The sequence below is a fragment of the Streptomyces sp. NBC_00158 genome (assembly GCF_045160885.1).
Taxonomy (GTDB): Bacteria; Actinomycetota; Actinomycetes; order Streptomycetales; family Streptomycetaceae; genus Streptomyces.
On record NZ_CP108161.1, the window covers coordinates 5,717,501 to 5,947,437 of the forward strand.

The 229,937-nt window shown below is 73.1% G+C and carries 198 protein-coding genes, 2 tRNA genes, 2 rRNA genes and 1 pseudogene (2 of these 203 running past the window's edge); 127 read left to right on the forward strand and 76 right to left on the reverse strand.

Annotated features, from left to right (window positions below):
- From OG553_RS26335 to OG553_RS26350, 4 genes and pseudogenes are all read left to right on the forward strand, one after another.
- Positions 1-2,125: ribosomal RNA gene (locus OG553_RS26335) — 23S ribosomal RNA — on the forward strand; it begins 989 nt to the left of the window's first position.
- Positions 2,126-2,231: 106 nt separating this feature from the next.
- Positions 2,232-2,348: ribosomal RNA gene (rrf, locus tag OG553_RS26340) — 5S ribosomal RNA — on the forward strand.
- Positions 2,349-2,454: 106 nt separating this feature from the next.
- A pseudogene (locus tag OG553_RS26345) lies at positions 2,455-4,023 on the forward strand (hypothetical protein); the annotation flags it as partial.
- A 99-nt stretch (positions 4,024-4,122) separates the two neighbouring features.
- Positions 4,123-4,965: a hypothetical protein gene (locus OG553_RS26350; protein WP_405983139.1), complete on the forward strand. Its 843-nt coding sequence runs from the start codon at positions 4,123-4,125 to the stop codon at positions 4,963-4,965.
- A 92-nt stretch (positions 4,966-5,057) separates the two neighbouring features.
- On the opposite strand, the gene OG553_RS26355 is transcribed toward OG553_RS26350, so the two are convergent.
- A complete protein-coding gene (locus OG553_RS26355) occupies positions 5,058-6,329 on the reverse strand; it encodes a DUF1015 family protein (protein WP_405981349.1) in 1,272 nt (423 codons plus the stop codon).
- Positions 6,330-6,463: 134 nt separating this feature from the next.
- On the opposite strand from OG553_RS26355, the gene OG553_RS26360 reads away from it, so the two are divergent.
- The 4 genes from OG553_RS26360 (at position 6,464) to OG553_RS26375 (ending at position 10,546) form a co-directional block, all read left to right on the forward strand.
- Positions 6,464-7,513 (forward strand): HAD hydrolase-like protein, encoded by a 1,050-nt coding sequence (locus tag OG553_RS26360; protein ID WP_405981350.1) that lies wholly within the window; start codon positions 6,464-6,466, stop codon positions 7,511-7,513.
- 71 nt (positions 7,514-7,584) lie between these two features.
- Positions 7,585-8,634 (forward strand): FecCD family ABC transporter permease, encoded by a 1,050-nt coding sequence (locus OG553_RS26365; RefSeq protein ID WP_405981351.1) that lies wholly within the window; start codon positions 7,585-7,587, stop codon positions 8,632-8,634.
- The gene (locus OG553_RS26370; RefSeq protein ID WP_405981352.1) at positions 8,631-9,713 is read left to right on the forward strand and encodes a FecCD family ABC transporter permease; all 1,083 of its coding nucleotides are present in this window, start codon (positions 8,631-8,633) and stop codon (positions 9,711-9,713) included. The genes OG553_RS26365 and OG553_RS26370 overlap by 4 nt, the downstream gene beginning before the upstream one ends.
- Positions 9,710-10,546, forward strand: coding sequence for an ABC transporter ATP-binding protein (locus tag OG553_RS26375; RefSeq protein WP_405981353.1), 837 nt, complete (start codon positions 9,710-9,712; stop codon positions 10,544-10,546). Before OG553_RS26370 ends, OG553_RS26375 begins: the two co-directional genes overlap by 4 nt.
- Positions 10,547-10,717: 171 nt before the next feature.
- Here the strand turns inward: OG553_RS26375 and OG553_RS26380 are convergent, their stop codons facing one another.
- Complete coding sequence (locus OG553_RS26380; protein WP_405981354.1) at positions 10,718-11,065, reverse strand: sterol-binding protein; 348 nt, start codon at positions 11,063-11,065, stop codon at positions 10,718-10,720.
- 65 nt (positions 11,066-11,130) lie between these two features.
- Here OG553_RS26380 and OG553_RS26385 point away from each other — a divergent pair, with 65 nt between their 5' ends.
- The 5 genes from OG553_RS26385 (at position 11,131) to OG553_RS26405 (ending at position 16,312) form a co-directional block, all read left to right on the forward strand.
- Entirely contained in the window at positions 11,131-11,418 is a 288-nt protein-coding gene (locus tag OG553_RS26385; protein WP_405981355.1) for a hypothetical protein, read from the forward strand.
- 7 nt (positions 11,419-11,425) lie between these two features.
- Positions 11,426-12,241, forward strand: a complete 816-nt coding sequence (locus OG553_RS26390; RefSeq protein WP_405981356.1) for a TlyA family RNA methyltransferase — start codon at positions 11,426-11,428, stop codon at positions 12,239-12,241.
- A gap of 38 nt (positions 12,242-12,279) precedes the next feature.
- Positions 12,280-13,218 carry an NAD kinase gene (locus tag OG553_RS26395; protein ID WP_405981357.1) on the forward strand — a complete coding sequence of 313 codons (939 nt, stop codon included), beginning with the start codon at positions 12,280-12,282 and terminating at the stop codon, positions 13,216-13,218.
- 104 nt (positions 13,219-13,322) lie between these two features.
- Positions 13,323-15,041 (forward strand): DNA repair protein RecN, encoded by a 1,719-nt coding sequence (gene recN / locus OG553_RS26400; protein ID WP_405983140.1) that lies wholly within the window; start codon positions 13,323-13,325, stop codon positions 15,039-15,041.
- Between the two features lie 146 nt (positions 15,042-15,187).
- Positions 15,188-16,312, forward strand: coding sequence for a glycosyltransferase family 4 protein (locus OG553_RS26405; RefSeq protein ID WP_405981358.1), 1,125 nt, complete (start codon positions 15,188-15,190; stop codon positions 16,310-16,312).
- 573 nt (positions 16,313-16,885) lie between these two features.
- Here the strand turns inward: OG553_RS26405 and OG553_RS26410 are convergent.
- The 4 genes from OG553_RS26410 to OG553_RS26425 all read right to left on the reverse strand — a co-directional run bounded on the left by OG553_RS26410 (position 16,886) and on the right by OG553_RS26425 (position 21,483).
- Complete coding sequence (locus OG553_RS26410) at positions 16,886-17,140, reverse strand: hypothetical protein (protein ID WP_405981359.1); 255 nt, start codon at positions 17,138-17,140, stop codon at positions 16,886-16,888.
- A 228-nt stretch (positions 17,141-17,368) separates the two neighbouring features.
- Positions 17,369-18,520: a multiprotein-bridging factor 1 family protein gene (locus OG553_RS26415; protein ID WP_405981360.1), complete on the reverse strand. Its 1,152-nt coding sequence runs from the start codon at positions 18,518-18,520 to the stop codon at positions 17,369-17,371.
- 16 nt (positions 18,521-18,536) lie between these two features.
- Complete coding sequence (locus OG553_RS26420) at positions 18,537-19,196, reverse strand: HAD family hydrolase (protein WP_405981361.1); 660 nt, start codon at positions 19,194-19,196, stop codon at positions 18,537-18,539.
- Between the two features lie 664 nt (positions 19,197-19,860).
- Positions 19,861-21,483 carry a PucR family transcriptional regulator gene (locus OG553_RS26425; RefSeq protein WP_405981362.1) on the reverse strand — a complete coding sequence of 541 codons (1,623 nt, stop codon included), beginning with the start codon at positions 21,481-21,483 and terminating at the stop codon, positions 19,861-19,863.
- Between the two features lie 221 nt (positions 21,484-21,704).
- On the opposite strand from OG553_RS26425, the gene OG553_RS26430 reads away from it, so the two are divergent.
- Complete coding sequence (locus tag OG553_RS26430; RefSeq protein WP_405981363.1) at positions 21,705-23,270, forward strand: APC family permease; 1,566 nt, start codon at positions 21,705-21,707, stop codon at positions 23,268-23,270.
- A gap of 14 nt (positions 23,271-23,284) precedes the next feature.
- On the forward strand, positions 23,285-24,922 hold the full coding sequence (locus OG553_RS26435; RefSeq protein ID WP_405981364.1) for a flavin monoamine oxidase family protein: 1,638 nt from the start codon (positions 23,285-23,287) through the stop codon (positions 24,920-24,922).
- A gap of 10 nt (positions 24,923-24,932) precedes the next feature.
- Here OG553_RS26435 and OG553_RS26440 read toward each other — a convergent pair whose 3' ends face one another.
- Both OG553_RS26440 and OG553_RS26445 read right to left on the reverse strand, forming a co-directional pair.
- Positions 24,933-26,315 (reverse strand): FAD-binding protein, encoded by a 1,383-nt coding sequence (locus tag OG553_RS26440; RefSeq protein ID WP_405981365.1) that lies wholly within the window; start codon positions 26,313-26,315, stop codon positions 24,933-24,935.
- Positions 26,316-26,392: 77 nt separating this feature from the next.
- A complete protein-coding gene (locus OG553_RS26445; RefSeq protein ID WP_405981366.1) occupies positions 26,393-28,222 on the reverse strand; it encodes a glycoside hydrolase family 15 protein in 1,830 nt (609 codons plus the stop codon).
- Positions 28,223-28,645: 423 nt separating this feature from the next.
- On the opposite strand from OG553_RS26445, the gene OG553_RS26450 reads away from it, so the two are divergent.
- From OG553_RS26450 to OG553_RS26515, 14 genes are all read left to right on the forward strand, one after another.
- Entirely contained in the window at positions 28,646-30,292 is a 1,647-nt protein-coding gene (locus tag OG553_RS26450) for a CTP synthase (protein WP_385770140.1), read from the forward strand.
- A 92-nt stretch (positions 30,293-30,384) separates the two neighbouring features.
- Entirely contained in the window at positions 30,385-31,017 is a 633-nt protein-coding gene (locus tag OG553_RS26455) for an NUDIX domain-containing protein (RefSeq protein ID WP_405983141.1), read from the forward strand.
- Between the two features lie 552 nt (positions 31,018-31,569).
- On the forward strand, positions 31,570-33,588 hold the full coding sequence (locus OG553_RS26460) for a tetratricopeptide repeat protein (protein ID WP_405981367.1): 2,019 nt from the start codon (positions 31,570-31,572) through the stop codon (positions 33,586-33,588).
- Between the two features lie 151 nt (positions 33,589-33,739).
- Positions 33,740-34,855, forward strand: coding sequence for an alanine dehydrogenase (gene ald / locus OG553_RS26465; protein ID WP_362466291.1), 1,116 nt, complete (start codon positions 33,740-33,742; stop codon positions 34,853-34,855).
- A 326-nt stretch (positions 34,856-35,181) separates the two neighbouring features.
- Positions 35,182-36,342, forward strand: coding sequence for a ParA family protein (locus OG553_RS26470; RefSeq protein WP_125604141.1), 1,161 nt, complete (start codon positions 35,182-35,184; stop codon positions 36,340-36,342).
- On the forward strand, positions 36,327-36,863 hold the full coding sequence (locus OG553_RS26475; RefSeq protein ID WP_405981368.1) for a hypothetical protein: 537 nt from the start codon (positions 36,327-36,329) through the stop codon (positions 36,861-36,863). Before OG553_RS26470 ends, OG553_RS26475 begins: the two co-directional genes overlap by 16 nt.
- Positions 36,864-37,888: 1,025 nt before the next feature.
- The gene (locus OG553_RS26480; RefSeq protein ID WP_405981369.1) at positions 37,889-38,950 is read left to right on the forward strand and encodes a segregation and condensation protein A; all 1,062 of its coding nucleotides are present in this window, start codon (positions 37,889-37,891) and stop codon (positions 38,948-38,950) included.
- Positions 38,947-39,573 (forward strand): SMC-Scp complex subunit ScpB, encoded by a 627-nt coding sequence (scpB, locus tag OG553_RS26485; RefSeq protein ID WP_405981370.1) that lies wholly within the window; start codon positions 38,947-38,949, stop codon positions 39,571-39,573. The genes OG553_RS26480 and scpB overlap by 4 nt, the downstream gene beginning before the upstream one ends.
- Positions 39,573-40,901: a pseudouridine synthase gene (locus tag OG553_RS26490; protein ID WP_405981371.1), complete on the forward strand. Its 1,329-nt coding sequence runs from the start codon at positions 39,573-39,575 to the stop codon at positions 40,899-40,901. The genes scpB and OG553_RS26490 overlap by 1 nt, the downstream gene beginning before the upstream one ends.
- A 146-nt stretch (positions 40,902-41,047) precedes the next feature.
- The gene (pnuC, locus tag OG553_RS26495) at positions 41,048-41,656 is read left to right on the forward strand and encodes a nicotinamide riboside transporter PnuC (protein ID WP_405981372.1); all 609 of its coding nucleotides are present in this window, start codon (positions 41,048-41,050) and stop codon (positions 41,654-41,656) included.
- On the forward strand, positions 41,653-42,741 hold the full coding sequence (locus OG553_RS26500) for an AAA family ATPase (RefSeq protein ID WP_405981373.1): 1,089 nt from the start codon (positions 41,653-41,655) through the stop codon (positions 42,739-42,741). Before pnuC ends, OG553_RS26500 begins: the two co-directional genes overlap by 4 nt.
- The gene (locus OG553_RS26505; protein WP_405983142.1) at positions 42,705-43,463 is read left to right on the forward strand and encodes an NUDIX hydrolase; all 759 of its coding nucleotides are present in this window, start codon (positions 42,705-42,707) and stop codon (positions 43,461-43,463) included. Before OG553_RS26500 ends, OG553_RS26505 begins: the two co-directional genes overlap by 37 nt.
- The gene (locus OG553_RS26510) at positions 43,460-44,476 is read left to right on the forward strand and encodes an ADP-ribosylglycohydrolase family protein (protein ID WP_405981374.1); all 1,017 of its coding nucleotides are present in this window, start codon (positions 43,460-43,462) and stop codon (positions 44,474-44,476) included. Before OG553_RS26505 ends, OG553_RS26510 begins: the two co-directional genes overlap by 4 nt.
- 3 nt (positions 44,477-44,479) lie before the next feature.
- A complete protein-coding gene (locus OG553_RS26515; protein ID WP_405981375.1) occupies positions 44,480-45,244 on the forward strand; it encodes a DNA polymerase beta superfamily protein in 765 nt (254 codons plus the stop codon).
- Here OG553_RS26515 and OG553_RS26520 read toward each other — a convergent pair.
- From OG553_RS26520 to OG553_RS26530, 3 genes are all read right to left on the reverse strand, one after another.
- Entirely contained in the window at positions 45,241-45,927 is a 687-nt protein-coding gene (locus tag OG553_RS26520) for a DNA polymerase beta superfamily protein (RefSeq protein WP_405981376.1), read from the reverse strand. The genes OG553_RS26515 and OG553_RS26520 overlap by 4 nt on opposite strands.
- 28 nt (positions 45,928-45,955) lie before the next feature.
- Positions 45,956-46,420, reverse strand: a complete 465-nt coding sequence (locus OG553_RS26525; protein ID WP_405981377.1) for a Rieske (2Fe-2S) protein — start codon at positions 46,418-46,420, stop codon at positions 45,956-45,958.
- An 85-nt stretch (positions 46,421-46,505) separates the two neighbouring features.
- Entirely contained in the window at positions 46,506-46,841 is a 336-nt protein-coding gene (locus OG553_RS26530) for a DUF952 domain-containing protein (RefSeq protein WP_405981378.1), read from the reverse strand.
- Between the two features lie 143 nt (positions 46,842-46,984).
- Between OG553_RS26530 and OG553_RS26535 the strand changes: the two genes are divergently transcribed.
- The 5 genes from OG553_RS26535 (at position 46,985) to der (ending at position 51,702) form a co-directional block, all read left to right on the forward strand.
- Complete coding sequence (locus tag OG553_RS26535; RefSeq protein WP_405981379.1) at positions 46,985-47,464, forward strand: YidB family protein; 480 nt, start codon at positions 46,985-46,987, stop codon at positions 47,462-47,464.
- Positions 47,465-47,595: 131 nt separating this feature from the next.
- Positions 47,596-48,684: a prephenate dehydrogenase gene (locus OG553_RS26540; protein ID WP_405981380.1), complete on the forward strand. Its 1,089-nt coding sequence runs from the start codon at positions 47,596-47,598 to the stop codon at positions 48,682-48,684.
- A gap of 133 nt (positions 48,685-48,817) precedes the next feature.
- Positions 48,818-49,519 (forward strand): (d)CMP kinase, encoded by a 702-nt coding sequence (gene cmk, locus OG553_RS26545; protein WP_405981381.1) that lies wholly within the window; start codon positions 48,818-48,820, stop codon positions 49,517-49,519.
- Positions 49,520-49,575: 56 nt separating this feature from the next.
- Positions 49,576-50,163: a lysophospholipid acyltransferase family protein gene (locus tag OG553_RS26550; RefSeq protein ID WP_405983143.1), complete on the forward strand. Its 588-nt coding sequence runs from the start codon at positions 49,576-49,578 to the stop codon at positions 50,161-50,163.
- 75 nt (positions 50,164-50,238) lie between these two features.
- A complete protein-coding gene (gene der / locus OG553_RS26555; RefSeq protein WP_405981382.1) occupies positions 50,239-51,702 on the forward strand; it encodes a ribosome biogenesis GTPase Der in 1,464 nt (487 codons plus the stop codon).
- A gap of 13 nt (positions 51,703-51,715) precedes the next feature.
- On the opposite strand, the gene OG553_RS26560 is transcribed toward der, so the two are convergent.
- Entirely contained in the window at positions 51,716-52,132 is a 417-nt protein-coding gene (locus OG553_RS26560) for a hypothetical protein (protein ID WP_405981383.1), read from the reverse strand.
- A 159-nt stretch (positions 52,133-52,291) separates the two neighbouring features.
- Positions 52,292-53,104 carry a hypothetical protein gene (locus tag OG553_RS26565; protein WP_405981384.1) on the reverse strand — a complete coding sequence of 271 codons (813 nt, stop codon included), beginning with the start codon at positions 53,102-53,104 and terminating at the stop codon, positions 52,292-52,294.
- A gap of 303 nt (positions 53,105-53,407) precedes the next feature.
- Between OG553_RS26565 and OG553_RS26570 the strand changes: the two genes are divergently transcribed.
- Together OG553_RS26570 and OG553_RS26575 are read left to right on the forward strand one after the other, a co-directional pair.
- Positions 53,408-54,292 carry a transglycosylase family protein gene (locus OG553_RS26570; protein ID WP_405981385.1) on the forward strand — a complete coding sequence of 295 codons (885 nt, stop codon included), beginning with the start codon at positions 53,408-53,410 and terminating at the stop codon, positions 54,290-54,292.
- A gap of 423 nt (positions 54,293-54,715) precedes the next feature.
- A complete protein-coding gene (locus tag OG553_RS26575; protein WP_405981386.1) occupies positions 54,716-55,687 on the forward strand; it encodes a helix-turn-helix transcriptional regulator in 972 nt (323 codons plus the stop codon).
- Positions 55,688-55,953: 266 nt separating this feature from the next.
- On the opposite strand, the gene OG553_RS26580 is transcribed toward OG553_RS26575, so the two are convergent.
- Together OG553_RS26580 and OG553_RS26585 are read right to left on the reverse strand one after the other, a co-directional pair.
- Positions 55,954-57,021 (reverse strand): phosphatase PAP2 family protein, encoded by a 1,068-nt coding sequence (locus OG553_RS26580; protein WP_405981387.1) that lies wholly within the window; start codon positions 57,019-57,021, stop codon positions 55,954-55,956.
- A gap of 280 nt (positions 57,022-57,301) precedes the next feature.
- Positions 57,302-58,432: a glycosyltransferase family 39 protein gene (locus OG553_RS26585; RefSeq protein WP_405983144.1), complete on the reverse strand. Its 1,131-nt coding sequence runs from the start codon at positions 58,430-58,432 to the stop codon at positions 57,302-57,304.
- A 293-nt stretch (positions 58,433-58,725) separates the two neighbouring features.
- On the opposite strand from OG553_RS26585, the gene OG553_RS26590 reads away from it, so the two are divergent.
- Both OG553_RS26590 and OG553_RS26595 read left to right on the forward strand, forming a co-directional pair.
- Positions 58,726-60,447, forward strand: a complete 1,722-nt coding sequence (locus OG553_RS26590; protein ID WP_405981388.1) for an MFS transporter — start codon at positions 58,726-58,728, stop codon at positions 60,445-60,447.
- Positions 60,448-60,547: 100 nt separating this feature from the next.
- Positions 60,548-61,732 (forward strand): acyl-CoA dehydrogenase family protein, encoded by a 1,185-nt coding sequence (locus OG553_RS26595; RefSeq protein WP_405981389.1) that lies wholly within the window; start codon positions 60,548-60,550, stop codon positions 61,730-61,732.
- A gap of 16 nt (positions 61,733-61,748) precedes the next feature.
- Here the strand turns inward: OG553_RS26595 and OG553_RS26600 are convergent, their stop codons facing one another.
- Complete coding sequence (locus tag OG553_RS26600; protein ID WP_007263282.1) at positions 61,749-62,207, reverse strand: cell division protein SepF; 459 nt, start codon at positions 62,205-62,207, stop codon at positions 61,749-61,751.
- Positions 62,208-62,491: 284 nt separating this feature from the next.
- Between OG553_RS26600 and OG553_RS26605 the strand changes: the two genes are divergently transcribed.
- From OG553_RS26605 to OG553_RS26620, 4 genes are all read left to right on the forward strand, one after another.
- Positions 62,492-63,811 carry a DUF5685 family protein gene (locus OG553_RS26605; RefSeq protein WP_405981390.1) on the forward strand — a complete coding sequence of 440 codons (1,320 nt, stop codon included), beginning with the start codon at positions 62,492-62,494 and terminating at the stop codon, positions 63,809-63,811.
- A 78-nt stretch (positions 63,812-63,889) separates the two neighbouring features.
- Positions 63,890-64,699 (forward strand): DUF1684 domain-containing protein, encoded by an 810-nt coding sequence (locus OG553_RS26610; protein WP_405981391.1) that lies wholly within the window; start codon positions 63,890-63,892, stop codon positions 64,697-64,699.
- Positions 64,700-64,861: 162 nt separating this feature from the next.
- Entirely contained in the window at positions 64,862-65,752 is an 891-nt protein-coding gene (locus OG553_RS26615; RefSeq protein WP_405981392.1) for a S1 family peptidase, read from the forward strand.
- A gap of 91 nt (positions 65,753-65,843) precedes the next feature.
- Positions 65,844-66,323 (forward strand): hypothetical protein, encoded by a 480-nt coding sequence (locus OG553_RS26620; RefSeq protein ID WP_405981393.1) that lies wholly within the window; start codon positions 65,844-65,846, stop codon positions 66,321-66,323.
- A 40-nt stretch (positions 66,324-66,363) separates the two neighbouring features.
- On the opposite strand, the gene OG553_RS26625 is transcribed toward OG553_RS26620, so the two are convergent.
- The 7 genes from OG553_RS26625 to OG553_RS26655 form a co-directional block, all read right to left on the reverse strand.
- Entirely contained in the window at positions 66,364-67,260 is an 897-nt protein-coding gene (locus tag OG553_RS26625; protein ID WP_405983145.1) for a DUF4231 domain-containing protein, read from the reverse strand.
- A gap of 74 nt (positions 67,261-67,334) precedes the next feature.
- Positions 67,335-71,315, reverse strand: coding sequence for an FxSxx-COOH system tetratricopeptide repeat protein (gene fxsT / locus OG553_RS26630; RefSeq protein ID WP_405981394.1), 3,981 nt, complete (start codon positions 71,313-71,315; stop codon positions 67,335-67,337).
- On the reverse strand, positions 71,312-72,700 hold the full coding sequence (locus OG553_RS26635) for a TIR-like protein FxsC (RefSeq protein ID WP_405981395.1): 1,389 nt from the start codon (positions 72,698-72,700) through the stop codon (positions 71,312-71,314). Before OG553_RS26635 ends, fxsT begins: the two co-directional genes overlap by 4 nt.
- A gap of 78 nt (positions 72,701-72,778) precedes the next feature.
- A complete protein-coding gene (locus OG553_RS26640) occupies positions 72,779-73,675 on the reverse strand; it encodes an aminoglycoside N(3)-acetyltransferase (protein WP_405981396.1) in 897 nt (298 codons plus the stop codon).
- The gene (gene fxsBH, locus OG553_RS26645) at positions 73,672-75,927 is read right to left on the reverse strand and encodes a radical SAM/SPASM protein FxsBH, inactivated beta-hydroxylase extension form (protein ID WP_405981397.1); all 2,256 of its coding nucleotides are present in this window, start codon (positions 75,925-75,927) and stop codon (positions 73,672-73,674) included. The genes OG553_RS26640 and fxsBH overlap by 4 nt, the downstream gene beginning before the upstream one ends.
- A gap of 29 nt (positions 75,928-75,956) precedes the next feature.
- Positions 75,957-76,166: an FxSxx-COOH cyclophane-containing RiPP peptide gene (gene fxsA, locus OG553_RS26650; RefSeq protein ID WP_405983146.1), complete on the reverse strand. Its 210-nt coding sequence runs from the start codon at positions 76,164-76,166 to the stop codon at positions 75,957-75,959.
- Between the two features lie 193 nt (positions 76,167-76,359).
- On the reverse strand, positions 76,360-77,250 hold the full coding sequence (locus tag OG553_RS26655) for an alpha/beta fold hydrolase (protein ID WP_405981398.1): 891 nt from the start codon (positions 77,248-77,250) through the stop codon (positions 76,360-76,362).
- A 285-nt stretch (positions 77,251-77,535) separates the two neighbouring features.
- Between OG553_RS26655 and adhE the strand changes: the two genes are divergently transcribed.
- From adhE to OG553_RS26670, 3 genes are read left to right on the forward strand one after another with little or no spacing between them, the layout of a single operon-like run.
- Positions 77,536-80,130 carry a bifunctional acetaldehyde-CoA/alcohol dehydrogenase gene (gene adhE, locus OG553_RS26660; protein WP_405981399.1) on the forward strand — a complete coding sequence of 865 codons (2,595 nt, stop codon included), beginning with the start codon at positions 77,536-77,538 and terminating at the stop codon, positions 80,128-80,130.
- Positions 80,131-80,187: 57 nt separating this feature from the next.
- Entirely contained in the window at positions 80,188-81,186 is a 999-nt protein-coding gene (locus OG553_RS26665; RefSeq protein ID WP_405981400.1) for a cytosine permease, read from the forward strand.
- Positions 81,187-81,232: 46 nt separating this feature from the next.
- Positions 81,233-82,879 (forward strand): amidohydrolase, encoded by a 1,647-nt coding sequence (locus OG553_RS26670; RefSeq protein ID WP_405981401.1) that lies wholly within the window; start codon positions 81,233-81,235, stop codon positions 82,877-82,879.
- A gap of 45 nt (positions 82,880-82,924) precedes the next feature.
- On the opposite strand, the gene OG553_RS26675 is transcribed toward OG553_RS26670, so the two are convergent.
- Positions 82,925-84,010 carry a DUF3533 domain-containing protein gene (locus tag OG553_RS26675; RefSeq protein WP_405981402.1) on the reverse strand — a complete coding sequence of 362 codons (1,086 nt, stop codon included), beginning with the start codon at positions 84,008-84,010 and terminating at the stop codon, positions 82,925-82,927.
- A gap of 144 nt (positions 84,011-84,154) precedes the next feature.
- On the opposite strand from OG553_RS26675, the gene OG553_RS26680 reads away from it, so the two are divergent.
- The 3 genes from OG553_RS26680 (at position 84,155) to OG553_RS26690 (ending at position 91,213) form a co-directional block, all read left to right on the forward strand.
- Positions 84,155-88,012: a DNA polymerase III subunit alpha gene (locus OG553_RS26680; RefSeq protein ID WP_405981403.1), complete on the forward strand. Its 3,858-nt coding sequence runs from the start codon at positions 84,155-84,157 to the stop codon at positions 88,010-88,012.
- Complete coding sequence (locus OG553_RS26685; protein WP_405981404.1) at positions 88,009-89,343, forward strand: hypothetical protein; 1,335 nt, start codon at positions 88,009-88,011, stop codon at positions 89,341-89,343. The genes OG553_RS26680 and OG553_RS26685 overlap by 4 nt, the downstream gene beginning before the upstream one ends.
- A gap of 1,009 nt (positions 89,344-90,352) precedes the next feature.
- On the forward strand, positions 90,353-91,213 hold the full coding sequence (locus OG553_RS26690; RefSeq protein ID WP_405981405.1) for an esterase/lipase family protein: 861 nt from the start codon (positions 90,353-90,355) through the stop codon (positions 91,211-91,213).
- 58 nt (positions 91,214-91,271) lie between these two features.
- On the opposite strand, the gene OG553_RS26695 is transcribed toward OG553_RS26690, so the two are convergent.
- The 3 genes from OG553_RS26695 to OG553_RS26705 form a co-directional block, all read right to left on the reverse strand.
- Entirely contained in the window at positions 91,272-92,366 is a 1,095-nt protein-coding gene (locus tag OG553_RS26695; protein WP_405981406.1) for a lytic polysaccharide monooxygenase, read from the reverse strand.
- 181 nt (positions 92,367-92,547) lie between these two features.
- Entirely contained in the window at positions 92,548-93,030 is a 483-nt protein-coding gene (locus OG553_RS26700; protein WP_405981407.1) for a DUF402 domain-containing protein, read from the reverse strand.
- On the reverse strand, positions 93,027-93,971 hold the full coding sequence (locus OG553_RS26705; protein ID WP_405981408.1) for a GNAT family N-acetyltransferase: 945 nt from the start codon (positions 93,969-93,971) through the stop codon (positions 93,027-93,029). The genes OG553_RS26700 and OG553_RS26705 overlap by 4 nt, the downstream gene beginning before the upstream one ends.
- Before the next feature lie 72 nt (positions 93,972-94,043).
- On the opposite strand from OG553_RS26705, the gene OG553_RS26710 reads away from it, so the two are divergent.
- Positions 94,044-94,436 carry a GntR family transcriptional regulator gene (locus OG553_RS26710; protein ID WP_405981409.1) on the forward strand — a complete coding sequence of 131 codons (393 nt, stop codon included), beginning with the start codon at positions 94,044-94,046 and terminating at the stop codon, positions 94,434-94,436.
- 434 nt (positions 94,437-94,870) lie between these two features.
- On the opposite strand, the gene OG553_RS26715 is transcribed toward OG553_RS26710, so the two are convergent.
- The gene (locus tag OG553_RS26715; RefSeq protein ID WP_405981410.1) at positions 94,871-95,965 is read right to left on the reverse strand and encodes a DUF5925 domain-containing protein; all 1,095 of its coding nucleotides are present in this window, start codon (positions 95,963-95,965) and stop codon (positions 94,871-94,873) included.
- A gap of 192 nt (positions 95,966-96,157) precedes the next feature.
- On the opposite strand from OG553_RS26715, the gene OG553_RS26720 reads away from it, so the two are divergent.
- Positions 96,158-96,964 (forward strand): SGNH/GDSL hydrolase family protein, encoded by an 807-nt coding sequence (locus OG553_RS26720; protein ID WP_405981411.1) that lies wholly within the window; start codon positions 96,158-96,160, stop codon positions 96,962-96,964.
- Positions 96,965-96,995: 31 nt separating this feature from the next.
- Here the strand turns inward: OG553_RS26720 and OG553_RS26725 are convergent, their stop codons facing one another.
- Complete coding sequence (locus OG553_RS26725; protein WP_405981412.1) at positions 96,996-98,663, reverse strand: serine/threonine-protein kinase; 1,668 nt, start codon at positions 98,661-98,663, stop codon at positions 96,996-96,998.
- Between the two features lie 269 nt (positions 98,664-98,932).
- Between OG553_RS26725 and OG553_RS26730 the strand changes: the two genes are divergently transcribed.
- Positions 98,933-99,202, forward strand: a complete 270-nt coding sequence (locus OG553_RS26730; protein WP_007263256.1) for a hypothetical protein — start codon at positions 98,933-98,935, stop codon at positions 99,200-99,202.
- Positions 99,203-99,288: 86 nt separating this feature from the next.
- On the opposite strand, the gene OG553_RS26735 is transcribed toward OG553_RS26730, so the two are convergent.
- A complete protein-coding gene (locus OG553_RS26735; RefSeq protein WP_405981413.1) occupies positions 99,289-100,485 on the reverse strand; it encodes a CaiB/BaiF CoA transferase family protein in 1,197 nt (398 codons plus the stop codon).
- 125 nt (positions 100,486-100,610) lie between these two features.
- Between OG553_RS26735 and OG553_RS26740 the strand changes: the two genes are divergently transcribed.
- The gene (locus OG553_RS26740; RefSeq protein ID WP_405981414.1) at positions 100,611-101,561 is read left to right on the forward strand and encodes a hypothetical protein; all 951 of its coding nucleotides are present in this window, start codon (positions 100,611-100,613) and stop codon (positions 101,559-101,561) included.
- A gap of 31 nt (positions 101,562-101,592) precedes the next feature.
- On the opposite strand, the gene OG553_RS26745 is transcribed toward OG553_RS26740, so the two are convergent.
- Together OG553_RS26745 and OG553_RS26750 are read right to left on the reverse strand one after the other, a co-directional pair.
- On the reverse strand, positions 101,593-102,384 hold the full coding sequence (locus tag OG553_RS26745; RefSeq protein ID WP_405981415.1) for an ABC transporter permease: 792 nt from the start codon (positions 102,382-102,384) through the stop codon (positions 101,593-101,595).
- A complete protein-coding gene (locus tag OG553_RS26750; RefSeq protein WP_405981416.1) occupies positions 102,381-103,352 on the reverse strand; it encodes an ATP-binding cassette domain-containing protein in 972 nt (323 codons plus the stop codon). The genes OG553_RS26745 and OG553_RS26750 overlap by 4 nt, the downstream gene beginning before the upstream one ends.
- A 78-nt stretch (positions 103,353-103,430) precedes the next feature.
- On the opposite strand from OG553_RS26750, the gene OG553_RS26755 reads away from it, so the two are divergent.
- On the forward strand, positions 103,431-104,153 hold the full coding sequence (locus tag OG553_RS26755) for a TetR/AcrR family transcriptional regulator (RefSeq protein ID WP_405981417.1): 723 nt from the start codon (positions 103,431-103,433) through the stop codon (positions 104,151-104,153).
- Positions 104,154-104,213: 60 nt separating this feature from the next.
- Here the strand turns inward: OG553_RS26755 and OG553_RS26760 are convergent, their stop codons facing one another.
- On the reverse strand, positions 104,214-105,335 hold the full coding sequence (locus OG553_RS26760) for a type ISP restriction/modification enzyme (RefSeq protein WP_405983147.1): 1,122 nt from the start codon (positions 105,333-105,335) through the stop codon (positions 104,214-104,216).
- 172 nt (positions 105,336-105,507) lie between these two features.
- Between OG553_RS26760 and OG553_RS26765 the strand changes: the two genes are divergently transcribed.
- A complete protein-coding gene (locus OG553_RS26765; protein WP_405981418.1) occupies positions 105,508-105,678 on the forward strand; it encodes a hypothetical protein in 171 nt (56 codons plus the stop codon).
- Between the two features lie 39 nt (positions 105,679-105,717).
- On the opposite strand, the gene OG553_RS26770 is transcribed toward OG553_RS26765, so the two are convergent.
- On the reverse strand, positions 105,718-106,467 hold the full coding sequence (locus tag OG553_RS26770; protein ID WP_405981419.1) for a GntR family transcriptional regulator: 750 nt from the start codon (positions 106,465-106,467) through the stop codon (positions 105,718-105,720).
- Between the two features lie 72 nt (positions 106,468-106,539).
- On the reverse strand, positions 106,540-107,853 hold the full coding sequence (hmgA, locus tag OG553_RS26775; RefSeq protein WP_405981420.1) for a homogentisate 1,2-dioxygenase: 1,314 nt from the start codon (positions 107,851-107,853) through the stop codon (positions 106,540-106,542).
- A 203-nt stretch (positions 107,854-108,056) separates the two neighbouring features.
- On the opposite strand from hmgA, the gene OG553_RS26780 reads away from it, so the two are divergent.
- The 8 genes from OG553_RS26780 (at position 108,057) to OG553_RS26815 (ending at position 119,775) form a co-directional block, all read left to right on the forward strand.
- Positions 108,057-110,219, forward strand: a complete 2,163-nt coding sequence (locus OG553_RS26780) for a right-handed parallel beta-helix repeat-containing protein (protein ID WP_405981421.1) — start codon at positions 108,057-108,059, stop codon at positions 110,217-110,219.
- A gap of 63 nt (positions 110,220-110,282) precedes the next feature.
- On the forward strand, positions 110,283-111,179 hold the full coding sequence (locus OG553_RS26785) for a hypothetical protein (protein ID WP_405983148.1): 897 nt from the start codon (positions 110,283-110,285) through the stop codon (positions 111,177-111,179).
- Positions 111,176-112,498: a hypothetical protein gene (locus OG553_RS26790; protein WP_405981422.1), complete on the forward strand. Its 1,323-nt coding sequence runs from the start codon at positions 111,176-111,178 to the stop codon at positions 112,496-112,498. The genes OG553_RS26785 and OG553_RS26790 overlap by 4 nt, the downstream gene beginning before the upstream one ends.
- Positions 112,499-112,544: 46 nt before the next feature.
- Positions 112,545-113,165: a TetR family transcriptional regulator gene (locus OG553_RS26795; protein WP_405981423.1), complete on the forward strand. Its 621-nt coding sequence runs from the start codon at positions 112,545-112,547 to the stop codon at positions 113,163-113,165.
- Positions 113,166-113,294: 129 nt separating this feature from the next.
- Positions 113,295-115,583 (forward strand): molybdopterin-dependent oxidoreductase, encoded by a 2,289-nt coding sequence (locus tag OG553_RS26800; protein WP_405981424.1) that lies wholly within the window; start codon positions 113,295-113,297, stop codon positions 115,581-115,583.
- A 73-nt stretch (positions 115,584-115,656) separates the two neighbouring features.
- On the forward strand, positions 115,657-117,105 hold the full coding sequence (locus OG553_RS26805; RefSeq protein ID WP_405981425.1) for a CitMHS family transporter: 1,449 nt from the start codon (positions 115,657-115,659) through the stop codon (positions 117,103-117,105).
- Positions 117,106-117,208: 103 nt separating this feature from the next.
- Positions 117,209-118,621 carry an aldehyde dehydrogenase family protein gene (locus OG553_RS26810; protein ID WP_405981426.1) on the forward strand — a complete coding sequence of 471 codons (1,413 nt, stop codon included), beginning with the start codon at positions 117,209-117,211 and terminating at the stop codon, positions 118,619-118,621.
- A gap of 74 nt (positions 118,622-118,695) precedes the next feature.
- A complete protein-coding gene (locus tag OG553_RS26815) occupies positions 118,696-119,775 on the forward strand; it encodes a Zn-dependent alcohol dehydrogenase (protein WP_405983149.1) in 1,080 nt (359 codons plus the stop codon).
- 29 nt (positions 119,776-119,804) lie between these two features.
- Here OG553_RS26815 and OG553_RS26820 read toward each other — a convergent pair whose 3' ends face one another.
- The gene (locus tag OG553_RS26820) at positions 119,805-120,521 is read right to left on the reverse strand and encodes a TetR/AcrR family transcriptional regulator (protein WP_405981427.1); all 717 of its coding nucleotides are present in this window, start codon (positions 120,519-120,521) and stop codon (positions 119,805-119,807) included.
- An 88-nt stretch (positions 120,522-120,609) separates the two neighbouring features.
- Here OG553_RS26820 and OG553_RS26825 point away from each other — a divergent pair, with 88 nt between their 5' ends.
- The 3 genes from OG553_RS26825 to OG553_RS26835 all read left to right on the forward strand — a co-directional run bounded on the left by OG553_RS26825 (position 120,610) and on the right by OG553_RS26835 (position 122,856).
- The gene (locus tag OG553_RS26825) at positions 120,610-121,764 is read left to right on the forward strand and encodes an acyl-CoA dehydrogenase family protein (RefSeq protein WP_405981428.1); all 1,155 of its coding nucleotides are present in this window, start codon (positions 120,610-120,612) and stop codon (positions 121,762-121,764) included.
- 74 nt (positions 121,765-121,838) lie between these two features.
- A complete protein-coding gene (locus OG553_RS26830) occupies positions 121,839-122,126 on the forward strand; it encodes a YiaA/YiaB family inner membrane protein (RefSeq protein ID WP_405981429.1) in 288 nt (95 codons plus the stop codon).
- 85 nt (positions 122,127-122,211) lie between these two features.
- Complete coding sequence (locus OG553_RS26835) at positions 122,212-122,856, forward strand: TetR/AcrR family transcriptional regulator (protein ID WP_405981430.1); 645 nt, start codon at positions 122,212-122,214, stop codon at positions 122,854-122,856.
- Here the strand turns inward: OG553_RS26835 and OG553_RS26840 are convergent.
- Positions 122,847-123,308, reverse strand: a complete 462-nt coding sequence (locus OG553_RS26840) for a MaoC family dehydratase (protein ID WP_405981431.1) — start codon at positions 123,306-123,308, stop codon at positions 122,847-122,849. The genes OG553_RS26835 and OG553_RS26840 overlap by 10 nt on opposite strands.
- 122 nt (positions 123,309-123,430) lie before the next feature.
- Between OG553_RS26840 and soxR the strand changes: the two genes are divergently transcribed.
- Entirely contained in the window at positions 123,431-123,880 is a 450-nt protein-coding gene (gene soxR / locus OG553_RS26845; protein ID WP_405981432.1) for a redox-sensitive transcriptional activator SoxR, read from the forward strand.
- Here soxR and OG553_RS26850 read toward each other — a convergent pair.
- From OG553_RS26850 to OG553_RS26865, 4 genes are all read right to left on the reverse strand, one after another.
- The gene (locus OG553_RS26850) at positions 123,855-124,655 is read right to left on the reverse strand and encodes a 3-keto-5-aminohexanoate cleavage protein (protein WP_405981433.1); all 801 of its coding nucleotides are present in this window, start codon (positions 124,653-124,655) and stop codon (positions 123,855-123,857) included. The genes soxR and OG553_RS26850 overlap by 26 nt on opposite strands.
- Complete coding sequence (locus tag OG553_RS26855) at positions 124,652-125,248, reverse strand: hypothetical protein (protein WP_405981434.1); 597 nt, start codon at positions 125,246-125,248, stop codon at positions 124,652-124,654. Before OG553_RS26855 ends, OG553_RS26850 begins: the two co-directional genes overlap by 4 nt.
- Before the next feature lie 150 nt (positions 125,249-125,398).
- Positions 125,399-126,721 carry a serine-threonine protein kinase gene (locus OG553_RS26860; RefSeq protein WP_405981435.1) on the reverse strand — a complete coding sequence of 441 codons (1,323 nt, stop codon included), beginning with the start codon at positions 126,719-126,721 and terminating at the stop codon, positions 125,399-125,401.
- A gap of 153 nt (positions 126,722-126,874) precedes the next feature.
- A complete protein-coding gene (locus OG553_RS26865; protein WP_405981436.1) occupies positions 126,875-128,122 on the reverse strand; it encodes an exo-beta-N-acetylmuramidase NamZ domain-containing protein in 1,248 nt (415 codons plus the stop codon).
- 108 nt (positions 128,123-128,230) lie between these two features.
- Here OG553_RS26865 and OG553_RS26870 point away from each other — a divergent pair, with 108 nt between their 5' ends.
- From OG553_RS26870 to OG553_RS26880, 3 genes are read left to right on the forward strand one after another with little or no spacing between them, the layout of a single operon-like run.
- Positions 128,231-129,010, forward strand: coding sequence for an SDR family NAD(P)-dependent oxidoreductase (locus tag OG553_RS26870; RefSeq protein WP_405981437.1), 780 nt, complete (start codon positions 128,231-128,233; stop codon positions 129,008-129,010).
- A complete protein-coding gene (locus tag OG553_RS26875) occupies positions 129,007-130,689 on the forward strand; it encodes a class I adenylate-forming enzyme family protein (protein WP_405981438.1) in 1,683 nt (560 codons plus the stop codon). The genes OG553_RS26870 and OG553_RS26875 overlap by 4 nt, the downstream gene beginning before the upstream one ends.
- A gap of 36 nt (positions 130,690-130,725) precedes the next feature.
- Positions 130,726-131,337 carry a TetR/AcrR family transcriptional regulator gene (locus OG553_RS26880; protein ID WP_405981439.1) on the forward strand — a complete coding sequence of 204 codons (612 nt, stop codon included), beginning with the start codon at positions 130,726-130,728 and terminating at the stop codon, positions 131,335-131,337.
- Here the strand turns inward: OG553_RS26880 and OG553_RS26885 are convergent.
- Positions 131,334-132,461 (reverse strand): alkene reductase, encoded by a 1,128-nt coding sequence (locus OG553_RS26885; protein WP_405981440.1) that lies wholly within the window; start codon positions 132,459-132,461, stop codon positions 131,334-131,336. The genes OG553_RS26880 and OG553_RS26885 overlap by 4 nt on opposite strands.
- Before the next feature lie 73 nt (positions 132,462-132,534).
- Here OG553_RS26885 and OG553_RS26890 point away from each other — a divergent pair, with 73 nt between their 5' ends.
- Complete coding sequence (locus OG553_RS26890) at positions 132,535-132,924, forward strand: MerR family transcriptional regulator (protein WP_405981441.1); 390 nt, start codon at positions 132,535-132,537, stop codon at positions 132,922-132,924.
- 47 nt (positions 132,925-132,971) lie between these two features.
- Positions 132,972-133,550 (forward strand): TIGR03086 family metal-binding protein, encoded by a 579-nt coding sequence (locus tag OG553_RS26895; protein ID WP_405981442.1) that lies wholly within the window; start codon positions 132,972-132,974, stop codon positions 133,548-133,550.
- Positions 133,551-133,760: 210 nt separating this feature from the next.
- Here the strand turns inward: OG553_RS26895 and OG553_RS26900 are convergent, their stop codons facing one another.
- The 7 genes from OG553_RS26900 to OG553_RS26930 all read right to left on the reverse strand — a co-directional run bounded on the left by OG553_RS26900 (position 133,761) and on the right by OG553_RS26930 (position 138,853).
- Positions 133,761-134,978 (reverse strand): acyl-CoA dehydrogenase family protein, encoded by a 1,218-nt coding sequence (locus OG553_RS26900; RefSeq protein WP_405981443.1) that lies wholly within the window; start codon positions 134,976-134,978, stop codon positions 133,761-133,763.
- A gap of 13 nt (positions 134,979-134,991) precedes the next feature.
- Positions 134,992-136,017, reverse strand: coding sequence for a phosphotransferase family protein (locus OG553_RS26905; protein WP_405981444.1), 1,026 nt, complete (start codon positions 136,015-136,017; stop codon positions 134,992-134,994).
- Positions 136,018-136,159: 142 nt separating this feature from the next.
- Positions 136,160-137,071, reverse strand: a complete 912-nt coding sequence (locus OG553_RS26910; protein WP_405981445.1) for an MBL fold metallo-hydrolase — start codon at positions 137,069-137,071, stop codon at positions 136,160-136,162.
- 88 nt (positions 137,072-137,159) lie between these two features.
- Positions 137,160-137,456 (reverse strand): hypothetical protein, encoded by a 297-nt coding sequence (locus OG553_RS26915; RefSeq protein WP_405981446.1) that lies wholly within the window; start codon positions 137,454-137,456, stop codon positions 137,160-137,162.
- A 91-nt stretch (positions 137,457-137,547) separates the two neighbouring features.
- Positions 137,548-137,868, reverse strand: a complete 321-nt coding sequence (locus tag OG553_RS26920; protein ID WP_405981447.1) for a DUF202 domain-containing protein — start codon at positions 137,866-137,868, stop codon at positions 137,548-137,550.
- Positions 137,865-138,263 (reverse strand): YidH family protein, encoded by a 399-nt coding sequence (locus OG553_RS26925; protein ID WP_007263218.1) that lies wholly within the window; start codon positions 138,261-138,263, stop codon positions 137,865-137,867. Before OG553_RS26925 ends, OG553_RS26920 begins: the two co-directional genes overlap by 4 nt.
- Positions 138,264-138,283: 20 nt before the next feature.
- Complete coding sequence (locus tag OG553_RS26930) at positions 138,284-138,853, reverse strand: NUDIX hydrolase (protein ID WP_405981448.1); 570 nt, start codon at positions 138,851-138,853, stop codon at positions 138,284-138,286.
- 87 nt (positions 138,854-138,940) lie between these two features.
- On the opposite strand from OG553_RS26930, the gene OG553_RS26935 reads away from it, so the two are divergent.
- Complete coding sequence (locus OG553_RS26935; RefSeq protein ID WP_405981449.1) at positions 138,941-140,596, forward strand: FAD-binding dehydrogenase; 1,656 nt, start codon at positions 138,941-138,943, stop codon at positions 140,594-140,596.
- A gap of 66 nt (positions 140,597-140,662) precedes the next feature.
- On the opposite strand, the gene OG553_RS26940 is transcribed toward OG553_RS26935, so the two are convergent.
- Entirely contained in the window at positions 140,663-141,088 is a 426-nt protein-coding gene (locus OG553_RS26940) for an ASCH domain-containing protein (RefSeq protein ID WP_007263215.1), read from the reverse strand.
- Positions 141,089-141,384: 296 nt separating this feature from the next.
- On the opposite strand from OG553_RS26940, the gene OG553_RS26945 reads away from it, so the two are divergent.
- The 3 genes from OG553_RS26945 to OG553_RS26955 all read left to right on the forward strand — a co-directional run bounded on the left by OG553_RS26945 (position 141,385) and on the right by OG553_RS26955 (position 145,580).
- Complete coding sequence (locus tag OG553_RS26945) at positions 141,385-142,335, forward strand: hypothetical protein (protein ID WP_405981450.1); 951 nt, start codon at positions 141,385-141,387, stop codon at positions 142,333-142,335.
- 26 nt (positions 142,336-142,361) lie between these two features.
- A complete protein-coding gene (locus OG553_RS26950) occupies positions 142,362-143,912 on the forward strand; it encodes an APC family permease (protein ID WP_405981451.1) in 1,551 nt (516 codons plus the stop codon).
- A 222-nt stretch (positions 143,913-144,134) separates the two neighbouring features.
- Positions 144,135-145,580 (forward strand): amino acid permease, encoded by a 1,446-nt coding sequence (locus OG553_RS26955; RefSeq protein ID WP_405981452.1) that lies wholly within the window; start codon positions 144,135-144,137, stop codon positions 145,578-145,580.
- Between the two features lie 133 nt (positions 145,581-145,713).
- Here the strand turns inward: OG553_RS26955 and OG553_RS26960 are convergent.
- Positions 145,714-145,798, reverse strand: a tRNA-Leu gene (locus OG553_RS26960).
- 150 nt (positions 145,799-145,948) lie between these two features.
- A tRNA-Leu gene (locus tag OG553_RS26965) sits at positions 145,949-146,033 on the reverse strand.
- 169 nt (positions 146,034-146,202) lie between these two features.
- Between OG553_RS26965 and OG553_RS26970 the strand changes: the two genes are divergently transcribed.
- From OG553_RS26970 to OG553_RS26980, 3 genes are all read left to right on the forward strand, one after another.
- Positions 146,203-147,528: a M20/M25/M40 family metallo-hydrolase gene (locus tag OG553_RS26970; RefSeq protein WP_405981453.1), complete on the forward strand. Its 1,326-nt coding sequence runs from the start codon at positions 146,203-146,205 to the stop codon at positions 147,526-147,528.
- A 158-nt stretch (positions 147,529-147,686) separates the two neighbouring features.
- On the forward strand, positions 147,687-147,920 hold the full coding sequence (gene chpH, locus OG553_RS26975) for a chaplin ChpH (protein ID WP_405981454.1): 234 nt from the start codon (positions 147,687-147,689) through the stop codon (positions 147,918-147,920).
- A 151-nt stretch (positions 147,921-148,071) separates the two neighbouring features.
- The gene (locus tag OG553_RS26980) at positions 148,072-148,998 is read left to right on the forward strand and encodes a chaplin family protein (RefSeq protein WP_405981455.1); all 927 of its coding nucleotides are present in this window, start codon (positions 148,072-148,074) and stop codon (positions 148,996-148,998) included.
- A gap of 39 nt (positions 148,999-149,037) precedes the next feature.
- Here the strand turns inward: OG553_RS26980 and OG553_RS26985 are convergent, their stop codons facing one another.
- Positions 149,038-149,226 (reverse strand): DUF5703 family protein, encoded by a 189-nt coding sequence (locus tag OG553_RS26985; RefSeq protein WP_405981456.1) that lies wholly within the window; start codon positions 149,224-149,226, stop codon positions 149,038-149,040.
- A gap of 47 nt (positions 149,227-149,273) precedes the next feature.
- On the opposite strand from OG553_RS26985, the gene OG553_RS26990 reads away from it, so the two are divergent.
- Positions 149,274-149,921 carry a hypothetical protein gene (locus tag OG553_RS26990; protein WP_405981457.1) on the forward strand — a complete coding sequence of 216 codons (648 nt, stop codon included), beginning with the start codon at positions 149,274-149,276 and terminating at the stop codon, positions 149,919-149,921.
- A 64-nt stretch (positions 149,922-149,985) separates the two neighbouring features.
- On the opposite strand, the gene OG553_RS26995 is transcribed toward OG553_RS26990, so the two are convergent.
- Positions 149,986-152,391, reverse strand: coding sequence for a helix-hairpin-helix domain-containing protein (locus OG553_RS26995; RefSeq protein WP_405983150.1), 2,406 nt, complete (start codon positions 152,389-152,391; stop codon positions 149,986-149,988).
- Positions 152,392-152,780: 389 nt separating this feature from the next.
- On the reverse strand, positions 152,781-153,764 hold the full coding sequence (locus OG553_RS27000) for an aldo/keto reductase (protein WP_405981458.1): 984 nt from the start codon (positions 153,762-153,764) through the stop codon (positions 152,781-152,783).
- Positions 153,765-153,873: 109 nt separating this feature from the next.
- On the opposite strand from OG553_RS27000, the gene OG553_RS27005 reads away from it, so the two are divergent.
- Positions 153,874-154,923, forward strand: a complete 1,050-nt coding sequence (locus tag OG553_RS27005; protein WP_405981459.1) for an LLM class F420-dependent oxidoreductase — start codon at positions 153,874-153,876, stop codon at positions 154,921-154,923.
- Between the two features lie 249 nt (positions 154,924-155,172).
- Positions 155,173-155,961 (forward strand): ferritin-like domain-containing protein, encoded by a 789-nt coding sequence (locus tag OG553_RS27010; protein WP_405981460.1) that lies wholly within the window; start codon positions 155,173-155,175, stop codon positions 155,959-155,961.
- A gap of 18 nt (positions 155,962-155,979) precedes the next feature.
- Here the strand turns inward: OG553_RS27010 and corA are convergent, their stop codons facing one another.
- On the reverse strand, positions 155,980-156,975 hold the full coding sequence (gene corA, locus OG553_RS27015; RefSeq protein WP_405981461.1) for a magnesium/cobalt transporter CorA: 996 nt from the start codon (positions 156,973-156,975) through the stop codon (positions 155,980-155,982).
- 54 nt (positions 156,976-157,029) lie between these two features.
- On the opposite strand from corA, the gene OG553_RS27020 reads away from it, so the two are divergent.
- From OG553_RS27020 to mshC, 4 genes are all read left to right on the forward strand, one after another.
- Positions 157,030-157,737: a histidine phosphatase family protein gene (locus OG553_RS27020; protein WP_405981462.1), complete on the forward strand. Its 708-nt coding sequence runs from the start codon at positions 157,030-157,032 to the stop codon at positions 157,735-157,737.
- A gap of 77 nt (positions 157,738-157,814) precedes the next feature.
- Positions 157,815-158,405, forward strand: coding sequence for a DUF3090 domain-containing protein (locus OG553_RS27025; protein ID WP_405981463.1), 591 nt, complete (start codon positions 157,815-157,817; stop codon positions 158,403-158,405).
- On the forward strand, positions 158,369-159,205 hold the full coding sequence (locus tag OG553_RS27030; RefSeq protein ID WP_405983151.1) for an SCO1664 family protein: 837 nt from the start codon (positions 158,369-158,371) through the stop codon (positions 159,203-159,205). The genes OG553_RS27025 and OG553_RS27030 overlap by 37 nt, the downstream gene beginning before the upstream one ends.
- Before the next feature lie 120 nt (positions 159,206-159,325).
- The gene (gene mshC, locus OG553_RS27035; RefSeq protein ID WP_405981464.1) at positions 159,326-160,555 is read left to right on the forward strand and encodes a cysteine--1-D-myo-inosityl 2-amino-2-deoxy-alpha-D-glucopyranoside ligase; all 1,230 of its coding nucleotides are present in this window, start codon (positions 159,326-159,328) and stop codon (positions 160,553-160,555) included.
- Positions 160,556-160,913: 358 nt separating this feature from the next.
- Here mshC and OG553_RS27040 read toward each other — a convergent pair whose 3' ends face one another.
- The 5 genes from OG553_RS27040 to OG553_RS27060 all read right to left on the reverse strand — a co-directional run bounded on the left by OG553_RS27040 (position 160,914) and on the right by OG553_RS27060 (position 167,170).
- Positions 160,914-161,915, reverse strand: a complete 1,002-nt coding sequence (locus OG553_RS27040; RefSeq protein WP_405981465.1) for a PAC2 family protein — start codon at positions 161,913-161,915, stop codon at positions 160,914-160,916.
- A 126-nt stretch (positions 161,916-162,041) separates the two neighbouring features.
- Complete coding sequence (locus OG553_RS27045) at positions 162,042-163,649, reverse strand: FAD-dependent oxidoreductase (protein ID WP_386275434.1); 1,608 nt, start codon at positions 163,647-163,649, stop codon at positions 162,042-162,044.
- A 39-nt stretch (positions 163,650-163,688) separates the two neighbouring features.
- Positions 163,689-165,215, reverse strand: a complete 1,527-nt coding sequence (gene glpK, locus OG553_RS27050) for a glycerol kinase GlpK (RefSeq protein ID WP_405981466.1) — start codon at positions 165,213-165,215, stop codon at positions 163,689-163,691.
- A 79-nt stretch (positions 165,216-165,294) separates the two neighbouring features.
- Positions 165,295-166,077, reverse strand: a complete 783-nt coding sequence (locus OG553_RS27055; protein WP_405981467.1) for an MIP/aquaporin family protein — start codon at positions 166,075-166,077, stop codon at positions 165,295-165,297.
- 325 nt (positions 166,078-166,402) lie between these two features.
- On the reverse strand, positions 166,403-167,170 hold the full coding sequence (locus OG553_RS27060; protein WP_405981468.1) for an IclR family transcriptional regulator: 768 nt from the start codon (positions 167,168-167,170) through the stop codon (positions 166,403-166,405).
- Between the two features lie 250 nt (positions 167,171-167,420).
- Between OG553_RS27060 and metH the strand changes: the two genes are divergently transcribed.
- From metH to OG553_RS27080, 4 genes are all read left to right on the forward strand, one after another.
- Positions 167,421-170,933 (forward strand): methionine synthase, encoded by a 3,513-nt coding sequence (metH, locus tag OG553_RS27065; RefSeq protein ID WP_405981469.1) that lies wholly within the window; start codon positions 167,421-167,423, stop codon positions 170,931-170,933.
- Between the two features lie 112 nt (positions 170,934-171,045).
- Complete coding sequence (locus tag OG553_RS27070) at positions 171,046-171,747, forward strand: HAD family hydrolase (RefSeq protein WP_405981470.1); 702 nt, start codon at positions 171,046-171,048, stop codon at positions 171,745-171,747.
- Positions 171,748-172,227: 480 nt separating this feature from the next.
- Positions 172,228-173,832, forward strand: coding sequence for an ABC transporter substrate-binding protein (locus OG553_RS27075; protein ID WP_405981471.1), 1,605 nt, complete (start codon positions 172,228-172,230; stop codon positions 173,830-173,832).
- Between the two features lie 69 nt (positions 173,833-173,901).
- Positions 173,902-175,485 carry an ABC transporter substrate-binding protein gene (locus OG553_RS27080; protein WP_405981472.1) on the forward strand — a complete coding sequence of 528 codons (1,584 nt, stop codon included), beginning with the start codon at positions 173,902-173,904 and terminating at the stop codon, positions 175,483-175,485.
- An 87-nt stretch (positions 175,486-175,572) separates the two neighbouring features.
- On the opposite strand, the gene OG553_RS27085 is transcribed toward OG553_RS27080, so the two are convergent.
- Together OG553_RS27085 and OG553_RS27090 are read right to left on the reverse strand one after the other, a co-directional pair.
- Positions 175,573-176,244: a response regulator gene (locus OG553_RS27085; protein WP_401252168.1), complete on the reverse strand. Its 672-nt coding sequence runs from the start codon at positions 176,242-176,244 to the stop codon at positions 175,573-175,575.
- Positions 176,245-176,307: 63 nt separating this feature from the next.
- Entirely contained in the window at positions 176,308-177,192 is an 885-nt protein-coding gene (locus OG553_RS27090) for a RecB family exonuclease (protein WP_405981473.1), read from the reverse strand.
- 67 nt (positions 177,193-177,259) lie between these two features.
- On the opposite strand from OG553_RS27090, the gene OG553_RS27095 reads away from it, so the two are divergent.
- The 3 genes from OG553_RS27095 to OG553_RS27105 all read left to right on the forward strand — a co-directional run bounded on the left by OG553_RS27095 (position 177,260) and on the right by OG553_RS27105 (position 180,234).
- Entirely contained in the window at positions 177,260-178,549 is a 1,290-nt protein-coding gene (locus tag OG553_RS27095) for a site-2 protease family protein (RefSeq protein WP_405981474.1), read from the forward strand.
- A gap of 18 nt (positions 178,550-178,567) precedes the next feature.
- Positions 178,568-179,464 (forward strand): tRNA (adenine-N1)-methyltransferase, encoded by an 897-nt coding sequence (locus OG553_RS27100; protein ID WP_007263187.1) that lies wholly within the window; start codon positions 178,568-178,570, stop codon positions 179,462-179,464.
- Positions 179,465-179,658: 194 nt separating this feature from the next.
- The gene (locus OG553_RS27105) at positions 179,659-180,234 is read left to right on the forward strand and encodes a hypothetical protein (protein WP_405981475.1); all 576 of its coding nucleotides are present in this window, start codon (positions 179,659-179,661) and stop codon (positions 180,232-180,234) included.
- 4 nt (positions 180,235-180,238) lie between these two features.
- Here the strand turns inward: OG553_RS27105 and OG553_RS27110 are convergent, their stop codons facing one another.
- Entirely contained in the window at positions 180,239-180,559 is a 321-nt protein-coding gene (locus OG553_RS27110; protein WP_405981476.1) for a ferredoxin, read from the reverse strand.
- 264 nt (positions 180,560-180,823) lie between these two features.
- Here OG553_RS27110 and arc point away from each other — a divergent pair, with 264 nt between their 5' ends.
- The 6 genes from arc to prcA all read left to right on the forward strand — a co-directional run bounded on the left by arc (position 180,824) and on the right by prcA (position 187,020).
- Positions 180,824-182,590: a proteasome ATPase gene (arc, locus tag OG553_RS27115; protein ID WP_405981477.1), complete on the forward strand. Its 1,767-nt coding sequence runs from the start codon at positions 180,824-180,826 to the stop codon at positions 182,588-182,590.
- 274 nt (positions 182,591-182,864) lie between these two features.
- Entirely contained in the window at positions 182,865-184,376 is a 1,512-nt protein-coding gene (dop, locus tag OG553_RS27120) for a depupylase/deamidase Dop (RefSeq protein WP_405981478.1), read from the forward strand.
- Positions 184,377-184,560: 184 nt separating this feature from the next.
- Entirely contained in the window at positions 184,561-184,773 is a 213-nt protein-coding gene (locus tag OG553_RS27125) for a ubiquitin-like protein Pup (RefSeq protein WP_042803062.1), read from the forward strand.
- 72 nt (positions 184,774-184,845) lie between these two features.
- Positions 184,846-185,421, forward strand: coding sequence for an endonuclease VII domain-containing protein (locus OG553_RS27130; protein WP_405983152.1), 576 nt, complete (start codon positions 184,846-184,848; stop codon positions 185,419-185,421).
- Positions 185,373-186,212 carry a proteasome subunit beta gene (gene prcB, locus OG553_RS27135; RefSeq protein ID WP_405981479.1) on the forward strand — a complete coding sequence of 280 codons (840 nt, stop codon included), beginning with the start codon at positions 185,373-185,375 and terminating at the stop codon, positions 186,210-186,212. The genes OG553_RS27130 and prcB overlap by 49 nt, the downstream gene beginning before the upstream one ends.
- A gap of 43 nt (positions 186,213-186,255) precedes the next feature.
- Positions 186,256-187,020: a proteasome subunit alpha gene (gene prcA, locus OG553_RS27140; RefSeq protein ID WP_362472096.1), complete on the forward strand. Its 765-nt coding sequence runs from the start codon at positions 186,256-186,258 to the stop codon at positions 187,018-187,020.
- Positions 187,021-187,078: 58 nt separating this feature from the next.
- On the opposite strand, the gene OG553_RS27145 is transcribed toward prcA, so the two are convergent.
- The gene (locus OG553_RS27145; protein WP_405981480.1) at positions 187,079-188,077 is read right to left on the reverse strand and encodes a LacI family DNA-binding transcriptional regulator; all 999 of its coding nucleotides are present in this window, start codon (positions 188,075-188,077) and stop codon (positions 187,079-187,081) included.
- 136 nt (positions 188,078-188,213) lie between these two features.
- On the opposite strand from OG553_RS27145, the gene OG553_RS27150 reads away from it, so the two are divergent.
- The 13 genes from OG553_RS27150 (at position 188,214) to OG553_RS27210 (ending at position 201,137) form a co-directional block, all read left to right on the forward strand.
- Positions 188,214-189,464 carry an MFS transporter gene (locus OG553_RS27150; RefSeq protein WP_405981481.1) on the forward strand — a complete coding sequence of 417 codons (1,251 nt, stop codon included), beginning with the start codon at positions 188,214-188,216 and terminating at the stop codon, positions 189,462-189,464.
- Positions 189,465-189,522: 58 nt separating this feature from the next.
- The gene (gene pafA, locus OG553_RS27155; RefSeq protein WP_405981482.1) at positions 189,523-190,884 is read left to right on the forward strand and encodes a Pup--protein ligase; all 1,362 of its coding nucleotides are present in this window, start codon (positions 189,523-189,525) and stop codon (positions 190,882-190,884) included.
- Between the two features lie 129 nt (positions 190,885-191,013).
- Positions 191,014-192,018: an FKBP-type peptidyl-prolyl cis-trans isomerase gene (locus OG553_RS27160; protein WP_405981483.1), complete on the forward strand. Its 1,005-nt coding sequence runs from the start codon at positions 191,014-191,016 to the stop codon at positions 192,016-192,018.
- A 31-nt stretch (positions 192,019-192,049) separates the two neighbouring features.
- A complete protein-coding gene (locus OG553_RS27165; RefSeq protein ID WP_405981484.1) occupies positions 192,050-192,439 on the forward strand; it encodes an FKBP-type peptidyl-prolyl cis-trans isomerase in 390 nt (129 codons plus the stop codon).
- Positions 192,440-192,565: 126 nt separating this feature from the next.
- Entirely contained in the window at positions 192,566-193,522 is a 957-nt protein-coding gene (locus OG553_RS27170; RefSeq protein ID WP_405981485.1) for a helix-turn-helix transcriptional regulator, read from the forward strand.
- Positions 193,523-193,569: 47 nt separating this feature from the next.
- Entirely contained in the window at positions 193,570-194,538 is a 969-nt protein-coding gene (locus tag OG553_RS27175) for a YafY family protein (protein WP_007263173.1), read from the forward strand.
- A gap of 15 nt (positions 194,539-194,553) precedes the next feature.
- The gene (locus tag OG553_RS27180) at positions 194,554-194,787 is read left to right on the forward strand and encodes a hypothetical protein (protein ID WP_007263172.1); all 234 of its coding nucleotides are present in this window, start codon (positions 194,554-194,556) and stop codon (positions 194,785-194,787) included.
- Positions 194,788-194,811: 24 nt separating this feature from the next.
- Entirely contained in the window at positions 194,812-195,012 is a 201-nt protein-coding gene (locus tag OG553_RS27185; RefSeq protein WP_362472120.1) for a hypothetical protein, read from the forward strand.
- A 210-nt stretch (positions 195,013-195,222) separates the two neighbouring features.
- A complete protein-coding gene (tatA, locus tag OG553_RS27190; RefSeq protein WP_405981486.1) occupies positions 195,223-195,516 on the forward strand; it encodes a Sec-independent protein translocase subunit TatA in 294 nt (97 codons plus the stop codon).
- A 54-nt stretch (positions 195,517-195,570) separates the two neighbouring features.
- Positions 195,571-196,536 (forward strand): twin-arginine translocase subunit TatC, encoded by a 966-nt coding sequence (gene tatC, locus OG553_RS27195; RefSeq protein WP_405981487.1) that lies wholly within the window; start codon positions 195,571-195,573, stop codon positions 196,534-196,536.
- A gap of 16 nt (positions 196,537-196,552) precedes the next feature.
- Positions 196,553-197,440, forward strand: coding sequence for a diacylglycerol kinase (locus tag OG553_RS27200; RefSeq protein ID WP_405981488.1), 888 nt, complete (start codon positions 196,553-196,555; stop codon positions 197,438-197,440).
- A gap of 46 nt (positions 197,441-197,486) precedes the next feature.
- On the forward strand, positions 197,487-200,339 hold the full coding sequence (locus tag OG553_RS27205; protein ID WP_405981489.1) for a DEAD/DEAH box helicase: 2,853 nt from the start codon (positions 197,487-197,489) through the stop codon (positions 200,337-200,339).
- A 102-nt stretch (positions 200,340-200,441) separates the two neighbouring features.
- Positions 200,442-201,137 (forward strand): TetR/AcrR family transcriptional regulator, encoded by a 696-nt coding sequence (locus tag OG553_RS27210; protein WP_405981490.1) that lies wholly within the window; start codon positions 200,442-200,444, stop codon positions 201,135-201,137.
- Here OG553_RS27210 and OG553_RS27215 read toward each other — a convergent pair.
- From OG553_RS27215 to OG553_RS27230, 4 genes are all read right to left on the reverse strand, one after another.
- Positions 201,082-202,050 carry a pseudouridine synthase gene (locus tag OG553_RS27215; RefSeq protein ID WP_405981491.1) on the reverse strand — a complete coding sequence of 323 codons (969 nt, stop codon included), beginning with the start codon at positions 202,048-202,050 and terminating at the stop codon, positions 201,082-201,084. The genes OG553_RS27210 and OG553_RS27215 overlap by 56 nt on opposite strands.
- Before the next feature lie 40 nt (positions 202,051-202,090).
- A complete protein-coding gene (locus tag OG553_RS27220; protein ID WP_405981492.1) occupies positions 202,091-203,749 on the reverse strand; it encodes a serine hydrolase in 1,659 nt (552 codons plus the stop codon).
- 911 nt (positions 203,750-204,660) lie between these two features.
- The gene (locus OG553_RS27225) at positions 204,661-205,506 is read right to left on the reverse strand and encodes a siderophore-interacting protein (protein WP_405981493.1); all 846 of its coding nucleotides are present in this window, start codon (positions 205,504-205,506) and stop codon (positions 204,661-204,663) included.
- 50 nt (positions 205,507-205,556) lie between these two features.
- Positions 205,557-206,462, reverse strand: coding sequence for a 5'-3' exonuclease H3TH domain-containing protein (locus OG553_RS27230; RefSeq protein WP_405983153.1), 906 nt, complete (start codon positions 206,460-206,462; stop codon positions 205,557-205,559).
- Between the two features lie 193 nt (positions 206,463-206,655).
- On the opposite strand from OG553_RS27230, the gene OG553_RS27235 reads away from it, so the two are divergent.
- The 4 genes from OG553_RS27235 to OG553_RS27250 all read left to right on the forward strand — a co-directional run bounded on the left by OG553_RS27235 (position 206,656) and on the right by OG553_RS27250 (position 211,617).
- Positions 206,656-208,062, forward strand: a complete 1,407-nt coding sequence (locus tag OG553_RS27235; RefSeq protein ID WP_405981494.1) for a galactose oxidase-like domain-containing protein — start codon at positions 206,656-206,658, stop codon at positions 208,060-208,062.
- Positions 208,063-208,120: 58 nt separating this feature from the next.
- Positions 208,121-210,103 carry a peroxidase gene (locus OG553_RS27240; RefSeq protein WP_405981495.1) on the forward strand — a complete coding sequence of 661 codons (1,983 nt, stop codon included), beginning with the start codon at positions 208,121-208,123 and terminating at the stop codon, positions 210,101-210,103.
- Between the two features lie 130 nt (positions 210,104-210,233).
- Positions 210,234-210,902, forward strand: coding sequence for a helix-turn-helix domain-containing protein (locus tag OG553_RS27245; protein WP_405981496.1), 669 nt, complete (start codon positions 210,234-210,236; stop codon positions 210,900-210,902).
- A gap of 4 nt (positions 210,903-210,906) precedes the next feature.
- A complete protein-coding gene (locus tag OG553_RS27250; RefSeq protein WP_405981497.1) occupies positions 210,907-211,617 on the forward strand; it encodes a helical backbone metal receptor in 711 nt (236 codons plus the stop codon).
- Here the strand turns inward: OG553_RS27250 and OG553_RS27255 are convergent.
- Positions 211,614-212,747, reverse strand: a complete 1,134-nt coding sequence (locus tag OG553_RS27255; protein ID WP_405981498.1) for a TDT family transporter — start codon at positions 212,745-212,747, stop codon at positions 211,614-211,616. The two genes, OG553_RS27250 and OG553_RS27255, sit on opposite strands and share 4 nt — an antisense overlap.
- A gap of 70 nt (positions 212,748-212,817) precedes the next feature.
- Here OG553_RS27255 and OG553_RS27260 point away from each other — a divergent pair, with 70 nt between their 5' ends.
- Entirely contained in the window at positions 212,818-213,738 is a 921-nt protein-coding gene (locus tag OG553_RS27260; protein ID WP_285546233.1) for a LysR family transcriptional regulator, read from the forward strand.
- Between the two features lie 327 nt (positions 213,739-214,065).
- Entirely contained in the window at positions 214,066-214,413 is a 348-nt protein-coding gene (locus OG553_RS27265) for a hypothetical protein (protein WP_405981499.1), read from the forward strand.
- A gap of 27 nt (positions 214,414-214,440) precedes the next feature.
- Here the strand turns inward: OG553_RS27265 and OG553_RS27270 are convergent, their stop codons facing one another.
- From OG553_RS27270 to OG553_RS27285, 4 genes are all read right to left on the reverse strand, one after another.
- On the reverse strand, positions 214,441-215,220 hold the full coding sequence (locus OG553_RS27270) for a hypothetical protein (RefSeq protein WP_405981500.1): 780 nt from the start codon (positions 215,218-215,220) through the stop codon (positions 214,441-214,443).
- Between the two features lie 87 nt (positions 215,221-215,307).
- On the reverse strand, positions 215,308-216,027 hold the full coding sequence (locus OG553_RS27275; protein ID WP_405981501.1) for a gamma-glutamyl-gamma-aminobutyrate hydrolase family protein: 720 nt from the start codon (positions 216,025-216,027) through the stop codon (positions 215,308-215,310).
- 47 nt (positions 216,028-216,074) lie between these two features.
- Complete coding sequence (eat, locus tag OG553_RS27280; protein ID WP_405981502.1) at positions 216,075-217,541, reverse strand: ethanolamine permease; 1,467 nt, start codon at positions 217,539-217,541, stop codon at positions 216,075-216,077.
- Between the two features lie 159 nt (positions 217,542-217,700).
- Positions 217,701-218,447, reverse strand: coding sequence for a FadR/GntR family transcriptional regulator (locus OG553_RS27285; protein ID WP_405981503.1), 747 nt, complete (start codon positions 218,445-218,447; stop codon positions 217,701-217,703).
- 77 nt (positions 218,448-218,524) lie between these two features.
- On the opposite strand from OG553_RS27285, the gene OG553_RS27290 reads away from it, so the two are divergent.
- From OG553_RS27290 to OG553_RS27305, 4 genes are all read left to right on the forward strand, one after another.
- Positions 218,525-219,898: a glutamine synthetase family protein gene (locus OG553_RS27290; RefSeq protein WP_405981504.1), complete on the forward strand. Its 1,374-nt coding sequence runs from the start codon at positions 218,525-218,527 to the stop codon at positions 219,896-219,898.
- Positions 219,899-219,949: 51 nt separating this feature from the next.
- Complete coding sequence (locus tag OG553_RS27295; RefSeq protein WP_405981505.1) at positions 219,950-221,314, forward strand: aldehyde dehydrogenase family protein; 1,365 nt, start codon at positions 219,950-219,952, stop codon at positions 221,312-221,314.
- 5 nt (positions 221,315-221,319) lie between these two features.
- Positions 221,320-222,111, forward strand: a complete 792-nt coding sequence (locus tag OG553_RS27300; protein ID WP_405981506.1) for a 3-oxoacyl-ACP reductase — start codon at positions 221,320-221,322, stop codon at positions 222,109-222,111.
- 113 nt (positions 222,112-222,224) lie between these two features.
- Positions 222,225-223,514 carry a haloacid dehalogenase-like hydrolase gene (locus OG553_RS27305; protein WP_405981507.1) on the forward strand — a complete coding sequence of 430 codons (1,290 nt, stop codon included), beginning with the start codon at positions 222,225-222,227 and terminating at the stop codon, positions 223,512-223,514.
- Positions 223,515-223,519: 5 nt separating this feature from the next.
- Here the strand turns inward: OG553_RS27305 and OG553_RS27310 are convergent, their stop codons facing one another.
- Positions 223,520-224,713, reverse strand: a complete 1,194-nt coding sequence (locus OG553_RS27310) for an amino acid deaminase/aldolase (protein ID WP_405981508.1) — start codon at positions 224,711-224,713, stop codon at positions 223,520-223,522.
- A gap of 420 nt (positions 224,714-225,133) precedes the next feature.
- Between OG553_RS27310 and OG553_RS27315 the strand changes: the two genes are divergently transcribed.
- The 3 genes from OG553_RS27315 to OG553_RS27325 are packed head-to-tail and all read left to right on the forward strand — an operon-like array spanning position 225,134 to position 227,880.
- On the forward strand, positions 225,134-225,940 hold the full coding sequence (locus OG553_RS27315) for a hypothetical protein (protein WP_405981509.1): 807 nt from the start codon (positions 225,134-225,136) through the stop codon (positions 225,938-225,940).
- On the forward strand, positions 225,937-227,124 hold the full coding sequence (mycP, locus tag OG553_RS27320; RefSeq protein WP_405981510.1) for a type VII secretion-associated serine protease mycosin: 1,188 nt from the start codon (positions 225,937-225,939) through the stop codon (positions 227,122-227,124). Before OG553_RS27315 ends, mycP begins: the two co-directional genes overlap by 4 nt.
- Before the next feature lie 12 nt (positions 227,125-227,136).
- Positions 227,137-227,880 (forward strand): SseB family protein, encoded by a 744-nt coding sequence (locus OG553_RS27325; protein WP_405981511.1) that lies wholly within the window; start codon positions 227,137-227,139, stop codon positions 227,878-227,880.
- Positions 227,881-227,994: 114 nt separating this feature from the next.
- On the opposite strand, the gene OG553_RS27330 is transcribed toward OG553_RS27325, so the two are convergent.
- Positions 227,995-228,360 (reverse strand): DUF1844 domain-containing protein, encoded by a 366-nt coding sequence (locus OG553_RS27330; RefSeq protein WP_042800665.1) that lies wholly within the window; start codon positions 228,358-228,360, stop codon positions 227,995-227,997.
- A 324-nt stretch (positions 228,361-228,684) separates the two neighbouring features.
- On the opposite strand from OG553_RS27330, the gene infC reads away from it, so the two are divergent.
- The 3 genes from infC to rplT form a co-directional block, all read left to right on the forward strand.
- A complete protein-coding gene (gene infC, locus OG553_RS27335; RefSeq protein ID WP_405981512.1) occupies positions 228,685-229,389 on the forward strand; it encodes a translation initiation factor IF-3 in 705 nt (234 codons plus the stop codon).
- 99 nt (positions 229,390-229,488) lie between these two features.
- Positions 229,489-229,683, forward strand: coding sequence for a 50S ribosomal protein L35 (rpmI, locus tag OG553_RS27340; RefSeq protein WP_030012385.1), 195 nt, complete (start codon positions 229,489-229,491; stop codon positions 229,681-229,683).
- A 101-nt stretch (positions 229,684-229,784) separates the two neighbouring features.
- Positions 229,785-229,937: the 5' portion of a 50S ribosomal protein L20 gene (gene rplT / locus OG553_RS27345; protein WP_007263143.1), read on the forward strand. Its footprint extends 234 nt past the window's final position; only the first 153 of its 387 coding nucleotides appear in the window; its start codon is at positions 229,785-229,787; the stop codon falls past the right edge of the window.

Below are 229,937 nucleotides of genomic sequence, written 5' to 3' on the forward strand. Positions count from 1 at the left end.
TTACTGACCTTAGCCAAACTCCGAATGCCGGTAAGTGAGAGCACGGCAGTGAGACTGTGGGGGATAAGCTCCATGGTCGAGAGGGAAACAGCCCAGAGCATCGACTAAGGCCCCTAAGCGTACGCTAAGTGGGAAAGGATGTGGAGTCGCAGAGACAACCAGGAGGTTGGCTTAGAAGCAGCCACCCTTGAAAGAGTGCGTAATAGCTCACTGGTCAAGTGATTCCGCGCCGACAATGTAGCGGGGCTCAAGCGTACCGCCGAAGTCGTGTCATTGCAGCAATAGGGCCAACGCCCGCTGTGATGGGTAGGGGAGCGTCGTGTGCCGGGTGAAGCAGCAGCGGAAGCTAGTTGTGGACGGTTCACGAGTGAGAATGCAGGCATGAGTAGCGATACACACGTGAGAAACGTGTGCGCCGATTGACTAAGGGTTCCTGGGTCAAGCTGATCTGCCCAGGGTAAGTCGGGACCTAAGGCGAGGCCGACAGGCGTAGTCGATGGACAACCGGTTGATATTCCGGTACCCGCTTTGAAACGCCCAATATCGAATCCATTAATGCTAAGCCCGTGAAGCCGTTCCGGACCCTTCGGGGAAAGGAAAGTGGTGGAGCCGGCGATCCAAGGTGGTAGTAGGTAAGCGATGGGGTGACGCAGGAAGGTAGTCCAGCCCGGGCGGTGGTTGTCCCGGGGTAAGGGTGTAGGCCGTGTGGTAGGCAAATCCGTCACACATTAAGGCTGAGACCTGATGCCGAGCCGATTGTGGTGAAGTGGATGATCCTATGCTGTCGAGAAAAGCCTCTAGCGAGTTTCATGGCGGCCCGTACCCTAAACCGACTCAGGTGGTCAGGTAGAGAATACCGAGGCGTTCGGGTGAACTATGGTTAAGGAACTCGGCAAAATGCCCCCGTAACTTCGGGAGAAGGGGGCCATCACTGGTGATCGGACTTGCTCCGTGAGCTGGGGGTGGCCGCAGAGACCAGCGAGAAGCGACTGTTTACTAAAAACACAGGTCCGTGCGAAGCCGTAAGGCGATGTATACGGACTGACGCCTGCCCGGTGCTGGAACGTTAAGGGGACCGGTTAGTGACCTTTCGGGGTTGCGAAGCTGAGAACTTAAGCGCCAGTAAACGGCGGTGGTAACTATAACCATCCTAAGGTAGCGAAATTCCTTGTCGGGTAAGTTCCGACCTGCACGAATGGCGTAACGACTTCTCGACTGTCTCAACCATAGGCCCGGTGAAATTGCACTACGAGTAAAGATGCTCGTTTCGCGCAGCAGGACGGAAAGACCCCGGGACCTTTACTACAGTTTGATATTGGTGTTCGGTTCGGCTTGTGTAGGATAGGTGGGAGACTTTGAAGCAGCCACGCCAGTGGTTGTGGAGTCGCCGTTGAAATACCACTCTGGTCGTGCTGGATGTCTAACCTCGGTCCGTGATCCGGATCAGGGACAGTGTCTGATGGGTAGTTTAACTGGGGCGGTTGCCTCCCAAAGGGTAACGGAGGCGCCCAAAGGTTCCCTCAGCCTGGTTGGCAATCAGGTGTTGAGTGTAAGTGCACAAGGGAGCTTGACTGTGAGACCGACGGGTCGAGCAGGGACGAAAGTCGGGACTAGTGATCCGGCGGTGGCTTGTGGAAGCGCCGTCGCTCAACGGATAAAAGGTACCCCGGGGATAACAGGCTGATCTTCCCCAAGAGTCCATATCGACGGGATGGTTTGGCACCTCGATGTCGGCTCGTCGCATCCTGGGGCTGGAGTCGGTCCCAAGGGTTGGGCTGTTCGCCCATTAAAGCGGTACGCGAGCTGGGTTTAGAACGTCGTGAGACAGTTCGGTCCCTATCCGCTGTGCGCGTAGGAATATTGAGAAGGGCTGTCCCTAGTACGAGAGGACCGGGACGGACGAACCTCTGGTGTGCCAGTTGTCCTGCCAAGGGCATGGCTGGTTGGCTACGTTCGGAAAGGATAACCGCTGAAAGCATCTAAGCGGGAAGCCTGCTTCAAGATGAGTATTCCCACCTCCTTGAGAGGGTAAGGCTCCCAGTAGACGACTGGGTTGATAGGCCAGATGTGGAAGCCCGGTAACGGGTGGAGCTGACTGGTACTAATAGGCCGAGGGCTTGTCCTCAGTTGCTCGCGTCCACTGTGTTAGTTCTGAAGCAACGAACGGTTGCTGGTTTCTAGAGCTGGAACACAACTACAGAGTGTGCTTGTTCGCTCGAAACCGATAGGGTTTCGGTGGTCATAGCGTTAGGGAAACGCCCGGTTACATTCCGAACCCGGAAGCTAAGCCTTTCAGCGCCGATGGTACTGCAGGGGGGACCCTGTGGGAGAGTAGGACGCCGCCGAACAATCTTTCAAAGGACCCTTGGTCCAGCGTTCAACGCTGGACCAAGGGTCCTTTTTGTTTTTCACCATCTTTACGTCGAAGCGCGGCCATGGGCTGGCTGCGCGAGAATGACTAGCGGTACCCCGAAGACAGGAGTCACACCCATGTCCAACTACTCCGACGATCGTCCGGAGCGCGAGCCTCGGCGCAACGACGGCGGTGACAGGGGCGGCTACCGTGGGGGCCGTGACGACCGCGGCGGTGACCGCGGTGGCTTCCGACGCGACGACCGCGGCGGCCGGCCGGCCGGTGGCGGCTTCCGTCGTGACGACCGTGGCGGGCGTCCCGCCGGCGGTGGCGACCGTCCCTCCTTCCCGCGCCGTGACGACCGCGGCGAGCGTCCCTCGTACCCGCGCCGTGACGACGAGCGCGGCGGTTTCCGTGGCGGTCGTGACGACCGTGGCGGCGACCGTCCGTCCTACCCGCGCCGTGACGACCGTGGTGGCGACCGTCCGTCCTACCCGCGCCGTGACGACCGTGGTGGCGACCGTCCGTCGTTCCCGCGTCGTGACGACCGGGGCGACCGTCCGTCGTTCCGCCGTGACGACCGCGGCGAGCGTCCCTCGTACCCGCGCCGTGACGACGACCGTGGTGGTCGTCCGTCCTACCCCCGTCGCGACGACGACCGCGGTGGTTTCCGTGGCGGTCGTGACGACCGTGGCGGCGACCGTCCGTCCTACCCCCGTCGCGACGACCGCGGTGGCGACCGTCCCTCCTTCCCGCGCCGCGACGACCGCGGTGACCGTCCCAGCTACCCGCGTCGTGATGACGACCGTGGTGGTTTCCGTGGCGGTCGTGACGACCGTGGCGGCGACCGTCCGTCCTACCCCCGTCGCGACGACCGTGGTGGCGACCGTCCGTCGTTCCCGCGTCGTGACGACCGGGGCGACCGTCCGTCGTTCCGCCGTGACGACCGCGGCGAGCGTCCCTCGTACCCGCGTCGTGACGACGACCGTGGTGGTTTCCGTGGCGGTCGTGACGACCGTGGCGGCGACCGTCCGTCCTACCCGCGCCGTGACGACCGTGGTGGCGACCGTCCGTCGTTCCCGCGTCGCGACGACCGGGGCGAGCGTCCCAGCTACCCCCGTCGTGACGACGAGCGCGGCGGCTTCCGTGGCGGTGACCGTCCGTCGTACCCGCGCCGTGACGACCGTGGTGGCGACCGCGGCGGCTTCCGCCGTGACGACCGCGGCGACCGGGGCGAGCGTCCCTCGTACCCGCGCCGCGACGACGACCGTGGTGGTCGTCCGTCCTACCCCCGTCGCGACGACGACCGCGGTGGTTTCCGTGGCGGTCGTGACGACCGTGGCGGCGACCGTCCGTCCTACCCGCGCCGTGACGACCGGGGCGGCGACCGCGGCGGCTTCCGCCGTGACGACCGCGGCGACCGGGGCGAGCGTCCCTCGTACCCGCGCCGCGACGACGACCGTGGTGGTCGTCCGTCCTACCCCCGTCGCGACGACGACCGCGGTGGTTTCCGTGGCGGTCGTGACGACCGTGGCGGCGACCGTCCGTCCTACCCGCGCCGTGACGACCGGGGCGGCGACCGCGGCGGCTTCCGCCGCGATGACCGGGGCGACCGTGGTGGGTACCGTGGTGGCCGCGATGACCGTGGTGGCGACCGTGGCGGCTTCCGCCGTGACGACCGCGGCGACCGCGACTTCCGCTCCGACCGCGACCCGGTCAAGCGGCTCCCGATCGACGAGGACGTCACCGGCCACGAGATCGACGCCGATGTGCGCCAGGAGCTCCTGAGCCTGCCCAAGGGTCTGGCCGAGGAGGTCTCGCGCAACCTGGTCATGGTCGCCCGGCTGATCGACGAGGAGCCCGAGCAGGCGTACGCGTACTCCCGCATCGCCCTGCGGCTGGCCTCCCGCGTCGCCGCCGTCCGCGAGGCCGCCGGCTTCGCCGCGTACGCGACGCAGAAGTACAGCGAGGCGCTCGCGGAGTTCCGCGCCGCCAAGCGCATGACCGGCTCCGTCGAGCTGTGGCCCGTCATGGCCGACTGCGAGCGCGGCCTCGGCCGCCCCGAGCGCGCGCTGGCGATGGCCGGTGAGCCCGAGGTGCAGAAGCTGGACAAGGCCGGCCAGGTCGAGATGCGTCTCGTCGCCGCCGGTGCCCGCCGGGACATGGGCGAGCTCGACGCCGCCATCGTGACCCTGCAGAGCCCGGAGCTGGCCTCCAGCGCGGTGCAGCCGTGGACCGCGCGCCTGCGGTACGCCTACGCCGATGCCCTCCTCGCGGCCGGCCGTGAGGACGAGGCCCGCGAGTGGTTCGCGAAGACCCTCGAGGCCGACAAGGACGGCGCGACCAACGCCTCCGACCGTCTCGCCGAGATCGACGGCGTGGAGTTCGTCGACGCCGCCGCGTCCGAGGACGCGGACCTCGACGGCGGCGACGTCGACGACGAGGACGAGGACCAGGACCCGGCCGAGGTCGCCGCCGCCGAGCGCGCGGCCGACCAGGCCGAGTACTACGACGAGGACGACGAGGAGTACGAGCCCGCGGACGACTCCGACGACGACGTCGACCTGACCGACGAGCTCGTGGTCGTGGAGGACGAGGAGCGCAAGGCGTAACGGCCGCGCTCGCGTGACGAAAGAAGGGCGGCACCCCCTCGGGGGTGCCGCCCTTCCGCGTGTCCGGGGCCCTGCCGGGCCGTCGGGACGGCCTAGTCCAGGCTGCGGAGCACCAGGCCCGTGGCGGGCTTCGGGCCGAACGAGGTGGACTTGCGGGGCATCGTGACGCCCTGGCGGGCCAGGTCCCGGACGACCTCCTCCCGTACGGGGTGCAGCAGGACCGCGGTGCCGCCGTGGCGCTCGGCCATCGCGACGGTGGCGGCGGCGTCGTGGATGTACGAGATGTGGTCCGGGGCGTCCGGGACCTGCCACAGGGCGTCGAGCAGGGAGGCGTGCAGGACGGTCGCGTCCAGCCGGCGCCAGGCCTCGGGGCGGTCCTGCCGGACGGTCCGCTCGATGAGGGCCGGGTCCGGGTCGGTGACCAGGTGGAAGGAGCCGTCGCCGGTCAGGAGGAAGGCGTTGCCGCGCTCCGAGGCGTCCGCGAGGGCCTCCAGGGCCAGCGGCAGCGGGCCCTCGACGGGGCGGACACGGAAGGAGCCCTCGACCTTGGCCAGTGCCTCGGCGAGCGGGAGCCGGCGCAGCATCCGGTGGATGGCCCGGACCTGGAGCGGGTAGCGGGCCGTGTCGACGAGGAGGACCAGGCCGAAGTCCCACGGGGTGGCGGGGCCGTGCTCCTCCTGGAGGCGCAGGTACGTCGCCCAGCGGTGGTGGCCGTCGGCGATGAGGGCCTGGCGGTGGGCGAGGTCGGCGGTGACGACGGCCAGTTCGTCGGGGTCCGTGATGGCCCAGAGGCTGTGGCGGAAGCCGTCCTCGGTGACCGTGGACAGCAGCGGTTCGCGGGCGGCGGTGCTCTCCACGACGCCGGCCGCTCCGGTGCCGGGGCCGTCGCCGCGGTAGGTGAGGAGGAGGGGTTCCAGGTTGGCCGAGGTGGCGCGCATCAGGCCGGCCCGGTCGGTGACCACGTCCGGCATGACGTCCTCGTGGGGGAGGACCACGCCGGCCTCGGCGGGGGAGAGGGCCAGGGCGCCGATGACGCCGCGCTGGAGGAGGCCGGGCCTGCGCTGCTCGTAGACGTAGAGCGCGGGCCGCGGGTCGGCGCTGAGGACGCCCCCGGCGAGCCAGTCGCGCAGGGTGCGGGCGGCCTGTTCGTTGCGGGCGGCCGGGGTTTCGGCCTGCGGCAGGATCAGCCGGACGATGTTGTGCGGATCGGCGGATTCGAGGTAGTCGACTCCGTCGGGGCGCACGACCACGTCGTACGGCGGCGAGGTCACTGCCGCCAGGCTGCCGACGCGCTCCGGGACGTACCGCAGTCCGTTGAAGGGGATCAGGCGCAGCCCGTGCTCCGCGTTGCCAGGTGTGGTCATTGGTGCATGGTAAGACCCGTCTCGCGATGCGGGATGATCGGGGGAGCAACGGGGTAGCGCAAACTCGGACAAGATCGATCCGAAGGTTCCCGGTGCCTCGAGCGTTGTTGGAACGGTTCAAAAGGAGTGGCCAGATGACCCGGCAGAGCAGGACGGCCCCCGCGGGCAGCGAGCGGAGTCTGCACCAGGCGTACGACACGGCGCTGCTGGACCTGGACGGGGTCGTGTACGCGGGCGGGCACGCCATCGCGCACGCGGTGGAGTCCCTCGCCGTGGCCCGTGAGGGCGGGATGCACCTGGCGTACGTCACCAACAACGCGCTGCGGACCCCGGACGCCGTCGCGGAGCACCTGACCGAGCTGGGGATCCCCACCGAGGCGGGTGAGGTGATCACCTCGGCGCAGGCGGTGGCCCGGCTGATCGCGGACCAGGTGGAGCCGGGGTCGAAGGTGCTGGTGATCGGCGGCGAGGGGCTGCGGGTCGCGCTGCGCGAGCGCGGGCTGGTGCCGGTGGAGTCCGCGGAGGAGGAGGGGCTCGCGGCGGTCGTGCAGGGGTACGGCGGGCCGGACCTGGCGTGGGGGCGGTTCGCGGAGGCCGCGTACGCGGTCAACCGCGGGGTGCCGTGGTTCGCGTCGAACACCGACCTGACGATCCCGGGGGCGCGGGGCATCGCGCCGGGCAACGGGGCGGCCGTGGAGGTCGTACGGATCGCGACGGGCGCGGAGCCGCAGGTGGCGGGGAAGCCGCTGCCCCCGATGCACCGGGAGACGGTGCTGCGGACGGGGGCGGAGCGGCCGTTGGTGGTGGGGGACCGGCTGGACACCGACATCGAGGGGGCGTTCAACGGGGACGTGGACTCGCTGCTGGTGCTGACCGGGGTGACGGACGCGGCGCAGCTGCTGCGGGCGGAGCCGAGGCACCGGCCGACCTATGTGGACCGGGACCTGAGGGGGCTGCTGACGGGGCAGCCGGAGGTGGTGGAGCACGCGGGCGGCTGGCGGTGCGACGGCTGGACGGCGGTGCACGCGGACGGCCGGCTGGACGTGGAGCCGGCGGGCGGGGCCGAGGGGACGGGCGATCCGGTGGACGGGCTGCGGGCGCTGTGCGCGGCGGCCTGGTCGCGGGCCGGGGACGGGGCATACGCGGACGACGTGGAGAAGGCCCTGGCGAAGCTGGGGCTCTGAGCCCGCGCGGGCCGGGGGGCTCGGCCGTTCGGGTGATCAGAAAAGGCGCAGGGTAGGCTAACCTAACCTTCGTGTTGGCTGAGAGTCCCCCCGAAACCGAGCAGAGCGCGCCACCGCCCGTGGCCCGTCCGCGGCACGCGGCGCGCGCGGCCGGTCTGCTGATCGCCCTCGCCGTGCTGGCCCTGGTCGCTGTGGCGAGCATCGCCGTGGGCGCCAAGCCGATGTCGCTGGACGAGGTCTGGCACGGCCTGTTCCACTACTCCGGCACCGTCAACGACGTGGTCGTACGGGACCTGCGGGTCCCGCGGACCGTCCTCGGGGTGCTGGTCGGGCTCGGACTGGGCCTGTCCGGCGCGGTGATGCAGGCGCTGACCCGCAACCCGCTGGCCGAGCCCGGCATCCTCGGCGTGAACGCCGGCGCCGCGGCCGCCGTCGTCTCGGCGATCAGCTTCTTCGGGGCCGCCACGCTCGACGAGTTCATCTGGTGGGCCTTCCTCGGCGCCGCCGTCGTCTCGGCCGCCGTGTACGCGCTCGGCGGCAGCCGCAGCGCCACGCCGGTGCGCCTCGCGCTCGCCGGTACGGCGGCCACCGCGGCCCTCGTCGGCTACATCAACGCCGTGCAGCTGATGGACACCAAGGCGCTGGACAAGCTGCGCTTCTGGACGGTGGGCTCGCTGGCCTCGGCCACCATGGACACGGTCGAGCAAGTGGCCCCCTTCCTGCTGCTCGGCGTCGTGCTCGCGCTGACGCTGGGGCGGCCGCTCAACGCGATGGCGATGGGCGACGACACCGCGCGGGCGCTCGGCGCGCACCTGACGCGGACCCGGATCCTGTCGATGACCGCCATCACCCTGCTCTGCGGGGCGGCGACCGCCGCGTGCGGGCCGATCGCCTTCGTCGGGCTGATGGTCCCGCACCTGGCCCGTCTGGTGACCGGGCCCGACATGCGCTGGGTGCTCGCGTACTCGGCGGTCCTGTCGCCCGTGCTGCTGCTCGGCGCCGACGTGATCGGACGGGTCGTCACCCGGCCGTCCGAGCTCCAGGTCGGCATCGTCACGGCGCTCATCGGCGGGCCCGTCTTCATCTACCTGGTTCGGCGCAAGAGGATGGCCCAGCTGTGACCGCGACCCCCGCCGCCTCCGCCCCTGCCGCCCCCGCCCGCTCCGCCGGGCTCCGGGCCCTGCGCGGCCCCGGCGGTACCTCGCTGCGGGTCGAGCCGCGCGCGCTGGCGACCGGGCTGGTGCTGGCCGTGGCGACCGTGGTGCTGGCCGTCGTGCTGATCGGCACCGGCGACTTCGAGATCGCGCCCTGGGACGTCGTGCAGACCCTGCTGGGCAACGGGGCGCCGGCCGACGACTTCATCGTCAACGACCTGCGGCTGCCGCGGGTCATCGTCGCGGTGCTGGTCGGCGCGGCCCTCGGGATGTCCGGGGCGGTCTTCCAGTCCGTCTCGCGCAATCCGCTCGGCTCCCCGGACATGCTCGGCTTCGCGTACGGCTCGGCCGTCGGCGCGCTCGTCGTCATCGTCCTGTTCAAGGGCGACGCCAACGAGGTCGCGCTGGGCGCGATCGTCGGCGGCCTGGTCACCGGAGTGATCATCTACCTCCTCGCGCACAAGCAGGGGATCCACGGCTACCGGCTGGTGCTCGTCGGCATCGGGGCGTCCGCCGTCCTCATGGCGGTCATCCAGTACCTGATCGCCAAGGCGCAGATCGTCGAGGCCACCCGGGCCATGGTGTGGCTGACCGGTTCGCTGGCCGGGCGGGACTGGGCGCAGGTGTGGCCGCTGCTGGCGGTCTGCGCGCTGCTCTTCCCCCTGATCCTCGGGCAGAGCCGGGCGCTGCGGATGATCGAGATGGGCGACGACGCCGCGTACGCGCTGGGCGTGCCGGTGGAGCGGACCCGCATGCTGCTGATGCTGGCGGCGGTCCTGCTGACCACCGCGGCCGCCGCGGCGGCCGGGCCGATCAGCTTCGTCGCGCTGGCCGCGCCGCAGCTGGCCCGGCGGCTGTCGCGGTCGCCCGGGTCGAACCTGCTGACCGGCGCGCTGATGGGGGCCGTCCTGCTGCTGGGCTCGGACCTGGCCTCCCAGCGGGCCTTCGGCTCCGACCAGCTGCCGGTGGGCGTGGTCACGGGGCTGGTCGGCGGTGTCTACCTGCTCTGGCTGCTCGTCACGGAGCGCAAGGCGGGACGTATATGAACAAGCTAGTCGAAACGAGGAGTGGGCAAGTGCAGAGGCTGAGCGCGGAGAACGTCACCCTCGGCTACGACCAGCGGGTCATCGCGGAGAACCTGTCGGTGGAGATCCCCGACAACTCCTTCACGGTGATCGTGGGACCCAATGCCTGCGGCAAGTCCACGCTGCTGCGGGCCCTGTCGCGGATGCTGAAGCCGACCGCCGGGCGGGTGCTGCTCGACGGGCAGGCGATCTCCTCGATGCCCGCGAAGAAGGTGGCGAAGACGCTGGGCCTGCTCCCGCAGTCCTCGGTCGCCCCCGACGGCATCACGGTCGCCGACCTGGTCTCGCGCGGCCGCTACCCGCACCAGGGGCTGCTGCGCCAGTGGTCGGCGGAGGACGAGCGGATCGTCGTCGAGTCGATGACCTCGACCGGGGTCGCCGAGCTCGCCGACCGGGCCGTGGACGAGCTGTCGGGCGGGCAGCGCCAGCGGGTGTGGATCGCGATGGCCCTGGCCCAGCAGACCCCGCTGCTGCTGCTGGACGAGCCGACGACCTACCTGGACATCCAGCACCAGCTCGACGTGCTCGACCTGTGCGCGGAGCTCCACGAGAACGAGGGCCGGACCCTGGTCGCGGTGCTGCACGACCTGAACCACGCGGCCCGCTACGCCACGCACCTGATCGCCCTGCGCGGCGGCGTGGTCGTCGCCGAGGGCCCGCCGGCCGAGGTGGTCACCGCCGAGCTGGTGGAGGAGGTGTTCGGGGTGCGCTGCCAGATCATCGACGACCCGGAGACCGGTACGCCGCTGGTGGTCCCGGCCGCCCGGCAGGCCCGCGCGAAGGCCGCGGTCTGAGGCTCCCGCCGGAGCCCGGTCGCAGCCCGGCCCGGCGGGTCGCCGGACGGAGTCTCCCCCAGCTACCGCTGGGAGGTGCCCCCAGCGCAGCGCCGCGAAGCCGGGAAGGCGCGGCCCGGCGCCGTGCCGTGCGAGCGGCGCGTCGGGAATCGGGTGCGGCGCGTCAGGAGGTCAGAGCAGGCTCTTGAGGCGGAGCAGGTCGCGGAAGCCGGCCTCCAGGCGGACCCGGCCCGAGGCCCAGGCCTTGGCGAACTTCAGCTCGCCGGCGACCATCGAGACCAGGTCGTCGCCGGTCATCGCCAGCCGGATCTCGGCCTTCGACCGGGGCGGTCCGGGCGCGACCCCGTCCACCCGGATCCGGCCGCCCGCCAGGCGGCCGGAGAAGGTCTCGTCGAGGTCCGTGATGTGGCAGCTCAGGGAGCGGTCGAGGGCGGCGGCGCCGCGTACGTCGCCGTCCGCCGAGGCCAGGTTGTCGGAGAGTCGGTCGAGTGCCGCGCGGCACTCCTGGATCGTAGCCATGGTGATCACGACCGTACCGCAGAGCCGCGGGTGGTGACGGCCGCGCTTCGGGGTAGCGTCGTGGCATGACCGACGCACAGTCCGGGAGCCTTCCGGACGCCCCCGGGGAGCCCGCGGCCCCCGCCGCCGGGCCGGGCGCCGAGCCCGCCGCCGGCCCCGCCCCGCTGGGCCTCGTACGCACCCCCACCGGCCACGCCGGGGTGGACGCGCACCTGGAGCGGCTGGCGGACGCGGACGCCCTGGCGGCGGACGGGCACGTCGAGGTGTACGAGGATGTGCACAGGGGACTGCGCGAGGCGCTGGACGCGCTGGACGCGACGCCCGTCCCCGGACCTTACGAAAACAGGAGCTGAACCGAACGTGGCAGGAGTGGCACGCCGCCGCCTGGACGCCGAACTGGTACGCCGCAGCCTGGCCCGCTCGCGCGAGCACGCGGCCCAGCTGATCGCCGCGGGCCGGGTCACCGTGGGCGGTACCACCGCCACCAAACCGGCCACCCAGGTCGAGACCGGCGCGGCGCTCGTCGTCCTCAAGGACGACAGCGACCCCGACTACGTCTCCCGGGGCGGCCACAAGCTGGCCGGCGCGCTCGCCGCGTTCCGGCCGCAGGGGCTGGTGGTCGAGGGCCGCCGGGCGCTGGACGCGGGCGCGTCGACGGGCGGGTTCACCGACGTGCTGCTGCGCGCGGGCGTGGCCCACGTCGTCGCCGTCGACGTCGGCTACGGACAGCTGGCCTGGTCGCTGCAGAGCGACGAGCGGGTCACCGTCAAGGACCGTACGAACGTGCGCGAGCTGACGGTGGAGCTGATCGACGGCGTCCCGGTCGACCTGGTCGTGGGGGACCTGTCCTTCATCTCCATCGGCCTGGTGCTGCCCGCGCTGGTGCGGTGCACGGCGCCGGACGCCGATCTGGTGCTGATGGTGAAGCCGCAGTTCGAGGTGGGCAAGGAGCGCCTGGGCAGCGGCGGCGTGGTGCGCAGCGCCCAGCTGCGGGGCGAGGCCGTGAAGGACGTCGCGGCGCAGGCCTGGAAGCTGGGGCTGGGTGTGCTCGGGGTGACCGCCAGCCCGCTGCCGGGGCCGTCGGGGAACGTCGAGTACTTTCTGTGGCTTCGGGCGGGGGCACCGGCACTCGACCCGGGGGATGTCGATCGTGCAGTGGCGGAGGGGCCGCAGTGACGGATGTGTCAGCAGGTTCAGCAGGTTCAGTACGTCGGGTGGAATCGGAGGGGGCGGCTTCGGGGGAGGCCGCGGAGCCGACGGGTCCGCGGACCGTCTTCCTGGTCGCGCACACCGGCCGGCCCGCCGCGATCCGCAGCGCCGAACTGGTGGTGCAGGGGCTGCTGAAGTCGGGGATCGGGGTGCGGGTCCTGGAGCACGAGGCGCGGGACCTGCCGCTGCCGCCCGAGGTGGAGCTCGTCCCGGAGTGCACGCCCAAGGTGCTCGGCGGGTGCGAGCTGCTGATCGTGCTGGGCGGGGACGGGACCCTGCTGCGCGGGGCGGAGTTCGCGCGCGGCTCGGGGGTGCCGATGCTGGGCGTCAACCTGGGCCGGGTGGGGTTCCTCGCCGAGGCCGAGCGGGACGACCTGGACAAGGTCGTGGACCGGGTGGTGACCCGGTCGTACGAGGTCGAGGAGCGGATGACCCTCGACGTCCTCGTACGGACCAACGGCGACATCGTGCACCGGGACTGGGCGCTGAACGAGGCCGCCGTCCAGAAGGTGTCCGCCGAGCGGATGCTGGAGGTGGTCCTGGAGATCGACGGGCGCCCGGTGACCGGGTTCGGCTGTGACGGGATCGTCTGCGCGACGCCGACGGGTTCCACGGCGTACGCGTTCTCCGCGGGCGGGCCGGTGGTCTGGCCGGAGGTGGAGGCGCTGCTGATGGTGCCGATCAGCGCCCACGCGCTGTTCGCGAAGCCGCTGGTGACCTCGCCCACGTCGGTGCTGGCGGTGGAGGTGCAGAACGGTACCCCGCACGGCGCCCTGTGGTGCGACGGGCGCAGGACGCTGGAGCTGCCCGCCGGGGCGCGCGTGGAGGTGCGCCGGGGGACGGTGCCGGTGCGGCTCGCGCGGCTGCACCACGCCTCGTTCACGGACCGGCTGGTGGCGAAGTTCGCGCTGCCGGTCTCGGGGTGGCGCGGGGCGCCGCACTGACCCTCACCGAACGCCTCAATAGCACATTCGTTCGAGAAACTTCGGGCGGGTGAGGTCACATGGCACCCGTGAAACCTCGGTATGGTCGTCCCGTGCTTGAGGAGATGCGGATACGGTCGCTCGGGGTCATCGACGACGCTGTGGTCGAGCTGTCGCCCGGTTTCACCGCGGTGACCGGCGAGACCGGTGCGGGCAAGACGATGGTCGTCACCAGCCTCGGGCTGCTGCTCGGCGGCCGCGCCGACCCCGCCCTGGTACGGATCGGGGCCAAGGCCGCGGTGGTCGAGGGGCGCGTCGTCATGCGCCCGGACGCCCCCGCCGCCGTACGCGCCGAGGAGGCCGGGGCCGAGCTCGACGACGGCGCCCTGCTGATCAGCCGGACCGTGTCCGCCGAGGGGCGCTCCCGCGCCCACGTCGGCGGCCGCTCCGTGCCCGTCGGCCTGCTCTCCGAACTCGCCGACGAACTCGTCGCCGTCCACGGCCAGACCGACCAGCAGGGCCTGCTGCGCCCGGCCCGCCAGCGCCAGGCCCTCGACCGGTACGCCGGCGACGCCGTCACCGTCCCCCTGGAGAAGTACGCCGGCGCGTACCGGCGGCTGCGCGCCGCCACCAACGAGCTGGACACCATCACCACCCGCGCCCGCGAACGGGCGCAGGAGGCGGACCTGCTGCGCTTCGGGCTGGACGAGATCGCCGCCGTCGAACCGCTGCCCGGCGAGGACGCCGAGCTCGCGGCCGAAGCCGAACGGCTCGGGCACGCCGAGTCCCTGGCCTCCGCCGCGCAGGCCGCCCACGCGGCGCTGGCCGGCGACGTGGAGGACCCGGAGGGCGTCGACGCCAACACCCTCGTCGCCGGCGCCCACCGCGCGCTGGAGTCCGTACGCTCCCACGACCCGGCGCTCGGCGGGCTCGCCGACCGGATCGGGGAGCTGGGCATCCTGCTCGCCGACGTCGCCGGGGAACTCGCCGGGTACGCCGACGACCTGGACGCCGACCCGCTGCGGCTGGCCGCCGTGGAAGAACGCCGGGCCGCCCTGACCCAGCTGACCCGCAAGTACGGGGAGTCCGTCGACTCGGTGCTCGACTGGGCCCAGAAGGGCTCTGCGCGACTGCTGGAGCTGGACGGCGACGACGAGCGGATCACCGAGCTGACCGCCGAGCGGGACGCCCTGCGCGAGGAGCTGTCGCTGCTGGCGCAGGCCCTGACGGACGCCCGGACGGAGGCCGCGGAGCGCTTCGCCGCCGCGGTCACCGCCGAGCTGGCCTCCCTGGCCATGCCGCACGCCCGGGTGACCATCGACATCCGCCAGACCGAGGACCCCGAGGGCGTCGAGGTCGGCGGGCGGACGGTCGCGTACGGGCCCGCGGGCGCCGACGAGGTCGAGCTGCTGCTCGCCCCGCACCCCGGCGCCCAGCCCCGTCCGATCGCCAAGGGCGCCTCCGGCGGCGAGCTCTCCCGGGTCATGCTGGCCGTCGAGGTCGTCTTCGCCGGCACCACCCCCGTGCCCACGTACCTCTTCGACGAGGTCGACGCGGGCGTCGGCGGCAAGGCCGCCGTCGAGATCGGGCGGCGGCTCGCGAAGCTCGCCAAGTCCGCGCAGGTCGTGGTCGTCACCCACCTGCCCCAGGTCGCGGCCTTCGCCGACCGCCAGCTGCTGGTGGAGAAGACCGTCGACGGATCGGTCACCCGCTCCGGCGTGACGGTCCTGGAGGGCGAGGACCGCATCCGCGAGCTGTCGCGGATGCTGGCCGGCCAGGAGGACTCCCAGACCGCCCGGGCCCACGCCGAGGAACTGCTGGAGGCGGCGCGCGCCGACGCGTGACGACGGGATCGTTAGCCCGTGTGGGTGAGGCTGGGGGGCGCACTGCGGTATCTCGTACGGGATCCGCACCCGTATGGTCCCGGAACGCGCGTGCGGACTGGCATCCTGGGCGACGACTCTGACTCCTCACCCTGGAGCTACGGCCCGTGAGCAGCTCCCCGGCCTCCTTCCCGGCCCCCGCACAGCCGTACGGGCGGTCCCCGCTGCGTACCGTCCAGGTCCTCGGCGGTGCGGGCGCGGGCAGCAGCGCGCACGTGCGGTCCCTGACGACGGGGCTGGCCGCGAGGGGCGTACGGGTCACCGTGTGCGCCCCCGTCGCGGCCGAAGGGGAGTACGACTTCACCGGCGCCGGCGCGGAGTTCACCCCCGACGCGGCGGGCGCCCTGCGCGCCGCGTGCGCCGGGGCCGACGTGGTGCACGCCCACGGGATCCGGGCCGGGATGCGGGCCGCACTGGCGCTGCGCGGCGGGCGCGGACGGGAGCGGCGGGTGCCGCTGGTGGTGACCTGGCACGGCAGCGCCCCGGAGCCCGCGGGGCCGCTGGGTCGGCTGAGCCGGCTCCTGGAACGGCACGTGGCCCGGGCCGCGGCGGTGGTGCTGGGCTCCTCCTCCGACCAGGTCGACCTCGCACGGCGGCGCGGGGCGCGGGACGCGCGGCTGGCGGCCGTCGCCGTACCGGCCGCGGCGGCGCTCCCCGACGCGGGCAAGACCCGGGCGGAACTCGGCGCGGTGGAACGGCCGCTGATCATCGCGGTCGGCAGCCTGGTGGCGCGCCGCGGGTACTCCGTCCTGCTGGACGCGGCACGGGCGTGGCGGGTCATGGAGCCGCTGCCGCTGCTGGTGATCGCGGGGGAGGGCCCGCTGCGGCCCGAACTGACCCGCCGCATCGAGGAAGAGGGCCTCCCGGTCCGGCTGCTGGGCCGCCGCCGGGACGCCGACCGGCTGCTTGCGGCGGCGGACGTCGCCGTCCTCCCCAGCCGCTGGGAGGGCCGGTCCCTGCTGGCGCAGGAAGCCCTGCGGGCGGGGGTGGCCCTGGTGGCCACCGAGGTCGGCGCGGTCCCGGAACTGGTCGGCGACGCCGCCGTCCTGGTCCCGTACGGCGACTCGGGCGCGCTGGCGGGCGCGGTGGCGGCCCTCCTGGACGACCCGGACCGCCGGGCCGCCCTCGCGGAGGCGGGCCGCGCCCAGGCGGCGACGTGGCCGTCGGAGGACGACACGGTGGCGCAGGTCCTCGCGGTGTACGACGAACTGATGGACCGGCCGATCCCGTGACGGGCTGACGGGCTGACGCGCGGGCCCGCTATCTCCCCCTCGACCCCCCGGGCCCGGTCGGTGGTTGCCCACCCGCCCCCTCGTCTGCGGGCCGGTGGCCGGGTAGGCGGGATCCCCCCGGGCGGTCTCAGTGCGGCCTTGGGGGTTTCCCGTCAGTCCCATCGTCCTTCCGTGTCGGGACGGCCTGTCAAGGGCGCTCCCTTCGGTCGCGTCGCTTCGCGATGGCCTTCGGCCACCCTTGACAGGCCGACCCGCCACGGAAAGCCGAAGAACTGCCGGGAAACCCCCCAAAAGAACGGTCACGGGGCAGGAGGAGAGGGGCGGCCTCGTCAGCGTTCAGGCGAGGGGCCGGAAGCCGGTCGGCTGGGCATCCGAGCCGTCAGAAGTCCTGATTCCGGGTCAGGGGCGCGGCTACCTGCACGAAAGGTCGGCCCGAGCGCTCTGCGGAGCCCCCAAGCGCCCCAGATCGCTACGCGCTCCTCTCGTCTCGGCGTCCGTCGACCGCCTGTGGCGGATACCTGCACGAAAGGACGAACAGAGCAGCCCAGGGTGCGCGGGGGGCGCGTCAGATCGCTACGTGCTTCTCTGATCTCGGCGGCCGGCGGCCGTCTTGGGCTGGTCCGGGGCGGGTTGGACGTTGGTGGCGGCGGTGGTGAATTCGCGGCCCGAGGCGCCTCGGATGTAGGCGAGCTCCATCCAGCGTTCGATGCCGGTGTCCGAGACGTTCTCGTTGATCACGGCCATGAGGACGCCTTCGGCGCCGGAGGCGATGTCGCGGACGCGTCGGCGGAGGAGGCGGTGGGGGACGTACTCGTACTGCTCACTCATCGGCATGCTCCTCGATGGAGGCGAGGAAGCGTTGCCAGCCGGCCCAGGCGCGAGTGAGCAGGTCCGGGCTGGGCGTCCGTACTTCGCCGCATGCCCGGCAGGATTCACCGTGAAGTCTGATGTCCGTGGTCATGGTCCCTCTCATCTGCCTGTGCGGTGGGGCAGACAGATGGTGGGCTACCGCAAGGGGCCCAAGGGACACATCGTGTATCCCCTCCGGAGGGTTGCTCAGACCGCACCGATCCACTCGGCGTACGCCGTCAGGGACTCCGCATCAGCGCGTTTGAGCCGACGGATCGTTGCGATGTCTTCTCGGGCCCAGGGATGCTGGCGCACATGCTGCGGCGCGTGTCGGCGGGCCGTCTTGAGGGACTCGAAGGCATCGTCCGGATCCCCCGACCACAGCTGCGCCCGTGCGACCTCGATCCAGAATCCGGACCGGCGTTCCGCCGGGATCTCATTGCCCGGACTCCAGCCACGGGCAACGTCGAGGGCACGGCCGATGTGGTCCTGGCCGAGGCTGACGGCGAGAGCCACCTCGTGGATACGGACGCTGGACGGTCCGAACGCGGTGCCGAGGTACACACCTTCCGGAAGGCGGTCCGCGAGTGCCCTGGCCTCTCGTAAGTGGCTGTCCGCGGCGTCCGGATCGCCTGCGCGCGCGGCCACCACGGCTGTCCGCATGTGCAGCGCACCGATTGCGGCGGTCGACAACTCATCGAGCGGCGCAGGCGTCGCATCCAGCGCGCGCTCCAGCACGATCTGTCCGGCGCGATGAGCATGCGCGGCAAGGAATGTTTCCGCCTGAACGTAAGCGACGGTGGCGGACACAACCGGGTCTTCGGCCTGGAGCGCTGCCCATCGCATCACGTCGATCAGCCGAGCCGAGAGGTCGTGCGCCCCGTACTTGTAGGCCACTGCGTCAGCCGCCCGGGCGGCTGCCACCACCAGTCGGGCGGCTTCGCCCCTGTGCAGATGGGCCAGCACTTCCCCCAGGATCCGGGGCGCCTGGGTGGCGATCAGCCGGTACTGGGCGGCGAGGCGCCACTCCACCGCGGCAGCGACCTCACTGCGAATCTGGTCCAGCGTGCTCCGTGGCGGGTCAAGGGCGTACTCGTATCCGGCGATGGCCGCAGAGATCGCCGGAAGAGCGGCGTGGACCCTGCTGCTCGTCCCCGTGTACGCAGGGTCGAGACGGGAAGCATCCACGGCGAGCGCGGCTGCGATCGCCTCCAGCGTCGACGCGCCGGGCATGCGCACACCCCGCTCACACGCCTTGACCATCGAAAGCGAGACGTGCGCTTCTCGGGCGAGATCGGCTTGCGTCATGCGCCGGGCCCGGCGCCGTGAGGCGATGCGCTGCCCGATGTGTTCGGCCATGCGCGCACCGTAGTGCTCAACCAGAGGGGGATACCTGCTGTTTGACGATGTCGGACAGCTCCACGAGGGAGTCGATGGACCAGTCCGCCGCGGCCCTCACCGCGGGATCATCAGCCCACCAGTGTCCCCAGGGCCCCCGTCGCAGGTGTGCGGTCCGCAGCCCGGCCGCCCGCGCCGGATGGATGTCATTGGCCGGGTGGTCGCCGACGTACAGCGTTTGGGCCGCAGGACTTCCCGACACCGCCAGCACTCGCTCGAAGAACCTACGCGCAGGCTTCGCCACACCCCACTCGCCCGAGGTGACGACCACATCCGCCGGCAGGTCGAGCGCGCGCAGCAGATCTCCCGCCAGTCGACTCTGGTTGCCCGCGATGACCACGCGCACCCCTGCGTCACGAAGCGCCGACAGTGCCGGCCGGACGTCCTCGTAGAGGTCCGACTCGTCGAGCCGCTCACCCAGCCCAGCGGCGGCCCGCGCGGCGTACTCGGCGGAGATGTCAACGCCCGGGCGCAGCATGCGGATCGCGTCCGCGTTGTCCCTGCCGTCCACGACCACGGCACCGACCAGGGCGGAAAGAGTATGCCGGGACACACCGAGCCAGTCGGCCCAAGCCGCCCAGTAGCGGTCGTCCCGGGTGAGCGTCTCGCCGATGTCCAGAACGACCGTCCGAATCATTCGGCCAGCCTACTGACACCGGCCCCGGGAGGAAGAACCCGCAGCCGCATTTGACCAGCCCCAGACGGCCGCTGGACGACAAGCCAAGAGAAGCGCGTAGCGATCTGACGCGCCCCTGCGCTTCCGCGCTGCTCTGATCGACTTTTGGTGCAGGTATAAGCCCCAGACGGTCGCTGGACGCTCGGCCGGGAGGAGCGCGTAGCGATCTGACGCGCTCGGGTGCTCCGGAGGGGGCTCTGATCAACCTCTCGTGCAGGTAGTCGCGCCCCAGTCCCCGATAAGCGATTCGGGTGCCGGCTGCCCGGCGGGCCGGGCCCCGGCCCCTCGCCGCATCGCTGAGAGCCCGTCCCTTGATCATGGACCGTGCCGTTTCTTTGGGGGTTTCCCGGCAGTCTTTCGGCTTTCCGTGGCGGGTCGGTCTGTCAAGGGTCGCCGAAGGCGATCGCGTAGCGACGCGACCGAAGGGAGCGCCCTTGACAGGTCGGCCCGACGCGGAAGGACGATGGGACTGACGGGAAGCCCCCAACCTGCTCTGAGACCGTCCGAGGGGATACCGCCCACCCGCCCACCGCCCCGCACCCAGGGAGGCGGGTGGGCAGCCACCGACCGAGGCCGGTGCCTCGCGGGGGAGATAGCGGGCCCGCGCCCCGCGGCGAGCACCCCCTCACGACGAAGCCGTGTGCCTCCGGGCTCGCAGGGCCAGGCTCAGGGACAGGACCGTTTCGGGGTCGTCCAGGTCCGTGCCCAGGAGTTCCGAGATGCGGGCCAGGCGGTTGTACAGGGTCTGGCGGTTCAGGTGGAGCTCGCGGGCGGTCTCCGCCTTGCGGCCCGCGTGGGCCAGGTACGTTTCCAGCGTCGGGAGCAGCGGCGGGCGGGACGTGGCGTCGTGGACCCGGAGGGCGCCGATCGCGCGGTCCACGAACGCCGCCAGGTCCGGGTGTTCGCGCAGGCGCCACAGCAGCAGGTCGATGTCCAGGCGGCGGGCGTCGTACCAGGGCCGGGCCGGCAGGCCGTGGGCGGCGGTGGCGGTCTCGGCGGCGTGCCGCAGGCCCGAGGAGGCGGCCGCCCAGCCGCCCGCGACGCCGACGACCACGGCCGGCGGGGCGGAGGCCCGGTCGAGTCCGGCCCGTTCGACACCGGCCCGCAGCGCGGCGGCGACCCGGTCGGCGACGGCCGTGCGTTCCGACTCGGTGCGCAGGGAGACCAGCAGCGGCACCCGGCCCTCGACCGGGCGGACGCCGAGCAGCACCGGCACCCCGACCGAGGACAGCTCCTCCAGTACGGCCCGGGCCAGCACCGCCCAGTTCCCCGAGGCCCCCAGTTCCGTGGAGAGCCGCATCACGATCGGCAGCAGCGGCCCCGTCCCCGGCCGGAAGCCCAGGACCTTGGCCTGCGCGGGGGCGTCCTCCGCGGAGATCCGGCCCTCCGCCAGGTCCGTGAGGAAGTCGCCGCGGCCGCGCGCGGCCAGTTCCTCCTCCTGCCGGGCCTGCATCAGCACGACCGCGAGGACCCCAGCCGTGCGCTCCGCCGCCATCCGGTGCACCGGCAGCAGTGGCGCGGACACCCCGGCCAGGACGACCCGCGCGCGGACCGATCCGGTGCCGTGGCCGCCGCCCGGTACGTCGACCACCACCGCGTTCGCCGACGGTTCGGCCGTGCGCTGTCCGCGCAGCCCCTCCCACACTTGGAGCGGGTCGGCCGCCGCCTCCCCGGCCAGGGGTCCGGCCGCGTAGAGGAGTTGGCCGTCCGGGGTCTCCAGGAAGACCGGGTTGCCGGTGAAGTCGGCCAGGATGCGCAGCACCTGGGGGATCCCGCCGCCGCCCAGCAGGGCCTCCGTACAGCGCCGGTGGACCTCCTCGGCCCGCTGGAGCAGGGCGTAGTGGCCGTTGACGATCTCGGTGTGGACCTCCTCCGTCACCGTCACGAACGGCACCTCGCGGTGGAGTTGGACCAGGGGCAGCCCGGCGGCCTTGGCCGTCTCGACGATGGTGGCGGGCAGCCGGGTGAAGCGCGGGCCCAGTTCCACCACCAGTGCGGCGATGCCCCGGTCCGCGAGGCGGCGTACGAAGGCGCGCTGTTCGGCCGGCCGGGTGCCGAGCCCGAGGCCGGTGGTGAGCAGCAGCTCGCCGCCCTTGAGCAGTGAGGCGATGTTCGGCACCTCGCCGGCGTGCACCCAGCGCACGGTCCGTCCCAGCCGGTCGGCGCAGGCGACGACCTCCGGGAGCCCGCTGCGCAGCCCCGGCAGCTCAAGTGCCCGCTGAACCGTGATTCCGCCCTGGTTGTCCATATCGCGGACGCTACCGGCCGCCCTGTTCCGAACACATCACCGGGCGGTTACGGAGCCCGATATGCCCCCCGTCCGGACCGACAACTCGTCGCCCCGGCAAGGAGATTATCGGACCGCGTGCCGATTGTGGCGTGCGTCACTCCGGTGGAGAGTGTCGGCCCTCGGACACAGCACACGAAGCCGGACCACGAAGCCAGACCACGAAGCAGGAACGAGGACCAATGAGCAGAGCCAGTGCCACGCCTCCCCCCGCTGCCGGCGCCACGCCCGGGCCCGCCGCCGGGGCCACGCCCCCGGTCCAGCGCCTGAAGGCCAACTCCGTAGGCCTCGTCGGCGTCGTCTTCATGGCGGTCGCCACCGCCGCGCCGATCACCGCGATGACCGGCAACCTCCCCATCGCGGTCGGCTTCGGCAACGGCACCGGCGCTCCCGCCGGGTACCTCTTCGCGACCGTCGTCCTCACCGTCTTCGCGGTCGGCTACGTGGCCATGGCCAAGCGGATCACCGCCGCCGGAGCCTTCTACGGATACATCTCGCACGGCCTCGGCCGGATCGCCGGCATGGCCTCCGGGATGCTCGCCGTCCTCGCGTACATCGTCTTCGAGGCCTCGATCGTCGGCGTCTTCTCCTACTTCGCGAAGACGACCGTCCACGACCAGCTCGGCATCGACCTGCCGTGGATCCTCTACGCGGCCGGCATGATCGCCGTCACCGCCGTCCTCGCCCACTTCGACATCAACCTCACCGCCAAGGCCCTCGGCGTGATGCTCGTCGCCGAGATCGCGGTCCTCTTCGCCGTGGCCACCGCCGTACTGATCGCGGGCGGCGGCCCGGACGGGATCCCCGTCGAGCCGGTCAACCCGAAGAACGTCTTCACCGGCGCCTCCGCCGGACTCGGCCTCTTCTTCGCCTTCTGGTCCTGGGTCGGATTCGAGTCCACCGCCATGTACGGCGAGGAGTCCCGCGACCCCAAGCGGGTCATCCCCAAGGCCACCATCATCTCCGTCGTCGGCGTGGGCCTCTTCTACATCTACGTCTCCTGGATGACCATCGCGGGCAACGGCCTCTCCAAGTCGGTGGAGCTCTCGGCCTCCACGAGCCCGCTCGACCTCTTCTTCGCCCCCACGCACGCCTTCATCGGCGCCTGGGCCGTGGACGCCTTCCAGTGGCTGCTGCTCACCGGCTCCTTCGCCTGCGGCATGGCCTTCCACCAGTGCGCCGCCCGCTACCTCTACGCCATCGGCCGCGAGGGCTTCCTGCACCCGGCCCTCGGCCGTACGCACGCCAAGCACGGGTCCCCGTACGTCTCCTCCATGGTGCAGACCGCCATCGCCACCGGCCTGGTCGGGCTGTTCTGGCTGACCGGGCAGGACCCGTACGTCCACCTCTACACGCTGCTCGCGATCCTCGGCACGATGGCGATCCTCATCGTCCAGACGCTCTGCTCCTTCGCGGTGATCGGCTACTTCCGCAAGAACCACCCCGAGGACCGGCACTGGTTCCGCACCTTCACGGCCCCGCTGGCCGGAGGCGTCGCCATGGCGGGCGTGGTCGTCCTGCTGCTGGTCAACATGAGGACGGCGGCCGGGCTCGCCGCCGACTCGTTCTTCTTCGCGCTGATCCCGTGGATCGTCGGGACCGTCTTCTTCGGCGGTCTCGGTCTCGGCCTGTGGCTGAAGTTCAAGGCCCCCGCCCGCTACGAGGTCATCGGCCGGGTCGTCCTGGAGGACTCCGCCGAACGCACCGACGAGCCCGCCCCCACCACCCCCACCGCAGCGAACGCGTAGGAGGAGCCACCGCCATGGCCCGTACCCCACTGATGAACGCGCTCCAGAGGCTCGCCGCCGAACACGCCGCCGCCCGCCGGCTGCGGCTGCCCGTCGCCGAGGTGCGCGGCTCCACCCGCCGCGAACTCCTCTCCCGGGCCGCCGCGCTCGGCCTCGGCACCGCCCTGGCCTCCTCCGCGACGGTCGCCGCCACCGCGTACGCCGCGGACACCACCCCCGCCAAGAAGCCCGCCGCCCCCGCCCGCGTCGCCGTCGTCGGCGCCGGGATCTCCGGCCTCACCGCCGCGCTCACCCTCCAGGACGCGGGCGTCCCCTGCACCCTCTACGAGGCCAACCCGGCCCGCGTCGGCGGCCGCATGTGGACCCAGCGCTCCCTGTGGGCGTACGGACAGACCTCCGAGATCGGCGGCGAGCTGATCGACACCAGCCACAAGAAGATCCTGGAACTGTGCCGCCGCTTCGACCTGCCCGTCGAGGACTTCCTCGGCGGCGGCCCGAACGGGGCCGAGGAAGTCCTGTGGTTCAACGGGACCTACTACTCCCGCAACCAGGCCGACGAGGACTTCAAAGCCGTCTACCAGGCCCTGCGCCGCGACCTCCAGCAAGCCGGCGAGGTCAGCTGGAACAGCTCCACCCCCGCCGGGACCGCCCTGGACGACATGACCCTCCACGAGTGGATCGAGACCCGGATCCCCGGCGGCCACGGCTCGCAGCTCGGCCGGTTCATCGACGTGGCGTACAACGTCGAGTACGGGGCCGACACCGACCAGCAGTCGGCCCTCGCCCTCGTCCTGCTGATGGGCTACCAGCCCAACCCCGGCAACTTCAACGTGTGGGGCCTGTCCAACGAGCGCTACCACGTCGTCGGCGGCAACGACCGGCTGCCGAACGCCATCGCCGCGGCCCTGACCCCCGGCACGCTCGTGATGGGCCGCTCGCTGCTCGCAGTCCGAGCCAACGCCGACGGCACCCAGACCCTCACCTTCGACGACTCCGGCGCCACCCGGACCGCCGTCGCCGACCACACGGTCCTGTGCCTGCCGCTGCCCGTCCTCCAGCGCCTCGACACCTCCCAGGCCGGCTTCGACCCCCTCATGCGCAACCTCCTGCGGGACGCCCGCATGGGCTACTGCACCAAGCTCAACATGCAGTTCACCAGCCGCCCCTGGCGCGGCACCGGCCCCTGGCCCGGGGTGTCGGCCGGCGACTGCTTCACCGACCTGGACGTCCAGCAGACCTGGGACACCACCAAGCTCCAGCCGGGCAACGGCGGCATCCTGCTCCAGTACGGCGGCGGCAGCCTGGCCGGCTCGCTCACCCCCGGCAGCCCCTTCGCCACCGACTCCGACCCCTACGTACGCGCCCTCGCGGGCCGGATGCTCACCGGGATCGACTCCTTCTACCCCGGCACCAAGGCGGCCTGGACCGGCCGCGCCCAGCTCTCCGCCTGGCACCGCAACCCGTACTCGCTCGGCGCGTACTCCTACTGGCCCACCGGCTACCTGCACCGCTACGCCAAGTACGAGGGCACCGCGCAGGGCCGGATCCACATCGGCGGCGAGCACTGCAGCTACGACTTCCAGGGCTTCATGGAGGGCGGCGCCACCGAGGGCGAAAGGGCCGCCCGGGAGGTGATCGCCGCCCTCACCTGAGCCGGGGCGCCTACAAGGGCTTGATGTTGTGGTTGAAGCGGAAGACGTTGTCCGGGTCGTAGCGCCGCTTCAGCTCGCCCAGGCGCCGCATGTTCTCGGCGCCCAGGCCGGCCACCACCCGGTCCGCGCCCTCGTCCCCGGTGAAGTTGAGGTACACCGCGCCGGTGCTCCACGGCAGGGCGTCGGCGCGGACCTCCCGGACCCACTCCCGGACCCGGTCGTCGTCGGCCGGGTCCTCCCACATCCCGAACGGGTGCACCGCCCAGGGCGCGTCCCGGTAGGGGACCGGGTAGTCGGCAGGGCCGGAGGCGATCGCCCCGCCCTGCGGGAACAGCACGTGCTGGGTGCCCGTCGGCACCGGCATCGAGTCGGCCCGCGCGCAGAACAGGTCCACGTACGCGTCCGGCGCACCGGTCAGGTACTCCGCCGACCAGTAGTTCCGCAGCCCCGGCGGGTCGTCGATCATGCACTGGAGGTCGGCGTACGGGATGGGCGTGACCATCTCCACCTCGTGCGGGATCGCCAGCAGCGGCTCCGCCAGCTTGCGCAGCCCGTCCTCGGGGCCCGCGTACGTCAGCAGCACGCCCGACAGCAGCAGCCCCACCAGGTGCGGCGGGACGAACTCCTCGGGCGGCGCCGTCAGGTAGATCGCCCCGCCGCCCACCTCCGGCGGACCCGACTCGACGACGTCCCGGAAGGCGCGCACCACCTCCGGCCCGCGCTCCGGCAGGTAGAGCAGGAACGCGATCGACATCTGCGGCAGCTCGTGCAGCCGCAGCGTCAGCGAGGTGGCGATGCCGAAGTTCCCGCCGCCGCCGTGCAGCCCCCAGAACAGGTCCGGGTGGTCCTGCGCCGTCACGTGCAGCAGTTCGCCGTCGGCGGTGACCAGGTCGACGCCCAGCAGGTTGTCCACCGCCAGGCCGAACTTCCGGTCCAGCCAGCCCGTGCCCCCGCCGAGGACGAAGCCGCCCACGCCGGTGGTGGAGGCCCGGCCCCCGGTGGTCGCCAGTGCGTACGGCTCGCAGGCCCGGTCCAGGTGGCTCATCGTGGCGCCGCCGCCGACGTGCGCGGCCCGCGCCGCCGGATGGACGGTCACCGCGTGCATCCGGCGCAGGTCCACGACCAGGCCGCCGTCGTTCAGGGACATCCCCGCGACGCTGTGCCCGCCGCCGCGCACCGCGACCGGCAGGTCCAGCTCCCGCGCGAAGCGCACCGCCGTCACGACGTCCGACGCGCCGGCGCACTGGGCGATCACCGCCGGCCGGCGGTCGATCATCGCGTTGAACAGGGTCCGGGCCTCGTCGTACCCCGGGTCGTCCGGGGCGAACACGTCGCCGGCCAGATCCTCGCGGAGCGCGGCGAGGGCCGCGCCCGCCTTCGAGAGGGGCGCCATGGCCACCCCCCTTTCCCGTGAAGGGCATAGGACCCTTACAGGCTAGGCGGGCGGCCCGGGCCCCGCGCGTCGGCCGCTCAGCCGCCGTAGGCCCCGCTGGCCGTCAGCCGCAGTGCCGTGTCGATCAGCGGGACGTGGCTGAAGGCCTGCGGGAAGTTCCCCACCTGCCGCTCGTGCTTGGAGTCCCACTCCTCCGCCAGCAGCCCCAGGTCGTTGCGGAGCGACAGCAGCTTCTCGAAGAGCCGGCGGGCCTCGTCGACCCGGCCGATCATCGCGAGGTCGTCGGCCATCCAGAACGAGCACGCCAGGAAGGCCCCCTCGTCGCCCTCCAGCCCGTCCACGCCGGCCTCCTCGCCGGCCGTCGGGTAGCGCAGGATGAAACCGTCCGGGGTCGACAGCTCGCGCTGGATCGCCTCGATGGTGCCGATGACCCGCTTGTCGTCGGGCGGCAGGAAGCCCATCTGCGGGATCAGCAGCAGGGAGGCGTCCAGCTCCCGGGAGCCGTAGGACTGGGTGAAGGTGTTGCGTTCCGGGTCGTAGCCCTTCTCGCACACGTCGGCGTGGATCGCGTCGCGCATCTCGCGCCAGCGCTCCAGCGGGCCGTCCGCGTCCCCGCTCTCGATCAGCTTGATCGTCCGGTCCACGGCCACCCACGCCATCACCTTCGAGTGCACGAAGTGGCGGCGCGGGCCGCGCACCTCCCAGATGCCCTCGTCCGGCTCCATCCAGTGGGTCTCCAGGTAGCGGATCAGCTTCAGCTGGAGCACCGAGGCGTAGTCGTTGCGGGCCAGGCCCGTCATGTGCCCCAGGTGCAGGGCCTCGGTGACCTCGCCGTACACGTCGAGCTGGAGCTGGTGGGCCGCGCCGTTGCCGACGCGGACCGGGGCGGAGTTCTCGTAGCCCGGCAGCCAGTCCAGCTCGGTCTCGCCCAGCTCGCGCTCACCGGCGATCCCGTACATGATCTGCAGGTTCTCCGGGTCGCCGGCCACCGCGCGCAGCAGCCAGTCCCGCCAGGCGGCGGCCTCTCCCCGGTAGCCGGTGCGCAGCAGCGAGGACAGGGTGATGGCGGCGTCGCGCAGCCACGTGTACCGGTAGTCCCAGTTGCGGACCCCGCCGATCTCCTCCGGGAGGGAGGTGGTCGGCGCGGCGACGATCCCGCCCGTGGGGGCGTACGTGAGGGCCTTGAGGGTGATCAGCGAGCGGATCACGGCCTCACGGTAGGGCCCGTGGTACGTACACAGGTCCACCCACTCGCGCCAGAACTCGCTGGTCGCCTCCAGCGCCGCCGAGGCGTCCGGGGTCTCCGGGGCGCCCTTGTGGGAGGGCTGCCAGCTGATCGCGAAGGCCACCCGGTCGCCGGGTCCGACCGTGAAGTCGGAGTACGTCGTCAGGTCCTTGCCGTACGTCTGCGCGTCGGAGTCCAGCCAGACCGAGTCAGGGCCGGCGACGGCGACGGTGCGCCCGTCCACCTTGTGCACCCACGGCACGACCCGGCCGTAGCTGAAGCGCATCCGCAGCGCCGAGCGCATCGGGACGCGCCCGCTGACGCCCTCCACGATGCGGATCAGCTGCGGCGCGTGGTCCTCGCGCGGCGGCATGAAGTCGATGACGCGGACGGTCCCGCGCGGGGTGTCCCACTCCGACTCCAGCACCAGGGAGTCGCCCCGGTAGCGGCGGCGGGCCGCCCGCGGCGGCTCCGCGCCCGCGGGGAACGCGGGGCCGATGCGCCAGAACCCGTGTTCCTCGGTCCCCAGAAGGCTCGCGAAGACGGCATGGGAATCGAAACGTGGCAGACACAACCAGTCCACCGCGCCGTCCCGGCAGACCAGCGCCGCGGTCTGCATGTCCCCGATCAGTGCGTAATCCTCGATGCGCCCGGACACGTTGGTCTCCAGTCGAACGGCCACGTCCGCCCCGAAGGGCGCTTGCAATGCGCTGTCGCGCGGTCTCCTGTGCGCAGGGATCCCCGCGTCGAGTCCTAGATTGCCGGAACAGGCGTTGTTACGCCGTCTGCCGGACCGCTCGGCGGCGATGTGCAGCGTTATCCGAGCAAGTTATGAGCGCACCCTAGTGATCTCCTTAAGTATTGGGACAATGTCACTCGGCCGAACGGGTGACCTGCGGGAAAGGCCTCCCGGAGGACCCGCCGGAAGCGCCGCGCAGCGCGCCCGGAGGCGGACCGTCCCGGGCGCTGATAGGCTGGTACCCCGTGGACCGGTGGTCTGCCTGTGCGAATCAGGGGCCCCGAAACCGCAGCTTCGGCACCCCCGGAAACGGGAGAAGTCGCCGGACGCACCTCACCTCGCGACCACGGGAGCCCCCTCTTGGCGATGCCGCCCAAATCCATGACGACCAAGCACATCTTCGTCACCGGGGGTGTCGCTTCGTCCCTCGGCAAGGGCCTGACGGCCTCCAGCCTGGGTGCGCTGCTGAAGGCGCGCGGCCTGCGGGTCACGATGCAGAAGCTCGACCCGTACCTGAACGTCGACCCCGGCACGATGAACCCCTTCCAGCACGGCGAGGTGTTCGTCACCAACGACGGCGCCGAGACCGACCTGGACATCGGCCACTACGAGCGCTTCCTCGACGTCGACCTCGACGGCTCGGCCAACGTCACCACCGGCCAGGTCTACAACACGGTCATCGCCAAGGAGCGCCGCGGCGAGTACCTCGGTGACACCGTGCAGGTCATCCCGCACATCACCAACGAGATCAAGCACCGCATCCGCCGCATGGCGACCGACGACGTCGACGTCGTCATCACCGAGGTCGGCGGCACGGTCGGCGACATCGAGTCGCTGCCGTTCCTGGAGACCGTCCGCCAGGTCCGCCACGAGGTCGGCCGCGACAACGTCTTCGTCGTGCACATCTCGCTGCTGCCCTACATCGGCCCCTCCGGCGAGCTGAAGACCAAGCCCACCCAGCACTCCGTCGCGGCCCTGCGCAACATCGGCATCCAGCCCGACGCGATCGTGCTGCGCGCCGACCGCGACGTCCCCACCTCCATCAAGCGCAAGATCTCGCTGATGTGCGACGTGGACGAGGCCGCCGTGGTCGCCGCCATCGACGCCAAGTCGATCTACGACATCCCGAAGGTGCTGCACACCGAGGGCCTGGACGCGTACGTCGTCCGCAAGCTCGACCTGCCCTTCCGCGACGTCGACTGGACGGTGTGGGAGGACCTGCTGGACCGCGTCCACAACCCCGACCACGAGGTCAAGGTCGCGCTCGTCGGCAAGTACATCGACCTGCCCGACGCCTACCTGTCGGTGACCGAGGCGCTGCGCGCCGGCGGCTTCGCCAACAAGGCCCGCGTCCAGATCAAGTGGGTCACCTCCGACGACTGCAAGACCCCGGCCGGTGCCGCGGCGCAGCTCGGCGACGTGGACGCGATCTGCGTGCCCGGCGGCTTCGGCGACCGCGGTGTCAACGGCAAGGTCGGCGCGATCACCTACGCCCGCGAGAACAAGATCCCGCTGCTCGGCCTGTGCCTGGGCCTGCAGTGCGTGGTCATCGAGGCCGCGCGCAACCTGGCCGGCATCGAGGGCGCGAACTCCACCGAGTTCGACGCCTCGACCCCGCACCCGGTCATCTCGACCATGGAGGAGCAGCTGGCCTTCGTCGAGGGCGCGGGCGACCTGGGCGGCACCATGCGTCTGGGCATGTACACGGCCAAGCTGGCCGAGGGCTCGATCGTGCGCGAGGTCTACGGCGACGCGTACGTCGACGAGCGCCACCGTCACCGCTACGAGGTCAACAACGCCTACCGCGGCGAGCTGGAGAAGAAGGCCGGCCTGGTCTTCTCCGGCACCTCCCCGGACAACAAGCTCGTCGAGTACGTCGAGTACCCGCGCGAGGTCCACCCCTACCTGGTGGCCACCCAGGCCCACCCGGAGCTCCGCTCCCGCCCGACCCGGCCGCACCCGCTCTTCGCGGGCCTGGTCAAGGCCGCCGTGGAGCGCCAGCAGCAGGGCTGACGCGCGGTAGCTGACGCTCGGTAACGTAGGCAGCCGGGTACGGATCATCCGTACCCGGCTGTCGCGCGTTGTGGAGGGCACTGGCCATGGGGATCGCCATCAAGGACACGTCGGAGACCTGGGAGACGCTGTCGACCAGTCGGCCCTTCCAGGGCGCCAAGACGGCGGTGGACTCCGACGAGGTACGGATGCCCGACGGCTCGGTGGCCCGCCGCGACTACCAGGTGCACCCGGGATCGGTGTGCGTGCTCGCCCTGGACGGGGACGGCCGGGTGCTGGTCATCCGGCAGTACCGCCACCCCGTCCGGCACCGGCTGTGGGAGCTGCCCGCCGGGCTGCTGGACGTGCCCGGGGAGAACCCGCTGCACGCGGCGCAGCGCGAGCTGTACGAGGAGGCGCACGTCAAGGCGGGGGACTGGCGGGTCCTGGCCGACTACTTCGCCTCCCCGGGCGGCTCGGACGAGGCCATCCGGATCTTCCTCGCGCTGGACGTGGCCGAGGCCGAGGGGGAGCGGTACGCGGAGGCCGACTCGGAGGAGGCCGACATGGAGACGGCCTGGGTCGCGCGGGAGGACCTGGTCCGCGGGATCCTGGCCGGCGAGCTGGGCAACCCGGCGCTGGTGACGGGGGTCCTGGCCGTCACCGCGGCGCTGGCTTCCGAGGACGGCCTGGGGGCCCTCCGCCCCGCCGACGCCCCCTGGCCGGCCCGGCCGTACGAGGCGTAGCCGCTGCCGCTGAGGGGGCGGGGCTGGTGCCGGGCCGTGGCCGGTGCGGTCCCGGTGCCGGGTGCGGGGGGTTGTGCCGCTGCGCGGGCTGCTCCCCTACCCGCCCTTCGCCCGTTCCCCGGGGCTGCGCCCGGACCCCCCCTGGAGGCTCCGCCCCCAGACCCCCGCGCCTCAAACTCCCCCAGCTACCGCTGGGAGGTGCCCCCAGGCGGGGCTGGATTTGCCGCTGCGCGGCAACTTCCAGCCCGCGCGGCGTTTGAGCGTACCGGGCGCGGAGCGTCCGGTACCGGGGTCAGGGGCGGAGCCCCTGGAAACGGTGGAAGTGGGGGTCCCCCCGGACGGAGTCTGGGGGAGGGTAGGGGACCTCGCCCCGCGCAGCGGCGCCACCCACCCGCACCCAACCCACCGGCACCCGCCACCCGAACCGACCCCGCCCCGGCCCCGACGGACGGAGTCCGGCGCAGCGGCGCGAGCGGTGCATCAAAAATAGGCACATCCGCTGATCCGATCGGGCGATCTACGGGCCGCGCTCCCCGCAGGCCGTCGCTCTGCGTGAACTACGCTCAGCAACCCGAAGGCAGGGAGAGGAGCGGATCCGTGGCGGATTTCGTCGGGCGGCGGCGTGAGCTCAAGGAGCTGCGCGAGGACATCGCGCGGACCGGGCTCGACACCCTCTCGGGCCGCAAGGCGAAGGCGCCCCGCGCACGGGTGCTCCTCGTCGCCGGGCGGCCCGGCTCCGGGCGGACCGCGCTCGCGGAGGCGTTCGTGCGCGAGGTCGCCCCCCAGTACCCCGACGGCCTGCTCCGGGTGCGGCTCACCGAGCCCGGCGGGCAGCCCGTCGACACCGAGCGGGCCGTCCGGACCCTGCTGGAGGGGCTCGGCGAGCGCACCCCGCCCGGGGCCGGCGAGGACGACCTCAGCGCCGCCCTGCGGGAGGCCCTCAAGGACCGGCGGGCGATCCTGCTCGTCGACGACGCCGCCGACCCGCAGCAGGTCGACGCCCTGCTCCCGGACACCCCCGAGTGCCTGGTCGTGGTCACCGCCGAGGGCCCCCTCACCGGCATCCCCGACGTCCGCCCCTGCACCCTCGGCGGTCTCGACCCCACCTCCGCCGTCGCCCTGCTCGCCCGGATGATCGGCGACACCCGGGTCACCGTGGACCCCCGCGCAGCCGAGGCCCTCGCCGAGGAGTGCGGGGGGCTGCCCGCCGCGCTCGCCCTCGCCGGCGGCTGGCTCGCCACCCACCCCAAGGCCGCCGTCGCCGACCTCGCCAAGCAGCTCCACGACATGCCCCCCGGCACCACCGGCCCGCTGGGCCGCGCCTTCCGGCTGGTCTACGAGTCCCTGCCGCAGCCGGCCCGCCGCACCCTGCACCTGCTGCCGCTCGCCCCGGCCGGGTACCTCGACTCGCACACCGCCTCGGCCCTGGCCGGCTGCTCGGTGGCCGCGGCCCAGTCCACCCTGGAGGACTTCGCCGCGCTGGGCCTCGTACGGCACGCCCCGGACGGCCTCTTCCTGCTCCCCGGCTGCCTCGCGCCCTTCCTCCAGGCCCTGCTGGAGACCAAGGAGCGCCCCGCCGAGGTGCAGCTGGCGCGCGCCAGGACCCTGGAGCGGACCGTACGGCTGCTGACCTCCTGCCGGGCCATGGCCGACACCGACGAGGACGACGACGGGCTGCTGCGCGAGCACCTGGACGGGACGCCCCGCGCCCTGCGCTTCCCCGACCGCCGGGCGGCCGCCACCTGGCTCGACACCCGGCTGCCCGCGCTGACCGCGTCCGCGCACCTGGCCGTGGCGGACGGCGGGCTGGACACCCTGGCCCGCAGGCTGGTCTCCGCCCTGGTCCGGGCCCTGGCCGGGCACCGGGGCACCGACGCGGCCGCCCCCGAGCTGTACGGGCTGCACCGCCTGGTCCTGGACGTGGCCGAGCGGCGCGGCCTGCACCGGGAGCGGGCCGCCGCCCTGCTGAACCTGGCCGACCTGGACGCCCAGACCGGCCGCACGCAGGAGGCGCTGGCCCGGTACCGGGCCGCGCTGGGCGCGGGGAAGGCCGCGAAGGACCCGTACGCGACCGGCCGCGCGATGGAATCCGTAGGCGGGGCGTACCAGGAGCTGGCGGACTGGCCCCGGGCCTCCGACTGGTTCGGCCGCGCCCTGGCGCACGCCCTGGCGCGCGGGGAGCGCGTGGACGAGGCCCGGCTGTACGGCCGGCTCGGCAACGTGCACACCTACGCGGGCCGCTACGGGGAGGCCCTGCGCAGCTGGCGCGCGGCCGCCGCGGGCTACCGCCGGCTGGCCGATGTGCCGGGCCAGGCAAAGGCGTTGAGCGAGATGGCGCGGGTGCAGGAGTACGCCGGCCGGCCCGAGGAATCCCTGCACACCTGCCGCGACGCCATCGAGCTGGCGCGCCGGGCGGGGGACCAGCGGCTGCAGGCCGCGCTGCAGGTCCGGCTGGCCGACACGCTGGACCGTCTGGGTGACCCGGCGGCGGCGAGGCTGCACCGTTCGGCGGCGGACAGATTGCTGGGAGATGACCCCGCAGCCTGCGAAATCCGTAGTGTGTCCGACTAAACTTATTGGTTTGCAAGGCTAGACAGGGACTCATCCTTCATTAGACTGGCTTCACCACGACATCAGTGGTGCATCCCGTTGCGCGTTCTTGTGGGCGGGTATGTATGGAAGTGCCCCGTAATATCCCCTGAGCCAAGGACCGTGATCGACGATGAAGGTCGGCATCCCCCGCGAGGTCAAGAACAACGAGTTCCGGGTCGCCATCACGCCCGCCGGCGTGCATGAGCTGGTCCGCAATGGCCACCAGGTCTTCATCGAGCAGAACGCCGGTGTCGGCTCCTCGATCACGGACGCCGAGTACGTCGCCGCCGGCGCCGAGATCCTCGGCACCGCCGACGAGGTCTGGGCCACCGCGGACCTGCTGCTGAAGGTCAAGGAGCCCATCGCGGAGGAGTACCACCGCCTCCGCAAGGACCAGACGCTCTTCACCTACCTGCACCTCGCGGCCTCCCGCGAGTGCACGGACGCCCTGCTGGAGTCCGGCACCACCGCCATCGCGTACGAGACGGTCGAGCTCGCCAACCGCGCGCTGCCGCTGCTCGCCCCGATGTCCGAGGTCGCGGGCCGCCTGGCCCCGCAGGTCGGCGCCTACCACCTGATGCGCTCGGCCGGCGGCCGCGGCGTCCTCCCCGGCGGCGTCCCCGGCACCCACGCCGGCGAGTGCGTCGTCATCGGCGGCGGCGTCTCCGGCTGGAACGCGGCGCAGATCGCCATCGGCATGGGCTTCCACGTGACCCTGCTCGACCGCGACATCAACAAGCTCCGCGAGGCCGACAAGATCTTCGGCACGAAGATCAAGACGATCGTCTCCAACGCCTACGAGCTGGAGAAGGCCGTCGTCGAGGCCGACCTCGTCATCGGCGCCGTGCTGATCCCGGGTGCGAAGGCCCCGAAGCTGGTCACCAACGAGCTCGTCGCCAAGATGAAGCCCGGAAGTGTCCTTGTCGACATTGCCATCGACCAGGGCGGCTGCTTCGAGGACTCCCGTCCGACCACCCACGCCGAGCCGACCTTCCAGGTCCACAACTCGGTCTTCTACTGCGTCGCCAACATGCCGGGCGCGGTTCCGAACACCTCCACCTACGCCCTGACGAACGCGACCCTGCCGTACATCGTGCAGCTCGCGAACCTCGGCTGGGTCGAGGCGCTGCGCCGTGACCCGGCGCTGGCCTTGGGCCTCAACACCCATGACGGCAAGGTCGTTTACGGCCCGGTCGCCGAGGCCCACGGCCTTGAGACCCTCGAGCTGAGCACGCTGCTCGGCTGAACCGTCAACGACTGACGTCAATCTCACGTATCCGGCCGGACCTTGCCCGCAAGGTCCGGCCGGACGCGTTTGCGGGGGGCCCGCGGAGCCCGCTCAACTCGCCTCGAACGTAACCCTTTAACCCTTTCGCACACCCGCGAAACTTCGCAGTGACAGCGCGCACGCCCTTGACAGAGTGGTGTTCGGTTGCCGACACATCGTGCCGGGTCCGGCGGATTGTGTTGCCGCTGGGCGGTGACACGCCATAGAGTCGCCAACCGTCGGCATGGTGCAACGCTGACCTATCGATAAGTGTCCTGGTCACGTCCGAGGAGGTAAGACGACTTGTGAATGAGTCGACATTTGCTCCTGGAGGTGGTCGAGCAGGGACGCCTGAGCGGGGACAGGGTCCTGCCGGGCTCGAAGCTGTCGGCTCCGTGGCGGTCCGCACCTTCGCAAACCACCAGCACATGACGACGCCCCAAAAGAGCATGGACGGCCTAGACGTGAACTCCACGGCCGGCGACCACGGTGGCGATACGCCCATTGGTTTCGCCGACTACGACCAGGTGCCCGAGGGGCACTTCTACGACCCCGACGCGGAATACGAGCCCGACCCCGAGTACGCGGCCACCCTCGCGCCCGACGCTGCCCGCCAGCGCCGCGAGCGGATCGGCCCGACCGGACGGCCGCTGCCGTACTTCCCGATCCCGGGTCCGCTGACCGACCACGGTCCGGCGAAGATCATCGCGATGTGCAACCAGAAGGGCGGCGTGGGCAAGACCACGTCGACCATCAACCTGGGTGCCGCGCTCGCCGAGTACGGGCGCCGCGTGCTGCTCGTCGACTTCGACCCGCAGGGCGCGCTGTCCGTGGGCCTCGGCGTGAACCCGATGGAACTCGACCTGACGGTCTACAACCTGCTCATGGAGCGGGGCATGTCGGCCGACGAGGTGCTGCTCAAGACCGCGGTCCCCAACATGGACCTGCTGCCGAGCAACATCGACCTGTCCGCCGCCGAAGTGCAGTTGGTGAGCGAGGTCGCGCGCGAGTCGACGCTCCAGCGGGCGCTGAAGCCGCTGATGGCCGACTACGACTACATCGTGATCGACTGTCAGCCCTCGCTCGGCCTGCTGACGGTGAACGCCCTGACGGCGGCTCACAAGGTCATCGTGCCGCTGGAATGCGAGTTCTTCGCGCTGCGCGGTGTCGCGCTGCTGACGGAGACCATCGAGAAGGTCCAGGAGCGGCTCAACCCGGAGCTGGAGCTCGACGGCATCCTCGCCACGATGTACGACTCCCGCACGGTGCACAGCCGCGAGGTGCTCGCGCGCGTGGTCGAGGCCTTCGACGACCACGTCTACCACACGGTCATCGGCCGGACGGTGCGCTTCCCGGAGACCACGGTCGCCGGTGAGCCGATCACCACGTACGCGTCCAACTCCGTCGGCGCCGCCGCCTACCGCCAGCTGGCCAGGGAGGTGCTCGCCCGGTGTCCCGCCGAGTGAGTCTGCCCGGAGCCGACGAACTGTTCCGCACGACCGGGGGGATGGCCCTCCAGTCGTCCTCGCCGCGGCGGGGCGCCGACGAGGCGCCGGCTGCCGGGGGCGGTGGCGGTGCGGGCACGGAGCACGCGGCGGCACCGGCGGACGGCACGACGCGGACCACGGGGGAGACCCGGGGCCGGGAGGCCGCGGAGCCCGGCGCGGGCTCGGTGGGCGCGCAGCGCAGGCCGCAGGAAGGTTCTGTCAGCACCGGCGCCGGCGCCGGCCCCCGGCAGGGCAAGGGCCAGAGCCGGGGCGCGAACCGGCGGCCGAGCGGGCGCGAGCGGCACGACGAGAAGATCACGGTCTACGTCTCCGCGGAGGAGCTCATGGACCTGGAGCACGCCCGTCTGGTGCTCCGCGGGGAGCACGGGCTCGCGGTCGACCGGGGGCGGATCGTCCGCGAGGCTGTCGCGGTCGTCCTCGCGGACCTGGAGTCGCGCGGCGACGCCAGCATCCTGGTCCGCCGGCTCCGCGGCCGCTGATTCCTTTTCCTTCTTGACGCGCCGCTCGCGCGGTGCGGCGCCTGGGCGCCACGCCTTCTTGAGGCGCCGCTCGCGCGGGCCCGCGCCGGGGCGCCTGACCGGCTTCGCGCCGCTGCGACAGCCTCCGGCCGTCCCCTCTTTGACGCGCCGCTCGCGGGGTGCGGCCGCGGGCGGCCTGACCGGCTTCGGGCCGCTGCGACAGCCTCCGGCCGTCGGCCCGGGGCGGGGTCGGTTCGGGTGGCCGGGGCCGGTGGGTCGCCTGCGGGTGGTTGTCCGCTGCGCGGGGCGAGGTCCCCTACCCGCCCTTCGCCCGTTCCCCGGGGCTGCGCCCCGGACCCCCTGGGGGGCTCCGCTCCCAGACCCTCCCCCTACCGCTGGGGGGACCCCCAGCGCCTCAAACGCCGGCGGGACTGGATTTCGCCGGCCCGGGCCGACAGGCGCAACCCCAGCCCCGCCGGCGCTTGAGGCGCGGGCGCGGTAGCGCCGTGTAGTGAGCCGCGCCCGGCGGGCAGCGCTCGACCCCAGCCGCGCCCGGCAAGCAGCGTCAGCCCCCCCCCAGCCGTGCCCGGCGGGCAGCGTCAGCCCCCCCCAGCCGTGCCCGGCGGGCAGCGTCAGCCCCCCCCCAGCCGTGCCCGGCAAGCAGCGTCAGCCCCCCAGCCGCGCCCGGCGGGCAGCGTCAGTCCCCAGTCGTGCCCGGCGGGCAGCGCTCGACCCCAGCCGTGCCCGGCAAGCAGCGTCAGCCCCCCAGCCGCGCCCGGCGGGCAGCGTCAGTCCCCAGTCGTGCCCGGCGGGCAGCGCTCGACCCCAGCAGTGCCCGGCAAGCAGCGTCAGCCCCCCAGCCGTCAGTCCGCAGCCGTGCCCGGCGGGTAGCGTCAGTCCCCAGCCCCGCCGGCGATTGAGGCGAGAACGGGTGAAGGGCGGGTAGGGGACCCGGCCCCGCGCAGCGGTGGGCGTGTGGCTGGTCGGCCAGGGCCTAGGCTGCACCCGTGGCCGCTCGGCCGAAACCCGTACCACCCTGGACCGCGATGCCCCCGAACGAAGACGCCGCCCCCCGTCCGGCCCGCCGGAGCCTGGGCCGTGGCCCAGGGGTGGCTCAGGAGGCCGCTGAGGGGCCCACTGAGGCCCGCGAGGCGCTCGGGGACGGCCCGGGGGCCGGGGAAGCCCCCCAGGCCCCTGACGCCCCGCCTGGAGGCGGCGCAGGCCCCGCGCGGGCCACCGCTCGCCCCGCTGACGGCCCGGCCGGGGGCGCCGCAGGCCCCGTAGCGTGCCCGCCGGCCGCGCCCGCCGCCGGCGACGGGCGGTTCACGTTGCGGCTCGACAACTTCGAGGGGCCCTTCGACCTCCTGCTGCAGCTGATCTCCCGGCACAAGCTCGACGTCACCGAGGTCGCCCTCTCCAAGGTCACCGACGAGTTCATGGCGCACATCCGCGCCATGGGCCCGGACTGGGACCTCGACCAGACCACCGAGTTCCTCGTGGTCGCCGCCACCCTGCTCGACCTCAAGGCCGCCCGGCTGCTGCCCGCCGCCGAGGTCGAGGACGAGGCCGACCTCGCCCTGCTGGAGGCCCGGGACCTGCTGTTCGCGCGGCTGCTCCAGTACAAGGCGTACAAGCAGATCGCCGCGATCTTCCAGGACCGCGCCGAGGCCGAGGGCAAGCGCTACCCGCGCACCGTCGGGCTGGAGCCGCACCACGCCGACCTGCTGCCCGAGGTGGTGATCGGCATCGGCGCCGACGGCCTCGCCCGGCTCGCGGTGCGGGCCATGCAGCCCAAGGCCGCGCCGCAGGTGTACGTGGACCACATCCACGCCCCCCTCGTCAGCGTGCGGGAGCAGGCCGGGCACGTCGTACGCCTGCTCAAGACGCGCGGCGAGGCGACCTTCCAGGAGCTGACCGAGGACGCCCCGGACACCCTCACCGTCGTCGCCCGCTTCCTGGCGCTGCTGGAGCTGTACCGGGAGAAGGCCGTGGTCCTGGACCAGCCGGAGGCCCTGCTGCGGCTCACCGTGCGCTGGTGCGGCGGGGACGGCGACGGGATGCCGAGGGTGACGGACGAGTTCGACCGAGTCGTGGAGGTGGCGGAATGACAGGGGTGCGGGACCGGCTGGAGCTGAAGGGCGCGCTGGAGGCCGTGCTGATGGTCGTGGACGAGCCCGCGACCGCCGAACACCTCGCGAAGGTGCTGGACCGCACCCCGCGCGAGGTCTGCGACGCCCTCTCCGAGCTCGCCGACGAGTACACCGCCCAGCGCCGCGGCTTCGAGCTGCGGCTGGTCGCCGGGGGCTGGCGGTTCTACACCCGGCCCGAGTACGCGGCCGCCGTGGAGGCCTTCGTCCTGGACGGGCAGCAGGCCCGGCTCACCCAGGCGGCCCTGGAGACCCTGGCGGTGGTCGCGTACCGCCAGCCGGTGAGCCGGTCGCGGGTCTCGGCGGTCCGCGGGGTGAACTGCGACGGGGTCATGCGGACCCTGCTCCAGAGGGGTCTGGTGGCCGAGGCGGGCACGGAACCCGAAACAGGTGCGATCCTGTACAGGACGACGAACTACTTTCTGGAGCGGATGGGCCTGCGCGGCCTGGACGAGCTCCCGGAGCTCGCGCCCTTCCTTCCCGAGGCGGACGCGATCGAAGCCGAGACGCAAGAAGGTGTGCCGTCGTTCGATCCGGACGCACCGGACACTGACGTAGACGACGACAAGACGACGGAACTTTGATGCGAAGCAGCGGCAACGGCAACGGTGGCGGCAACAGGAACAGCGGCGGCAGCAGCGGCGGCGGGCGCGGTGGCGCCCGCGGCGGCGGCTCCGGCGGCGGTGGCGGCTACCGCGGCGGCTCGGGCAGCGGCTCGGGCGGCGGTGGCTACCGCGGCGGCTCGTCCGGTGGCTCCGGCGGCGGTGGCTACCGCGGTGGCAGCGGCTCCGGCGGCTCCCGCGGTGGCAGCTCCGGCGGCTCCCGCGGCGGCTACCAGGGCGGCTCCGACTCGCGCGACCGCGACCAGCCGGCACCCCGCATCCGCAACCCCCGCCCCGAGGAGCGCCGCTACGACGTGGGCCCCGAGGGCGAGCGCAGCGGTCGCAGCGGTCCCCGCGCCGGTGGCGGCGGCGCCCGTGGCGCGGCGGCGCGCGGCGGGGCCAAGGGCGGCCCCCGTACTCCCTCCCGCACCCCCGGCATCGGCGGCGCGGGCGGCCCGCGCAGCGGTCCGGGCAGCCGCAGCGGCCAGTCCCGTCCCCGTGAGCTGGACGCGCGGATCGAGGAGCGCGTGCGCGACCGGTACGCCGACAAGCCCGTGATCAAGACCCCGAAGACCTTCCCGGGCGCCGAGCTGGAGGGCGAGCGCCTGCAGAAGGTGCTCGCACGGGCCGGCATGGGCTCGCGCCGCGCCTGCGAGGAGCTGATCGAGCAGGCCCGCGTCGAGGTCAACGGCGAGATCGTGACCGAGCAGGGCAAGCGCGTCCAGCCGAAGGACGAGATCAAGGTGGACGGCCTGACGGTCGCCACCCAGTCCTTCCTGTTCTTCGCCCTGAACAAGCCGGCCGGCGTCGTCTCCACCATGGAGGACCCGGACGGCCGCCAGTGCCTGGGCGACTACGTCACCAACCGCGAGACCCGCCTCTTCCACGTGGGCCGGCTCGACACCGAGACCGAGGGCATCATCCTCCTCACCAACCACGGTGAGCTGGCCCACCGCCTCACGCACCCCAAGTACGGCGTGCAGAAGACCTACGTGGCCGCGATCACCGGCTCGCTGCCGCGCGACATCGGCAAGCGCCTCAAGGAGGGCATCGAGCTGGAGGACGGGTACGCCCGCGCCGACAACTTCCGCGTCGTCGACCAGGTCGGCAAGAACTACCTGGTCGAGGTGACCCTCCACGAGGGCCGCAAGCACATCGTGCGCCGCATGCTGTCCGAGGCGGGCTTCCCCGTCGACAAGCTCGTGCGGACCGCCTTCGGCCCGATCGAGCTGGGCGACCAGAAGTCCGGCTGGCTGCGCCGCCTGACCAACACCGAGGTCGGCATGCTCATGCGCGAGGTCGGCCTGTAGTCCGCGCCCCCGCTCCGTCGAAGCCCGCAGTGCCCCCGGCACTGCGGGCTTCCGCGTTTCCCGGCCACCGTCCCTTCCGGTGCCTTGCCCGGGACCGCCGCCATGTTTATAGTCAGGGTGACTATTAAAGGGAGCGGGTGGGCCGTATGGGCTGGAACACGAGCTGGACCGAGATCCTCGGCTTCGTCACGGGCGCCGTATGCGTCTGGCTGGTGGCCCGGCAGCACATCGCCAACTGGCCGGTCGGGATCGCCAACAACCTCTTCTTCATCGTGCTGTTCACCCAGGCGGGCCTCTACGCCGACGCCGGGCTCCAGATCGTCTTCATCGCCCTCGCCTCCTACGGCTGGTGGTCCTGGACCCACGGGGGTGGACCAGGAACCGCAGGGACCCTGCCGGTGCGCCGCACCACGCGCGCCGAATGGGTCTGGCTGCTGGTGGCGGGGGCGGTGGGGACCGCCGCCCTGACCCTGCTGCTCGGCCGGGTCAGCGACTCCACCGTCCCCTTCTGGGACGCCCTCACCACCGGGCTCTCCCTCATGGCCACCTACGGCCAGTGCCGCAAGCTCCTGGAGTCCTGGTGGCTGTGGATCGCCGCCGACCTCGTCTACATCCCCCTGTACGCGTACAAGGGGCTCTACCTGACCTCGGTGCTCTACGCCGGCTTCCTCGCCCTGTGCGTGGCCGGACTCGTCGGCTGGCACCGCGCGCTCCCCGCGCGGGGCGCCCGTACGGCCGTGGAGGCGGCGGCATGAGCGGCGGCAAGCGCTACGGCCACGGGCTGGTGCTCGGCAAGTTCTACCCGCCGCACGCCGGCCACCACCACCTGGTGCGCACCGCCCAGGACCAGTGCGAACGGCTGACCGTCCTGGTCTGCGCCGCCTCCGTCGAGTCCGTGCCGCTCGCCGACCGGGTCGCCTGGATGCGCGAGGAACACCCCGGCGCGCAGGTCGTCGGCGCGGTCGACGACGTCCCCGTCGACCTGCACGACCCCGGGATCTGGGAGGCGCACATGGCGATCTTCCGCGGCGCGGTGGGCCGGCGCGTGGACGCCGTCTTCACCTCCGAGGAGTACGGGACCGAACTCGCCCGCCGCTTCGGCGCCGAGGAGGTCTGCGTGGACCCGGCGCGCACCCTGTTCCCGGTGTCCGGGACCGCCGTGCGCGAGGACCCCGCCGCCAACTGGGAGTTCCTCGGACCCGGCGTACGGGCCGCCCTGGCCCGCCGGGTCGTCGTCCTGGGCGCCGAGTCCACCGGCACCACCACCCTCTCGCGGGAGCTGGCCGCGCACTACCGCCGCCGCGGCGGGGTGTGGGCGAAGACCGGCTGGGTCGCCGAGTACGGCCGGGAGTACAGCGAGGAGAAGCTCGCCGCGGCCCGCGCCGTCGACCCGTCGGCCTCCTGGGAGGACATGACCTTCACCTCCCGGGAGTTCCCCGTGATCGCCCGCCGCCAGGACGAGGCGGAGGAGCGGGCCGCCCGGCTCGGCTCGCCGGTGCTGTTCTGCGACACCGACTCCTTCGCCACCGGCATCTGGCACGAGCGCTACCTCGGCGGCCGCAACGCCGAGGTCGAACGCGTCGCCGCCCGCCGCCCCCGCGACCTGTACCTGCTCACCGACCACGAAGGGGTCCCCTTCGAGGACGACGGACTGCGCGACGGGCCCGAGCTCAGACCCTGGATGACCGCCCGCTTCCGCCGGGAACTCACCCGCACGGGCAGGCGTTTCCTGACCGTGGGCGGGGACCGGCGGACCCGGCTCGACGCGGCCGTGGCGGCGGTCGACGGCCTGCTGTCCGAAGGCTGGCGGTTCGCGGCACCCCTCCCGGAGCGCCGGTGAACTACGACCCGTACGCCTTCGAGCCCTTCGCGGTGACCGTCGACCTCGCCGTCCTCACCGTCCGCGGCGGCGCCCTGCACGTCCTGCTGATCCGGCGCGGCCGGGAACCGTACGCGGGCGCCTGGGCGCTCCCCGGCGGCTTCGTCCTGCCCCGGGAGTCCGCCGAGACGGCCGCCCGCCGGGAGCTCGCCGAGGAGACCGGCCTGCCGCCCGCCCTGGTCGGCGCCCTGCACCTGGAACAGCTGCGCACCTACAGCGAACCGGACCGGGACCCCCGGATGCGGGTGGTGTCGGTCGCCTTCACCGCCCTCGTCCCCGACATGCCCGAACCGGCCGAGGAGGGCGGCGGGGACGCCGACCGGGCCCGCTGGGTGCCGGTCGGGGAAGCCTCCGGACTCGCCTTCGACCACGGCCTGATCCTCGCGGACGCCCGGCGGCGGGTGGGCTCCAAGCTGGAGTACACCTGCCTGGCCACCGCCTTCTGCCCGCCCGAGTTCACCCTCGGGGAGCTCCAGGCCGTCTACGAGACCGTCTGGGACACCTCCCTGGACCGCCCCAACTTCCGCCGCAAGGTGCTCGCCACGCCCGGCTTCGTCGAGGCCGTGCCCGGCGCCGCCCGGCTGACCGGCGGCCGCGGCAAACCCGCCGCGCTGTACCGGGCCGGCCCGGCGACCACCCTCCACCCGCCCCTGCTCCGCCCCTCGGAAGGACCCACCCTGTGACCGCCACCAAGCGTGCCGCGACGGGCGCCCTCGTAGGCCTGGCCCTCGGCGACGCCCTCGGATTCCCGACGGAGTTCAACGACGTACCGGCCATCCTCGCCAAGACCGGCCCGTGGCGCGAGATGCGGCTGCCCCGCCCCGCGATCGTCACCGACGACACCCAGATGACCCTGGCCCTGGCCCGCGGCATACGGACCGCCGCCGAGCGCGGCCGCGTCGGCCCGCTGCGGCTGGCCCGGCCGGTCCGCGAGGAGTTCGTCGACTGGTACCACTCCCCGGAGAACAACCGCGCCCCCGGCCGCACCTGCCTGGTGGCCTGCGGCCTGCTGAACGAGCCGTCGCGGGACTGGCGCGACGCCAGCCAGACCGGCTCCAAGGGCTGCGGCGCCAACATGCGCGTGGTCCCCGTCGGCCTGGTCCCCGGCTGGACCGACGAGGAGCGCGCGGGCGCCGCCCAGCTCCAGTCGGCCCTCACCCACGGCCACCCCACCGCCCTCGCCGCCTCCGACCTGACCGCCCGCGCCGTGCACCTCCTGGCGCTGGGCACCGAGGTCACCGGCCTGGTCGGGCAGCTGCGCTCGTACGCCCTGGAGAACCGCACCCGCTACCACGAGCGCTGGCTCGGCGACCTCTGGATGCGCACCGCCTCCGACGCCTCGCCGGAGTCCTTCATCGCCCGGGGATGGGACGAGTGCCTGGCCGTCCTGGACCGGCTCGCGGCCGCCCTGCGCAGCCCCTCCCCGGAGACCGACCCCTGCCTGGCCACCGGCGAGGGCTGGATCGCCGAGGAGGCCCTCGCCACCGCCCTCCACTGCTTCCTGCTCTTCCCGGACGAACCCCTCCTCGCCCTGCGCCGCGCCGCCTGCACCGCCGGGGACTCCGACTCGATCGCCTGCCTGGCAGGCGCCTTCGCCGGCGCCCACCTCGGCGCCGACGTCTGGCCCCGCGACTGGGAGGGCCGCATCGAGTACCGCGAGGAACTCCTCGCCTTCGGCGCCCTCTGGGACGCGTGAGCCGTGCTGGACGCGATGGAGATCGACCTCGCCCCCGTCGTCGCGGAGCAGCCCGACCCGCTGCTCTTCGCCACCGTCTCCGGGGCCCACCTGTACGGCTTCCCCTCCCGGGACTCCGACATCGACCTGCGCGGCGCCCACCTGCTGCCGCCGCGCGCCCTGCTCGGCCTGCGCGATCCGGAGGAGACCCGGACCCGGATGTGGGTCGACGACGGCGTCGAACTGGACCTCGTCACGCACGACCTGCGCAAGTTCGTCCGCCTGATGCTGCGGCGCAACGGCTACGTGCTGGAGCAGCTGCTGTCCCCCCTCGTGGTCCACACGACCGGGGCGCACGCGGAACTGGCCGCGCTGGCCCCGGGCGTGCTCACCGGCCACCACGCCCACCACTACCGGGGCTTCGCCAACACCCAGTGGCGGCTCTTCGAGAAGACGGCCGAGCTGAAGCCCCTGCTCTACGCCTTCCGCGCGCTGCTCACGGGCATCCACCTGATGCGCTCCGCGCAGGTGCAGGCGCACCTGCCCACCCTGCTCGGGGAGGTCCCGGAGGCGCCCCGGTACCTGGCCGGGCTGATCGAGGCCAAGGTGGCCGCCGAGCACGGCGGGTACGAGGGACCCGCGGTGGACGCGGTCGGCCGGGACTTCGCCGCGCTGCACGAGGTGCTGGACGCGGCGCAGGCGGGCACGGCGCTGCCGGAGTACGTGAGCGCGTACGAGGAGCTCGACGAGTTCGTCGTACGCCACCGCACGGGGCTGGAGGTCCCCTAGGCCGTCACGGCCGAGGCGCGGCGGGTGCGGTGGAGGAAGTCCGCCACGCGGGCCCCGTCCGGGTCGGCGGGCAGCGGGCTGGTGGAGAGGGCCGCCTCGGACTCCCCGGCCAGGCGGGTCATCCAGGAGTCGACCTCGTCCCAGCCGACCTCGCCCCGCTTGACCGCGAGGAACCGCTCGCGGTCCGCGCCCGCGTCGATCGTCAGCCGGCCCGTGCGCAGCAGGTCGCGGCAGGACACCAGCAGCCGCAGCAGGTGCATGGCGTGCTTCCAGCGCGGGGCGCCGTGGACGCGGACGTCCGCGAGGAGCTTGCGGTGCTGGGAGACCGCGTAACGGCTGAAGGTGGCGTGGGCCCGGCGGGAGAGGAAGGCCCCGCGCAGGGACAGCAGTTCCTCGCCCACCGGGGTGAGCCGCTCCACCAGCGGGGAGTGCAGGCACTCCAGGATGTTCGGGTTGGCGCGCAGGGCCAGCTCGCAGAAGCGCTCCAGCTCCCAGGAGAACTCCTCCTCCCGGGGCCCCTCGACATGCGTCGGGGGCTTTTCGAACCGCCAGAAGAGCGGCGTGGGGGCGAGGTAGACACCGCGCCGGTCGGTGTCGCTCGCCTCCGTGGCCAGCCCGAAGGCGCGGGAGCCCATCACGCAGGCGTAGATCGTGTGGTCCCGGACCAGGGTGAGGTCGTCCATCCCGGGAGGGTAGGCGGCGCCGCGCCCGCTAGGCGAGCGAGATTTCCCCCTCGGGGGACACGGTGATCTTCTTCTCCGCGAGCGGCTTGACCGCCGGCCCGTGGGCCACGGCCCCGTCGGCGACCTTGAACTTGCTGCCGTGGCAGGGGCAGTCGATCGTGCCGTTCTCGACCTTGTCCACCAGGCAGCCCTGGTGCGGGCAGACGGCCGAGAAGCAGCGGAAGGAGCCGGCCGTCGGCTGGGTGACCACCACCTTCTGCTCCTTCAGGACGGTGCCGCCGCCGACCGGTACCGCGGAGGACTTCACCAGCGGCTCCGCGACCGCGCCCGGCGCCGAGGCCCCCGGGGACGTGCCCGTCTGCGGGGTGGAGGCGGTGCCGGCCCCGGTGTCGGGCTTGTCCGCGTCGGACCCGCAGGCGGCGAGGGTGCCGCCCGCCAGGACGGCGGCTCCGGCCGCCAGTACGGTGCGCCGGGCGGTGTTCGAGTCGGTCATGCGGGGCTCCTTGCTGGGTGGCCGGGATGCGAGGTGCATCCTGGCGTGCGGCGGGCCCCAGGAGAAGCCCGCCACACCGTCTGCCTCACTCCGGCCGCCAGGGGGCCAGGTCCGCCGGGCCGCCGGAAGTGCGTACGACCTCCCACACGCGGATCACGGCGTCGCGGTTCAGCGGCCCGTGGACGTGGGGGTACGGGTCCCCGGGCCCGGTCCGGCGGACCTCCGCCGTCAGGGCCGCCTCGTCGAGCTCCACGGCGAGCAGGACACCGGGCACCTCGCGGTAGTGGGAGTCCGCGATGGCGAGCACGGTGGGCCGGTCCGCCGAGCAGTGCACGAAGCCCTGGGCGGCGAGCGAACCGGGGGCGTACGGGGATTCCGGAGCGGCACCCCAGTCGGCGAGCGGAACGATGTGGAAGATCATGCCGGTGGTTCTACCGCACGGCGGCGGACAGCGGTGCGCCAAGTGGCGGTACGGGGTGATCCGGGTGACATTGTCCGTGTCTCGAAGCCGGGCCCGCCGCTGACGCGCGCTCGCCCGGTCCCCCTTCGAAAGGCAACAGGACCATGGCGGGTAATGACCTCGGCTCCCTCCTCGGCGGACTCCTCGGCGGCGGCCAGGGCGGCAGCGGCGGCGCGGCGGCCGGCGGCGGGGGCAACATCCTCGGCGCGCTGCTCGGCGCCCTGCTGGGCGGCGGCGGTGCCGCGGGCGCGCCGTCCGCGGGCGCGCAGGCGGGAGGCGCGCAGGCCGGAGGGGCGGACAACCCCCTCGGCGGGCTGCTGGACATGCTGACCAAGTCCGGACTCGCCGACCAGGCGCAGTCCTGGATCGGCACCGGCGAGAACCAGCCCGTCAGCGGCGCCCAGATCAAGGAGGCGCTGCCGGACGAGACCCTCCAGCAGGCCGCGCAGCAGGCGGGCGTCAGCCCCGACGAGGCCGCCGACCAGATCGCCCAGGCGCTCCCGCAGGCCGTCGACAAGCTGACCCCGGGCGGCCAGGTGCCGACCGAGTCGCTGGAGGACATCATCCGCAAGCAGAACCTCTGACCGCGGGGCGGGATCGTCCGCGAGGGCCCGGCCCCGTCCACAGGGCGGACCGCCGGGTCCTTTCGCGGTACCGAGTGGCTACCCTGAGTCAGGCCCAGCCCGCCGTTACGTGATCACCCTTGGAGCGCCCCGTGAGAACCGCCGTCGTCATCGGAACCGGACTGATCGGCACCTCCGCGGCGCTCGCCCTGACCGCCCGGGGCATCAGCGTCCACCTCGTCGACCACGACCCGGCGCAGGCCCGCACGGCCGCCGCCCTGGGCGCCGGCACCGACGACGCCCCCGAGGGCCAGGTGGACCTCGCGATCGTCGCCGTCCCCCCGGCCCACGTCGCCGCCGCGCTGGCCGACGCCATCGGACGCGGACTGGCCCGCGCCTACGTGGACGTGGCCAGCGTCAAGGGCGGCCCGCGCCGGGAGCTCGCCGCGCTGGGCGCCGACACCTCCGCCTACATCGGCACCCACCCCATGGCCGGCAAGGAGCGCTCCGGCCCGCTGGCCGCCACCGCGGACCTGTTCGAGGGGCGGCCCTGGGTGCTGACCCCGACCCGCGAAACGGACCACGAGGTGCTCAACCTCGCCCTGGAGCTCGTCGCGCTGTGCCGGGCCGTCCCCGTGGTGATGGACGCCGACGCCCACGACCGGGCGGTGGCGCTGGTCTCGCACACCCCCCAGCTGGTGTCCAGCATGGTCGCCGCCCGCCTGGAGGAGGCCGACGAGACGGCCGTCCGGCTGTGCGGGCAGGGCATCCGCGACGTGACCCGCATCGCGGCCTCCGACCCCCGGATGTGGGTGGAGATCCTCTCCGCCAACCCCGGACCGGTGGCCGACGTCCTGGCCGGCATCGCCGCCGACCTGGCGGAGACCGTGGAGGCGCTGCGCGGCCTCCAGTCCGCCGACGAGACCGAGCGCAAGGGCGGCGCGGCCGGCATCGAGGACGTCCTCAAGCGCGGCAACGCCGGCCGGGTCCGGGTGCCCGGCAAGCACGGCGCGGCGCCCATGGCGTACGAGACCGTCGGCGTGTTCATCAGCGACAAGCCCGGCGAACTGGCCCGGATCTTCGCGGACGCCGGCCGGGCCGGGGTCAACATCGAGGACGTCCGGATCGAGCACGCCACCGGCCAGCAGGCCGGTCTGGTCCAGCTCATGGTGGAACCCCGCGCGGTCGCCGCCCTGACCGCCGAGCTGCGCGAGCGGGGCTGGGCGCTGCGCCAGCAGTAGCCGCTCGCGGCGGCGGCCGGGAGCCGCCGCCGCGACCGGCCGGGAACGGCGGGCGCCCGGGGCCGGTAACCTGGTGCGGGGGCGCTTTTGGCGCGCCCGCACACGTACGCGCAACCAGGAAGGTGCCCGCACCGTGGAAACCGCCGCTCCGTCCGCCGTGATCGTCGCCATCGACGGTCCCTCCGGCACGGGCAAGTCCAGCACCTCCAAGGCCGTGGCCGCCAAGCTCGGGCTGCGATACCTGGACACCGGTGCCCAGTACCGGGCCATCACCTGGTGGATGATCACCAACGGCGTCGACACCGACGACCCGCAGGCGATCGCCCTCGCCGCCGGCAAGCCGGCCATCGTCTCCGGCACGGACCCGGCCGCCCCCACCATCACGGTGGACGGCCTGGACGCCTCCGGCCCGATCCGCACCCAGGAGGTCACCTCCAAGGTCAGCGCCGTCAGCGCCGTCCCCGAGGTGCGCGCCCTGATCACCGACCTCCAGCGCTCCATCGCCGCCGAGGCGGCCGAGGAGGCCGACGGGATCGTGGTCGAGGGCCGGGACATCGGCACCACCGTCCTGCCGGACGCCGACCTCAAGGTCTTCCTGACGGCCTCGGCCGAGGCCCGTGCCGCCCGCCGCAGCGGCGAGCTGCGCGGCAAGGAGGCCACGGACCTCGCGGCCACCAAGGAAGCGCTGATCAAGCGCGACGCCGCCGACTCCGGCCGCAAGACCTCCCCGCTGGCCAAGGCGGGCGACGCCGTCGAGGTCGACACCACCGAGCTCACCCTCGACCAGGTCATCGAGTGCGTCGTGACCCTGGTGGAAGAGCGGCGCACCAAGTGAGCGCAGCGCCCTCCCCCAAGGGTGCGGCGGTCGGCCGGCGCATCGGCATCGGCCTCATGTACGGGCTGTGGAAGCCGCGCGTGCTGGGGGCCTGGAAGGTGCCCGCCTCCGGCCCCGTCATCCTCGCCGTGAACCACGCGCACAACATCGACGGACCCATGGTCATGGGCACCGCGCCGAGGCCGCTGCACTTCCTGATCAAGAAGGAGGCGTACGTCGGCCCGCTCGGCCCCTTCCTGGAAGGGATCGGGCAGGTGAAGGTGGACCGCACCGGCACCGACCGGACCGCGATAAGCCGGGCCCTCGGCGTCCTGGAGAACGGCGGCGCCCTGGGGATATTCCCCGAGGGCACCCGGGGCGAGGGGGACTTCGCGTCCCTGCGCGCCGGGCTCGCCTACTTCGCCGTCCGCAGCGGCGCCCCGGTCGTCCCCGTGGCCGTCCTGGGCAGCACCGAGGCCAAGGGCAGGCTCGTCAAGGGCCTGCCGCCGCTGCGCAGCCGGGTCGACGTGGTCTTCGGATCCGCCTTCGACGCCGGGGACGGCACGGGCCGCCGTACGCGCACCGCGCTGGACGAGGCCACCGCACGCATCCAGGGGCGGCTGACCGCCCACCTGGCCGACGCCAAGCGCCTCACCGGGCGCTGAGCGAGACTTGAACCAGTAGTGGAACCGCGCTGCGCGGGAACCACCGATCACCACGAACGACGAGGAACGGACTTCATGAACGACCAGCACGACCACGGAGCACTTGGCGACGCCGAGTACGCGGAGTTCATGGAGCTCGCCGCGGAGGAAGGCTTCGACCTGGAGGAGGTCGAGGGCGCGATCGAGGAGGCCGGCCACGGCCCGCTCCCCGTCCTCGCCGTCGTCGGCCGCCCGAACGTGGGCAAGTCGACCCTGGTGAACCGCATCATCGGCCGCCGCGAGGCCGTCGTCGAGGACAAGCCCGGCGTCACCCGCGACCGCGTCACCTACGAGGCCGAGTGGGCCGGCCGCCGCTTCAAGGTCGTCGACACCGGCGGCTGGGAGCAGGACGTCCTCGGCATCGACGCCTCCGTCGCCGCCCAGGCCGAGTACGCCATCGAGACCGCCGACGCGGTCGTCTTCGTCGTGGACGCCAAGGTCGGCGCCACCGACAGCGACGAGGCGGTCGTCAAGCTGCTGCGCCGGGCCGGCAAGCCCGTCGTCCTGTGCGCCAACAAGGTCGACGGCCAGAGCGGCGAGGCCGACGCGGCCTACCTGTGGTCCCTGGGCCTGGGCATGCCGTACCCGGTCTCCTCGCTGCACGGCCGCGGCACGGGCGACATGCTGGACGCCGTCCTGGAGGTCCTGCCCGAGGCCCCCGCGCAGACCTTCGGCGGCACGGCCATCGGCGGACCGCGCCGCATCGCCCTGATCGGCCGCCCGAACGTCGGCAAGTCCTCCCTGCTGAACAAGGTCGCCCGCGAGGACCGCGTCGTCGTCAACGAGCTGGCCGGCACCACCCGCGACCCGGTCGACGAGCTGATCGAGCTCGGCGGCGTCACCTGGAAGTTCGTGGACACCGCGGGCATCCGCAAGAAGGTGCACCTCCAGCAGGGCGCCGACTACTACGCCTCGCTGCGCACGGCCGCCGCCGTGGAGAAGGCGGAGGTGGCGGTCATCCTGATCGACACCACCGAGAACATCAGCGTCCAGGACCAGCGCATCATCACCATGGCCGTCGAGGCCGGCCGCGCGATCGTCATCGCCTACAACAAGTGGGACGAGCTGGACGAGGAGCGCCGCTACTACCTCGAGCGCGAGATCGAGACCGAGATGCAGCAGGTCTCCTGGGCGCCCCGCGTCAACGTCTCCGCGAAGACCGGCCGCCACATGGAGAAGCTGGTCCCGGCGATCGAGGCGGCCCTCGCGGGCTGGGAGACGCGCGTCCCGACCGGCCGGCTGAACGCCTTCCTCGGCGAGATCGTCGCGGCCCACCCGCACCCGATCCGCGGCGGCAAGCAGCCCCGCATCCTGTTCGGTACCCAGGCGGGCAGCAAGCCGCCGCGGTTCGTCCTCTTCGCCTCCGGCTTCCTGGAGCACGGCTACCGGCGCTTCATCGAGCGCCGCCTGCGCGAGGAGTTCGGCTTCGAGGGCACCCCGCTGCACATCTCGGTGCGGGTGCGCGAGAAGCGCGGCGCCCAGTACAAGAAGAAGAAGTAGCGGCGTTCCGGGGTCAGTAGCCCCGGCGCGGAGCGGGCGGCAGTGCCGCCGGGATGTGCTGCATCCCGGTGTGGTGCTGCCGCCCGCCGCCGTATCCGGCGCCGCCGCCCGCGTACGAGTACGCAGGCTGGGGCACCTGCTGCTGCGGGAGGTACGAGGGCTGCCAGCCGTCGGCCTGCTGCCACGAGGAACCGTTCCAGCCGGTGCCCGTGCCGGTGCCGTACGAGCCGCCCGTGCCGCCGCCGTACGAGGTGCCGCCGTACCCGCTGCCGTACGAGAACGCGGTGAAGCCGAGGTCCTCCTCGCCCGTACGGTCGCCCGGCAGCGCCCGGAAGGCGCGCAGGTACTCCGAGTACAGGCTGTCGTAGATCGGGGTGTGCGAGGCGCTGCTCGCACGGAACGGGGCGCGGGAGGGGTCGTATGAATGCACGTATCAGCCAACGAAACCGGCGCCCTGCGGATGCGGGGTGACGGGGCGGAAAACGCAGATCGCCGGGGGTGCGCGGGACGGACCGCGCACCCCCGGCGCATGCCGTCCGGCCCCCTCGGCAGGGGACCGGACGGCCGTTCCGGCGGGGAGGAGTGGGGCTCAGGCGCCCGGCGCACCGGCCAGGGGCATCGAGGCGCCGACCAGCTTGCCGTTGCTCGCGGCCTTGTCCAGGGCGTCGCGGAGCAGGTCCTCGCGCGGCTGCTGGCCGATGGAGCCGACCGGGGCGGCGTAGATGAGCACCCGCTGCGTCTTGTTGACGGCGGCCCGCCAGCCGTCGGTGACGCCCAGCGCCTGGTGGGCCTGCCACCAGGCCACCTGGGGCCCGCCGTCGGTGCCGGGCTGGAGCACGGCGTGCAGCTGCCCGGCGGCCAGCAGGACCGACCAGCCGGCGAGGGGGGAGGGCACCTCGTTGGTGTCGGTGACCGGGATGAAGCCCTGCTCGATGAGGAGGGGGAGGAAGTCGTCGCCGGGGCCGGTGGTGCCGGGGCGGGCGATCGGCGCGGTCGGCTCGACGACCAGCGCGGGGTGCAGCTCACCGGCGATCAGGACGAGGCCGCTGGTGATGCCGAGGACGGCCTGGCCGCCGGGGACCGACTGCGGGTCGTCCCCGCCGGCCTCCGGGGCGGGGGCCGGGCTGTCGCCGGTGATGCTGCGCACCGCGCCCTGGAGCTGCTCCTCGGACACCTGGACGACCTGGGAGGGGATGCAGGCGGTGTGGGCGAAGGCGAGGACGGCGGTCTCCTCGCCCACGAACAGCACGGTGCTCGTGGGGTCGGTCTCGGGGTCGCCGGGGGTGCGGCAGGAGGTGCAGTCGTAACTGCCCGGGGCGTCGTCGCCGGTGAGCAGCCTGTCGGCTTCTTCGTCACCGATCTCGGCACGTACCTCAAGACTGACGTCGAGCATGCGCGGCACGGGGTGGCTCCTCATTCGTGCGGAGGCCGGGGGGTTCCCGGCTCGCCGGGATCAACGGCGCGGCGGTGGCCGGGGTCACGCCGTTTGAGGGAACGGATTCGAACCGGCCACCCGGAAGAGTGAACCGTCCGACCGCGACTTCTGTTTCGTGCCAACTGTTGTCCCTTCACGCCCAGTTGCATCCGCTTTCCGAACATCTCGGGGGGTGTGCGCGTGGTCCGGGGCGTCGGCCGTCCGGGTGGGGCGCGGGGGAACGCCGCGCGGCGGGGCCGGGCGGGGGCGGGGGCTCCGTAGCGTGAGCCGATGCCCGATCTGTGTACGCGGAGGGTGGCGGCCACCGCCGTGGCCGCGGTGGTCGCCGCGCTGGTGCTCGTCCTCCCGTCGGGCGGCGGCGCGGCCGCCGCGCCGCCCCCGCCGGCCCCGGGCCCCGCGGGGGCCGCGCACCCGGGCTCGCCGGGGGTGATCGGGACGGGGCCGGGGGACTGCGGGCCGGGCGGGGAGTGGCCTTGGGACTGCGTCGCGGACTGCGAGAGCAGCGGGCGCTGGGCGGTGAACACGGGCAACGGCTTCTACGGGGGCCTGCAGTTCTGGCAGCCGACCTGGGTGGAGCACGGGGGACTGGTGTACGCGGCGCGGGCGGACCTGGCCAGTCGTGACCAGCAGATCCGGGTCGCGGAGGAGCTGCTGGCGGTGCAGGGGTGGGAGGCGTGGCCGGTGTGCGCGAAGCGGTACGGGCTGGCGGGGCGGATGCACGTGGTGAGGGCCGGGGACACCCTTGAGGGCATCGCGCGGCGCCGCCGGGTCCCTGGCGGGTGGCGGCCCCTGTACGAAGCCAACCGCCCCCTGATCGGCCCTGACCCCGCCCACCTGACCCCGGGCCTCCTCCTCACCCTCCCGGCCGCGGCCCCCACGAAGCCGACCCCTGCGGGCCCGGCCCCCGCGAAGCCGACCCCGGCGACCCCGGCCCCCGCGAAGCCGACCCCTGCGGGCCCGGCCCCCGCGAAGCCGACCCCTGCGGGCCCGGTGGCCCCGACGACGCCCGCGCCGGCCCCCGCATCCGCGAAGCCGGCCCCGGCGAACTCCGCGAGCCCGCCTGCTGCGAAGCCGAGCCCGGCGGCCCCGGCACCGACGACGGCCCCGGCGGGTCCGAAGCCGAGGCCTGCGGGGGTGGTGGCGCCGGTGGGCTGAGGTGGGCGGCCGTCTGCGGGTGGGTGGGCCGCTGCGCGGGGCGAGGTCCCCTACCCGCCCTTCCTCCGTTCCCCGGGCTGCGCCCGGACCCCTCGCGGGGGCTCCGCCCCCAGACCCCCGCGCCTCAAACGCCGGCGGGGCTGGATTTCGCACAGCGAAATTCCAGCCCGCGCGGCGTTTGAGGCGCACCGGGCGCGGAGCGCCCGGAACGGGGTCAGGGGCGGAGCCCCTGGGAACGGTGGAAGGGCGGGTAGGGGACCCCGGCTCCGCGCAGCGGCCCACCCAGCCGCACCCGACCCACCGGCCGGGGCCACCCGAACCGGCCCCGCCCGGCGGGCCGACGGACGGAGTCCGGCGCAGCGGCGCGAAGCCGGTAAGGCGCCCCGGCGCCGCACCGCGCGAGCGGTGCATGAAGATGGACGCGTGCTCGAGACCTCCGCGCGACTGCTGCGTCTGCTGTCCCTCCTGCAGGCCCACCGGGAATGGACCGGCGCCGATCTCGCCGCACGGCTGGGGGTGACGCCCCGGACCGTGCGGCGGGACGTCGACCGGCTCCGGGAGCTGGGGTACCCGGTGAACGCCAGCCCCGGCACAGGCGGCGGGTACCAGCTCGGGGCGGGGGCGGAGCTGCCGCCGCTGCTGCTGGACGACGACGAGGCCGTCGCGGTCGCCGTCGGGCTGCGCACGGCCGCCGGCAACGGCGTCGAGGGGATCGGGGAGGCGTCCGTACGGGCGCTGGCCAAGCTGGAGCAGGTGCTGCCGTCGCGGCTGCGCCGACGGGTCTCGGCGCTCAACGAGTTCACCGTGCCCATGCTGCGCGGGCCGGGCCGCGACACCGTCGACCCGGCCGTGCTCACCGATCTCGCAGCCGTGTGCCGGGACGGCGACCGGCTCCGGTTCGGGTACCGGGACCACGGCGGCAGCGTCAGCCGCCGTACCGTCGAGCCGCACCGGCTGGTGTGCTCCGAGCGGCGCTGGTACCTCGTCGCCTGGGACCTCGACCGGGAGGACTGGCGGACCTTCCGGGCGGACCGGATCGAGCCCCGCCCGCCGCACGGCCCGCGCTTCGTCCCGCGTCCGGCGCCCGCCGAGGACCTGGCCGCGTACGTCTCCCGGGGCGTGTCGCAGCGCGCCTACGCGGCGCAGGCCGTGGTGCGGCTCCGGGTCCCGGCCGAGGAGGCCGCGCGGATCATCGGGCCCTCGGACGGGGTGCTGGAGCCGGTCGACGCGGAGAGCTGCCTGCTGCGCACAGGGGCGGTGAGCCTCGACGTCCTGGTGATTCACGTCATGCTGATCGGCTGTGAGTTCGAGGTGGTGGAGCCCCCCGAGCTGACGGACCGGATCCGGGGTCTGCGGGACCTTCTGGGGCGGGCCGCGGAAGCCTCGGGGGAGTAAGTCCGGGGCGGGGAATTCGGGTTCCGTAGCGGAATTCGAAAGGGGGGCCGTAAAGCCGGGATTACCGGCGGCAACCGTCGACGACTCGTGACACAAGCGTGACCCGTTACGGAGGAACATCCGCTCAGCGGGCTGACGTGTCCGGACATATGAACGTCGCCCGGCGCCGTCGAACGCGGCGCAACGCGACGGCGGGCCGGTCCCATGGACCGGCCCGCCGTTGTCGCGGTGCGGGGTGGGGCTGTGCGTACCGGCCCCGCTCCGGGTCAGCCCCCGGTGGCCGGGCGGGCCGAGGCCCCCCGGGTGGAGGCCCGCTCGGTGTGGGCCGGGCGGCGGCTGCCGCCCGGGGTGAGCGGGGTGCGCTCGGAGCGTATGACGTGCTGGCGGGAGACCTGGTGCGCGTGCGCGGCGGGGCGCGGCGCGGGGGAGTGCCCGGCGGGGGCGTGCGGGGCGGCGGCGGCCGCCGGGGCCCCTTCCTCGGCCGCGGCCGGGGTGCGGCGGGGCTGCCACTTCCCGCCCGCGGAGAGCAGCGGGGTGAGTGCGGCGGCGACCGGTTCGGAGAGCCGGCCGTCCTCCAGCCGGCGGCGCCACTGTTCGCGCAGGCCGAAGACGTACGCCTCGGTGCGGCCGATGAGCGGCTCGAACCAGGGCAGCGCCAGCATGATGAGGAGTCCGGCGGTCCAGCCGAGGAGCACGTCGCTCACCCAGTGGGTGCCGAGGTACACGGTGGTGGCGCCGACGCTGAGCGAAAGGACCCCGGAGAGGATGGACAGCACCCGCCGGGTGACGGTGGTGGAGGCCAGGTAGGCCAGGATCCCCCAGGTCACGACGGCGTTGGCGGTGTGGCCGGAAGGGAATATATCGCCGCCGGCGAAGAGCTCCGCGGAGCCGATCTCGGTGGCGTAGTGCGGGCCGAGCCGGCCGAGGCCGAGCTTGACGGAGCCCACGGTGATGTTCAGCAGCAGCAGCGCCACGCCGAGTGCGATCAGCGGGCGGAGGGTGTGCTGGCGCCAGGAACGCCAGCCGAGCCAGGCCGCGACCATCACCGCGGTGGGTCCGCGCTGGCCGAGTACGACGAGGTAGTCGAGGAAGGCGTGTACCTGCGGCCACTGCTCGTAGGGCCGGAAGAACATGATCTGCCAGTCCAGGCGGACGAGCCAGGACGTCGTCAGCACGGCCACCACGATCACCAGGTAGAAGGCGAGGGTCGCGGAGAGGAGCACGATGCGGTGCCGGCTCATCTGCGGGGTTTGCAGATGAGCCGGTCGCTCTGGTTCCCGGTCGAGCCGGGCGAACACCGGCTCCAGACGGGCAAGCATTTGGTCAGTACGCACTCAATCGACGTTACCGCGCGTCGAAGCGCACCCCGGGCGAATCGCGCGCTTTGTGATGACCATGTGATGTGGAGTGCGTCTCACGCGGGACTTAATTCCCCTTGTTCCGGCACTTGTTGGAACTTTCCGGATTCAACTCCGGGAGTACCGCCCCCGCAATTATCGGCATACTTACACGGTATTTATCGCCGCAGGCCAATTCCTTTGCACAACCATGGATTGGAATGATCCATTCCGTGATCGCGCCTCGCCCTGCCGGACCCCGCCCGCTCCCACCGGTCTACGGAGGTCCCGAACCGTTCAGCCAGAACGCCCCGTACACCGCCGAGACCAGCGCCAACGCCCCCACCGCTCCTGCCGCCCGCCCGGTCCGCCACCGTGCCAGGGCCACCGCCAGGGGCAGCATCAGCGGGAACGCGGGCAGCAGCAGCCGGGGCTTGGAGCCGAAGTACCCGGAGGCGCACAGCGCCAGCGCCACCACGACCCCGCAGTACACCAGCAGCGCGGCCGGCTGCCGGTCGCGCACGCACAGCCGGTACAGCCACAGCACCAGCAGCACCCCGGCGATCAGCCCCGCCCCGGCGGCGAACGCGGGAGAGGCCAGCCGCGCCCCGATGAACCGGGCGAAGGCCCAGCCCCCGTCGAAGCCGTTGCCCCAGCCCGCCTGCACGTCCAGGTAGCCGGTCAGCCCGCCGCCCGTCCGCGCCCCCACCCACAGCGCGTACGCCGCAGCCCCCAGCGGGGCCAGCAGCACCCCGGCCGCCATCGGCCACGAACGCTCCCCGCGCCGCCAGGCCAGAGCCGCGGCCACCCACACCGCCGCGACCACCGCCGCCCCGACCGGCCGGGTCAGCCCCGCCCCCGCCGCGAGCAGGCCCGCCACGGCCCACCGTCCGCGCAGCACCGCGTACAGCGCCCAGGCGGCCAGGGCCGTGAACAGGGACTCGCTGTACGCCATGGACTGCACGATCCCCACCGGCAGCGCCGCCCACAGCGCCACCGCGAGCACCCCGGCGCGCCGCCCGTAGAGGAAGTCGGCGACGGCGAAGACCCCCCACGCCGCGGCGAGCCCCGCCACCGCCGAGACCACCAGGCCGGCCGAGCCGTACGAGAGCCCCGTGGGCGCCGCCACCAGCCGCTCCAGCCACGGCAGCAGCGGGAAGAAGGCCAGGTTCGAGTGGACGGCCCCGCTCGGCAGGACCACCTCGTACCCGTACCCCTCGGCGGCGATCCGCGCGTACCAGAGGGAGTCCCAGCGGGCCGAGAGCAGCGTGTGCGGGCTGCTGCCGGCCGCCGCGCTCCACGACGCGAGCACCGCCAGCCCCAGCAGCCGCACCGCGGCGAAGGCCGCGAGCGCGGGCGCGGCACGGCGCGGTCCGGGGTACTTCGCGGGGGCGTCGTCTACGGGCAGAGTTGTCACGGGGACGAGTATCGGGGCCGCGACCGGCGACGACGGAATCGTGGCCACGGAGCGTGAGCGGGCGCGCACGCGGGGGGAGGGCGGAGCGGGGCGAGTGGCGCACACCACACGGGGGCCGCCGTCGCGATGAGAGCTTGGCCACGTGTCGGGCACGCGAACTCGCGTACGCTGACCCTTCACTCGCGTGTCGATGCCGGACCCCGTAGGACGCCGCACAGCGCACCACCCGCGGCGACCCACGACGCTGTCCGCCGAGTGCGAGGGACCACCTGGGAGGTACATGCATGTCGGGGACGAACACGGCCGGCGACAGGAAGCCCTCCCTCCGGCAGCGGGTCGCCGCCGCCTCCGGCGGGGCCAACCGCTGGGTGGTCCTGGCGGTCCTGTGCGTCAGCCTCGTGCTCGTCGCGCTCGACGCGACGATCCTGCACGTGGCCGTCCCCTCCGTCACCGAGGACCTGCGCCCCGGCTCCCAGGAGCTGCTGTGGATCGTCGACGCGTACCCGCTGGTCTGCGCCGCGCTCCTGATCCTCTTCGGCACCCTCGGCGACCGGGTCGGCCGCCGCCGGATCCTGCTCCTCGGCTACACCCTCTTCGGCGTCGCCTCCGCCATCGCCGCCCTCGCCGACAACGCGCAGGTCCTGATCGCCGCCCGCGCCCTGCTCGGCATCGGCGGGGCGATGATCATGCCGGCCACCCTGTCGATACTCCGCCAGGTCTTCCCCGACCGGCGCGAGCGGGCCCTGGCCATCGGCATCTGGACCGCCGTCGCCGCGATCGGCGCGGCCAGCGGCCCCGTCCTCGGAGGGTTCCTCGTCCAGCACTTCTGGTGGGGCTCCGTCTTCCTCATCAACATCCCGCTGATGGCGCTGATCCTCCCGCTCGGCCGCTGGCTGCTGCCCGAGTCGAGGGGCGCGGCCGACGGTCCCTGGGACGTGCTCGGCGCGCTGATGGCCGCGGCCGGCGTGCTCGGTGCGGTGCTCGGCATCAAGCGGATCGGCGCGGAGCGGCAGCTCGCCGACGCCGAGGCACTGGTCCCGCTGCTGCTCGGCGTGCTCCTGCTGGTCCTCTTCGTGCGCCGCCAGAAGCGGCGCGAGCACCCGCTGATCGACATGCGGATGTTCTCCCGGGCCGCCTTCTCCACCTCCGTCGGCTGCATCGTGCTCGCCATGCTGGCCCTGGTCGGGCTGGAGCTGCTCGCCGTCCAGTACCTCCAGCTGGTGCTGGACCTCAGCCCGCTGGAGACCGGCCTGCGGCTGCTGCCGCTCACCTTCGCCGCCATGGCCGCGGGCGCCACCGGCTCCTACACCCTCCAGCGGGTCGGCCCGCGCACCATGGTCTCGCTGGGCTTCGTGCTCACCGCCGGCGCGGTGCTGCTGCTGACGCTGATGGGCCAGCACGACCGGCCCGTCCTGCTGACCGCCGGCTTCGTCCTGCTCGGCTTCGGGCTCCAGACCACCCTCTTCGCCGCGTACGAGTCCATGCTGAGCGAGGCCCCGGCGGACACCGCCGGCGGCGCCGCCTCCATAGGCGAGACCTCGTACCAGCTCGGCGCGGGCATGGGCATCGCCCTGCTCGGCAGCGTGATGAACGCCGCCTACCGGCCCGGTCTGCTGGACGTCCCCGGCGTCCCCGCCGAGGACTCGGCCGGCGCCGCGAACTCCCTCGGCGAGGCCTACAAGATCGCCGCCCACCTCGGCGGCGCGGCGGGGGAGTCCCTCTACAACGCCGCCCGCAACTCCTTCGTGCACGGGCTGCACGTCACCCTCGTCGTCAGCGCCTGCCTGCTGCTCGCGGGCGCCGTGATGGCGCTGAAGCTGCCGCGGACCATGGAGAACGCCGAGCCGGACGGGGGTGCCGGGTGCGGCGAGGCCGCCGCCGAGGCCGCCGTACGCCTGCCCGCCCAGCCCGCGGGCCCGTCCAGGCCGTCCGCCGCAGCGCGGATCCCAGGCCCGGCGCAGCCCGAGCGCGACCCCGCCGTCGGCAGGTCGGGCCGCCAGGGCTGACCCGGCACCCCGCCGCGGAAGCCGGGGGTGGACCAGGGGCCGGGTCGGCGACAAACTTGCACCGCTAGGTTTCGCCCCACGTGGCCGCCGGGAGGCCCCTTTGTCCGCGCCGAAGACCCCGTTCGCCCCCACCGACCCGCTCGGCCTCGACGAGCTGCTCGGCCCCGAGGACCTCGCGGTCCGCGACACCGTCCGCTCCTGGGCCGCCGACCGGATCCTGCCGCACATCGCCCAGTGGTACGAGGACGGGGAGCTGCCGCAGATCCGTGAGCTGGCCCGCGAGCTCGGCTCCATCGGCGCGCTCGGCATGTCCCTGACCGGCTACGGCTGTGCCGGCGCGAGCGCCGTCCAGTACGGCCTGGCCTGCCTGGAGCTGGAGGCCGCCGACTCCGGGATCCGCTCGCTGGTCTCCGTACAGGGCTCCCTCGCCATGTACGCGATCTGGAAGTACGGCTCCGAGGAGCAGAAGCAGCGGTGGCTGCCCGGCATGGCGGCCGGCGAGCTGATCGGCTGCTTCGCGCTGACCGAGCCCGACATCGGCTCCGACCCGGCCGCGATGCGCACGTACGCCAAGCGCGACGGCTCCGACTGGGTGCTGAACGGCCGCAAGATGTGGATCACCAACGGCTCGGTGGCCGCCGTGGCCGTGGTCTGGGCGCAGACGGACGAGGGGATCCGCGGCTTCGCCGTCCCCACCGACAGCGCCGGCTTCTCGGCGCCGGAGATCAAGCACAAGTGGTCGCTGCGCGCGTCGGTGACGAGCGAGCTGGTGCTGGACGACGTACGGCTGCCCGCGGACGCGGTGCTTCCGAACGTCACGGGGCTCAAGGGACCGCTGGGCTGCCTGAGCCACGCGCGGTACGGGATCATCTGGGGGTCCATGGGCGCGGCGCGCGCCAGCTTCGAGGCGGCGCTCGGCTACGCGAAGACGCGGGAGCAGTTCGGCCGGCCGATCGGCGGCTTCCAGCTCACCCAGGCCAAGCTCTCGGACATGGCGCTGGAACTCCACAAGGGCATCCTGCTCGCCCACCACCTGGGCCGGCGCATGGACGCGGGCACCCTGCGGCCGGAGCAGATCAGCTTCGGCAAGCTCAACAACGTCCGCGAGGCCATCGACATCTGCCGCACCGCGCGGACCATCCTCGGGGCCAACGGGATCTCCCTGGAGTACCCCGTCATGCGGCACGCCACCAACCTGGAATCGGTGCTCACCTACGAGGGGACCGTCGAGATGCACCAGCTGGTCCTGGGCAAGGCGCTCACCGGACTCGACGCGTTCCGGTAACCGGTGACCGCCCTGCTCAGCTCTGGTTGAAGAAGTCGCGGGAGCGGCCGCCCGCCTCACCGCTGACGATCTGGGTGTCGGCCGGGGTCAGGAGGAAGACCCTGGTCGCCACCCGCTCGATCGACCCGCGCAGCCCGAAGGTCAGTCCGGCCGCGAAGTCCACCACGCGCTTGGCGTCGGTCGGGTCCATCGACGACAGGTTCACGATGACCGGGACGCCCTCGCGGAACAGCTCGCCGATGCCGCGCGCGTCGCGGAAGCCGTCGGGGGTCACGGTGGCGATGCGGCGGCCGCGCTCGACCGCGGAATCGGAGGCCACCTTCACCCGGGGGTCGGTGACCCACTGGTCGCCGGGGCCGGAGACCGAGCCCTGCTGGCGCTCCACCGCCTCCGCGTAGTCGTCGTCGTAGTACCGCTCGTCGTCGCTGTCCTCTACGAGACCCAACCACGCACTCGCCTTGCGTACCGAACCCATGGACGCCTCCTTTCACCGTGGCCAGTCTGTCTTCTTCTCCGCTGCCCCTATGGTCGTCCATGATGCTGACAACGCGCCAAGTGGATAGCCGCCGCGCAGATGTTTCGTGACGGGACTGGTGCAGAACATCCGTTGCACGGACGAGGTTCCCGGACGCTACCGCTGCTGACTGAGTGAAAATACGACCGCCGCCGCCGTCCGGGTGAGGCACTGGGGCGTACGAGTGATCCGCCTGGCTGGATACGATGCCCCGGAAACATGCGTATGACACACGGGGGAAGCGGTTGTTCGGCATCGTCAGACCTTGCGCGCACCGGCTCGGCGAGCGCTTCAAGACGGAGTGGATGGCCCATCTCTGCGGCCTCTGCCTGGCACTTCGCGGTGACCACGGGCAGTTCGCCCGGATCGTCACCAACTACGACGGGCTGCTCGTCTCCGTTCTGACGGAGGCTCAGTCCGGTCCGCTGCCCGGCGCCCGGCGCACCGCCGGACCCTGCCCGCTGCGCGGCATGCGCACCGCGCCGGTCGCCAACGGCGAGGGCGCGCGACTCGCCGCCGCCGTGTCGCTCGTGCTGGCCTCGGCCAAGGTGCGGGACCACGTGGCCGACCGGGACGGCCTGTTGGCCCGCGCCCCGATCGCCGCCGCCGCGCGCAAGGTGGCCCGGGGCTGGGACCGGGCCGGCGCCCGCACGGGGGCCTCGCTCGGCTTCGACACGGCGGTGCTCGTGGACGCCGTGGACCGCCAGGGCGGCATCGAGAGCCTGGCCGGGACCGGCACCTCCGTACTGGTGGTCACCGAGCCGACGGAGACCGCGACCGCGGCCGCCTTCGCGCATACCGCGGTCCTGGCGGGACGGCCAGGCAACGGCCCGGCCCTCGCCGAGGCCGGCCGGTACTTCGGGCGGCTCGCGCACCTGCTGGACGCCGTCGAGGACCAGGGCGCCGACGCGCTGGCGGGCGCCTGGAACCCGCTCACCGCCACCGGCACCTCCCTCGCCGAGGCCCGCCGGCTGTGCGACGACGCACTGCACGGCATACGGCTGTCCCTGCGCGAGGTGGAGTTCGCCGACGCGGGGCTCGCCCACCGGTTGCTGGTGCACGAGCTGCGCACCTCCGTGGACCGGGCGTTCGGCACCGCCTCGTGCGGGCACGCCGCGGTGAACTCGGCGGGCCAGGGCTACGGCCAGCCCCCGCAGGGCTACGGCCAGCCCCCGCAGGGGTACGCGGCGGGCGGGCAGGCCGGGTACGGCCAGGGCGGCCCGTACGGCGCCGGCCAGGCCAACCCGTACGCCCCGAGCGGGCCCGGGATGCCGCCGCCGATGGGCCCGGGCGGCCCCGGCGGCGGGGGCGGTGGTGGTGGCTTCGGCGGGCTCCCGCCGCAGAAGCCGCGCCGCGGACTGCTGGCCGGCTGCGCGGTGGCCATCGGCCTCTTCTGCACCTGCCAGCTCTGCTGCACGGAGCACGAGGGCCCCTGGTCCCGGCAGAAGCGCGACCCCTGGTGCGACGCGTGCGAGTGCTGCGAGAACTGCGACTCCTGCGGCAACTGCTGTGACTGCTGCAACTGCGACGGCTGCTGCTGCGACGGCTGCGGCTGCGACTGCTGATCCCGCGTCACCCTCCCCCAGGTCCGGACGGGTTACCGGAAGGTTCCCGCCCGGCCCGCGGGGGAAGGGCTGAGCGGCATGAGCGACGACGCAGAGACCAAGGCCTGGCGGGAGTGGCACGAGCATCGGACGGCCACCGTCTCCGCCCCGTACGGACCCCTCGCCCTGACGGGCACCCACTGGATCGCCGACTACCCGGAAGGTCGACTTCCGGCCGTTCCGGGGCACTGGCGCGCCCACGACGGCGGGGTCGTGCTGACCGCCCGCGCCGAGGACGGTGTCGAGCTCGACGGGCGGCCCCTCATAGGGGAGGCCGCCCTCGCCGCGGACGAGGGCCGGCCCGCGCACTCCCGGCTCGCGGCCGGGGACGTACGGCTCGTGGTGATCCGGCGCGAGGGGCAGTGGGCGGTCCGCGTCTACGACCCCGCAGCCCCGGCCCGGCGCGCCTTCGCCGGGATCGAGGCCACCCCGTACGACCCCGCCCTCGCGCTGCCGGGACACTTCCGCCCGTACCCGCAGCGGCGGACCGTCCAGGTCGGCAACGCCGACGGGCAGGCCCGCGGGCTCGGCCTCGGCGGCGAGCTGACGTTCCTCCGCGAAGGCGTCCCGCACACCCTCCAGGTGGCCGTGGACGAGGACGACGGCAGCCTGTGGGCCGTCTTCGGCGACGCCACCAGCGGCGGCTCCAGCTACCGCTTCCGCTTCCTGCACCCCGGCACCCCCGGCCCCGAGGGCACCATCACGGTGGACCTCAACCGGGCCCAGCTCCCGCCCTGCGCCTTCGCCGACCACTTCATCTGCCCGTTCCCGCCGCCCGGGAACACCCTGCCCTTCGAGGTCGCCGCCGGGGAGCGACGGCTGAAAGGCGCCCTTGCCGCCGGTGACTGACGCCAGGACACTCCCGTTCAGCGTCACCCGGCGGACTTGTCAGGGTCACGACGAAAGTGCGGCTTCCCGGCCGTGCGCCCGCCGTGTCCCCCCACCGCCGCTCACGGGCTCCGGCACCCCCACCCCAGCCGGGCCCCCGACCCCCACCCGGGAGGACGTGAAGTGAGGACCAACAGCACCACCCGCCTCCGGCTGCTCGCCCTGGCCGCCGGCCTGGCCGCCACGGCGGCCCTCGCCGCCCCCACCGCCGCCAGCGCCGACGGCAACGGCAACGGCAACGGCTTCGGCGCCGCCCGCCTCGCCGCCGCCGGGGCCTCCGTCCTGCGCGCCGACGTCGCGGGCACCGCATGGCACACCGATCCCGCCACCGGAACCCTCGTGGTCACCGCCGACTCCACCGTCACCGCCGCGGACATCGCCAGAATCCGCCGCGAGGCCGGCCCCGACGCGGCCGCGCTCCGCATCGAACGCACCCCCGGCAAGCTGACCAAGCTGCTCTCCGGCGGCGACGCCATCTACGCCAGCAGCTGGCGCTGTTCGCTCGGCTTCAACGTCCGCAGCGGAGCCAACTACTACGTCCTGACCGCCGGCCACTGCACCGAGGGCGCCGGCACCTGGTGGAGCAACTCCTCCCACACCACCGTCGTCGGCAGCACCGCCGGCTCCAGCTTCCCCACCAACGACTACGGCCTCATCAAGTACGCCAGCAACAGCCCGGTCCCGCCCGGCACCGTCGGCAGCCAGGACATCACCAGCGCCGTCAACGCCACCACCGGCATGTCCGTCACCCGGCGCGGCTCCACCACCGGCATCCACAGCGGCTCCGTGACCGGCCTCAACGCCACCGTGAACTACGGCGGCGGCGATGTCGTCTACGGGATGATCAGGACCAACGTCTGCGCCGAACCCGGCGACAGCGGCGGCCCCCTCTACTCCGGCAGCCGCGCCGTGGGCCTCACCTCCGGCGGCAGCGGCAACTGCTCCTCGGGCGGGACCACCTTCTTCCAGCCCGTCGTGGAAGCCCTGAACGCCTACGGCGTCAGCGTCTACTGACGGCCTCACCCCGGCACAGGCCCCCTGGACGTCCTCCCTCCTTCTGGGAGGATGTCCAGGATGTCCAGGGCGCCACGGGGGAGGAGCTCGTATGAAGCGCATCGGAGTGACCGGCCACCGGTCCATCCCCGATGAGGTGCTCGGTCACGTCCAGGAGGGCCTGCGGGCCGTGCTCGCGGGCCACCAGGGCCCCCTGGAAGCCTTCTCCAGCCTCGCCGACGGAGCCGACCAGCTCTTCGCGGACATCGCCCTCGAACACGGAGCCGACCTCACCGTCGTGATCCCCAGCGGGGACTACGAGGACACCTTCGAGGACCCCGACGCCCTCGCCGGCTACCGGCGGCTCAAGCGCCGCGCCGTCCAGGAGGTCCGGCTGGACTTCCCCCGCTCCACCGACGAGGCCTACTACGCCGCCGGCACCTACATCGCCGACTGCTGCGACCGGCTCGTCGCCGTCTGGGACGGCCTGCCCGCGCGCGGGCACGGCGGCACCGGCGAGATCGTCGCCTACGCCCGCACCCTCGGCAAACCCGTCACCGTCATCTGGCGCGAGGGCGTGGCCCGCGACTGAGCCACGCCCCGGCGACCGACCCGCGCCGCACGGCCGGCCGTCAACTGCTGTGCCGGGCCAGCCAGTCGGTGTGCTGCGGCGACACGTACCGCTCCGTCTCGTACACGGCGGACGGCCACTGCGTCTGCGTGATGGTCGTCTGCATCACCACCATCATCGCCGCCAGGTCCTGCTCGATCAGCGTGTGCGCCTCGATCAGCGGATGGTGCCGGCGCACCTCGTTCCAGGCGATCCCCGCCGCCGCGGCCGCGCTCAGCAGCCCCGCCGCCCCCGCCCCCGGCCCCGAGCCGAAGGCCCCCAGCACCGCCAGCAGCAGCGCCAGACAGGTCAGCAGCACGATCGCCCACGACCACACGGCCGTCGCCCGCCGCGACCCCTCCGTCCTGCGCCGGTACCAGTTGCGCTGCTCGATCAGCCGGTCCCGGACGTACGTCTCCCTGCGCACCTGGTAGTCCAGCCCGCGCAGCCGCTGCATCGCCCCGGTGATCTCACCGCCCTCCGGCACCAGGCCCGCCGTCCGCGGATCCTCCCAGCCCATCTTGCGCAGCTCGTCCAGCCCCTTCTCCAGCCGCGCCCGGTACACCCCCTCCACCCCGGCGACCTCGGACCCGAACGGCGCCCCGTGCACGGCGTAGCGCCACGCCAGGGACTTGATGAACTCGGCCGCGCTGCGGTTGAGCTGCCACTGCGGACGCGCCCGCCGGCTGCCCGCCCGTACGCCCACGGCCAGCACGCCCGCGTAAGCCAGCGCGCTCACCGCCGCGAACACGTGCAGTCCGCCCACCGCGGGCCCGGCCGGCAGGGCCGCCGCCCCCGCCGCCGCGACCAGCAGCAGCAGCTGCGCCCGCGTGGCCTGCGTCGACTCCCGCTGCCGCGAGACCGCCGCCCGATCGGTGTGGTGGAAGAGGACCGGCAGGTCCTCGTTGCGAAAGGTCATGCTGTCGGTCACGGCGCCCCCTGCGCTCGCTCCCGGGCGGCGGGGCCGCGAAGCCCCGCCACCCGGCCGTCGGATCACACCGCGAGCGGCTCCAGGTCCCGGTGGACCCGCCGCTCGTCACGGGCGTACCGGGTCAGACCGTGGTCCTCCCCGAGCAGCCGCGTCAGCTCGGACACCGCCTCCGCCCGCACCCGCGCCGCCTCCTCCTTGCGGCCCACCATGTCCAGGCTGACCGCCATGTTCGAGGCGCTCGCCAGGGTCTCCGGATGGTGCGCCCCCAGCGCCTCGCGCAGCCGCACCACGGCGATCCGCTCCAGCTCCAGGGCCCCGTCCGGGTCGCCCAGGTCGGCCCGCGCGTTCGCCAGGTTCAGGTGCGCGAAGATCGTGTGGGGGTGGTCGTCGCCCAGCACCTCCCGCATGCTGCGGATCGTCTGCCGCAGCATCGGCTCCGCCGTCTCCGCGGCGCCCGTGCCCCAGTGGAAGACCGCCAGGTTGTTGACGGCCGCCAGGGTGTACGGGTGCTTCTCGCCCGGCACCTTCATGTACTCGTCCACCACCTCCTGCGCCAGGTCCCGCGCCGCGCCCGGATCACCCGTCGCGAACAGGTCCGAGGCCAGGTTCAGCTCACAGGCCAGCAGGTCCGGATTGACCGAGGTGTACTTGGCCCGGTACCGGTTGCGGGTCGCCGTCGTCAGCCGCAGCGCGTTCTCCAGCTCCCCGGCCCGCCGCAGCGACACCGCCAGGTTCTTCGCCGCCGACAGCGTGCCCGGGAAGGCCCGGCCCAGCTGCCGCTTGTAGATCTCGTACGTCCGGCTCAGCAGCTGCACCGAATCGTCGTACCGGCCCACCTCGCGCAGGTCCCGGGCCAGGTTCTGCGCCGAGGACAGCGTGTACGGGTGCTCCGGGCCCAGCACCTCGGTGCGCCGGTCGAAGACCTCCTGGTCGATCTCCCGGGCCCGCGCGTACTGCCCGACCATCCGCAGGTTCAGCGCCAGGTTGTTCGCCGCCGCCAGGGTGCGCGGGTGCGCCTCGTGGAAGATCTGCCCGAAGCCCTCGTGCGCCGCCGTCGCCAGCTCCATCGCCTTCCCGTACTGCCCCAGCGCGCCCAGGTCCATCGCCAGACCGCTGGTGGTCATGTACGTGTGCGGGTGCGAGGGACCCAGAGCGGCCCGCTGCCGCTCCAGGGTCACCTCGTCCAGCTCCTTCGCCTCCACGAACCGGCCCCGGGAGCGCAGGATGTTCGACAGGTGGAACCGCAGGTACAGGTACTGGAGGTCGTCGCTGCCCAGCATCTCCCGCCAGGACTCGCGCAGCTCCTCGCCCAGCGCGTACGCCGCCTTGAAGTCACCGCGCTTCCACAGGTATCGCACCCGGTCGATCAGCAGCCGCCGGGTCTCCGGCTCCGAGCAGAACCGGGCCTCGGACGGGTTCAGGTGCGGCCAGATCGTGTTGAACCGCGGCCAGGTCTCCGGGTTGTCTATCGGCTCGTCGTCGTCCGGACGGGCCCCCGCCAGGATCCGGTGCACCGCGTGCCGCGCCTCCCGCTGCTCCTCCTCCGACAGCTGCGCCCGGATCACCACCTGCACCAGCCGGTGCACCTGGATGCTGTTGCCGACCTGGTCGACCTTGGCCATCGCGAACCGGCCGATCTCCCGGATCACCCGGCCCAGCACCAGCTTCTCCTGCAGCGAGGGGTCGTACGGCTTGAGCGCGTCGATCATCTCCTTGCTGTAGAGCAGGTTCGCCGAGATCGGCTCCGGCGCGAAGAACGCGCACAGCTGGAGCAGCCGCACCGCGGCGGGGGAGCGGGACTGGAGCCGCTCGATCGACACGTTCCACGTGGCCGCCACCGGCTGCGGGTAGCCCTTCGGCTGGTTCATGCTCAGCACCCGCGCCGTCTGCTCGGCGAGCTGCTCCAGGTACACCGACACCGGCATCGCGGTCTCCGAGATCCAGGCGCCCGCCTGCTCGACGGCCAGCGGCAGGTCGCCCACCGTCACGGCCACCTGCTCGGCGTCCTCCTTGCTCAGGCCCGGCGCCCGGCGCTGGAGGTGCTCGATGGACTCCTCGCGCAGGAACACGTCCACCGGCAGCGCGTCCCCGTACTGGGACCACGACTGGTTGCGCGAGGTCACCAGCACGTGCCCCGGGCCACCCGGCGGGAAGAACCGCTTGAGGGTCTCGGGATCGTCGGCGTTGTCGAACACCAGCAGCCAGCGCGAGGTCGGCACCCCGCGCCGCAGCAGGTCGATCGCCTCCTTGGAGGCGGCCTCGATGTCCTCGCCGGTCTGCGCGCCCAGCCGTACGGCCAGCTCCGCGAGGGAGGCGCGCACGTTGTCGGGCTGCTCCGAGGAGATCCACCACACCAGGTCGTAGTCGGCCATGAACCGGTGCACGTACTCCTGCGCCACCTGGGTCTTGCCGACGCCGCCGAGCCCGTACAGGGTCTGCGGCTGCGGCAGCACCACGGCCATGCCGCCGCCGAGCTGGTCGCGCATCCGCTCCAGCACGATGGAGCGGCCGGTGAAGCCGGGGTTGCGGGGCGGCGCGTTCCAGATCTTCGGGATCGTGCCCGGGAAGCGGGGGCCGGGCTGCGAGGCGCCGGCCACGGTGTCGGCGAGGGCCGTCGGCCGTTCCACCGCGCGCAGCAGGGCGGCGGTCGCGTGCACCTCGTCGAGCCGGAACAGGTCCACCGGGTTCCGGTCGATGTACGGCGTGGCCAGGCGTACGTCGCCCACCCGCAGCGGCACCAGGTGGCGCCGGCCCCCGGTCGGGTCCTCGGCGGCGGCCCGGTTCCACACGTCCACGGCCCGCGCCGACTTGAGGTAGGCGCTGGAGAGCAGCACCACGGTCCGGGCGGCCGTGTCCGCGCCGAGCCCGGTCCCGCCCAGGGTGTTGCTGCCGGCGGCCGCGTCGGGCGCGCGCTCGGCGGACACGTCCTTGGGCACGACCCGGAAGCCGGCCCGGGTGAGCACCGACTCGATCCAGTCGGCCCACATCCGGTTCTCGGCGACGTAGGAGAGGAACAGGTCGGCGGGCAGCGCCGGGCGGCGCCGGGTGAACGCGTCCCGGATACGCAGCCGCACCTCCTCGCCGATCACCGGCATGGAGGTGATCTCGCCGCCGGTGACCACCGAGGTGAGCCGTTCGAAGGCGGAGAGCAGGGAGTTGGTCAGCCCCGCCTCGTCACCGAAGGTGGCCAGCGTCTCCTCGTAGGCGTAGTAGGGGCGGTACGGGATCTCCACCGCGCCCCAGTAGGAGGTCAGCTCGTCCCCGACGAGGCCGTTGGGGAAGCGGTCGAACTTCAGGCGGGCCAGGGCGCGGCCCGCGTCGGCCTTCTCCTTCTCGCCCTCGTCGATGCGCATGGGAACCGGGTAGATCTTGATGCCGCGGTCGTTGAACCGCTCGTCGATCTGCCGGGCCACGGAGGCGGCGCCGTCGATGGACTGGTCGGACAGGGTGAAGCAGTCGACCAGGACGTCGGGGAGGTGGACGGTGCAGATGTCGGCGATGTCGGACAGGCCGGTGCGGCTGTCGATCAGGACGTAGTCGTAGTTGGCCTTCATGTCGGCGCGCAGGGCGTCGAAGAAGAGGCCGCCGCCGAGCCGGTCGTAGAAGTTGTCCCAGTCGAACGTGGACACGGTCGCCGAGTACTCGCGGTTCTGCCGGCCCGCCGAGACGAAGTCGAGGGTGCCGCCGTCGGGGAACTCCCAGCCGTGGGTCTCCGGGGCGAGGGAGACGGCGTGCGGCTGGATCCGCGCGTACTCCCTGTGCCAGTCGGCGGCGCGCTGCACGGGGCTGGTGGCGGCCCAGGCGTACTCGCTGATCAGGTCGATGACGCCGGTGGTGGCCCCGAGGGTGGAGGGGTCCAGGAAGGGGTGGAAGAAGCGGTGCAGGCCCGGGGCCTCCAGGTCCCAGTCCACGGCGAGGACCCGCTTGCCGTTGGCGGCGAGGATCCAGGCGGTGTTGGCGAGGGCCATCGTGCGGCCGGTGCCGCCCTTGTACGAGTAGAAGGTGACGATGCGTCCGTCTCGGCTGTCACGACTGGCTGTCATCCGCGTCCCCCCGGGTCTGTGTCGGTGTCTTCGCCGTACTCGTCGGTGTCGCCGTCCGGACCGCCGCCGCCGTGCCGCCGCGCGGGCGGGAAGGGGGCCGGCGGTGGTAACGGAGGGGGCCCGCCCATCCCCATCGGGCCCAGCAGCCGCGGGCGTTCGGTGGAGGTGTTCCCGGCGGGCAGGTACACCTGCGCGTGTCTGAGGTACTGCTGCGCCGCCGCCTCGACCACCTGCGGCAGGATCTGGCCGAGGGTCTCCATGCTGGCCACGCCGTTGGCCGCGGCCCGGCAGGCGGCCCGGCCCTGGCCCATCTTGACCGGCAGGGTCTCCTCCAGCCGGCGCGCGAGCTCCGCCTCCTTGGCCCGGCTCTGGTGGTCGTACCGGTTCCACGGCACGACCACGTTGATCCACGGGCGGTGCTCCTGGTCGAAGGCGGCCAGCCGCTGGCGGCGCTGTTCGTCCTCCACCGCCCAGCGGTCGACGATCAGGATCTCGGGGCGGGTGGGCGGCTGCTTGCTGTCGAAGTGGCCGGCCTCGTCGTCGAAGGAGGACATCGTGGTCTGGTAGTTGAGGTTCTTGACCAGGTCCTCGGCGACGTAGGCGACGGGCCGCTGCGAGGTGGGGTGGTACGGGTTCCAGTCCAGGGCGCTCTCCCCGTAGTACTCGGGGCTGCGGCCGTCCGGCAGGTCGTGCCGGGAGGCGGCGGCCACGGTCACGTGGAGGGTGCGGGAGGGGCTGCCGCCCGGGGCGGGCCCCTGGCCGCCGCTGTGCCCGAAGGCGCTGGGCACCACCCGGTAGTCCAGCGGGCGCACCGGGTGCAGGCGTACGGTCTCGGCGACCCGGACGATCCGCCGGGCCAGTTCGTACACGGCCTGCTCGTACTGTTCGGCGTACCCGCGCAGTTTGATCAGGCCGTACAGCCCGTCGGTGACGTAGCGCTCGCCGAAGGTGTTGTGGTTGAACTGCAACCGCTCGGCGGGGCCGGGAAGCTGGGAGGGCGGCACCGGCACCCACAGGGCGGGGACGATGGCCTCGGCGGCCGGCTGGTTGCTGACCGCCCCGTGCTGGATGGTGCGCTGCGCGAAGGCGAACCACTCCTTCCCGCACATCTCGCTGGCGAAGTAGCGCGGCGAGAACAGGGGGACGAAGACCCGGCAGGTGGCGAGCGCCGCCCCGAGCCGTTCCGACCAGCCCTCGCCGCTGCGTATCTCCCGGTCCATGAAACCGGCCTCGGACCCGGCGGGCAGGTCCGTGAGCGCCATGATGTGACTGCACAGGTCACGGAAGAGACGCTCCACCCACATGTCGGGATCGGGTCCTCCCGGCCCGAACCTCGGTGTATGCGCATAACTGAGGAAAAAGTACGGCTGCACTGATGCGGGCACACGACCCCCGTCCCGAAGCTGCGAGCGAAGAACATCATTCCGGAGCTCCTTCGCCACATCCCCTCATCGTTCAGTCAATCAGCATCTGTTTTCAGTCATCCAGGCCTGGGCGTGGTCCACGGCGTGCGGAATCGAGAAGAACAGCGCGGAACTCCCCCCCACCCGCCCCCCGCGCACCAGGGAATCCGGGAACGCCCGGCCGATCTCCTCGAAATCCCCGTCGTCCAGCGCGACGTCCTCGTACGTCTTCCACTCGCCCGCGCCGGAGCGCCCTCCCCGCCCCTCGTGCCGCCCCTCGTACCCGCCCGGAAGGTTCACCTTCACCACGCAGTCGTACATGCGCAAGGGGGGCTTCGGAATTCGATACTCCGCGAGATGGAAAGCGGTACAGGCCGAGAAACCCACATTGATCATGAGCACCTGCCCTCCCTCCCAGCACAGTTTTCCCAGCGGGGAATCCTCGCCCAGGTGGCTTTCGGTGCGGTGCCCCGCGCACAGCCGGTGCGCGTCCGCGCCGAGGGCGGCGAAGGAGGTCTGCGGATGGCCGCTGCGCACGGCGCCCGGGGTGGTGCGGACCACCTCGGCGAAGACGCCCACGCCCTGGCTCGGGGTGCGGTCCGGGTCGAAGGGCTCCATCCGCGCCCGGAAGGCCGCCACCCCGGCCTCGTCGAGACCGGCGACGCGGGCCAGGTGGGCGGTGGAGGTGAGGGAGTTCTCCGCGGTGAACGCCGGGACGACCAGCGTGCCCCGGGGGCCGAGGAGCCCGAGCAGGGCGTCGCGCAGCGTCCCGGCGCGCAGGCCGGTGCCGCCGAGGGCGGCGTGCACCAGCAGGCGCTGCCCGGGGCGCACGCCGAGCAGCCGGAGCTGGGCGGCGAGCTGGTAGCGGCCCGGCGGGGCGGCAGCGGGAGCCGGCGGACCGGGCGACGGGGCCGGCGGGTTGGTCGGCGGGGTCGGTCGGGCCGCTGGGGTGGTCACGCGTCGACCGCCTTCAGTTCCCAGCGCAGCTCCTCCACCAGCCGCTTCCCGCTCACCGTCAGCTCCGCGGCCTCCGCCAGCCGGTCCAGCGCCCGGTGGATCCGGTCCGAACCGCCCGGCTCCTGCGTCCCCGTCGCCCGGCGGTACGCCTCCACCGCGACCCGCTCGTGCACGTCGGCCAGCAGCCACGACACCGGCACCGGGCGAGTCCGCCAGGGCGAGGGGTGCTGCCAGGCCCCGTCCAGCGCGTAGAGGTCGGCCACCTCGGTCAGCTCCCGCAGCCGGGCCCGCCGCCGGCCGGTCAGCAGGGCCAGCGCGGTCTCCCTGACCCCGGCGGCGTACGGGATCCCGAGCGCGCCCGGCCCGTGCCGCCCGGCCTCGCCCCAGCCCCCGGCCCGCGGGCCGCCTGCGAGGGGGGTGAGGGTACCCAGCCCGGCGACGGCCGCCCGCGCGAACCCGGGGACGGTGCGCAGCAGCAGTGCCCGCGCCGCGCCGAGCCGGCCCCGCCACTCCTCGGCCTCCCCGGCGCCGAGCCGCAGCCGGGGCGGGCGGGCGAAGCAGTTGCGGTACGGGTCCAGGTCCTCCAGCGCCACCGCCGGCTCCCCGGGACCGGGCGACCAGGTCCGTACGGGCAGCCAGCGCGCGTCCCCCGCCGCCGGGCCGAAGCGGTGCTCGGTGCGCCCCGCCCGGACGACCGCGTACCCCTCGCCGGTGGCGTGCAGCAGGGCGCGGCCCCGGGTGCCGGGCTCCCCGAGCCGCAGCAGCCCCAGCGTCGGCAGGTACACCTCCCCGTCCCGGTAGGCCACCTCGGCCGGCAGCTCCAGCCCGCCGCGCAGCACGGCGGCGGCCGTCAGCGCGGCGAGCCGCCGGGCCGCGGCCGGGCCGTCCGGGCGGCCCTCCCGCACGGCGTCCAGGGCCTCCAGCACCCAGGTACGGGTGAACGGGTGGCCCAGTACGGCGTCCAGCGCGTCCGCGCCCGCCTCCCCGGCCCCCTCCACCCCGGCCAGCAGCTCCCAGGCCCGCGCCCAGGCGGGGTCCCCGGCGAGGTCCCCGTGCAGCCGGGCCAGCAGGATCCGGGTCAGCTCCTCCTGGGACCGGGCCAGTCCGGCCGGGTCGGACAGCTCGGGAGCGGTCTGCCGGGCGGCGGTGCGGCCCTCGACCCCGTCCACCAGCTCGCGCAGGTCGGAGCAGTAGACGGAGGGGTTGTCGAAGCCGTTGTCCTCCCGGTAGCGGTGCGTGTAGAGCCCGCCGCCGCACGAACGTACGACAGGGCAGCGGCGGCACGTGCCGCTGACACCCGCGAGGCCGAGCTGGCGGGCGCGGACCCCGGGGTGCGCGGCGACCTCATCGAAGGCGTGGGAGAAGACGTCGAACCCGGTGGCGGCGGCCCCCTCGAAGGCGCTCTTGAGGGAGTCGACCTGCTCCAGCGTCCCGTCCGTCTCGACCACGACCAGGTCGGTCGGGGCCAGCCCCAGGGACTCCGTCAGGCTGGGTCCGCCGCTCAGCGTGGAGAGCAGGGACTCGAAGAGCCTCACCGGCACCGGCCGTTCCAGCTGCTCCCAGCGGTCGAAGACGCGCAGCAGCCAGCGCGCGTAGGCGTCGGGGGCGCCGTCCTGGCGCTCCGGCGGGGTCTCCCAGGTGGCGTGGGGGAGCAGGAAGTCCACCCGGGGCGGTTCCAGCGCGACCAGCGCGTCCAGCACGGCGACGGGGTCGTTGGCCACGTCCACGGTGCACAACAGGCCCTGGTAGAGGTGGCGGTAGGGCGCGGAGCGCAGCAGTTCCAGGGCGGCGAGGACCAGCGGGTGGCTGGAGCGGCCGTCGGCGAAGCGGCGGTGGCGGTCGTTGGCCGCGCGGTCCCCGTCGAGGGAGACGCCGACCCGGACGCCGTACTCGGCGAAGAGGTCCAGGTAACGGCGGCTGAGCTGGAGCCCGTTGGTGTGGATCCGCAGGTCGAGCGCGGCGGTTCCGGCGAGCGCGCGGGTGAACTCCTCGCACACGAGCCGCAGTCGGTCGGGACCGGCCAGCAGGGGTTCCCCTCCGTGGAGGATCACCGTGACGGAGGGGAGTGCATGGTCACGGGCATGTTCGGCGAGCCGCGACGCGGTCTGGGAAATGACCTTGGGGGAGATCACTTTCGGCCGGGCTCGCCAGCTCTGATCTGCGTGTTCGTAGACATAGCAATGATCACAAGCGAGATCGCATCTGCTGTGAACCTTCAGGACGATCTCGCGGAAAGCGATCGTGCGGGTCATTCCACCAGTCTAGAGCTCATAACTGATCGTCAGAGCGCTGAGTTGAAGATCGGTGCCTGAACGCGACGGCCCGATTCCGACGGAAGTACGCGTTCGAGAACCGCGGCCGCGGAAGCGCTGCGGACGTCGATCTTCGCGAGCGGGACGCGACGGTCCTTGACCGTGCTGGTCGGGGGGGTTGCGGAAGTGTTCACGACACCGTCCTCGGGGAGGCCATGTGAAATGGGCGGGGAAGACACCAGCGCATTGCTGGCTGTCAAGCGTGGACTTTACTAGTCCCCATCCCAATGGCAACCGAGGCATGACGCCTGGTCAAGCGTTCTATAGAAAGCGTGACGCATTTATTGAGGACCCGGGTCCGGCCGTTCGCCGGGGCGTCGGACCCGGTTTCCCGGCCGTCCGCCCCGGACGGCATCCCCGCAGGTCGGGTCCTTACGCGGGCTGTTGCTCGCCCAGGGGTTCGCGCAGCAGCCAGGTGAGTACGTCCGGCAGGGCGCGCAGGGCCGCGAAGTGGGCGGCGGCCGGGTCGATGGCGGTCGTGGCGCCGGGGATGCGGCGGCCCAGCCAGCGCGCGTGGCCCACGGGGGAGAAGACGTCGAGCTCCCCGTGCCAGATCAGCACCGGGCAGCGGATGCCGGCCGGGTCGAAGCCCCAGGGGCTGCTGAAGGCGAGGATGTCGTCGATCCAGCCGTACGCCGAAGTGCGCACGCCCTCGCGGTAGTTGCGCAGCAGCATCGAGCGCAGGCCCGCGTCCGAGACGATCATCCGGTCGCTCGCGGTAAGCTCCCGGCGCAGCTCGTCCAGGAGCCGGCCGGGGTCCCGGGCGATGCCGGCGGCGCGCGGGATCAGCCGGGCCGCGAGCTCCTCCGGGTCGTCCGTGGCGGTGGTGTACTCCCGTACGTTCGAGGCGGCCATCCCGGCGAACCAGTCCAGGTCCTCCGCGTCCCGGGGCGCGAGCGGCACCAGGGCGGCGGTCCGCGTGACCCGTTCCGGCAGCAGGGCGGCGCAGGCCAGGGCGCCGGGGGCGCCGCCCGAGCGGCCGGCCACGGCGAAGGTGTCCAGCCCGAAGGCGTCGGCGACCGCGGCCACGTCCTGGGCCGTGTCGGCGACGGAGCGGCCCGGGTGGCGTTCGGAGCCGCCGTAGCCGGGCCGGTCGTAGGCGATGAGCTGCGTCCGCCGCTGGTAGAGGACCATGCCGCGGGGCGCCGGGCCGAGCCTGCTGCCGGGCATCCCGTGGAGCAGGAAGACGGGCCTGCCGTCGGGGTCGCCCCACCGCTGCGCCGTCAGAACGCGGCCGTCCGCGGTGCGCACCTCTTTGCGCACGCGCTCCCTCCCTCACGTCCGGCGCGGGTAGTCAGGCCGATTGTGCTCCCCGTTGGGGGAGCGCGGTAGGGCGCACTTGGGGGGAAATTCTTGTGAAAGCTTTCACAAGCGCGCGCGGGTCTTTGGTCCTTCGGCATCTTTGCAGGTCAGTGCCGTGATCGGGGCGCCGGGTGCGGGAGTCGAGGGGCCTTCGGCCTACCCGGAAAGGCCCTTTTCGGCAAGGTTGCTTCCGCTTTTGGGTGTGGAATTGAGCCATCAGGATTTCCCATTGAAGGAGTTCCCGCCATGCAGACCGACGAGATGGTGGACGCGCTGGTCGAGGGCGCGCTGGAGGCGCTCCGCCGGTTCGAGTCGCTGGACCAGGAGCAGGTGGACCGCATCGTCAGGAAGGCCTCGCTGGCGGCGCTGGGGCAGCACGGCGAACTCGCCCGGCTCGCCGTCGAGGAGACCGGCCGAGGCCTCTTCGAGGACAAGGCGGTGAAGAACCTCTTCGCCTGCGAGCACGTCGTGAACTCGATGCGAGGGCTGAAGACCGCCGGAGTCGTCCGCCGCGACGAGCTGAACGGGATCACCGAGATGGCCGAACCCGTCGGTGTCGTCTGCGCGATGACCCCGGTCACCAACCCCACCTCGACCACGCTCTTCAAGGCCCTGATCGCCCTGAAGACCCGCAACCCGATCGTCTTCGCCTTCCACCCCTCCGCACAGCACTGCTCCGCCGAGGCCGCCCGGATCGTGCGCGACGCCGCCGTCGCAGCCGGAGCCCCGGAGAACTGCGTCCAGTGGATCGCCGAGCCCTCCATGGAGGCCACCGCCGCCCTGATGAACCACCCCGGCGTCTCCACCATCCTCGCCACCGGCGGCAACGCCATGGTCAAGGCCGCCTACTCCTGCGGGAAGCCGGCCCTGGGCGTGGGCGCGGGCAACGTCCCCGCGTACGTCCACAAGAGCGCCAAGGTGGCCCGCGCGGTCCACGACATCGTGCTCTCCAAGACCTTCGACAACGGCATGATCTGCGCATCCGAGCAGGCCGTGATCCTGGACGCCGAGGTCTACGAAGAGGGCATGGCCGAGTTCGAGCGGCTCGGCGCGCACGTGCTGACCACCGCCGAGAAGGCCAAGCTGGAGGAGTTCGTCTTCGGTGCGACGGCCCGCGCCGCGAACTGCTCCGGCGCGAAGCTGAACGCGGCGGTCGTCGGCAAGTCCGCGGGCTGGATCGCCGAACAGGCCGGCATCGCCGTCCCCGAGGGCACCTCGATCCTGCTCGCCGAGTGCGCCGAGGTCGGCGAGGGCGAGCCGCTGACCCGCGAGAAGCTCTCCCCGATCCTCGCCGCGCTGAAGGCCGCCGACACCGAGCACGGTCTCGAACTAGCCGCCGCGATGGTCGAGTTCCACGGGCTGGGGCACAGCGCCGCCGTCCACGCCGAGGACGAGGGGCTCGTCGAGGAGTTCGGAAGGCGGGTCAAGGCCATGAGGGTCATAGCCAACTCGCCCTCCACCTTCGGCGGCATCGGCGACGTCTACAACGCCTTCCTCCCCTCGCTCACCCTCGGCTGCGGCTCGTACGGGCACAACTCGGTCTCGGGCAACGTCACCGCCGTCAACCTGGTCAACATCAAGCGGATCGGGCGGCGCAACAACAACATGCAGTGGTTCAAGGTCCCGCCGAAGATCTACTTCGAGCGCAACGCCATCCGCTACCTCGGCGAGATGGACGGCATCGGCCGCGTCTCGATCGTCACCGACAGGACCATGGTCGACCTCGGATACGTCCGGAAGGTCACCGACATCCTCCGGGCCCGCCCGGGTGGCGTCACCGTCCAGGTCATCGACGGCGTCGAACCCAAACCGGAGCTGGACACCGTGCGGGCGGGCGCCGCCCTGATGCGCGAGTTCCGGCCCGACACGATCATCGCCCTCGGCGGCGGCTCCCCGATGGACGCCGCGAAGATCATGTGGCTGATGTACGAGCGCCCAGAAGTGGAGTTCGGGGACGCGAAGGAGAAGTTCTTCGACGTCCGCAAGAGGGCCTACACCTTCCCCTCGCTCGGCGAGAAGGCGAAGCTCGTCGCGATCCCGACCACCTCCGGCACCGGCTCCGAGGTCACCCCCTTCGCCGTCATCTCCGACCCGGCCGCGGCCCAGAAGTACCCGCTCGCGGACTACGCGCTGACCCCGCACGTGGCCATCGTCGACCCGGTCCTGCCGATGGGCCTGCCGCCCCACGTGACCGCCGACTCCGGATTCGACGCCCTCACCCACGCCACCGAGGCGTACGTGTCCGCGTACGCCAACGACTACACCGACGGGCTCTGCCTCCAGGCGATCAGGCTGGTCTTCGGGAACCTCGCGCGGTGCGTGGCCGACGGCCCGAACGACCCCGAGGCCCGCGAGAAGATGCACAACGCCTCCACGGTGGCGGGCATGGCCTTCGCCAACGCCTTCCTGGGGCTGGTGCACGCCATGGCCCACACCCTGGGCAACACCTTCCACGTGCCGCACGGCCGCACCAACGCGATCCTGCTGCCGCACGTGATCCGCCACAACGGCACGGTCACCCACAAGGCCACCCCCTGGCCGAAGGCCGAGGTCTACCGGGCGCCGGAGCGCTACCAGGAGATCGCGAGGACCCTCGGCCTGCCGGCCGCAACCCCCGCCGAGGGCGTGGAGTCCTACGCCCGTGCCGTCGAGGAGCTGCGCGCCGAGTGCGGGATACCCGCCTCCTTCGCGGAACAGGGCGTGGACGAGCGGGCCTTCATCGAGGCCCTCCCCGTCCAGACCATGAACGCGTACGCCGACCAGTGCGCCCCCGCGAACCCGCGGATGCCGATGATCGAGGAGATGGAGCAGCTGATGCGCCGCGCCTACTACGGCGCGTAGCCGGCCCCGCCGCCCCTCCGTACGCCGAGCCCCCGGACCCCGTCCGGGGGCTCAGCGGTGTCCGACCAGCAGGGCCGCCGCCGAGCGCGCCCGCTCCAGGGCCCGGGTCCGGTCCGCGTCCCGCTGGCCCAGCACCACCCGGGGGCCATGTGGGGGCACGCCACCGTCCAGTTCGCCGAACGCTGGATGGCCTACGTCCTCGCCGCCGGCTTCGCCGCCCTCCTCGCCTTCCTGCTCCCCGGCGCCGACACCGCCGCCCCCGCCACCACCGTGCCCGGCGCCTCCGGCTGGAGCCTGGCCTTCGTGATCATGCTGGCGGCGCCCTTCTCGTACCTGCCGATGCCCGCCGACTACACCCGCTACCTGCCCCGCACCACCTCGCTGAAGTCGATCACCTGGTACGGGGCCCTCGGCGGCTTCCTGTCCTCCGTCGCCCTCGGCGTCGCGGGCGTCGCCGCCGCCACCCGGACCGACATGACCGACGCCGTCGCCGGCACCGAGAGCCTGCTGCCCGGCTGGTTCCAGCCGCTGTTCCTGGCCCTCGTACTCGGCGGCTCCGTCACCAACTCGATCATCACCCTCTACTCGTCCAGCCTGAACCTCCAGGTCCTCGGCATCCCGTGGACCCGCGCCAAGGCGATCGTCGTCAGCGCCGCCATCACCGGAGCCGGCTCCCTCGCCGCGCTCTTCCTCACCGACTTCACCAGCGCGCTGACCTCCTTCCTCTCGCTCCTGATCATCGTCTTCGCGCCCTGGGGCGGAGTCTTCCTCGCCGACATGCTGCTGCGCCGCTGCCGCTACGACGGCCACGCCCTGCACACCACCGGCCCGGGCGGCGCCTACTGGTACCGCTCCGGCTACCACCCGGCCGGCCTGGCCGCCCTCCTCGCCGGCATCGTCTTCGCCGCCCTGACCTGCGACTCCGAGCTGTGGACCGGGCCCCTGGTGGCACCCCTCGGCGGCGCCGACCTCACCCTGCTCGGCTCGGTCGTCTCCGGCCTGGCGTACGCGGCCCTGTACCGCCGGACCCCCGCCCCCGTCCCGGCCGCCGCCTGACCCCTCCGCCGCCCGCCCCCTCCCACCCCCGACAGGAGCACCACCCGTGAACCACCCCGCCGACCTGCTGCTCACCGGGGCCCGCATCCACACCGTGGACCCGGACCTGCCCGAGGCCGAGGCCCTCGCCGTCCGCGACGGCCGCATCGTGTGGATCGGCCCCGACCGCGGGGCCGCCGCCTGGGCCGGACCGGACACCGAACGGATCGACGCCGCCGGGAAGCTGGTCCTGCCCGGGTTCGTCGACGCCCACAACCACGTCCGGCTCGGCTCCGACGAAGCCTGCGTCCAGCTGGCGGGAGTGCGCACCCTGGAGGGCATCCACGAACGGATCCTCGCCTGGCGGGAGGTCAACCCGGACGCGGAGTGGATCGAGGCCGAGGCCTTCGACTACTCAGCGATCCCCGGCGGCCGGATGCCGTGCGCCGCCGACCTCGACCCGGTCACCGGGGACGTGCCGGCGATCGTGCTCTCGTACGACGTCCACACGGCCTGGCTGAACACGGCCGCCCTGCGCCGCCTCGGCGTCACCCGCGACCGCACCGACCTGCCCTTCGGCACGGCCGCGACCGACCCGGGCACCGGCGAGCCCACCGGCTTCGTCACCGACTTCGCCGTCAAGGGGCTCTCCCGCGCGGGCCACCGGGCGCTGCGCGAGCTCGGCGTGCCGTGGGCCTCGCCGGACCGGCAGTACGGGCGGCTCGCCAAGAGCCTCGACGACGCCATCGGCTTCGGCATCACCACGGTGGTCGAGCCGCAGAACTCCCTCGACGACCTCGAACTCTTCGAACGGGCACGGGCGGAGGGCAGGCTGCGCTCGCGGATCGTCGCGGCCCTGTTCCACCCGCGCGGCACCGGGGACGCCGACCTCGACGAGTTCGCCGACGCGGCCCGCCGCTTCGCCGACGACCGGCTGCGGGTCGGCCCGCTCAAGCTGTACATCGACGACGTGGTGGAACCCCGTACGGCCGCCCTGCTGGAGCCGTACACCGGCTGCGGGCACCACCGCGGCGAGACCTTCTACCCGGCGGAGGAGTTCGCCGGACTGCTGGCGAAGCTGGACTCCAAGGGCTTCCAGTGCTTCGTGCACGCCACCGGCGACCGGGGCATCCGCACCGTCCTCGACGCCGTCGAGCACGCCCGGACGGTGAACGGCCCGCGCGACGCCCGCCACCAGGTGGTCCACGTGGAGTGCCTGGACCCCGAGGACGTGCCCCGCTTCGCGGAGCTGGGCGTGGTCGCCTGCATGCAGCCGAGGCACTGCGCGCCCGAGATCGCCGGCCCCGGCCAGGACTGGGCGGAGAACGTGGGCGAGGACCGCTGGCACAAGGCCTGGCCGATGCGGAGCCTGCACCGGGCGGGCGCGGTGCTCGCCTTCTCCAGCGACTGGAACGTCGCCGAGATGGACCCGATGGTCGGCATCTACACCGCCGTCACCCGCCGCCCCCTGGGCGGGGGCGAACCCTGGCGGCCGGAGGAGACGGTGGACGTGGAGACGGCGGTGTACGGCTACACGATGGGCTCCGCGCACGCCAACTTCCTGGAGCGGGACCGAGGTTCCCTCACCGTGGGCAAGGCGGCCGACTTCGTGGTGCTGTCCCGCGACATCCTGCGCGTCGCCCCGGAGGCCATCCCGGGCACGGTCGCCGAGACGGTCGTGGTCGCGGGCGAGGTCGTCCACCGGGCGGGCTGACCGCCCGGCGCCCCCGGTTCCGGGGTGGTGAATCAGGGTGGTGAATCACGCCCCGGTGAAGCGGGGGGCGGACGGGGCGTCGTCGGGGAGGCCGCTGCCCACGGCGGCCCCGGGGCGGCCCCGGCGCATCACGGCGCAGGCCAGGGTGATCACGGAGCCGGCCACCGCCCACGCGGCCAGCACCAGCATCGGGCCGCCCGCGCCGTTGCCCTTGAAGTACGCGATGGAGCGCGCGGCGTACGTACCGGCGCCCGGCGGCAGGGCCGGGCCGATCGCCCGCCAGAACGGCGGCAGCAGCGGGTACGGGTACGCGCCGCCGGCGCTCGGGTTGCCGAACACCACGACCACCAGGATCGCCAGGCCGATGCCGACCACGCCCGCGACCCCCTGGAGGGCCAGGGTGAGCGCGCCGACGGCGAAGACCACCAGGGTGCCCAGCCCCCACAGGGCCGCGAGCGGGCCGGGCAGCGCGCCCAGCACCGGACCCGCGATGACCGCGCCGAGCAGCCCGGCGGCGATCGAGTACAGGAGCAGCGCGCCGAGCCGGATGACCGCGCGGTGGATGTTGGCGGGCCGGGCGCCGGCGCTGATCGCGAGGATCGCGGCGCACAGGTAGCCGCCCACGCACCAGCCGACGACCAGGTAGAAGGAGCTCAGGCCGCGGCTGTCGCCCTTGTCGGCGGGGGCCACGTCGACGACCCGGACCGTACGCCCCCGCGCCTTCTCGGCCAGGCCGACGATCTGCTCCAGGGCCTGGGAGAGCGAGGCGCCCGAGCCGCTCGCGACCAGCAGCCGGTCGGTGGTGCCGGCCGGGTCGACGACCAGGGCGCCGTCCACCTCCCGGTTCTCGATCCGTGCGAGCGCCGTCGCCTCGTCCTTGACCGCGCGCGGATCGAGCGGCCCGCCGGGCAGGTCGTCGAGCGCCTTCGCCGTCTGCGCGGCGAGTGCTTCGGCGGGGGCGGCCACGGCGATCGGGATCTCGCTGGGCCTGGGGTGGTGGAAGGCCCCGATGTAGGAGGTGATGAACGCCAGCTGGAGGGCCAGCACCCCCACGACCAGCAGGGCTGCCCGGGCGGTCACGGCGTCCTTGATCTCGGCGAGGAACCCGCTGCTCTCGGTGGGGTGGGTCATGGTGCCCACGCTCGGCGCGCTGGGGGTCCGGCGCAGCAGGGGAGCGCCGAATGGATGATCGAACAAGTGTTTCGCACGGGCATTCGAATTGCTCTATGGTGAAGAAGGGGGAGGTCGAAGGTCGAGCGAAGTAGGAGGCCGCGGGTGCCCGGTTTTACGCATCTGCACACCGTTTCGGGGTTCTCCGTGCGGTACGGGGCCTCCCACCCGGAGCGGCTGGCGGAACGAGCCGTCGAGCGGGGCATGGACGCCCTCGCCCTCACCGACCGCGACAGCCTCGCGGGCGCGGTCCGCTTCGCGAAGGCGGCCGCCGGGGCCGGGATCCGGCCGCTGTTCGGGGTGGACCTGGCCGTACCCCCTGCGGGGTCGCTCGGCGGACCGGGCGGCCCCGGCCCCGGCGGCTCCGGCCCGGCCGGGGAACTCTCGTACCGCCGGCGCACCCCCGTCAGGGGCGGTGCCTTCGTGGACGAGTCGGCCCCGCGCGCTCTCTTCCTGGCCCGGGACGGCGCCGCCGGCTGGGCGGAACTGTGCCGACTGGTCACCGCCGCCCATGCCCGTGCCCTGGCCGGGCCGGGGCAGGAGGCCGGGGCCGGCGGCCCCGGCTTCGGCTCCGCGCCGGTCGGAGACCCGGGTTCCGGCACGGCCGGCCGGGCCGCACGGGCCGGGGGCGGCGCTTCCGGTGCGGGGCGCGCCGGGGCCGCGCGGGCCGCGGGCTCCGGCTCCGGCGCGGGCGGCCCGTCGGCCGGGTGGGCCGACGGGGCCCTCCTCGGAGCCGCCGGGTCCGGCGGGACCGGTGGAGGCTTCGGAGGCGACGGGCTCGTGGTGCCGGACGGCTTCGGCGACGGGCTCGTGGTGCCGGGGGGCTCCGCCGCCGGACGGCTCCTGGTGCCGGGCGCCGGCGCGGCCGGAGGCCTCGGGCTGTCGTGGGGGGCGTTGCGCGGGGGAGGGGTGTTCGTACTGCTCGGGCCCGGGTCCGAGGTGGGGCGGGCGCTCGCCGCCGGGCGGCCGGACCGGGCCGCGCGGCTGCTCGCGCCCTGGCGGGAGGTGTACGGCGACGCCCTGCGGCTGGAGGCCGTCCACCACGGCCGCACCGGCACCGGCCCCGGCTCGCTGCGCCTGGCCGCCCGTACCGTCGGCTTCGCCGCCGAGCAGGGCGTCACGGCCGTGCTGACCAACGCCGTCCGCTACGCCGACCCCGGCCAGGGCCCCGTGGCCGACGTCCTCGACGCCGCCCGCCGGCTCGTCCCCCTCGGCCCCCGCACCACCCGCGACGGCGGCGAGCGGTGGCTCAAGGACCCCGCCGCCATGGCCGAGGCCGCCGAGCGGATCGCCGAGGCGGCCGGACTGCGCGCCGCCGACGCCCGCCGGCTGCTCGCGCGGACCCGGGAGACCGCCGAGGCCTGCTCCGTGGACCCCGAGGACGACCTCGGCATCGGCTCCGTGCACTTCCCCGAGGCCCGCCTCGTCGGCGCCGACCGCCGCACCGCCCAGCGCGTGCTCGCCTCCCGCGCCTCGGCCGGCATGGTGCTGCGCGGCTACGCCGGGCGGCGCGCGTACTGGGACCGGATGGAGGAGGAGCTCGACGTCATCGCCCACCACGGATACGCCTCCTACTTCCTGACGGTCGCCCAGGTCGTCGACGACGTGCGCGAGATGGGCATCCGGGTGGCCGCGCGCGGCTCCGGCGCGGGCTCCCTCGTCAACCACCTCCTCGGCATCGCGCACGCCGACCCCGTCGAGCACGGCCTGCTGATGGAGCGCTTCCTGTCCAAGCGCCGCCGCGTGCTGCCCGACATCGACATCGACGTGGAGTCCGCCCGCCGGCTGGAGGTCTACCGCCGGATCATCGGCCGCTTCGGCACCGAGCGCGTCGCCACCGTCGCCATGCCCGAGACCTACCGGGTCCGCCACGCCATCCGCGACGTCGGCGCCGCCCTGTCCATGGACCCGGCCGCCGTCGACCGGCTCGCCAAGGCCTTCCCGCACATCCGGGCCCGCGACGCCCGCGCGGCCCTGGCCGAACTGCCCGAACTCCGCGAGGTGCGCGAGGAGGAGGGAGGGCGGGGGGAGGGGCACGGACGGCTGTGGGACCTCGTCGAGGCGCTCGACGCGCTGCCGCGCGGGACCGCCATGCACCCGTGCGGGGTACTGCTCTCCGACGCCTCCCTGCTCGCCCGCACCCCGGTGGTCCCCACCAGCGGCGAGGGCTTCCCCATGTCCCAGTTCGACAAGGAGGACGTGGAGGACCTCGGGCTGCTCAAACTCGACGTGCTGGGCGTGCGCATGCAGTCCGCGATGGCGCACGCGGTCACCGAGCTGAAGCGGGCGACGGGCCTCGACCTCGACCTCGACGACCCCGCGCAGGTACCCCCGGGCGACGGGCCGACGTACGAACTGATCCGCTCCGCCCAGACGCTGGGCTGCTTCCAGATCGAGTCCCCCGGACAGCGCGACCTGGTGGGCCGGCTCCAGCCCGACTCCTTCCACGACCTGGTCGTCGACATCTCCCTCTTCCGGCCCGGCCCGGTCGCCGCCGACATGGTGCGCCCCTTCATCGAGGCCCGGCACGGACGGGCCCCGGTCCGCTTCCCGCACCCGGACCTGGCCGACGCGCTGCGCGAGACGTACGGGGTGGTGGTCTTCCACGAGCAGATCATCGAGATCGTGCACGTCATGACCGGCTGCGGCCGCGACGAGGCCGACCGGGTGCGCCGCGGGCTCTCCGACCCGGACTCCCAGGGCCGGATCAAGGCCTGGTTCGCGGCGACGGCCGCCGGGCGCGGCTACCCGCCCGAGGTGGTCGCCCGGACCTGGGAGATCGTCGAGGCCTTCGGCAGCTACGGCTTCTGCAAGGCGCACGCCGTGGCCTTCGCCGTGCCCACCTACCAGTCGGCGTGGCTCAAGGCCCACCACCCGGCGGCCTTCTACGCCGGGCTGCTCACCCACGACCCCGGCATGTACCCGAAGCGGCTGCTGCTGGCGGACGCCCGGCGGCGGGGCGTGCCGGTGCTGCCGCTGGACGTGAACCGCTCGGCGGCCGCCCATCACATCGAACTGGTGTCCGACGGCCAGGACGGGCGGGGCCCGGAGCGGTGGGGGCTGCGGCTCGCCCTGTCCGACGTCCACGGCATCAGCGGGGCCGAGGCCCGCAGGATCGAGGCCGGACAGCCGTACGCCTCCCTGCGCGACTTCTGGGACCGCGCCCACCCCGGCCACCCGGTCGCCGAACGGCTGGCCCAGGTCGGCGCGTTGGACGCGTTCGGCGCCAACCGCCGTGACCTGCTGCTGCACCTGACGGAACTGCACGGCGCACAGCGCGCCGCCGGCACCCGCGGCTCCGCCCAACTGCCCCTCGGCGGCGGCCGGTCCACCGCCCCCGTCGGACTGCCCGACCTGACCGACACCGAACGGCTCAGCGCCGAACTCGGCGTCCTCGGCATGGACGCCTCCCGCCACCTGATGGACGACCACCACGCCTTCCTCGCCGAGCTGGGCGTGACCCCGGCCGCCCGCCTGCGGGACACCGGGCACGGCCGGACCGTCCTCGTCGCGGGCGCCAAGGCGGCCACCCAGACCCCGCCGATCCGCTCCGGCCGCCGCGTCATCTTCACCACCCTCGACGACGGCACCGGCCTGGTCGACCTGGCCTTCTTCGACGACAGCCAGGAGGCCTGCGCGCACACCGTCTTCCACTCCTTCCTGCTGCTCGTACGGGGAGTCGTGCAGCGGCGCGGCCCGCAGAGCCTGAGCGTGGTCGGGGCCGCCGCCTGGAACCTCGCCGAGCTGGCCGAACTGCGCGGGCACAGCGGCCTGGAGGCGGTCACGGCCCGCCTCGCCGAACCCCTCCCCGGGGACGGCGACGGGAGCGGCACCGGCACAGGCCGCCGCATCCACCTCCCCACCGGCTACGAGATGAACCCCTGGGCCGACCTCCAGCCGCCCGGGGAACGCGCCGCCACCGGCCGCAAGCTGTGGCACTCCAGCCCGGGGAGCGCGGGATGACCTCCGCCGGGACCAACGGCGCAACGGCCGCCGCAACGGCCGCCGGAGTGCTGCACGTCCGCTGCGCCCCCACCCTGTCCGGGGAGGGCTACCGCGAGGTGCTGGAGCTGCTGCGCGAGTTCTCCCCGCTGGTCCAGGCCCTGCCGCCGCGCGCCGCACTGGTCCAGGTCCGCGGCGCCCAGCGGTACTTCGGCGCGGACCCGGCCCGCATCGCCGAAGTGGTCCGGCTGCGCGCGGTGGCCCGGCTGGGCACCGACGTCCGGATCGGGGTCGCCGCCACCTGGGCGGTGGCGGCCATGGCCTCCGCCCGGATCCCAGGGCCCGGCGGGGTCCTGGCCGTGCCCGAGGCGGCGGCGGCCGCCTTCCTGGAGCACCTCCCGGTGGAGGAGCTGTACGGGCTCGGCCCCCGGCAGGCCGAGGCGCTGCGCCGGTACGGGCTGCACACCGTCGGGGCGCTCACCCACGTCCCGCCCGGGGTCGTCGAGCGGATCCTCGGCAAACGGGCCGGCCGGCTCGCGGCCGAGCGGGCCCGCGGGATCGACCCGCGCCCGGTCACCCCGCGCGACCTGCCCTCCTCGGCCGCCGCCCGCACCGGGTTCACCCGCCAGGAACTGGACGGCCCGCACGCCCGGGCCGAGCTGCTCGGCCTCGTGGTCCGGCTCGGCGCCACCCTGCGCGGACGCCGCCAGGCCGCCCGGTCCCTGTCCCTCACCCTCCAGTTCGCGGGCGGCACCCGGTGGGAGCGGTCCCGGCGGCTGGCGGAGCCCTCCGCCCACGACGAGGACCTGCGCGCCCTCGCGTACCGCCTGATGGACGCGGCCGGCCTGCAGCGGGCCCGGCTGACCGGGATGGTGCTGCGCGCCGAGGACCTCACGGGCGCGGAGGGCGTGACCCGCCAGCTCACCCTGGACCCGGTCCGCGAGTCCCGCCTGACGGTCGAGGCAGCCATCGACCGCGCCAACGCCCGGTTCGGCCCCGGCACGGTCCGCCCGGCGTCGGTCGCGGGCCCGGTACGCCGGCGCTCAGATCCCGTCGAGCATCAGCCGGGCCGTCTCCGCGCGCAGCGGGGTGGTCTGGGCCTGGATCAGGTGGAACTGGGCCTCGCGGGAGAGCCGGCCGGCGGTGTGCCCGTACTGGACGGCCCGGCCGCCCGCCACCGCCACGCAGGTCGCCGCCGCCCGCACGGCCAGGTCCAGGGCGGCGGCCCGGAGGGTGAGGCGGTCCCCGGTGCGCTCCCCGCGCGGGACCTCGTCGCGCAGGGCGTAGGCCTCGGCGCGCAGCCGGGCGGTGCGCTCGGCGAGGCGCAGGCCGAGGTCCTCGTACGGGGGTGACTGGAGGAGGAAGGCCGCGGTGGCGCGCAGCTGGCCGAAGACGGCGGGCTGCGCGTCGGCGTTCTCCAGGTCGTAGGCGCGGATCCAGTCGGCCCTCGGCAGCAGCCCGACCACCCGCTCGTCGGGCACGCGGACGTCGCGCAGCTCGACGGTCGCGGTGTGCGTGCCGCCCATCGCCCACAGCGGGGCCCCCGCGACGGAGCCGAGGCCGCTGTCGGTGCGGTCGACCAGGGCGAGGACCGCCTCGTCGGACGGGCCGACGGCGCCGGCGAACACGGTGTCGGCCAGGTCCCAGCCCGTCACCCACGGCATCCGCCCGTCGAGCCGCCATCCGCCCGGGACCCGCCGGGCGGTGACGGGCGGGCGCGGATGGCGCAGGAAGGCGAAGCCGGCGGTGGCGCGCGTCTTCCCGGAAGCGAGGTCCGGCAGCCGGCTCGCGCGCAGGGCCTCACCCGCCGGGCCGGCCGCCTGGTGCAGGGCCTTGGCCAGCGGGACGTGCTGGGTCCACACGAACCAGGTCGACGGGTCCACCGCCGCCAGCAGCTCGTGCACCTCCCGGAAGACCTGGCGGGCCGTCAGCCCGTCGGCCGGATCCGGTTCGTATCCGACCAGCCCGTACGCGCCCGCGGAGGCGAGCGCGTCCAGGTGCGTACGCGGCACCCCGTGGACGGCGGTCCGCTCCGCCTCCGGCGCCAGTACGCGTACGGCGGTCTCCGTGACGGCGGCGACCAGCGGGTCGGCCGCCAGCCGGGGCGGGGCGGCCAGGGCGGTGCCGGCTCCGGGGGCCCTCTGCATGGCGGGCGTTCACCTCAAGTCCGTGTCCGGGGGCGTCCATTGTTCCCGAGCGGTACTGGAGGAAGGCTCGACACACCAGTTTTTACCGACGCGTAACTTCCAAGTTTTCCTACTGGACCGTAATTTAGCCACAGCAGCTCCCCTTGTGATCCGGATCACGGGACGAACCCCCACGCCCCCACGCATTCCCCTTGACCCGCAAGGAGATCACACGATGCTGCCCTGGAGACGCCTGCTCCGCCCGCTGGCCGTCCTCGCCCTCACCGCAGCCGCCCTCGTCGCCCCCACCGGCGCCGCCCAGGCCGCGTCAGCCCCCAGCAGCGGCTGGAACAACTGGTCCTGCAAGCCGTCCGCCGCGCATCCCCGCCCCGTCGTCCTGGTCCACGGCACCTTCGGGAACTCCGTCGACAACTGGCTCGGATTCGCCCCCTACCTGGTCCACCGCGGCTACTGCGTCTACTCCCTCGACTACGGCCAGCTGCCCGGCGTGCCCTTCTTCAACGGGCTCGGCCCCATCGACAAGTCCGCCGGCCAGCTCGACGCCTTCGTCGACAAGGTCCTCGCCTCCACCGGCGCGGGCGAGGCCGACCTCGTCGGCCACTCCCAGGGCGGCATGATGCCCCGCTACTACCTCAAGTTCCTCGGCGGAGCCGCCAAGGTCAACGCCCTCGTCGGCCTCGCCCCCGACAACCACGGCACCACCCTGTCCGGACTCACCCAGCTGCTCCCCTACTTCCCCGGAGCCGAGGACCTGATCAGCACCGCCACCCCCGGACTCGCCGACCAGATCGCCGGCTCCGCCTTCCAGCAGAAGCTGAACGCGGGCGGCGACACCGTCCCGGGGGTGAAGTACACGGTCATCGCCACCAAGTACGACGAGGTGGTCACCCCCTACCGGAGCGCCTTCCTGGACGGGCCGGACGTACGCAACGTCGTACTCCAGGACCTGTGCCCGCTGGACCTCTCGGAGCACGTGGCCATCGGCCTGACCGACCGGATCGCCTGGCACGAGGCCCTCAACGCCCTCGACCCGGCCAACGCCGAACGGACCACCTGCGCCTCGGTCTTCGACTGAGACCGGGGCGCGGGCGGTCCGCCCGGCATCCGTCGGGCACCCGTCCGGTGCCCGCCCGCTAGCGGCCGTGCCGGCCTGCCGACGCCGTAGCGCGGCGGCGGGCCATGGCGAACAGCACGGCCGCACCGGCGGCGAGCGCCCCGGCCCCGGCGACCGCGATCAGCGGGGTCGCGGAGCTGCCGCCGGTCGCGGCGAGGTCCCCGCCCGTGCCCGTACCCGAGCCCGTGCCGGCGCCGGCCGGCGAGGGCGCGGCGGAGGACCCGTCGGAGGCCGGGGCCGCGGCGATCGGGGAGGCGCCGGCCCGGCCGTTCGTCTTCGGGTCGTTGTCGCCGTGGCCGTTGTGCTCGATCGTGGACTTGCCCGCGCCGTCGGAGATCTGCTGGTCCGTCGGCGCCTTCGGCGGCTCGACGGGCTTGGCGGAGGCGCCGGCGGACGGCTTCGCGCTCGGGGCGGTCCCCGTACCGGTCCCTGTGCCGGTCCCCGTACCGGGCGCCGTGCCACTGCCGCCGCCGTCCTTCCCGAAGACCACGTCCGAGCAGGTGTAGAAGGCCTCCGGGCTGTCCGAGCGCTGCCAGACGCTGTAGATAAGGTGTCGGCCGGTCTTCTTCGGCACCGTGCCGCCGAAGACGTAGTCCCCGTTCTGCATGCCCGGGTCGGTGGCCTTCGCGAACGGCGCCGGCTCCAGGTCGGACCACTTCAGAGGCTTCGACGGGTCGTAGCCGTCCTTCGTCACGTACAGCTCGAAGGAGCCCTTGTGCGGGGCGGTCCCCTTGTAGCGGAAGGTGTGCGCGCCGGCCGTCATCGGGGAGGCCGGCCAGTCGGCGCGGGCCAGGTCCAGCCCCTTGTACTTGGCGTTGCCCGCCGAGCACAGCTGCCCGTCCGGGATCAGCGACTTGTGCTGCCCGGCCGCGTTGGCGATGTTCACCCCGTTCCAGTCGTAGAACGCCTGCGGCCCGGCCGCCGCGACGGCAGCCTTGCACGCCGCCGACTTCGGGGCCTCCGGACCCTCCGCGTAGCAGGCCGCGACCCGGCTGACCGGGTCCGTCATCGAACCGTGGGCGGCCGCGGGCCCGGCGGCGTACGCGGCCACCGCGAGCGGGGCGAGACCGGCGGCGGCGATACGGGCGGCGGTACGGGCACGGCGTGCGGACATGGGTGGATCTCCTTCGGGCGCAAGGCGGGGAAGCGCCAGCGGAACCGGCCGGCGGCCCTCCCTGGCACCGCCAAGCTAGCCCGCCCACAAGCCCGTTCGGCCAGGATGGGAGCCCGGGACGGGATCCTTAGGGTCCGCTTAAGGAAGGCCTAAGCGGGCCCACAGGAACCCCGCCCGGCGGCTATCCCAGGAGCCCGGCCAGGCCCTCCGGCGTGCGCGCCCGCTCCTCCAGGGAGTCCAGCGCCCGCACGGCCCGGGACGCCGCCTCCGGGTCGCTCTCCGCCAGCCCGCTCGCCTCGAACTCGTCCTCGTCCAGCCGCAGGACGGACCTCCCGTCCGCCGACACCCACAGGTCGAGGTCCAGGTCGTCGACCACGATCTCGCCGCCGCGGACCACGGCGGGGCGCGTCACGTCGCAGTACCAGCCCTTGAGGACGCCCTCCCCGGTCCACACCTCCTTGACCGCGTACCACCGCGTCCGCCAGAAGTGCTCCACGAACACGTCGCCCGGCTCGAAGCGGACGAACCCGAAGTCCTTCACCCCCTCGGCCGCCCAGGGGGCGCGCACCGAGATCCGGTCCCCGTCGTCGGCGACCTGCGCCGCCGGGTAACTGATCTTGGTGCGGCCGGCCTTGGTGAGGGTCACGGTCCACGACACGGTCATCCGGTCTCTCCCAGCTTCTTCGTGAAGCGCGTCTCGGTCGCGCAGATCTCGTACCCGAACCACGAGTTGATCGCGAGCATCGGGCCGTTCCCGGCGTCGTTGCCGGTGAAGGCCTCCGTGTACCCGGCCGCGCGGGCCCGGTGCAGCGAATCGGTCTTGGCGAGCTTGGCCAGCCCGCGGCCGCGGAAGGCGCGCCGGGTGCCGGTCATCGCCGAGCCGTAGCGGGTCGCGCCGTCCGTCCGCGCCGCGGTGAAGGCCGCCACCACCCCGTCGACGAGGGCGACCGTCGTCAGCTCGTGGTCCAGGGTCGGCTGGTGCCAGACGGTGTCCAGCCAGTCCTGGTAGTCGTCCAGCTCGATCGGCACGTCGCCCGGCTCGTCGGCCGTCACCTCGGCGTCGGCCTCGTACAGCGGCCGCGGGTCGGCGGCGAAGTCCGACCCCGGCCGCAGCTCCACCCCGGCGGGCAGCTCCCCGGGCAGCGGCGGCAGGCCGCCCGCCGCCAGGTCCAGCCGCAGGAAGTGCGCGGAGCGGCTGGGGAGGTAGCCGCGCCGCTCGGCGAAGCCCCGGTGCGCGGGCTCGTCCAGCACCCACGCGTACGCGTCCACCGCACCCCGGGCCACGAGGTGCTCCTCGGCGGCGCGCAGCAGCGCGGCCCCGGCGCCGAGGCCCTGGTGCGCGGGGTCGACGTGGACGTTCACGGAGGACAGCCCCGGCTGCGGACTGTCGTACGCGAGCCCGGCCTGCGCGGTGCCGACGGGGCGCCCGTCGGGGGTCTCGGCGAGGAGCAGCCGGTAGTGCCGCCCGGGGTGGGCGGAGGCGAGTTCGTGGGCGACGCCCGGGACGGTGCTGATCATGAACGGCAGCGCCGCACGGCGGATCCGTACGACGGCCTCGGCGGCCTGGAGGTCTTCGGGGCGGACATCGCGGACGTGGATGGTCATGGGGCGGACGTTACGGGCGAAGATCCCTGCGGCGCCTGCGAATTACGCTCCGGATGGGGGAGAATCGGCCGGGTGACCTCGACCAACCTCAGGATCAGGATCGACGGCTCGGCCGGCTCGGCCGCCCCGTACGAACAGCTGCGCGCGCAGATCGCGGACCGGGCCCGGTCGGGCGCGCTGCCGGCGGGCTACAAGCTGCCGACCGTGCGGGGGCTGGCGGAGGACCTGGGGCTGGCGGCGAACACCGTCGCGAAGGCGTACCGGGCGCTGGAGGCCGACGGGCTGATCGAGACGCGCGGCCGGAACGGCACGTTCGTCGCGGCGGCGGAAGGCTCCTCGCGCGAGGCGGCCGCCGCCGCGCAGGCCTTCGCGGACCGCGCCCACCGGCTGGGCCTCACGGAAGCGGAAGCCGTGGCGGCTGCCGCCGAAGCCGTCCGCGCCCGCTATGCCGCTCCTTCCTCTTGACGCGCCGCTCGCACGGTGCGGCCGCGGGCGGCCGCGCCTTCTGAACGCGCCGCTCGCGCCGCTCGGCCCTGGCGGGCCTCCCGGGCTTCGCGCCGCTGCGACAGCCTCCGGCCGTCCGCTCCCTGACGCGGTCCTCGCGCCGCTCAGCGCCGGGGCGCTTCGCGGGCTTCGGGCCCGCTGCGCCGGACTCCGTCCGTCGGCCCGCTGGGCGGGGCCGGTTTGCGTGGCTGGTGCCGGTGGGCGTGTGCGGGTGGGTTGGCCGCAGCGCGGGGCCGGTCCCCTACCCTCCCCCCGGACGGAGTCTGGGGGAGGGTAGGGGACCTCGCCCGCGCAGCGGACAACCACCCGCAGGCGACCCACCGGCAGCGGCCACGCGAACCGCCCCCGTCCCGGATCCGGCAGCCGGGGAGACCGGCCACGGCCGAGCCGCGCGCTCAGAGATACAGGCCCGCCTCCGAGGACGGCTGCGCCGGCAGCACCGCCGCCGGCCCCGTCCCGCGCCGGAGGGCGAAGAGTTCGGCCAGGGTGGCGCCCTCGCGGGAGACGCCCTCGTCGGTGCCGAGCCAGTCCACCGCCTCCCGGTGGGTCAGCCGGCCGACCTCGATGCGGGCCAGGCACCGCCCCGGGCGGACCACCGCGGGGTGGAGGCGTTCGAGGTCCTCGTTGGTCGTGACGCCGACCAGGACGTTGCGGCCCTGCCCGAGCAGACCGTCCGTCAGGTTCAGCAGCCGGGACAGCGCCTGACCCGCCGTGTGCCGGGCCTCGCCGCGGATCAGCTCGTCGCAGTCCTCCAGCAGCAGCAGCCGCCACCGGCCCTTCGCGGTGCCCTCGTCCTCGCCGATGGCGATGTCCATCAGATAGCCCACGTCGTTGAACAGCCGCTCCGGGTCCAGGACGCAGTCCACCTGGCACCAGTCCCGCCAGGACCGCGCCAGCGTGCGCAGCGCCGAGGTCTTGCCGGTGCCCGGCGGGCCGTGCAGCAGGAGCAGCCGGCCGGCGATGTCGTCCGGGGTGACCTTCATCAGCCGGTCCATCGCCAGCGCCACCGGCGCCGTGTAGTTCGGCCGGACGTCCTCCCACGTGCCGGCGGAGATCTGCCGGGTCGTGCGGTACGGGCCGCGGCGCGGGGAGACGTACCAGAAGCCCATGGTGACGTTCTCCGGCTGCGGTTCGGGCTCGTCCTGCGCCCCCTCCGTGGCCTCGCCGAGCACCTTCTCCGCGAGTTCGTCGCTGACCGCCGTCACGGTCACGTCCGCACCCCGGCTCCAGCGGGAGACCAGTACCGTCCAGCCCTCGCCCTCGGCGAGCGTGGCGCTCCGGTCGGTGTCGCGGGCCGCGCGGAGCACGGTGGCGCGCGGGGGCAGCAGGGTGGCTTCCGCCTTCACCCGCTCGATCGTGACGCTCTGCGCGTACGGCTGCTCGCCGGTCGCGAACCGGCCGAGGAACAGCGCGTCGACGACGTCCGACGGTGAATCGCTGTCGTCGACATGGAGCCGGATCGGCAGCGCGTCATGCGGGTCTGCTGGCATGGCGCCCATGATCCGGCACGAACTGCCCCCGTGCACCTGTGTTTCGCCGGATCGGGTGGACGTGTTCCCTCTTCAAACCCGCCGCGGGTGAAGATTCCCGCCCCATACCTCCTTGGCATGAACACTTCCAGCCAGCCCCGACTGCTTGTACCACGGACTCAGTAGTAACCCCCCACAAGGAGCCGCACACACATGAGCAAGAGAATGTCGCGTTTCGCCGCCTTGACCTCCTCCCTGTTACTCGCCGCGGGCGCCGCCCTGTTCGGAGCCGGCCAGGCGTCCGCCGCGGCCGACTTCGGCTACGTGGCCCTCGGCGACTCGTACTCCTCCGGCGTCGGCGCCGGCAACTACGACAGCTCCAGCGGCAACTGCAAGCGCACCTCCCGCGCCTACCCGGCCCTGTGGGCCGCGGCCCACTCCCCGCAGACCTTCTCCTTCACCGCCTGCTCGGGCGCCCGTACCGGTGACGTCCTCTCCGGCCAGCTCGGCCCCCTCAACTCCGGCACCGACCTCGTCAGCATCACGGTCGGCGGCAACGACGCGGGATTCTCTGACGTGATGACGACCTGCGTCCTGCAGTCCGAATCCACCTGCGTCAGCCGGGTCAACGAGGCCAAGCGGTACGTCGACACCACCCTCCCCGGACAGCTCGACCAGGTCTACGACGCGATCCGGGGCCGCGCCCCCTCCGCCAAGGTCGTCGTCATCGGCTATCCCCGCTTCTACAAGCTGAACGGCAGCTGCGTCGCAGGACTGACCGAGGGCGAACGCTCCGCCATCAACGGCGCGGCCGACTACCTCAACGCCGCCGTCGCCAAGCGCGCCGCCGACCACGGCTTCACCTTCGCCTCGGTCGTCGGAGCCTTCACCGGCCACGAGATCTGCTCCGGCAGCGCCTGGCTGCACAGCGTCAACTGGACCAACATCGGCGAGTCGTACCACCCCACCGCCGCCGGACAGTCCGGCGGCTACCTGCCGGTCTTCTCCGGCAAGGTCTGATCCGACAGGCCCCGATCCGCGGGGTCCGTCCCTAGGGGCTGACGCCCGCGCTCGGTGTGGGCGCGGGCGTCGGCGTCGGTGTCCCGGCCGGGGAACCGGAGGGCCCGGGAGAGCCGGGGGAGGGGGTCCCGCCCGTCGGGGTCCGCTTCTCGCACGTCAGGGAGTACTCCAGCCACGCCGACGCCGTCTGCGCCGGCGCCCGGACCTCCAGCCGGACCGCGTCGCGGAAGGTCGCGCCCGCCGGATCGCCCGGCTCGGTGTGGTCCAGCTGGCGGGTGCGCGCCCCGCCCTCCTCGTACACGATGCTCTGCCAGTCGGAGGCCGGCCCCCCGCCCGCGCCGCGCCTGACCCAGCGGTACTCCACCACCGCCGGGACCCGGGCCACCTCGATGGTCCCGGTGAAGGCGGGCGCGACCGTCCCGGCCGGCGGGCAGCTCCCGGCGTACTCGGGGCGGGTGGCGTGCGCGTACAGGGTGACGCTCTGCGCGGCGCTGGCACTGGCGGACGCCGAGGCCGAAGCGGAGGGCGAGGCGGAAGCCGTCGCCGGGGCGGAGGCCGAGGGGGAAGGGGAGGGCGTGGCCCCACCGCCCCCGGTGTCCCGCAGCAGCAGCCACCCCAGCAGGACCAGCCCCAGCAGCAGCACCACGATCCCGAGGGTCAGCACCGCCCCCGCCCGCCCGCCGGTCCCGCCCCCGGGCTCCCGGCCGGGCGCCGACACCGGAGTCGGCACCGGCACCGGCGGGGTCTGCCCCCCGTACCCCGTCCCGGATCCCGCCCCGGATCCCGCCCGTGCGGCCACCGTCGGCGCGTCCGGCCCCGGCACCGGCGAAACCGGCGACACCGGCCCGCCGGGGTCCCGTACCGCCCCGCCCGCGCCGACGATCCGCAGCATCCGGGCGGCCTCCGCGGCGGACAGCCGCAGGGCCGGGTCCTTGCGCAGCAGCCCCTCCAGCACCGGTTCCAGCGGCCCGGCCCGGCGCGGCGGGGGCAACTCCGAGTCCACGACGGCCTGGAGGGTGGACAGCGGGGTGTCCTTCCGGAAGGGCGAGACCCCCTCCACGGCCGCGTAGAGCATCACCCCGAGCGACCACAGGTCCGACTCCGGGCCGGGCTCGCCGCCCAACGCCCGCTCCGGGGCCAGGAATTCGGGGGAGCCGACCACCTCGCCGGGCATCGTGAGCGCGGCGGAGCCCTCCAGGCGGGCGATCCCGAAGTCGCTCAGCACCACCCGGCCGTCATTGGCGACCAGTACGTTGGCCGGCTTCACGTCCCGGTGCAGCACCCCGGCGTCGTGCGCGGCGCGCAGCGCGGTCAGGACCTGCTCGCCGATGTGCGCGGTCCGCTGCGGGGTCATCGGGCCCTCGCCCTCCAGCACCTCCGCCAGGGAGAGACCGCGCACCAGCTCCATCACGATCCACGGGCGGCCCTCCTCGGCCGCCACGTCGTAGACCGTGACCACCCCGCGGTGCGAGACGCGGGCGGCCGCCCAGGCCTCCCGCTCCAGCCGCCGGTACATCCGCTCGACCTCGGCCGCGTCCAGCCCGGCGGGGGCCCGCACCTCCTTGACGGCCACCTCCCGGCCCAGCACCTCGTCGCGGGCCCGCCAGACCACGCCCATGCCGCCCCGCCCCAACCGGCCCAGCAGCCGGTACCGGCCGGCGATGACACGCCCGGCGTCCCCGCTTTCGTTACCGTTCACGCGAACCCCCCTGCGTCACCGGGTGATCACTCCAAGTTAGCGCAGTACCCGCCGGGTGGCCCCCGTCGTGACGACACTGTCACCGACCGCTGCGCGAGGGCCCCCAAGTCGGCCCATTGGTACGGAGAGTGACGGTCGACTCCGCTGAGTAATCGTCAACTACCCGTAATTACAGGGGTAATTCACACCACCGGGATACCCGCGGGCGTTGCGGGGGCGATAGGGTTACCCTGCCCGGGCCGGGTGCCCTCGTACGGGTGGGGAGAGACATGGAACAGATAACGATGCGCAGCAGGCCGCCCCGCGTGCCTGCCATCACCTGCGGCAGCAGCGCGGTCAGCTCGCGCCTCGACCGCCACCTCGCCGTGCTGGGCGGTCCCGCCGCCCCGCGCCACGAGGTCGCCGAGGCGACCCTGCTGATGCGCGAGCTCACCTCGCGCGACCACACGCACGTACAGCGGAGCCGGAGCGCGCGCGTCGCGCTCTTCGCGCCGCTGCGCAGGCTGCGGCGCACGCTCTTCGGCAGCCGCCGCACCTGACCGTCCGCGCAGCCGGCCCCCCGTCCGGCTGCGGCCCGGCCCCGTCCCCCGTACGGCGTCCTCAGGGACCCCGCGTCACCCCGGCCTCAGGCGATCACACCGTCCCGGCGCAGTGCCGTGATCTGCGCGTCCGTCATCCCCAGGGCGCGCAGCAGGGCGTCGGTGTGCTCGCCGAGCGCGGGCACCGCACCCATCCGCGGTTCCGCGCCGCCCGGCAGCCCGATCGGCGGCAGCAGTGCCCGCAGGGGGCCCGCCGGCGAATCCACCTCCCGCCAGCGGTCCCGTGCCGCCAGCTGCGGGTGCCCGGCCAGCTGGGCCACCGAGTTGAGCCGCGCGCAGGCGATCCCGGCCGCCTCCAGCCGCGCCACGGCCTCGTCCGCCCCGAGCCGGCCCAGGGCCTCGGCCACCACCGCGTCCGTCTTCTCCCGCCCCCGCGTGCGGGCCGCGTTCGTCGCGTACGCCGGGTCATCCGCCAGGTCCGGCCGCTCCAGTACCCCGGCCGCCAGGCGCCGCCACTCCCGGTCGTTCTGCACCGACAGCAGCACCCGGTCCCCGTCGGCCGTCGCGTAGGCGTCGTACGGCGCGATCACCGCGTGCGCGAGCCCGGTCCGCGCGGGCTGCTCCCCGCCGTGCATCGTGTGGTGCAGGGGATGCCCCATCCACTCCGCGAGCGCGTCCAGCATCGACACCTCCACCGGCCCGCCGCGCCCGGTGACGCCGCGGCGCAGCAGGGCCGCGAGCACCCCCGAGAAGGCGTACATGGCGGCCGCGATGTCCGCCGCCGGGATCCCCGCCTTCACCGCCCGCTCCGGGGTGCCGGTCACCGAGACCAGCCCCGCCTCGCACTGCACGAGCATGTCGTAGGCGCGCTTGTGGGCGTACGGGCCCTCCGCGCCGTAGCCGGAGACGTCCACGGCCACCAGGCGCGGGTAGCGGGCGCACAGCGAGGCCGCGTCGATGCCGAGCCGGGCGGCGGCCCCGTGCGCGAGGTTCTGCACGAAGACGTCGGCCCCGTCGAGCAGGCCGTGGAGCACCTCCAGCCCGCGCGGGTCCTTCAGGTCGAGGGTGAGGGACTCCTTGCCGCGGTTGGCCCACACGAAGTGCGAGGCCAGGCCGCCCGCGGCGGTGTCGTAGCCGCGCGCGAAGTCGCCGCCGTCCGGGCGCTCGACCTTGATCACCCTGGCTCCGAGGTCGGCGAGCTGGCGGGTGGCGAAGGGGGCCGAGACGGCCTGTTCGACGGCGACGACGGTGAGGCCGGCGAGGGGGAGGGGTTCGGTAGCCATGGGGTCTGCCTACCGGGTGGAAGCCGGGTCTGTCACCCGTGTCCGGAGCCCAAGTCCAGTGGAATGTCCGGATTGTATGCGTAAGGTGCGGGCGTCCGCCGTCGCGCCGTACCGAAGGGTCGCCCATGAGAGCCCCGACCGCCGCCGCATCCCCCGCCCGCTCCGCAGCCCGGCGCGCGGCGGTCGTCGTGATAGCGCTGCTGGCGGGGGTGGCGGTGACGGCGTCCCCGGCCGGGGCGGCGGGCCCGGTTCCGGTGACCGTGAACGCGTCCGGTGCCGACGCTGCGGTGGCGAGCTCCGCGGGCTGTCCCGCCGGACCGCTCACCGACGGCCGGACGCTCAGCGGCAGTGACGCGCTGGCTGCCGGTGTCTTCTCCTCGCTGCCCACCCAACTGGCCGTCAACCTGCCCTTCCGGGTGGGCGGTACGCAGGCCGCGCTCCCTCCGGACGGCACCCAGGTCACCCTCACCAACGCGCGGGGGTCCGTGACCGTGCGGCTGGACGGCGGCGGCTGTGACGCGCCCGAGCTCTCGTACAACGGGACCGTCGCGTCGGGGGTCGGGACCTGGCAGGTCGTACCGGACTCCACCCCGACGAACGCCTACCGGGGCACGGTGGGCAGCGGATTCTTCTCGGTCAACGCCGATGTCACGCCCGGCAGCGGCAAGTCGTGGGGCCTGGACCTCCTCGGGAACGTCGAGCCCCTCCAGCCGCAGGTGGCCGTGACCCACCGCGCCTACTGGGGCGGACTCGGCAACTACCTCTCCCGCACGCTGAGCGTGGAGTACCGGATCCGGAACACCGGCTCCGGCGACGCCTTCAACGTCAAGCTCCTCGACGCCCTGCCCACGGGGTCCGGGATCACCCGGCTCGGCCCGGTGCCGCAGACGGTGGGGGCGGTCCGGTCCGGCGCGACCGCCTCGGTGGTCGTCCGCTACCGGGTGTGCGGGATCGCCGTCGTCGGCTGCCGCTTCACCGCCGGCACGCAGACGTCCCTGACGGACGCGCTCGACGGCAACCTGCACACGGAGACGGTCCCGGTGACCGTGCAGGTGCCGGTCACGCCCCTCCCGTAACCCTCGCCGGAGGCCGGGTTCCGACCCGTCCTCAGCCCCGGCCGCGCGCGAACCGGCGCGTGGCCGGCGGTACGAACAGCAGCAGGAGCAGCAGCGACCACAGCACCGCGCCCGCCACCGGATGCGCCGCGGGCCAGGCCGCGTCCGGTGCCGTGGCCGCGCCGCCCGCGTTCCCGCAGAGCTCCCGCACGGCGGTGGCGACGGCGCTGATCGGGTTCCACTCCGCGACCGCCCGCAGCCAGCCGGGCAGCCCGGCTGTCGGCAGGTACGCGCTGGACAGCATCGGCAGGACGAAGGTGGCGCTGCCGAGCTGACCCGCGGCCTCCTCGCTGCGGCTCACCAGCCCGAGGTACGTGCCCACCCAGGCGGTGGCGAAGCGGAACAGCAGCAGCACGCCGAGCGCCGCCAGCGCCCCGGGCAGCCCGTTCTCCACCCGCCAGCCCATCGCCAGCCCCACCAGCATCAGCGGCACCATCGACACGGCCGTGGTCAGCAGATCGGCGGCGGTCTGCCCCAGGGGGACCGCGGCCCGGCTCATCGGCAGCGTCCGGAAGCGGTCCATGACCCCCCGGTGGGCGTCCTGCGCGGCCGTGAACATGCCGGTCATCAGGCCGTTCGCGGCGGTCGCGGCGAGCAGGCCGGGCACCAGGAACTCGCGGTACTCGGCGCCCGGCATGGCGAGCGCGCTGCCGAACACGTAGCCGAAGAAGAGCAGCATCATGATCGGCATGGTCTGGGTCAGCACCAGCAGGGCCGGGGCGTGCCGGGCCTTCTGGAGCTGGCGGGTGAGGACGGCGCCGCCGTCCGAAAGCAGGGTGGTCATGCCGCGTGCTCCTTGTCGTGCGGGGTGGCGGAGGGGGTCCGGGTGAGGCGCAGGAACACCTCGTCGAGGGTGGGCGGGCGCAGGCTCGCGTCGGTCACCGGGATCCCGGCGGTGTCGAGTTCGCGGATGATCCCGGGCAGGGTGAGCCCGCCGTCGAGGACGGTCACGCCGACGGTGAGCCGCTCCTCGTCCAGGGCGGGCCGCCCGCCCGTGAGCCGGTCGAGGACCACGGCCGCGCCCGCGAGGGCGGCCCGCTCGGTGACGGTGACCTCGGCGCGGGCGCCGATCCGGGCCTTGAGGCCGGCCGGGGTGCCGGTGGCCACGGCGCGGCCCCGGTCCACGACGACGATGTCGTCGGCGAGCCGGTCGGCCTCCTCCAGGTACTGGGTGGTCAGCAGCACGGTGGTGCCCTCGTCGGCGAGGCCGCGCACCGCCGTCCAGATCTGTTCGCGGGCCGCCGGGTCCAGCCCGGTGGTGGGTTCGTCGAGGAAGAGCACCCGGGGGCGGGTGACCAGTCCGGCGGCCAGGTCCAGGCGCCGGCGCATACCGCCCGACCAGGTGGAGGCCACCCGGTCGGCGGCCTCGCCGAGGCCGAACCGCTCCAGCAGCCCGTCCGCGCGCTCGCGCCCGGCCCGCCCCCGCAGTCCGGCGAGGCGGGCGAACAGCCGGAGGTTCTCCCGGCCGGTCAGGTCCCCGTCGACGGAGGCGTACTGGCCGGTGGCGCCGATGGCGCGGCGTACGGCGGCCGGGTCGGCGGTGACCTCGTGGCCGGCGACCAGGGCGCGGCCGGCGGTGGGTGCGGTGAGCGTGGTCAGGATCCGCACGGCGGTGGTCTTGCCCGCGCCGTTGGGGCCCAGCAGCCCGCAGACGGTGCCCTCCGGCACGGCCAGGTCCAGCCCGCGCAGGGCGTGCACCTCGCCGTAGTGCTTCTCCAGACCCTCACTAAGTACAGCGTACGTAGTCGTCATGTGTCGCACCCTACCGCACTACGTACGGCGTACGTAACTAAGATGGTGGGCGGAGACGACGACGAGGTGATGTGACCGATGACAGCCGGTGGGCGCCCCGCTGAACCCGAAGTGATCTGGGCCCGCCCGCAGCGGGCCGGACGCGGGCCCCGGCCCGCCCACAGCCGCGACTCGATCGCGGCCGAGGCCGTGCGGATCGCCGACGCGGAGGGGATCGAGGCCGTCTCCATGCGGAGGGTGGCGGCCGGGATCGGTGCGGGGACGATGTCCCTGTACAACTACGTCCCCCGCAAGGAGGACCTGTACGAGCTGATGGTGGACGCGGTCAGCGCGGAGTACGACCTCACCCCGCCGACCGGCCGCTGGCGCGAGGACCTGCTCGCCCTGGCCCGGCAGACCCGGGACGTGATGCACCGCCACCCCTGGCTGCCCCGGCTGCTCAGTCCGGTCTACGGCTTCAGCCCCAACGCCCTGCGGTACCTGGAGCACAGCCTGGCCTGCCTGGAGCCGCTGGAGGTGTCCGGGGCCGGGAAACTGGAGCTGATCGCGTCCGTCAACGGCTCGGTGGCCACCTTCGTGGCGGGGGAACTGGCCCTGGCCGAACGGGCCCGCTCGCTGCCCTGGAGCGAGGCCGCCGAGGAAGGCGTACGCACCGCCTGGCTCGGCTCGCGGCTGGCGACGGGGGAGTACCCGAGGCTCACGGCGGCCCTCACCGAGGGCACGCCGGTGACCGCCGCCGGAACGGACATGACGGAGGTCTTCGACCGCGCGGTGTCCCGGCTGCTGGCCGGCTGGTCCTGAGGGGCCCCCGGGGAGGGGCCGGGACAGGGGCAGGGGCAGGGGCGGGGGCGGGGGCGGGGGTCAGAGCAGCGCGAACTGCCCGCCCGGCCCCTCCTCCTGGTGGTCCAGCACCGAGGCCGGACGCCGGGCCCAGCGCGGCGGGGGAAGCACCCCGGCGGCCTCCAGCTCCGCGGCCGGCAGCAGCGGCCCGGGGGTGAACGCCGCCCGCTCCGGCGCCAGCCCGGCCAGCAGCGCCAGGGTCGTCACCAGGGTCAGCAGCTCCGAGGTCCAGGACTGCGGCCACTCGGCCGGCCCCAGCCCCTCCAGCCCGCCCGCCTGCGGATCCCGGTGCGCGCTCCGGGCGGCGAACCACCCCTCCAGCACCCGCACACCCTGGACCTCGTACTCCCAGGCCCCCTCCGGGACCGGGGAGACGGCCCCGTCCCCGAGGGTCAGCGTCTCGCTCTCCGCGTCGTAGCCGAGCCCCTCCGGCCAGCCCGTGACCGCCGCCCGGACGTACGGCCGCCGCCCGCCGGGCAGCCGGGGCGGCTCCCCGCCGCGCGCCCCGCGCAGCTGGACCGTCAGCAGCCGGTGGCCCAGCTCCAGGCCGGCCCGCCAGCGCTCCGGGTCCGCCGCGAGAGGGACCTCGTACCCCCGGGGCCCCGGCCGCCCGGCGGCGAGGATCCAGCACAGTACGTCCTCCGGGGTGACCCAGCCGCCGTGGCGCCCGCCCAGCAGGGGCAGCAGGCCCGGCGCCAGATTCGGCTCGGCCCCGCCGGGGCGCCGGTGCAGCGGGCGGATCCGGCCGAGCCGCCCCGCCGGGAGGTGGGCGGTGGCCAGCAGGCCGGGGGCCTCCAGCAGGAACACCTGCTGCGCGTCGCGCACCCGCCACAGCTCCGGGCGGGCCGAGTCGATGAGCCGCTGGTCGGGCAGCAGCCACTGCTCGTCGAAGGGCGCGAGGAGCACCCGTACGGGGTCCGGGAAGGCGCCGGGCGCGTCGGCGAACCGGGCGGTCGCCGAGCGCTGGCCGGGCAGCGCGGCCGCCCCGGCGGAGGGCGTACGGGTCCGGCTCGGGCGGAACAGCCGCTCCCGCTCCGCCCCTTCGGCACCGGTCAGGGCCGTCCACCGGGCGCGCAGGGTGGCGGGATCGGGCGCCGCCACCCAGTCCCGGCCAAGGCGCAGGCCGCCCACGGCCCAGGGCATCAGATCGTCCAGCAGCGGTACGTCAGCGCTCACCCGGCAGATGGTAGCGACGGCCCGACGGGGCGGGGCCGTGTCCCGGCCGAAGCGTTACGCTCCTTATGTACGCATACGTCGCGTATGTGCGGTTCCGCGCCCACCGGACTGCGGATCCGTACCGACCGAGGAGCCGGCCATGAGCATGTACGACGAGTATTCGACCCCGTCGCAGGCCGAGGGCGAGCGGCTCGACGAGGACATGGACGAGCGGGAGAGGGAGCAGCGCCACCACCCCCAGACGATGCGCACCACGCCCTCGCAGGCCGAGGGCGAGCGCCTCACGGACGAGAACGAACAGCAGAAGTAGCGCGCCGCGCCCGGGGGCGACCGGCCTGGCCGTCCCTTCCTAGGGCGCTTCGACGGTCACCGTGAAGGAGAACCGGTCCCCCCGGTACCGGATCCGGGCCACGTCCACGACCCGCCCGTCCTCGTCGTAGGTCACGCCGGTGTAGTGCAGGATCGGGCTCAGCAGCGGGACCTCCAGCAGCTCCGCCGTGACCGGGTCGGCCAGCCGCGCCTCGACGGTGTCCGTGATCCGGCTGATCCGTACGCCCACCACGTCGCGCAGCACCTTGGTCATCGGCCAGCGCTCCAGGTCGGCCAGGTCCACCGCGTCGGCGAGCTCCGGACGGACCGCGTTCTCCGCCCAGTTGGTGGGCTCCCCGCTCTCGCCGTCGCGCCGGAGCCTGCGGTACGTGACCACCTCCGCCGTGTCCGGGAAGTGCTCCAGCAGCTCCCCGGCCACGGCGGTGCGCTCGTGCCCCAGCACCGTCGTCAGGTCACCCGACTGCTGGGCCACGATCGCGTCCACCGAGCCGAGCAGCCGTACCGGGGCGCTGCGCATCGCGCCCGGCTCGATGAAGGTCCCGCGCCGCCGGTGCCGGCTGATGAGGCCCTCGCCCTCCAGCTCCTTGAGCGCCTGCCGCATGGTCAGCACGCTCACCCCGTAGTGCTCGGCGAGCTGCTCCTCGGTCGGCAGCCGCAGCGAGGCGTCCGGAGTGCGCCCCAGTATCGAGGCGCGCAGGGACTGGGACACCTGGTACCAGAGCGGCAGCTTCCGGTTCAGTACCAGGGAGTCGGGGGCGAAGGCGGTCACGGGTCGTTCTCCGTACGGGCCGGCCGTCATCGGCCGGCGGGGTGGGGCGGTGCGCAGGTGGACACCGGCATGTTAGGCACGGAAGTGCCGCTGGAGACCCTCCCATACGTCGTCGTATCCGCGCTGGAGGTGCTCGGCCCCCGCCGCCTGGGGGGTGGCGGTGATCGGCCAGCGGGTCTCGAACATGAAGGCCAGGCCGTCGTCGATCTTCTGCGGCTTGAGCTCGGCGGCGCTGGCCTTGTCGAAGGTCTCCCGGTCCGGTCCGTGCGCGGACATCATGTTGTGCAGCGAGCCGCCGCCCGGCACGAACCCCTCGGCCTTGGCGTCGTAGGCGCCTTCGATCAGGCCCATGTACTCGCTCATCACGTTGCGGTGGAAGTACGGCGGGCGGAAGGTGTCCTCGCCGACCAGCCAGCGCGGGGCGAACACCACGAAGTCCACGCCCGCCAGGCCCGGGGTGTCGGACGGCGAGGTCAGCACGGTGAAGATCGACGGGTCGGGGTGGTCGTAGCTGATGGACCCGATCACGTTGAACCTGCGCAGGTCGTAGACGTACGGGACGTGCGTGCCGTGCCAGGCGACGACGTCGAGCGGCGAGTGGCCGTAGGTCGCGGACCAGAGGTTGCCGCAGAACTTGTTGACCACCTCGGTCGGGCGCTCCACGTCCTCGTACGCGGCCACCGGCGCCCGGAAGTCCCGCGCCGCGGCCAGGCCGTTGGCGCCGATCGGGCCGAGGTCCGGCAGCTCGAAGGGCTGCCCGTAGTTCTCGCAGACGTAGCCGCGGGCGTCGCCGTCCAGCAGCTCGACGCGGAAGCGGACGCCGCGCGGGATCAGCGCCACCTCGCCCGGGCCGGCGCTCAGCAGGCCGAGCTCGGTGCGCAGCAGCAGGCCGCCGCGCTCGGGGACGATCAGCAGCTCGCCGTCGGAGTCGCTGAAGACCCGGTCGGTCATGTCGGCGTTGGCGGAGTAGAGGTGGACGGCCATGCCGGTGCGCTGGGTGGCGTCGCCGTTGCCGCCGAGGGTCCACAGGCCGGCCAGGAAGTCGGTGCCCGGGGCCGGGTCGGGCAGCGGGTTCCAGCGCAGCCGGTTGGGGTCCGGGACGGCGTCGGTGAAGGGCGCGGTGCGCAGGGCGCCGTTGTCCACACGGGTGAAGGCCGGGTGCGCGGCGGAGGGGCGGATCCGGTAGAGCCACGAACGGCGGTTGTGGCGGCGCGGCTCGGTGAAGGCGCTGCCGCTGAGCTGCTCGGCGTAGAGGCCGAGGGCGGCGCGCTGGGGCGAGTTGCGGCCGAGCGGGAGCGCGCCGGGCACGGCCTCCGAACCGTGCTCGTTCCCGAAGCCGGTGAGGTACTCCAGCGCCTCCGCCGTCTTCCTGGCCTGCTCACTCATGGGCTGCTCCCGCTCCGTAGAAGGAATCCTATGGTCGACAGTAGGATTCCGGGCCCCTCCGCGTCAACGGCGTCTTGCGGCCGACGCGCGCCCCCTCGTGGAATTCGGCGGGATTCCGCTGGGTCGCGCACGATCCCGCGAGATCGCACGGGATCGTGCGCGGGGGGATCCCAAAAGATGAACATTGCTCTACTCTCTCGCGCATGTCGTGGACCCGCAGGTTCCCTGCCGTGCCGGCGGCGCTCCTCGCCGCCCTCCTCGCCCTCCTCGCCCTCCTGTCCCTCCTCGCCGCCGCGCCCGCCGCCCGCGCGCACGAGGAGCGCCCCGTCGCCCTCCCCGACGGCACCGGATCCGTCCCCGCCTACCGGGCCGCCGAGCCCGACCTGCTGGTCTGCAAGACCGACCGGCCCGCCTTCGAACGCCGCGTGGCCGGCTTCCCGCAGGAACTCCGGCAGCGCAACCTCGACCTCTACGAACGCTGCGAGAAGAACGGCTACCGCCACCTCCAGCAGGCCGTGGACGCCGTCGACCGGCCCGGGATGAACATCGCGGTCCTGCCCGGCCTCTACGAGGAGGAGCCCTCGCTGCCCGCGCCGGCGGGGGAGTGCGCCGGCCTCAAGGCCCCCAACTCCTCACTGGGCTACCAGATCCTGTCCTACGAGCAGCAGGAGAAGTGCCGGCACAACCAGAACCTCGTCGCCATCCTCGGCAAGACGAACCTGCAGATCGAGGGCACCGGAGCCGCCCGCACGGACGTCGTCATCGACGCCAAGTACCAGAAGCTGAACGCCATCCGGGCCGACCGGTCCAACGGCATCTACTTCCGGAACTTCACCGCGCAGCGCACCACCTTCAACTCCCTGTACGTACTCGCCGGCGACGGCTTCGTCATCGACGACGTCCTGACCCGCTGGAACGACGAGTACGGCTTCCTGACCTTCGCCAGCGACCACGGGCTCTACAAGAACTGCGAGTCCTACGGCAACGGAGACTCGGGGATCTACCCCGGCAGCGCCTCCAACATCAACGACGGGCGCGGCTACGACGTGCCCCGCTACTCCATCGAGATCACCGGCTGCCGCAGCCACCACAACATGGTCGGCTACTCCGGCACCGCCGGGGACTCGGTGTGGGTCCACGACAACGAGTTCGACCAGAACATGGGCGGCGCCTCGATGGACAGCGCCTTCCCCGGACACCCCGGACTCCCGCAGAACCACGCCCGCTTCGAACGCAACCTCATCCACGACAACAACGCCGACTACTACCACTACGTCGCCGACGGCACCTGCGCCAAACCGCCCGTGGAACGCGGCTACGAGCAGGGGGTGGTCTGCCCGCAGATCTCCATGCCGCCCGGCACCGGCATCATCACCGCCGGAGGCAACTGGAACCTCTACGAGGACAACTGGGTGTACGGGCACCGGCGCGCGGGCTTCTTCCTCAGCGCCGTCCCGGCCTTCATCCGCGGCGAGGAGAAGTGGTCCAAGCAGACCGACACCTCCCACCACAACCGGTACGCGGGCAACGTGCTCGGCAAGGACAGGTCCGGGGCCTCCCGGCCGAACGGCACCGACGTGTGGTGGGACGGCCAGGGCAGCGGGAACTGCTGGCAGGACGGCCCCGACGGGTCCACCCCCGGCACGCTCCCGCAGTGCGGCAAGGAGCGCGGACAGGTCAGCGGCGCCTCCGCCCGGCTGGTCGGCGAGCCGGTGAAGCTGACCCAGCTGATGGTCTGCGCCGACTACAACGTCCAGGCCCGCAAGCTCCCGGCGGGCTGCGACTGGTACGGCGCCCGGGGCCTGGAACGGGTGGAGACGCAGATCGCGGTGGCGGTGGCGGCCGTGCTGCTGCTGGTCGGCGGCACCCTGTGGTGGCGGCGCCTGCGCGGCTCCCGGCTGGGCACCGCGGCCTCGCTGTGCGGCCTGGCCGGGCTGGCCCTGGACGTGGCCGGCTCCACGACGCCCCTGGCCGCCACCCCCGTCCCGGCAGTGGCCCTGCTCCTGCTCGGCCTGTGGTGGACCGGCGCCGGCCTGGCCCTGCGCCCCGGACGCCCCTGGTTGGCGCGCCTCACCCTGCTCCTGGGCGCCCTGACCCTGCTGGACGCCTTCGACAAGGCCGTCCTGATGATCCCGTGGATCCCGCTCAGCCCCGCCTGGGTACGGGCCCTGGTCGCGGTGGTCTGGGTGCTGTGGGCGGTCGTCGCCTCGGCCCGCCCGGGCCCGGCCGCCCCCGCCCGCCCCGCCGGCCCGGGCGACGACCCGGCCGGCGACCGCGCCCCCGTCCCGGCGGGCCCGGCCCCGGCCCTGACCACCACCGCCGAGCCCCCGGCCCCCACCACCCGCCCCGACGGCACCGCCGCCTGACCCCCGCCCCACGACCGGAGGCCCGCAGTGAACGTGCCCGCAGAGTCCCGCATCCGGTGCGACGTGTGCCGGACACCCGCCCCCCGGTCCCGCCCGCACCGCAGCCCCGCCCGCACGGCGGCACTGGTGGCCCTGCTCCTGCTGCTCACGGGCGGCGCGGCGGCCGGCTGCGGCGGCCGGGCCACCACCCACCACAAACCCGGCACCACCCACGAACAGGCCTCCGGCGACACCGGCACCCTGCTCGACGCCCAGGACGGCGCGGGCCACCGCCTGCGCGAGGTCCCCGCACGGGGAGCGCCCCAGGTGAAGCTCACCGCCCGACCCGACTCCGAGGACGGCTGGAACCTCCAGCTGGCGGTCACCGGCTTCCGCTTCACCCCCGACAGCGTCGGCGGCGCGGCACTGACCGGCGCCGGCCACGCCCACCTGGAGCTCGACGGCCGCAAGCTGGCCCGGCTGTACGGCCCCTGGTACCACCTGCCCGCGGCGCAGGTGCCCGAGGGCGCGCACACCCTGACCGTCCGCCTGTACGCAGACGACCACACCGCCTGGGCCGTTGCCGGCAAGCCGGTCGAGGCGGCGGTCGCGCTGACCGCGGGCCCCCCGGGCCAGGGAACCCACAGCCACCCCGCACCCGCCCCGACCGGTTCCCCGACGGCACCGGCGACACCGGCGCCCCAGCAGACCCCGCCGGCCGACCGGACCGTCACCATCGCCGTCCGGGACGGAAAGGTGCTGCCGTCCACCGGCCGTACCGAACTGAAGCGGGGCGACCGCCTGGCCCTGCGCGTCACCAGCGACCGCGCCGACACCCTGCACGTCCACGGCTACGACAAGGAACTCGCCCTGCCCGCCGGCCAGGAAGCCATCCTGGTCCTGACGGCCGACCGCACGGGCCTCTTCGAGGTCGAGACCCACGAGTCCCGTCTCGTCCTGACCCAGCTCCTCGTCCGATGAGCCCGGCGGAACCCGTGGTCCTCGCCCCGCCCGGCCCCTCGACCCTGCTCGCGCACGGGATCGGCTCCCAGCACGATCTGCCGATCTCCCCCTTCTACGCCTTCGCCGGCGCCTTCACGGCGCTCTTCGTCTCCTTCCTCGCACTCGGCCTCCTGTGGTCCTCCTCCCGCTTCCGCGGCGACCGCTCCGGCCTCTCCCTGCCCGCCGGACTCCAGCGGGCGGCCGACGCGCCGGCCACCCGCACGGCCCTGCGCGGACTGGGTCTGGCCGCAGCCCTCGCCGTGCTCCTCCACCTCCTCCTCGGTCCCGACGACCCCGACCGCAACCCCGCTCCCGGCGCCGTCTACGTCCTGCTGTGGGTCGGCATCGTGCCCGCCTCCCTCCTCCTGGGCCCCGTCTGGCGCCTCCTCAACCCGCTGCGCACCCTGCACCGCCTGCTCGCCCGCGCCCGGCGCCGCCCGCCCGGGGCCGGCCGCCCCCTGCCGCCCCGGACCGGCCAATGGCCCGCCGCCGCCGGACTGTTCGGCTTCACCTGGCTCGAACTCGTCGCTCCCGATCCCGCATCGACCACCACCCTCCTGTGTGCCCTCACCGCCTACACCGCCGTCCACCTGCTCCTCGCCGCCCGGTACGGCGAGAGCTGGTTCGCCGAAGCCGACGCCTTCGAGGCCTACTCCGACCTCCTGGCCAGGCTCTCCCCCCTCGGCCGCCGCGGCGACGGCCGCCTGGTCCTGCGCAACCCCTTCCACGGACTCGACGCGACGCCCGAACGGCCCGGACTCGTCGCCACCGTCTGCGTCCTGCTCGGCTCCACCGCCTACGACGGCTACTCCGACAACCCCGCCTGGATCAACACCCTTCAGACCTCCCCCCTCGGCCGCACCCCCACGGCCACGCTCGGACTCCTCGCGTCCGTCGCCCTCGTCGCCACCCTGTACTGCCTGTGCGCCGCGGCGACCCGCCTCGTCAGCGGCCCGCACCCCCGACCGCTCACCGCCTTCGCGCACTCACTCGTACCGATCGCCCTCGGCTATCTCACCGCCCACTACTTCTCCCTCCTCGTGACCGAAGGACCACGTACGGTAAGCATGGCACTCGGCACTGACAACGCCCCCGACCCCAGTCCCCCCTTGGGTCCGGGCCCTCTCGCCGCCCTCCAGGTGATCGCCGTCGTCGCGGGTCACGTACTCGGTGTGATCGCCGCCCACGACCGCTCCGTACGCCTCTTCCCCCCGGCGAAGGCGGTGGCCGGACAACTGCCGCTGCTCGCGCTGATGATCACATACACGATCGGCGGGCTGACCCTCCTCCTCAACTGAGGACGCAGGACCCGCACCACTGGACCCACGAGCCAGGAGCGGCATGATGGACCCCGTGCCTCCCGCCCACCCCCTGCGCAGGACCCCGGTCCAGCAGCGCAGCGCCGACCGCCTCGCCCGGATCCTCGACGCCTGCGCCGAACTCCTCGACGAGACCGGCTACGAGAACCTCAGCACCCGCGCCGTAGCCCTGCGCGCCGGCGTGCCCATCGGCTCGGTCTACCGGTTCTTCGGGAACAAGCGGGCCATGGCCGTCGCCCTGGCCCAGCGCAACCTGGAGCACTACGCCGAGGGCATCGAGCGGCGGCTCGCCCTGCTGCCGGCCACCCACTGGCGGCCCGTCGTGGACGCCGTGCTGGACGAGTACCTGGCCATGAAGCGCAGCGTCCCCGGCTTCGCCCTCGTGGACTTCGGAGTGCCCGCCCCACCCGCCGAAGGACCGGCCTCCGACCCCAACCACATGGTCGCCGCACGCCTGACCGGGCTCCTGTGCGACCACCTCGGCCTCACCCCGGGGCCCGAACTGTCCCGGGCGGTCCTCGTGGCCGTCGAGGCGACCGACGCGCTGGTCCAGCTGGCCTTCCGGGCCGACCCCGCGGGCGACCCCGGCATCGTCACCGAGACCCGGGCGATGATGCACGCCTACCTGGCCCGCGTCCTGGACTGACCCCGCGCGGCGGGCGCCCGGCGATGGGACCGACCGGGTGCCGCAGCCCCCTCCCCTCCGTGCCTACCGGTCGGTATGCTCGGGCCGCCGCCGTGCCCGCGCCGCAGCCTGACGCCCCCAGGAGGGCCCATGCCCCGCACCGCCCCGCGAATCTGCCCCCTCTGCGAAGCCACCTGCGGCCTCACCCTGACCATCGAGGGCACCACCGTCACCGGAGCCCGGGGCGACCGCGACGACGTCTTCAGCCGCGGCTTCATCTGCCCCAAGGGCGCCGCCTTCGGCGCCCTCGACGCCGACCCCGACCGGCTCCGCACTCCCCTCGTCCGCCGCGACGGACGACTCCGCGAGGTCACCTGGGAAGAGGCCTACGACGCCATCGCCGCCGCCGTACCCGCCCTCGTCCGGGAACACGGCGCCCAGTCCGTCGGCATCGTCCTCGGCAACCCCAACGCCCACACCATGGCGGGCGCCCTCTACCCGCCGCTCCTCGTCAACACCCTCGGCACCCGAAACCTCTTCACCGCCAGCACCCTCGACCAGATGCCCAAACACGTCTCCAGCGGGCTCCTGTTCGGCGACCCCTTCGCCATCCCCGTCCCCGACCTCGACCACACCGACTTCCTCCTGCTCATCGGCGCCAACCCGGTCGAGTCCAACGGCTCCCTGTGCACCGCACCCGACTTCCCCGGCAAACTCAAGGCCCTCCGCGCCAGGGGCGGCACCCTCGTCGTCGTCGACCCGCGGCGCACCCGCACCGCCGCCCTCGCCGACACGCACCTCGCGCCGCGCCCCGGCAGCGACGCCCTGCTGCTGGCCGCGCTCGCCCACACCCTGCTCACCGAGAAGCTCGCCGACCCCGGAGCGCTCACGGAGCACGCGGAAGGACTCCGGGAACTCACCGACGCGCTCGGGAGTTTCACTCCCGAGGCGGTCGCCCCCGCCTGCGACCTGCCGGCCGACCGGATCCGCGCCCTCGCCCGGGAGCTGGCGGCCGCGCCGACCGCCGCCGTCTACGGGCGGATCGGCAGCACCACCGTCGAACACGGGACGCTCGCCAGCTGGCTGGTGGACGTACTGAACATCCTCACCGGCAACCTCGACCGGCCGGGCGGCGCCCTCTTCCCGCTCCCGGCGGCCGGTCCCCGGCCCCGGCCCGCCGGGCCCGGCAGGGGATTCGCCCTCGGCCGCTGGCACAGCCGGGTCAGCGGTCACCCCGAGGCCAAGAGCGAACTGCCCACCGCCGCCCTGGCCGAGGAGATCGAGACCCCCGGGGAGGGACGCATCCGAGCCCTGATCGTCATCGGGGCCAACCCCGTGCTGTCCGCCCCGGACGGCCGACGGCTCGACGCGGCACTCGCCGGGCTCGACTTCATGGTCAGCGTCGACCCGTACCTCAACGAGACCTCGCGCCACGCCCACGTCGTCCTGCCCCCGCCGCCGCCCTCGCAGACCGCCCACCACGACTTCGCGTTCAACGGGTTCGCCGTCCGCAACCAGGTCCGCTACACCCGGCCCGCCGTCCCCCTCGAAGCGGACCGGCTTGACGAGTGCGAGATCCACGCGCGCCTCGTCCTGGCCGTCTCCGGCCGGCACGGCTCCCTCCAGCCGTCCGCCGTCGACGACATGGCGATCCAGGCCGCCCTCGCCAAGGAGACCGCCGACCGGCGCTCCCCCCTGCACGGAGCGGACCCGGCCGCCTTGGCCGGGCTCCTCACCGGCGAGTCCGGACCGGAGCGCAGGCTCGACCTGATGCTCCGGCTGGGCCCGTACGGAGACCTGTTCGGCGCCGACGACCGTACGCGCACCCGTGCGGCCGCAGCCGGGGACGCGGCCGGGGCCGTACCCGGGGAGGCGGCCGGGCTCAGCCTGGAGCGGCTCCTCGCCCACCCGCACGGCATCGACCTGGGCCCGCTGCGGCCCCGGCTCCCGGGCCTGCTCCGGACCCGCAGCGGCAGGATCGAGCTGCTCCCGGAGCCGATCGCGGCCGAGCTCCCCGGGCTGCGCGCGGCGCTCGCCGCCCGCCCCGCCGCCCTGGTGCTCGTGGGTCGCCGCCACCTGCGCTCCAACAACAGCTGGTTGCACAACGTCCCGGCCCTCACCGGAGGTTCCAACCGGTGCACCCTCCAGGTGCATCCCGCCGACGCGGACCGGCTCGGTCTCGCCGACGGCGGCCGCGCCCGGATCACCGCCGACGGGGGCAGCCTGGAGGCGCCGGTGGAGGTCACCGACGCCGTCCGTACGGGTGTCGTCAGCCTCCCGCACGGCTGGGGCCACGACCGCGACGGCACCCGGCTCACGGTGGCCGGCGCCGACCCGGGGGTCAACGTGAACCAGCTGCTCGACGGCACCCGCCTCGACCCGCTGTCGGGCACGGCAGTGCTCAACGGCTTCCCCGTCACCCTGACACCCCTGCCCTGAGCTGGGGTTTTGCTCGTATTGCTCACGCGCGGACGTCTTGTTGGCCCAAGGAGGCGGCACCTACCTTCCCTGCATGCTGACCTTCCTCGGCTTCGCCATGATCGCGACCTTCCTGGTCCTGATCATGCTGAAGAAAATGTCGCCCATCGCGGCGCTCGTCCTCATCCCCGCGCTCTTCTGCGTGTTCGCCGGAAAGGGCGCGCACCTGGGGGACTACGTCATCGACGGCGTCGGCAAGCTCGCCCCGACCGCCGCCATGCTGATGTTCGCCATCGTCTACTTCGGCGTGATGATCGACGTCGGCCTCTTCGACCCGATCGTCCGGGGCATCCTGCGCTTCTGCAAGGCGGACCCCATGCGGGTGGTGGTCGGCACGGCCGTCCTCGCCGCGATCGTCTCGCTCGACGGGGACGGGTCGACCACCTTCATGATCACCGTCTCGGCCATGTACCCGCTGTACAAGCGGCTCGGGCTGAGCCTGGTGGTCATGACCGGTGTCGCCGCGACCGCCAACGGCGTGATGAACACCCTGCCCTGGGGCGGTCCCACCGCCCGCGCGGCCACGGCCCTCAAGCTCGACGCGGCGGACATCTTCGTCCCGATGATCCCGGCCCTCGCGGTCGGCCTGCTGTTCGTCTTCGTCCTGGCGTACGTCCTCGGCGTCAGGGAGCGCCGCCGGGTCGGCTCCCTCGTGATGCCGGGCGCGGAGACCGCGGAAGAGGCCGTGGAGGAGTCCCTGGTGACGGCCGGTCCCGGCGCCGGGGAGGCCGCCTCGCGGACCCGTGCCACCGGCTCCGCCCCCGCCCTCGCCACGGGCGCGGGATCCCCCGCCGCCGAGGTCCCTGCCGGGGCTGCCGGTGCGCCGGCCGAGGGTGACGGCTTCCAGGGGCTGGACCCCCGGCGCCCGACCCTGCGTCCGCGCCTCTACTGGTTCAACGCCGGCCTCACCGTCGCCCTGCTCACCGCGATGATCATGGAGCTGCTGCCCATCCCGGTGCTGTTCCTCCTGGGCGCCGCCCTCGCCCTCACCGTGAACTTCCCCCACATGCCCGACCAGAAGGCCCGGATCGCCGCCCACGCGGACAACGTCCTCAACGTCGCCGGCATGGTCTTCGCGGCCGCCGTCTTCACCGGCGTCCTCACCGGCACCGGCATGGTCAAGCACATGGCCGACTGGCTCGTCGGCGCCATCCCGGAGGGGATGGGTCCGCACATGGCCCTGGTCACCGGCCTGCTGAGCCTGCCCCTCACCTACTTCATGTCGAACGACGGGTTCTACTTCGGTGTCCTGCCGGTACTGGCCGAGGCGGGCGCCGCGCACGGGGTCTCCCCGCTGGAGATCGCCCGCGCCTCCCTGGTCGGTCAGGCCCTGCACATGTCCAGCCCACTGGTTCCGGCCGTCTACGTCCTCGTCGGCATGGCCAAGGTCGAGTTCGGCGACCACACCCGGTTCACCGTGAAGTGGGCGGCCCTCACCTCCCTCGTGGTCCTGGCGGCGGGGATGCTTTTCGGCATCATCTGACCCCCCCCGGGCCCCTGGCGGGCCGAAAACTACCGGCGCTAGTTTGTAGGGTGTTGTCGGCGAGGTCAGGTCCACGCGCTCGTAGGTGCCCGGGAGGAATGCCATGAAGACCCACGACGGGATGTACATCGGCGGGGAATGGCGGCCCGCCGCCGGAACCGGCCGGATCGAGGTGGTCAACCCGGCCGACGAGCAGGTCATCGGCAGCGTTCCGGCCGGGACGGCCGAGGACGTGGACGCGGCGGTACGCGCGGCCCGTGCGGCCTTCCCCGGCTGGGCGGCCACGGCTCCGGCCGAGCGGGCCTCGCTGATCGGCGCCCTGCGCGACGTGCTCGTGGCCCGCAAGGGCGAGTTCGCCGAGACCGTCACCGCCGAGCTCGGCTCCCCGCTCGGCTTCGCGGAGGCGGTGCACGTCGGCGCCCCGATCGCGGTCTCCTCCTCGTACGCCGAACTCGCCGCCTCCTACGCCTTCGAGGAGCGGGTCGGGAACTCCACCGTCTTCATGGAGCCCGTCGGCGTGGTCGGGGCCATCACGCCCTGGAACTATCCCCTGCACCAGGTCGTTGCAAAGGTGGCACCCGCTCTCGCCGCCGGCTGCACCGTCGTCCTCAAGCCGGCCGAGGACACCCCGCTGACCGCACAGCTCTTCGCCGAAGCCGTGCACGAGGCGGGCGTCCCGGCCGGAGTCTTCAACCTGGTGACAGGCACCGGCCCGGTCGCCGGCCAGGCGCTGGCCGAGCACGAGGGAGTCGACCTCGTCTCCTTCACCGGCTCGACCGCCGTCGGCAGGAAGATCGGCGCCATCGCCGGCGCCGCCGTCAAGCGCGTCGCCCTCGAACTGGGCGGCAAGTCGGCGAACGTCATCCTGCCCGGCGCCGACCTGGCCAAGGCCGTCGCGGCGGGCGTCGGCCACGTCATGAACAACACCGGCCAGAGCTGCAACGCGCTCACCCGCATGCTCGTCCACCGGGACCAGCACGAGGAGGCCGTCGCCCTCGCGGCCGCCGCCGTCGCCGCGTACCCCTCGGGCGATCCCCGCGACCGGGCCACCCGCCTCGGGCCGGTCGTCAACGCCACCCAGCGCGACCGCGTGCGCTCGTACATCCACAAGGGCGTCGCGGAAGGCGCGCGCCTCGTCGCGGGCGGCCTCGACGCGCCGCACGAGCGCGGGTACTTCGTCCCGCCGACCGTCTTCGCGGACGTCACCCCCGACATGACCATCGCCCAGGAGGAGATCTTCGGCCCCGTGCTGGCGATCCTCCCCTACGAGGACCACGACGACGCCCTGCGCATCGCCAACGGCACCGTCTACGGCCTGGGCGGCGCGGTGTGGGCCGAGGACGAGGAGACGGCCGTGGCGTTCGCCCGCCGTATGGACACCGGCCAGGTGGACATCAACGGAGGCCGCTTCAACGTGCTCGCGCCCTTCGGCGGGTACAAGCAGTCGGGTGTCGGCCGCGAGCTGGGCGCGCACGGCCTGGGGGAGTACCTCCAGACCAAGTCCCTGCAGTTCTGACCCCCTGAGCCGAAGGCCCCCGAAGCCCCGCTGTACTGAAGCCCCGCTGTCCCGAAGACATGGAGACGACGACCATGGTCCGCGCCGCCATCCTGCCCGCCGTCGGAGCCCCGCTGGAGATACGGGACATCGTGCTGCCCGATCCCGGACCCGGCCAGGTCCGGGTGCGGCTCGCCGCGGCCGGGGTCTGCCACTCCGACCTGTCCCTCACCGACGGCACCATGCGGGTGCCCGTCCCCGCCGTCCTCGGCCACGAGGGCGCGGGGACGGTCCTCGCCGTCGGCGAGGGCGTCACCCACGTCGCCCCGGGCGACGGGGTGGTGCTCAACTGGGCCCCGTCCTGCGGGGAGTGCCACCACTGCCGGATCGGCGAGGTCTGGCTCTGCGCCAACGCCCTGGCCGGGGTCGGTGCGGTCTACGCCCACGACGCCGAGGGCAACGAGCTGCACCCCGGGCTCAACGTCGCCGCCTTCGCCGAGGAGACCGTCGTCGCGGCGAACTGCGTGCTGCCCGCGCCCGCCGGGATCCCGCTCCCCGAGGCCGCCCTCCTCGGCTGCGCCGTCCTGACCGGCTACGGCGCCGTGCACCACAGCGCCCAGGTCCGCCCGGGCGAGTCGGTGGCGGTGTTCGGCGTCGGCGGGGTCGGCCTTGCCGCCCTCCAGGCCGCCCGGATCGCCGGGGCCGGACCGATCGTGGCCGTCGACGTCTCCCCGGCCAAGGAGGAACTGGCCCGCGCCGCCGGCGCCACCGACTTCGTCCTCGCCGGCGACACCACCGCCAAGCAGATCCGCGGCCTCACCGGCGGGCAGGGCGCCGACGTGGCCGTGGAGTGCGCGGGCCGGGCCGTGACCATCCGCACGGCCTGGGAGTCCACCCGCCGGGGCGGCCGCACCACGGTCGTCGGCATCGGCGGCAAGGACCAGCAGGTGGCCTTCCACGCGCTGGAGATCTTCCACTTCGCCCGCACCCTCAGCGGCTGCGTGTACGGGAACGGCGACCCGGCCCGCGACCTCCCGGTGATCGCCGAACACGTCCGGGCCGGCCGCCTCGACCTGGGCTCCATGGTCACCGACCGCATCACCCTCGACGGCATCCCGGCCGCCTTCGACGCGATGGTCGCGGGCAAGGGCGGCCGCTCGCTGGTGGTCTTCTAACAGCCGGGGCGGGCGGCGCGCGGCGGGCCCTACGCCCCCGGCGCGCCCGCCCGCAGGGCCTCGTACTGGAGGGCCAGGCCGTCCAGGAGCGCCGTCAGGCCCGTCTCGAAGGCGCCCTCGTCCACCTCCCGGCGGCGTTCCGCCAGCAGGTGGGCCTGGCCCAGGTGCGGGTAGTCCGCCGGGTCGTACGCCGTCTCGTCGTCCACGAAACCCCCGGCGAACGAGGCCACCGCCGAGCCCAGGATGAAGTACCGCATCAGGGCCCCGATCCGGGTCGCCTGGGCCGGGGGCCACCCCGCCGCCGTCATGGCGCCGAACACGGCGTCCGCCAGCCGCAGGCCCGCCGGGCGCCGGCCCGGCCCGCGGGCCAGAACCGGCACGATGTTCGGATGGTCCGCCAGGGCCTCCCGGTACGAGTGCGCCCAGTCGTACAGGGCGCCCCGCCAGTCCGTGCCGCCGACGGGCCCGCCATCGGACCCGCCACCGGTCCCGCCGCCGGACCCGGAGGACCCGGAGGACCCGGTGTCGAACATCGACAGGTCGACCTTCGCGCTCACCGCGTCCGCGACGGCCTCCAGGATCGCGTCCTTGGTCCGGAAGTGGTTGTAGAGCGAGGGTCCGCTCACCCCGAGGGCGGCGGCCAGCCTTCGCGTCGAGACCGCCTCCAGCCCTTCCTCGTCCACGAGCGCGCCCGCCGCCTCGACGATGCGGTCTCTGCTGAGGAGGGGCTTGCGCGGTCTGGCCATGCGCCACATAGTAGGCCCTGCCCCGCCATAAACTACCGCCGCTAGTTTAAGAGCCCGCGAGCGGCCGGACCACGCCCCGGAGGGCGCCGTGAACCTTGAGCTGAGCGAGGAGCAGGAGGCCGTGCGCCGCCTCGCCCGCGCGTTCACCGACCGAGAGATCGCCCCGTACGCCGCCGAGTGGGACCGCGCCGAGAGCGTGGACCGCTCCATCGTCAAGAAGCTCGGCGGCCTCGGCTTCCTCGGCCTCACCGTCCCCGAGGAGTACGGCGGCTCCGGCGGCGACCACCTCTCCTACGTGCTCGTCACCGAGGAGCTAGGACGCGGGGACTCCGCCGTGCGCGGCATCGTCTCCGTCTCCCTCGGGCTCGTCGCCAAGACCGTCGCCGCGTGGGGCACCGAGGAGCAGAAGCGGGCCTGGCTGCCCGGGCTGTGCTCCGGCGAGGCGCTCGGCTGCTTCGGCCTCACCGAGCCCGGCACCGGCTCCGACGCGGCCGCCCTCACCACCCGCGCCGTGCGCGAGGGGGACGCGTACGTCATCAGCGGCAGCAAGATGTTCATCACCAACGGCACCTGGGCCGACGTGGTCCTCCTCTTCGCCCGGACCGACCCCGCCACCCCCGGCCACCGGGGGATCTCCGCCTTCCTGGTCCCCGCCGACAGCCCCGGCCTGACCCGCCGCGAGGTCCACGGCAAGCTCGGCCTGCGCGGCCAGGCCACCGCCGAGCTGACCCTCGACGGCGTCCGCGTCCCCGCCTCCGCGATGCTCGGCCCCGAGGGCAAGGGCTTCTCCGTGGCGATGTCGGCGCTGGCCAAGGGGCGGATGTCGGTGGCCGCCGGCTGTGTCGGCATCGCCCAGGCGGCGCTGGACGCGGCGGTCTCGTACGCGGCCCGGCGCGAGCAGTTCGGCAAGCCGATCGCCCACCACCAGCTGGTGCAGGAGCTGATCGCCGACATCTCGGTCGACGTCGACGCCGCCCGGCTGCTGACCTGGCGGGTCGCCGACCTGATCGACCGCGGCCGGCCCTTCGCCACCGAGTCCTCCACCGCCAAGCTCTTCGCCTCCGAAGCGGCGGTGCGCGCCGCGAGCAACGCCCTCCAGGTGCACGGCGGCTACGGCTACGTCGACGAGTACCCGGCGGGGAAGCTGCTGCGCGACGCCCGCGTCATGACCCTCTACGAGGGCACCAGCCAGATCCAGAAGCTGCTCATCGGCCGCGCCCGCACCGGGGTCTCCGCCTTCTGAGACCGGTGCGCATGAGTACGCGTCTGAGTACCCGCGCGGATGTGGTCCGCGTCACGGCGTCCGATGCTGGGCCGATGAACGAGACACCGGTCAAGCAGCAGAACACGGGGGCGTACTACGGCCAGGCCGTCGCCTCCTTCGGCATCGCCCTGGCCGCCGTGGCCGTGGGGATCTACAACATGGACGTCGACGGCTGGGTCCGGGCCTTCCTCGGGATCGCCGTCCTCTACCTGACCACCTCCGCCTTCACCCTGGCCAAGGTGGTCCGCGACCGGCAGGAGGCCACGCAGATCGTCAGCCGGGTCGACCAGGCGCGGATGGAGAAGATGATGGCGGAGTACGACCCCTTCTCGCCGAAATAGCCCCCGGGACCTCCGGCGCCCTAAGCGCTTGCTCACCCTCCGGTAAGCTGACGTCTTCCTACAGGACGAAGAGGGTGGGCGAGCGATGGACAGCGCGGCGGAGACGACCGACGGCTACGTGCCGTGGTCGGAGGTCACCCCCGACGCCGCGCGGCGGCTGCTCGTGGCGGCCGTCGACGCCTTCGCCGAGCGCGGGTACCACGCGACGACCACCCGCGACATCGCCGGCCGGGCCGGCATGAGTCCGGCCGCGCTCTACATCCACTACAAGACCAAGGAAGAACTGCTCCACAGGATCAGTCGGATAGGTCACGACAAGGCGCTGGAGATCCTGGAGACCGCCGCCGCCGGTCCGGGGGCGGCGTCCGACCGGCTGGACGCGGCCGTACGGTCCTTCGTGCGCTGGCACGCCGCGCACCACACCACCGCCCGCGTCGTGCAGTACGAGCTCGACGCGCTCGCCCCGGAGCACCGCTCCGAGATCGTCGCCCTGCGCCGGCGGAGCGACGCCGCGGTGCGCCGGATCCTCGCCGACGGCGTGCGGGCCGGGGAGTTCGACGTTCCCGACGTCCCGGGCACCACCCTCGCCGTGCTGTCGCTGTGCATCGACGTGGCCCGCTGGTTCAGCACCGCCGGACAGCGCACGCCCGACGAGGTCGGCGCGCTGTACGCCGACCTCGTGCTCCGGATGGTGGGCGCCCGCCCGGCCGCCGGGGCGGCTCAGAAGTAGTAGCGGGACACCGACTCCGCCACGCACACGGGCTTTTCGCCGCCCTCGCGCTCCACGGTCACCGTCGCCGCGACCTGTACGCCGCCGCCCGCCTCGGTGACCGAGGTGATCACGGCGGTGGCGCGCAGCCGCGAGCCGACCGGGACCGGGGCCGGGAAGCGCACCTTGTCCGTGCCGTAGTTGATGCCCATCCGCATGCCCTCGACCCGCATGACCTGCGGCACCAGGCTCGGCAGCAGCGACAGCGTCAGATAGCCGTGCGCGATGGTGGAGCCGAAGGGTCCGGTGGCGGCGCGCTCCGGGTCCACGTGGATCCACTGGTGGTCGCCGGTCGCGTCCGCGAAGAGGTCGATCCGCTTCTGGTCCACCTCCAGCCACCCGCTCGGGCCGAGCGGCTCGCCGATGCCGGCGTGCAGCTCCTCGGCGGACGTGAAGATCCTCGGTTCGGCCATGCCCCTGCCCCTGTCTCCCGCTGCCCACGGCCGTTCTCCGGCCCCTCAGTCGAATAAGCGCTTGCTCAGCATGCTGGGGTGCCGCTGCGTCTGTCAACGGACCTCCGACTAGGCTCGGCCGTGTGCCGCAGATTCCCGAGAAAGTCCACGAACTCACCGTCGGCCAGCTGTCCGCGCGCAGCGGAGCCGCCGTCTCCGCCCTGCACTTCTACGAGACCAAGGGGCTGATCAGCAGCCGCCGCACCTCCGGCAACCAGCGGCGCTACAGCCGCGAGGCGCTGCGCCGGGTCGCATTCGTACGGGCCGCCCAGCGCGTGGGCATCCCCCTCGCCAGCATCCGCGAGGCGCTGGCCCAGCTGCCGGAGGAACGTACCCCCACCCGCGAGGACTGGGCGCGGCTCTCCGAGAACTGGCGCACCGTGCTGGACCAGCGGATCCAGCAACTCAGCAGCCTGCGCGACCACTTGGACGACTGCATCGGCTGCGGCTGCCTCTCGCTGAAGAACTGCGCGCTGTCCAACCCGGACGACGTCTTCGGCGAGAGCTTCACCGGCTCCAGGCTGTCCCAGTAGCCGCCCCGGTGGCGGCGCCGTCCCGCAAGCCGAGGGCGGCCGCCACCAGTTCGGCGTTGGAGCGTGCCGCCCGCCCGTCCGGAAGGCGCAGCACCTGAGCCACGCCGATCCGCGCTCCCGTGCCGCACCGCGCGGCCAGCCGCAGCACCGGCCAGGCGGCGGCCTCCCGCCCGTACAGCACCACCGGCACCGGCGGCAGCCACCGCAGCCCCGCCACCAGCGCCGGATCGGCCTCCGCCAGCTCCGCCACCAGCCGGACCCGGGACGGCTCCGGCGCGGCCCACTCCAGGAACCGGGCCAGCGGCTCCGGCCCGGCCCCGCCGCCCAGCGGGACCACCGCGTCCACCGCCACCCCGCGCTCCAGCAGGGCCACCGCCAGCTCCCGCGCCCCCGGCTCCGCGAAGGACACCGCCGCCCGGTCCGGCAGCACCGCCCAGGAGCGCACCCGCTCCAGCCGCCCCGCCGGATCCGGCTCGGCGGCGACCCCCGCCGGCACCGTCAGAGGTACGCGGACCCCCGCGCCGCGCATCTCCTCCAGCAGGGGCCCCACCACCCGGGGCGAGAGGCTCTCCCGCCCGCACGGGGTCCGCGGGTGCACCAGCACCTCGCCCGCCCCGGCGGCCACGGCCTCCAGCGCCGACCGGGCCAGATCCCCCGGGGACAGCGGCACCGCCACCCCGTCGGCCGCGCCCCGCGAGCCGTTCAGCGCGACCTGGAGCACCCCCGCGCCCGCGCCGCCCGCGCTCCCACGGCCCGCACCGCCCGACCCGCTCACGCCGCGCCCGCCGCCTGGTGCCCCACCGCCGCCTCCGCCAGCGCCGGCCGCGGCACCACGATCCCGCAGCCCCCGCACACCGGCCCGTCCCACGCCCACGCCCCGGCCCACGCCGACGGTCCCGACAGGGCGGCCGGCCAGCTCAGCTCCTCCTCGCCGCAGACCGGGCACGCCGTCCCCGGCTCCGACTCCAGGGCCGCGACCAGCCGCCGCAGCACCTCGGCCAGCGTCCCCTCCGGCCGCACGTCCGGGTCGGCGCACCGCACCACGGCGTCCCCGCTGCCGCCCCAGGCCCACTCCGGCCGCCGCACACCGTCGTGCTTCTCGCGTCTGCGGCGCTCCGCGAACTGCCGCTCGTACTCCAGCCAGACCGCGCGCGCCTCCTCCAGCTCCTCCAGCGCCGCGACCAGCCGCAGCGGGTCCGCACCCCGGTCCTCGGGGGCGATCCCGTGCCGGTCGCACAGGTGCCACCACGTCGCCCGGTGCCCGTAGGGCGCGAAACGCTCCAGGCAGCGGCGCAGCGAATGGCGCCGCAGCGCCCGGTCGTTGCGCGCGTCGCGCACCTGATAGGCGAGACTCCGAAAACCTGCCACCGTACCTTCACCTCCGCCGTGCCATGCCCACACCGCTGACCGCGTCACTCCGTCGAACGAAGCAACCCCCCGTGACGTGCCCAACATGCCCGGCAGGATGTGGGCGCATGCGGGGGCGGTCGAGGCGTGCGGGTGGCACATGGCCGGAACTCAGCGCCCCATGCGCCCCGCCCCGACCACGATCCGGGCCAGTTCCTCATGGCAGATGTCGCTGTGCGCCCCCGACGGCGCACCGCCCCGGCGCACCACGGAGCCCGCGTCCACGCTGACGCAACCCGCCCCCGGCAGCCCGTCCCGCAGGGCCGCCTCCAGGCTCAGCCGCGGCGCGCCGGGCACCGCCCGCACCCCGTCGTGCCCGACCGCGCCCCACCGTTCGTCGAAACCGAGGAGACCGGCCGAATCGCCCGCCATCCGGGAGGCCAGCGGGTAGAACACGCGCAGCGCGGAGTCGTACGCGGAATGGCAGGCCACCACCGGTCCGTCCACCCGGCGCTGGAGCCCGCCCAGGGCCCCGCCGCGCCGCCGGTCGTGGGGGAGCCGGTCGCTGAACGCGTAGTGGGAGAAGGCCCCCTGGAGCAGCGTCAGCGACTTCACGTGCCGCGCCCCGTCCGGCACGGCCCGCAGCGAGAAGGACACCACCCGGGCGCCGAAGCTGTGGCCGACCAGATGGACGCGCAGGGCCGGCCGGCGGCCCGCGAGGTCGGTGAGGACCGGGCCGAGGCCGTGCTCGCCGACCAGCCCGGCGCGCTTCTTCATCTCGTAGTACGTGGCCTGGCGCAGCAGTTCCTTGGCGCCGCCCCACAGGGCGCGCGCCCCGCCGCCGAGCGCCGCCGCCGGAGCGGCCCCCGCCTCGGCCAGGGCCTCCGCCAGGGCCCGGCACACCTCGACGGTGTCCCGTACGAAGACGGCCGGCACCTCCGGGCCCACGGCCGGCACCCCCGGGCCGACGGCCGGGCCCGCCGCCTCGGCGTCCACGAGCCGGCGTACCAGCGCCCCGAACTCGGCGAACGCCGCGGGCGGTTCCGGCCGCTCCGCGAGCAGCGCGGCGACCCGGTCGAGCTCGGCCTCCCGCCCCGGCCAGAACACCCCGAGCGCCGCGCGCGTGGCGTCGTCCAGAGCCGTCCCGGCCTCCGCCCCGGCCTCCGCCCCCGGGAGGGCGCCGTGCGGGTCGAAGTCCGGGATCGGTTCGTCGGGGAAGCGGATCGACGGCCACACCACCCCCACGTACCCCAGCCGCACCCCCGCCCCCACCAGTCCGGGGAAGGGGGCGAAGAAGCGGTCGAAGAGCCGGGTCGAGGTGGACCGGTCGCTGTTCCAGCCGTGGGCGAAGACCAGCAGGTCCGTCGCCTCGATCCGGGCCACCGCCGCCCGCGTGGCCGGATCCACGTCGCCCTGGGCGTCGAAGGTCAGCTCCTGGTACGGACCCACTCCGATCCCGGCTCCGGCCACCGCCGCACCACCGTCGTCCACCATGGCCTCCCCCTTCCCGCGCGCCGCCTCCGGTGCTCGCAGCATCCCGCCGCCGGGCCGCGTCGGCCAGACCCGCGACGCCACCGGTCCGCGAAGAGCCCCCGGCCCGTCCCGCGAAGAGCCCCGTCCCGTCCCCCGGCGGGGCCCCGGCCCCGGTCAGGGGTACAGCAGGTACCCCGCCCGCACCGCCGTGAACCCCGCCAGCCCGGCCGCCCAGGCGTCCGCGACCTCCTCCACCCCCGCGCCCGCGTCCACCATGGTCCGCACCCGGTCGGAGCCGGTCAGCCGGTCGATCCAGTGGTCCGCCCGCCACCCGAACCCGCTCCACACCCGCCGCGCCGTCACCAGCAGCCCGATCCCCGCCCGCACCGGATCGAAGGCCTCCCGGTCGTGCACGACCAGCCGGACCCCGCCGCAGACCTTGCCGGCGTGCTTGGAGAACGCGGGAGTGAACCAGGTCTCGCGGAACCACACCCCGGGCAGCCCCAGCCCGTTCGCCGCCTCCGACCACCGCCGGTCGACCCCCTCCGCGCCGACCACCTCGAAGGGAGTGGTCGTACCCCGCCCCTCGGACAGGTTGGTCCCCTCGAAGAGGCAGGTCCCCGCGTACGCGAGCGCCGTGTCCGGGGTCGGCATGTTCGGGCTCGGCGGCACCCACGGCAGGCCGGTCTCCCCGAAGAAGGACCCGCGCCGCCAGCCCGACACCGGCACCACCCGCAGCCGCGGACCGGCGGCCTTCAGGAACTCCCCGTTGAACAGCAGGGCCAGCTCGCCCGCCGTCATCCCGTGCGCCAGCGCGATCGGCTCCCGGCCCACGAAGCTCGCGTACGCCCGCTCCAGCACCGGCCCGGCCGCCCGACGCCCGCCCACCGGGTTGGGCCGGTCCAGCACCACCACCGCCTTGCCGGCCAGCGCGGCCGCGCGCATGCAGTCGTACAGGGTCCAGATGTAGGTGTAGAAGCGTGCTCCGACGTCCTGGATGTCGAAGACGACCGTGTCGATCCCGGCCGCCGTGAACACGTCCGCGAGCTGCTGCCCGCTCTTGCCGTACGTGTCGTGCGCCGGCAGCCCGGTCGCCGGATCGCGGCCCGCCGCCTCGGACCCGCCGGCCTGGGCCGTCCCGCGGAAGCCGTGCTCCGGCCCGAACACCGCCACCAGGTCCACCCGTTCGTCGGCGTGCAGTACGTCGACCAGGTGGCGGGCGTCGGCGGTGATCCCGGTGGGGTTGGTGACCACCCCGACCCGCTGCCCGGCGAGTTCCGCGTACCCGTCGGCGGCGAGCCGCTCGAAGCCGGTGCGCACCCGCCCGGCGGCGGCCGCCGGTCCGGCCCCCGCGCCTCCCAGGGCCCCTGCGGCCCCCACGGCCCCCGCCATCCCCAGCACCCCGCGTCGCGACAAGGTCATCCCGCCAAGCTAGGGCCCGCACCCCTTCCGCCGTCACATACCGACTGGTTAGTCTGCCGGGATCCGGCCGGTCCGGCCGGCAGCCGGCAGTGACGAGAGGTGACCCCCGTGAGCGCGAGCGCGTACCAGGACCAGCGAGTCGTCGTCACCGGCGCGGGCGGCGGCATCGGCGCGGCCCTCGCCCACCGCTTCGCCGCCGAGGGGGCCACCGTCGTCGTCAACGACCTCGACGCCGCCAAGGCCGCCTCCGTGGCCGGTGCCGTCGCCGCGGCCGGCGGCCGGGCGGTCGCCGTCCCCGGCGACGCCTCCGCGATCGTCGCCGAGGCCCGCGAGGCCCTCGGCGGCACCGTCGACGTGTACTGCGCCAACGCCGGACTCGCCTCCGGCGGCGACGCCTTCGCCGACGAGGCCGTCTGGGAGGCCGCCTGGGACACCAACGTCATGGCGCACGTGCGCGCCGCGCGGGCCCTGCTGCCCGACTGGCTGGAGCGCGGCAGGGGCCGCTTCGTGTCCACCGTCTCCGCCGCCGGGCTCCTGACCATGATCGGAGCCGCCCCGTACAGTGTCACCAAGCACGGTGCCCTCGCCTTCGCGGAATGGCTGTCGCTGACCTACCGCCACCGGGGCGTCCAGGTCCACGCCATCTGCCCGCAGGGGGTGCGCACCGACATGCTGACCGCCTCCGGTTCGGCGGGGGATCTGGTCCTGGCGCCCACCGCGATCGAGCCGGAAACGGTCGCCGAAGCGCTGTTCGACGGCATGGAGAAGGGCCGGTTCTTGATCCTCCCGCACCCCGAGGTGGCGGACTTCCACGCCGCCCGCGCGACCGACCCCGACCGCTGGCTGCACTCCATGAACCGCCTCCAGCAGAAGTGGGAGGGCTCGTGACGCCCTCTTCCGCGCCCCCCTCCGCGTCCCCGTACGCCGCCCGGCCGTGGCTGGGCCGGCTGAGCCCCGCCCAGCTGGCGCCCGTGACGCCGCCGGCCAGCGTGCTGCACGCCTTCCGGGCCGCCGTGGCCCGGGCGCCGGGGCGCACCGCCCTGGCGTACTTCGACGGGCGGATCGGGTACGCCGAGGCCGACGCCCTCTCGGACTCGCTGGCCGGGTACCTCGCGGGACGGGGCGCCCGGCGGGGCGACCGGGTGGCGGTCATGCTGCAGAACACCCCGCACTTCGTCCTCGCGGTGCTGGCCGCGTGGAAGGCCGGGGCGGTCGTCGTCCCGCTGAACCCGATGTACAAGGCGGGGGAGGCCGGGCACGTCCTGCGCGACTCCGGGGCGGTCGCCCTGGTGTGCGGGGCGGCCGCGTGGGAGGAGTACCTGCGGGACGCGGTCGACGGCTCGGCCGTACGGACCGTCCTGACCGCCCGGCCCACCGACTTCCAGACCCGCGACGACCCCCGGGTCCTCCCGCCCCGGGTCCCGGACCAGGTCGGCGCGCCCGGTGCCGCCGACCTGCTCGACGTGGCCCGCCGGGGCCACCCCGCCCCGGCCGGACCCGGGCCCGCCGCCGCCGACACCGCCCTCATCAGCTACACCTCCGGCACCTCCGGCACCCCAAAGGGCGCCATGAACCCGCACGGGGCGATCACCTACAACGCCACCCGCCAGGTCACCGGCCACCCCGTCCCCGAGGGCGCCGGGTACTTCGCGCTCGCCCCGCTCTTCCACATCACCGGCCTGGTCTGCGAGCTCGCCGCCTGCTTCGTCAACGCCGGCACCCTCGTCCTAGCCCACCGCTTCCACCCCGGGGCCGTCCTCGACGCCTTCCTCGAACACCGCCCCGCCTACACCATCGGCCCGGCCACCGCCTTCACCGCCCTCGCCGCGCACCCCGACGCCACCCGGGACCACTTCGCCTCCTTCCAGGTGATCTCCTCCGGCGGCGCACCGCTCCCGCCCGCGCTCGTCGAACGCCTCCGCGCCTCCTTCGGGTTCTACCTGCGCAACGGCTACGGCCTCACCGAGTGCACCGCCCCCTGCGCCTCGGTCCCCGCGCACCTCGAAGCGCCCGTCGACCCCGCCACCGGCACCCTCTCCGTCGGGGTCCCGGGCGCGCAGACCCTCGTGCGCGTCCTCGACGAGCACGGCGCCGAACTCCCGCTCGGGGAGACCGGGGAGATCGCCGTACGCGGGCCGCAGGTCGTCCCCGGCTACTGGGGGCTGCCCGACGCCACCGCCGCGGCCTTCCCGGACGGCGAACTGCGCACCGGCGATGTCGGGTTCATGGACGCCGACGGCTGGCTCTACGTCGTCGACCGCAAGAAGGACATGATCAACGCCTCCGGGTTCAAGGTCTGGCCCCGCGAGGTCGAGGACGTGCTCTACAGCCACCCCGCCGTGCGCGAGGCGGCCGTCGTCGGCGTCCCCGACGCCTACCGGGGGGAGAGCGTGAAGGCGTACGTCAGCCTGCGCCCCGGCGCCTCGGCCGAACCGGCGGAAATCACCGCCTACTGCGCAGAGCGCCTGGCCGCGTACAAGTACCCGCGCGAGGTGGAGATCCTGCCTGTCCTTCCGCAGACCACCAGTGGCAAGATCCTGCGACGAGAATTGCGCGACCGCGGCTGAAAACAGTCGGAGGATCAGGAGAGGAAGGCGAGCGCCATGGCCGCCAGGACCACCGAGGGCCCCGAGGACGGAAACCGGGAGACCCCGGTGCCGCAGCGGCTGCTGGCCGTCGCCACCAGGCTCTTCGCCGAACGCGGCTACGACCGCACCTCCGTCCAGGAGATCGTCGAGGCGGCCGGGGTGACCAAGGGGGCGCTCTACCACTACTTCGGCTCCAAGGACGACCTGCTGCACGAGGTGTACGCGCGCATGCTGCGCCTCCAGCAGCAGCGGCTCGACGCCGTGGCCGGATCCGACGCCCCCGTCGAGGAGCGGCTGCGGGCCGCCGCCGCGGACGTCGTGGTCACCACCATCGAGAACCTCGACGACGCGATGATCTTCTTCCGGTCGATGCACCAGCTCAGCCCCGAGAAGTACAAGCAGGTACGGGCCGAACGCCGGCGCTACCACGAGCGGTTCCGGGCCCTGGTCGAGGAGGGCATGAGCGCCGGGGTCTTCGCCACCGCCACCCCCGCCGACCTGGTGGTCGACTACTACTTCGGCTCCGTGCACCACCTGTCCACCTGGTACCGCACGGACGGCCCGCTCACCCCGCACCAGGTCGCCGACCACCTCGCCGACCTCCTGCTCCGCTCCCTCCGCCCCTAGGCCGCCGCCACCGCCGCGCCGGACAGCTCCGGGTAGTCGTTGTAGCCCTCGGCGCCCTGTACGTGCATCAGGAACTCGGGGCGGAGCGCGTTGAGCGGGGCGCCCGTGCGCAGCCGTTCCACCAGGTCGGGGTTGGCCAGGAACCCCCGCCCCAGCGCGACCAGGTCGGCGCCCGCGGCCAGCAGCCGCTCGCCCCGGCGCAGGCCCGCGTCGGCGGCGAGCTCCTCGTGGGAGAGGCGGGGGTTGGCGATCAGGGTGCCGGGCCAGGCCCTGCGGATCTCCGCGAAGAGGGGCTGGTCCGGGTCGGCGTGGACCTGGTGCAGGTAGGCCGGACGCAGGTCCGCCAGGGCCGCCACCAGCGCCGGGTAGAGCACCCCGGTGTCCTCCTCCCGCACGCCGTTGACGTTCGTCCCGGGAGAGATGCGCACGCCGACCCGCTCCGGGCCGACGGCATCGGCGACGGCCCGGACCACCTCGACGGGGAACCGGATCCGGTTCTCGACGGACCCGCCCCACGCGTCGGTGCGCAGGTTGGTGTTCCCGGCGAGGAACTGGTGGAGCAGGTGGCCGTTGGCCGAGTGCACCTCCACCCCGTCGAAGCCCGCCTCGACCGCGCCCAGCGCCGCGCTCGCGAAGTCGGCGATGGTGGAGCGGACGTCCTCCTCGCCCATCACGCGGGGCGTGACCCCGTCCCGGAGCCCGCCCGGGGTGTGCAGCGGCTCCGGGAAGCGCACGGCGGACGGCGCGAGCGGTACGTGCCCGCTGGTGTCGGGGTGCCCGACCCGGCCGCCGTGCTGGAGCTGGAGGAACATCCGCCCGCCGGCCGCGCGCACGGCGTCGGTGACCCGGCGCCACCCGGCGATCTGCGCCGGGGTGTGGATGCCGGGGATGTGGGGGTAGGTCTGCCCGACGGCGTTCGGGGTGGTGCCCTCGGCGATGATCAGGCCGGCCGAGGCGCGCTGCGCGTAGTGGGTGGCCATCAGCTCCCCGGGCACCCCGTCGGCCCCCGCGCGGTTGCGGGTCAGCGGGGCCATCACCAGGCGGCTGGACAGCTCCAGGCCGCCGAGGCGGGCGGGTTCGAAGAGGCGGGATGCGGCGGCAGGGGTCTGTCGTGTCTGCGTCATGCCGGTACCGTAGAACCTGACACCAATGTCAGGTTCAAGTACGGATTCGAGGGCGGGGGCCCGGGAGGTGGCCGTGCGGATCGGTGAACTGGCGAAGCGCACCGGGGTCGGTGAGCGTTCGCTGCGCTACTACGAGCAGCAGGGCCTGCTGGTGTCCGACCGGACGCCCGGCGGCCACCGGGACTTCCCCGAGCGGGCCGTCGACCGGGTCATCCGCATCCAGGAGCTCTACGCGGCCGGTCTGAACAGCTCCAGGATCAGGCAGATCCTGCCCTGCATGCGCGACGAGGACGGCGGCCCCTCGGCGCGCGCCACCCCGGCCCTGGTGGCCGAACTGGCGGGCGAGCGGGACCGGATCGACGGCATGATCGGCGACCTCCTGCGCTCCCGGGAGGTGCTGGACGAGGTCATCGCGGCGGCGTCCGGCCGCTCGGCGGCCCCGCGGGATCCCGCGGGCGCGTGATCTATCGTGACGGTTCGATCCGGTTCGGAACTACGGGAGGGCGACGGATGACCGTCGACGGTTTCAAGCTGCTCGCGGACGCGCACGACTACCTGCTCACCGCGGTGCGCGGTGTCCCCGCCGGGGCCTGGGGGGACCCCACGCCCTGTTCGGAGTGGACGGTGGCCCAGGTGCTGAACCACGCGCGGCTGGACCAGCAGGCGCTGGTCATGCAGATCACCGGATCCGCGCCTGCGGGCGACCCCTTCGAGCCCGCCGACGCGACCGCGGAGGACCCGGTCGCGGAACTGGCGGCGGTGCTGGAGGCGGCGGTCCGGGCCTGGGAGTCGGGGCGGGACGCGGAGAGCGTGCCCACGCCGATGGGGCCCATGCCGGCCGGGCTGGGCACGGCCGCCGCGGCGCTCGACGCCGCGGTCCACGCGTGGGACATCGCCAGGGCCACCGGGCAGGACCTGCCGCTGACCGAGGAGATGGCCGCCGGGCTGGAGGACATCGCGGCGAGGATCGTCGACTTCGTGCGCGACTCGTTCGGGAAGTACGCGCCCGCGCTCGCCGTCACGGAGGGGGCGAAACGCGCGGAGAGGCTCCTGGCCTTCACCGGACGCGACCCCCACTGGACCCGCTGACCCCCGCCTGGCTGACCCGCTGCCCCCCTGCCTGGCTGACCCGCTGACCCGCTGACCCGCTGACCCGCTGACCCGCTGACCCGCTGACCCGCAGGCCCGCAGGCCCGCAGGCCCGCAGGCCCGCTGACCCGCTGACCCGCTGACCCGCAGACCGGCAGGCCCGCCGGCTCCCGGCCGCACCGCCCCGCGGTGGTGCGGCCCGGGCGCGGCTCAGGCCCGGTACCGCTTGAGCTCGCGGTGCGCCAGCGAGCGCTGGTGCACCTCGTCCGGGCCGTCCGCCAGCCGCAGGGTCCTCGCCGCCGCCCACAGTTCGGCGAGCGGGAAGTCCTGGCTGACCCCGCCCGCGCCGTGCAGCTGCACCGCCTGGTCCAGGATCCCCACCACCGCGCGCGGGGTGGCGATCTTGATGGCCTGGATCTCGGTGTGCGCGCCCCGGTTGCCGACCGTGTCCATCAGCCAGGCCGTCTTCAGCACCAGCAGCCGCAGCTGCTCGATGGTGACCCGGGCGTCCGCGATCCAGTTCTGCACGACCCCCTGAGCGGCCAGCTCCTTCCCGAAGGCCGTACGTCCCAGCGCGCGCCGGCACATCAGCTCCACGGCCCGCTCCGCCATCCCGATCAGCCGCATGCAGTGGTGGATCCGGCCCGGACCGAGCCGGGCCTGGGCGATGGCGAAGCCGGCGCCCTCGCCGCCGATCAGGTTCCCCGCCGGGACCCGGGCCCCGTCGAAGACCACCTCGGCGTGGCCGCCGTGGTCGTGGTCCGGGTACCCGTACACCGTCATCGCCCGGCGCACCTCCACGCCCGGGGTGTCGCGCGGGACCAGCACCATCGACTGCCGGCGGCGCGGATCGGCGCCGTCCGGGTCGGTCTTGCCCATCACGACGAAGACCTTGCAGTCCGGGTTCATCGCCCCCGAGATGTACCACTTGCGGCCCGTCACCACGTACGAGTCGCCGTCCCGCTCGATGCGCGTCTCGATGTTCGACGCGTCCGAGGAGGCCACCTCGGGCTCGGTCATCGCGAAGGCGGACCGGATCTCCCCGGCCAGCAGCGGCAACAGCCACTGCTTCTTCTGCGCCTCGTCGCCGAACTGCGCGAGCAGCTCCATGTTCCCGGTGTCCGGGGCCGCGCAGTTGGTCGCCATCGGCGCCAGGTGCGGGCTGCGGCCGGTGATCTCGGCGAGCGGCGCGTACTGGAGGTTGGTCAGCCCGGCGCCGTGCTCGGCATCGGGAAGGAAGAGGTTCCACAGGCCCTGGCGGCGCGCCTCGGCCTTCAGTTCACCGAAGACGGCCGGGGTGTCCCAGGGCGAGGCCAGCCGTGCGCGCTGCTCGGCGGCGAGGGCTTCCGCCGGGTAGACGTACTCCTCCATGAACGCGAGCAGCCGCCCGCGGAGTTCCTCGGTCCGGGTGTCGAATGCGAAGTCCATGCCGTGCGGCTCCTCAGCCTTCCTGGAGGGTGGTCAGTCCGTGCTCGATGAAGACCGGCACCAGCTCGCCGATCCGGTCGAAGCCCGCGCCGACCGTCTGACCGAGCGTGTACCGGTAGTGGATGCCTTCGAGGATCACGGCGAGCTTGAACCAGGCGAAGGCCGTGTACCAGGCGATCGACCCGGTGTCCCGGCCCGAGCGGGCGGCGTACCGCTCGACCAGCTCGGCGGGCGCCGGATGGCCGGGCGCCCCGCTCGTCGTGCTGACCGGGGAATCGGCGAGCCCCAGGTCGGAGCTGTACATCACCAGCAGGCCGAGGTCGGTCAGCGGATCGCCCAGGGTGGACATCTCCCAGTCCAGGACCGCCCGGATCCTGTCGTCCGGGCCGCCGATCAGGACGTTGTCCAGCCGGAAGTCCCCGTGCACCACGGTCGGCGCGGGGGAGCGGGGCAGCGCCCGCCCCAGCGCCCCGTGCAGTTCGTCGATCCCGGGGAGCTCCCGGCCCCGGGAGGCCGCGAGCTGCTTGCCCCAGCGGCGCAGCTGCCGGTCCAGGAAGCCCTCGGGCCGGCCGAAGTCGCCCAGGCCCACCGACTCCGGGTCCACCGCGTGCAGGTCGACCAGGGTGTCCACCAGGCCCAGCACCGCCCGCCGGGTGCGCTCGGGTCCGAGTTCCGCGAGCTGCCCGGCGGTCCGGTACGGGACCCCGTCCACGTGCTCCATGACGTAGAACGGCGCCCCCAGTACCTCCTCGTCCTCGCACAGCAGCAGCGGCTCGGGCACCGGTACCGCCGTCCCGTGCAGGGCCGCGATCACCCGGTGCTCGCGCCGCATGTCGTGCGCGGTGGCCAGGACGTGCCCGAGCGGCGGGCGCCGCACCACCCAGCGGGAGGTGCCGTCGGTGACCGCGTACGTCAGGTTCGACCTGCCCCCCTCGATGAGCCGGCCGCTCAGCGGCCCCGCCGCCAGACCGGGCAGCGCGGCGTCGAGACGGCCGCGCAGCCTCACCAGATCGAGGCCTCGGGGATCGGCTGGGGTCATGGGGCGCGCCTCCGTGCGAAGTCGACGACGGGGATTCCCGTTCCGGGAGCCATCATGCCGACCAGTCGGTATGCCGTCCATAGGAGTCACCGGAGGAGTGGCCGAAAGAATTCCCTCCGGCCGGTCCCCGCTCTCCCTCAGCTCACGCGTGGCACAGGATCGGTGTCCCGCCGTTCATCACCGTCATGTCCCGCAGCACCGCCATGATGTCCAGCGGCGCCCCCTCCGGCTCCCCGGCCAGTTCCGCGTACGCCCGGTGCAGGTTCGCCACCAGCCGCTCGCTCTCCCGCCAGGCCGCGAACTCGCCCAGGTCCGCCCCGCGGGCCACCTCCAGCGGGGTGAGGCCCTTCTCCCGGCCCTCCTCGGCCAGCTCGGCCACGTACCGCAGGTAGCGCTCGGTCGCGTCGTACGCCGAGGCGTCGGTCAGCGGTCCGTGGCCCGGTACGACGGTCTCCGCGCCCAGCGAGCGCAGCAGTTCCAGCGCGCGCAGCGAACCGGCGAGGGAGCCCATCGCCAGGAACGGCGTGCCGCCGGCGAAGACCAGGTCGCCGGTGAACACCACCCGCTGCCGGGGCAGCCACACGACCGAGTCCCCGGTGGTGTGGGCCGTCCCCGGGTGGATCACCCGCACCTCGGTGTCCCCGACGTGCAGCGTCAGCCGGTCGCCGTACGTGAGGTCGGGCGCGGTGATCTCTATCGCCCCGAAGTCGGTCGCGGGCCAGATCAGCTCCAGCTGGTGCCCGGCGGCGAGCTGCTCGGCGCGCGCGTTGTCGTGGCCGACGATCACGGCCCCGGGGGCGAAGACGGCGTTGCCGTAGGTGTGGTCGCCGTGGTGGTGGGTGTTGACCACGGTCCGGGGCAGCGGCGCCCCGGACGCCGCGAGGGCATCGCGCAGGGCCAGTGCGCGCCGCTCGGTGGCGGCGGTGTCGACGAGCAGGGTGCGCCCGCCGTCGCTGATCCAGCCGGCGTTGTTCAGGCACCAGCCCCCGTCGGGCTGGACGTAGGCGTACACCCCGGCCGCGGGCTGGACGACGTACGGCTCTTCGACGGTCATGGGCGCTCTCCCCGGGTCGCTGTGACAGGCGGTCAGCATCCTGTCAGCCGGGGTCCGGTCCGGGGAGAGCGGGGGTGGCCGGGAGCCGTCAGTGGTCGTCGTAGTGGCCGTCGTGCCGGGCGTGCCGGTGCCCGTCGTGGAGGTAGTCGAGGTGGTCGCCGTGCGGGACCGCGTCGTGCCCGCAGCCGTCGCCGTGCTCGTGGGCGTGCTCCTCGTGCGGGGCGTGCCCGGTGGTCTCGCACTCGTCCCAGTGCCCCGAGTGCTGCCGGTGCAGGTGGCCGTCGTGCGCGTAGTCCAGGTGGTCACCGTGCTCGACCGCCGTGTGCCCGCAGCCGGGGCCGTGCTCGTGGGCGTGCGTGGGGTGTTCCTGGTGCAGGGTCGTCATGCGGCCGAGGCTAGTGCGGAACGTCCCGGATCGCCCGTTCTGTCCATGTGGCGTGGCAGTATCGGGACCATCGGACCGTCCGACCACCGGCTCAGACGATGACCGCCATCGCGAACACCGCCAGGCCCACCGTGCACAGCACCGCCCCCAGCGCCACACGGGGCGAGAGCCCCGGCGGCCGGGCCCCGGCCAGCTCCCGCACCCGCCGGTGCGCCACCCGCAGGAAGGCCACCCAGATCAGCGCGATCACCGCCGTCCCGGCCACCTCGACCCGCGAGCCCGTCCCGTGCAGGGCCTGCCGCAGCGCCAGCACCGCCGTCACCGAGCAGGCCAGCGTCGTACGCCGCCACGCCAGCCGCGTCCGCTCGGGCTGGAGCCCCGCGTCACGGGCCGCCGTACCGGGCCGGGTCACCGTCCGGCCGTCCAGCCCAGCAGCACGACCACCACCATCGCCGCCGCCACCAGCCCCACGCCCAGGCTCAGCACCACCGGGAACCGCGACACCGGCAGGTCCTCGCCGCGCCGCATGGCCCGCTCGCACCGCACCCAGTGGTTCACGGCCCGCAGCGCGCACGCCGCGCCCACCGCCAGCAGCGCGAAGGCCATTCCGACCCGCACCCCCCACCGCAGGTCCGGCAGGAACTGGTCCACCGCGAACCCGCCGCCCACCAGCGCCAGCGCGGTCCGGATCCAGGCGAGGAAGGTCCGCTCGTTGGCGAGGGAGAAGCGGTAGTCCGGCGTCTCGCCCTCGTCCCGCACCCGCTCCGGTGCGAACCAGAGGCGCACGTCCTTGACGAAGTCGATCACATGGCCAATTTACGTCCCCGTCACGAACCCGGCGCGGGCTGGGTCCCGCCCGGGACCCCGCCCCCGGGAACGGCCCCGCCCTCCCGGAAGGCGCGCAGCCGCCGGTAGGCCTCCAGCCCGTCCGGCACCCACGCCCAGTCCCCGTCCGCGACCCGCCGGTCCAGCTCCTCCTGCGGCAGCCAGGTGTGCCAGTCCACCTCCGAGGCCTGCGGGGCCACCGGCAGGGTGCACCGCACCTCGTGCACGTACGACCACCAGCCGCCGCCCGGACCCTCGTAGAGGAACTTGAACAGCGGCTCCGGCCGCGGCAGCCCGCTCACCCCGAGCTCCTCCCCGGCCTCCCGCAGCGCGGCGTCCGCGTACTCCTCCCCGGCGCCCAGCACCCCGCCCACGAACATGTCGTAGTACGAGGGGAAGACCAGCTTCGACGCTGTCCGGCGGTGCACGAACACCCGCCCCAGCGCGTCCCTGGCCAGGACGAACACGCACCGGTGGAGCAGCCCCCGGCGGTACACCTCGCCCCGGGGCGCCCGCCCGACGACCCGGTCGTCCCGGTCCACCACGTCCAGTACCTCGTCAGCGGGATCCATGGCCCCATCCAACCACCGCTGTTGACTGGTTACCGCTCCGTAGCCAAGGATCTGCCCCACCACCGAGCGACCGGAGGACCGGCAGGCATGACGTACGACGCTGACGTGATCGTGATCGGAGCGGGTCTCGCGGGCCTCGTGGCCACCGCGGAGCTGGTCGACGCGGGCCGCAGGGTGATCCTCCTCGACCAGGAGCCGGAGCAGTCCATCGGCGGCCAGGCGCACTGGTCCTTCGGCGGACTGTTCTTCGTGGACTCGCCCGAGCAGCGCCGCATGCGGATCAAGGACAGCCGCGAGCTCGCCCTCCAGGACTGGCTCGGCACCGCCGGGTTCGACCGGGACGAGGACGCCTGGCCGCGCCGCTGGGCAGAGGCGTACGTGGACTTCGCGGCCGGCGAGAAGCGGTCCTGGCTGCACTCCCGCGGGGTGCGCTTCTTCCCGGTGGTCGGCTGGGCCGAACGCGGCGGCTACGACGCGGGCGGCCCCGGCAACTCCGTGCCCCGCTTCCACATCACCTGGGGCACCGGCCCCGGCCTGCTGGAGCCCTTCGTCCGCAAGGTCCGCGCCGGGGCGGCCCGCGGCCTCGTCCGGTTCGCCTTCCGCCACCGGGTCACCGGGCTGTCGGCCACCGCCGGAGCCGTGGACACCGTCACCGGCGAGGTCCTGGCCCCCTCGGACGCCGTACGCGGCACCGCCAGCAGCCGCGAGGCGGTCGGCGCGTTCAGCCTGCGGGCCCAGGCGGTCATCGTGACCAGCGGCGGGATCGGCGGCAACCACGACCTCGTGCGCGCCCAGTGGCCGCAGCGGCTCGGCACCCCGCCCGCGCGGATGCTCTCCGGGGTCCCCGCGCACGTGGACGGCCTGATGCTGGGCATCACCGAGGCCGCCGGGGCCAGCCACATCAACAAGGACCGGATGTGGCACTACACCGAGGGCATCGAGAACTGGAACCCCATCTGGGCCCGGCACGGCATCCGCATCCTGCCCGGCCCCTCCTCGCTGTGGCTCGACGCCACCGGCAAGCGGCTGCCCGTACCGCTCTTCCCCGGATTCGACACCCTCGGCACCCTCGACCACATCATGCGGACCGGCCACGACCACACCTGGTTCGTGCTCAACCAGCGCATCATCGGCAAGGAGTTCGGCCTCTCCGGCTCCGAGCAGAACCCCGACCTGACGGGGAAGTCCGTCCGCGAGGTGATCAACCGGGCCCGGCAGGCCGTCCCCGGACCGGTCAGGGCCTTCATGGACCACGGCGCGGACTTCATCGTCGAGCGGGACCTGTCGGCGATGGTCCGCCGGATGAACGAGCTCACCAAGGAGGACCTCCTCGACGAGGACGCCGTCCGCCGCGAGATCACCGCCCGCGACCGGGAGATCGCCAACCCCTTCACCAAGGACCTCCAGGTGACGGCCATCCACGGGGCGCGCAGGTACCTCGGCGACAGGCTGATCCGCACCGCCGCCCCGCACCGCATCCTCGACCCCGCCGCGGGGCCGCTGATCGCGGTCCGGCTCTCGATCCTGACCCGCAAGTCCCTGGGCGGCCTGGAGACCGACCTGGCCTCCCGCGTCCTGACCTCCTCCGGCGACCCCCTGCCCGGGGTCTACGCGGCCGGTGAGGCCGCCGGCTTCGGCGGCGGGGGCGTCCACGGCTACCGCGCGCTGGAGGGCACCTTCCTGGGCGGCTGCGTCTTCTCGGGCCGTGCCGCGGGCCGCGCGGCGGCACGGGCCGTCGGGTAGGCCCGGGCGGACCGGTCGGCCGGGGCCCTGGCCGGGCCCCGGCCAACGCCCTGGCCATGACCTCCGTCAGGCAGCTTCCCGGACGATCCGGAAGCGCTCCGCGACCACGAGGGTGTCGTCGTCGACGGTGAAGTCCGGATCGCCCAGCCACTCGCGCAGCTGCTCGCTGTGCCAGAAGCCCTCGTGCGCCGAACGCCATTCGGCCACCGAGGCGAAACCCTCACCCTCGTCCAGCGCGTGGCGCAGGTCGACCTCGGCCAGCCGCAGCACCCGGACGTCCGTGATCTCCAGGACGACCAGGGGCTGCTCGTCGGAGTCGACCAGCACCACGCGCTCGCCCGCCCGGGGCACCGGCTCGCCCTCGGTCTCGTACCCCTTGAGCAGGCCCGTCGTCGTGGTCTTGGCGCCGCTCAGGACGGCGGCGGTCAGAGTGTCGCGCAGTTCGCCGGGGAAGCCCATCTCGAAGGGGCGCAGATCGTCAAAGCTCGTCATCCGCCCACCCTACGAACCGCCGTCCCAGCTCACACCCGCATTTCGAACCGTCACTTGCGTCCCAACTCACCCCTTCTGCTCACCAGTTGAAACGCGCCACCCAGTGGACCGGACCTTGACGCGGAGCTGTGCCTACCGGTTTGCTGTGCGTGATCATCCGGACTGACCACCGGCACGATCAAGCCGCGCCGCCGGCACCTCACGCGTACCACCGAACCAACCGCCCCACCCGTGCCCCCGTGCGCGCACCCGCGCACGCAGTCCACCCGCGCCCGCGTCCTGGAGGGAACCCGCGGATGTCCCCGCCTCCGCCGCCGCCCCTCGGCCGCGCCCGCAAGCGGGACGCCCAGCTCTTCGACCCCGCCCTGTGCGACTCCGAGCTCGTCGGCGTCCGGAGCCAGTTCACCCAGGGCCGCTGGGCCAAGGCCCGCACCCTCCTCGTCGCCACCGGCGACGACTGGGACCGCCGCGGCCACCGCCTCGTCGTCCTCGCCGAGACCCCGGCCGCCACCGCCTGGGCCCGCGAATGGCTGCTCGCCGAACCCGACAGCGCCGACGCCGCCACCCTCCTCGCCTGCGCCGCCGTCTTCACCGCCCTGCGCGGCAAGGGCAGCCCCGAGGCCGCCGACGAGGCCTGCCGCCGCGCCGCCGCACTGCTCCCCGCCGACCCCACCCCCTGGCTCGGCCTCCTCATGCTCGCCCGCGCCTTCGGCACCGAGGAGGAGTTCAGCCGCCACTTCGACCAGGTCCGGGCCCGCCACCGCGAGCACCACCACGCCCACCACCTCATGGTCGCCAGACTCGCCGAACGCGCCCCCGCCTCCGGCCACGACCCCCTCCACGAGGTGTACGACTTCGCCTCCTGGGCCGCCGAGGAGTCCCCGGCCGACTCCCCGCTCGCCGTACTGCCCGTGATCGCCCACGCCGAGCGCTTCCGCGTCCTCGCCACCGCCCGGGGCACCGCCGCCGGGGCCGCCGCCGAGCACTGGACCGGCCGCCGCGCCCGCCAGGTGCTGCGCTCCGCCTTCGACTGGTGGCTGGAGTGGGAGCGCGAGGACCACCCCCGCAACCGGGTCGACCTCAACTTCCTCGCCCACGCGAAGCTCTGCGAAGGCCGCCCCGCCGAGGCGGCCGCCCTCTTCCACCGCATCGGCAGCCATGCCACCCGCGCCCCCTGGTCCTACCCGGACCGCGATCCGCACAAGGCCTTCCTCGCCGCGCGCAGTGCCGCGCTCGGCACCGCTTGACCAGCCACCCCCGAAAGGACCCTGCCATGCCGACGGGCAGATCCACCACGCTCCCAGCCGACTCCGAGGCCGAGATACGCACGTACAAGGGCCAGGACCGGGCCCTGCGCGCCGACCGCCTCGGCACCGCCGGACTGCTGCTCTCCGTCCTCGCCGCCAGCGCGCCCCTGATGGTCGTCGCAGGTGTCATGCCCACGATCTTCGGGGTCATGGGCATCGTCGGCCAGCCGCTGCTCTTCGTCATCCTCGGCGTCGTCCTCGCCCTGTTCGGCATCGGCTACGCCGAGATGAGCCGCCACGTCCACAACGCCGGCGCCTTCTACGCCTACATCGCCCGCGGCCTCGGGCCCACCGCCGGCGCCTCCGCCTCCCTCGTCGCCCTCGTCGCGTACAGCGCCATGCAGGTCGGCGTCTACGGCATCCTCGGCTTCGAGATATCCGGCCTCTTCGCCACCTACCTCGACACCCAGGTCGCCTGGTGGATCCCGGCCCTGATCGCCGTCGCCGCCACCGGCGCCCTCGGCTGGCTCAAGATCGACCTGAACGCCAAGGTGCTCGGCGTCCTGCTCCTCATCGAGTGCGCCCTCGTCGTCGTCTTCGACGCCGCCGCCCTCGGCAAGCCCGGCCCCGAGGGCCTCTCCCTGGACGCCTTCGACCCCTCCACCCTCGGCGGCGCCGGCCTCGGCACCGCACTGTGCTTCTGCATCGCCGCCTTCGTCGGCTTCGAGCAGTCCCCGGTCTACGCCGAGGAGACCAGCAAGCCGCACATCGTCGTCTCCCGCGTCATGTTCCTCGCCATCGGCTTCGTCGCCCTCTTCTTCGCCCTCAGCGCCTGGGCCCTCTCGGTCGCCACCGGCCCCGCCGGCATCGTCAAGGCCTCCGCCGAGGCCGGACCCGGCCTGCTCTTCGAACTCACCCAGAGCCGCCTCGGCGCGGCCTTCACCGACGTCCTGCACGTCCTCTTCGTGACCGGCATGTTCGCGGCCATGCTCAGCTTCCACAACGTCGTCGCCCGCTACGCCTTCGCGATGGGCCGCGAGGGCCTGCTCCCGGCCCGCTTCGGCCGCACCAACCCGGGCACCGGCGCCCCCGCCACCGGCTCGCTCCTGCAGACCGTCGTCGCCGCCGTGGTCGTCCTCGTCTTCGCCGTCACCGACTCCGCCCCCACCGGCGACCCCACCGCCCCCGTCCTGCACCTGTTCACCTGGATGGGCAGCGTCGGCGCCCTCGGGGTCACCGCCCTGATGGCCGCGGCCTCCTTCGCCGTCATCGCCTTCTTCGTCCGCCGCGGCACCGCCGGCGCCCAGATCTGGCGGCTGGTCGCCGCCGGCCTGGCCGGTCTCGCCCTCGTCGGCATCGTCGTCTACACCGTCAAGGACTTCGCCGTCCTGGTCGGTGCCGAGCAGGGCTCCGCGCTGAGCTGGGCCCTGCCCGCGATCATCGCCGTCGCCGCCCTGGGCGGACTGGCGCACGGCCTGCTGCTGAAGTCCCGCCGCCCCGAGGCCCACGCCCGCATCGGCCTGGGCAACGAGGCCTTCCGCCTCGACCAGGCCGCGGACTCCGCACCGGGCGCCTGACGGCCCGCAGTCCTCGTATTCGTACCCCTGGGAAGCCCCCGGAGACCGTTTCCATGGTCGCCGGGGGCTTCCGGGTTCGGTGGCCGATTTTGGCGGGTTGCGGAGGCACGTGGTCTCCTATGGCGACAAAATCACCGGTACCGCGATACGGGGGACACCACCCAGCTCCCCCGCGCGCGGCCGCCGGACCTGCCTGACCGAACCACGAAGGCGAAGTCCCACATGAGTGATCGCACCTTGGCCGAGGCCCCCGCCGAGCCGTCCCGCCGTCCCGTCGACGCCGGTGACGAGGGCTACAGCAAGGACCTCAAGTCCCGCCACATCAACATGATCGCCATCGGCGGGGCGATAGGCACCGGCCTCTTCCTCGGCGCCGGAGGCCGCCTCGCCGGCGCCGGCCCCTCCCTGGCCATCGCCTACGCCGTCTGCGGCGTCTTCGCCTTCTTCGTGGTCCGGGCCCTCGGCGAGCTCGTCCTCTACCGCCCGTCCTCCGGCGCCTTCGTCTCGTACGCGCGCGAGTTCATGGGGGAGAAGGGCGCCTACACGGCCGGCTGGCTGTACTTCCTCAACTGGTCCACCACCACGGTGGCCGACATCACCGCCGCCGCGACCTACGCGCACTTCTGGTCGATGTTCACCGACGTCCCGCAGTGGGTCCTCGCCTTCATCGCCCTGGCCGTCGTCCTCACCGCGAACCTGATCTCGGTGAAGTACTTCGGCGAGATGGAGTTCTGGTTCTCCCTGGTCAAGGTCGCCGCCCTGGTGGTCTTCCTGATCGTGGGCATCTACCTCGTCGCCACCAGCCACGACATCGGCGGCAACACCCCGGGCCTGGCCAACATCACCGACCACGGCGGCATCTTCCCCTCCGGCGTCCTGCCGATGCTCCTGGTGGTCCAGGGCGTGGTCTTCGCGTACGCCTCCGTCGAGCTCTGCGGCGTCGCCGCGGGCGAGACCGAGAACCCCGAGAAGATCATGCCGAAGGCGATCAACTCGATCATGTGGCGCGTGGGCCTCTTCTACGTCGGCTCCGTGGTCCTGCTGGCCCTGCTGCTCCCGTACACCGCGTACTCGGCCGACCAGAGCCCCTTCGTCACCGTCTTCGACAAGCTCGGCGTCCCCGGCGCCGCCGGCATCATGAACCTGGTCGTCCTGACCGCCGCCCTGTCCAGCCTGAACTCCGGCCTCTACTCCACCGGCCGCATCCTGCGCTCGATGGCCATGTCCGGCTCCGCCCCCAAGTTCACCGGCGTCATGAACAAGGGCAAGGTCCCCTACGGCGGCGTGCTCTTCACCGCCGCCTTCGGCGTCGCGGGCGTCGGCCTGAACTACTGGATGCCCGGCGAGGCCTTCGAGATCGTCCTCAACCTGGCCTCCATCGGCATCCTCGGCACCTGGGCCATGGTCATGCTCTGTTCGCTGTTCTTCTGGCGCCGCTCGAAGGACGGCCTGGTCGAGCGCCCGTCCTACCGCCTGCCCTGGGCCCCCTACACCCAGATCGTGACCCTGGTCTTCCTGGTCGCGGTTCTGGTCCTGATGTGGAGCGACGGCGGCGTCGGCCGCACCACGGTCATGTTCCTCCCGGCGATCGCCGCCGCCCTCGTCGGCGGCTGGTTCCTGGTCCGCCGCCGCGTGGCCGAGATCGCGTCCGCCAACGCCGAGGACTGACCGGCCCACCCGTACGCGAGAGGCCCCCGGGCCGGGACCCGACGTCCCGGCCCGGGGGCCTCTTCCGTTTCCCGGAGAGAAGTGCTGCCGGGGAACGAAGAAGGACCCCGCCGGAGCGGGGTCCTTCTGTTTGTGTCCGAGGGGGGACTTGAACCCCCACGCCCGATAAAGGGCACTAGCACCTCAAGCTAGCGCGTCTGCCATTCCGCCACCCGGACAGGGTGTGCGCCTCACGTTCCTCGCGGCCCGTTGCGACGTGGAAAACATTACCAAACATTCCGGGGTGGCTGGTCCACGCCCTCTCCGGCCCGCAGACGTGCTGCCGGGGAACGAAGAAGGACCCCGCCGGAGCGGGGTCCTTCTGTTTGTGTCCGAGGGGGGACTTGAACCCCCACGCCCGATAAAGGGCACTAGCACCTCAAGCTAGCGCGTCTGCCATTCCGCCACCCGGACAGGGTGTGCGCCTCACGTCCCTCGCGGGCCGTTGCGACGTGGAAAACATTACCAAACGCCGGAGCCCCCCGATCACACCCCCCGGCTGGGCTCGGAACGCCCTTGGGCGCAGCGGCCCGGAGCGCGAGGATGGGGGGAGCAGCCGGTACTGATCAGTGGGAGGAACAGCGTGAGCGCATCGGGCGCGGGGAAGGCCGTCTCCGGCGAGGACGAGGTCGTCGACCTCTGCCGGGACCTCATCCGGATCGACACCAGCAACTACGGCGACCACTCGGGCCCCGGTGAGCGCAAGGCGGCCGAGTGGGTCGCCGAGAAGCTCGCCGAGGTCGGGCTGGAGCCGCAGATCTTCGAGTCGCACAAGGGGCGCGCGTCGACCGTGGCCCGCATCGAGGGCGAGGACCCCTCGCGGCCGGCCCTGCTGATCCACGGGCACACCGACGTCGTCCCGGCCAACGCCGCCGACTGGACCTACGGCCCCTTCTCGGGCGAGATCGCCGACGGCTGCGTCTGGGGCCGCGGCGCGGTCGACATGAAGGACATGGACGCGATGACGCTGGCCGTCGTGCGCGACCGCATGCGCAGCGGCCGCAAGCCCCCGCGCGACATCGTGCTGGCCTTCCTCGCGGACGAGGAGGCGGGCGGCACCTACGGCGCCCGGCACCTCGTGGACAAGCACCCCGGGCTCTTCGAGGGCGTCACCGAGGCCATCGGCGAGGTCGGCGGCTTCTCCTTCACGGTGAACGAGAACCTGCGGCTGTACCTCGTGGAGACCGCCCAGAAGGGCATGCACTGGATGCGCCTCACGGTCGACGGCACCGCCGGCCACGGCTCCATGACCAACAACGACAACGCCATCACCGAGCTGTGCGAGGCCGTCGGACGCCTCGGCCGCCACCAGTGGCCGGTGCGCGTCACGAAGACCGTTCGACACTTCCTCGACGAACTCTCGGACGCCCTCGGAACCCCGCTCGACCCCGACGACATGGACGCCACGCTCGCCAAGCTCGGCGGCATCGCCAAGATGGTCGGCGCGACGCTGCGCAACTCGGCCGCCCCGACGATGCTCGGCGCGGGCTACAAGGTCAACGTCATCCCCGGCCAGGCCACGGCCCACGTGGACGGGCGCTTCCTGCCCGGCTACGAGGACGAGTTCTTCGCCGACCTCGACCGGATCCTCGGCCCCCGCGTGAAGCGCGAGGACGTCCACGCGGACAAGGCCCTGGAGACGGACTTCGACGGGCGGCTCGTGGACGCCATGCAGGGCGCCCTGCGGGCCGAGGACCCGATCGCGCGGGCGGTCCCGTACATGCTCTCCGGCGGCACGGACGCCAAGTCCTTCGACGACCTCGGCATCCGCTGCTTCGGCTTCGCGCCGCTCCAGCTGCCGCCGGACCTGGACTTCGCCGGCATGTTCCACGGCGTGGACGAGCGGGTGCCGGTGGACGGGCTGAAGTTCGGCGTCCGGGTCCTGGACCGGTTCATCGACAACGCCTGAGGCGTGCGCGTCGCCCCATAACGCCGGGGAATCGGGAAGGTGTGCGGATTCCACTGAGAAGAGTGAATGCGCTCATACGCTCGTAGCCCCGGTGATCCCTCCTCGTTACAGGTGGTGCGGTCCGCGGCTGGGACCGCACTTGCCTACTAGGAGGAACAATGCTCAAGAAGGTTGTCGCCGCTGCGGCTGCCACCGGTGGTCTGGTTCTCGCGGGTGCGGGCATGGCCGCCGCCGACGCGGGTGCGCAGGGTGCGGCCATCGGCTCGCCCGGTGTCCTGTCCGGCAACGTCGTCCAGGTCCCGGTCCACATCCCGGTCAACGTCTGCGGCAACACCGTGAACGTGATCGGCCTGCTGAACCCGGCCTTCGGCAACACCTGCGTCAACGCCTGACGCTTCTGAAGTTCTGGCCCCGGAGCGCAATCCAGCGCTCCGGGGCCGCCGGGCTTTTACGGCCCGGAAGCTCATGCTCCGGCGCGGCGGGCGGGGGAGCCCGTACGGTCCGCGCGCCGGACGGAACGTACACACCAGGGGACGAGTACAGATGCGACGACCGGTTCAGGTCACGAGGAAGACGCTGATCACGATGGCGGCCGCGGGGGGTGTCCTCGCGTTCGCCGGCGGTCAGGCCCAGGCGGCCTCGGGGGCGTCGGGGCACGCCTCGAACTCTCCGGGCGTGCTGTCCGGGAACAACGTGCAGGCGCCGGTGGACGCGCCGGTGAACGTGTGCGGCAACACGGTGACGGTGGTGGGGGGCCTGAACCCGGCCTTCGGCAACCGCTGCGCGAACGGGCCCGGCAAGCCGCAGCACCCGGGCCACCCCGGGAACCCCGGCCACCCCGGGAACCCCGGCCACCCGGGGCAGCCCGGCCACCCGGGCGGCGGGCACGACGAGCCGTGCGACGACCACCCCGGCACCCCGGGCCACCCCGGGAACCCCGGCACCCCGGGCCATCCTGGGAACCCCGGCACCCCGGGCCACCCCGGGAACCCCGGCACCCCGGGCCATCCTGGGAACCCGGGTACCCCCGGCCACCCCGGCAACCCGGGCAATCCGGGTACCCCGGGCGGTCACACCCCGGGGAACCCCGGTGGCCAGACGCCCGGTAACCCCGGCGGTCACACCCCGGGCAACCCGGGTGGGCAGACGCCCGGTAACCCCGGCGGTCAGACCCCGGGCAACCCGGGCGGTCAGACCCCGGGCAACCCGGGCGGTCAGACCCCCGGCAATCCGGGCGGTCACACCCCGGGCAACCCCGGCGGTCAGACCCCCGGCAACCCGGGCGGCCAGACCCCGGGCACGCCGGGAGCCCAGACCCCCGGCAACCCCGGCGGCCAGCCGTCCGGCGGCCAGCCGTCCGGCCTCGCCGCCACCGGTGCCGGTGACGCCCTGACGGCCGGCGTGCCGCTCGCCGGCGGGCTGCTGCTGGCCGGCGCGGTGCTCTACCGGCGCGCCCGCAACGCCGCCTGACGGCCCCTCACGACGCGGGCCCCGCTGCCGGGGCCCGCGTCACCAGGTCGCGCGGATCTGGCGGATGATCCGGCGGCGCAGCCGCGCCCGGCGGCTGCCGTCCCGGTACAGGGTCAGCCGGTCCAGCTCCCAATTTCCGTATTCCGCATGATCGGTCAGCAGGCGGGTGGCCTCCTTGCGGGGCGTCCCGCGGGGCACGTACACGTCGACGAATTCGTATTCCGGCATCGCATCTATTGTGCGGGCACCGGCCCGCTACGGATAGCGTCTGCACTATGTCTGATGCCGCTCTGCCCACTGTTGCCGAGGTACGCGCCGCCGCCGAGGCGGTCAAGGCCGCACTCGACCGTCACCTCGCCGCGGTCGAGAGCAGGATCGGGGACGAGGACCCGGCCGTCTACGCCGCCTTCAACGAACTCGCCGCCGCGGCCGAGGAGTACGACGAACTCCTCTACGACCGCTACGACGAGGTCACCCCCTTCGAGATCCCCACGCCCGAGACCGGCGCCCCGTACACCGGCCCCGCCGAACCCTCCGCGTTCAGCGTGCTCATCCGCCGCGACTACGCCGTCGTCGAACCGGCGCGGCTGATCGCCCAGGCCGAACGGGTCGCCGCGCACGACCGGGACGCCGAACTCCTCGACGACGGCGGCACCGCCGGAGCGCTCGGGGTGCTCTTCGGGGAGTACGAGCCCGACGAGATCGCCTCCCGTTACAAGGAGTTCGGCCTGGAGGAGGGCGACTCCACCCTCTGGATCGCCGCCCTGGAGGAGGCCGCGGAACCGGGGGACTGGCTCAACTCGCCCTTCGGGCAGACCGATCCGCAGGACGTGCTGCACCGCTTCGACGTGAGCTCCGTCTTCGACGACGAGGACGCCGACGACGAGGAGAGCGCCGCCGAGTCCGGCCTCGCCCCGGCCTGACCCGGCCCGGAGCCGCCGCCCACCGTGCCCCGCCCGCCGACACCGGCCGGGCGGGGCACGGCCGCTACGGCTGCTCCTCCTGCGCGGCCGTGAGGGCCCTCAGCAGGCCCGTGAGCCGGGTCGTGCGCGGCTTCGGGAGCCCCTGCGCCACCGCGCGCGGCAGCGCGTCCTCCACCCCGTGGACCACGGACAGGTGCCGCTGAGCCCGCCCGAACGCCGTGTACACCCAGTCCCGGGACAGGGCCTGCGCCGCGTCCCCGGGCAGTACCACGACCACCGCCGGCCAGCGCGAGCCGACCGCCTGGTGCGCCGTCACCGCCCAGCCGTGCCGGACCTGCGCCTCCACCCGGTCCTGCGGTACGACGACCCGCGCGCCCGGCACCTCCAGGTGCAGCCCCTGCGCGTCGGCCGACACCACCCGGGCCGGCAGCGCCCGCCCGGGCGAGGGCACGTGGACCACCCGGTCGCCCGGGTCGAAGCCGGCGAACCGGCCCGGGCCGGGGTTCAGCCGCTCCTTGAGGGCCGCGTTCAGCGCCCGGGTCCCCGCCGGGCCGCCGTGGCCCGGGGTGACGACCTGCACGTCCCCGGCCGGGATCCCGAAGGCGCGCGGCACCGACTCGGCCACCAGTTGCACGGTGCGGTGCACGGCCTCGCCGGCGTCCCGCACGGGCACGATGACGACCTCCTTGCCGGGGGCGTCGACCCGGTTCAGCTCCCCGATGCCGATCCCCGAGACCAGCTCGCCGATCGGGCCGGGGTCCGGGGTGCGGGAGACCACCTGCGGGAAGGCGCGGGCGGCCAGCACGTCGGCGAACACCCGCCCGGGCCCGGCCGATCCGAGCACGCCGGGGTCCCCGGAGAGCACCAGGCGGGCCCCGTCGGGCACGGACTCCACCAGCGCCGCCGCCCGCTCCACGTCCAGCTGGGGCGCGTCCAGGACGATCAGCAGGTCCAGGTCGAAGCGGCCGTCGGCGTCCCGCCCGGGGCCCTCCGTGCCCGCGAGCAGCCCGGCCACGGTGACGGCGTCCGGCGCGGGGGCGTGCGCGGCGAGGACGGCACGCAGCCCGAGCCGACGGGCGGCCGCCAGCAGGGCCGCCGGCTCGGTGCGGGCGGCCTCGCCGCCGGTGTGGGTGACCAGGCCGTGGCCCGCGACGGCCCGGACCAGCTCGGCGCCAGGGCCGTCGGCCGCCGCCGACCAGTCCGCCGGGCCGGCGAAGGTGCCCGCGAGCCGGGCCAGGCCGTCCGCGAGGGCCTCCTCGGCCAGGGCGTGCCCCTCCAGGCCCACGAGGATCCGTACGGGCGGCTCCTCGTCCTCGGCGGCGGGCGGGCCCAGCGGCTCGTGGAACACCAGCACCGCGCCGTCGCCGATGGCCGCCTCCAGGGTCTCGGCGGGGGCCGGCACCCCGTACTGGGCCAGTGCCTTCTCCAGGACCGGGGCCTCCAGGGCGGTGTGCCCCTTGGCGGCGGCCTGGTCGAGCAGCCAGCCCAGCAGGGCGGCGCCGCGGCGTTCGTCGGCGGGACCGGCGCCGGGGCCGAGCAGGGCCTGCGCGAAGCCGTCCGCCTGTGTCGGGCGCACCCCGGGGACGGCGAGCAGCCGCCAGGGGTCCTCGGCCAGCTGCTCGGCCGCGCCCTCGCCGAGGGCCGCGGCGGCCTGCCCGGCCAGGGCCTCGGGGGCGCCGCCCCGGGCGAGCACGGCGCGGACGGCACCGATGTCTCCGACGGCGGGGGCGGGGGCCGGGGCGGCCGCCGCCGGGCGGGGCCGCGGGGGAGCGGGGGCCGCCGGGCGGGGGGCGGCGGGAGCCTCGTCGAAGTACAGCGGGACGGCCGGCTTGGCGCCGCCCTCCACGGCCCGTACGGCGGCCAGCAGGTCGGCGGCCTTCCCGCTGAGCTTGGCGCCGGCGTCGACGGGACCCTCGCGCTCCGCCTTCCGCCGGGCGATCCGCTCCCGCTCGACCTTCTGCGCAGCCAACTCGGCCTGCGCCTCCGTCAGCTGCGCCCCGGCCTCGGCCGCTTCCGTCCCGTCCCCGGCCTCCGCCGGCTCCGTCCCGGCCTCCGCCGCTTCCGTCCCGGCGGCGTCTTGCCCGGCCCTGGCCCCTGCCGGCTCCGTTCCGGTGGCGTCCTGCTCTGCCTCGGCCCCTGCCGGCTCCGTCCCGGTGGCGTCCTGCCCGGTCTCGGGGTCGGTGCCGGTCCCTGCGGGGCTTTCCCCCGCCCCGCCCCTTCCCGAAACCGGGGGCTCCGCCCCCGGACCCCCGTCGGCCTCCGGCCCGCGCGCCCCCGGCCCACCGGCTTCGCCGCCGGCCTCCGGCCTGCCGCCCGCCTCCGACCCCTTCGGGCCGGCGCCCGTCCCCGGGCCCTCCGGGCCGTCGGAGCCTGCCGGAGCGGCCTCCGGCCGGTCGGCCGCGTCCTGCGGCTCATCGGCGGCTGCCGCATCGGTCTCCGGGCCGTCGTCCGGACCCGCGGGGCCGGTCACACCGGCGCCGCGGCCGTCACTGCCGGCCGCGCCGGTCTCCGCCGCACCGGACGCCGGCTCGTCAGCCGCGTCCTCCGGCCCGGCGGCCGGATCCGGGCCGTGCGCCGCGTCGGCGCTGCCGGGTACCTCGGCCTCGTCCGGCGCCTCTGCCGCGTCGAGGCTCTCGGCGTCGGCCGCCCCGGACCCGTCCGGCCCCCCGGCCGCGTCGTGGCCTTCGGCGCCCGCCGGGGCGGCGCCGTGCGCGGCCTCCGGGGTCTCCGGCCCGGCGGTGTCCCCGCTCCCGGTCCCGGTGATGTGCGGTGAGGTCCCGGTGTCCCGGCCCTCCGGGCCCTCGGTGGCTTCGTACGGGTCCTCCGCGGCAGCGGGGTTGGCGGGGTCGGGGGCCGTACTCACAGCGTGCTCCAGTCCTGATCCGGGTAGTGGTGCACGGGCGCCGACACGTCGTCCAGCGCCCGGCGGATCTCCTCCGGAAGGGTAAGGGCCTCCACCGACAGTGCAGCCCCGAGCTGCGCGGACGTACGGGCGCCGACGATCGGGGCCGCCACCCCCGGCCGGTCGCGGATCCAGGCCAGCGCCACCTGGAGCGGGGTGACCGCCAGCCCCTGAGCGGCCGTGACCACGGCGTCCACGATCAGGCCCGCCGCCTCGTCCAGGTACGGCTCCACCAGCGCGGCCAGCGCCGGCGAAGCGCCCCTGGAGTCGGCCGGCGTCCCGTCGCGGTACTTGCCGGTCAGCACCCCGCGGCCCAGCGGGGAGGAGGGCAGCAGCCCCACCCCCAGGTCCAGCGCCGCCGGGAGCACCTCGCGTTCCACGCCCCGCTGGAGCAGCGAGTACTCCATCTGGGTGGAGGCCAGCCGGGTCCGCGTCCCGGGCGCGCCGAGCTGCCACGTCGCGGCCTTCGCCAGCTGCCAGCCGCTGAAGTTGGACACGCCCGCGTACCGGGCCCGCCCGCTGGAGACGGCCAGGTCCAGCACCTGGAGGGTCTCCTCCAGCGGGGTGTGCGGGTCGAAGGCGTGGACCTGCCACAGGTCCACGTAGTCGGTGCCGAGGCGGTCCAGGGAGTCGTCCAGGGCGGCGAGCAGGTGCCCGCGGGAGCCGTTGAAGCGGCGGTCCGGGTCCGGGACGCTGCCCGACTTGGTCGCGATCACCATGTCCCGCCGCGGCACCAGGGAGCCCACCAGCTGCCCGAGGAGGTACTCGGCCTCCCCGCCCCCGTACACGTCGGCGGTGTCGACGAGCGTGCCGCCCGCCTCCCAGAACGTCTTCAACTGCTCGGCGGCGGCTTCCTCGCCGGTGTCACGGCCCCAGGTCAGGGTGCCGAGGCCGATCCGGGAGACGCGCAGTCCGGTGCGGCCGAGATGCCTCTGCTCCATGACCGCTGAGACTACTGGGGCACTGACGCAGGGCCGTTTGGCGCGCTACAGTCCCCCGCAGACCCACGTTACTGATCGGTAAACCGGCACATCCGTTAGGGGACGACACATGCGGCTCGGCATCAATCTCGGCTACTGGGGTGCGGGCATGGACGCCGACAACCTGGCCGTCGCCCAGGAGGCCGACCGGCTCGGCTACGACGTCTGCTGGGCGGCCGAGGCATACGGCTCCGACGCGGCCACCGTCCTGGCCTGGGTGGCCGCCCAGACGGAGCGGATCGACGTCGGCTCCGCCATCTTCCAGATCCCGGCCCGCCAGCCGGCGATGACGGCGATGACCGCCGCCACCCTGGACTCCCTCACCAAGGGCCGCTTCCGGCTCGGCCTCGGCGTCTCCGGACCGCAGGTCTCCGAGGGCTGGTACGGCGTGAAGTTCGACAAGCCGCTCGCCCGGACCCGGGAGTACGTGGAGATCGTCCGCAAGGCCATGTCCCGCGAACGGCTGAGCTTCGAGGGCGAGCACTGGACCCTCCCGCTGCCCGGCGGCCCCGGCAAGCCGCTCAAGCTGACCGTGCACCCCGAGCGCCCGCACATCCCGCTCTACATCGCCGCCATCGGCCCCAAGAACCTGGAGCAGACCGGCGAGATCGCCGACGGCGCCCTGCTGATCTTCCCGGCCGCCGAGCACCTGGAGGAGACGGCCCTGCGGCACGTCCGCGCGGGCCGCGAGAAGGCCGGGCTGACGATGGACGGCTTCGACGTCTGCCCGACCGTCCCGCTGGCCATCGGCGAGGACGTGAACGCCCTCGCGGACATGTTCCGCCCCTACACCGCCCTGTACGTCGGCGGCATGGGCAGTCCGAAGCAGAACTTCTACAACCAGCTCGCCCAGCGCATGGGCTACGAGAAGGAAGCCGCCGAGATCCAGGCCAAGTACCTGGCCGGCGACAAGGACGGCGCGGGCGCCGCGGTCCCGCACTCGCTGATCGACTCGACCACCCTGCTCGGCTCCGTGGAGCGGATCGCCGACGGGATGCGGGCCTACGCCGAGGCCGGGGTCACCACCCTCACGCTGGCCCCGGCCGGCTTCACCCTCGACGAGCGCCTCGCCGCCCTGCGCGCGGGCACCGAGGCCATGGAGCTCGCCGGCCTCGCCTGAGGAGGACCCTCGGACGGAGTCCGACGCGGCCGCCCGAGGCCTGCGCAGCAGTGCGAGGGCGGCGTCGAGAAGAGGTCAGCGGCCGTGGTGGGGGCTCGGGGGGTCTTCCCCGCCACGGCCGACACAGCGAACAACGCCCGGCCCGCCCCCGGGGTTACGCCCCGCCGGGCGCCCGCCGGTTTCGTTCATTCGGCCGAGTGCGGCCACGCATCGGTTGCCCGCCCGGTCGATCCGCCCTTGACTCGTTGCATGCTCTCTGCCCGCAGCCTGTTCCAGGAGATCGTCGACCACGACGACTCCTTCCAGCTGTTCTGCTCCATCGCCGCCAGCGGGGAGTCCCAGGGCGGCTGGGAGAACGCCCGGATCGCCGCCCTCGTCCCCGAGGGCATGCGCGACCTGGCCCCCAAGATCACCCGGCACGGCGCCGACGAGGACAAGCACGGCCGGATCTTCCGGGCCCTGCTGCGCAAACGCGGCCTGCCCGCCGTGCCCGTCCCGCCCGAGACCGACTACACGATGCTGCTGGAACGCCGCGGCATCGGCCTCGCCCACGACAAGCTGCGCCGCGACGAGACCCTCAGCGAGGAAGACATCGTCGTCTACCTCGCCCACAGCCGCGTCACCGAACAGCGCGCCGCCGACCAGATGGTCATGCTGCTGCGCCACTTCGGCGACCACCCCGAGGTCGGCAAGGCCGTCCGCGTCATCAGCAACGACGAGGACAACCACCTCGCCTACTGCCACGAGGAACTGCTCCGCCTCGCCCGCGCCGGGCACGGCCGCACCATCCAGCGCGTCCTGCGCCAGAGCGCCCTCGCCGAGATCGGCGTCTACCGCGACGTCAGCCTCGCCGTCATGGACCACATGGGCCGGCTGCTGCGCTGGCCCGCGCCCAAGGCCGCCGCCCTCGCCGCCGGCATCCGCGCGGTGTACGCGTACGAGCGCTTCAGCGGCTGGCACCGCATGGTCGGCCTGCGCCAGCCGGAGCGGCGGAACCCGCTGGGCGGCGTACCCAGGACCACCCACGAGTTCGCCTAGCCCCGCCCCGACCGCGGATCAGAGCCAGCCGCGCCGCTTGAACATCCTGTGCAGGGCCAGGCACAGGCCCACCATGAGCACCACCACCGCCGGATAGCCCCACGGCTGCCTGAGCTCCGGCATGTCGTCGAAGTTCATCCCGTAGATCCCCGCGACCATCGTAGGGACGGCCGCCATGGCCGCCCAGGCGGAGATCTTGCGCATGTCGTCGTTCTGCCGGACGCCCATCTGCGCCAGGTGCGCGGCCAGGGCGTCCGACAGCAGCCGGTCCAGGCCCTCGATGTACTCGTTCGCCTTCGTCAGGTGGTCGGCCACGTCCCGGAAGAACGGCCGCGCGTGGTCGTGCACGAAGGGCACGTTCCCGAAGGCCAGCCGGTCCATCGGCTGCAGCAGCGGGCTCGTCGCCCGGCGGAACTCCAGGACCTGCCGCTTGAAGCCGTAGATCCGGGCCGCGGTGCTCTTCGACGAGTCCGGGGCGTTCGGCGCGAACACCTCCGCCTCCAGCTCCTCCAGGTCCGCCTGGAGCTCGGCCGCCACCTCGATGTAGTGGTCCACCACCGCGTCGGACACCGCGTACAGCACCGCCGTCGGGCCGTGCCGCAGCACGTCCGGCTCCTGCTCCAGCCGGTGCCGCACGGCCGCCAGCGCGGCCCCCTCGCCGTGCCGCACCGTGACCACGAAGGAGTCGCCGATGAACACCATCAGCTCGCCCGTGGTCACCGTGTCCGTGTCGTCGTCGTACAGCACCGGCTTGAGGACCACGAACAGCGAGTCGTCGTACACCTCCAGCTTCGGCCGCTGGTGCGCCGTCAGCGCGTCCTCCACCGCCAGCTTGTGCAGCCCGAACTCCCGGCTCACCCGCTCGAACTCCGCGGGCGTCGGCTCGTGCATCCCGACCCACAGGAAGGCGTCACCGGCGGCCCGCGCCTCCCCCAGCGCGTCGGAGAATTCCTCCGGAGCCTGCGAGCGGCGGCCGTCCCGGTACATCGCGCAGTCGACAATCACGCCGGGCATTCTTCCCCGACCCGCGCCCGCCCGCACGCCGGGGTCACCGCATACCCTGCATGCATGGCCACGCTGATCCTCGTACGACACGGGCGGTCCACCGCCAACACCGCAGGTCTGCTCGCCGGATGGACCCCGGGAGTGGCCCTCGACGAACACGGCACCGGGCAGGCCGCCGCGCTGCCCGGGAGGCTCGACGGGATCCCCCTCGCCGCAGCCGTCTCCAGCCCGCTCCAACGCTGCCGGGAGACCCTGGCCCCGCTGCTCGAAGCCCGCCCCGAGCTGCCCCTGCACACCGACGAGCGGATCGGCGAGTGCCACTACGGCGACTGGTCGGGCCGCAAGCTCTCGGAACTCGTCGACGAACCCCTCATGAAGATCGTCCAGCAGCACCCCTCGGCCGCCGCCTTCCCCGGCGGCGAGTCCATGCGCGCCATGCAGGCCCGCGCCGTGGACGCCGTACGCGAATGGAACACCCGCGTCGAGGAGGAGCACGGCACCGGCGCCGTCTTCCTGATGTGCTCCCACGGCGACATCATCAAGTCCCTCGTCGCCGACGCCCTCGGCATGCACCTCGACCTCTTCCAGCGGATCCACGTCGACCCCTGCTCGGTGACCGTGATCCGCTACACCCCCACCCGGCCCTTCCTGCTGCGCCTCGGCGACACCGGCGACCTCGCCCCGCTGATCCCGCACCCGGCCGCCTCCGCCGACTCCGAGACCGAGGGCGGCGGCAACGCCGTCGTGGGGGGCGGCGCGGGCGCGGCCTGATCGAACGGCGCAGTAGGGTGGCAGGGCCCAACAACGCGTGAGCAGCCCTGCCCCTGCCCCAGACTTGGAGACCGGTCGTGCCCCGTCAGGTGTTCCTTTACGACCCGCCGGACCGCTTCGTGGCCGGCACGGTCGGTCTGCCTGGACGCCGCACCTTCTTCCTCCAGGCCTCCTCGGGCGCCCGCGTCACCAGCGTGTCCCTGGAGAAGACCCAGGTCGCCGCACTGGCCGAGCGGATGGACGAGCTCCTCGACGAGGTCGTACGCCGCACCGGCGGCAACGCGCCCGTCCCGGCCGTCGCCTCCCCCGAGGCCGCCGACACCGCACCGCTGGACGTCCCCGTCGAGGAGGAGTTCCGGGTCGGCACCATGGCCCTGGCCTGGGACGGCGAGGAACAGCGGATGATCGTCGAGGCGCAGGCGCTCGTCGAACTCGAAGCGGACTCCGAGGAGGACCTCGCCGAGGCCGAGGAACGCCTGCTCCAGGACGAGGAGAACGGCCCGCCCATGCTGCGGGTCCGGCTCTCCGGCACCCAGGCCCGGGCCTTCGCCAAGCGGGCCCTCGACGTGGTCAACGCGGGCCGGCCGCCGTGCCCGCTGTGCAGCCTGCCCCTCGACCCCGAGGGGCACGTCTGCCCCCGTCAGAACGGGTACCGGCGCCAGGCGTGAGCGAGGTGACCCCGATAGAGGAGCTGCTCACCCGCGGTGAGCTCACCGTCCGCGGCCGCATCGCCGAGGCCTCCAACGCGGTCCTGCTGTGCACCATCACCCACGAGGGGCGCAGCGCGGAGTGCGTCTACAAGCCCGTCAAGGGCGAGCGGCCCCTGTGGGACTTCCCCGACGGGAACCTCGCCCGGCGCGAGCGCGCCGCCTACCTGGTCTCCGAGGCCACCGGGTGGGGGCTGGTCCCCACCACCGTGCTGCGCGACGGCCCGTACGGAGAGGGCATGGTGCAGCACTGGATCGACGCCGGAGAGTCGCCGGAGTCCGGGCTGCTGGCGCTGGTCGAGGGCGAGGAAGCGGGGGAGGGCTGGAAGCCGGTCGCCTTCGCCGAGGTCGGCGAGGGCCGCACCGCCCTCCTCGTACACGCCGACGACCCCCGGCTGCGCCGCCTCGCCGTACTCGACGCGGTGATCAACAACGGCGACCGCAAGGGCGGCCACCTGCTGCCCGCGCCGGACGGCCGGCTCTACGGGATCGACCACGGAGTGACCTTCCACACGGAGGACAAGCTGCGCACCCTGCTCTGGGGCTGGGCGGGGGAGCCGCTGACCGGGGAGGCGCGCGAGGTCCTGGGGTCCCTGGAGGCGCAGCTGGCCGACGGGGCGCCGCTCGCCACCCGGCTGGGCGAACTGATCACCGCGGTCGAGCTGGCCGCCGTGCGGGCCCGCGTGGCGCAGTTGCTGCGGGACGGGAAGCATCCGCAGCCGTCCGGGCAGTGGCCGTCGATCCCCTGGCCGCCCGTCTGAGCAGGCACGTCTCCGGATGATCGCGGACGCATAGAACCGGCCAGACCGCAAGAGTGCCGATCAAGCCAACAGTGCTGGTCCCATTCGTTTGCGGAACACTCGTCCGGTTAGGCTCGAACCATGCATGCCTGGCCCGCTTCTGAGGTCCCCGCCCTGCCCGGCAAGGGCCGCGACCTCCAGATCCACGACACCGCGACCCAGGGGACGGTCACCCTCGACCCCGGTCCCGTCGCCCGCCTCTACGTCTGCGGGATCACCCCGTACGACGCGACCCACATCGGTCACGCGGCGACCTACAACGCGTTCGACCTCGTGCAGCGCGTGTGGCTCGACAACAAGCGGCAGGTCCACTACGTCCAGAACGTCACGGACGTGGACGATCCGCTGCTGGAGCGGGCGCTGCGCGACGGACACGACTGGACCGAGCTCGCCGAACGCGAGACGGCCCTCTTCCGCGAGGACATGACCGCCCTGCGCATGCTGCCCCCGCAGCACTACATCGGCGCCGTCGAGGCCATACCGGGCATCGTGCCGCTGGTGGAGCGGCTGCGGGACGCGGGCGCCGCGTACGAGCTGGAGGGCGACGTCTACTTCTCGGTGGAGTCCGACCCGAACTTCGGCGGGGTCTCCCACCTCGACGCGGCGGCGATGCGGGCCCTGTCCGCCGAGCGCGGCGGCGACCCGGAGCGCCCGGGCAAGAAGAACCCGCTCGACCCGATGCTGTGGATGGCCGCCCGCGAGGGCGAGCCGAGCTGGGACGGCGGCTCCCTGGGCCGCGGCCGGCCGGGCTGGCACATCGAGTGCGTGGCCATCGCCCTGGAGCACCTGGGCATGGGCTTCGACATCCAGGGCGGCGGCTCCGACCTGGTGTTCCCGCACCACGAGATGGGCGCCTCGCACGCACAGGCCCTGACGGGCGAGTTCCCGATGGCCAAGGCCTACGTCCACGCGGGCATGGTCGCGCTGCACGGCGAGAAGATGTCGAAGTCCAAGGGCAACCTGGTCTTCGTCTCGGCGCTGCGGCGGGCCGGGGTCGACCCGGCGGCCATCCGCCTCGCGCTGCTCGCGCACCACTACCGGGCGGACTGGGAGTGGACGGACGACGTCCTCGCGCAGGCGCAGGCCCGCCTGGCGCGCTGGCGCGCGGCCGTCTCCCGGCCGGACGGCCTGCCGGCCGAGGCGCTGGTGGAGGAGGTCCGGGCGGCGCTGGCCGACGACCTGAACGCACCGGCGGCGCTGGCGGCCGTGGACGCCTGGGTGGACGCGCAGAACGCCTCCGACGGTGACGACGAGTCGGCCCCCGGCCTGGTCTCCCGCACGGTCGACGCCCTCCTGGGCGTGGCCCTGTAGGACCGGCCCCGATGCCCCCTGGCTCCGCCCGAGCCCGGGGGCATTGCCGTGCCCGTGCCCGTGCCCGTGGCCGGGGTACGTGCGGGCCGCCGTGCGCGGGGATGCCTGCGGCGCTGGTCCCCTACCCGCCCTTCACCCGTTCTCGCCTCAACCGCCGGCGGGGCTGGAAAACCGAACGCCGGCGGGGCTGGAAGATCCAGCCCCGCCGGCGTTCGAGGCGCGGGGTCTGGGGCGGAGCCCCTGGGAACGGTGGAAGGGCGGGTAGGGGACCGCCCCGCGCAGCGGCGCCCTCACCGGCCCGGGCGCACGGCGCGAGCCGCCCGCGCAGCGGCGCCCCCCCCCGGACCGCCCGGCCGGGCTACGGCTCCGGGGTGTCCCCCGGCTCGTCCGGCTCCGGAGCGGCCGCAGGGGGCTGGGGGTCCTCCCCGGAGGGATCCGGTTTGCGGCGCGGGGGCCGCGTCAGGCCGCTGGAGGTGTCCCGCAGGTACGAGCCGTCACCCGGCTGCTCCGCGGCGGCGGACGGATCCCGCCGCCGCAGGTACCGCTCGAACTCCCGGGCGATCGCGTCCCCGGACGCCTCCGGCAGATCGGCGGTGTCCCGCGCCTCCTCCAGCGTCTGGACGTACTCCGCCACCTCGCTGTCCTCCGCGGCCAGTTGGTCCACGCCCAGCTGCCACGCCCGCGCGTCCTCCGGCAGTTCGCCGAGCGGGATCCGGATGTCGATCAGGTCCTCCAGCCGGTTCAGCAGCGCCAGCGTCGCCTTCGGGTTCGGCGGCTGCGACACGTAGTGCGGTACCGCCGCCCACAGCGACACCGCCGGGACCCCGGCGTGCGTGCAGGCCTCCTGGAGCACTCCCACGATCCCCGTCGGACCCTCGTACTTGGTCTCCTCCAGGTCCATCGTCCGCGCCAGGTCCGCGTCCGAGGTCACCCCGCTCACCGGCACCGGCCGCGTGTGCGGGGTGTCGCCCAGCAGCGCGCCCAGGATGACGACCATCTCGACGCCCAGCTCGTGCGCGAACCCGAGCAGCTCGTTGCAGAACGACCGCCACCGCATGGACGGCTCGATGCCCCGTACGAGCACCAGGTCGCGCGGCTTCGCGCCGCCGATCCGGACCACCGACAGCCGCGTCGTGGGCCAGGTGATCTTCCTGACCCCGTTGTCCAGCCACACCGTCGGACGGTTGACCTGGAAGTCGTAGTAGTCCTCGGCGTCCAGCGCCGCGAAGACCTCGCCCTTCCACTCCCGGTCCAGGTGCGCCACCGCACCGGAGGCGGCGTCACCCGCGTCGTTCCAGCCCTCGAACGCGGCCACCATGACCGGGTCGATCAGCTCGGGCACGCCCTCAAGCTCGATCACCCAGGTCTCCTTCCGAAGTTCCTTGCGTACGTGGGCCAGCCTAAGCCTTCGCGGTACGTCGGCCACAGCCCACGACAGAGGGGCGGTTCCCCTCGGAACCGCCCCTCTTCCCCACCTGCGTACGAGCTATGCCTTGTGGCCCAGCATCTCCTCGACGCGGGCCCGTACGGCCTCGTCGTCCAGGCCGCGGACCGTCACCGTCGTACGGCGGCGCAGCACGTCGTCGACCGTCTCGGCCCACTCGTGGTCACGGGCGTAGGCGACCTGCGCCCAGATCTCCGGACCGTCCGGGTGGATGCGCTCGGCCAGCGCCGCGTCCTCGTTCGCCAGGCGGGCGATGTCGAAGGCCAGCGAGCCGTAGTGCGAGGCCAGGTGGCGCGCGGTCAGCGGGTCCATGCGGGCGCCGGGCTCGCGGTCCACCAGGAGGCGGTGCGCGACCGCGTTCGGGTTGGCGACACCGGGCAGCGGGACGCGGCGCACGAGGGACTTCACCGGCTCCATGTCCTCGGTCAGCGGGCTGCCGGGGAGCTTGGCGAGCTTGTCCATGACGACGCGGCCGATGTGCCGGTACGTGGTCCACTTGCCGCCGGCCACGGACAGCATGCCGCCCGCGCCCTCGGAGACCACCGTCTCGCGCTTGGCCTTCTCGACGCCGCCGGGGCCGCCGGGGAGCACGCGCAGGCCGGCGAAGGCGTACGTCATCAGGGAGCGGTCGAGGTCGGCGTCCTTGATGGAGAACGCGGCCTCGTCCAGGATCTGCTGGATGTCGGACTCGGTGGCGCGCACGTCCGCCGGGTCGCCCTCGTACACCTCGTCGGTGGTGCCGAGCAGCAGCTGGTCCTCCCACGGGAGGGCGAAGGTGATGCGGTACTTGTCGATCGGGGTGGCCATGGCGGCCTTCCACGGCGACTTGCGCTTCATGACGATGTGCGCGCCCTTGGAGAGGCGGATCGACGGCATCGAGTGCTTGTCTTCCATGCGCCGCAGGTGGTCCACCCACGGGCCGGTGGCGTTGAGCACGACGCGCGCGTCGACCCCGAACTCGGTGCCGTCCAGGCGGTCCTTGAGCTCGGCGCCGGAGACCCGGCCGCGCGTCATGCGCAGGCCGGTGACCTCGGCGTGGTTGAGGACGACCGCGCCGGACTCGACGGCCGCGCGGACCGTCATCACGGCGACGCGGGAGTCGTTCATCTGGTGGTCGTAGTAGACCGCGACGGCCTTGAGGTTGTCCGTCTTGAGGCCGGGGTTGTCGGCGACGGCACGGGCCGGCGATATGACCTTGCCCATGCCGTCGCCGAAGGCCGAGAGGGCGGAGTAGGCGAAGACGCCCGCGCCCAGCTTGGCCGCACCCACCGGACCGCCCTTGTAGACCGGCAGGTAGAACGTGAGCGGGTTGACCAGGTGCGGGGCCACGTCCTTGGCCAGCACCCGCCGCTCGTGGTGGTTCTCCGCCACCAGCTTGACCGCGCCGGTCTGCAGGTAGCGCAGACCGCCGTGGACGAGCTTGGAGGAGGCCGAGGAGGTGGCGCCGGCGAAGTCGCCGGCGTCCACCATGGCAACCCGCAGACCCGACTGCGCGGCGTGCCAGGCCACCGAGGTGCCCAGGATCCCACCGCCGATGACCAGCAGGTCGTACGTGGCCTTCGAGAGCTGTTCGCGGGTTTCCGCGCGGCTCGCGTTGGCACCGGAAGTCGGGTGCGTACCCAGGGCGGGAACGCTCTGCAGGGTGCTCATATCTCTTTCAGCTCCTCGTCGATCGGCTCAGCCGGTGCGTCAGCTGGCGTCTTCGTCGTCGATCCAGCCCATGGACCGCTCGACGGCCTTGAGCCAGTTCTTGTACTCGCGGTCCCGCTGGTCGGCGGGCATCCGCGGGGTCCACTCCGCCGCGCGGCGCCAGTTGGCGCGCAGGGCGTCGGTGTCGGGCCAGAAGCCGACGGCCAGGCCGGCGGCGTAGGCGGCGCCGAGGCAGGTGGTCTCGGCGACCATCGGGCGCACCACGGGGGCGTCCAGGAAGTCCGAGAGCGTCTGCATCAGCAGGTTGTTGGAGGTCATACCACCGTCGACCTTGAGGGCCGCCAGCTCGACGCCGGAGTCCTTGGTCATGGCGTCGGTGATCTCGCGGGTCTGCCAGGCGGTGGCCTCCAGGACGGCACGGGCGATGTGCGCCTTGGTGACGTACCGGGTGAGGCCGGCGATCACACCGCGGGCGTCGGAGCGCCAGTACGGGGCGAACAGGCCGGAGAAGGCCGGCACGAAGTAGGCGCCGCCGTTGTCCTCGACCGAGAGCGCGAGGGTCTCGATCTCGGCCGCGGTCTTGATCATGCCCATCTGGTCGCGCATCCACTGGACGAGCGAGCCGGTGACGGCGATGGAGCCCTCCAGGGCGTAGACCGGCTTCTGGTCGCCGATCTGGTAGCCGACCGTGGTCAGCAGGCCGCTGTAGGAGTTGATGATCTTGTCGCCGGTGTTCATCAGCATGAACGTGCCGGTGCCGTAGGTGGACTTGGCCTCGCCCTCGGCGAAACAGGTCTGTCCGAAGAGGGCGGCCTGCTGGTCGCCGAGCGCCGAGGCGACCGGGACGCCGGCGAGGACGCCGTCCTTGACGTGGCCGTAGACCTCGGCGGAGGACCTGATCTCGGGGAGCACGTTGAGCGGGACGCCCATCGACTCCGCGATCTTCTCGTCCCAGGCCAGGGTGTGCAGGTTCATCAGCATGGTGCGCGAGGCGTTGGTCACGTCGGTGACGTGGTGACCGCCCTGGGCGCCGCCGGTGAGGTTCCAGATGACCCAGGAGTCCATGGTGCCGAAGAGGATGTCCCCGGCCTCGGCGCGCTCGCGCAGGCCCTCGACGTTGTCGAGCAGCCAGCGGACCTTCGGGCCGGCGAAGTAGCTCGCCAGCGGCAGGCCGGTCTCGCGGCGGAAGCGGTCCTGGCCGACGTTGCGGCCGAGCTCCTTGCACAGGGCGTCGGTGCGGGTGTCCTGCCAGACCAGCGCGTTGTGCACCGGCTCGCCGGTGTTCTTGTCCCACAGGACGGTGGTCTCGCGCTGGTTGGTGATGCCGACCGCCTTGACGTCGGCGGCGGTGATCTCGGCCTTGGCGATGGCGCCGGCGACGACCTCCTGGACGTTGGTCCAGATCTCGACGGCGTCGTGCTCGACCCAGCCCGGCTTCGGGAAGATCTGCTCGTGTTCCTTCTGGTCGACGGCCACGATGCGGCCGTCGCGGTCGAAGACGATGCAGCGGGAGGAGGTGGTGCCCTGGTCGATCGCGGCGATGAAGGGGCCGGTGCTGCTGGTCATGATGGCTGCTCCTGGCAGGTCTGTTGAGTAGGCGGAATCAGGAGGGCGGTGCGGTTCTTGCGAGCGCGGCCGAAGCTGATCAGGCGAACGCGATGTTGTACAGACCGCCGGCGAGCGCGGCACCGACGAGCGGGCCGACGACCGGGATCCAGGAGTACCCCCAGTCCGAGCCGCCCTTGTTGGGCAGCGGGAGCAGGGCGTGGACGATGCGGGGACCGAGGTCGCGGACCGGGTTGATGGCGTAGCCGGTCGGGCCGCCGAGGGAGAGGCCGATGCCGACGACGACGAAGGAGGTGATCAGGACGCCGATGACGCCGAGGCCCTTGCCGCCGTCCTGGAGGCCCTGCGTCAGGATCGCGATGACCAGGACGAAGGTGCCGATGATCTCCGTGGCGAGGTTCTGGACCACGTTGCGGATCTCGGGGCCGGTGGAGAAGATGCCGAGCACCGGGCCGGCCTGGTCGTGCGGGTGCGGGTCCTCCGGACCGAGCTTGGCGTCCTTGATGTTCTCGGGGTCCGCCAGGTGCACGCGGAACTGGCCGTAGTAGGTGATCCACATCAGGACCGCGCCGAGCATGGCGCCGAGCAGCTGGCCCGCGAAGTAGACGGGGACGTCACCCCACTCGCCGGTCTTCACGGCGATGCCGACGGTGACCGCCGGGTTGAGGTGCGCGCCGGAGAGCGGCGCGGAGACGTAGGCGGCGATCAGGACCGCGAAGCCCCAGCCGAAGGTGATCGCGAGCCAGCCCGCGCCGCGGGCCTTGGAGCTCTTGAGCGTGAGGGCGGCGCACACGCCGCCGCCGAGCAGTGTGAGCAGGGCGGTACCGATGGTCTCGCCGATGAAGATGTCGGAGCTGGACACCCGCGACTCCTTTGTCTTACGTCCAGGGGTGGGCGGACACCGGGTCCCTCCGGTGGTCCACACACTCGGTGAGTGCTTCACCGGTCCATGGCCTCGCCACAGCCTAACGCGTATTGCCGGTAGGTGTTCGACAATGCCGACCGATGAACGGCAGTTTTCCGCCTGGGTGAAGAACGCGTCAAGGGCTGACCAGGTCAAAGAACCGGATCGTTACCACTCGGTACGATCGCCCAAATCAGGCCAATGGCCGATCCGAAAACGCCAAAGTCCACCCGAATGACCCGTGAGGGGGGTCATCGGGTGGACCGAATGGATCAGGTCAAGCTCAGAACCGGCCCGCGCCGAGATCGCGCGAAACCGACCGTGCGCAGTCCCGCACGGACGCCACCAGGGCCGGCCGGGGCTCCCCGGACTCCCCGCAGACCCGCTCCACGGCACCCGCGACGGCCACCGCGCCGACCGGCATCCGCCGCCGGTCGTGGATGGGCGCGGCCACCGAGGCGATGCCCTCCCAGGTCTCCTCGACGTCCGAGGCCCAGCCGCGCGCCCGGGTCAGGTCCAGCAGCCCCTCGAAGCCCGCCGCGTCGGTCACCGTGCGGGGCGTGAAGGCCTCCCGCTCGGCGTCCAGGGCCTCCGTGTGCGCCACCGGGTCGTAGGCCGACAGCACCTTGCCCAGGGCCGTGGAGTGCAGCGGCTGCATCGCCCCCACCTCCAGCACTTGACGGCTGTCGTCCGGCCGGAACACGTGGTGCATGATCAGCACCCCGCTCTGGTGCAGCACGCCCACGTACACGCTCTCGCCGCTGGCCCGCGCCAGGTCGTCCGTCCACACCAGCGCCCGGGCGCGCAGCTCGTGCACGTCCAGGTAGCTGTTGCCCAGCCGCAGCAGCTCCGCGCCCAGCTGGTAGCGCCCGGAGGCCGGGTCCTGCTCCACGAAGCCCTCGGCCTGCAGCGTGCGCAGGATCCCGTGCGCCGTGCCCTTGGCCAGGCCCAGGGAGGACGCCACGTCCGAGAGACCCAGCCGGCGCTCCCCGCCGGCCAGGAGCCGCAGCATCGCAGCGGCTCGTTCGAGCGACTGGATGTTCCGTGCCATCGCGCAGCCTCCTGCTGACGTAGTTCGACAATGCTGAACAGTATCGGTCGATGCCGACCTCGTGCGTGGTTGGGTGTTCTACGGTGCGGCGTGCCGGTGGCACCCTCCCACGCGGTTCCCGGCCACAGGATGCAGTCCGCCACGTGGGACGCCCTCACCGGGTCCGCCGCCGCGCGGTTACCCTGACCGCGTGCACCCTTGACACAGAGGGTGCAAAGCCGACAGCCGTCGCAGCCCAGGGAGCTCAACCATGGCCTCGTTGCCGAACCCGCCCGCAGACACCCAGACACGGGCCGATGCCCTCCGAGAGGCGCTCGCGACCCGCGTGGTCGTCGCCGACGGAGCCATGGGAACCATGCTCCAGGCACAGGACCCCTCGATGGAGGACTTCCAGCAGCTGGAAGGCTGCAACGAGGTCCTGAACGTCACCCGCCCCGACATCGTCCGTTCGGTCCACGAGGCGTACTTCTCCGTGGGCGTGGACTGCGTCGAGACCAACACCTTCGGCGCCAACTACGCGGCCCTCGCCGAGTACGACATCCCCGAGCGCAACTTCGAGCTGTCCGAGGCCGGCGCCCGCATCGCCCGCGAGGTCGCGGACGAGTACACCGCCTCCACCGGCCAGCAGCGCTGGGTCCTGGGCTCCATCGGCCCCGGCACCAAGCTGCCCACCCTGGGCCACATCACGTACGCCCAGATCCGCGACGCCTACCAGGTCAACGCCGAGGGCCTGATCTCCGGCGGCGCGGACGCGCTGCTCGTCGAGACCACCCAGGACCTCCTCCAGACCAAGTCCTCCATCATCGGCGCCCGCCGCGCCATGGAGGCCCTCGGCGTCACCGTCCCGCTCATCTGCTCCGTCACCGTCGAGACCACCGGCACGATGCTGCTCGGTTCGGAGATCGGTGCGGCGCTGACGGCGCTGGAGCCGCTCGGGATCGACATGATCGGCCTGAACTGCGCGACCGGCCCCGCGGAGATGAGCGAGCACCTGCGCTACCTCGCCCGCAACGCCCGCATCCCGCTCTCCTGCATGCCCAACGCCGGCCTGCCGGTCCTGACCAAGCAGGGCGCGCACTACCCGCTGAGCGCGCCCGAGCTGGCCGACGCCCAGGAGACCTTCGTCCGCGAGTACGGCCTCTCCCTCGTCGGCGGCTGCTGCGGCACCACCCCCGAGCACCTGCGCCAGGTCGTCGAGCGCGTCCGCGGCACCGCGATCACCCAGCGCACTCCGCAGCCGGAGCCGGGTGCGGCGTCGCTGTACCAGACGGTGCCGTTCCGGCAGGACACCTCCTACATGGCGATCGGTGAGCGGACGAACGCGAACGGGTCGAAGAAGTTCCGTGAGGCGATGCTGGACGCGCGGTGGGACGACTGTGTGGAGATGGCGCGGGACCAGATCCGTGAGGGCGCGCACATGCTGGACCTGTGCGTGGACTACGTGGGCCGTGACGGTGTCGCGGACATGCAGGAGCTGGCGGGGCGTTTCGCGACGGCTTCGACGCTGCCGATCGTGCTGGACTCGACCGAGGTTCCGGTGATCCGGGCGGGTCTGGAGAAGCTGGGCGGGCGTGCGGTCATCAACTCGGTCAACTACGAGGACGGTGACGGGCCGGAGTCGCGTTTCGCGAAGGTGACGCGTCTGGCGCAGGAGCACGGGGCGGCGCTGATCGCGCTGACGATCGATGAGGAGGGCCAGGCCCGCACGGTCGAGCACAAGGTCGCGATCGCGGAGCGTCTGATCGAGGATCTGACGGGTAACTGGGGGATCCGGGAGTCGGACATCCTGATCGACACCCTGACGTTCACGATCTGCACGGGGCAGGAGGAGTCCCGCAAGGACGGGATCGCGACGATCGAGTCGATCCGCGAGCTGAAGCGCCGCCACCCGGATGTGCAGACGACGCTGGGTCTGTCGAACATCTCCTTCGGGCTGAACCCGGCGGCCCGCGTGCTGCTGAACTCGGTCTTCCTGGACGAGTGTGTGAAGGCGGGTCTGGATTCGGCGATCGTGCACGCGTCGAAGATCCTGCCGATCGCCCGGTTCGACGAGGAGCAGGTCAACACGGCTCTCGATCTGATCTACGACCGGCGTGAGGGCGACTACGACCCGCTGCAGAAGCTGATGGCCCTGTTCGAGGGGGTGAACACCAAGTCGCTGAAGGCCGGCCGTGCCGAGGAGCTCCTGGCGCTGCCGCTGGACGAGCGGCTGCAGCGGCGGATCATCGACGGGGAGAAGAACGGCCTGGAGGCCGACCTCGACGAGGCCCTCGAAACCCGTCCGGCGCTGGACATCGTCAACGACACCCTCCTGGAGGGCATGAAGGTCGTCGGTGAGCTGTTCGGCTCCGGGCAGATGCAGCTCCCGTTCGTCCTCCAGTCCGCCGAGGTGATGAAGACGGCGGTGGCTTTCCTGGAGCCGCACATGGAGAAGACCGATGCCGACGGTAAGGGCACCATCGTCCTGGCCACGGTCCGCGGGGACGTCCACGACATCGGCAAGAACCTCGTCGACATCATCTTGACCAACAACGGCTACAACGTGGTGAACATCGGCATCAAGCAGCCGGTGTCGGCGATCCTGGAGGCGGCGCAGGAGCACAAGGCCGACGTGATCGGCATGTCCGGGCTCCTGGTGAAGTCGACGGTGATCATGAAGGAGAACCTGGAGGAGCTCAACCAGCGCAAGCTGGCGGCCGACTACCCGGTGATCCTCGGCGGCGCGGCGCTGACCCGCGCCTACGTCGAGCAGGACCTCCACGAGATCTACGAGGGCGAGGTCCGCTACGCGCGTGACGCGTTCGAGGGCCTGCGGCTGATGGACGCCCTCATCGCCGTCAAGCGCGGAGTCCCCGGCGCCACCCTGCCCGAGCTCAAGCAGCGCCGCGTCGCCAAGCGGGACACCCCCGCCCTCCAGGTGGAGGAGCCGGAGGAGACCGGCGGCCGCTCCGACGTCTCCGTCGACAACCCCGTCCCCACCCCGCCCTTCTGGGGGACCCGCGTCATCAAGGGCATCCCGCTCAAGGACTACGCCTCCTGGCTGGACGAGGGCGCCCTGTTCAAGGGCCAGTGGGGCCTCAAGCAGGCCCGCGCCGGCGGGGCCACGTACGAGGAGCTCGTCGAGAGCGAGGGCCGTCCGCGCCTGCGCGGCCTCCTGGAGAAGCTGCACACCGAGAACCTCCTGGAAGCGGCCGTGGTCTACGGCTACTTCCCCTGCGTCTCCAAGGGCGAGGACCTGATCATCCTCGACGAGCAGGGCAACGAGCGGACCCGCTTCACCTTCCCCCGCCAGCGCCGCGGCCGCCGCCTGTGCCTCGCCGACTTCTTCCGCCCGGAGGAGTCCGGCGAGACCGACGTCATCGGCCTCCAGGTGGTCACCGTCGGGTCGAGGATCGGCGAGGCCACGGCCAAGCTGTTCGAGTCCGACTCCTACCGCGAGTACCTGGAACTGCACGGCCTCTCCGTCCAGCTCGCCGAAGCCCTCGCCGAGTACTGGCACGCCCGGGTCCGCGCCGAGCTCGGCTTCGGCGGCGAGGACCCCGAGAAGGTCGAGGACATGTTCGACCTCAAGTACCGCGGCGCCCGCTTCTCGCTCGGCTACGGCGCCTGCCCCGACCTGGAGGACCGCGCGAAGATCGCCGACCTCCTCCAGCCGGAGCGGATCGGCGTCCACCTCTCCGAGGAGTTCCAGCTCCACCCGGAGCAGTCCACCGACGCTCTGGTGATTCACCACCCCGAAGCGAAGTATTTCAACGCACGCTGACGCCGACCGGCGTACACTGGTCGGTCCCAAACAGGCCGGTCACCTGTTCCCGAAGGGGATGCCCCCGCGGGGCGAGGTGGCCGGCCTTGTCGTCCCCCAGAGAGGCGTACGCATGACCAGCACCGTTCCCGCACCCGTCGCCCGCACGGCCGACGGGCACGCCCTGCAGGCGGTGCTGCTGGACATGGACGGCACCCTCGTCGACACCGAGGGCTTCTGGTGGGAGATCGAGGAACAGATCTTCCTGGAGCTCGGGCACCGCCTGGACGAGTCCTGGCGGGACGTGGTCGTCGGCGGACCCATGAGCCGCAGCGCCTCCTTCCTCATCGAGCGGACCGGCGCCGACATCGGCCTCGCCGAGCTGAGCGTCTTGCTCAACGAGCGGTTCGAGGCCCGCATCGCCGACCGGGTCCCCCTGATGCCCGGCGCCGAGCGCCTGCTGAGCGAGCTGGCCCGGCACAACGTCCCCACCGCCCTGGTCTCCGCCTCCCACCGCCGCGTCATCGACCAGGTGTTGCTGACCCTCGGCCGCGACCGGTTCACGCTGACGGTCGCCGGGGACGAGGTGCCGCGCACCAAGCCCCACCCCGACCCGTACCTGCTCGCCGCCGGCACCCTCGGCGCTCACCCCTCGCGCTGCGCCGTGATCGAGGACACCGCCACCGGGGTCGCCGCCGCCGAGGCGGCCGGCTGCCGGGTCGTGGCCGTTCCCTCCGTCGGCGTCATCGAGCCCGCTCCCGGCCGGACCGTCGTCCGCTCGCTGGAGGACGTGAACCTGCCCTTCCTGCGCTCGCTCATCACTCCGCTGAACTGAGCGCGCACACTCCGTACCGCACGCAACGGGGCGATCCCCCGGCCCGGCAGGAGGATCTTCCGCCTCTAACCCCGGAGGCCGAAATTCCACCCCGTCCGTAAGAGAAATGTCAGGTGACCTTGGTCACCCGGGAAGCCCCCGCCGAGCCCGCCCGCAGGCTCCGGGGGCTTCCTTTGTGTCCGGATTGATCATCTCCTGACCGCATCTGCGAGGACTCCGGCATAAGCGGTAAGTCCGCACCCATCACGGTGCGATTACACCCCAACTCCTGCCAGTTCCAGCCATCCCGCCCCAGCCCACTAATGTCGACGCGGGCACTCCGCACGCACCCTTGCCGCACCGGCCGCACACCCTTGCGCCGGTACGCGCGTGGACCGATCGTCAAACACCGGCCCGATCGTTCCGCCCTGAACGGGCGACCGCCGCGAAGTGCCCTCTACGCCGCTTTGAACAAGTGCCGGGTGAGGGAGTACTTCCAGCATGAACCGCAAGACCATGGTGCTGACGGCCGCGATCGGCCTGCTCACCCCCGCGCTGTCCGCATGCGGCAGCGCGAGCGGCGGAGGAGCAGCGTCCGGAGCGATCGTCGTCGGTACCACCGACCGGTTCGAGGCAGCCGACTACGCCCCCGCCCCCCTGGACCCCGCCTACGCCTACGACGCCGGCACCTGGAACATCCTGCGCCAGACCGTCCAGACGCTCGTGCGGACCCCGCGCGGCGGCGGCCAGCCCGTCCCCGAAGCCGCCTCCGACTGCCGCTTCACCGACACCGGCAACGAGAGCTACCGCTGCACCCTGCGGCCCGGCCTCAAGTTCGCCAGTGGCGACCCGGTCACCGCCAAGGACGTCAAGTTCTCCATCGACCGCGTCCGCGCGATCAAGGACGAGAACGGCCCCTCCGCCCTCCTCTCCACCCTCGACACCGTCGAGACCAAGGGCACCGACACCGTCGTCTTCCACCTGAAGACCGCCGACGCGACCTTCCCGTACAAGCTGGCCACCCCCGCCACCGGCATCGTCAGCGAGAAGAGCTACGAGGCCAAGAAGCTCCGCCCCGGCTTCACCGTCGACGGCTCCGGCCCGTACACGATGAAGGCCGAGGTCAAGGACAACCACCTCGTCCGCGCCGTCTTCACCAAGAACCCGAACTACAAGGGCGACATCAAGCTGCAGAACGACAAGGTCGAACTGCGCACCTTCGACGACTCCGCCACCATGGGCAAGGCGCTCACCGACGGGAAGATCCACGTGGTCTCCCGCACCCTGTCGCCCGCCCAGATCACCGAGTTCGCCAAGACTCCCCCCAAGGGCGTCAAGCTCACCCCGATGCCCGGCCTGGAGATCCGCTACATCGGCTTCAACACCGACGCGCCGACCGTCAACAACAAGGCGGTCCGCCAGGCCCTCGCCGCCGCCGTCGACCGCAACAACGTGATCTCCAAGGTCTACGGGAAGTCCGCGCAGCCCCTGTACTCGCTCGTCCCCACCGCCGTGCCCGGCCACGTCAACTCGTTCTTCAACAAGTACGGCGAGGCCAACACCGCCAAGGCCGCCGAGATCCTCAAGGCCGCCGGGGTCAAGCCCCCCGTCAAGCTGACCCTGAACTACACCACGGACCACTACGGCGACGGCACCGCCGCCGAGTTCGAGGCCCTCAAGACCCAGCTGAACTCCACCCAGCTCTTCGACATCACCGTCCAGGGCAACGAGTGGGGCACCTTCCGCCCCGCCCAGAAGAAGGGCGACTACGCCGCCTACGGGCTCGGCTGGTTCCCCGACTACCCGGACCCCGACAACTTCCTCGCCCCGTTCCTGGAGCAGGACAACTTCCTGGGCACGCCGTACGCCAACACCGCGGTGCGCACCAGGCTCATCCCCGAATCCCGCCGCGCGGCCGACCGCAACGTCGCCGTGCCCGCGATCACGGAGATGCAGGACATCGTCGCCGACGACGTCCCCGTCCTGCCCCTGTGGCAGGGCAAGCAGTACGTCGCCGCACGCGACGGGATCACCGGAGTGGAATGGTCGGTCAACGCCATCTCCGACCTCCAGCTGTGGGAACTCGGCCGGGGTGTCAGCGGCTGAGACCGGCAGGACCGGCGGCGGACGTCGCAGGCCGGCGCAACGACCAGACAAGACTGTGAAGGAATTCGCGTGAAGAGACGTAACCAGTGGTTGGCAGCCCCGCTCGGCGCGGCCACTGCCGCAGCGCTGCTCAGCGGTTGCGGTTCGCAGGACGGCTCCGCCGCCGGCAACGGCAAGGGCGTGGTCATGGGCATATCCGACAAGGTGAAGTCCGTCGACCCCGCGTCGGGCTACGACCCGGGCTCCTGGCTGCTCTTCAACAACGTCTTCCAGTCCCTGCTGACGTTCCCCAAGGGCGGCACCACCCCCGAGCCCGACGCCGCCCAGGCCTGCAACTTCGAGGGCGGCGACAGCAAGGTGTACAAGTGCACCCTGCGCAGCGGCCTGAAGTTCAGCAACGGCAACAGCCTCACCTCGAAGGACGTCAAGTTCTCCTTCGAGCGCACGCTGAAGATCAACGACGCCAACGGCCCCGCCGTGATGCTCTCGTCGATCTCCAGCATCGAGGCCCCCGACGAGAAGACCGTCGTCTTCAAGCTGAAGTCCCCCGACGCCACCTTCCCCAGCAAGATCGCGTCGGGCGCGGGCGCCATCGTCGACCACAAGGAATACCCGGCCGACAAGCTCCGCACCGACAACAAGGCCGTCGGTTCCGGCGTCTACAAGCTGGACGCCTTCAGCGAGAAGAGCGCCAACTTCTCCGTCAACGACTCCTACAGCGGCAAGGCCAAGGCCAAGAACACCGGCGTCACGCTGAAGTTCTTCAACGGCGACCAGGCCGGCCTCAAGACCGTCCTGGAGAGCGGCGACGTCGACTTCGCCTTCCGAGGCCTCGCCGCCAAGGACATCGCCGGCCTCGCCGCCACCAAGACCGGCGACAACAAGGTCGACGTCGTCCAGGGCACCGGCGCCGAAGTCGAGCACATGGTCTTCAACGTCAACGACCCCGTCGTCGGCAAGCTCCCCGTCCGCAAGGCGATCGCCTACCTCGTCGACCGCGAAGCGCTCGTCAAGGACGTGTACGCGGGCACCGCCGCCCCGCTGTACTCGATCGTCCCGGCCGGCATCGCCGGACACACCACCCCGTACTTCGACCGGTACGGCGGCTCCCCCCAGCTGGAGAAGGCCAAGGCGGTCCTCAAGGCCGCCAACATCACCGGCAAGATCAAGCTGACCCTGTGGTCCACGCCGTCCCGCTACGGCCCGTCCACCGACCACCAGTTCCAGGTCATCGCCAAGCAGCTCAACGACAGCGGCCTCTTCGAGGCCGACGTCAAGTCCGTCGAGTTCGAGCAGTACGAGAAGGACATCGAGGCCGGCAAGTACGGCGTCTACGTCAAGGGCTGGGTCCCCGACTACCCCGACGCCGACAACTTCACCCAGCCGTTCTTCGGCCCGGACAGCGTCCTGCGCAACAACTACGACAACAAGGAGATCAGCGGGACCATCATCCCGGCGACCTCCACCAAGTCCGACCGCACCGCGGCCAACACGGACTACACCCGCCTCCAGGACATCGTCGCCGACGAGCTCCCGATCCTCCCGCTCTGGCAGAGCAAGCAGTACGCCGTCGCCCGCCAGAACGTGACCGGTCTCCAGTGGTCCCTGGACGCCTCCACGGTCTTCCGCTTCTGGGAGATCAGCAAGGGCTGACCCGCCCCGGACACACCTCCGCCCCGGCACCCAGGAAGGGAGCCGGGGCGGAGCCGTACCCGCGACCGCGTCCGTACGCCCCACGCGCTACTGCGCGCCCGGACGCACCAGACCGCTCTCGTACGCGTACACCGCCGCCTGCACCCGGTCGCGCAGGCCCAGCTTCGTCAGCACGTGCCCCACGTGCGTCTTCACCGTCGTCTCGCTGACGAACAGGTCCGCCGCGATCTCCGCGTTCGACAACCCCCGCGCCACCAGCTTCAGCACCTCCACCTCACGCTCGGTCAACGTCCCCAGCGTGTCCGGCAGGCTCTCCTCACCCGACGGCAGATGACCGGCGTACTTGTCCAGCAGCCGCCGCGTGATGCTCGGCGCCAGCATCGCCTCGCCCGCCGCGACCACCCGGATCGCCTGCACCAGCTCGTTCGCCGGGGCGTCCTTCAGCAGGAACCCGCTCGCCCCCGCCCGCAGCGCCTCCACCACGTACTCGTCCAGATCGAACGTGGTCAGCACCAGCACCTTCGCCGGACCGTTCCGGTCCGGCCCGGTGATCTGCCGGGTCGCCTCCACCCCGTCCATCCGCGGCATCCGGATGTCCATCAGCACCACGTCCGGCTGCAGCGCCCGCACCTGCTCCAGCGCCTGCAGACCGTCCCCGGCCTCACCCACCACCACGAGGTCCCCCTCCGCCTCCAGGATCATCCGGAAGCCGGTGCGCAGCAGTGGCTGGTCATCGACCAGCAGGACGCGGATCGCCACGGGGTACCTCGTATTCATCGGGCGTCAACGGCGGACGCCGCCCATTCTGCCCTGACCGGACGATCAGGAACCGGCCGGGCGATCCGCCCCGTCCCTGGGCCGCACCACCAGCGGATACACCGGGGGAGTACCCCCGAACTCCGGACACACCGCCTGGTGGTCGCACCAGCCGCACAGCTTCGTCGGCCGCGGCCGCCAGTCACCCGTCTCCGTCGCCTCCCGGATCGCCTCCCACAGCGCGTGCAGCTTCCGCTCCACCCGCTCCAGATCCGCCGGCACCGGGTCGTACGTCAGCACGTCCCCGCTCCCCAGGTACACCAGCTGCAGCCGCCGCGGCACCACCCGCCGCAGCCGCCACACCACCAGCGCGTAGAACTTCATCTGGAACAGGGCGCCCTCCGCGTACTCCGGCCGCGGCGCCTTGCCCGTCTTGTAGTCGACGATCCGCACCTCACCCGTCGGCGCCACGTCCACCCGGTCGATGATCCCGCGCAGCCGCAGCCCCGACTCCAGCTCCGTCTCCACGAAGAACTCCCGCTCCACCGGCTCCAGCCGCGTCGGGTCCTCCAGCGTGAACCAGCGCTCCACCAGCGCCTCCGCCTCCGACAGCCAGCGCGCCAACCCAGCCCCCTCGTCCCCCTCCGGGAACAGCTCCGCCAGCTCCGGCTTCGCCTCCAGCAGCCGCTCCCACTGCCCCGGCAGCAGCTCCTTCGCCCGCGGCACCGTCCGCTCGTGCGCCGGATGATCGAAGAGCCGCTCCAGCACCGCGTGCACCAGCGTCCCCCGCGTCGCCGCCGCACTCGGCTTCTCCGGAAGCCTGTCGATCACCCGGAACCGGTACAGCAACGGGCACTGCATGAAGTCACCGGCCCGCGACGGGGACAGCGAGGTCGGCCGGGAAGCACCCGAAGAAGCATCTGCGGAACCGGCACCGGGGGTCGTCGTCATGCGTAAAACCCTACGACCCGGGACGGACAGCACGCGCATACCATCGACTACTGGGCCCTCGCACTGCATGATCGGAGCATCACACCGCGCGACAGGGCCCCGCGCCACCGACCCGACGCGGCCCCCACGGCACGCACCGCACGAACGAAGGAAAACCGTGGCAGACACCGACGAAACCGGCGAGCGCAGGTCCAAGCGCTCCGACCCGGGCGGCGGCATCCTCATGGGCCGCCCCTTCGGCGTGCCCGTCTACGTCTCGCCCAGCTGGTTCCTCGTCGCCGCACTGATCACCTGGGTCTTCGGAGACCAGCTCGACCGGGTCCTGCCCGACCTCGGACCCGCCCGCTACCTCGTCTCCCTCTTCTTCGCCGTCGCCTTCTACGCCTCCGTCCTCGTCCACGAACTGGCGCACACCATCGCCGCGCTCCGCTACAAGCTCCCCGTGCGCCGCATCCAGCTCCAGTTCTTCGGCGGAGTCTCCGAGATCGAGAAGGAGTCCGAGACCCCCGGCCGCGAATTCGTCCTCGCCTTCGTCGGCCCCCTCCTCTCCCTCGCCCTCGCCGGAGCCTTCTACCTCGGCATGAAGGCCGTCCACCCCGCCACCGTCCCCGGCGTCCTCCTCGCCGGCCTGATGATCTCCAACCTGCTGGTCGCCGCCTTCAACCTGCTGCCCGGCCTCCCCCTCGACGGCGGCCGCATGCTCCGCGCCGTCATCTGGGGCATCACCGGCAAACCCATGACCGGCACCGTCGCCGCCGCCTGGGTCGGCCGCGCCCTCGCCGTCGCCGTCCTCATCGGACTGCCCCTCCTCACCCAGACCGGCGTCCTCGGCAACCCCACCCGGGAAATCGGCGGCATGGACACCGTCATGGACGCCCTCCTCGCCGCCATCCTCGCCGCGATCATCTGGACCGGCGCCGGCAACAGCCTGCGCATGGCGCGCCTGCGCCAGCACCTCCCCGAACTCCGCGCCCGCACCCTCACCCGCCGCGCCATCCCCGTCCAGACCGCCACCCCCCTCTCCGAAGCCCTCCGCCGCGCCAACGAGGCCGGAGCCCGCGCCCTCGTCGTCGTCGACGGCCAGGGCGACCCCACCGCCATCGTCCGCGAGACCGCCATCGCCTCCGTCCCCGAACACCGCCGCCCCTGGGTCGCCGTCAGCACCCTCGCCCAGGACCTCACCGACGGCATGAAGGTTTCGGCGGACCTCACCGGCGAGGAACTCCTCGACCACCTCCGCGCCACCCCCGCCACCGAGTACCTCGTCCTCGAACCCACCGGCGAGATCTACGGCGTCCTGTCCACCCTCGACGTCGAGAAGGCCTTCGTGAAGGCCATGGCGCGGCCCCAGTCCTGAACCCAATACACTGGTCACATGTCCGAACCGACCGGTGCCGCCCGCCGACGCGGGCCCTTCGAAGTCGGGGACCAGGTTCAGCTCACCGACCCCAAGGGCCGCCACTACACGTTCACGCTCGAAGCCGGGAAGAATTTCCACACCCACAAGGGTTCCTTCCCCCACGACGAGCTGATCGGTGCTCCCGAGGGCAGTGTTGTCCGTACCACGGGGAACGTCGCGTACCTCGCGCTGCGCCCCCTGCTCCCCGACTATGTCCTGTCCATGCCCCGCGGTGCCGCCGTGGTCTACCCCAAGGACGCGGGCCAGATCCTGGCCTTCGCCGACATCTTCCCCGGCGCCCGCGTCGTGGAGGCGGGAGTGGGCTCCGGCTCCCTCAGCAGCTTCCTGCTGCGCGCCATCGGCGACCAGGGCATGCTCCACAGCTACGAGCGCCGCGCGGACTTCGCCGAGATCGCCACGGCCAACGTCGAGCGCTACTTCGGCGGCCCGCACCCCGCGTGGCAGCTGACCGTGGGCGACCTCCAGGACAACCTGTCCGACACCGACGTCGACCGCGTCATCCTCGACATGCTCGCCCCCTGGGAGTGCCTGGAGGCCGTCTCCAAGGCCCTCGTCCCCGGCGGCATCCTCTGCTGCTACGTGGCCACCACCACCCAGCTCTCGCGCACCGTCGAGTCCATCCGCGAGTTCGGCTGCTACGCCGAGCCGCAGCCGTGGGAATCGATGATCCGCAACTGGCACGTCGAGGGCCTCGCCGTCCGCCCCGACCACCGGATGATCGGCCACACCGGCTTCCTGGTCACCGCCCGCCGCCTCGCCGACGGCGTCGAGCCCCCGATGCGCCGCCGCCGCCCCTCCAAGGGCGCCTACGGCGAGGACTACGAGGGCCCCGGCAGCGACCGCTCCGCGTAACCGCTCCACCGAGCGGGCACCCCAACACGAAAGCGCTGTGGCGCAGTTCCCCGGACCGACCGGGAACTGCGCCACAGCGCCTTTTCGTTGTCGGGAAGCAGCGTCGTGCGGGTCCGGACCCGACCGTTCCACTCCTGTGTGACGTGTGGCACGATGCTGGCTCCCCGTCAGCCTTCGCACAGGAGACACCCGGCGTGCTGCACAGCCCCACCGACCTGGCGCACCGTCGCACCAGGCCCGTCCACTGGCTCGCCACGGCCACCGCCCTCGCCGCCGTCATAGCCGGCGCCGGACTGCTCCAGCCCGGCCGCGCCACCGGAGCCACCGCCGCGCACGGCCCGGAGGCCGCTCCGGCCCCGACCGCCCCCGACGCGCACGCGGCCGCGTACCCGCTGGACTGCAAGGGAGCCCCGCAGCTCGTCACCGAGACCGCCCAGGGCGACCTCGACGGCGACGGCCGCCCCGAGACCGTGGCGGCCGTCCGCTGCGACGCCGGCTCCGGCACCCCGCCCCACGCGCTCTACGTACTGGCCCAGGGCCCGCAGGAGGGCTCCGCCCCCCGGGTCGTCGCCACCCTCCTCGACGCCGGGCGCCGCCGGACCGTGACGGACCTCACCGTGCGCGACGGCGAGGTCACGGCGCGGCTGCTGGGCTATTCGTCACCCTCCGTGCCGCGCTACGAGCCCGATGTGAAGCAGCTCGCCAAGTGGCGCTGGGCCGTTGGGAAATTCCGCCAGGAGCTGACGGACTCGGCCGCCGGACGCGTTTGAACCGTCACTCCGCGTCCGGGCCGTACACCTCGACCCTGTCCGAAACGCGGCGCACGTGGATGCAGTCGCCCGGACATTCCTTGGCCGAATCGACCACGTCCTGCAGGAGCACCAGGGGAACCGGAGTGGTCGCCCCCGCCTCCTGCAGCAGCTCGTCCTCGGGGCTCTTCACGTACGCCAGACCATCGATGTCCAGCTCGAACACCTCCGGGGCGTACTGCACGCAGATGCCGTCCCCGGTGCACAGGTCCTGGTCGATCCAGACCTCCAGCGGCTCCCCGGCCCCGTCGGTACCACCCGTCGGGGCCTCCTGCTGCACGGTCATATCTCCTGCCGTTTCCTGCTCTGAGTGATCCGCCCCGGACGGGACTCGCGGCAAGTCGCGCGAGCCCTGACGGGTGTTGAACAGTTCGACCTTACAACCGGCTGCTTTCCGATGTTGAAGGGTGGGTATTTCCTTGGCGTGAGGGAGTACGCAAGGGTGAAGATCGGACACACCTCTACCGTCTTTGTGATCTAGGGGTTTCAATCACCACCAGCCCAGGTAGGGTCAGGAAGCGTCCAGCTCCCCTTGGAGGAGGTGAGGACCGTGGCAGCCCACGACGACGACATCAACCGCGGCATCCGGCCCGGGCGAGGGTCTGAGGACCCCGCTGGCCAGGTTGCCTTTCTCGAGCAGGAAATCGCCGTCCTGCGACGCAAGCTCGCCGACTCTCCGCGACACACGAGGATTCTCGAAGAGCGGATCGTCGAGCTCCAGACGAATCTGGCAGGCGTCTCCGCGCAGAACGAACGACTGGCGAACACCCTCCGTGAGGCCCGCGACCAGATCGTGGCCCTCAAGGAAGAGGTCGACCGGCTCGCACAGCCGCCGGCCGGCTTCGGTGTCTTCCTCCAGGCGAACGAGGACGGCACCGTCGACATCTTCACCGGCGGCCGCAAGCTCCGCGTGAACGTGAGCCCCAGCGTCGACCCGGAAGACCTCCGGCGCGGCCAGGAGGTCATGCTCAACGAAGCGCTCAACGTGGTCGAGGCCATGGAGTTCGAGCGGGCCGGGGACATCGTCACCCTCAAGGAGATCCTCGAGGACGGCGAGCGCGCCCTGGTGGTCGGGCACACCGACGAGGAGAGGGTGGTGAGGCTCGCCGAGCCGCTCCTGGACATCACCATCCGCCCCGGCGACGCCCTCCTGCTCGAGCCCCGCTCCGGCTACGTCTACGAGGTCGTCCCCAAGAGCGAGGTCGAGGACCTGGTCCTCGAAGAGGTCCCGGACATCGACTACGAGAAGATCGGCGGCCTGGGCGACCAGATCGAGCTGATCCGCGACGCCGTCGAGCTCCCCTACCTCTACCCCGACCTGTTCAAGGAGCACGAACTGCGGCCCCCGAAGGGCATCCTGCTCTACGGCCCGCCCGGCTGCGGCAAGACGCTCATCGCCAAGGCCGTCGCCAACTCCCTTGCCAAGAAGGTCGCGGAAGTGACCGGGCAGGCGGCCGGCAAGTCGTACTTCCTGAACATCAAGGGCCCCGAGCTCCTCAACAAGTACGTCGGCGAGACCGAGCGGCACATCCGCCTCGTCTTCCAGCGTGCGAGGGAGAAGGCGAGCGAGGGCACCCCCGTCATCGTCTTCTTCGACGAGATGGAATCCCTCTTCCGCACCCGCGGATCCGGAGTCAGCTCGGACGTGGAGAACACCATCGTCCCCCAGCTGCTCGCCGAGATCGACGGCGTGGAAGGCCTGGAGAACGTCATCGTCATCGGCGCCTCCAACCGCGAGGACATGATCGACCCGGCCATCCTGCGGCCCGGCCGGCTCGACGTGAAGATCAAGATCGAGCGCCCGGACGCCGAGGCGGCGAAGGACATCTTCGCCAAGTACCTCAAGGCCTCGCTCCCGCTCCACACGGACGACCTCAGCGAGCACTCGGGCTCGCCCCAGGTGGCCGTCCACAGCATGATCCAGACCGTCGTCGAGCAGATGTACGCCGAAACCGAGGAGAACCGCTTCCTCGAGGTCACGTACGCCAACGGCGACAAGGAAGTCCTCTACTTCAAGGACTTCAACTCCGGCGCCATGATCCAGAACATCGTGGACCGGGCCAAGAAGATGGCCATCAAGGCCTTCCTCGAACACAACCAGAAGGGCCTGAGGGTCTCCCACCTCCTCCAGGCCTGCGTGGACGAGTTCAAGGAGAACGAGGACCTGCCGAACACCACCAACCCGGACGACTGGGCCCGCATCTCCGGAAAGAAGGGCGAGCGGATCGTATTCATCCGCACGCTCGTCACCGGAAAGCAGGGCGCGGACACCGGACGCTCCATCGACACGGTGGCGAACACAGGTCAGTACCTCTGACAGAGCGAGGCGGCCGCGGGTGCCTCACACGGCACCCGCGGCCGACTGCTTTACCGCCCCGTATTACCGCCAGCCTTCAGCCCGCCTTTTTCAGCCGGGGACAAGGCGAAGTCAATGACTGAAATGATCTCCCCACCAGCGCGGAGTGGTTCTAGGCTCTTCCGTACCGCCGGTCGCGCAGTGCGGGGACGGGCACCGCACACGACGCACCGGAGCACCAGCGGTACTTGAGCGCCGTTCCCGAACGGGAGCGCCGCCGGGCAAGGAGGGCCGCATGACCGTACGGCGAGTAATGGGGATCGAAACGGAGTACGGGATCTCCGTTCCGGGGCACCCGAACGCCAATGCCATGCTCACCTCGTCCCAGATCGTCAACGCCTACGCGGCGGCGATGCACCGGGCGCGACGCGCCCGCTGGGATTTCGAGGAGGAGAATCCGCTGCGGGACGCCCGAGGCTTCGACCTCGCCCGCGAGGCCGCCGACAGCAGCCAGCTGACCGACGAGGACATCGGCCTCGCCAACGTCATCCTCACCAACGGCGCGCGCCTCTACGTCGACCACGCCCACCCCGAGTACAGCTCGCCCGAGGTCACCAACCCCCTCGACGCCGTGCTCTGGGACAAGGCCGGCGAGCGGATCATGGCCGAGGCCGCCGAACGGGCCGCCCAGCTGCCCGGCGCCCAGCCCATCCACCTCTACAAGAACAACACCGACAACAAGGGCGCCTCCTACGGCACGCACGAGAACTACCTGATGAAGCGGGAGACCCCCTTCTCGGACATCGTGCGCCACCTGACCCCCTTCTTCGTCTCCCGCCAGGTCGTCACCGGGGCCGGCCGCATCGGCATCGGCCAGGACGGCCGCGAGCACGGCTTCCAGATCAGCCAGCGGGCGGACTACTTCGAGGTCGAGGTCGGGCTGGAGACCACCCTCAAGCGGCCCATCATCAACACCCGCGACGAACCCCACTCGGACGCCGAGAAGTACCGCCGCCTCCACGTGATCATCGGCGACGCGAACCTCTCCGAGATCTCCACGTACCTCAAGCTCGGCACGACCGCGCTCGTCCTGTCCATGATCGAGGACGGCTTCATCAGCGTCGACCTCGCCGTGGACCAGCCCGTCCGCACCCTCCACCAGGTCTCCCACGACCCGGACCTCCAGCACCTCATCACGCTGCGCAGCGGGCGCACCCTGACCGCCGTACAGCTCCAGATGGAGTACTTCGAGCTGGCCAGGAAGTACGTGGACGAGCGTTTCGGGACGGACGCGGACGAGCAGACCAAGGACGTCCTGACCCGCTGGGAGGACGTACTGGGCCGGCTGGAGACCGACCCGATGAGCCTGGCGGGGGAGCTCGACTGGATCGCCAAGCGGGAGATCCTGGAGGGCTACCGGCGCCGGGACGGACTGGGCTGGGACGCGGCGCGCCTGCACCTGGTGGACCTCCAGTACTCGGACGTACGGCCCGAGAAGGGCCTGTACAACCGCCTGGTCGCCCGCGGCAAGATGAAGCGGCTGCTGGAGGAGACGGTCGTCGAGCGGGCCGAGAGCAAGCCGCCGGAGGACACCCGGGCGTACTTCCGCGGCCGCTGCCTGGAGCAGTACGCGGACGACGTCGCGGCGGCCTCCTGGGACTCGGTGATCTTCGACCTCCCGGGCCGCGACTCCCTCCAGCGGGTCCCGACCCTGGAACCCCTCCGGGGGACCCGGAACCACGTCAAGGAGCTCCTGGACCGCTGCCGCACGGCGGAGGACCTGGTGCGGGTGCTTTCGGGGCAGTGAGTGGCGCCTTCGGGGCCTGAAAGGGCCCCGGCCAGGGAATCATGAAGGCACCCGGACGTTGTGAAAGTACGGGGACGAATGCCGGGCCCTCCTTGTAGGGTCCGACGTAGGGTCTGATCTTGAGAGGTCCCGAATCCCGGGGTCTCTCCGTGTGAGCGTGCGAACCGAGCGGGGTGAGGTAGACATGGCGACCAAGGACACCGGCGGCGGACAGCAGAAGGCCACTCGCTCGACCGAAGAGGTCGAGGAGCAGGCGGCGGAAGCGCAGTCCGACCTCAAGGAACGGCAGGAGAAGCTCTCCGACGACGTCGACTCGGTCCTCGACGAGATCGACGACGTCTTGGAGGAGAACGCCGAGGATTTCGTGAGGTCGTTCGTGCAAAAGGGTGGCCAGTAGGGGTTAGTTTGGCCATTTGACCTTCGAACTGAAGGTGTGGGGGGTGTGGTGGCCGAAACGGCCCCCGAGGGCATGAAGCGCTGCTCGCGCTGCAAGCGAGTTCAACCGCGCGAGGGCTTTGCGAGCAATCGTTCGATGCGGGACGGCCTTCAGGCGTACTGCCGCGAGTGCCAAGCCGAGCACTACAAGGCGCGTCAAGAGGCGAAGGGGCGGACGGTCCGGGCCAAGATACCCGTGCCGTCCGGCCACAAGAGGTGTCCCCAGTGTGGGGAGATCAAGCCCCACTCCGAATGGGAGCGCAACAAGAGCAGCTCGGACGGCTGGGCCAGTTACTGCCGGGAGTGCCGGGCACAACGAAACCGGGCTTCTTACTTCAAGCGTCACTACGGCATCACCGAAGCCGAGCGTGATGGCATGATCGCGGCGCAAGGCGGGGTGTGCCTCCTTTGTCGGGAGGCTCCCGCCGAGCACGTTGATCACGATCATCAGACGGGTAAGGTCCGAGGCGTGCTGTGCTTCAGCTGCAACGCAGCCTTGGGGCAGTTCAAGGATCGGCCGGACGTCATACGGCGTGCAGCCGCTTACGTGGAAGGAAACCTGTGGAACCCAACACTCGTAGCACAGGGCGTCTACCGGCAGCCTTCCTGACGCCGGGGTCGTCGTCCTTCATGGACTTCCTGGGCGCGCACGCGCCCGAGATGCTGCCGGGGAACCGGAAGCTGCCCGAGGGGATCGTCGAGGCGCCGCACGGGACGACCATCGTCGCCGTGACCTTCCCCGGCGGGGTCGTGCTCGCCGGTGACCGGCGGGCGACCATGGGGAACATGATCGCGCAGCGGGACATCGAGAAGGTGTTCCCGGCCGACGAGTACTCCGCGGTCGGCATCGCCGGTACGGCCGGCCTGGCCGTGGAGATGGTCAAGCTGTTCCAGCTGGAGCTGGAGCACTTCGAGAAGGTGGAAGGGGCGACCCTTTCGCTGGAGGGCAAGGCGAACCGGCTCTCGACCATGATCCGGAGCAATCTGGGGATGGCCATGCAGGGTCTCGCCGTCGTCCCGCTCTTCGCGGGGTACGACGAGGCCAAGGAGAAGGGCCGGATCTTCTCCTACGACGTGACCGGCGGCCGCTCCGAGGAGCACGGCTACGCCGCCACCGGCTCCGGTTCGATCTTCGCCCGGGGTTCGATGAAGAAGCTCTACCGCCCCGACCTGTCGGAGGAGCAGGCCACCACGCTGGTCGTGCAGGCGCTGTACGACGCCGCCGACGACGACTCGGCGACCGGCGGGCCGGACCTGTACCGCCACATCTACCCCATCGTCACCGTCATCACCGACGAGGGCTTCCGCAGGCTGGACGAGGACGAGTCGCAGGAGCTCGCCCGCAAGGTGACGGACCGTCGGCTCCAGGAGCCCGACGGACCGCGTGCCGCCCTGCTCTGACCAGTCCTCGTCTCGTCGCCCAGAAGAAAGGGACGGATAACCGGTGTCGACTCCGTTCTATGTGTCACCCCAGCAGGCCATGGCCGACCGGGCGGAATACGCCCGGAAGGGCATCGCCCGCGGCCGCAGCCTCGTCGTGCTGCAGTACGCCGACGGCATCGTGTTCGTCGGCGAGAACCCGTCCCGCGCGCTGCACAAGTTCAGCGAGATCTACGACCGGATCGGCTTCGCGGCCGCCGGCAAGTACAACGAGTACGAGAACCTGCGGATCGGCGGCGTGCGCTACGCCGACCTGCGCGGGTACACCTACGACCGTGACGACGTGACGGCGCGCGGTCTGGCGAACGTGTACGCGCAGACCCTCGGCACCATCTTCTCCTCGGCCGGTGAGAAGCCGTACGAGGTGGAGCTGGTCGTCGCCGAGGTCGGCGCGACGGCGGCCGGGGACCAGATCTACCGGCTGCCGCACGACGGCTCGATCGTGGACGAGCACGGCTCGGTCGCGGTCGGCGGCAACGCCGAGCAGATCAGCACCTACCTCGACCAGCGCCACCAGGACGGGATGACCCTGCCCGACGCGCTGAAGCTGGCGGTGCAGGCGCTGTCGAGCCAGGCGAACGGTGCGGACAAGACCATTCCGGCGGAGCGGCTGGAGGTCGCGGTGCTGGACCGGACGCGGTCGCAGCAGCGCAAGTTCAAGCGGATCCGCGGCCGGCAGCTGGCGCGGCTGCTGGAGGCGGACGTTCCGGCGGCGGCGCAGGCGGATGCCGTCTCGAACGACGAGGTGTCGGAGGACGACGCCGAGTAGGCCGTGGGTACGTGGGCCCCGGTCCGCCCCGATGGGGCGGGCCGGGGCTTTCGCGTGCCTAGACGGCCGGCGCGGGGCCGGTGGAGTCGCGGACGGTGAGGTGCACCGGGATCTCGGGGGCGGTCCAGGGGGTGCCGTCGAGGACGGCGAGGAGGGCGGTCATGCCCTGTTCGCCGACGCGTTCGGCGGGCAGGGCGACGGTGGTGAGTTCGGGTTCGACGGCGGTGGCGAGGGCGAGGTCGTCGACGCCGGTGACGGAGAGGTCCTCGGGGACGCGCAGGCCGAGGCGGCGGGCGGCCTTGCAGACGCCGGCGGCGAGGATGTCGTCGTCGCAGACGACGGCGGTGGGCCGGTCGCGGGGGTGGGCCAGGGCGGTTCCGGCGACGGTGCGGGCGGCGTCGACGGTGAGTGCGGCCCGGGCGGTGCGCAGGGCGGCGTGGGGGCGCAGGAGGGCGGCGAGGGCTTCGGCGCGGATGTCGAAGGTCCAGGAGTCGACGTCGGCGGCGAGGTGGAGGAAGCGGCGGTGGCCGAGGCCGAGGAGGTGTTCGGTGACCTGGCGCATGCCGTCGGTGATGGCGAGGTTGACGTGGGCGGCGGCGCGGCCGGCGGTGGGGTCGCTGTCGAGCATGACGAGGGGGAGGCCGTCGCCGCCGAGGGCGTCGAGGGCGTCGGTGGCCATGGAGGATGCGATGACTCCGTCGAGGGCGGCGCGGGCGGAGGCGAAGGGGTCGCGGGCGGGGCCGGTGCCTTCGGGGGAGGGGTAGAGGACGACGCCGAAGCCGTGTTCGGCGGCGACGCGGGCGGCGCCGGTGTAGACGCGGGCGAAGAACTCGTTGGTGAGGGCGGGGACGACGAGGAGGGCGGTGCGGGTGCTGCCGAGGCGGAGGTTGCGGGCGGCGAGGTTGGGGCGGTAGCCGAGGGCGGTGGCGGCTTCGCGGACGAGGCCGGCGGTGCGTTCGGAGACGCGGCCGCGCCATTTGTCGCCGAGGACGAGGGAGACGGTGGCCTGGGAGACCCCGGCGGCGGTGGCGACGTCGCGGCTGGTGGGTCTCGTCACAGGTTGCTCCTGAAATGCGAGGTGGGGCGGGTGCGGGCGGTCCTCCGGGTGGACCCCGGGTCTGCCGCCATGGTACGTATGACGTGTCTCGTTATACGTATTACCCCGGTGACGATCCGGGCAGAAGGGGGCGGTCATGGCCGCGGGTTACGCGGAGCTGCTCAGGACCAGGTACGCCGCGAGGCTGCTGGCGGGCACGCTGATAGGCCGGCTGCCGAACGCGACGGCGGCGATCGCGATCGTCCTCTTCGTCCGGGACCAGGGCGGCAGCTACAGCCTGGCGGGCGCGCTGGCGGCCGTGTACGGCCTCGCCAACGCCGTCGGCCAGCCGCTGCTGGGCCGGGCGGTGGACCTGTACGGGCAGCCGCGCGTGCAGCTGCCCGCGGCGCTGGTGTCGGCGGCGGGCATGGTCTGGCTGGCGGTGGCCGGTACGGACTCGGTGGTCGCGGCGTACGCGGCGATGGTGCTCTCCGGCCTCTTCACCCCGCCGCTGGAGGGCGGTCTGCGGGCCCTGTGGCCGGGGGTGCTCGGCGGCCGTGAGGAGCGGGTGCACGCGGCGTACGCGATGGACGCGGTCGCCCAGGAGATCATGTACACGGTCGGACCGCTGCTGGTGACCCTGTGCGTGTCCCTGTGGTCCCCGGCCGTGGCGCTGCTGGTGCTGAACGGCATCGGGCTGCTCGGCGTGCTGATGGTGGTGCTCTCGGAGCCCTCGCGGACCTGGCGTTCGGCGCCGCGCGAGGCGCACTGGCTGGGCGCGCTGCGCTCGCGCGGGCTGCTGGCGCTGCTGGGCGCGTTCTTCTTCGTCGGCATGGCGCTCGGTTCGATCGCGGTGGCGGCGGTGGCGTACGCCGACGAGAACGGCGGCCAGGCGGTGTACGGCTGGCTGATGGCGGCGCTGGGCCTGGGCGCGCTGGTCGGCGGCGTGTTCTACGGTGCGCGGCAGTGGGCCGGGGCGCCGGAGCGGCGGCTGCGGCTGCTGGTGGCGCTGCTGGCCGTCTGTTACCTGCCGCTGCTGCTGGACGTGGGTCCGGTGGCGATGACGGCGCTGGCGGCGCTGGCGGGCGTGTTCCTGGCGCCTTCGCTGGCGTGCGCGTTCATCGTGGTGGACCGGCACGCGCCGGCGGGCACGGTGACGGAGGCCTTCTCCTGGCTGGTGACCTTCTTCGGGGTCGGCGCGGCGATCGGTACGGCGGCGGCGGGTCCGGCGCTGGAACGGGGCGGTGTGGCGGCCGGTTTCGCGGTGGCCTGCGGTGGTGGCGCGGCGGCGCTGCTGGTGCTGATGCTCACTCAGCGGGCGATGGCCGGCACGGGCCGCAGCCGGGCCGTGGCGGGGTCGTCGGAGGCCGTGGCGGAGCCCGCCCGGGAGCCGTTGATCAAAAACTGACCTGAACGCCGTTCTCGAACTCGGTTTCAGAAGAGTGCAGAAGGCGTAATGTTCAGTCATGGACCGCCGCATTTTCGGGCTGGAGAACGAGTACGGCGTCACGTGCACGTTCAGGGGACAGCGCCGACTGTCTCCTGACGAAGTGGCGCGCTACCTCTTCCGCCGTGTCGTGTCATGGGGCCGCAGCAGCAATGTGTTCCTGCGGAACGGCGCCCGCCTCTACCTCGACGTGGGTTCGCATCCGGAATATGCAACACCGGAATGCGACAACCTGACCGAACTGGTCACTCACGACAAGGCGGGCGAGCGCATTCTCGAAGGCCTGCTCGTCGACGCCGAACGCCGCCTGCACGAGGAAGGAATCGCGGGCGACGTCTACCTCTTCAAGAACAACACCGACTCGGCGGGCAATTCGTACGGCTGCCACGAGAACTATCTCGTGGCCCGGCACGGAGAATTCTCCCGCCTCGCGGACATCCTGATTCCGTTCCTCGTCACGCGTCAGCTGATCTGTGGCGCGGGCAAGGTGCTGCAGACGCCCAGGGGCGCGGTCTACTGCGTCAGCCAGCGGGCCGAGCACATCTGGGAGGGCGTCAGCTCCGCCACGACCCGCTCCCGGCCGATCATCAACACCCGCGACGAGCCGCACGCCGACGCCGAGCGCTACCGCAGGCTGCACGTCATCGTCGGCGACTCGAACATGTCCGAGACGACGATGCTGCTCAAGGTGGGCGCCACCGACCTCGTCCTGCGCATGATCGAGGCGGGGACGGTGATGCGGGACCTGACCCTGGAGAACCCGATCCGGGCGATCCGCGAGGTCAGCCACGACCTGACGGGCCAGCGCAAGGTGCGCCTGGCCAGCGGCCGGGAGGCCTCGGCGCTGGAGATCCAGCGGGAGTACTTCGACAAGGCCCTCGACTTCGCCGACCGGCGGGGCATCAACACCGGCGTCGTGGCGCAGGTCCTGGAGCTGTGGGGCCGCACCCTGGAGGCCGTCGAGACGCAGGACCTGGACCGGATCGGCACCGAGATCGACTGGGTGATGAAGTACCAGCTGATCGAGCGCTACCGGGCCAAGCACAACATGACGATGTCCAACCCGCGGGTCGCCCAGATAGACCTCGCGTACCACGACATCCACCGTCGCCGGGGCCTGTACTACCTGCTGGAGCGCAAGGGGCAGGCGGCGCGGGTGTGCAACGACCTGAAGATCTTCGAGGGCAAGTCGGTGCCCCCGCAGACCACCCGGGCCAGGCTGCGCGGCGACTTCATCCGCCGGGCGCAGGAGCAGCGGCGGGACTTCACGGTCGACTGGGTGCACCTGAAGCTCAATGACCAGGCGCAGCGCACGGTGCTGTGCAAGGACCCGTTCCGGTCGGTCGACGACCGGGTGGAGAAGCTCATCGCCGGCATGTGACGCGGTGCGGCCGGGGACCCCGTACGCGGTGGCGTGCGGGGTTCTCGCACGCCACGGCCTTGTCGCGCAGGGGTCAGCCCGTAGAGTGGGCCGCTACGACGGACCATTCCAGCGACCCTGAGGACCATTGTGCGACGCCGACTTGCTGCCGCGCTCATCGTGCCGGCTCTGATGCTCACCGCGGCCTGCGGAGGGGGCGACGACTCGAAGAAGGAGTCCTCGGCGTCCCCGTCGGCCAGTGCCGGCAAGACCGAGGTGCCGAAGCCGGTGGCGTCGGCGGACCCGATGCCGACGGTCGCCGGTGAGGCCGGCAAGAAGGCGGAGATCACCGTTCCCAAGGGCGAGCCGAGCGGCAAGTTCGTGGTGAACACCGTCAAGGAGGGCACCGGGCCGGAGATCAAGAAGGACGATCTCGTGGTCACGAAGTACACGGGCAAGGTCTGGAAGAGCGGCAAGGAGCTGAGCGGCTCCTACGACCCCGAGGGCCAGCCGCTGGTGGTCCCGGCCGGTTCGCCGCAGATCCTGCCGCTGTTCAGCGACGCCGTGGTGGGCAAGAAGGTCGGCAGCCGCGTCCTGGTCGTCGCCCCGCCGGCGGCGGCCTTCGGTGAGCAGGGCCAGCCGCAGCTGGGCGTCGGTCCGAAGGACAACCTGGTGTTCGTCCTCGACCTGGACTCCGTGCTGCCGAAGAAGGCCGAGGGCACCCAGGCGCCGATCCCGTCAGACCTCCCGCAGGTGAAGGCCGACGAGGACAAGGCCGCGACGATCGCGGTCCCGAAGAACGACCCGCCGAAGGAGCTCGTCGACAAGGTCCTGATCGAGGGCAAGGGTCCGGAGGTCAAGAACGGCCAGACCGTGTACATGCAGTACAGCGGTGCGGCGTGGGCCCCGAACCAGGGCAAGGACTCGGCGAAGCTCTTCGACACCTCGTGGAAGACCGGCCAGCCGTTCTCGACGAAGATCGGCCAGGGTCAGGTCATCGAGGGCTGGGACAAGGGCCTGGTGGGCAAGAAGGTCGGCAGCCGCGTGCTGCTGGTGATCCCGCCGGAGATGGCGTACAAGGACCAGGCCAAGGGTGAGGACCTGCCGGCCAACTCCACGCTCGTCTTCGTCGTGGACATCGTCGGAGCAGTGTAAGACTGTTCCGGTTGTACATCGTTTCGTACGTATGAGGAGCAGTTCCGTGCGCGAGCTCGAGAAGCCCGAGATCGACTTCCCCGAGGGTCCGGTCCCGACCGACCTGGTCATCGAGGAGATCTGGGAGGGTGACGGCCCGGTCGCCGAGGCCGGCAACAAGGTCTCCGTCCACTACGTGGGCGTGGCCTTCTCCTCCGGTGAGGAGTTCGACGCCTCCTGGAACCGCGGCGCCCCGCTGCAGTTCATCCTGGGCATCGGCCAGGTCATCCCGGGCTGGGACCAGGGCATCCAGGGCATGAAGGTCGGCGGCCGTCGCAAGCTGACGATCCCGGCCCACCTCGCCTACGGCGACCGTGGCGCCGGCGGCGCCATCAAGCCGGGCGAGACGCTGATCTTCGTCTGCGACCTGATGGGCGTCTGATCTCACCCGCTGTGATCATCGAGGGCCCCCGCCGTGAGGCGGGGGCCCTCGCTTTTGCCGGGGACCGCGGGGGCGGTACGGTCAACGGTCACGAGTGTGTGTCCAGGAGTGGGGGGAAGGGCGTCGATGGCGATCGCCAAGGCCGAGCGGCTGATGAACCTGGCGCTGTGCCTGTTGGGGACGCGCCGTCCCCTCAGCAAGCGTGAGCTGCGCGGTTCCATCGAGGCCTACCTCGAAGCAGGGAACGACGAGTCCTTCAACCGGATGTTCGAGCGCGACAAGGACGACCTGCGCGAGCTCGGACTGGTGATCGAGACCGTGGAGAACCTGGAGGGCGAGACCGGCTACCTGGCCCGCCGGGACAGCAACCGGCTGCCGCCCGTCTCCCTGGACGCCGAGGAGGCCGCCGCCCTGGGGCTGGCGGCCAAGGTGTGGCAGCAGGCCCGCCTGGCCGGGGCCGCCAGCGGCGCGCTGCAGAAGCTCCGGGCCGGCGGCATGCCGGAGGCCTCGGACCCGTACGAGGGCCAGCACAGCGCCATCGAGCCGCGGATCCCCGTCCACGAGGCGGCCTTCGAGCCCCTGATGCTGGCCTGCCGCGACCGGCGGCCGGTGGTCTTCGAGTACCGCAAGTCCAACGCGGCGCGGCCCGAGCCCCGGCAGGTGGAGCCCTGGGCCCTGGAGTGCTGGCGGGGCCACTGGTACCTGGCCGGATACGACCGCGACCGCGGGGCGGAGCGGGTCTTCCGGCTCTCCCGGATCACCGGGAAGGTCCGCTCCCGGGCCGGGAAGTACACCGCCGAGGTCCCGGACGTGGTGACCGTACGGGAGACCGTGGCGGCCTGGGCCGGGGAGGGCGCCGAGCGGTCGGCGCTGATCCGGCTGCGCTCCGGGGCGGGCTACCCGCTGCGGGCCAAGGCCACCGCCGTGCGCGAGGGCGGCGACGGCTGGGACGAGCTGGAGATCCCCTACGGGCACGGGCTGGACGCCTGGCTCGTGGAGTTCGGCCCGGACGTCGTCGTGGTGGGGCCGGCCGACCTGCGGGCCGACGTGGTGGACCGGCTGCGCGCCGTCGCCCAGGGCTGAACCCGAACTACAACAGCAGCAACGCCCTGAGGGGGAGACGTAGCAGCATGGCCGCCAACGCCATCGACCAGACCCGCCGGATGCTGTCCCTGGTGACCTACCTGCGCGAGCGCCCGGGCGCGCACGTCGCGGACGTCGCCCGCGCCTTCGGGATCACCGAGGACGAACTGATCTCGGACCTCGACGTGCTGCCCATGTGCGGCACCAGCTTCCGCGGCGGGGACCTGCTCGACATCGACACCGACGGCGACCGCATCTGGTGGCACAACGCCGACGCCTCGGGCGAGTCCACCGCCGAGCCGCTGCGGCTCGCCGCCGACGAGGCCACCTCCCTGCTGGTCGCCGCCCGCGCGGTCGCGACCCTGCCGGGGCTTCGCGAGAGCGACCGGGACGCGCTGCTGCGGGCCACCGCCAAGCTGGAGGCCGCCGCCGGCGAGGCCGCCGGGGCCAGCTCCCGGCTGTCGGTGACCTTCGAGTCCGAGGGCGGGGTCTTCGCCGACGTCGACCGGGCCATCTCCGAGCGGCGCCGGCTCTGGCTGCGCTATTACTCGCCCGCCCGCGACGAGCTCACCGAGCGCACCGTCGACCCGATCCGGCTCTTCGCCGTCGGGCACACCTACCTGGAGGGGTGGTGCCACCTCTCCGAGGCCCGGCGCACCTTCCGGCTCGACCGGGTCGCCGAGATCCGGCTCCTCGACGAGCGGGCCGAGCCGCCCGCCATCGAGCCCCGGGACCTGTCCGTCGGCCTGGTGCAGCCGGCCGCCGAGGATCCGGAGGTGGTGGTCGAGGTGGGCCCCGGCGGCCGCTGGGTCGCCGAGTACTACCCGCACGACAGCGCCGAGGAGCTGGCCGACGGGGGCCTGAGGATCACGCTGCGCAGCCCCGACCCGGCCTCGCTGCGCCGGCTGGCGCTGCGCCTGGGCCGCGACGGGCGGATCGTGTCGCCGCCGGAGCTGGCGGACAGCGCCCGGAAGGCCGCTGGAGAAGCACTCGCGGGGTACGGGGAACAGGTCTAGAGGGAGCGGGGAGCGATGTCGCGATCAGCAGGTCTCGTACCGGTCACGTTCAAGGCAGCCTGTCCCGAGTGCCGGGCGCGCTTCGAGCTCGCGGCGGACGCGCTGCGCCTGGCCATCGGCGGCAGCCGGCGCGCCACCTTCTACTCCTTCACCTGCCCCGAGTGCGCGGCCGCCGTCCGCAAACCCGCCGGTGAGCGCATCGTGGAGCTGCTGACCGGCGGGGGAGTGAGCACCCTGCGAAGCGTCTGAGGGCGGGGCGCTAGGCTTCTCGGCATGCTGTGGCCGATGCTCGCGATCGCCCTGGGATTCCTCGGGCTCGCCGTCCTGTCCGTCCTCGCCCTGCGGGTCTTCCTGGAGGTGCGGCGGCTGTCCGGGCAGGTCGCGCTGGCCAGCCGCCGGATCACCGAGGCCTCGGGCGACCTGGAACGGGCCGCCGCCGACCTCGCCCGGGCCGGGCGGGCGGCGGCTCCGTAGCGGCCGCGCCACGAGCACGTAGTCCTCTGGATATGGAAACCGCGGAGCCGGACCCGTACCGTCGGTGCGGCAGGCAATCGTGGAGACCCCCGGGGATTGCCGGGCGTTAACCCGTGGGGGTTACGATCCATGTCAGAGCGGTACCGGATCTTTGTCCGGTATCGGCAGGCCACCACAAACCAGCCGTTTCGGTGAGTAAGGAAGACACACATGATCGGCAATCTGAAGCCCCTTGAGATCCTTCTGATCATCGCCGTCATCGTTCTGCTGTTCGGCGCCAAGAAGCTCCCCGAGATGGCCCGCTCGCTCGGCAAGTCGGCCCGCATCCTCAAGAGCGAGGCCAAGGCGATGAAGAAGGACGGCGAGGCCGAGGCCACCGCCGCCCCCGCCGCCGACCAGGCCGCTCAGCAGCCCGCCGCCGCCCCGCGCACCATCCAGGCCGCGCCCGGTGACGTCACCAGCGCCCGGCCGGTGAACGAGACGAACCGCACCACCCAGGCCTGACGCGCGGCGGTCGCCCGCCACGACAGTCATCTGCAACGAGACAAGGGACGTGGGTTGCTCAAGTCTGCCCGCAAGCAGGGGAAGAACGACCGGCAGGCGAAGGACGCCGAAGGGCGGATGCCGCTCGTCGAGCACCTGCGTGAGCTGAGGAACCGGCTGCTGAAGTCGGTGGTGGCGATCGTCGTGATCACGGTCGTCGCGGCCTGGTTCTACCGGCCGATCATCGACTTCCTGTTGGAGCCGATGCTGTCGTCCGTGGGCTGCACCGGAGGCGCCACGCACCAGCGCAACGGCGCCCCCTGCGCCGAGATGACCACCAACGGCCTGACCGCGCCCTTCTCCATCGCGCTGAAGGTCGGCCTGTCCGCGGGCATCGTGTTCTCCGCCCCGGTCTGGCTGTACCAGCTGTGGGCCTTCGCCGCCCCCGGCCTGCACCGCAACGAGAAGAAGTACGCGCTGAGCTTCGTCGCCGTCGGCGCGCCCCTCTTCATCGCCGGCGCGGTCCTCGCGTACAAGATCCTTCCGCAGACGGCGGAGATCCTCCTCGGGTTCACCCCCGACCACGTCAAGAACCTGCTCCCGGTCGACGACTACCTCGACCTGGTCACGCGCATGGTCGTGGTCTTCGGCCTGGCCTTCGAGCTGCCGCTGATGCTGGTGCTGCTCAACTTCACCGGCGTCCTCACCGCGAAGCGGCTGGGCAGCTGGTGGCGGGCCATGGTCCTCGGCATCACGATCTTCTCGGCGTTCGCGACGCCCACCGGCGACCCGCTCACCATGCTCACGCTGGCCGCCCCGATCGTGGCCCTGTACTTCATCGCCCTCGGCATCTGCCTGCTGAACGACCGCAGGCGCCGGCGCAACGACCCCGACGCCGGGCTCGACGACGACGAGGCCTCCGAGCTGGACCTGACCCCCGCCCCCGTCGGTGCGGCGGAAGCGGCCCCGTCGGCCTCCGCGCTGCCCGGCCAGGACGACGGCGGACGCCGCCAGATCAACGGTTACGACGACGCCACCTGACAGGTAGATTCCGGGGGTGAGCGCTGAGATCACCCTCTTCGTCAATCCCACCGCGGGACGCGGCCGGGGCGCGCACGCCGCGCAGCCGGCCGCTTCCGCGCTCCGGGCGGCCGGGTTCTCCGTACGGACGGTCGTCGGCACCGACGCCGCCGACGCACTGGCCCGGCTGCGCGCCGCCGTCCGGGAGGGCACCGGCGCGGTGATCGCGGTGGGCGGCGACGGGATGGTCTCCCTCGCCCTCCAGGCCCTGGCCGGGACGCTGGTCCCGCTCGGGGTGGTCGCCGTCGGCACCGGCAACGACTTCGCCCGCTCCCTCGGACTGCCCGTGCGCGATCCCGCCGGCGCCGGGCGGCTGGCCGCCGAAGCCCTCAAGGAGAGCCGGATCCGGGAGATCGACCTCGGCCGGGTGGCCGGCAGCTGGTACGGGACCGTGCTGTGCTCCGGCTTCGACTCGCGGGTCAACGACCGCGGCAACCGGACCCGGCTGCCGCTGGGCCGCTTCAAGTACGACCTGGCCATCGCCCTGGAGCTGGCCGCCTTCCGGCCCTTCCCGTACCGGATCACCCTCGACGACGGCCCGGTCATCGAGACCGAGGCCACCCTCGTCGCCGTCGGCAACGGCACCTCGTACGGCGGCGGGATGCGCATATGCGCCGACGCCCTGCCCGACGATGGGCTCTTCGACGTCACCGTGGTCGGCGACTGCGGCCGCGGCACCCTGCTCAAGGTGTTCCCGCAGGTCTACAAGGGGACGCACCTGTCCCACCCCAAGGTCACCGTGCACCGCGCCGCCAAGGTCACCCTCGAAGCCCCGGACCTGACCGCCTACGCCGACGGGGAGCCGCTGGGCGCCCTCCCGGTGACCGCCGAGTGCGTCCCCGGGGCGGTCCGGCTCCTCACATAAATGATCGCGACTGTTGTCAGAGGCGGCGGGTAGTCTCGAAGACAAGATGACCGAAGAACTCTCACCCGCCGAGCGGTACGCCGCTGCCCGGATCCGCGCCGCCGAAGAGGCCTCCGCCCTGGCCCCCTTCCGCGAGATGTACGAATTCGACCTGGACCCGTACCAGATCGAAGCCTGTAAGGCACTGGAGGCCGGCAAGGGCGTCCTGGTGGCCGCCCCGACCGGCTCGGGCAAGACCATCGTGGGCGAGTTCGCCGTGCACCTCGCCCTCCAGCAGGGCCGCAAGTGCTTCTACACGACGCCCATCAAGGCCCTGTCCAACCAGAAGTACGCCGACCTCGTCAAGCGCTACGGCGCCGCCAAGGTGGGCCTGCTGACCGGAGACAACAGCGTCAACGGCGACGCCCCCGTGGTCGTGATGACCACCGAGGTGCTCCGCAACATGCTCTACGCGGGCTCCCAGGCGCTCAGCGGCCTCGGCTACGTCGTCATGGACGAGGTGCACTACCTCTCCGACCGGTTCCGCGGAGCCGTCTGGGAGGAAGTGATCATCCACCTCCCCGAGTCGGTGACCCTCGTCTCGCTGTCCGCGACCGTCTCCAACGCCGAGGAGTTCGGCGACTGGCTCGACACCGTCCGCGGCGACACCGAGGTTATCGTCTCCGAGGAGCGCCCCGTACCGCTGTGGCAGCACGTCATGGCCGGCCGGCGGATCTACGACCTCTTCGAGGAGGAGTCCGACCACGGAGGCCGCGGCTCCGCCCGCCGCGAGGTCAACCCCGACCTGCTGCGCATGGCCCGCGAGGAGAACAGCCGCGGCTACAGCCCCAAGGACCGGCGGCGCGGCAAGATGGTCCGCGAGGCCGACCGCGAGCGCGAACGCCGCTCCCGCAGCCGGATCTGGACGCCCGGCCGCCCCGAGGTGATCGCCCGCCTCGACAACGACAACCTGCTGCCCGCGATCAACTTCATCTTCAGCCGGGCCGGCTGCGAGGCCGCCGTCCAGCAGTGCCTGTACGCGGGCCTGCGGCTCAACGACGACACCGCGCGCCTGCAGGTCCGCGAGATCGTCGAGGAGCGGACCGCCTCCATCCCCGCGGAGGACCTGCACGTCCTCGGCTACTACGAGTGGCTCGAAGGCCTGGAGCGGGGCATCGCCGCGCACCATGCGGGCATGCTGCCGACCTTCAAGGAGGTCGTCGAGGAGCTGTTCGTACGCGGCCTCGTCAAGGCCGTCTTCGCCACGGAGACCCTCGCGCTCGGCATCAACATGCCCGCGCGCACGGTCATCCTGGAGAAGCTCGTCAAGTGGAACGGCGAGCAGCACGCCGACATCACCCCCGGCGAGTACACCCAGCTCACCGGCCGGGCCGGACGGCGCGGCATCGACGTCGAGGGCCACGCGGTGGTGCTGTGGCAGCGCGGCATGGACCCGGTGCAGCTCGCCGGGCTCGCCGGCACCCGCACCTATCCGCTGCGCTCCAGCTTCAAGCCCTCGTACAACATGGCCGTCAACCTGGTCTCCCAGTTCGGCCGGCACCGCTCCCGCGAACTGCTGGAGACCTCCTTCGCGCAGTTCCAGGCCGACCGCTCGGTCGTCGGGATCTCCCGCCAGGTCCAGCGCAACGAGGAGGGCCTGGACGGCTACCGGGAGGGCATGACCTGCCACCTCGGGGACTTCGAGGAGTACGCGCGGCTGCGCCGCGACCTCAAGGACCGCGAGACCGACCTCGCCAAGCAGGGCGCGGCCCAGCGCCGGGCCCAGGCCGCGAGCTCGCTGGAGAAGCTCAAGCCGGGCGACGTCATCCACGTCCCGACGGGCAAGTTCGCCGGGCTCGCACTGGTCCTGGACCCGGGCGTGCCGGGCGGCCGCAGCAACGGGCACCGCGGCCACGAGTACCACGAAGGCCCGCGCCCGCTGGTGCTCACCGCCGAACGGCAGGTCAAGCGGCTCGCCGCGATCGACTTCCCGGTCCCGGTCGAGGCCATCGACCGGATGCGGATCCCCAAGACCTTCAACCCGCGCTCCCCGCAGTCCCGCAGGGACCTGGCGACGGCGCTGCGCAACAAGGCCGGCCACGTCGACCCGAAGCGGCACCGGCCCGGCCGGGCCGCCGCGGCCGACGACCGCGAGATCGCCCGGCTGCGCGCCGAACTGCGGGCACACCCCTGCCACGGCTGCGACGAGCGCGAGGACCACGCCCGCTGGGCGGAGCGCTTCCACCGGCTCAAGCGGGACACGCAGCAGCTGGAGCGGCGCATCGAGGGCCGGACGAACACCATCGCCCGCACCTTCGACCGGATCCACGCGCTGCTCACCGAGCTGGACTACCTGCGCGAGGACGAGGTCACCGTGCACGGCAAGCGCCTGGCCCGGCTCTACGGCGAGCTGGACCTGCTGGCCTCGGAGTGCCTGCGCGAGGGCGTCTGGGAGGGCCTGAGCCCCGCCGAACTGGCCGCCTGTGTCTCGGCGTTGGTCTTCGAGGCGCGGCAGTCCGACGACGCGGCCCCGCCGAAGGTGCCGAACGGCGCGGCGAAGACGGCGCTGGGCGAGATGGTCCGCATCTGGGGCCGGCTCGACGCGCTGGAGGAGGAGCACCGCATCAACCAGGCGGAGGGCGTGGGCCAGCGCGAGCCGGACCTCGGCTTCGCGTGGGCGGCCTACCAGTGGGCCTCCGACAAGAGCCTCGACGAGGTGCTGCGCGAGGCGGAGATGCCGGCCGGCGACTTCGTGCGCTGGTGCAAGCAGGTCATCGACGTCCTCGGGCAGATCGCGCAGGCCGCCCCCGCCTCGACGGCCCCGCCGTCCTCGGCGGGCGGGAGCACGGTGGCGCGCAACGCCCGCAAGGCCGTCGACGCCCTGTTGCGGGGCGTAGTGGCCTACAGCTCGGTCGGCTAGGTCGTGTCCAGGCCCTTTTGGGGCTTCGTCCGAAGCCCCTGATGGCCGGATCTGACCTCTAGCCATGATCGTCCGCCGGTGTCCTGTGCGACGATCGGGCGTATGAGCGGGGGAACGGGCGAGGGTCCGAGACGGGTCGGTCGGCCGCGCGCCGACCGGCTGAGACCGGACAGTGGCAGGCCGCCGCGCGAGGAACTCCTCTGCGCGGCGGCCGAACTGTTCACCGTCCGGGGGTACGCGGCCACCACCACCCGGGCCGTGGCCGAACGGGCGGGAATGCGCCAGGCCACGATGTACCACTACTTCGGCGGCAAGGAGGAACTCCTCGCCGAACTCATGGAGTCCACGGTCGCGCCCTCGCTGGCGCTCTCCCGCCGGCTGCTCGCCGACACCGCCCGGCCCGCCGCCCTGCGGCTGTGGGAGCTGTGCCGCTCGGACGTGCTGCTGCTGTGCGGGGGCCCCTACGACCTGGGCGCCCTCTACCTGCTGCCCGAGCTGAGGGGGCACCGGCTGGCCCGGTTCCGGCGCATGCGCGGCGAACTGCGCGACGGCTACCGGGCGTTGCTCGCCGACACCCCCGCCGCCGCCGAACTGGCCCGGGAGCGGGGCGGGCTGGCCCTGCGCAACGACCTGCTCTTCGGCCTGATCGAGGGCGTCATGCTGGTCCGCCGCTCCGATCCGGAGCGGCCGGTCGCGGCCTTCGCGGAGGCGGCCGCCGACGCCGCCCTGCGGATCGCGGGGCTCACGCCGCCGGGCCCGCCTCCCAGCCCGGCCGGTCCTCCCACGCCCGGAGGGTGAGCCCGGTCTCCAGCCGGTGCTCGACGCCGGTGACCGGGTCGGTGAAGGCCAGGGTCCGGGCCAGCAGCTGGAGCGGGCGCCGGTAGTCCGCCGGATCCGTGGCCCCGGCCACCACCGGGTAGACGGGATCGCCCAGGATGGGCAGGCCCAGGGAGTTCATGTGCACCCGCAGCTGGTGGGTGCGGCCGGTGTGCGGGGTGAGCCGGTAGCGGCCCAGCCCGTCCCGTACGCCGGTGAGCTCGACCAGGCTCTCGGCGTTCGGCTCGGCGCCGGGCACCTCGACCGCCGCCATCACCCCGCGGGTCTTCTCGATGTGGCTGCGGACCAGCCGGGGCAGCTCCAGCGAGGGGTCGTGCGGTGCGAGGGCCTCGTACTCCTTGCGCACCCGGCGCTGCTGGAACAGCAGCTGGTAGGCGCCGCGGTCCTCGGGCCGGATGCTGAACATCACCAGCCCGGCGGTCATCCGGTCCAGGCGGTGCGCGGGGCTCAGCTGCGGCAGGTCCAGCTCCCGGCGCAGCCGGGCCAGGGCGGTCTCGGTGACGTGGGAGCCGCGCGGGGTGGTCGCCAGGAAGTGCGGCTTGTCCACCACCAGGAGGTGCCGGTCGCGGTGGACCACGCCGATCGGGAAGGGCACGGGCGGCTCGGGCGGCATGTCCCGGTGGAACCAGAGCCAGCCGCCCGGCTCGTACGGGTCCTCGTGCCGCAGCACCCGCCCGCCCTCGCCCAGCACCCGGCCGCCGGCGAGGAGCCGGGCCATGGACTCGGAGCCGCGCGTGCCGGCGTACCGCTCGGTCAGGTAGGCGCCGAGGGTGGGCCAGCGGCCCTCGTGGTCGGGGGGCAGGCGCATCCGGACCGGGTCGATACCGGCCTGCTGGGGGAGGGGCGCGGGCGGGATGTGGGATCTGCGGGTCATCGGGACCAGGGTAGGCGGCTACGGAGGGGTAGGCGGCTGGCTACCGGAGGGTGAAGGTGCGGGGGTGGGTGGAGGTGCCGGGGTGGGTGAAGGCGCGGGGGTGGGTGGAGGTGCCGGGGTGGGTGAAGGCGCGGGGGTGGGTGGAGGTGCCGGGGTGGGTGAAGGTGCCGAGGTGGTTCTGGTCGAGGTACTCGACTCGGACCTCGCCGTCGGAGAAGAACACCCCGGTGCGGCCTACGGCGTTCTCGCCGGTGGTCTCGAAGCTGAAGGTGTCGCCGGAGTAGTGGGTGAGGGGGAAGCGCAGGGGCTTCGGGCCCAGGGAGAGGGTCAGGGCGCCCTTGGCGTCGGCGGTGATGGTGAGGGGGCCGTAGTAGGGGTTGGTGTAGGTCCCGATGTAGGCGGAGTCGGCGCGCGCGGGCGCGGCCCCGGCCGGGGGGTGGGCGTAGTCGGTCGGGGACCGGAGCGCGGCGTCGAGCTGCTCGTACGTGGCGGCGAGGAGCGGCAGCCAGTCGGCGGTCGGCTTGCCGTGCTCGGCGATGTCGAAGAAGTCCAGGGCGACGGAGTCGGCCAGGCCGACGGGGGAGCCGTTCGTCAGGACGACGATGCCGAGGCGCTCCAGGGGGAGCAGGGTGACGTTGGTGTTGGCGCCGAGCTCGAAGCCACCGGAGTGGCTCAGGCGCAGCCGGCCGGCGTCGTCGTAGCTGACGTTCCAGCCGAGCCCGTAGAACTGCGGGGTGCCGCGGGGGGTCTGGGCCTGGACGACCGCCTCGGGGACGCGGGTGCGGGTGAGGGTGTCGGCGGGGACGATCCGCTTGCCGTCGAGGGTGCCGGTGTTCAGCTGGAGCCGCAGCCAGCGGGACATGTCGCGGGCGGTGGAACTGGTCCCGCCGGCCGGGGTCTGGGCGTCGGCGTCGCGGACGTAGCGGGGGCTCCAGGTGCCGTCCGGGTTCCTGACGTGGCCCGAGGCGCGGTCGGGGGCCTTGGCGTAGGCGGCGAACTCGGTGCTGGTGCGGGTCATCCCGGCGGGCTTGAAGAGGGTGTCCTCGCTGAGCTTCTGCCAGCTCACGCCGTGGTCGCGGGCGACGGCCTCGGCGGCGGCGGTGAACCCGAAGTTGGTGTACGCGTAGCTCGCGCGGAACGGGGTCAGCGGCTCCTCGCGGAGGTGGGCGAGGATGTACGCCTGGTCGTAGCCGAGGTCCTCCAGGAGGTCCCCGGCGTGGTCGGGGAGGCCGCTGCGGTGCGAGAGCAGGTCGGCGGGGGTGACGTGGGAGGTGACCCAGGGGTCCTTGAGGGCGAAGCCGGGGAGGGTGCCGGCGAGGGGCCGGTCCCAGTCGTCGGGGGAGGCCAGGGCGCCGGCGATGACGGTGGAGGTGACCGGCTTGGAGACGGAGGCCAGCTGGAAGACGGTGTCGGGGCCGACCTTGGCGCTCTCGCCGGTGCGGCGGAGGCCGAAGCCCTTGAGGTAGACGATCTCGTCGTCGTGGACCACGGCCACGGAGAGGCCGGGGACGCCGGTGCGGCGCATGCCGTCGGTGATGGTCGCGTCGAGGCGGGCCACCGCGGTGGCGACGGCGGCGTCGGTGATGCGGGGCCGGGGCGGAGGGGGCGGGGAGGGGCCGGCGCCCGCCGCCTGTGCGGTGGCCGCGGTGGCCAGCAGGACCGCGGCCCCGGCGAGTCCGGCTGCGCGGAGCGTACGCATGCGGCCATTGTGCGCCTGTGCTGGTTGATGTGCCGGTTGGTGGGGGCCCACCCGCCTCGGTAGGTGTGGGTGGGTGGGTGGGGAGCGGGGCCCCCTGGGGCGGTCTCGGGGAGGGGCGGGGGTTTCCCGTCAGTCCCATCGTCCTTCCGGTTCGGGCCGGTCCCTCAAGGGCGCTCCCTTCGGTCGCGTCACTTCGTGATGGCCTTCGGCCACCCTTGACCGACCGACCCGCCCCGGAAAGACAAAGGACTGCCGGGAAGCCCCCGAAGGAACGGCACGGTCCAGAGGGGGAGGTACGGGTGTCGCAGGGATGAGACGAGGGGCCGGGGCCCGGCCCGCCGGGCATCCGGGCACGCAGCGTCCCGATTCCGGGCCAGGGGCGCGGCTACCCGCACGAGAGGTTGATCGGATCAGCCTCCGGAGCCCCCAAGCGCGACAGATCGCTACGTGCTCTTCCCGTCCCGGCGTCCGGCGACCGTCTGGGGCTGATACCTGCACGGGGGGGGTGATCGGAGCAGCCAGGGGAGACGCCGGGCGCGACAGATCGCTACGCGCTCCTCCCGTTTCGGCGTCCGGCGACCGTCTGGGGCTGATACCTGCACGGGGGGGTGATCGGAGCAGCCAGGGGAGACGCCGGGCGCGGCAGATCGCTACGCGCTTCTCCCGTCCCGGCGTCAGCGGCCCGTCCGGTCACAGCGTCCAGCCCCGCCTGGGGGCACCTCCCACCGGTAGCTGGGGGGTCTGAGGCGCGGGGTCTGGGGCGGAGCCCCAGGGAACGGTGGAAGTGGGGGTCCCCCCGGACGGAGTCTGGGGGACGGTAGGGGACCTTGCCCCGCGCAGCGGCCAGCCACCCGCGGGCGGCGGACGGGCGGAGCACCCGCGGCGGTGCGAGGCGGGCCGGGCGGTGCGCCCTACGCGGCGGCCGGGGTCGGGAGGTCCTGTTCGGCTTCGACGGTGGCGTTCCAGTCGCGCTTGATCGCGCGCCAGCCCTCGTCCGTCTCGCCCAGGCGCCAGTAGCCGGAGATCGACAGCCGCTCGCGCGGCACCCCGCGGTCCAGGCGGAGGTGGCGGCGGAGTTCCTTCACGAAGCCCGCTTCGCCGTGGACGAAGGCGTGGACGTCCGCGGAGGGGAAGCGGAGGGAGGTGACCGCCTCCACCAGGGCCGCGCCCACCGGGCGGTCGCCGCGGTGCAGCCACACCGGGGTGATGCCGTCCGGGGTGCGGATGTCCTGCTCGTCCGCCGGGCCGTCGACCTCGATGAAGGCGTGCACCTGCGCGCCCCGCGGCATCCGCTCCATCGACGCCGCGATCGCCGGCAGGGCGCTCTCGTCGCCGGCGAGGAGGTGCCAGTCCGCCAGGGGGGCGGGGGAGTAGCCGCCGCCGGGGCCGAGGAAGTGGACGAGCTCGCCGGGCTGGACGCGGGCCGCCCAGGGGCCGGCCAGGCCCTCGTCCCCGTGGACCACGAAGTCGAGGGTCAGTTCCAGCCGGGCCGGGTCCCAGGCCCGGACGGTGTACGCGCGCTGGCGGGGCCAGGCCTCGCGGCGGTGCGTCGCGCGGATGACGTCCATGTCCCAGGGCTCGGCGTAGCGCACGCCCTCGGGTTCGAAGAGGAGTTTCACGTAATGGTCCGAGTACGCGCCCGCGCCGAATTCGGCGAGTCCGTCGCCGCCCAGTACGAGGCGGACCATGTGCGGCGTCAGTCGTTCGGTGCGTACGACGACTGCGGTGCCGACGGTGCGGGCGCGTCCTTCTGCCACGGTGTCTCCCCTTACGACTTACGAAGCTTAGGATTACCTAACTTAGCACCTCATGGGCGCAGCGCGCTGCTCAGGCGTGACATCGCTCCTCCCAGACCCCACCGATGGGCGAGTGCGTCGACCGTCTCGGGGCTGGCGGGGGTGTGGGGGAGGGCCGGATCGAAGGCGGGGAGGGGGACGTCCGCGGCCACCTGGACGACCTTCGGGGCGACGGCCAGGTACGGGCGGGACTCGTCCAGCCGCTTGCGCTGGGTGGGGGTCAGCTTCGACTTCGGGTCGCCGACCGCCGCGATGATCCCGGCCAGGTCCCCGTACGCGTCCAGCAGCTTCGCCGCCGTCTTCTCGCCGATGCCCGGCACGCCCGGCAGGCCGTCGCTCGGGTCGCCGCGCAGCAGCGCGAGGTCCGCGTACCCGGGGCCGTCCACCCCGTACTTCTCGCGCAGCCACGCCTCGTCGGTGACCTGGAGGGTGCCCACGCCCTTCAGGGGGTAGAGGACGCGGCGCTGGCGGGCGTCATCCACCAGCTGGTACAGGTCCCGGTCGCCGGTGACGATGTCCACCGGCCCGGTGGCGCGGGCGGTGAGGGTGCCGATCACGTCGTCCGCCTCGTACCCGGCGACCCCCACCCGGGCGATGCCGAACGCGTCCAGCGCCGCCTCGATGATCGGCACCTGCGGGGCCAGGGTGTCCGGGGTCTCCTCCACGTCCGGGCCGGTCTCCGTCTCCTCCGCGACCCGGTGCGCCTTGTAGGAGGGGATCAGCTCCACCCGCCAGTGCGGCCGCCAGTCGGCGTCCATGCAGGCCACCAGGTCGTCCGGGCGGTGGTCCTGCACCAGACGGCCGATCATGTCGAGCAGCCCGCGCACGGCGTTGACGGGCGTGCCGTCGGGGGCCTTCACGGAGTCCGGCACGCCGAAGTAGGCGCGGTAGTAGAGGGAGGCGGTGTCCAGGAGCATCAGGCGTCGTGTCGTCACGCAGACGATGATGCCGCAACGCCGACGCCACGCCGGGTCACCCCGGGTGACCTGATCGTCACTCAAACAGTTCGCCCGGCGCGCGCGTTCGCGCACCCTCGCGGAGGGTGTGGATCACCGGCAGGGCGCTCCGCCCGTCCGGCCGTGCCCGTTCCCCGTCCTGTGAGGGTTCCGCATGCCCCGTCGCGGAGTCGCCCGCGCCCTCGTCGCGAGCACCGTGCTGTCCCTGCTCCCCGCCGGCCCCGCCGCGGCCCACGACGGGCCGCCGGATCCCGCCGCGCCCGCCCGGCAGACCCCCGGCGAGCTGCGCGAGCGGGTCCGCCGGGAGGTGTCGCCGGCGGAGTCGCGGGGCCTGGGCCCCGAGCACGCCGAGGCGCACGCCCGTACCCGCCTCGCCATCCGGGACGAGGCCGACCGCCCGGACGGCGCCCGGGCGGCCCGCCTCGTATCCCTGACGGAGTCTCAAGCCAGGGCGAACGCGGGCTTCCGCCCGGCGGTGTACGGCGCGTTCACCGAGTACTTCGACTCCCCGGACTTCGGCGCGCACACCGCCCTGCTGCCCACCGGCAAGGTGCTGCTGTTCTCCTTCGAGCACACCGGCACCGGCCGCGCCTTCCTCTGGGACCCGGCGAAGGGCACCGGGGCCGGATCGTTCACGAAGGTCACCCCGCCCCCGGCCGCCCCCTTCTTCCGCACCGGCCACTCCCTCCTGCCGAGCGGCCGGCTCGGCGTCTTCGGCGGCACCGCCGGCAGCGGGCTCTCGCTGGTCTTCGACCCGTGGACGGAGACCTGGAGCCGCGAGCAGGAGGCGGCCACGACCCAACGGGCCGCCTTCCCGGGCGGGGCCGGGCCGCTGTGGGGGACCAGGGCCCCGGCCGTGGAGCGCTTCCCCGTGCTCGGGCACCCCGTCGCGGCGGCCGGGCCCTCGTACGCGCCCGCCGCCGGACGCCCCGGCGACAACACCGTCCTGATGCCCGACGGCACCCTGCTCACCGCGAGCGGCGCCTACGACATCCACGACTACGCGAGCGGCCTGCTCAGCCCCGCCCCCGACCTGAGGTACCGCCAGCTGGAGCTCCGCGACACCAAGGGCGGCTGGCGGCTCGGCCCGGTGCAGCGGCTGCCGCGCGGCCACCACTCCAGCGCCCTGCTCCTGCCCGACGGCCGCGTCGCGATCACCGGCGACGAACTCCAGCAGACCGCCCACGACGCGGACCTGCGGGACGACATGCACGGCACCATCGAGATCTACGAGCCCGCCTACCTGTACCAAGGGCCCCGGCCCGCACTCGACGAGGTGCCGGCCGCGCCCCTCGCCCCGGGGGACCGCTTCCTGGTGCGCACCGGCACCCCGGACCGGGTGCGGCGGGCCGTGCTGCTGGCTCCGGCCGGGACCCCGCACCCCGCGGGGGCCGTGACCGGCCGCAGGCAGGCCGAGCTGCGCATCGAACGGCGCGAGGGCGGACTCCTCACCCTCCAGGCCCCGCCCGCGTCGGCGGCCGCGGCCCCCGGCCACCACATGCTCTTCCTCCTCGACGCGAAGGGCGTGCCCAGCGTCGCGCGCTGGATCCGGCTTACCTGAGCCGCCCCCGAACCGATCCGACCCACCGCCCTCCTCCGCCCCACACCCAGGAGACCCGATGGACGACGTGCAGCCCCCCGCCCCCGCCCGCAGGACCGTCATCAGGGCCGGGGCGGCGGCAGCCGCCGCGCTCGCCGTGTGCCCGTACGCCGCCGGCACGGCGACGGCGGCGACGGCCGCACCCCCGGGGCCGGCGGCCCGGCCCGCCCCGGCACCCGCCCAGTCCGGCGCCCTGCCCCTGCGCTCCGACCGCACCACCCAGGGCGACATCCTCGCGGGCTCCCGCAAGGACCACGCCTGCCTGCTGCTCCTGCACTTCCACGACGCCGCGCGGGCCCGGACCTGGCTGGGGAAGCTGCTGCCGGAGATCTCCACCACCGAGGAGATGGCCCGCTTCAACGCCGCCTTCAGCGCGGCCCGCCTCAAGGCGGGCGGCGCCGACCCGGCCGGGCTCTCCGCCCAGTGGACCGGGCTGTCCCTGACCCACGCCGGGCTGCGCCTGCTCGCCGGGCGCGAGCCCTTCCCGGCCCTGCCCGCCGGCAGCTCCGCCGAGGCGTTCGCGCAGGGCCCCGCCGAGCGCGCGGAGGAGCTCGGCGACACCGGCGACAGCGCCCCCGGCTCCTGGCTGTTCGGCGCCGAGGAGCCCGAGCGCGCCGTGCACGCCGTACTCAGCCTCTCCGCCGACGACCCCGCCAAGCTCAGCGCCGCCGTCGACCGCCACAAGAAGGCCCTCGGCCCGGCCCGCGGCGAGATCGTCTTCCGGCAGAACGCCGGGAAGCTGCCCGGGGTGCTGAAGGGGCACGAGCACTTCGGCTTCTCCGACGGCATCAGCCAGCCCGGCGTACGCGGCTTCCACGCCCCCGACCCGGCCGACGCGACCACCGTGAAGGGCAAGCCCGGCACCCGGCTGGTGCCGGCCGGGGAGTTCCTCGTGGGGCAGGAGAAGGTCGGGCGGCGGCCCGCCGGACTGCCCGCCTGGGCCACCGGCGGCTCCTTCCAGGTGGTCCGCAGGCTGGCCCAGGACGTACCAGGCTGGTGGGCCCAGGCCGCGGAGCGGCTGGCCGACCTGAAGAAGGCCGGGGCCGCGCCACCGGAAGCCACCGCGACCTGGGTCGCGGCCCGCCTCGTCGGCCGCTGGCCCGGCGGCACCCCCATCGCCGGCTGCCCCCTCGCCGAGCAGCCCGCCCCCCTCGGCAGCGACCCGGACTCCGCCCTCACGTACGCGGCCGACCCCGAGGGCTGGCACACCCCGCTGTTCGCGCACATCCGCAAGGGCAACCCGCGCGACGGCCTCGTCACCGTCCCCGGCAGGCCCCCGCTGGCCGCCGCCGACCTGGACGGGCGCCGGATCATCCGGCGCGGCATCCCGTACGGCCCGGCCTTCGACTTCGGCCGGCCCGACCACGAGCAGGAGGCCCCGCGCGGCCTGGTCTTCGTCGGCTACCAGGCCGACCTCGTCCAGCAGTTCGAGTTCCTCACCAAGAAGTGGATCAACGACCTCGACTTCCCGCCCTCCCGCAACCCCCGCGTCGGGGCCGACCCGGTCCTCGGCCCCGAATCCCCCGTCACCTTCGAGACGGAGTCCACGGCCGGCAGCCGCGCCACCACCCTGGGCTTCGGACGCTACGTCCGCACCGAGGGCGCCCTCTACGCCTTCACGCCCTCGCTGCCCACCCTGCGCGCCCTCGCCCAGGGCAAGCTCGACCGCTCCGTGGAGGTCCACCACGGCACCGTCCTGCGCGCCGGAGACGTCCTCGACGCCGGCAGCGTGCGCCTGACCCTCCGGACCGACGGCGACCTCGTCCTGCTCGACTCCGCCGGCTCCCGCCTCTGGGCGGCGGGCACCGAGGGCGCAGGGAACGAGGCCGTCTTCTCCGCCGACGGCGAGCTGACCGTACGCGACGCCGCGGGCGCGGAGCTGTGGAGCAGCGGTACCGCCGGCCACCCCGGCGCCAGGCTGCTGGTCAGGCCCGCCGGTGACGCGGTGGTCCTCGACGGCGACCGTGCGCTGTGGCGCGCGGGCGGGGGCCACGTAGGGTAACCGGGCAACGACGGGAATCCACCGGGTCGCGGCCCGGTGGGCTCTTGCGCGCGAATCCGGGGGCGGTTGCTGCGTAAGGTGCTTACAGCACACCGAAGTGCGACGAGGATTAGGGGAGGGCAGCCCCGACATGAACGGCAAGGAAGACGGAAGCATCGCGGACGCCACGGACGGCAGGGAGTGCGCGCCCGCCCGGGCGGGCGCGACCGATGCCAACGACAAGGAGAAGGACTCCAAGGAGCCGCTGCGGGTCGGCGTCGCCGTGCGCAAACGGCGCCGCGCGCTGCACCTGACCCTCGCCGCGGTCTCGGCGCGCAGCGGTCTGTCCGTCCCCTTCCTGAGCCAGATAGAGAACGAGCGCGCCCGCCCCAGCATGCGTTCGCTGGAGCGGGTCGCGGACGCCCTGGAGACCACGGCCGTGGAGCTCCTGGCCGCCTCCGACACGGCGCGCACCGTCGACCTCGTACGGGCCGGCGACGAGTCCGGCTTCACGCCCGTGATGGGCGTACGCCCCCTGGTGCGCGGCCACCACCAGCTGCACGCGCTGGAGTTCACCGGCGACCAGGACGCCGGCCGCGAGTACCAGCACCGCAACGACGAACTGATGTACGTGGTCTCCGGCGCCTGCCAGGTGGAGGCCGAGGGGCGGGCGTACCGGCTGGAGGAGGGCGACGCGCTGTTCCTGTCCGGTGGGGTGCGCCACCGCTGGCGCGCGGTCAGCGACGACACCAAGCTGCTGGTCGTCGCCGTCGGCGAACACATCCACGCCACCTCCGAGCCGCCCTCCCCGGAGCACTGAGCCGGTGCGCGTCGTTTCGCTCGTACCGTCCCTGACCGAGGCGGTGGCCGTCAGCGCGCCCGGCGCGCTGGCGGGGGTCACCGACTGGTGCACACACCCCGCGGACCTCGGGGACGCGGTACGGATCGGGGGCACCAAGAACCCGGACGTACGCGCGGTCGTGGAGCTGCGCCCCGACCTGGTGATCGCCAACGAGGAGGAGAACCGGGCCACCGACCTGGAGGCGCTGCGCGCGGCCGGGGTGGAGGTGCTGGTCACCGAGATCCGGGACCTCCCGCAGGCCTTCGCCGAGCTGGACCGGGTGCTCGTGGGGGCGCTGGGGCTGGAGCGGCCCGAGTGGCTGGACCGGGCCGAGGAGGCCTGGGCGGCCGTGGAACCCGTCGGGGACCTCACCGCCTTCGTCCCGATCTGGCGCCGGCCCTGGATGGTGCTCGGCCGGGACACCTTCGCGGGCGACCTCCTCGCCCGGCTGGGCGTGCGCAACGCGTACGCCGGTCACCCCGAGCGGTACCCGAAGGTGCCGGCGGCCGAGCTCGCCGCGAGCGGCTGCGACCTGGTGGTGCTCCCGGACGAGCCGTACGCCTTCACCCGCGACGACGGCCCGGAGGCCTTTCCGGGCCTCCGGGCCGCACTGGTCAGCGGCCGCCACCTCACCTGGTACGGGCCCTCCCTGGCCCGGGCCCCGCAGGTGCTGGCGGCGGCCCTTCGGGCTTAGGCCGCCTGCGCGGCGGGGAGCAGCCGCCCGGCGAACAGGCCGCGCAGGGTGTGGGCGGCGGCCAGCAGCCAGGCGGTGACCAGGCCCAGGAAGAGGGCGGCGGCCAGCCAGGAGAAGGCCTCCAGCCCGGTGTGCCGGGCCAGTCCGGCGGCGCCGGTGACGCAGGTGCCGACGGGGAAGGTCAGCGCCCACCAGGTCATCGCGAAGCCCATCCCGTCGCGGGCGGCCCGGAGCAGCATCGAGGCGGCCAGGGCCAGCCACAGCAGGGCGAAGCCCATCACGGGCACCCCGTAGACCACGGCGAAGGCGCCGAGGGCACCGGCGTAGGGGGCGTCGATGGCGCCGGGGGCCACGTCGGCCAGCTGGTTCACGGCGGTGGTGGACTGGCCGAGGGGGCCGAGGACCAGGAACAGGGTGGGGGTCAGCGCCAGGGGCAGGGGCCCGCTCACGATCAGCCGGCCGAAGACCAGGGGGAGCAGCAGCAGGGTGGCCAGCAGGCTGATGCCGAACATCGCGTAGCAGGCCAGCAGCAGCGCCTCGCGGGCCTGGCCGGCGGGCAGGTGGGGGACCAGCAGGGGCCCGACGGCGGCGGAGACCATGGGGGAGACCACGGGCAGCAGCCACACGGGGGTGGCCTGCGAGGCCTCCACCTTGTGCCGCACCACCATCAGGTAGGGCACCACCACGGCCATGACCAGCCCGATCACGGTGCCGGCGGTGAAGAGCACGGTGTCGACGGCTATGGCGGCGCCGGTGCCGATCAGGTCCTTGCCCACGGTCAGGGTCCCGGCGCCGACGGCCAGCAGGGCCATCGCGAGGCAGCCGTAGAAGGGCGCGACGGCGGGGTCGAGGAGGTGGGCGCGGGCCTGGTCGCGGTGGTGCAGCCAGTGCCCGGCACGGGCGGTCAGCAGCACGGCGAGGGCCACGGCGGACAGCGCCCAGACGAGCTGGCAGGCCACGCGCTGACCGGGGAGCTGGTACGGGAGGGCCGCGCCGGCGTTGGCGATGATCGCCGTGCCCATGACGGAGGCGTACCAGTTGGGGGCGAGGTCCCTCAGCCGCGGGGCCTTGTGGGCCCGGGGAGCGGCGGGGGCGGTGGTTCGGAAGTGCACGGAGGCGGTGGTGGCCATGGGTCCAGCGTCCCGCCGGGCAGGGCCGTACGGCAGAGACCTCATGTCTATAAGGCCATAAACTGATGTTATGGGTAACGAGGAGTCGGTCCCGCTCGCGCATCGCGTGCCGGACCTGGGCGCGCTGGAACTGCTGCTCACGGTGGCCCGGGTCGGCAGCCTGAGCGGCGCCGCGCGCCGGCTGGGCATCACTCAGCCGGCGGCCAGCAGCCGCATCCGGGCCATGGAGGCCCGGCTCGGGGTGGCGCTCGTGGACCGCTCCCCGCGCGGCTCGACGCTCACGGCGGAGGGCGCGCTCGTCACCGACTGGGCCCGGCGGGTGGTGGAGGCCGCCGAGGCCTTCGACGCGGGCGCGCAGGCGCTGCGCGGGCGGCGGGACTCGCGGCTGCGGGTGGCCGCCAGCATGACCATCGCCGAGTACCTGCTGCCGGGGTGGCTGATCGCCCTGCGCGGGGAGCGGCCCGACACGGCGGTGTCCCTGCACGCCGGGAACTCCGCCGACGTCGCGCAGCGGGTGCTGGCGCACGAGGCCGACCTCGGTTTCGTGGAGGGGCTGTCGGTGCCCGACGGGCTGGACTCGGCCGTCATCGCGCAGGACCGCCTCGTGGTGGCGGTGGCCCCGACGCACCCGTGGGCGCGGCGCTCCAAGGGGGTGGAGCCGGCCGAGCTTGCCGGTAGCCCGCTGATCCTGCGGGAGCGGGGGTCGGGGACGCGGCAGGTGCTGGACGCGGCGCTGGCCCCGTCCGGGGGGCTGGCCCAGCCGCTGCTGGAGCTGGCCTCCACCACTGCCGTCAAGGCGGCGGCGCTGAGCGGGGCGGGGCCGTGTGTCCTGTCGGAACTCGCGCTGGTGGACGAGCTGGCGGCGCGGCGCCTGGTGTCCGTTCCGGTGCCGGGCGCCGCCCTCGCGCGGGCGCTGCGGGCCGTCTGGCCGACGGGCACCCGCCCGGCGGGACCTGCGCGGGACCTGCTCTCGCTGACCCGGCGCCGCTAGCCGTCCGGCGGTGCGGGTGCCTGTCGCGGCGCGGTGCCGGGTGCGGGTGCCTGCGGCGTTACTCCCCGCCCCCAGACCCCCGCGCCTCAAACGCCGGCGGGGCTATTCATAGCCCCGCCGGCGTTTGAGGCGCGGGTCCGGGCAGCGCCCGGGGAACGGTGGAAGGGTGGGTAGGGGACCTCGCCCCGCGCAGCGGCGTGCCCCGGACCGCCGGGGCCGTACGGGTGACGGGGAATCGATTCCGCGCGCGGCGGACGGTGACCCACCGGCGAGGGCACCGGAAAGGTGGCTGCCGCACGTTTGTTGCCCTCCCGAGGAGATACCCCCATGCGTCTTCGCCGCGCCTCCATCGCCGCCCTCGGCGCCTTCACCCTCCTGCTGGCCGTCCCGTCCTCCGCCTCCGCCGCCGTGGGCGAGTTCCAGTACACGTACATCGGCCTGGACGGGAAGTCCCACGTGCGGATCCTGCTCGACCCGGAAAGCCGCGAGTGCATCACCCTCGACGAGGTGGCCGACCCCGCCGCCAGCGAGCCCGCGCACTCCCCGCGCAACCGGACCACCTCGACGGCGACGGTCTTCACCGAGCCGGGCTGCGACGGCGACTTCTTCTCGCTGCGCCCGATCACGGGCCGCGGCGGCGAGCGGCTGAAGCTCCGGTCCGTCGTCTTCAGCTGACCCCGGCGGGGCAGGGTGTGGCCCGGTTCAGCTCCGGGCCCGGAGGGCCTTCGTCAGGAGGCCGCCCGCGATGATCAGGGCCACGCCCAGCCACCACGCCCCGCCGTCGAACACCAGCACCGCGATGCCGACCGGCACCAGCAGCCCCGCCACCGGCAGCAGCAGAGACGCCCCGCCCGGCGCGGCCTCGCCCCGCGCGCGGGCCCGTACGACCCCCGGGTACCAGACGGTGAACCGCAGGGCGGCGACGATCGCCAGGACCTGGATGATCCAGCCGGTCCAGATGTTGCCGGGGTCGCGCAGCACCAGGTCCCCGAAGCCGCCCGCCAGGGCCGCCGCCAGGAAGGCCAGGCCCCACACCCCGGTGATCACGTAGTTGGTGCGGAGGAAGGCCGGCGAGCGCCACACGGACGGGTCGGTCTGCTCGCGCGCGTACTGGAGGGTGAAGGGCGTCCGGACGGCCATCGACCCGAAGGCGATCACCGTCAGGGTGAGGTTCGCGATCTCCCCGGCGTACGTCTCCAGCCAGCGCAGCGTGCCGTCGCTCGCGAGCGCCCCGATGACGGCGAGGGCGGCGAAGAACACCACGTCGGCGACTTCGAGGAGCTTCCAGGAGCTGCCCCGGTGCACCACCCGGCCCAGGACGACCAGGGCGACGGCCGAGGCCAGGGCGATCCCGACCGCGATCTCGAACCGTCCCGGTCCGACGAGCAGGGAGAAGACGATCCACGGCGCCATCCCGACGACCGGGTTCTCCAGGAACCCGGACACCGGTCCGGTGGCCGTGCCGTAGGCCTCGGTCCGCATCCCTCCAGCGTGCGCGCCGCCCGCCGGAGGGGCCATTCGTGCCCGCGGGCCGCACGACGGGGAGTGCGTACGGCCCGCGGGCGGTCCTCAGGAGACCGACACCGGTACCGGTACGGTCTGCCGGGCGCCGGCCGCCTCGACGAAGGAGGCCATCACCCGGGTGTCCTTGTCCCGCTCCGGGTGCCACTGGACGCCCAGGACGTAGCGGGAGCGGTCGGGGTCCTCGATGGCCTCCACCGTGCCGTCGTCCGCGTACGCCGAGACGACCAGGCCGCGTCCGACGACGTCCACGGCCTGGTGGTGGTAGGTCGGGACCTCCGCCTTCTCCGGGACCAGCTCCGCGTAGCGGGTGCCGGCCACGGGGTTGACGGGGTGCCAGGAGGTGACGCCCGGGGTGTGGACGTGGCCGTCGATGTGCTGGATCAGGGTTCCGCCCAGGGCCACGTTCAGGGCCTGCATGCCCCGGCAGATGCCCAGCACGGGCAGGTCGGAGTTCAGGGCGGCCGCGAGCAGGGCGAGTTCCCACTCGTCGCGGACCCGCGCGGGGGGACCCGTACGGGGGTCGCGCGCGGCGCCGTAGGTGGCGGGGTCCACGTCCGGGCCGCCCGAGACGATCAGGCCGTCGAGCCGGCTCAGCACCTCCGCCGCGCGCTCCGGTTCGTCCGGCGGCAGCAGGACGGCCGCGCCGCCCGCTGCCTGGACCAGCTCGTAGTAGCCGGAGGGAACGAGGGAGGTTGGCAGGTCCCACACGTTGTAGCGGGTGGATTCCTCCACATAGGTGGTGATGCCGATGAGCGGCCTGGGCACGGTATTACCTCCAGGTTGGTGCCGTATCAAGGGGCGGGACAAGGGTCTCAGTCGCGGGTCAACTCCGCCTCGGCTTCCGCCAGCGCGGCGAACTCTTCCTCGGGTGCCGAGGCCACCAGGTGGTGCCGACTGTAGATCGCGAAGTAGGCCAGGGCGACGGCGTACACGGCGAGTGCGATGAGTGCCGCGTCCTTGTCCACCAGGAAGGTGGCGACGAGGGCCGAAAGGGCGAGTACGAAGGCGACGGAGGAGGTCAGGACGCCTCCGGGGGTGCGGTACGGCCGGTCCAGGCCGGGCTCGCGGCGGCGCAGCACGATGTGCGACAGGGCCATCAGGGCGTACGAGATGGTCGCGCCGAAGACGGCGATGTTCAGCATCCGCGCACCGTTGCCGGTGGCCGCCGCGAGGGCGAAACCGATGGCGCCCGGAATCACCAGTCCGAGGTACGGGGCCTTGCGCTTGGAGGTGAGGGAGAGGAAGCGCGGCAGGTAGCCGGCCCGGGAGAGGGCGAAGAGCTGGCGGGAGCCGGCGTAGATGAGGGAGAAGAAGGAGGCGACCAGCCCGGCGAGTCCGGCGTAGTTGACGAAGCGGCTGAGCGCGGTCGGTCCGCCGTCCCCCTCCAGGGCGACGACGAGCGGGTTGCCGGCGGTCTTCACGGCGTCCGCGCCCTGGGCGCCGGTGGCCGCGAAGAAGGTGATCAGGGCGAGCAGGGCGAGGATGCCCATCGAGATGGCGAGGGCCTTCGGCATCGAACGGACCGGGTCCTTGGCCTCCTCGGCGGCCAGCGGCACGCCCTCGACGCCGAGGAAGAACCACATGCCGAAGGGGAAGGCGGCCCAGATGCCGAGGACCCCGAAGGGCAGCCAGGAGCTGGAGCCGAAGGCGCTCGTGTCCACGGCGATGTCGTCCAGGTTGCCCGCGTCGAACTCGGTGAGCGCGCCGAGCGCGAAGATCAGCAGGGCGGCGACGGCGATGGCGGTGACGACGAGGCTGAAGCGCAGCGCCTCGCCCACGCCCCACAGGTGCACGCCGATGAAGATGACGAAGCAGCCGAGGTAGACCGGCCAGCTGGAGGTCAGCCCGAACAGGCCCAGCGATTCAACGTAGTCGCCGATGAAGATGACGATCGCCGCCGGGGCCAGGATGTACTCGATGAGGATGGCCGTGCCGGTGAGGAACCCGCCCCAGGGGCCGAGGGCGCGGCGGGCGAAGCCGTAGCCGCCGCCCGCCGTCGGCAGGATCGTGGACAGCTCGGCGAGGGAGAAGACCAGGCAGGCGTACATCGCGCCCATGAGGACGGTGGCGATGGCCAGGCCGCCGAAGCCGCCCTTGTCCAGGCCCACGTTCCAGCCGGAGAAGTCGCCGGAGACGACGTACGCGACGCCGAGCCCGGTCAGCAGCAGCCAGCCGGCGCTGCCGCGGCGCAGGGTCCGGCGCTCCAGGTACGCGGCGTCGGCGTCGCCCTTCGCGGAGGGTGGTGCGGATACGGGCACGGGTGCGATGTCGTCGGCCATGTGCGCTCCTGCCTAGGGCAATGGTTGTGAGGCGTACCTTTGCGTCAAGGGCGGGGCGGGCGCAAGACCCCTGCGTTAAACGGCGGTTACGAAAACCTCCCCGCGCCCGCCATCGCCACCCGCCCCTTGCGCCCCGTACGCCTCATCCGCCCCGGCCCCTCAGGCCAGGAACCCGCGCAGCAGGGCCGCCGTGCCGCAGCAGTGCTCGCGCATCACCGCCCGGGCGGCCTCGGCGTCCCGTTCCAGTACCGCCTCCACCAGCACGGTGTGCTGCTGCTGCGAGTGCTCCAGGTTGCGCACCAGCAGCGGGATGCAGTCCAGCAGGTCGTTCACGGTGGCCCGGACGGCCGCGTACTGGGCGGTCAGGGAGGGGGAGCCGGCCAGTTCGGACAGGGTGAGGTGGAAGAGGGTGTCCTGGCGGCGGTACTCGGACAGCGGGGCGTCGTGGGTGGCCGCCAGCGCGGCGAGCAGCCGCTCGGCCCCCTCCTCGGACAGCCCGTGCGAGGCGCACAGCCCGGCCGCGCCCACCTCCAGCACCTCGCGGAAGCGCAGCACGTCCTCGATGTCCACCCCCGCCACGCGCCGCCGCAGCTCCTCCTCGGCGCCGCCGGCCGGGGTGTCGGGGCGGGCCCGCACGAACGTTCCGCCGTACCGGCCGCGCCGGGCCTCCACCAGGCCCTGGTCCTGGAGCACCTTGAGCACCTCGCGCAGGGTGACCCGGCTGATCCCCATCCGCTCCGCCAACTCGCGCTCGGGAGGGAGCCGTTCCCCGCCCGGCACCAGACCCAGCCGGACCACCTGGAGGATCTGTTCGAGCGCCTCCTCGAACCCGTTGCCCGCCCGCACCTGCCGCAGCACGGGATTCAGCCGCGCGATCGCGCCACCGCCGGCCTCCGTGTCGGTCATCTCGCGTCCTCCCCTTCCCAAGCAATGGTTCTATTCAATACCTTAGGCCTCCTCGGCTCACCGAAGGAGAGATTCCAGTGGTAGACCGCATGCCGCCGCTCGCGCCCGAGGAGCTTCGGGCCCTCGTCGCGAGCGGTGAGATCGACACAGTCGTCCTGGCCTTCCCCGACATGCAGGGGCGGCTCCAGGGCAAGCGGTTCGCCGCACAGTTCTTCCTCGACGAGGTGCTCGCCCACGGCACCGAGGGCTGCAACTACCTCCTCGCCGTCGACACCGACATGAACACCGTCGACGGCTACGAGATGTCCTCCTGGGACCGGGGCTACGGCGACTTCGCCATGCACCCCGACACCGCCACCCTGCGCCGCATCCCCTGGAACCCCGGCAGCGCCTTCATCATGGCCGACCTGGCCTGGAACGACCGCTCCCCGGTCGTGGCCGCGCCCCGCCAGATCCTGCGCCGCCAGCTCGAACGCCTCGGCGAGCTCGGCTACACCGCCATGGTCGGCACCGAGCTGGAGTTCATGGTCTTCCAGGACACCTACGAGCAGGCCTGGAACTCCAACTACCGCGGCCTGACCCCCGCCAACCAGTACAACATCGACTACTCCGTCCTCGGCACCGGCCGCGTCGAGCCCCTCCTGCGCCGCATCCGCAACGAGATGCAGGCCGCCGGCCTGGTCGTCGAGTCCGCCAAGGGCGAGTGCAACCTCGGCCAGCACGAGATCGCCTTCCGCTACGACGAGGCGCTCACCACCTGCGACCAGCACGCCGTCTACAAGACCGGCGCCAAGGAGATCGCCGCCCAGGAGGGCGTCTCGCTCACCTTCATGGCCAAGTACGACGAGCGCGAGGGCAACTCCTGTCACATCCACCTCTCGCTCACCGACCCCGACGGACGCAACGCCATGGCCGGCACCGACGGCGACCAGGAACACGGCATGTCCACCGTGATGCGCCACTTCCTGGCCGGCCAGCTGGCCGCACTGCGCGACTTCTCCCTTCTCTACGCCCCGAACATCAACTCGTACAAGCGTTTCCGCCCCGGATCCTTCGCCCCCACCGCCGTCGCCTGGGGCTTCGACAACCGCACCTGTGCCCTGCGCGTCGTCGGCCACGGCCGCTCCACCCGCTTCGAGAACCGCCTCCCCGGCGGCGACGTCAACCCCTACCTCGCCGTCGCCGGCCTGGTCGCGGCGGGCATCTACGGCATCGAGAACCGCCTCGAACTCCCCGAGCCCTGCACCGGCAACGCCTACACCGCCGACTACGCCCACGTCCCCGCCACCCTGCGCGAGGCCGCGGAACTCTGGGAGAACAGCGAGATCGCCAAGGCCGCCTTCGGCCCCGAGGTCGTCGCCCACTACCGCAACATGGCCCGCGTCGAACTCGACGCCTACGACTCCGCGGTCACCGACTGGGAACTGCGCCGCTCCTTCGAACGCCTTTAAGCCCTCCGCCCGGAACCCCGGACCCCGAACCGACACCAGAGAGGCCCCCACGTGTCCGATGCGCTGGAAGTACTGAATCCGGCCACCGAGGAAACCGTCGCCGTCGTCCCGGCCGCCACACGGGACGACGTCGACACCGCCGTCGCCCGGGCCGCCAGGGCCCAGCGAGCCTGGGCGGCGGCACCCCCCGCGGACCGGGCCAGACTCTTGCGGCGCTTCGCCGCCGTCGTCGACGGACACATCGAGGAACTGGCGCAGCTGGAGGTCCGCGAAGCCGGACACACCATCGGCAACGCCCGCTGGGAAGCCGGCAACGTCCGCGACCTCCTCGACTTCGCCGCCGGGGGAGTGGAACGCCTCTCCGGCCGCCAGATCCCCGTAGCCGGCGGCATCGACGTCACCTTCCTCGAACCCCTCGGCGTCATCGGCGTGATCGCGCCCTGGAACTTCCCCATGCCGATCGCCGCCTGGGGCCTGGCACCCGCCCTCGCCGCCGGCAACGCCGTCATCCTCAAGCCGGCCGAGACCACCCCCCTCACCGCCCTGCGCCTCGCCGAACTCGCCCTCGAAGCCGGGATCCCCGAGCACCTCTTCCAGGTGCTCCCCGGCCACGGAGCGGTCGCCGGCGACGCGCTCGTCGAACACCCCGGCGTCGCGAAGATCGTCTTCACCGGCTCCACCCGCGTGGGCAAGCAGATCATGGCCAAGTGCGCCGACCGGGTGAAGCGCCTCACCCTCGAACTCGGCGGCAAGAGCCCCAACATCGTCTTCGCCGACGCCGACATCGAAGCCGCGGCCGCGGCAGCCCCCATGGCCTTCCTCGACAACACCGGCCAGGACTGCTGCGCCCGCACCCGGATCCTCGTACAGCGCACCGCCTACGACCGCTTCCTCGAACTCGTCGCCCCCGGCATCGAGTCCGTGACCGTCGGCGACCCGCTCGACGAGAACACCCGGATGGGCCCGCTCATCTCCCGCGCCCAGCTCGACCGCGTCCGCTCCTACGTCACCGACGACCTCACCGCCATCCGCGGCAAGGCCCCCGAGGGCCCCGGCTTCTGGTACCCGCCCACCCTCGTCACGGACGTCGACCCCACCGCGTCCGTCGCCACCGAGGAGGTCTTCGGACCCGTCGCCGTCATCCTCCCCTTCGAGGACGAGGAGGACGCCGTACGCCTGGCCAACGCGACCGAGTACGGCCTCTCCGGCTCCCTCTGGACCCGCGACGTCGGCCGCGCCCTGCGCGTCTCCCGTGCCGTCCGCGCCGGGAACCTGTCCGTCAACTCCCACAGCAGCGTCCGCTACTGGACCCCCTTCGGCGGATACAAGCAGTCCGGGCTCGGCCGCGAGCTCGGACCCGACGCCCTCACCGCTTTCACCGAGACCAAGAACGTCTTCATCAGCACGGAGGCCTGAACCCCATGACCGACCGCACCGAAGAGATCGTCTGCCGCCGCCTGGTCGGCCGCACCGCCGTCATCACCGGAGCCGGCAGCGGCATCGGCCTCGCCACCGCCCGCCGCCTCGCCTCCGAAGGCGCCAACATCGTCTGCGCCGACATCGACCCCGCCGCCGGCAAGGCCGCCGCCGAAGAGGTCGGCGGCACCTTCGTCCAGGTCGACGTCACCGACAAGGAGCAGGTCGACGCCCTCTTCAAGACGGCCTTCGACACCTACGGCTCCGTCGACATCGCCTTCAACAACGCCGGCATCTCGCCCCCGGACGACGACTCCATCCTCACCACCGAGCTCGACGCCTGGCGCCGCGTCCAGGACGTCAACCTCACCTCCGTCTACCTCTGCTGCAAGGCCGCCCTCCCCTACATGCAGCGCCAGGGCCGCGGCTCCATCATCAACACCGCCTCCTTCGTCGCCATCATGGGCGCCGCCACCTCCCAGATCTCCTACACCGCCTCCAAGGGCGGGGTCCTCGCCATGTCCCGCGAACTCGGCGTCCAGTTCGCCCGCGAGGGCATCCGCGTCAACGCCCTCTGCCCCGGGCCAGTGAACACCCCGCTCCTCCAGGAGCTGTTCGCCAAGGACCCCGAGCGCGCCGCCCGCCGCCTCGTGCACATCCCGCTCGGCCGGTTCGCCGAGCCCACCGAGATCGCCGCCGCCGTCGCCTTCCTCGCCAGCGACGACTCCTCCTTCATCAACGCCACCGACTTCCTCGTCGACGGCGGCATCTCCGGGGCGTACGTCACCCCCCTGTAAACCCCCGGGACTCCCGTCCCCGGACCCCACACCCCCCACCCGACAGCCGGGCGTCGCACGACGCCCGGCTGTCGTGCTCCACCGGCCCGCCACGATCCCCACAAGGAGTGCCCGTGACCCGACCCAGCACCAGACGCCGGTTCCAGGCCGCCGGCGCCGCCGCCCTCATAGCGGCGGGCGGCCTCACCGCCGTCGGCCCCGCCCGGGCCGCGCAACCCGCCTGCACCACCCCGAAGCTCGCCGCCGGCTGGTACGGCGACAACCAGGCCCGCCTCCAACGGCTCATCGACCGCTACGCCGACTGCGCCCCGTACCGGCCGAACCGCGCCAGACCCGTCGCCGTCTTCGACTGGGACAACACCGTCGTCAAGAACGACGTCGGCGACGCCACCATGTTCTGGCTCCTGCGCAACGGCAAGGTCCGCCAGCCCGCCGGCGGCGACTGGACCACCACCAGCCGCCACCTCACCCCCGCCGCCGCCCGGGCCCTCGCCGCCGCCTGCGGCCCCCTCGCCCGCCCCGGCACCCCCCTGCCCACCGGCACCCCCGCCGGCGCCGCCTGCGCCGACGAGATCAACGCCGTCTACGGCACCGCCACCACCCGCACCGGCGCCACCGCCTTCGCCGGCTGGGACCGCCGTACGACCGAACCCGGCTACGCCTGGCTGGCCCAGCTCACCCAGGGCTGGACCGCGAACGACGTACGCGGCTTCGCGGCCGCCGCCCGCACCGAGAACCTCGCCGCGCCCATCGGCGCCAAGCAGCAGGTCGGCACCGGCACCGCCACCGGCTGGGTCCGCTACTACGACCAGCAGCGCGACCTCGTCGACAAGCTCCAGCGGGCCGGCTTCGACGTATGGATCAGCTCCGCCTCCCCGCAGCCCGTCGTCGAGGTCTGGGCCCGCGGCGTCGGCATCGACGCCGCCCACGTCATCGGCATCCGCAACACCACCACCCGCGACGGCAGGCTCACCGCCCACCTCCAGGGCTGCGGCTCCGTCCCCGACGGCGCCGACACCATGACCACCTACATCGACGGCAAGCGCTGCTGGATCAACAAGGAGGTCTTCGGCGTGCGCGGCAAGGCCGCCGAGAAGGTCCAGCCGGCCGCCCGCCGCCAGGTCTTCGCCGCCGGAGACTCCGACACCGACATCTCGTTCCTGCGCGACGCCACCGCCCTGCGCCTCGTCCTCAACCGCAACAAGAACGAACTGATGTGCCGCGCCTACGACAACAGCGACGGCAAGTGGATCGTGAACCCGATGTTCATCGAACCCAAGAAGCAGAAGACCGGCCCCTACCCCTGCTCCACCACCGGCTACGTCGGCCACGACGGCACGGCCGGCCCCGTCCGCCGGGGCGACACCAGCATCGTCCCCGACCAGACGGACACCGTCTTCTGACGGCCTTACAGGAAGGTCCGCCCCTCGCCCCGGTAGGTCGGGACCGAGTCCACGACCCGGTCACCCTCCACCAGGTGCAGGGTGTCGAACCGCTCGCACAACTCCCCGGCCTTCGCGTGCCGGAACCACACCCGGTCGCCGATCAGCAGGTCGTCGGCCGGGCCACCCAGCAGCGGCGTCTGCACCTCGCCCGCACCCTCCTGCGGGTCGTAGCGCAGCCCCGCCGGCAGGTACGGCACCGGCAGCCGGTCCGCGCCCGCCGCCCCCGACGCCGGATAGCCCCCGCCCAGCACGGTCACCACCCCCACCCCGGGCCGCCGCACCACCGGCTGCGCGAACAGCGCGGCCGGACGCCCCCGGAACGTCGTGTAGTTGTCGAACAGCCGGGGCACGTACAGCCCCGACCCGGCGGCGATCTCCGTCACCGCCGCCTCCGCGGCCGTCTCCGCCACGCTGCCCGTACCGCCGCCGTTGACGAACTCCAGGTCCGGCACCACCGCCCGTACCGCGCGCACCGCCTCCGCACGCCGCACGGCCAGCTCCTTGCGGGCCGTGCCCTGCATCAGCCGGATCATCCGCGACCGCACCGGCCGCCCGGCCACCGCGTCCCCGACCCCGGCGACGTGCCCCTCGTACCCCATCAGGCCCACCACCCGGAACCCGGGACGCGACACCACCGCCGCCGCCAGCTCCGCCAGCTGTGCGGGCTCCCGCAGCGGGGAGCGCCGCGCCCCGACCCGCACCCGGCCCCCGAACAGCCTCAGCGCGGTGTCCAGTTCCAGGCAGACCCGGATCTCCTCGGCCCCGCCGTCCCGTGCCCGGTCGATCAGCTCCAGCTGCGCGGGATCGTCCACCATCACCGTCACCGCGGACGCCAGCTTCGCGTCACCGGCCAGCTCGGCGAAGCCGGCCCGGTCGGCGGACGGGTAGGCCAGCAGCACGTCCTCGAATCCGGACCGCGCGAGCCACAGCGACTCGGAGAGGGTGTACGACATGACCCCGGCGAACCCGGGCCGGGCCAGCACCCGTTCGAGCAGTGCCCGGCACCGCACCGACTTGCTGGCCACCCGCACCGGCTTCCCGCCGGCCCGGCGGACGAGGTCGTCGGCGTTGGCGTCGAAGGCGGCCAGGTCCACGATGGCCAGGGGCGCGTCCAGATGCGCGGTCGCCCGGTCGTACCGGGCCCGGTCCGAAGTCATGGGGCGCAGCTTGCCAGACGCTTTTACCGGTGGGTAGGCCCCTGCCCTGGAAGGGCGGGTGCGGGTGGGCCGCTGCGCGGGGCCGTCTCCCCTACCCGCCCTTCCACCGTTCCCCGGGGCTGCGCCCCGGACCCCCGCGCCTCAAACGCCGGCGAGGCTGGATGTATCCAGCCCGCGCGGCGTTTGAGCGCAACGGGGTCAGGGGCGGAGCCCCTGGGAACGGTGGAAGTGGGGGTCCCCCCGGACGGAGTCTGGGGGAGGGTAGGGGACCTCGCCCGCGCAGCGGCACCGCCCCGCCCGGCCCGGGCAGCGGCCGCCACCCCCCGGCCTCCCGAACGCCCGGCCAGGGCAAGGGCCAGGCCGGCGGGCACGTAAAGTACGGGCAGGCAGCCGTACGGAACCGGGGGGCGGAGCCGCCGCATGACCACGACGACACCACGGACCGAGTTCCTGGACGCCCCCGAGCCGCTCCCGCCGCCCCACCCCCGCCGCCCCCGCCGCCACCCCGTCAAGGTCGTCACGGCCGTCGCGTGCGCCCTCCTCGGCAGTGCCCTCCTCGCCGGCGCCGCCGCCACCGCCTGGAGCGACCACCGCGCCGCCCACCGCCCCCTGCCCCCCGACGCCGCCTACCGCCAGGCCGCCTCGCTGTGGCGGTCGGCGCCCGTGGACAGCCTCCTGCCCCCCGTCCTGGACGCCCCCGAGTCCGGCCCCGGCGGAGCCGACCGCCGCTGGACCCGGATCGCCCTCGCACCCGACGCCGACTGCGCCGCCGCCCTCCCCGCCGCCTGGCGGACCGTGCTCGCCGCGACCGGCTGCACCCGCGTGCTCCGCGCCACCTACACCGACGCCACCCGCAGCTCCCTCGTCACCGTCGGCCTGGTCTTCACCCCCGCCGACGCCACCGCCATGGCCGCCCTCCGCGGCCGGCTGACCGTCCCGCCCGCCTACGAGTACGCCGACGCCCGCCGCGCCGCCTGGACGGCGACCGTCTCCGCCGAGGCCCCGGCCGTCGTCTACGCCGTCTCCGCCTTCGCGGACGGCCGCACCGTCGACGCGCCCGTCCCCGCCGAGGAGGCCGCCCGCCAGGGCGCCACCGGGACCGTCGCCGAAGCCGGGCTCGGCCACGACGCCAAGGCCGCCGCCGACCGGCTCGGACAGGCCCTCACCGCCCTCGCCGCCCCGGACGCCGTGCCCGGCGCGGCACCCTCGAAGGGGGCCGCCCGATGAACCCGACCCCCCTGCGCACGGCGGCCGCCGCCGGTCTCGCGGCCGCCCTCCTCGCCGTGAGCGCCGCCCACCCCGCCGCCGCCGACACCATCCGCGACCGCCAGTGGGGCCTGCTCGCCCTGCGCGCCGAGGAGGCCTGGGGCACCACCCAGGGCGACGGGGTCACCGTCGCCGTCCTCGACACCGGCGTGGACGCCACCCACCCCGACCTCACCGGCCAGGTGCTCGAAGGCACCGACCTCGTCGGCATGGGCGCCGGCCGCGGCGACCGCGCCTGGGCCCGCCACGGCACCGCCATGGCCAGCATCATCGCGGGCCGGGGCCACGGCCCCGACCGCTCCCAAGGGGTCCTCGGGATCGCGCCCCACGCCAAGATCCTGCCGGTCCGGGTGATCCTCGAAGAGGGCGACCCGGGCCGGAACAAGGCCCGCGACAGCAAGTCCGGCGCCCTCGCCGAAGGCATCCGCTGGGCCGCCGACCACGGTGCCGACGTGATCAACCTCTCGCTCGGCGACGACAGCGACTCCGCGCACCACGAGGCCGCCGAGGACGAGGCCGTCCAGTACGCCCTCGGCAAGGGCGTGGTCGTCGTCGCCTCCGCCGGGAACGGCGGCGAACGCGGCGACCACACCTCCTACCCCGCCGCCTACCCCGGCGTCATCGCCGTCGCGGCCGTCGACCGCCAGGGCCGCAAGGCGGCCTTCTCCACCCGCCACTGGTACGCCACCGTCAGCGCCCCCGGCGTCGACGTGGTCATCGCCGACCCCGATCGCGCCTACTACGAAGGCTGGGGCACCAGCGCCGCCGCGGCCTTCGTCTCCGGCGCCGTGGCCCTCGTCAAGGCCGCCCACCCGGGGCTGTCCCCGGCACAGATCAAGAAGCTGCTGGAGGACACCGCCACCGAGCGCCCGGCCGGCGGCCGCGACGACGCCCGCGGCCACGGCACCGTCGACCCCGTCGCCGCGCTCCAGGCGGGCGCCGCGCTGCGCCCCGAGGCGCCCGTCCCCACCGCCGTCGAGGCCGGGCGGCGGTACTTCGGGCCCGGACCCGAGCGGGCCCGCCCCGACGGCCGCCGGAAGGTGCCCGGCGTTCCGGCGGCCGCGGCCGGGGGAGCGGTCCTGCTGGTACTGGCCGCCGTACTGGCCCGGCGCCCGCGCGCCGCACGCCGGGACACCTCGGGATAGGGTCGGTTGATTGTGGCGACCAAGAACATTCCAGACCCCGGTTTCTCCGACGACGACGGCACCGCCGACCCCCGGCTGAGCGCCGCCCTGGCGGCCTGGGCGGCCGACCGTACGGCCGAACCGCAGCTGCTGGCGGCGCTGAAGGACGCCCGGCTGCTGGTCCCCGTCGTGGCGATGCTCGGCGAGGTCGAGACGGACCCGGAGACCGGCCTCAAGCGCGAGAAGACCAGCGACATGGCCGTGCCGACGCTGACGGCGGGGAACCGGCGGGCGCTGCCGGCCTTCACCTCGATCGCCTCGCTGGCCCTGTGGGACCCGGCGGCCCGCCCGGTGGCGGTCCCGCTGCACCAGGCGCTCGCCGCCGCCGCGCACGAGAAGGCCGACACCGTCGTCATCGACCTGGCAGGCCCCGTCCCGTACCAGCTGACCGGCCCCGCGCTGCTCGCCCTGGCCGAGGGCCGCACGGACGCCGACCCGCTGGCGGACCCCGCCGTGCGCGAGGCGGTACGGACGGCCGTGGCCGCCGAGCCCGCCGTGCTCCGCGCCCACCTGGCCCGGGGCGGCGCCGACGCGGACGGCACCCTGGCCATCGTGCTCTCCGCCGACGCCGAGCCCGCCCCGGCGGCCCGCCGGGTGGCGGAGGCCCTGGCCGCCGACGAGACCCTGCGCGGCCGGCTCGTGCGCGGCCTGGACCTGGCGCTCCTCCCGGCCGGCGGCCCGGTCCCGCCGGGCGAGCCGCTCTTCACGCGCCCCTGAGGCTCCGCCGGGTAGCCGAGCCCGCAGCTCGCACGGCCGGCTGAGCCGAAGGGGCGCGCCGGGGGACCTGTTCCCCCGGCTTTGAGCGCCCCGGAGGCGAAGCCGGCCCGGGAACTACGCGTAGACCGGGCCCGTGAACTTCTCGCCCGGGCCCTGGCCCGGCTCGTCCTGGACGATCGAGGCCTCGCGGAAGGCCAGCTGGAGGGACTTCAGGCCGTCGCGCAGCGGGGCGGCGTGGAAGGAGCTGATCTCGGTGGCGCTGGCGGTGACCAGGCCGGCCAGGGCGGTGATCAGCTTGCGGGCCTCGTCGAGGTCCTTGTGTTCGGAGTCCGGCTTGTCCAGGCCCAGGTTGACCGCCGCGGCGCTCAGCAGGTGGACGGCCACCGTGGTGATGACCTCGACGGCCGGGACGTCCGCGATGTCGCGGGTCATCTCGTCGTAGTCGGGAGTGGTGGAATCGGAGGGCGTCGCGTCAGTCATGCGCTCCACGATAGGTCGTGCGGCGGCCTTGCAATGCGTGGGGTACTATGTACATCGACCGGCCGGACACCTGTGTGCCCGGCCCACAAGTGGAGGCTCCGATCTCCCACCCGACCACCCTCCGGGGAGGCGGGTCTTCCGGTCAGGCGGTATCCATCGTTCCGTACGGACGATGGAAAGCTGCCTAGTTGCGCCCCGCGGTTCGCACGCGACGGTGCTCCGGTTGTGTTGGAGCCCCTGCCTGTGCCCGGCGGGGTTTTTTGCATTCTCCGCCCCGGTGAGGTCTGACGACAAAAGACGTCAGCGGTTGTCTGCCAGGCAGCCGTGTGGTGCTACCGAGGAGGATCCATCAGCACCGAGCCCCGCATCAACGATCGGATTCGAGTCCCTGAGGTGCGACTCGTCGGTCCCAGCGGCGAACAGGTGGGCATTGTTCCGCTTGCGAAGGCGCTTGAGCTCGCGCAGGAGTACGACCTGGACCTGGTCGAGGTCGCGGCTTCTGCCCGCCCGCCGGTCTGCAAGCTCATGGACTACGGCAAGTTCAAGTACGAGTCGGCCATGAAGGCCCGTGAGGCGCGCAAGAACCAGGCGCACACGGTCATCAAGGAGATGAAGCTCCGGCCGAAGATCGACCCGCACGACTATGACACCAAGAAGGGTCACGTCGTTCGGTTCCTCAAGCAGGGCGACAAGGTCAAGATCACGATCATGTTCCGTGGTCGCGAGCAGTCCCGGCCGGAACTCGGCTACCGACTGCTCCAGCGTCTCGCTTCGGACGTCGAGGAGCTCGGCTTCATCGAGTCGAACCCGAAGCAGGACGGCCGAAACATGATCATGGTTCTCGGTCCGCACAAGAAGAAGACCGAGGCGATGGCAGAGGCCCGCGAGGCGCAGGCCGCGCGCAAGGCCGAGCGCCTGGGCGGCACCGCCGAGGCCGCTCCGGCCGAGGCCGACGCCGACGAGGCCGTCGAGGTCGAGGCCGCCGAGGTCGAGGCCGACGGCTCCGCCGAGGCGAACACCGAGGCCTGATTCCGGGACAGCCCGTCCTGGATCACCCAACAACATGACGCTCCCGCAAGCCGGTCCCCGGACCGGCGGGAGCGCCACCGACGAGGAGATAACGGCGCCATGCCGAAGAACAAGACGCACAGCGGTACCAAGAAGCGCTTCAAGGTCACCGGCTCCGGCAAGGTGCTCCGTGAGCGCGCCGGCAAGCGCCACCTGCTCGAGCACAAGTCGTCGCGCGTCACGCGTCGCCTCACCGGCAACGCGGAGATGGCCCCCGGCGACGCCGCGAAGATCAAGAAGCTTCTCGGCATCTGATGTCCTCCGCTCCCCTTGAGGGAGCGGGACGTCAGCACCGGGACCCCATCGAATTTCGGGTCGTGTGACGACATCCACGGCCCCGCTACAAGGAGTAAAAAGTGGCACGCGTCAAGCGGGCAGTAAACGCCCACAAGAAGCGCCGGGCGATCCTCGAGGCGGCCTCCGGCTACCGCGGTCAGCGTTCGCGCCTGTACCGCAAGGCCAAGGAGCAGGTCACCCACTCGCTGGTCTACAACTTCAACGACCGCAAG

Coding starts and splice junctions, on each gene's coding strand:
- OG553_RS27000 (WP_405981458.1), bottom strand. CDS start 153,764: ATGGAGCAGAGGCATCTCGGCCGCACCGGACTGCGCGTCTCCCGGATC.
- OG553_RS27210 (WP_405981490.1), top strand. CDS start 200,442: ATGAGCGGGGGAACGGGCGAGGGTCCGAGACGGGTCGGTCGGCCGCGC.
- OG553_RS26535 (WP_405981379.1), top strand. CDS start 46,985: ATGGCGGGTAATGACCTCGGCTCCCTCCTCGGCGGACTCCTCGGCGGC.
- OG553_RS26795 (WP_405981423.1), top strand. CDS start 112,545: ATGGACCCCGTGCCTCCCGCCCACCCCCTGCGCAGGACCCCGGTCCAG.
- pafA (WP_405981482.1), top strand. CDS start 189,523: ATGGACCGCCGCATTTTCGGGCTGGAGAACGAGTACGGCGTCACGTGC.
- OG553_RS27095 (WP_405981474.1), top strand. CDS start 177,260: ATGATCGGAGCATCACACCGCGCGACAGGGCCCCGCGCCACCGACCCG.
- OG553_RS27130 (WP_405983152.1), top strand. CDS start 184,846: ATGAAGCGCTGCTCGCGCTGCAAGCGAGTTCAACCGCGCGAGGGCTTT.
- scpB (WP_405981370.1), top strand. CDS start 38,947: ATGACAGGGGTGCGGGACCGGCTGGAGCTGAAGGGCGCGCTGGAGGCC.
- OG553_RS27090 (WP_405981473.1), bottom strand. CDS start 177,192: ATGACGACGACCCCCGGTGCCGGTTCCGCAGATGCTTCTTCGGGTGCT.
- OG553_RS26600 (WP_007263282.1), bottom strand. CDS start 62,207: ATGGGTTCGGTACGCAAGGCGAGTGCGTGGTTGGGTCTCGTAGAGGAC.
- dop (WP_405981478.1), top strand. CDS start 182,865: ATGACCGTACGGCGAGTAATGGGGATCGAAACGGAGTACGGGATCTCC.
- OG553_RS26360 (WP_405981350.1), top strand. CDS start 6,464: ATGACCCGGCAGAGCAGGACGGCCCCCGCGGGCAGCGAGCGGAGTCTG.
- OG553_RS26905 (WP_405981444.1), bottom strand. CDS start 136,017: ATGACCCCAGCCGATCCCCGAGGCCTCGATCTGGTGAGGCTGCGCGGC.
- OG553_RS26430 (WP_405981363.1), top strand. CDS start 21,705: ATGAGCAGAGCCAGTGCCACGCCTCCCCCCGCTGCCGGCGCCACGCCC.
- OG553_RS26355 (WP_405981349.1), bottom strand. CDS start 6,329: ATGACCACACCTGGCAACGCGGAGCACGGGCTGCGCCTGATCCCCTTC.
- OG553_RS26915 (WP_405981446.1), bottom strand. CDS start 137,456: ATGACGACCCTGCACCAGGAACACCCCACGCACGCCCACGAGCACGGC.
- OG553_RS26695 (WP_405981406.1), bottom strand. CDS start 92,366: ATGTCCGCACGCCGTGCCCGTACCGCCGCCCGTATCGCCGCCGCCGGT.
- OG553_RS26950 (WP_405981451.1), top strand. CDS start 142,362: ATGCCGACGGGCAGATCCACCACGCTCCCAGCCGACTCCGAGGCCGAG.
- OG553_RS26685 (WP_405981404.1), top strand. CDS start 88,009: ATGACCTCCGCCGGGACCAACGGCGCAACGGCCGCCGCAACGGCCGCC.
- OG553_RS26800 (WP_405981424.1), top strand. CDS start 113,295: ATGCCCCGCACCGCCCCGCGAATCTGCCCCCTCTGCGAAGCCACCTGC.
- OG553_RS26940 (WP_007263215.1), bottom strand. CDS start 141,088: ATGACGAGCTTTGACGATCTGCGCCCCTTCGAGATGGGCTTCCCCGGC.
- OG553_RS26760 (WP_405983147.1), bottom strand. CDS start 105,335: ATGCCCTGGGCCGTGGGCGGCCTGCGCCTTGGCCGGGACTGGGTGGCG.
- OG553_RS26480 (WP_405981369.1), top strand. CDS start 37,889: ATGCCCCCGAACGAAGACGCCGCCCCCCGTCCGGCCCGCCGGAGCCTG.
- OG553_RS27315 (WP_405981509.1), top strand. CDS start 225,134: ATGACCACGACGACACCACGGACCGAGTTCCTGGACGCCCCCGAGCCG.
- OG553_RS26990 (WP_405981457.1), top strand. CDS start 149,274: ATGTCTGATGCCGCTCTGCCCACTGTTGCCGAGGTACGCGCCGCCGCC.
- OG553_RS26985 (WP_405981456.1), bottom strand. CDS start 149,226: ATGCCGGAATACGAATTCGTCGACGTGTACGTGCCCCGCGGGACGCCC.
- OG553_RS26620 (WP_405981393.1), top strand. CDS start 65,844: ATGAAGCGCATCGGAGTGACCGGCCACCGGTCCATCCCCGATGAGGTG.
- OG553_RS27075 (WP_405981471.1), top strand. CDS start 172,228: ATGAACCGCAAGACCATGGTGCTGACGGCCGCGATCGGCCTGCTCACC.
- OG553_RS26930 (WP_405981448.1), bottom strand. CDS start 138,853: ATGGATCCCGCTGACGAGGTACTGGACGTGGTGGACCGGGACGACCGG.
- OG553_RS26440 (WP_405981365.1), bottom strand. CDS start 26,315: ATGGCGCCCCTCTCGAAGGCGGGCGCGGCCCTCGCCGCGCTCCGCGAG.
- OG553_RS27285 (WP_405981503.1), bottom strand. CDS start 218,447: ATGACCGACACGGAGGCCGGCGGTGGCGCGATCGCGCGGCTGAATCCC.
- OG553_RS26900 (WP_405981443.1), bottom strand. CDS start 134,978: ATGGACTTCGCATTCGACACCCGGACCGAGGAACTCCGCGGGCGGCTG.
- OG553_RS26735 (WP_405981413.1), bottom strand. CDS start 100,485: ATGGCTACCGAACCCCTCCCCCTCGCCGGCCTCACCGTCGTCGCCGTC.
- corA (WP_405981461.1), bottom strand. CDS start 156,975: ATGCCCGGCGTGATTGTCGACTGCGCGATGTACCGGGACGGCCGCCGC.
- chpH (WP_405981454.1), top strand. CDS start 147,687: ATGCTCAAGAAGGTTGTCGCCGCTGCGGCTGCCACCGGTGGTCTGGTT.
- OG553_RS26745 (WP_405981415.1), bottom strand. CDS start 102,384: ATGACCACCCTGCTTTCGGACGGCGGCGCCGTCCTCACCCGCCAGCTC.
- OG553_RS26625 (WP_405983145.1), bottom strand. CDS start 67,260: ATGACCTTTCGCAACGAGGACCTGCCGGTCCTCTTCCACCACACCGAT.
- tatA (WP_405981486.1), top strand. CDS start 195,223: ATGATCGGCAATCTGAAGCCCCTTGAGATCCTTCTGATCATCGCCGTC.
- OG553_RS26375 (WP_405981353.1), top strand. CDS start 9,710: ATGAACAAGCTAGTCGAAACGAGGAGTGGGCAAGTGCAGAGGCTGAGC.
- OG553_RS26450 (WP_385770140.1), top strand. CDS start 28,646: ATGCCGCCCAAATCCATGACGACCAAGCACATCTTCGTCACCGGGGGT.
- OG553_RS27310 (WP_405981508.1), bottom strand. CDS start 224,713: ATGACTTCGGACCGGGCCCGGTACGACCGGGCGACCGCGCATCTGGAC.
- OG553_RS26880 (WP_405981439.1), top strand. CDS start 130,726: ATGGCCGCCAGGACCACCGAGGGCCCCGAGGACGGAAACCGGGAGACC.
- OG553_RS26945 (WP_405981450.1), top strand. CDS start 141,385: ATGTCCCCGCCTCCGCCGCCGCCCCTCGGCCGCGCCCGCAAGCGGGAC.
- OG553_RS26415 (WP_405981360.1), bottom strand. CDS start 18,520: ATGGCCGAACACATCGGGCAGCGCATCGCCTCACGGCGCCGGGCCCGG.
- OG553_RS26840 (WP_405981431.1), bottom strand. CDS start 123,308: ATGGCCGAACCGAGGATCTTCACGTCCGCCGAGGAGCTGCACGCCGGC.
- OG553_RS26815 (WP_405983149.1), top strand. CDS start 118,696: ATGGTCCGCGCCGCCATCCTGCCCGCCGTCGGAGCCCCGCTGGAGATA.
- OG553_RS26570 (WP_405981385.1), top strand. CDS start 53,408: ATGCCCGATCTGTGTACGCGGAGGGTGGCGGCCACCGCCGTGGCCGCG.
- OG553_RS26490 (WP_405981371.1), top strand. CDS start 39,573: ATGCGAAGCAGCGGCAACGGCAACGGTGGCGGCAACAGGAACAGCGGC.
- OG553_RS27005 (WP_405981459.1), top strand. CDS start 153,874: ATGCGGCTCGGCATCAATCTCGGCTACTGGGGTGCGGGCATGGACGCC.
- OG553_RS26910 (WP_405981445.1), bottom strand. CDS start 137,071: ATGACCGTCGAAGAGCCGTACGTCGTCCAGCCCGCGGCCGGGGTGTAC.
- OG553_RS26780 (WP_405981421.1), top strand. CDS start 108,057: ATGTCGTGGACCCGCAGGTTCCCTGCCGTGCCGGCGGCGCTCCTCGCC.
- OG553_RS27215 (WP_405981491.1), bottom strand. CDS start 202,050: ATGACCCGCAGATCCCACATCCCGCCCGCGCCCCTCCCCCAGCAGGCC.
- der (WP_405981382.1), top strand. CDS start 50,239: ATGAACGACCAGCACGACCACGGAGCACTTGGCGACGCCGAGTACGCG.
- OG553_RS26765 (WP_405981418.1), top strand. CDS start 105,508: ATGAGCATGTACGACGAGTATTCGACCCCGTCGCAGGCCGAGGGCGAG.
- OG553_RS26590 (WP_405981388.1), top strand. CDS start 58,726: ATGTCGGGGACGAACACGGCCGGCGACAGGAAGCCCTCCCTCCGGCAG.
- OG553_RS26895 (WP_405981442.1), top strand. CDS start 132,972: ATGACCGTCGACGGTTTCAAGCTGCTCGCGGACGCGCACGACTACCTG.
- OG553_RS26830 (WP_405981429.1), top strand. CDS start 121,839: ATGAACGAGACACCGGTCAAGCAGCAGAACACGGGGGCGTACTACGGC.
- OG553_RS26790 (WP_405981422.1), top strand. CDS start 111,176: ATGAGCCCGGCGGAACCCGTGGTCCTCGCCCCGCCCGGCCCCTCGACC.
- OG553_RS27185 (WP_362472120.1), top strand. CDS start 194,812: ATGCTGTGGCCGATGCTCGCGATCGCCCTGGGATTCCTCGGGCTCGCC.
- OG553_RS26835 (WP_405981430.1), top strand. CDS start 122,212: ATGGACAGCGCGGCGGAGACGACCGACGGCTACGTGCCGTGGTCGGAG.
- OG553_RS26705 (WP_405981408.1), bottom strand. CDS start 93,971: ATGACCATCCACGTCCGCGATGTCCGCCCCGAAGACCTCCAGGCCGCC.
- OG553_RS26715 (WP_405981410.1), bottom strand. CDS start 95,965: ATGCCAGCAGACCCGCATGACGCGCTGCCGATCCGGCTCCATGTCGAC.
- OG553_RS26410 (WP_405981359.1), bottom strand. CDS start 17,140: ATGAGTGAGCAGTACGAGTACGTCCCCCACCGCCTCCTCCGCCGACGC.
- OG553_RS26955 (WP_405981452.1), top strand. CDS start 144,135: ATGAGTGATCGCACCTTGGCCGAGGCCCCCGCCGAGCCGTCCCGCCGT.
- OG553_RS26980 (WP_405981455.1), top strand. CDS start 148,072: ATGCGACGACCGGTTCAGGTCACGAGGAAGACGCTGATCACGATGGCG.
- OG553_RS26805 (WP_405981425.1), top strand. CDS start 115,657: ATGCTGACCTTCCTCGGCTTCGCCATGATCGCGACCTTCCTGGTCCTG.
- OG553_RS26420 (WP_405981361.1), bottom strand. CDS start 19,196: ATGATTCGGACGGTCGTTCTGGACATCGGCGAGACGCTCACCCGGGAC.
- fxsBH (WP_405981397.1), bottom strand. CDS start 75,927: ATGACCCGCACGATCGCTTTCCGCGAGATCGTCCTGAAGGTTCACAGC.
- recN (WP_405983140.1), top strand. CDS start 13,323: ATGCGGATACGGTCGCTCGGGGTCATCGACGACGCTGTGGTCGAGCTG.
- OG553_RS26860 (WP_405981435.1), bottom strand. CDS start 126,721: ATGGTGGACGACGGTGGTGCGGCGGTGGCCGGAGCCGGGATCGGAGTG.
- OG553_RS27165 (WP_405981484.1), top strand. CDS start 192,050: ATGAGGAGCAGTTCCGTGCGCGAGCTCGAGAAGCCCGAGATCGACTTC.
- eat (WP_405981502.1), bottom strand. CDS start 217,541: ATGGCCGACGACATCGCACCCGTGCCCGTATCCGCACCACCCTCCGCG.
- pnuC (WP_405981372.1), top strand. CDS start 41,048: ATGGGCTGGAACACGAGCTGGACCGAGATCCTCGGCTTCGTCACGGGC.
- OG553_RS26525 (WP_405981377.1), bottom strand. CDS start 46,420: ATGACCGACTCGAACACCGCCCGGCGCACCGTACTGGCGGCCGGAGCC.
- OG553_RS27330 (WP_042800665.1), bottom strand. CDS start 228,360: ATGACTGACGCGACGCCCTCCGATTCCACCACTCCCGACTACGACGAG.
- OG553_RS26425 (WP_405981362.1), bottom strand. CDS start 21,483: ATGGACAACCAGGGCGGAATCACGGTTCAGCGGGCACTTGAGCTGCCG.
- OG553_RS26755 (WP_405981417.1), top strand. CDS start 103,431: ATGACAGCCGGTGGGCGCCCCGCTGAACCCGAAGTGATCTGGGCCCGC.
- OG553_RS27230 (WP_405983153.1), bottom strand. CDS start 206,462: ATGCTCCTGGACACCGCCTCCCTCTACTACCGCGCCTACTTCGGCGTG.
- OG553_RS27180 (WP_007263172.1), top strand. CDS start 194,554: ATGTCGCGATCAGCAGGTCTCGTACCGGTCACGTTCAAGGCAGCCTGT.
- OG553_RS26530 (WP_405981378.1), bottom strand. CDS start 46,841: ATGATCTTCCACATCGTTCCGCTCGCCGACTGGGGTGCCGCTCCGGAA.
- OG553_RS26810 (WP_405981426.1), top strand. CDS start 117,209: ATGAAGACCCACGACGGGATGTACATCGGCGGGGAATGGCGGCCCGCC.
- ald (WP_362466291.1), top strand. CDS start 33,740: ATGAAGGTCGGCATCCCCCGCGAGGTCAAGAACAACGAGTTCCGGGTC.
- OG553_RS27010 (WP_405981460.1), top strand. CDS start 155,173: ATGCTCTCTGCCCGCAGCCTGTTCCAGGAGATCGTCGACCACGACGAC.
- OG553_RS27255 (WP_405981498.1), bottom strand. CDS start 212,747: ATGGCCACCACCGCCTCCGTGCACTTCCGAACCACCGCCCCCGCCGCT.
- metH (WP_405981469.1), top strand. CDS start 167,421: ATGGCCTCGTTGCCGAACCCGCCCGCAGACACCCAGACACGGGCCGAT.
- OG553_RS27070 (WP_405981470.1), top strand. CDS start 171,046: ATGACCAGCACCGTTCCCGCACCCGTCGCCCGCACGGCCGACGGGCAC.
- OG553_RS27235 (WP_405981494.1), top strand. CDS start 206,656: ATGCCCCGTCGCGGAGTCGCCCGCGCCCTCGTCGCGAGCACCGTGCTG.
- OG553_RS27265 (WP_405981499.1), top strand. CDS start 214,066: ATGCGTCTTCGCCGCGCCTCCATCGCCGCCCTCGGCGCCTTCACCCTC.
- OG553_RS26500 (WP_405981373.1), top strand. CDS start 41,653: ATGAGCGGCGGCAAGCGCTACGGCCACGGGCTGGTGCTCGGCAAGTTC.
- OG553_RS27125 (WP_042803062.1), top strand. CDS start 184,561: ATGGCGACCAAGGACACCGGCGGCGGACAGCAGAAGGCCACTCGCTCG.
- rpmI (WP_030012385.1), top strand. CDS start 229,489: ATGCCGAAGAACAAGACGCACAGCGGTACCAAGAAGCGCTTCAAGGTC.
- OG553_RS27270 (WP_405981500.1), bottom strand. CDS start 215,220: ATGCGGACCGAGGCCTACGGCACGGCCACCGGACCGGTGTCCGGGTTC.
- OG553_RS26700 (WP_405981407.1), bottom strand. CDS start 93,030: ATGACCGTGTCGTGGACCGTGACCCTCACCAAGGCCGGCCGCACCAAG.
- OG553_RS27245 (WP_405981496.1), top strand. CDS start 210,234: ATGAACGGCAAGGAAGACGGAAGCATCGCGGACGCCACGGACGGCAGG.
- OG553_RS26690 (WP_405981405.1), top strand. CDS start 90,353: ATGCTGCCCTGGAGACGCCTGCTCCGCCCGCTGGCCGTCCTCGCCCTC.
- OG553_RS27045 (WP_386275434.1), bottom strand. CDS start 163,649: ATGAGCACCCTGCAGAGCGTTCCCGCCCTGGGTACGCACCCGACTTCC.
- OG553_RS27060 (WP_405981468.1), bottom strand. CDS start 167,170: ATGGCACGGAACATCCAGTCGCTCGAACGAGCCGCTGCGATGCTGCGG.
- OG553_RS26435 (WP_405981364.1), top strand. CDS start 23,285: ATGGCCCGTACCCCACTGATGAACGCGCTCCAGAGGCTCGCCGCCGAA.
- OG553_RS26720 (WP_405981411.1), top strand. CDS start 96,158: ATGAGCAAGAGAATGTCGCGTTTCGCCGCCTTGACCTCCTCCCTGTTA.
- fxsT (WP_405981394.1), bottom strand. CDS start 71,315: ATGACAGCCAGTCGTGACAGCCGAGACGGACGCATCGTCACCTTCTAC.
- OG553_RS26675 (WP_405981402.1), bottom strand. CDS start 84,010: ATGACCCACCCCACCGAGAGCAGCGGGTTCCTCGCCGAGATCAAGGAC.
- OG553_RS26820 (WP_405981427.1), bottom strand. CDS start 120,521: ATGGCCAGACCGCGCAAGCCCCTCCTCAGCAGAGACCGCATCGTCGAG.
- OG553_RS26730 (WP_007263256.1), top strand. CDS start 98,933: ATGGAACAGATAACGATGCGCAGCAGGCCGCCCCGCGTGCCTGCCATC.
- OG553_RS26385 (WP_405981355.1), top strand. CDS start 11,131: ATGACCGACGCACAGTCCGGGAGCCTTCCGGACGCCCCCGGGGAGCCC.
- mycP (WP_405981510.1), top strand. CDS start 225,937: ATGAACCCGACCCCCCTGCGCACGGCGGCCGCCGCCGGTCTCGCGGCC.
- adhE (WP_405981399.1), top strand. CDS start 77,536: ATGCAGACCGACGAGATGGTGGACGCGCTGGTCGAGGGCGCGCTGGAG.
- OG553_RS26380 (WP_405981354.1), bottom strand. CDS start 11,065: ATGGCTACGATCCAGGAGTGCCGCGCGGCACTCGACCGACTCTCCGAC.
- OG553_RS27150 (WP_405981481.1), top strand. CDS start 188,214: ATGGCCGCGGGTTACGCGGAGCTGCTCAGGACCAGGTACGCCGCGAGG.
- OG553_RS26750 (WP_405981416.1), bottom strand. CDS start 103,352: ATGACGACTACGTACGCTGTACTTAGTGAGGGTCTGGAGAAGCACTAC.
- glpK (WP_405981466.1), bottom strand. CDS start 165,215: ATGACCAGCAGCACCGGCCCCTTCATCGCCGCGATCGACCAGGGCACC.
- OG553_RS26935 (WP_405981449.1), top strand. CDS start 138,941: ATGACGTACGACGCTGACGTGATCGTGATCGGAGCGGGTCTCGCGGGC.
- OG553_RS27170 (WP_405981485.1), top strand. CDS start 192,566: ATGGCGATCGCCAAGGCCGAGCGGCTGATGAACCTGGCGCTGTGCCTG.
- OG553_RS27205 (WP_405981489.1), top strand. CDS start 197,487: ATGACCGAAGAACTCTCACCCGCCGAGCGGTACGCCGCTGCCCGGATC.
- OG553_RS26610 (WP_405981391.1), top strand. CDS start 63,890: ATGAGCGACGACGCAGAGACCAAGGCCTGGCGGGAGTGGCACGAGCAT.
- OG553_RS27110 (WP_405981476.1), bottom strand. CDS start 180,559: ATGACCGTGCAGCAGGAGGCCCCGACGGGTGGTACCGACGGGGCCGGG.
- OG553_RS26550 (WP_405983143.1), top strand. CDS start 49,576: ATGTACGGGCTGTGGAAGCCGCGCGTGCTGGGGGCCTGGAAGGTGCCC.
- OG553_RS27260 (WP_285546233.1), top strand. CDS start 212,818: ATGGGTAACGAGGAGTCGGTCCCGCTCGCGCATCGCGTGCCGGACCTG.
- OG553_RS26885 (WP_405981440.1), bottom strand. CDS start 132,461: ATGACGCAGACACGACAGACCCCTGCCGCCGCATCCCGCCTCTTCGAA.
- OG553_RS27240 (WP_405981495.1), top strand. CDS start 208,121: ATGGACGACGTGCAGCCCCCCGCCCCCGCCCGCAGGACCGTCATCAGG.
- OG553_RS26520 (WP_405981376.1), bottom strand. CDS start 45,927: ATGGACGACCTCACCCTGGTCCGGGACCACACGATCTACGCCTGCGTG.
- hmgA (WP_405981420.1), bottom strand. CDS start 107,853: ATGAGTGAGCAGGCCAGGAAGACGGCGGAGGCGCTGGAGTACCTCACC.
- mshC (WP_405981464.1), top strand. CDS start 159,326: ATGCATGCCTGGCCCGCTTCTGAGGTCCCCGCCCTGCCCGGCAAGGGC.
- OG553_RS27300 (WP_405981506.1), top strand. CDS start 221,320: ATGACCGACCGCACCGAAGAGATCGTCTGCCGCCGCCTGGTCGGCCGC.
- OG553_RS27175 (WP_007263173.1), top strand. CDS start 193,570: ATGGCCGCCAACGCCATCGACCAGACCCGCCGGATGCTGTCCCTGGTG.
- OG553_RS27100 (WP_007263187.1), top strand. CDS start 178,568: ATGTCCGAACCGACCGGTGCCGCCCGCCGACGCGGGCCCTTCGAAGTC.
- OG553_RS27020 (WP_405981462.1), top strand. CDS start 157,030: ATGGCCACGCTGATCCTCGTACGACACGGGCGGTCCACCGCCAACACC.
- OG553_RS27220 (WP_405981492.1), bottom strand. CDS start 203,749: ATGCGTACGCTCCGCGCAGCCGGACTCGCCGGGGCCGCGGTCCTGCTG.
- OG553_RS26865 (WP_405981436.1), bottom strand. CDS start 128,122: ATGACCTTGTCGCGACGCGGGGTGCTGGGGATGGCGGGGGCCGTGGGG.
- OG553_RS26740 (WP_405981414.1), top strand. CDS start 100,611: ATGAGAGCCCCGACCGCCGCCGCATCCCCCGCCCGCTCCGCAGCCCGG.